The 230,686-nt window shown below is 38.3% G+C and carries 219 protein-coding genes, 1 tRNA gene, 1 other RNA gene, 1 pseudogene and 6 other annotated features (2 of these 228 only partly in view); of the genes and pseudogenes, 38 read left to right on the top strand and 184 right to left on the bottom strand.

Annotated features, from left to right (window positions below; genetic code table 11):
* The 6 genes from alaS to cymR form a co-directional block, all read right to left on the bottom strand.
* Positions 1–1,300 carry the start of an alanine--tRNA ligase gene (gene alaS, locus ACFSFY_RS04625; protein WP_381535993.1) on the bottom strand. Its footprint begins 1,334 nt before the window's first position, so the window shows 1,300 of its 2,634 coding nt (coding positions 1–1,300); its start codon is at positions 1,298–1,300; its stop codon lies off the left edge, out of view.
* A 104-nt stretch (positions 1,301–1,404) separates the two neighbouring features.
* Positions 1,405–1,611: a binding site (T-box leader), on the bottom strand.
* A gap of 38 nt (positions 1,612–1,649) precedes the next feature.
* Complete coding sequence (gene recD2 / locus ACFSFY_RS04620) at positions 1,650–4,082, bottom strand: SF1B family DNA helicase RecD2 (protein ID WP_381535992.1); 2,433 nt, start codon at positions 4,080–4,082, stop codon at positions 1,650–1,652.
* 13 nt (positions 4,083–4,095) lie between these two features.
* On the bottom strand, positions 4,096–4,755 hold the full coding sequence (locus ACFSFY_RS04615) for a tetratricopeptide repeat protein (RefSeq protein ID WP_381535991.1): 660 nt from the start codon (positions 4,753–4,755) through the stop codon (positions 4,096–4,098).
* A gap of 13 nt (positions 4,756–4,768) precedes the next feature.
* Entirely contained in the window at positions 4,769–5,887 is a 1,119-nt protein-coding gene (gene mnmA / locus ACFSFY_RS04610) for a tRNA 2-thiouridine(34) synthase MnmA (RefSeq protein ID WP_381535990.1), read from the bottom strand.
* Positions 5,888–5,910: 23 nt separating this feature from the next.
* The gene (locus tag ACFSFY_RS04605) at positions 5,911–7,050 is read right to left on the bottom strand and encodes a cysteine desulfurase family protein (RefSeq protein ID WP_381535989.1); all 1,140 of its coding nucleotides are present in this window, start codon (positions 7,048–7,050) and stop codon (positions 5,911–5,913) included.
* 12 nt (positions 7,051–7,062) lie between these two features.
* The gene (cymR, locus tag ACFSFY_RS04600) at positions 7,063–7,479 is read right to left on the bottom strand and encodes a cysteine metabolism transcriptional regulator CymR (protein WP_381535988.1); all 417 of its coding nucleotides are present in this window, start codon (positions 7,477–7,479) and stop codon (positions 7,063–7,065) included.
* Between the two features lie 165 nt (positions 7,480–7,644).
* Here cymR and ACFSFY_RS04595 point away from each other — a divergent pair, with 165 nt between their 5' ends.
* The 4 genes from ACFSFY_RS04595 to ACFSFY_RS04580 all read left to right on the top strand — a co-directional run bounded on the left by ACFSFY_RS04595 (position 7,645) and on the right by ACFSFY_RS04580 (position 11,212).
* Complete coding sequence (locus ACFSFY_RS04595) at positions 7,645–8,931, top strand: replication-associated recombination protein A (RefSeq protein WP_381535987.1); 1,287 nt, start codon at positions 7,645–7,647, stop codon at positions 8,929–8,931.
* Positions 8,932–9,084: 153 nt separating this feature from the next.
* Positions 9,085–9,885 carry a molybdate ABC transporter substrate-binding protein gene (gene modA / locus ACFSFY_RS04590; RefSeq protein WP_381535986.1) on the top strand — a complete coding sequence of 267 codons (801 nt, stop codon included), beginning with the start codon at positions 9,085–9,087 and terminating at the stop codon, positions 9,883–9,885.
* A 15-nt stretch (positions 9,886–9,900) separates the two neighbouring features.
* Complete coding sequence (gene modB, locus ACFSFY_RS04585) at positions 9,901–10,545, top strand: molybdate ABC transporter permease subunit (RefSeq protein ID WP_381535985.1); 645 nt, start codon at positions 9,901–9,903, stop codon at positions 10,543–10,545.
* A 46-nt stretch (positions 10,546–10,591) separates the two neighbouring features.
* Positions 10,592–11,212, top strand: a complete 621-nt coding sequence (locus tag ACFSFY_RS04580; RefSeq protein WP_381535984.1) for an ATP-binding cassette domain-containing protein — start codon at positions 10,592–10,594, stop codon at positions 11,210–11,212.
* Between the two features lie 59 nt (positions 11,213–11,271).
* Here ACFSFY_RS04580 and ACFSFY_RS04575 read toward each other — a convergent pair whose 3' ends face one another.
* The 7 genes from ACFSFY_RS04575 to hisS all read right to left on the bottom strand — a co-directional run bounded on the left by ACFSFY_RS04575 (position 11,272) and on the right by hisS (position 20,158).
* On the bottom strand, positions 11,272–11,991 hold the full coding sequence (locus ACFSFY_RS04575; protein ID WP_381535983.1) for an EcsC family protein: 720 nt from the start codon (positions 11,989–11,991) through the stop codon (positions 11,272–11,274).
* Positions 11,992–12,037: 46 nt separating this feature from the next.
* Positions 12,038–13,057: a DmpA family aminopeptidase gene (locus ACFSFY_RS04570; protein WP_381535982.1), complete on the bottom strand. Its 1,020-nt coding sequence runs from the start codon at positions 13,055–13,057 to the stop codon at positions 12,038–12,040.
* A gap of 75 nt (positions 13,058–13,132) precedes the next feature.
* On the bottom strand, positions 13,133–15,538 hold the full coding sequence (locus ACFSFY_RS04565; RefSeq protein ID WP_381535981.1) for an EAL domain-containing protein: 2,406 nt from the start codon (positions 15,536–15,538) through the stop codon (positions 13,133–13,135).
* A gap of 422 nt (positions 15,539–15,960) precedes the next feature.
* Positions 15,961–16,740: a tRNA threonylcarbamoyladenosine dehydratase gene (locus ACFSFY_RS04560; protein WP_381535980.1), complete on the bottom strand. Its 780-nt coding sequence runs from the start codon at positions 16,738–16,740 to the stop codon at positions 15,961–15,963.
* Between the two features lie 92 nt (positions 16,741–16,832).
* A non-coding RNA gene (gene ssrS / locus ACFSFY_RS04555) (6S RNA) lies at positions 16,833–17,013 on the bottom strand.
* 81 nt (positions 17,014–17,094) lie between these two features.
* On the bottom strand, positions 17,095–18,864 hold the full coding sequence (gene aspS / locus ACFSFY_RS04550; RefSeq protein ID WP_381535979.1) for an aspartate--tRNA ligase: 1,770 nt from the start codon (positions 18,862–18,864) through the stop codon (positions 17,095–17,097).
* A 19-nt stretch (positions 18,865–18,883) separates the two neighbouring features.
* On the bottom strand, positions 18,884–20,158 hold the full coding sequence (hisS, locus tag ACFSFY_RS04545) for a histidine--tRNA ligase (RefSeq protein ID WP_381535978.1): 1,275 nt from the start codon (positions 20,156–20,158) through the stop codon (positions 18,884–18,886).
* 98 nt (positions 20,159–20,256) lie between these two features.
* Positions 20,257–20,495 (bottom strand) — a binding site (T-box leader).
* Positions 20,496–20,611: 116 nt separating this feature from the next.
* Between hisS and ACFSFY_RS04540 the strand changes: the two genes are divergently transcribed.
* Positions 20,612–22,141, top strand: coding sequence for an SH3 domain-containing protein (locus ACFSFY_RS04540; protein WP_381535977.1), 1,530 nt, complete (start codon positions 20,612–20,614; stop codon positions 22,139–22,141).
* Between the two features lie 164 nt (positions 22,142–22,305).
* On the opposite strand, the gene dtd is transcribed toward ACFSFY_RS04540, so the two are convergent.
* From dtd to ACFSFY_RS04505, 7 genes are all read right to left on the bottom strand, one after another.
* The gene (dtd, locus tag ACFSFY_RS04535; RefSeq protein ID WP_381536049.1) at positions 22,306–22,746 is read right to left on the bottom strand and encodes a D-aminoacyl-tRNA deacylase; all 441 of its coding nucleotides are present in this window, start codon (positions 22,744–22,746) and stop codon (positions 22,306–22,308) included.
* A gap of 14 nt (positions 22,747–22,760) precedes the next feature.
* Positions 22,761–24,959 carry a RelA/SpoT family protein gene (locus ACFSFY_RS04530; RefSeq protein WP_381535976.1) on the bottom strand — a complete coding sequence of 733 codons (2,199 nt, stop codon included), beginning with the start codon at positions 24,957–24,959 and terminating at the stop codon, positions 22,761–22,763.
* 123 nt (positions 24,960–25,082) lie between these two features.
* Positions 25,083–25,595 carry an adenine phosphoribosyltransferase gene (locus ACFSFY_RS04525; RefSeq protein WP_381535975.1) on the bottom strand — a complete coding sequence of 171 codons (513 nt, stop codon included), beginning with the start codon at positions 25,593–25,595 and terminating at the stop codon, positions 25,083–25,085.
* Entirely contained in the window at positions 25,595–27,934 is a 2,340-nt protein-coding gene (recJ, locus tag ACFSFY_RS04520) for a single-stranded-DNA-specific exonuclease RecJ (RefSeq protein ID WP_381535974.1), read from the bottom strand. The genes ACFSFY_RS04525 and recJ overlap by 1 nt, the downstream gene beginning before the upstream one ends.
* A 113-nt stretch (positions 27,935–28,047) precedes the next feature.
* Positions 28,048–28,392, bottom strand: coding sequence for a LapA family protein (locus ACFSFY_RS04515; protein ID WP_381535973.1), 345 nt, complete (start codon positions 28,390–28,392; stop codon positions 28,048–28,050).
* Between the two features lie 78 nt (positions 28,393–28,470).
* Positions 28,471–30,741 (bottom strand): protein translocase subunit SecDF, encoded by a 2,271-nt coding sequence (gene secDF / locus ACFSFY_RS04510; RefSeq protein ID WP_381535972.1) that lies wholly within the window; start codon positions 30,739–30,741, stop codon positions 28,471–28,473.
* Positions 30,742–30,870: 129 nt separating this feature from the next.
* Positions 30,871–31,194: a post-transcriptional regulator gene (locus ACFSFY_RS04505; protein ID WP_381535971.1), complete on the bottom strand. Its 324-nt coding sequence runs from the start codon at positions 31,192–31,194 to the stop codon at positions 30,871–30,873.
* An 87-nt stretch (positions 31,195–31,281) separates the two neighbouring features.
* On the opposite strand from ACFSFY_RS04505, the gene ACFSFY_RS04500 reads away from it, so the two are divergent.
* Complete coding sequence (locus ACFSFY_RS04500; RefSeq protein ID WP_381535970.1) at positions 31,282–32,796, top strand: putative polysaccharide biosynthesis protein; 1,515 nt, start codon at positions 31,282–31,284, stop codon at positions 32,794–32,796.
* Here the strand turns inward: ACFSFY_RS04500 and ACFSFY_RS04495 are convergent.
* From ACFSFY_RS04495 to ACFSFY_RS04300, 40 genes are all read right to left on the bottom strand, one after another.
* Entirely contained in the window at positions 32,793–33,434 is a 642-nt protein-coding gene (locus ACFSFY_RS04495; protein WP_381535969.1) for a DUF421 domain-containing protein, read from the bottom strand. The two genes, ACFSFY_RS04500 and ACFSFY_RS04495, sit on opposite strands and share 4 nt — an antisense overlap.
* Before the next feature lie 125 nt (positions 33,435–33,559).
* Complete coding sequence (gene yajC / locus ACFSFY_RS04490; RefSeq protein ID WP_381535968.1) at positions 33,560–33,820, bottom strand: preprotein translocase subunit YajC; 261 nt, start codon at positions 33,818–33,820, stop codon at positions 33,560–33,562.
* Between the two features lie 39 nt (positions 33,821–33,859).
* A complete protein-coding gene (tgt, locus tag ACFSFY_RS04485) occupies positions 33,860–34,999 on the bottom strand; it encodes a tRNA guanosine(34) transglycosylase Tgt (RefSeq protein WP_381535967.1) in 1,140 nt (379 codons plus the stop codon).
* A 2-nt stretch (positions 35,000–35,001) separates the two neighbouring features.
* The gene (queA, locus tag ACFSFY_RS04480) at positions 35,002–36,051 is read right to left on the bottom strand and encodes a tRNA preQ1(34) S-adenosylmethionine ribosyltransferase-isomerase QueA (protein WP_381535966.1); all 1,050 of its coding nucleotides are present in this window, start codon (positions 36,049–36,051) and stop codon (positions 35,002–35,004) included.
* Positions 36,052–36,077: 26 nt separating this feature from the next.
* On the bottom strand, positions 36,078–37,091 hold the full coding sequence (gene ruvB, locus ACFSFY_RS04475; protein WP_381535965.1) for a Holliday junction branch migration DNA helicase RuvB: 1,014 nt from the start codon (positions 37,089–37,091) through the stop codon (positions 36,078–36,080).
* A 24-nt stretch (positions 37,092–37,115) separates the two neighbouring features.
* Entirely contained in the window at positions 37,116–37,718 is a 603-nt protein-coding gene (ruvA, locus tag ACFSFY_RS04470) for a Holliday junction branch migration protein RuvA (protein WP_381535964.1), read from the bottom strand.
* A 461-nt stretch (positions 37,719–38,179) separates the two neighbouring features.
* Positions 38,180–39,331, bottom strand: coding sequence for a restriction endonuclease (locus ACFSFY_RS04465; RefSeq protein ID WP_381535963.1), 1,152 nt, complete (start codon positions 39,329–39,331; stop codon positions 38,180–38,182).
* Between the two features lie 201 nt (positions 39,332–39,532).
* Complete coding sequence (locus ACFSFY_RS04460) at positions 39,533–40,678, bottom strand: BRCT domain-containing protein (protein WP_381535962.1); 1,146 nt, start codon at positions 40,676–40,678, stop codon at positions 39,533–39,535.
* Complete coding sequence (locus ACFSFY_RS04455; RefSeq protein ID WP_381535961.1) at positions 40,656–41,159, bottom strand: hypothetical protein; 504 nt, start codon at positions 41,157–41,159, stop codon at positions 40,656–40,658. Before ACFSFY_RS04455 ends, ACFSFY_RS04460 begins: the two co-directional genes overlap by 23 nt.
* 432 nt (positions 41,160–41,591) lie before the next feature.
* Positions 41,592–42,314 carry a YebC/PmpR family DNA-binding transcriptional regulator gene (locus ACFSFY_RS04450; RefSeq protein WP_381535960.1) on the bottom strand — a complete coding sequence of 241 codons (723 nt, stop codon included), beginning with the start codon at positions 42,312–42,314 and terminating at the stop codon, positions 41,592–41,594.
* An 11-nt stretch (positions 42,315–42,325) separates the two neighbouring features.
* A complete protein-coding gene (locus tag ACFSFY_RS04445) occupies positions 42,326–43,195 on the bottom strand; it encodes a phosphotransferase (protein ID WP_381535959.1) in 870 nt (289 codons plus the stop codon).
* 7 nt (positions 43,196–43,202) lie between these two features.
* Positions 43,203–44,324 carry a LysM peptidoglycan-binding domain-containing protein gene (locus tag ACFSFY_RS04440; protein ID WP_381535958.1) on the bottom strand — a complete coding sequence of 374 codons (1,122 nt, stop codon included), beginning with the start codon at positions 44,322–44,324 and terminating at the stop codon, positions 43,203–43,205.
* Between the two features lie 164 nt (positions 44,325–44,488).
* A complete protein-coding gene (gene pheA / locus ACFSFY_RS04435; RefSeq protein ID WP_381535957.1) occupies positions 44,489–45,373 on the bottom strand; it encodes a prephenate dehydratase in 885 nt (294 codons plus the stop codon).
* Between the two features lie 16 nt (positions 45,374–45,389).
* A complete protein-coding gene (locus ACFSFY_RS04430) occupies positions 45,390–45,845 on the bottom strand; it encodes an ACT domain-containing protein (protein WP_381535956.1) in 456 nt (151 codons plus the stop codon).
* A 38-nt stretch (positions 45,846–45,883) separates the two neighbouring features.
* Positions 45,884–47,173, bottom strand: coding sequence for a GTPase ObgE (obgE, locus tag ACFSFY_RS04425; RefSeq protein ID WP_381535955.1), 1,290 nt, complete (start codon positions 47,171–47,173; stop codon positions 45,884–45,886).
* An 11-nt stretch (positions 47,174–47,184) separates the two neighbouring features.
* Positions 47,185–47,703, bottom strand: coding sequence for a Spo0B domain-containing protein (locus ACFSFY_RS04420; protein ID WP_381535954.1), 519 nt, complete (start codon positions 47,701–47,703; stop codon positions 47,185–47,187).
* Positions 47,704–47,813: 110 nt separating this feature from the next.
* Positions 47,814–48,104, bottom strand: a complete 291-nt coding sequence (rpmA, locus tag ACFSFY_RS04415; RefSeq protein WP_381535953.1) for a 50S ribosomal protein L27 — start codon at positions 48,102–48,104, stop codon at positions 47,814–47,816.
* A gap of 71 nt (positions 48,105–48,175) precedes the next feature.
* A complete protein-coding gene (rplU, locus tag ACFSFY_RS04410; protein ID WP_381535952.1) occupies positions 48,176–48,484 on the bottom strand; it encodes a 50S ribosomal protein L21 in 309 nt (102 codons plus the stop codon).
* 12 nt (positions 48,485–48,496) lie between these two features.
* Positions 48,497–48,570 (bottom strand) — a sequence feature (ribosomal protein L21 leader region).
* A 41-nt stretch (positions 48,571–48,611) separates the two neighbouring features.
* Complete coding sequence (locus ACFSFY_RS04405) at positions 48,612–49,226, bottom strand: M50 family metallopeptidase (protein ID WP_381535951.1); 615 nt, start codon at positions 49,224–49,226, stop codon at positions 48,612–48,614.
* A 4-nt stretch (positions 49,227–49,230) separates the two neighbouring features.
* On the bottom strand, positions 49,231–49,782 hold the full coding sequence (locus ACFSFY_RS04400) for a hypothetical protein (RefSeq protein ID WP_381535950.1): 552 nt from the start codon (positions 49,780–49,782) through the stop codon (positions 49,231–49,233).
* Positions 49,783–50,387: 605 nt separating this feature from the next.
* Entirely contained in the window at positions 50,388–51,185 is a 798-nt protein-coding gene (gene minD / locus ACFSFY_RS04395; RefSeq protein WP_381535949.1) for a septum site-determining protein MinD, read from the bottom strand.
* A gap of 1 nt (position 51,186) precedes the next feature.
* Complete coding sequence (gene minC, locus ACFSFY_RS04390) at positions 51,187–51,858, bottom strand: septum site-determining protein MinC (RefSeq protein ID WP_381536048.1); 672 nt, start codon at positions 51,856–51,858, stop codon at positions 51,187–51,189.
* Positions 51,859–51,883: 25 nt separating this feature from the next.
* Positions 51,884–52,408 carry a rod shape-determining protein MreD gene (gene mreD / locus ACFSFY_RS04385; protein ID WP_381535948.1) on the bottom strand — a complete coding sequence of 175 codons (525 nt, stop codon included), beginning with the start codon at positions 52,406–52,408 and terminating at the stop codon, positions 51,884–51,886.
* The gene (gene mreC, locus ACFSFY_RS04380) at positions 52,405–53,307 is read right to left on the bottom strand and encodes a rod shape-determining protein MreC (protein ID WP_381535947.1); all 903 of its coding nucleotides are present in this window, start codon (positions 53,305–53,307) and stop codon (positions 52,405–52,407) included. The genes mreD and mreC overlap by 4 nt, the downstream gene beginning before the upstream one ends.
* An 18-nt stretch (positions 53,308–53,325) precedes the next feature.
* On the bottom strand, positions 53,326–54,345 hold the full coding sequence (locus ACFSFY_RS04375) for a rod shape-determining protein (protein ID WP_381535946.1): 1,020 nt from the start codon (positions 54,343–54,345) through the stop codon (positions 53,326–53,328).
* 91 nt (positions 54,346–54,436) lie between these two features.
* Positions 54,437–55,135, bottom strand: a complete 699-nt coding sequence (gene radC / locus ACFSFY_RS04370) for a RadC family protein (RefSeq protein WP_381535945.1) — start codon at positions 55,133–55,135, stop codon at positions 54,437–54,439.
* Entirely contained in the window at positions 55,125–55,739 is a 615-nt protein-coding gene (locus ACFSFY_RS04365) for a Maf family protein (protein ID WP_381535944.1), read from the bottom strand. Before ACFSFY_RS04365 ends, radC begins: the two co-directional genes overlap by 11 nt.
* A 95-nt stretch (positions 55,740–55,834) precedes the next feature.
* On the bottom strand, positions 55,835–56,491 hold the full coding sequence (locus tag ACFSFY_RS04360) for a hypothetical protein (RefSeq protein ID WP_381535943.1): 657 nt from the start codon (positions 56,489–56,491) through the stop codon (positions 55,835–55,837).
* A gap of 89 nt (positions 56,492–56,580) precedes the next feature.
* A complete protein-coding gene (locus ACFSFY_RS04355) occupies positions 56,581–57,336 on the bottom strand; it encodes a prepilin peptidase (RefSeq protein WP_381535942.1) in 756 nt (251 codons plus the stop codon).
* 163 nt (positions 57,337–57,499) lie between these two features.
* A complete protein-coding gene (locus ACFSFY_RS04350) occupies positions 57,500–58,237 on the bottom strand; it encodes a hypothetical protein (RefSeq protein ID WP_381535941.1) in 738 nt (245 codons plus the stop codon).
* Positions 58,234–58,824 carry a PilN domain-containing protein gene (locus ACFSFY_RS04345; protein ID WP_381535940.1) on the bottom strand — a complete coding sequence of 197 codons (591 nt, stop codon included), beginning with the start codon at positions 58,822–58,824 and terminating at the stop codon, positions 58,234–58,236. The genes ACFSFY_RS04350 and ACFSFY_RS04345 overlap by 4 nt, the downstream gene beginning before the upstream one ends.
* A complete protein-coding gene (pilM, locus tag ACFSFY_RS04340) occupies positions 58,814–59,800 on the bottom strand; it encodes a type IV pilus biogenesis protein PilM (RefSeq protein WP_381535939.1) in 987 nt (328 codons plus the stop codon). The genes ACFSFY_RS04345 and pilM overlap by 11 nt, the downstream gene beginning before the upstream one ends.
* A 197-nt stretch (positions 59,801–59,997) precedes the next feature.
* Positions 59,998–60,444 carry a prepilin-type N-terminal cleavage/methylation domain-containing protein gene (locus tag ACFSFY_RS04335; protein WP_381535938.1) on the bottom strand — a complete coding sequence of 149 codons (447 nt, stop codon included), beginning with the start codon at positions 60,442–60,444 and terminating at the stop codon, positions 59,998–60,000.
* Positions 60,445–60,616: 172 nt separating this feature from the next.
* Entirely contained in the window at positions 60,617–61,822 is a 1,206-nt protein-coding gene (locus ACFSFY_RS04330) for a type II secretion system F family protein (RefSeq protein ID WP_381535937.1), read from the bottom strand.
* Positions 61,819–62,865 (bottom strand): type IV pilus twitching motility protein PilT, encoded by a 1,047-nt coding sequence (locus tag ACFSFY_RS04325; RefSeq protein ID WP_381535936.1) that lies wholly within the window; start codon positions 62,863–62,865, stop codon positions 61,819–61,821. Before ACFSFY_RS04325 ends, ACFSFY_RS04330 begins: the two co-directional genes overlap by 4 nt.
* A gap of 13 nt (positions 62,866–62,878) precedes the next feature.
* Positions 62,879–64,543: a GspE/PulE family protein gene (locus ACFSFY_RS04320; protein WP_381535935.1), complete on the bottom strand. Its 1,665-nt coding sequence runs from the start codon at positions 64,541–64,543 to the stop codon at positions 62,879–62,881.
* A 19-nt stretch (positions 64,544–64,562) separates the two neighbouring features.
* The gene (locus tag ACFSFY_RS04315) at positions 64,563–65,912 is read right to left on the bottom strand and encodes a VanW family protein (protein WP_381535934.1); all 1,350 of its coding nucleotides are present in this window, start codon (positions 65,910–65,912) and stop codon (positions 64,563–64,565) included.
* Between the two features lie 403 nt (positions 65,913–66,315).
* On the bottom strand, positions 66,316–68,037 hold the full coding sequence (locus ACFSFY_RS04310; RefSeq protein ID WP_381535933.1) for a sensor domain-containing diguanylate cyclase: 1,722 nt from the start codon (positions 68,035–68,037) through the stop codon (positions 66,316–66,318).
* A 20-nt stretch (positions 68,038–68,057) separates the two neighbouring features.
* Positions 68,058–69,770, bottom strand: a complete 1,713-nt coding sequence (locus ACFSFY_RS04305) for a sensor domain-containing diguanylate cyclase (protein WP_381535932.1) — start codon at positions 69,768–69,770, stop codon at positions 68,058–68,060.
* Positions 69,771–69,820: 50 nt separating this feature from the next.
* A complete protein-coding gene (locus ACFSFY_RS04300; protein WP_381535931.1) occupies positions 69,821–71,053 on the bottom strand; it encodes a bifunctional folylpolyglutamate synthase/dihydrofolate synthase in 1,233 nt (410 codons plus the stop codon).
* 64 nt (positions 71,054–71,117) lie between these two features.
* On the opposite strand from ACFSFY_RS04300, the gene ACFSFY_RS04295 reads away from it, so the two are divergent.
* Together ACFSFY_RS04295 and ACFSFY_RS04290 are read left to right on the top strand one after the other, a co-directional pair.
* Complete coding sequence (locus ACFSFY_RS04295; protein ID WP_381535930.1) at positions 71,118–71,984, top strand: ATP-grasp domain-containing protein; 867 nt, start codon at positions 71,118–71,120, stop codon at positions 71,982–71,984.
* Positions 71,981–72,778: an ATP-grasp domain-containing protein gene (locus ACFSFY_RS04290; RefSeq protein ID WP_381535929.1), complete on the top strand. Its 798-nt coding sequence runs from the start codon at positions 71,981–71,983 to the stop codon at positions 72,776–72,778. Before ACFSFY_RS04295 ends, ACFSFY_RS04290 begins: the two co-directional genes overlap by 4 nt.
* A gap of 44 nt (positions 72,779–72,822) precedes the next feature.
* On the opposite strand, the gene ACFSFY_RS04285 is transcribed toward ACFSFY_RS04290, so the two are convergent.
* The 22 genes from ACFSFY_RS04285 to ACFSFY_RS04180 form a co-directional block, all read right to left on the bottom strand.
* Positions 72,823–73,038 carry a hypothetical protein gene (locus ACFSFY_RS04285; protein WP_381535928.1) on the bottom strand — a complete coding sequence of 72 codons (216 nt, stop codon included), beginning with the start codon at positions 73,036–73,038 and terminating at the stop codon, positions 72,823–72,825.
* Between the two features lie 543 nt (positions 73,039–73,581).
* On the bottom strand, positions 73,582–74,760 hold the full coding sequence (locus ACFSFY_RS04280) for a hypothetical protein (protein ID WP_381535927.1): 1,179 nt from the start codon (positions 74,758–74,760) through the stop codon (positions 73,582–73,584).
* Between the two features lie 18 nt (positions 74,761–74,778).
* On the bottom strand, positions 74,779–75,264 hold the full coding sequence (locus tag ACFSFY_RS04275) for a prepilin-type N-terminal cleavage/methylation domain-containing protein (RefSeq protein ID WP_381535926.1): 486 nt from the start codon (positions 75,262–75,264) through the stop codon (positions 74,779–74,781).
* Between the two features lie 17 nt (positions 75,265–75,281).
* Positions 75,282–75,752, bottom strand: a complete 471-nt coding sequence (locus tag ACFSFY_RS04270) for a type IV pilus modification PilV family protein (protein ID WP_381535925.1) — start codon at positions 75,750–75,752, stop codon at positions 75,282–75,284.
* A 318-nt stretch (positions 75,753–76,070) separates the two neighbouring features.
* Positions 76,071–78,716: a valine--tRNA ligase gene (locus ACFSFY_RS04265; protein ID WP_381535924.1), complete on the bottom strand. Its 2,646-nt coding sequence runs from the start codon at positions 78,714–78,716 to the stop codon at positions 76,071–76,073.
* Between the two features lie 53 nt (positions 78,717–78,769).
* Positions 78,770–79,094 (bottom strand) — a binding site (T-box leader).
* Positions 79,095–79,320: 226 nt separating this feature from the next.
* Positions 79,321–79,899 carry a hypothetical protein gene (locus ACFSFY_RS04260; protein WP_381535923.1) on the bottom strand — a complete coding sequence of 193 codons (579 nt, stop codon included), beginning with the start codon at positions 79,897–79,899 and terminating at the stop codon, positions 79,321–79,323.
* 803 nt (positions 79,900–80,702) lie between these two features.
* Entirely contained in the window at positions 80,703–81,995 is a 1,293-nt protein-coding gene (gene hemL / locus ACFSFY_RS04255; protein ID WP_381535922.1) for a glutamate-1-semialdehyde 2,1-aminomutase, read from the bottom strand.
* The gene (gene hemB / locus ACFSFY_RS04250; RefSeq protein WP_381535921.1) at positions 81,996–82,976 is read right to left on the bottom strand and encodes a porphobilinogen synthase; all 981 of its coding nucleotides are present in this window, start codon (positions 82,974–82,976) and stop codon (positions 81,996–81,998) included.
* 15 nt (positions 82,977–82,991) lie between these two features.
* Positions 82,992–83,738: a uroporphyrinogen-III synthase gene (locus ACFSFY_RS04245; RefSeq protein ID WP_381535920.1), complete on the bottom strand. Its 747-nt coding sequence runs from the start codon at positions 83,736–83,738 to the stop codon at positions 82,992–82,994.
* On the bottom strand, positions 83,731–84,660 hold the full coding sequence (hemC, locus tag ACFSFY_RS04240; RefSeq protein ID WP_381535919.1) for a hydroxymethylbilane synthase: 930 nt from the start codon (positions 84,658–84,660) through the stop codon (positions 83,731–83,733). The genes ACFSFY_RS04245 and hemC overlap by 8 nt, the downstream gene beginning before the upstream one ends.
* 26 nt (positions 84,661–84,686) lie before the next feature.
* Positions 84,687–85,517, bottom strand: a complete 831-nt coding sequence (locus ACFSFY_RS04235) for a cytochrome C assembly family protein (RefSeq protein WP_381535918.1) — start codon at positions 85,515–85,517, stop codon at positions 84,687–84,689.
* A gap of 63 nt (positions 85,518–85,580) precedes the next feature.
* Positions 85,581–86,948, bottom strand: a complete 1,368-nt coding sequence (gene hemA, locus ACFSFY_RS04230; RefSeq protein WP_381535917.1) for a glutamyl-tRNA reductase — start codon at positions 86,946–86,948, stop codon at positions 85,581–85,583.
* Between the two features lie 915 nt (positions 86,949–87,863).
* Positions 87,864–88,445, bottom strand: coding sequence for a ribosome biogenesis GTP-binding protein YihA/YsxC (gene yihA, locus ACFSFY_RS04225; RefSeq protein ID WP_381535916.1), 582 nt, complete (start codon positions 88,443–88,445; stop codon positions 87,864–87,866).
* Positions 88,442–90,766 (bottom strand): endopeptidase La, encoded by a 2,325-nt coding sequence (gene lon / locus ACFSFY_RS04220; protein WP_381535915.1) that lies wholly within the window; start codon positions 90,764–90,766, stop codon positions 88,442–88,444. Before lon ends, yihA begins: the two co-directional genes overlap by 4 nt.
* 101 nt (positions 90,767–90,867) lie before the next feature.
* Positions 90,868–92,133: an ATP-dependent protease ATP-binding subunit ClpX gene (gene clpX / locus ACFSFY_RS04215; RefSeq protein WP_381535914.1), complete on the bottom strand. Its 1,266-nt coding sequence runs from the start codon at positions 92,131–92,133 to the stop codon at positions 90,868–90,870.
* Between the two features lie 150 nt (positions 92,134–92,283).
* Positions 92,284–93,570, bottom strand: a complete 1,287-nt coding sequence (tig, locus tag ACFSFY_RS04210) for a trigger factor (protein ID WP_381535913.1) — start codon at positions 93,568–93,570, stop codon at positions 92,284–92,286.
* A gap of 104 nt (positions 93,571–93,674) precedes the next feature.
* On the bottom strand, positions 93,675–94,655 hold the full coding sequence (locus tag ACFSFY_RS04205) for a DUF3196 family protein (protein WP_381535912.1): 981 nt from the start codon (positions 94,653–94,655) through the stop codon (positions 93,675–93,677).
* Between the two features lie 133 nt (positions 94,656–94,788).
* Complete coding sequence (locus ACFSFY_RS04200; RefSeq protein ID WP_381535911.1) at positions 94,789–95,130, bottom strand: zinc ribbon domain-containing protein YjdM; 342 nt, start codon at positions 95,128–95,130, stop codon at positions 94,789–94,791.
* Between the two features lie 96 nt (positions 95,131–95,226).
* Positions 95,227–97,221 carry a GTP-binding protein gene (locus tag ACFSFY_RS04195; protein WP_381535910.1) on the bottom strand — a complete coding sequence of 665 codons (1,995 nt, stop codon included), beginning with the start codon at positions 97,219–97,221 and terminating at the stop codon, positions 95,227–95,229.
* 134 nt (positions 97,222–97,355) lie between these two features.
* Positions 97,356–98,795, bottom strand: coding sequence for a cryptochrome/photolyase family protein (locus tag ACFSFY_RS04190; protein WP_381535909.1), 1,440 nt, complete (start codon positions 98,793–98,795; stop codon positions 97,356–97,358).
* Between the two features lie 23 nt (positions 98,796–98,818).
* Positions 98,819–99,496, bottom strand: coding sequence for an ABC transporter ATP-binding protein (locus ACFSFY_RS04185; protein WP_381535908.1), 678 nt, complete (start codon positions 99,494–99,496; stop codon positions 98,819–98,821).
* 3 nt (positions 99,497–99,499) lie between these two features.
* Positions 99,500–100,567 carry an ABC transporter permease gene (locus tag ACFSFY_RS04180; RefSeq protein WP_381535907.1) on the bottom strand — a complete coding sequence of 356 codons (1,068 nt, stop codon included), beginning with the start codon at positions 100,565–100,567 and terminating at the stop codon, positions 99,500–99,502.
* A gap of 173 nt (positions 100,568–100,740) precedes the next feature.
* Here ACFSFY_RS04180 and ACFSFY_RS04175 point away from each other — a divergent pair, with 173 nt between their 5' ends.
* Positions 100,741–101,724, top strand: coding sequence for an EAL domain-containing protein (locus tag ACFSFY_RS04175; RefSeq protein ID WP_381535906.1), 984 nt, complete (start codon positions 100,741–100,743; stop codon positions 101,722–101,724).
* A gap of 21 nt (positions 101,725–101,745) precedes the next feature.
* Here the strand turns inward: ACFSFY_RS04175 and ACFSFY_RS04170 are convergent, their stop codons facing one another.
* Positions 101,746–102,195, bottom strand: a complete 450-nt coding sequence (locus ACFSFY_RS04170; protein WP_381535905.1) for a hypothetical protein — start codon at positions 102,193–102,195, stop codon at positions 101,746–101,748.
* Positions 102,196–102,342: 147 nt separating this feature from the next.
* Here ACFSFY_RS04170 and ACFSFY_RS04165 point away from each other — a divergent pair, with 147 nt between their 5' ends.
* Both ACFSFY_RS04165 and ACFSFY_RS04160 read left to right on the top strand, forming a co-directional pair.
* Positions 102,343–103,266 (top strand): MerR family transcriptional regulator, encoded by a 924-nt coding sequence (locus tag ACFSFY_RS04165; protein ID WP_381535904.1) that lies wholly within the window; start codon positions 102,343–102,345, stop codon positions 103,264–103,266.
* A 198-nt stretch (positions 103,267–103,464) separates the two neighbouring features.
* Positions 103,465–103,653, top strand: a complete 189-nt coding sequence (locus tag ACFSFY_RS04160) for a hypothetical protein (protein WP_381535903.1) — start codon at positions 103,465–103,467, stop codon at positions 103,651–103,653.
* Positions 103,654–103,735: 82 nt separating this feature from the next.
* Here ACFSFY_RS04160 and ACFSFY_RS04155 read toward each other — a convergent pair whose 3' ends face one another.
* From ACFSFY_RS04155 to ACFSFY_RS04110, 10 genes are all read right to left on the bottom strand, one after another.
* The gene (locus ACFSFY_RS04155; RefSeq protein ID WP_381535902.1) at positions 103,736–103,990 is read right to left on the bottom strand and encodes a GlsB/YeaQ/YmgE family stress response membrane protein; all 255 of its coding nucleotides are present in this window, start codon (positions 103,988–103,990) and stop codon (positions 103,736–103,738) included.
* A 228-nt stretch (positions 103,991–104,218) separates the two neighbouring features.
* Positions 104,219–104,653, bottom strand: a complete 435-nt coding sequence (locus tag ACFSFY_RS04150; RefSeq protein ID WP_381535901.1) for a YugN family protein — start codon at positions 104,651–104,653, stop codon at positions 104,219–104,221.
* 149 nt (positions 104,654–104,802) lie between these two features.
* On the bottom strand, positions 104,803–106,026 hold the full coding sequence (locus ACFSFY_RS04145) for an AI-2E family transporter (RefSeq protein ID WP_381535900.1): 1,224 nt from the start codon (positions 106,024–106,026) through the stop codon (positions 104,803–104,805).
* A 74-nt stretch (positions 106,027–106,100) separates the two neighbouring features.
* Positions 106,101–106,664 carry an AAA family ATPase gene (locus ACFSFY_RS04140; RefSeq protein WP_381535899.1) on the bottom strand — a complete coding sequence of 188 codons (564 nt, stop codon included), beginning with the start codon at positions 106,662–106,664 and terminating at the stop codon, positions 106,101–106,103.
* A 324-nt stretch (positions 106,665–106,988) separates the two neighbouring features.
* Positions 106,989–107,195, bottom strand: a complete 207-nt coding sequence (locus tag ACFSFY_RS04135; RefSeq protein ID WP_381535898.1) for a hypothetical protein — start codon at positions 107,193–107,195, stop codon at positions 106,989–106,991.
* Between the two features lie 18 nt (positions 107,196–107,213).
* The gene (locus ACFSFY_RS04130) at positions 107,214–108,668 is read right to left on the bottom strand and encodes an NCS1 family transporter (RefSeq protein WP_381535897.1); all 1,455 of its coding nucleotides are present in this window, start codon (positions 108,666–108,668) and stop codon (positions 107,214–107,216) included.
* 128 nt (positions 108,669–108,796) lie between these two features.
* Positions 108,797–110,059, bottom strand: coding sequence for an NAD-dependent dihydropyrimidine dehydrogenase subunit PreA (gene preA / locus ACFSFY_RS04125; protein WP_381535896.1), 1,263 nt, complete (start codon positions 110,057–110,059; stop codon positions 108,797–108,799).
* Positions 110,060–110,071: 12 nt separating this feature from the next.
* Positions 110,072–111,421: an NAD(P)-dependent oxidoreductase gene (locus tag ACFSFY_RS04120; RefSeq protein ID WP_381535895.1), complete on the bottom strand. Its 1,350-nt coding sequence runs from the start codon at positions 111,419–111,421 to the stop codon at positions 110,072–110,074.
* Between the two features lie 22 nt (positions 111,422–111,443).
* Entirely contained in the window at positions 111,444–112,847 is a 1,404-nt protein-coding gene (gene hydA, locus ACFSFY_RS04115; protein WP_381536047.1) for a dihydropyrimidinase, read from the bottom strand.
* A gap of 60 nt (positions 112,848–112,907) precedes the next feature.
* On the bottom strand, positions 112,908–114,155 hold the full coding sequence (locus ACFSFY_RS04110) for a Zn-dependent hydrolase (protein ID WP_381535894.1): 1,248 nt from the start codon (positions 114,153–114,155) through the stop codon (positions 112,908–112,910).
* 221 nt (positions 114,156–114,376) lie between these two features.
* On the opposite strand from ACFSFY_RS04110, the gene ACFSFY_RS04105 reads away from it, so the two are divergent.
* Together ACFSFY_RS04105 and ACFSFY_RS04100 are read left to right on the top strand one after the other, a co-directional pair.
* Positions 114,377–115,738 carry an aspartate aminotransferase family protein gene (locus tag ACFSFY_RS04105; protein WP_381535893.1) on the top strand — a complete coding sequence of 454 codons (1,362 nt, stop codon included), beginning with the start codon at positions 114,377–114,379 and terminating at the stop codon, positions 115,736–115,738.
* Between the two features lie 21 nt (positions 115,739–115,759).
* Positions 115,760–117,280, top strand: a complete 1,521-nt coding sequence (locus ACFSFY_RS04100) for a CoA-acylating methylmalonate-semialdehyde dehydrogenase (protein WP_381535892.1) — start codon at positions 115,760–115,762, stop codon at positions 117,278–117,280.
* A gap of 254 nt (positions 117,281–117,534) precedes the next feature.
* On the opposite strand, the gene ACFSFY_RS04095 is transcribed toward ACFSFY_RS04100, so the two are convergent.
* The 14 genes from ACFSFY_RS04095 to ACFSFY_RS04030 form a co-directional block, all read right to left on the bottom strand.
* Complete coding sequence (locus ACFSFY_RS04095; RefSeq protein ID WP_381535891.1) at positions 117,535–118,215, bottom strand: DUF421 domain-containing protein; 681 nt, start codon at positions 118,213–118,215, stop codon at positions 117,535–117,537.
* Positions 118,216–118,418: 203 nt separating this feature from the next.
* Complete coding sequence (locus tag ACFSFY_RS04090) at positions 118,419–118,769, bottom strand: hypothetical protein (RefSeq protein ID WP_381535890.1); 351 nt, start codon at positions 118,767–118,769, stop codon at positions 118,419–118,421.
* Between the two features lie 120 nt (positions 118,770–118,889).
* Positions 118,890–119,309, bottom strand: coding sequence for a DUF6843 domain-containing protein (locus tag ACFSFY_RS04085; RefSeq protein WP_381535889.1), 420 nt, complete (start codon positions 119,307–119,309; stop codon positions 118,890–118,892).
* 521 nt (positions 119,310–119,830) lie between these two features.
* Positions 119,831–119,904: transfer RNA gene (locus ACFSFY_RS04080), tRNA-Arg, on the bottom strand.
* Positions 119,905–119,981: 77 nt separating this feature from the next.
* Complete coding sequence (locus ACFSFY_RS04075; protein WP_381535888.1) at positions 119,982–120,476, bottom strand: metallophosphoesterase; 495 nt, start codon at positions 120,474–120,476, stop codon at positions 119,982–119,984.
* Positions 120,473–121,087: an XTP/dITP diphosphatase gene (locus ACFSFY_RS04070; protein WP_381535887.1), complete on the bottom strand. Its 615-nt coding sequence runs from the start codon at positions 121,085–121,087 to the stop codon at positions 120,473–120,475. Before ACFSFY_RS04070 ends, ACFSFY_RS04075 begins: the two co-directional genes overlap by 4 nt.
* Positions 121,084–121,842 (bottom strand): ribonuclease PH, encoded by a 759-nt coding sequence (gene rph / locus ACFSFY_RS04065; RefSeq protein WP_381535886.1) that lies wholly within the window; start codon positions 121,840–121,842, stop codon positions 121,084–121,086. The genes ACFSFY_RS04070 and rph overlap by 4 nt, the downstream gene beginning before the upstream one ends.
* A gap of 77 nt (positions 121,843–121,919) precedes the next feature.
* Positions 121,920–122,738: a glutamate racemase gene (gene racE, locus ACFSFY_RS04060; protein WP_381535885.1), complete on the bottom strand. Its 819-nt coding sequence runs from the start codon at positions 122,736–122,738 to the stop codon at positions 121,920–121,922.
* Between the two features lie 9 nt (positions 122,739–122,747).
* Complete coding sequence (locus tag ACFSFY_RS04055; RefSeq protein ID WP_381536046.1) at positions 122,748–123,194, bottom strand: MarR family winged helix-turn-helix transcriptional regulator; 447 nt, start codon at positions 123,192–123,194, stop codon at positions 122,748–122,750.
* 83 nt (positions 123,195–123,277) lie between these two features.
* A complete protein-coding gene (locus ACFSFY_RS04050; protein ID WP_417766395.1) occupies positions 123,278–123,499 on the bottom strand; it encodes a helix-turn-helix domain-containing protein in 222 nt (73 codons plus the stop codon).
* Between the two features lie 63 nt (positions 123,500–123,562).
* The gene (locus ACFSFY_RS04045; RefSeq protein WP_381535883.1) at positions 123,563–124,018 is read right to left on the bottom strand and encodes an acyl-CoA thioesterase; all 456 of its coding nucleotides are present in this window, start codon (positions 124,016–124,018) and stop codon (positions 123,563–123,565) included.
* Positions 124,019–124,171: 153 nt separating this feature from the next.
* Positions 124,172–124,978: a succinate dehydrogenase iron-sulfur subunit gene (gene sdhB, locus ACFSFY_RS04040; protein ID WP_381535882.1), complete on the bottom strand. Its 807-nt coding sequence runs from the start codon at positions 124,976–124,978 to the stop codon at positions 124,172–124,174.
* A 5-nt stretch (positions 124,979–124,983) separates the two neighbouring features.
* Complete coding sequence (sdhA, locus tag ACFSFY_RS04035) at positions 124,984–126,738, bottom strand: succinate dehydrogenase flavoprotein subunit (protein WP_381535881.1); 1,755 nt, start codon at positions 126,736–126,738, stop codon at positions 124,984–124,986.
* A 46-nt stretch (positions 126,739–126,784) separates the two neighbouring features.
* Complete coding sequence (locus ACFSFY_RS04030) at positions 126,785–127,399, bottom strand: succinate dehydrogenase cytochrome b558 subunit (RefSeq protein ID WP_381535880.1); 615 nt, start codon at positions 127,397–127,399, stop codon at positions 126,785–126,787.
* Between the two features lie 246 nt (positions 127,400–127,645).
* Here ACFSFY_RS04030 and ACFSFY_RS04025 point away from each other — a divergent pair, with 246 nt between their 5' ends.
* Positions 127,646–128,044, top strand: coding sequence for a YslB family protein (locus ACFSFY_RS04025; protein WP_381536045.1), 399 nt, complete (start codon positions 127,646–127,648; stop codon positions 128,042–128,044).
* 41 nt (positions 128,045–128,085) lie between these two features.
* Here the strand turns inward: ACFSFY_RS04025 and uvrC are convergent, their stop codons facing one another.
* The 12 genes from uvrC to zapA all read right to left on the bottom strand — a co-directional run bounded on the left by uvrC (position 128,086) and on the right by zapA (position 141,151).
* On the bottom strand, positions 128,086–129,879 hold the full coding sequence (gene uvrC / locus ACFSFY_RS04020; protein WP_381535879.1) for an excinuclease ABC subunit UvrC: 1,794 nt from the start codon (positions 129,877–129,879) through the stop codon (positions 128,086–128,088).
* 65 nt (positions 129,880–129,944) lie between these two features.
* Positions 129,945–130,259: a thioredoxin gene (gene trxA, locus ACFSFY_RS04015; RefSeq protein ID WP_381535878.1), complete on the bottom strand. Its 315-nt coding sequence runs from the start codon at positions 130,257–130,259 to the stop codon at positions 129,945–129,947.
* Between the two features lie 136 nt (positions 130,260–130,395).
* Positions 130,396–131,370, bottom strand: coding sequence for an electron transfer flavoprotein subunit alpha/FixB family protein (locus ACFSFY_RS04010; protein WP_381535877.1), 975 nt, complete (start codon positions 131,368–131,370; stop codon positions 130,396–130,398).
* Between the two features lie 44 nt (positions 131,371–131,414).
* A complete protein-coding gene (locus ACFSFY_RS04005; RefSeq protein ID WP_381535876.1) occupies positions 131,415–132,188 on the bottom strand; it encodes an electron transfer flavoprotein subunit beta/FixA family protein in 774 nt (257 codons plus the stop codon).
* A 68-nt stretch (positions 132,189–132,256) separates the two neighbouring features.
* Complete coding sequence (locus ACFSFY_RS04000) at positions 132,257–133,030, bottom strand: enoyl-CoA hydratase (protein ID WP_381535875.1); 774 nt, start codon at positions 133,028–133,030, stop codon at positions 132,257–132,259.
* 29 nt (positions 133,031–133,059) lie between these two features.
* Positions 133,060–133,641 carry a TetR/AcrR family transcriptional regulator gene (locus tag ACFSFY_RS03995; RefSeq protein ID WP_381535874.1) on the bottom strand — a complete coding sequence of 194 codons (582 nt, stop codon included), beginning with the start codon at positions 133,639–133,641 and terminating at the stop codon, positions 133,060–133,062.
* Positions 133,642–133,735: 94 nt separating this feature from the next.
* Positions 133,736–135,433 (bottom strand): long-chain-fatty-acid--CoA ligase, encoded by a 1,698-nt coding sequence (locus ACFSFY_RS03990; protein ID WP_381535873.1) that lies wholly within the window; start codon positions 135,431–135,433, stop codon positions 133,736–133,738.
* Between the two features lie 260 nt (positions 135,434–135,693).
* Positions 135,694–136,107 (bottom strand): DUF350 domain-containing protein, encoded by a 414-nt coding sequence (locus tag ACFSFY_RS03985; RefSeq protein WP_381535872.1) that lies wholly within the window; start codon positions 136,105–136,107, stop codon positions 135,694–135,696.
* Between the two features lie 67 nt (positions 136,108–136,174).
* Positions 136,175–138,532, bottom strand: a complete 2,358-nt coding sequence (locus ACFSFY_RS03980; protein ID WP_381535871.1) for an endonuclease MutS2 — start codon at positions 138,530–138,532, stop codon at positions 136,175–136,177.
* A gap of 16 nt (positions 138,533–138,548) precedes the next feature.
* A complete protein-coding gene (gene polX, locus ACFSFY_RS03975; RefSeq protein ID WP_381535870.1) occupies positions 138,549–140,255 on the bottom strand; it encodes a DNA polymerase/3'-5' exonuclease PolX in 1,707 nt (568 codons plus the stop codon).
* A 47-nt stretch (positions 140,256–140,302) separates the two neighbouring features.
* Positions 140,303–140,842 (bottom strand): CvpA family protein, encoded by a 540-nt coding sequence (locus tag ACFSFY_RS03970; RefSeq protein ID WP_381535869.1) that lies wholly within the window; start codon positions 140,840–140,842, stop codon positions 140,303–140,305.
* Positions 140,843–140,851: 9 nt separating this feature from the next.
* Positions 140,852–141,151 carry a cell division protein ZapA gene (gene zapA / locus ACFSFY_RS03965; protein ID WP_381535868.1) on the bottom strand — a complete coding sequence of 100 codons (300 nt, stop codon included), beginning with the start codon at positions 141,149–141,151 and terminating at the stop codon, positions 140,852–140,854.
* A gap of 50 nt (positions 141,152–141,201) precedes the next feature.
* On the opposite strand from zapA, the gene rnhC reads away from it, so the two are divergent.
* On the top strand, positions 141,202–142,137 hold the full coding sequence (rnhC, locus tag ACFSFY_RS03960) for a ribonuclease HIII (RefSeq protein ID WP_381535867.1): 936 nt from the start codon (positions 141,202–141,204) through the stop codon (positions 142,135–142,137).
* Positions 142,138–142,179: 42 nt separating this feature from the next.
* On the top strand, positions 142,180–142,749 hold the full coding sequence (locus ACFSFY_RS03955; RefSeq protein ID WP_381535866.1) for a membrane lipoprotein lipid attachment site-containing protein: 570 nt from the start codon (positions 142,180–142,182) through the stop codon (positions 142,747–142,749).
* 284 nt (positions 142,750–143,033) lie between these two features.
* Here the strand turns inward: ACFSFY_RS03955 and pheT are convergent, their stop codons facing one another.
* From pheT to ACFSFY_RS03940, 3 genes are all read right to left on the bottom strand, one after another.
* Complete coding sequence (gene pheT, locus ACFSFY_RS03950) at positions 143,034–145,445, bottom strand: phenylalanine--tRNA ligase subunit beta (protein ID WP_381535865.1); 2,412 nt, start codon at positions 145,443–145,445, stop codon at positions 143,034–143,036.
* A 12-nt stretch (positions 145,446–145,457) separates the two neighbouring features.
* Complete coding sequence (gene pheS, locus ACFSFY_RS03945) at positions 145,458–146,495, bottom strand: phenylalanine--tRNA ligase subunit alpha (RefSeq protein ID WP_381535864.1); 1,038 nt, start codon at positions 146,493–146,495, stop codon at positions 145,458–145,460.
* 38 nt (positions 146,496–146,533) lie between these two features.
* Positions 146,534–146,765, bottom strand: a binding site (T-box leader).
* Positions 146,766–146,821: 56 nt separating this feature from the next.
* Entirely contained in the window at positions 146,822–147,586 is a 765-nt protein-coding gene (locus ACFSFY_RS03940) for a TrmH family RNA methyltransferase (protein ID WP_381535863.1), read from the bottom strand.
* Positions 147,587–147,676: 90 nt separating this feature from the next.
* Between ACFSFY_RS03940 and sspI the strand changes: the two genes are divergently transcribed.
* Positions 147,677–147,889 carry a small acid-soluble spore protein SspI gene (sspI, locus tag ACFSFY_RS03935; protein ID WP_381535862.1) on the top strand — a complete coding sequence of 71 codons (213 nt, stop codon included), beginning with the start codon at positions 147,677–147,679 and terminating at the stop codon, positions 147,887–147,889.
* A gap of 63 nt (positions 147,890–147,952) precedes the next feature.
* On the opposite strand, the gene ACFSFY_RS03930 is transcribed toward sspI, so the two are convergent.
* From ACFSFY_RS03930 to ACFSFY_RS03910, 5 genes are all read right to left on the bottom strand, one after another.
* Positions 147,953–148,399 (bottom strand): small multi-drug export protein, encoded by a 447-nt coding sequence (locus ACFSFY_RS03930; protein WP_381535861.1) that lies wholly within the window; start codon positions 148,397–148,399, stop codon positions 147,953–147,955.
* 435 nt (positions 148,400–148,834) lie between these two features.
* On the bottom strand, positions 148,835–149,335 hold the full coding sequence (locus ACFSFY_RS03925; RefSeq protein WP_381535860.1) for a ferritin: 501 nt from the start codon (positions 149,333–149,335) through the stop codon (positions 148,835–148,837).
* 149 nt (positions 149,336–149,484) lie between these two features.
* The gene (gene argF, locus ACFSFY_RS03920) at positions 149,485–150,447 is read right to left on the bottom strand and encodes an ornithine carbamoyltransferase (protein ID WP_381536044.1); all 963 of its coding nucleotides are present in this window, start codon (positions 150,445–150,447) and stop codon (positions 149,485–149,487) included.
* Positions 150,448–150,613: 166 nt separating this feature from the next.
* Positions 150,614–151,702 carry a M42 family metallopeptidase gene (locus ACFSFY_RS03915; RefSeq protein WP_381535859.1) on the bottom strand — a complete coding sequence of 363 codons (1,089 nt, stop codon included), beginning with the start codon at positions 151,700–151,702 and terminating at the stop codon, positions 150,614–150,616.
* 21 nt (positions 151,703–151,723) lie between these two features.
* Entirely contained in the window at positions 151,724–152,710 is a 987-nt protein-coding gene (locus ACFSFY_RS03910; RefSeq protein ID WP_381535858.1) for a diaminopimelate dehydrogenase, read from the bottom strand.
* A gap of 175 nt (positions 152,711–152,885) precedes the next feature.
* Between ACFSFY_RS03910 and ACFSFY_RS03905 the strand changes: the two genes are divergently transcribed.
* Positions 152,886–154,055, top strand: a complete 1,170-nt coding sequence (locus ACFSFY_RS03905; protein WP_381535857.1) for an MFS transporter — start codon at positions 152,886–152,888, stop codon at positions 154,053–154,055.
* 102 nt (positions 154,056–154,157) lie between these two features.
* On the opposite strand, the gene ACFSFY_RS03900 is transcribed toward ACFSFY_RS03905, so the two are convergent.
* The 4 genes from ACFSFY_RS03900 to ACFSFY_RS03885 all read right to left on the bottom strand — a co-directional run bounded on the left by ACFSFY_RS03900 (position 154,158) and on the right by ACFSFY_RS03885 (position 155,709).
* The gene (locus ACFSFY_RS03900) at positions 154,158–154,478 is read right to left on the bottom strand and encodes a magnetosome magnetite crystal formation protein family (protein ID WP_381535856.1); all 321 of its coding nucleotides are present in this window, start codon (positions 154,476–154,478) and stop codon (positions 154,158–154,160) included.
* Positions 154,479–154,551: 73 nt separating this feature from the next.
* A complete protein-coding gene (locus tag ACFSFY_RS03895) occupies positions 154,552–154,935 on the bottom strand; it encodes a DnaJ family domain-containing protein (protein ID WP_381535855.1) in 384 nt (127 codons plus the stop codon).
* A gap of 19 nt (positions 154,936–154,954) precedes the next feature.
* Positions 154,955–155,188: a hypothetical protein gene (locus ACFSFY_RS03890; protein ID WP_381535854.1), complete on the bottom strand. Its 234-nt coding sequence runs from the start codon at positions 155,186–155,188 to the stop codon at positions 154,955–154,957.
* Positions 155,189–155,229: 41 nt separating this feature from the next.
* Positions 155,230–155,709, bottom strand: coding sequence for a PaaI family thioesterase (locus ACFSFY_RS03885; protein ID WP_381535853.1), 480 nt, complete (start codon positions 155,707–155,709; stop codon positions 155,230–155,232).
* Between the two features lie 153 nt (positions 155,710–155,862).
* Between ACFSFY_RS03885 and ACFSFY_RS03880 the strand changes: the two genes are divergently transcribed.
* From ACFSFY_RS03880 to pepF, 3 genes are all read left to right on the top strand, one after another.
* Complete coding sequence (locus ACFSFY_RS03880; protein ID WP_381535852.1) at positions 155,863–156,312, top strand: hypothetical protein; 450 nt, start codon at positions 155,863–155,865, stop codon at positions 156,310–156,312.
* Between the two features lie 87 nt (positions 156,313–156,399).
* Positions 156,400–156,705 carry a hypothetical protein gene (locus ACFSFY_RS03875; RefSeq protein ID WP_381535851.1) on the top strand — a complete coding sequence of 102 codons (306 nt, stop codon included), beginning with the start codon at positions 156,400–156,402 and terminating at the stop codon, positions 156,703–156,705.
* A 118-nt stretch (positions 156,706–156,823) separates the two neighbouring features.
* Entirely contained in the window at positions 156,824–158,638 is a 1,815-nt protein-coding gene (pepF, locus tag ACFSFY_RS03870) for an oligoendopeptidase F (RefSeq protein ID WP_381535850.1), read from the top strand.
* Between the two features lie 62 nt (positions 158,639–158,700).
* On the opposite strand, the gene ACFSFY_RS03865 is transcribed toward pepF, so the two are convergent.
* From ACFSFY_RS03865 to proB, 4 genes are all read right to left on the bottom strand, one after another.
* A complete protein-coding gene (locus tag ACFSFY_RS03865) occupies positions 158,701–159,144 on the bottom strand; it encodes a hypothetical protein (protein ID WP_381535849.1) in 444 nt (147 codons plus the stop codon).
* Between the two features lie 4 nt (positions 159,145–159,148).
* Positions 159,149–159,493: an ASCH domain-containing protein gene (locus ACFSFY_RS03860; RefSeq protein ID WP_381535848.1), complete on the bottom strand. Its 345-nt coding sequence runs from the start codon at positions 159,491–159,493 to the stop codon at positions 159,149–159,151.
* A 141-nt stretch (positions 159,494–159,634) separates the two neighbouring features.
* Positions 159,635–160,882: a glutamate-5-semialdehyde dehydrogenase gene (locus tag ACFSFY_RS03855; protein ID WP_381536043.1), complete on the bottom strand. Its 1,248-nt coding sequence runs from the start codon at positions 160,880–160,882 to the stop codon at positions 159,635–159,637.
* A gap of 35 nt (positions 160,883–160,917) precedes the next feature.
* Positions 160,918–162,018, bottom strand: coding sequence for a glutamate 5-kinase (gene proB, locus ACFSFY_RS03850; RefSeq protein ID WP_381535847.1), 1,101 nt, complete (start codon positions 162,016–162,018; stop codon positions 160,918–160,920).
* Positions 162,019–162,244: 226 nt separating this feature from the next.
* Between proB and ACFSFY_RS03845 the strand changes: the two genes are divergently transcribed.
* Positions 162,245–162,835: a manganese efflux pump MntP gene (locus tag ACFSFY_RS03845; protein WP_381535846.1), complete on the top strand. Its 591-nt coding sequence runs from the start codon at positions 162,245–162,247 to the stop codon at positions 162,833–162,835.
* A gap of 216 nt (positions 162,836–163,051) precedes the next feature.
* A complete protein-coding gene (locus ACFSFY_RS03840; protein WP_381535845.1) occupies positions 163,052–166,096 on the top strand; it encodes an efflux RND transporter permease subunit in 3,045 nt (1,014 codons plus the stop codon).
* A 77-nt stretch (positions 166,097–166,173) separates the two neighbouring features.
* Here the strand turns inward: ACFSFY_RS03840 and recQ are convergent, their stop codons facing one another.
* Positions 166,174–167,943: a DNA helicase RecQ gene (gene recQ, locus ACFSFY_RS03835; RefSeq protein WP_381535844.1), complete on the bottom strand. Its 1,770-nt coding sequence runs from the start codon at positions 167,941–167,943 to the stop codon at positions 166,174–166,176.
* A 328-nt stretch (positions 167,944–168,271) separates the two neighbouring features.
* Positions 168,272–169,084: a DUF368 domain-containing protein gene (locus ACFSFY_RS03830; RefSeq protein ID WP_381535843.1), complete on the bottom strand. Its 813-nt coding sequence runs from the start codon at positions 169,082–169,084 to the stop codon at positions 168,272–168,274.
* Between the two features lie 180 nt (positions 169,085–169,264).
* Here ACFSFY_RS03830 and ACFSFY_RS03825 point away from each other — a divergent pair, with 180 nt between their 5' ends.
* Both ACFSFY_RS03825 and ACFSFY_RS03820 read left to right on the top strand, forming a co-directional pair.
* Positions 169,265–169,465: a helix-turn-helix transcriptional regulator gene (locus tag ACFSFY_RS03825; protein ID WP_381535842.1), complete on the top strand. Its 201-nt coding sequence runs from the start codon at positions 169,265–169,267 to the stop codon at positions 169,463–169,465.
* Between the two features lie 2 nt (positions 169,466–169,467).
* A complete protein-coding gene (locus ACFSFY_RS03820; RefSeq protein ID WP_381535841.1) occupies positions 169,468–169,914 on the top strand; it encodes a hypothetical protein in 447 nt (148 codons plus the stop codon).
* A 51-nt stretch (positions 169,915–169,965) separates the two neighbouring features.
* Here the strand turns inward: ACFSFY_RS03820 and trhO are convergent, their stop codons facing one another.
* The gene (trhO, locus tag ACFSFY_RS03815; RefSeq protein ID WP_381535840.1) at positions 169,966–170,943 is read right to left on the bottom strand and encodes an oxygen-dependent tRNA uridine(34) hydroxylase TrhO; all 978 of its coding nucleotides are present in this window, start codon (positions 170,941–170,943) and stop codon (positions 169,966–169,968) included.
* 389 nt (positions 170,944–171,332) lie between these two features.
* Here trhO and ACFSFY_RS03810 point away from each other — a divergent pair, with 389 nt between their 5' ends.
* From ACFSFY_RS03810 to ACFSFY_RS03785, 6 genes and pseudogenes are all read left to right on the top strand, one after another.
* Positions 171,333–172,823 carry a polysaccharide deacetylase family protein gene (locus ACFSFY_RS03810; protein ID WP_381535839.1) on the top strand — a complete coding sequence of 497 codons (1,491 nt, stop codon included), beginning with the start codon at positions 171,333–171,335 and terminating at the stop codon, positions 172,821–172,823.
* A 221-nt stretch (positions 172,824–173,044) separates the two neighbouring features.
* Positions 173,045–173,110: pseudogene (locus ACFSFY_RS03805) on the top strand (GntR family transcriptional regulator); the annotation flags it as partial.
* 9 nt (positions 173,111–173,119) lie between these two features.
* A complete protein-coding gene (locus ACFSFY_RS03800; RefSeq protein ID WP_381536050.1) occupies positions 173,120–173,323 on the top strand; it encodes a hypothetical protein in 204 nt (67 codons plus the stop codon).
* Entirely contained in the window at positions 173,320–174,426 is a 1,107-nt protein-coding gene (locus ACFSFY_RS03795; RefSeq protein WP_381535838.1) for a DUF1648 domain-containing protein, read from the top strand. The genes ACFSFY_RS03800 and ACFSFY_RS03795 overlap by 4 nt, the downstream gene beginning before the upstream one ends.
* Before the next feature lie 296 nt (positions 174,427–174,722).
* A complete protein-coding gene (locus ACFSFY_RS03790; protein WP_381535837.1) occupies positions 174,723–175,274 on the top strand; it encodes a hypothetical protein in 552 nt (183 codons plus the stop codon).
* Between the two features lie 391 nt (positions 175,275–175,665).
* Positions 175,666–176,352 (top strand): hypothetical protein, encoded by a 687-nt coding sequence (locus ACFSFY_RS03785; RefSeq protein ID WP_381535836.1) that lies wholly within the window; start codon positions 175,666–175,668, stop codon positions 176,350–176,352.
* A gap of 158 nt (positions 176,353–176,510) precedes the next feature.
* Here the strand turns inward: ACFSFY_RS03785 and ACFSFY_RS03780 are convergent, their stop codons facing one another.
* The 3 genes from ACFSFY_RS03780 to ACFSFY_RS03770 form a co-directional block, all read right to left on the bottom strand.
* Positions 176,511–176,660, bottom strand: coding sequence for a hypothetical protein (locus tag ACFSFY_RS03780; protein WP_381535835.1), 150 nt, complete (start codon positions 176,658–176,660; stop codon positions 176,511–176,513).
* On the bottom strand, positions 176,647–177,219 hold the full coding sequence (locus ACFSFY_RS03775) for a GNAT family N-acetyltransferase (protein ID WP_381535834.1): 573 nt from the start codon (positions 177,217–177,219) through the stop codon (positions 176,647–176,649). Before ACFSFY_RS03775 ends, ACFSFY_RS03780 begins: the two co-directional genes overlap by 14 nt.
* Before the next feature lie 175 nt (positions 177,220–177,394).
* On the bottom strand, positions 177,395–178,378 hold the full coding sequence (locus tag ACFSFY_RS03770) for an NAD(P)/FAD-dependent oxidoreductase (protein ID WP_381535833.1): 984 nt from the start codon (positions 178,376–178,378) through the stop codon (positions 177,395–177,397).
* Between the two features lie 216 nt (positions 178,379–178,594).
* On the opposite strand from ACFSFY_RS03770, the gene ACFSFY_RS03765 reads away from it, so the two are divergent.
* A complete protein-coding gene (locus tag ACFSFY_RS03765) occupies positions 178,595–180,283 on the top strand; it encodes a methyl-accepting chemotaxis protein (RefSeq protein ID WP_381535832.1) in 1,689 nt (562 codons plus the stop codon).
* Positions 180,284–180,335: 52 nt separating this feature from the next.
* On the opposite strand, the gene ACFSFY_RS03760 is transcribed toward ACFSFY_RS03765, so the two are convergent.
* The gene (locus tag ACFSFY_RS03760; RefSeq protein ID WP_381535831.1) at positions 180,336–180,617 is read right to left on the bottom strand and encodes a DUF6509 family protein; all 282 of its coding nucleotides are present in this window, start codon (positions 180,615–180,617) and stop codon (positions 180,336–180,338) included.
* A 245-nt stretch (positions 180,618–180,862) separates the two neighbouring features.
* Here ACFSFY_RS03760 and ACFSFY_RS03755 point away from each other — a divergent pair, with 245 nt between their 5' ends.
* Positions 180,863–182,560 (top strand): M3 family oligoendopeptidase, encoded by a 1,698-nt coding sequence (locus ACFSFY_RS03755; RefSeq protein ID WP_381535830.1) that lies wholly within the window; start codon positions 180,863–180,865, stop codon positions 182,558–182,560.
* Positions 182,561–182,657: 97 nt separating this feature from the next.
* On the opposite strand, the gene ACFSFY_RS03750 is transcribed toward ACFSFY_RS03755, so the two are convergent.
* The 3 genes from ACFSFY_RS03750 to ACFSFY_RS03740 all read right to left on the bottom strand — a co-directional run bounded on the left by ACFSFY_RS03750 (position 182,658) and on the right by ACFSFY_RS03740 (position 186,001).
* Complete coding sequence (locus ACFSFY_RS03750) at positions 182,658–184,337, bottom strand: formate--tetrahydrofolate ligase (RefSeq protein WP_381535829.1); 1,680 nt, start codon at positions 184,335–184,337, stop codon at positions 182,658–182,660.
* 135 nt (positions 184,338–184,472) lie between these two features.
* Entirely contained in the window at positions 184,473–185,456 is a 984-nt protein-coding gene (locus ACFSFY_RS03745; RefSeq protein WP_381535828.1) for a zinc-binding dehydrogenase, read from the bottom strand.
* Positions 185,457–185,518: 62 nt separating this feature from the next.
* Positions 185,519–186,001, bottom strand: a complete 483-nt coding sequence (locus tag ACFSFY_RS03740) for a dUTP diphosphatase (protein WP_381535827.1) — start codon at positions 185,999–186,001, stop codon at positions 185,519–185,521.
* Positions 186,002–186,096: 95 nt separating this feature from the next.
* Here ACFSFY_RS03740 and ACFSFY_RS03735 point away from each other — a divergent pair, with 95 nt between their 5' ends.
* The gene (locus ACFSFY_RS03735; RefSeq protein WP_381535826.1) at positions 186,097–186,483 is read left to right on the top strand and encodes a sigma-w pathway protein ysdB; all 387 of its coding nucleotides are present in this window, start codon (positions 186,097–186,099) and stop codon (positions 186,481–186,483) included.
* A 52-nt stretch (positions 186,484–186,535) separates the two neighbouring features.
* Here the strand turns inward: ACFSFY_RS03735 and ACFSFY_RS03730 are convergent, their stop codons facing one another.
* The 20 genes from ACFSFY_RS03730 to citZ all read right to left on the bottom strand — a co-directional run bounded on the left by ACFSFY_RS03730 (position 186,536) and on the right by citZ (position 207,291).
* Positions 186,536–186,826, bottom strand: a complete 291-nt coding sequence (locus ACFSFY_RS03730) for a DUF1294 domain-containing protein (protein ID WP_381535825.1) — start codon at positions 186,824–186,826, stop codon at positions 186,536–186,538.
* Positions 186,827–186,962: 136 nt separating this feature from the next.
* A complete protein-coding gene (gene rplT, locus ACFSFY_RS03725) occupies positions 186,963–187,322 on the bottom strand; it encodes a 50S ribosomal protein L20 (RefSeq protein ID WP_381535824.1) in 360 nt (119 codons plus the stop codon).
* 36 nt (positions 187,323–187,358) lie between these two features.
* Complete coding sequence (rpmI, locus tag ACFSFY_RS03720) at positions 187,359–187,559, bottom strand: 50S ribosomal protein L35 (RefSeq protein WP_381535823.1); 201 nt, start codon at positions 187,557–187,559, stop codon at positions 187,359–187,361.
* A 27-nt stretch (positions 187,560–187,586) separates the two neighbouring features.
* Entirely contained in the window at positions 187,587–188,093 is a 507-nt protein-coding gene (gene infC / locus ACFSFY_RS03715; RefSeq protein ID WP_381536042.1) for a translation initiation factor IF-3, read from the bottom strand.
* A gap of 303 nt (positions 188,094–188,396) precedes the next feature.
* Positions 188,397–190,334 (bottom strand): threonine--tRNA ligase, encoded by a 1,938-nt coding sequence (gene thrS / locus ACFSFY_RS03710; RefSeq protein WP_381535822.1) that lies wholly within the window; start codon positions 190,332–190,334, stop codon positions 188,397–188,399.
* Positions 190,335–190,384: 50 nt separating this feature from the next.
* Positions 190,385–190,622 (bottom strand) — a binding site (T-box leader).
* A 76-nt stretch (positions 190,623–190,698) separates the two neighbouring features.
* Entirely contained in the window at positions 190,699–191,643 is a 945-nt protein-coding gene (gene dnaI, locus ACFSFY_RS03705; RefSeq protein WP_381535821.1) for a primosomal protein DnaI, read from the bottom strand.
* Positions 191,644–193,011, bottom strand: coding sequence for a replication initiation and membrane attachment family protein (locus ACFSFY_RS03700; protein WP_381535820.1), 1,368 nt, complete (start codon positions 193,009–193,011; stop codon positions 191,644–191,646).
* Positions 193,012–193,044: 33 nt separating this feature from the next.
* Positions 193,045–193,509: a transcriptional regulator NrdR gene (nrdR, locus tag ACFSFY_RS03695; protein WP_381535819.1), complete on the bottom strand. Its 465-nt coding sequence runs from the start codon at positions 193,507–193,509 to the stop codon at positions 193,045–193,047.
* 111 nt (positions 193,510–193,620) lie between these two features.
* Positions 193,621–194,643, bottom strand: coding sequence for a glyceraldehyde-3-phosphate dehydrogenase (locus tag ACFSFY_RS03690; protein WP_381535818.1), 1,023 nt, complete (start codon positions 194,641–194,643; stop codon positions 193,621–193,623).
* A 123-nt stretch (positions 194,644–194,766) separates the two neighbouring features.
* A complete protein-coding gene (gene coaE, locus ACFSFY_RS03685) occupies positions 194,767–195,363 on the bottom strand; it encodes a dephospho-CoA kinase (protein WP_381535817.1) in 597 nt (198 codons plus the stop codon).
* Positions 195,364–195,379: 16 nt separating this feature from the next.
* Positions 195,380–196,252 carry a bifunctional DNA-formamidopyrimidine glycosylase/DNA-(apurinic or apyrimidinic site) lyase gene (gene mutM, locus ACFSFY_RS03680; protein ID WP_381535816.1) on the bottom strand — a complete coding sequence of 291 codons (873 nt, stop codon included), beginning with the start codon at positions 196,250–196,252 and terminating at the stop codon, positions 195,380–195,382.
* A 9-nt stretch (positions 196,253–196,261) separates the two neighbouring features.
* On the bottom strand, positions 196,262–198,889 hold the full coding sequence (polA, locus tag ACFSFY_RS03675) for a DNA polymerase I (RefSeq protein WP_381535815.1): 2,628 nt from the start codon (positions 198,887–198,889) through the stop codon (positions 196,262–196,264).
* Between the two features lie 152 nt (positions 198,890–199,041).
* Positions 199,042–200,043 (bottom strand): protease modulator HflC, encoded by a 1,002-nt coding sequence (hflC, locus tag ACFSFY_RS03670; protein ID WP_381535814.1) that lies wholly within the window; start codon positions 200,041–200,043, stop codon positions 199,042–199,044.
* Entirely contained in the window at positions 200,036–201,010 is a 975-nt protein-coding gene (gene hflK / locus ACFSFY_RS03665) for an FtsH protease activity modulator HflK (RefSeq protein ID WP_381535813.1), read from the bottom strand. The genes hflC and hflK overlap by 8 nt, the downstream gene beginning before the upstream one ends.
* Positions 201,011–201,107: 97 nt before the next feature.
* Positions 201,108–202,523 carry a two-component system histidine kinase PnpS gene (gene pnpS / locus ACFSFY_RS03660; protein WP_381535812.1) on the bottom strand — a complete coding sequence of 472 codons (1,416 nt, stop codon included), beginning with the start codon at positions 202,521–202,523 and terminating at the stop codon, positions 201,108–201,110.
* Positions 202,520–203,206 (bottom strand): response regulator transcription factor, encoded by a 687-nt coding sequence (locus ACFSFY_RS03655; RefSeq protein ID WP_381535811.1) that lies wholly within the window; start codon positions 203,204–203,206, stop codon positions 202,520–202,522. The genes pnpS and ACFSFY_RS03655 overlap by 4 nt, the downstream gene beginning before the upstream one ends.
* Positions 203,207–203,225: 19 nt before the next feature.
* On the bottom strand, positions 203,226–203,702 hold the full coding sequence (locus ACFSFY_RS03650; RefSeq protein ID WP_381535810.1) for a MaoC family dehydratase: 477 nt from the start codon (positions 203,700–203,702) through the stop codon (positions 203,226–203,228).
* Between the two features lie 108 nt (positions 203,703–203,810).
* A complete protein-coding gene (mdh, locus tag ACFSFY_RS03645) occupies positions 203,811–204,749 on the bottom strand; it encodes a malate dehydrogenase (protein WP_381535809.1) in 939 nt (312 codons plus the stop codon).
* Between the two features lie 85 nt (positions 204,750–204,834).
* Positions 204,835–206,103 carry an NADP-dependent isocitrate dehydrogenase gene (icd, locus tag ACFSFY_RS03640; protein WP_381535808.1) on the bottom strand — a complete coding sequence of 423 codons (1,269 nt, stop codon included), beginning with the start codon at positions 206,101–206,103 and terminating at the stop codon, positions 204,835–204,837.
* Between the two features lie 72 nt (positions 206,104–206,175).
* Entirely contained in the window at positions 206,176–207,291 is a 1,116-nt protein-coding gene (gene citZ, locus ACFSFY_RS03635; RefSeq protein WP_381535807.1) for a citrate synthase, read from the bottom strand.
* A 182-nt stretch (positions 207,292–207,473) separates the two neighbouring features.
* Here citZ and ACFSFY_RS03630 point away from each other — a divergent pair, with 182 nt between their 5' ends.
* Complete coding sequence (locus tag ACFSFY_RS03630) at positions 207,474–208,448, top strand: AI-2E family transporter (RefSeq protein WP_381535806.1); 975 nt, start codon at positions 207,474–207,476, stop codon at positions 208,446–208,448.
* Here ACFSFY_RS03630 and ACFSFY_RS03625 read toward each other — a convergent pair.
* The 8 genes from ACFSFY_RS03625 to ACFSFY_RS03590 form a co-directional block, all read right to left on the bottom strand.
* Positions 208,438–208,821: an FxsA family protein gene (locus ACFSFY_RS03625; RefSeq protein WP_381535805.1), complete on the bottom strand. Its 384-nt coding sequence runs from the start codon at positions 208,819–208,821 to the stop codon at positions 208,438–208,440. The two genes, ACFSFY_RS03630 and ACFSFY_RS03625, sit on opposite strands and share 11 nt — an antisense overlap.
* Before the next feature lie 56 nt (positions 208,822–208,877).
* Positions 208,878–210,638 (bottom strand): pyruvate kinase, encoded by a 1,761-nt coding sequence (gene pyk, locus ACFSFY_RS03620; RefSeq protein ID WP_381535804.1) that lies wholly within the window; start codon positions 210,636–210,638, stop codon positions 208,878–208,880.
* Between the two features lie 20 nt (positions 210,639–210,658).
* A complete protein-coding gene (gene pfkA / locus ACFSFY_RS03615) occupies positions 210,659–211,618 on the bottom strand; it encodes a 6-phosphofructokinase (RefSeq protein ID WP_381535803.1) in 960 nt (319 codons plus the stop codon).
* Positions 211,619–211,659: 41 nt separating this feature from the next.
* Positions 211,660–212,613: an acetyl-CoA carboxylase carboxyl transferase subunit alpha gene (gene accA / locus ACFSFY_RS03610; protein ID WP_381535802.1), complete on the bottom strand. Its 954-nt coding sequence runs from the start codon at positions 212,611–212,613 to the stop codon at positions 211,660–211,662.
* Positions 212,606–213,475 (bottom strand): acetyl-CoA carboxylase, carboxyltransferase subunit beta, encoded by an 870-nt coding sequence (accD, locus tag ACFSFY_RS03605; protein ID WP_381535801.1) that lies wholly within the window; start codon positions 213,473–213,475, stop codon positions 212,606–212,608. The genes accA and accD overlap by 8 nt, the downstream gene beginning before the upstream one ends.
* Positions 213,472–214,131 (bottom strand): FadR/GntR family transcriptional regulator, encoded by a 660-nt coding sequence (locus ACFSFY_RS03600; RefSeq protein ID WP_381535800.1) that lies wholly within the window; start codon positions 214,129–214,131, stop codon positions 213,472–213,474. Before ACFSFY_RS03600 ends, accD begins: the two co-directional genes overlap by 4 nt.
* A gap of 134 nt (positions 214,132–214,265) precedes the next feature.
* Positions 214,266–217,343, bottom strand: coding sequence for a DNA polymerase III subunit alpha (locus ACFSFY_RS03595; protein WP_381535799.1), 3,078 nt, complete (start codon positions 217,341–217,343; stop codon positions 214,266–214,268).
* A 19-nt stretch (positions 217,344–217,362) separates the two neighbouring features.
* Complete coding sequence (locus ACFSFY_RS03590) at positions 217,363–218,301, bottom strand: DHH family phosphoesterase (RefSeq protein ID WP_381535798.1); 939 nt, start codon at positions 218,299–218,301, stop codon at positions 217,363–217,365.
* 94 nt (positions 218,302–218,395) lie between these two features.
* On the opposite strand from ACFSFY_RS03590, the gene ACFSFY_RS03585 reads away from it, so the two are divergent.
* Positions 218,396–218,710: a YtpI family protein gene (locus ACFSFY_RS03585; protein WP_381535797.1), complete on the top strand. Its 315-nt coding sequence runs from the start codon at positions 218,396–218,398 to the stop codon at positions 218,708–218,710.
* Between the two features lie 41 nt (positions 218,711–218,751).
* Here ACFSFY_RS03585 and ACFSFY_RS03580 read toward each other — a convergent pair whose 3' ends face one another.
* Complete coding sequence (locus ACFSFY_RS03580) at positions 218,752–220,059, bottom strand: DRTGG domain-containing protein (RefSeq protein WP_381535796.1); 1,308 nt, start codon at positions 220,057–220,059, stop codon at positions 218,752–218,754.
* Between the two features lie 96 nt (positions 220,060–220,155).
* Positions 220,156–220,836, bottom strand: coding sequence for a metal-dependent hydrolase (locus ACFSFY_RS03575; RefSeq protein WP_381535795.1), 681 nt, complete (start codon positions 220,834–220,836; stop codon positions 220,156–220,158).
* 107 nt (positions 220,837–220,943) lie between these two features.
* On the opposite strand from ACFSFY_RS03575, the gene ACFSFY_RS03570 reads away from it, so the two are divergent.
* Positions 220,944–222,041 (top strand): M24 family metallopeptidase, encoded by a 1,098-nt coding sequence (locus ACFSFY_RS03570; RefSeq protein ID WP_381535794.1) that lies wholly within the window; start codon positions 220,944–220,946, stop codon positions 222,039–222,041.
* Between the two features lie 47 nt (positions 222,042–222,088).
* Here ACFSFY_RS03570 and ald read toward each other — a convergent pair whose 3' ends face one another.
* The gene (ald, locus tag ACFSFY_RS03565; RefSeq protein WP_381535793.1) at positions 222,089–223,207 is read right to left on the bottom strand and encodes an alanine dehydrogenase; all 1,119 of its coding nucleotides are present in this window, start codon (positions 223,205–223,207) and stop codon (positions 222,089–222,091) included.
* Between the two features lie 291 nt (positions 223,208–223,498).
* Here ald and ACFSFY_RS03560 point away from each other — a divergent pair, with 291 nt between their 5' ends.
* Complete coding sequence (locus ACFSFY_RS03560; RefSeq protein WP_381535792.1) at positions 223,499–223,945, top strand: universal stress protein; 447 nt, start codon at positions 223,499–223,501, stop codon at positions 223,943–223,945.
* 86 nt (positions 223,946–224,031) lie between these two features.
* Here ACFSFY_RS03560 and ACFSFY_RS03555 read toward each other — a convergent pair whose 3' ends face one another.
* The 8 genes from ACFSFY_RS03555 to thiI all read right to left on the bottom strand — a co-directional run.
* Positions 224,032–224,943 carry a class I SAM-dependent methyltransferase gene (locus ACFSFY_RS03555; RefSeq protein WP_381535791.1) on the bottom strand — a complete coding sequence of 304 codons (912 nt, stop codon included), beginning with the start codon at positions 224,941–224,943 and terminating at the stop codon, positions 224,032–224,034.
* A gap of 51 nt (positions 224,944–224,994) precedes the next feature.
* Positions 224,995–225,501, bottom strand: a complete 507-nt coding sequence (tpx, locus tag ACFSFY_RS03550) for a thiol peroxidase (RefSeq protein WP_381535790.1) — start codon at positions 225,499–225,501, stop codon at positions 224,995–224,997.
* Between the two features lie 32 nt (positions 225,502–225,533).
* Positions 225,534–226,115, bottom strand: a complete 582-nt coding sequence (locus ACFSFY_RS03545; RefSeq protein ID WP_381535789.1) for an RDD family protein — start codon at positions 226,113–226,115, stop codon at positions 225,534–225,536.
* Positions 226,116–226,127: 12 nt separating this feature from the next.
* On the bottom strand, positions 226,128–227,138 hold the full coding sequence (gene sppA / locus ACFSFY_RS03540) for a signal peptide peptidase SppA (RefSeq protein WP_381535788.1): 1,011 nt from the start codon (positions 227,136–227,138) through the stop codon (positions 226,128–226,130).
* Between the two features lie 146 nt (positions 227,139–227,284).
* Positions 227,285–228,196 (bottom strand): EamA family transporter RarD, encoded by a 912-nt coding sequence (gene rarD, locus ACFSFY_RS03535; protein WP_381535787.1) that lies wholly within the window; start codon positions 228,194–228,196, stop codon positions 227,285–227,287.
* 179 nt (positions 228,197–228,375) lie between these two features.
* Positions 228,376–229,947, bottom strand: coding sequence for an acyl-CoA synthetase MbcS (gene mbcS / locus ACFSFY_RS03530; protein WP_381535786.1), 1,572 nt, complete (start codon positions 229,945–229,947; stop codon positions 228,376–228,378).
* 166 nt (positions 229,948–230,113) lie between these two features.
* On the bottom strand, positions 230,114–230,323 hold the full coding sequence (locus ACFSFY_RS03525; RefSeq protein WP_381535785.1) for a small, acid-soluble spore protein, alpha/beta type: 210 nt from the start codon (positions 230,321–230,323) through the stop codon (positions 230,114–230,116).
* Positions 230,324–230,404: 81 nt separating this feature from the next.
* A protein-coding gene (gene thiI, locus ACFSFY_RS03520) for a tRNA uracil 4-sulfurtransferase ThiI (RefSeq protein ID WP_381535784.1) crosses the window boundary here: on the bottom strand, positions 230,405–230,686 show its final stretch. 921 nt of this gene lie beyond the right edge of the window; the window shows 282 of its 1,203 coding nt (coding positions 922–1,203); the start codon falls outside the window, past its right edge — the gene reads right to left on this strand; the stop codon is at positions 230,405–230,407.

Below are 230,686 nucleotides of genomic sequence, written 5' to 3'. Positions count from 1 at the left end.
GTGCACGTACTCTTTGACTTTCCATCTCTTTATTAAAACCTTCTTGATCGACAGTAAAACCCACTTCTTCAGCAAATTCTTCAGTTAGTTCAATCGGGAAACCATACGTATCATAAAGCCGGAATGCATCGACACCGGGAACAATAGTTGAGCCTGATGATTGAGCATTTTCAATGACCTTAGTTAATAAACTCATCCCATCACTAAGCGTTTCATGAAATCGGACTTCTTCATTATTAATAACTTTCATTATAAATTCTTGTTTTTCACGTACTTCAGGGTAAAAATCATGCATGATATCTCCTGTTACAGGAACAAGTTCATACATGAAAGGTCGGTTAATACCCAGTTTCATAGCAAAACGGATGGCTCTTCGCAACAATCTTCTTAGTACATACCCACGACCTTCATTCGATGGAAGCGCACCATCTCCAATAGCAAACGAAACTGTCCGAATATGATCCGCAATGACTTTGAAGGCCATATCCTTTTCAATATCCGTTCCATACTTTTCACCAGAGATACCTTCAACTGCTTGAATGATTGGCATAAATAAGTCTGTATCATAGTTCGTTGGCACTTCTTGAATAACAGAAACCAATCGTTCAAGTCCTAATCCAGTATCGATGTTCTTTTTCGGGAGGGGTGTATAGGTATGGTCTGGATTATGGTTAAATTCAGAGAATACAAGGTTCCAAATCTCAAGGTACCGTTCATTTTCTCCACCCGGATAAAGTTCAGGATCGGAAAAGTCATCCCCATAAGTTGGTCCTCTATCAAAGAAGATTTCAGAGTTGGGCCCACTTGGTCCCTCTCCTATATCCCAGAAGTTTCCTTCTAATCGTATAATTCGACTTTCCGGAATTTGAATCTTATCCCTCCAAATTCCATACGCTTCCTCATCTTCAGGATGAACTGTAACCGAAAGAAGCTCCGGATCGAATCCAATCCATTTCACATCCGTTAAAAACTCCCACGCACGTACAATGGCTTCTTCTTTGAAATAATCTCCAATTGAAAAATTACCAAGCATTTCAAAAAAAGTATGATGTCGTGCCGTTTTCCCAACATTTTCAATATCATTTGTTCGAATTGATTTTTGGGCATTCACGATACGCGGATTATCCGGAATTATTCTTCCATCAAAATATTTCTTTAATGTTGCTACTCCACTATTAATCCAAAGAAGAGATGCATCGTCAATAGGAACTAGTGGAGCGGAAGCCTCTACACTGTGCCCATGTTCTTTAAAATAATCTAGAAATAATCGCCTGATTTCAGATGACGTTCTTTTTTGCATTCATAAAACCCCCTAAATAGTTTAAAAACATAATAATAAATCAGCTGAAGAAACCTAACTCGAGCGCAGAAATTGTTGAATCTAAAAAATCCCCGCCCCTAAATACAAGGGGCGAAGATTCAAAATCTCGCGGTACCACCCTAATTACCGAATAATTACTTCGGTATCTCTGGTTGCCTTAACGCGGCGAACGGCAGTGTTGAACTGCACTCAGGAGTAGCTTTCGACACTTTATTAACGAAAGCCCTCTCAGCCTAGGGGCTTCTTTCTTTACGTAACTGGGTGTGTACTTTCTCCGTCAAAGCATTACATCTATTTAAATGAAGTATAGAAAAGTTCCGAGCTCATGTCAATCAGCAGCTTCGAAAAAAGTGTAAGGAGTGATGCCATCCATACCAATCATTGGATTGATTGAGACAAATGTTTCTGTTGTCAATTTATAAACTGAATGATCATCCTTAACTTCTTCTTGAATCGAACTACTTGAACCTTCATGCTCCGGTTCCTTTTTACTCGTAGTTTCTATAAGATCTATAGTTTCTTCTGTTAAACGCTCTTTCAATGTTGTTTGTCTTTCAAGCTCATCCGCTCGGGCAATGCCCGCTCTAAATTCGGAAGGTTCCCCACATAAAATGAGGAAGTTTTTAGCTCTAGTAATCCCCGTATATATTAAATTTCTCTTCAGCATTTTTCGATGACTTCGAACAATGGGCATAATTACGATTGGGAATTCACTGCCTTGCGCCTTATGAATTGAACAACAATACGCTAATGTAATTTGCTTTAAATCACTTCGTTCATAATTCACTTCAATTCCGTCATAAGAGACAACAAGCAATTCTTTTTTATCAATCGTTTCTTTTGCTTTAAGAATTGCGACGACTTCACCCATATCCCCGTTAAACACATTACTTTCAGGTTGGTTCACGAGTTGCAAGACTTTGTCTCCAATACGGTAAACGGCTTCACCAAAAATAACTTCTTTTCGTTTAGGCCCCGGTGGGTTCACCATTTTTTGAATCATCGTATTCAGCGCATCTATTCCTGCCGGACCTCTATACATAGGTGCTAAAACTTGAATTTCTTTAATTGTATGTCCTTTAGAAATCGCATTTGTCACGATTTGTTGAACGACTTCAAGAATACTTTCACTATCCGCTTTTATAAAAGATCGATCGGATGTTTTATTTGTTATATCGTCTTTCCATTCAGATCTTTTTATCATATGTGCCATTTCAATTATTGTTGAACCCGCACTCTGACGATAAATCTCTGTAAGTTCAATGACTGGAACCTTGCCAGAAGTAAGCATATCTTTCAATACTTGTCCAGGACCTACGGATGGCAACTGGTCTTGGTCTCCAACAAACAATATTTGCACATCATTTGGAAGTGCTTTTAATAATTGGTGTCCAAGCCAAGTGTCGACCATCGACATTTCGTCAATGATTACAAGTTTCCCTTCGATTTCACGCTCTGTTTCCTCATCTTTTTCTCGACCTGTAAAACCAAGAAGACGATGAATAGTCATTGCGGGCAATCCAGTAGACTCCGACATTCGTTTTGCAGCTCGACCCGTTGGTGCTGCTAATATAATGGGAAAGACTTCGTTCTTTTTAGAATATTCTAGCGGGTCAAGTGATAACCCGTGCAACTGTGCATACACTTCAACAAAACCTTGGATGACAGTTGTTTTACCTGTTCCCGGTCCACCCGTAAGAATCATTGTTGGTGAATGAAGTGCAGTTTCAATTGCAGCAACTTGCGTTTCAGCATAGTTGACGCCAATCCGCTCTTCTACTTCTCCAATCGCTGTTCTAATTTCGGACACGGGAAATTGTTCTTTTGTTTCATTTTCCAATAAGCGGCTAATTTTCGAAGCAATTCCAATCTCCGAGAAATAAAGAGACGGTAGATAGATTCTACGTCCTTCCACAGCTATTTTCCCTTCTTCAACAAGTTGGATAATTGCGTCGGATATCGAATTAAATTGAATTTCGAAAGATTGACTCATTTCCAGAAGACGTTTTACTAGTGGCAATACTTCCTCACCATCTAAATAAACATGTCCTTCCGATTGAACGGCCTGATTCATGGAATACAGTATTGCTGCCTTAATTCGCGAGGGATGATCTCCAATAATCCCTAAATTCTTTCCAAGATCATCGGCTCGCTGAAACCCTACTCCCTCAATTTCATCAGTTAAACGATAAGGGTTTTCTGTTAGTAGGGAAAGAGAATCTTCTCGATATGTTTGGTAGATTCGCATGGCAATTTGCGGGCCAAATCCCCATTCATTAAGTTGGATAATCGTCCGCTCAAGCCCCATATTTTGTTCGAGGACTGAAACGAGAGTTTCTTTCCTTTCCTTAGAAAGCTTAGGTACTTTATCTAGAACTGTGGAATCGTCTAAAATCAGCTTGATTGCATCTTTGCCAAGCGTTTTAACAATTGTATCAGCTGTCTTCATCCCAATCCCTGGAAATAAATCCCCTGACAAATAATGAATGAGACCTGTTTCAGTAGCAGGCATTTCTTTAGCAAAAGTATGTACGTCAAACTGAACACCATAGGTTGGATGTTTGACAAGTCTTCCTGTGAACTTGTAATCATCGTCAGGTGTCAGTCGCGGAAAATTTCCTTTTACAATGATTTCTTTATCTTCATTACCGCTATTCGTTTCCTGAACCTTTAATTTAATGATTGTAAAAAGATTATCCGGATTATGGAAGATTGTCACAACCGGTCGTCCGACCAGAAATATTTCTTCTGTTTCTTCCATAGCCAACATCTCCTTAGTTTTCACTTTGTTGAATCATGTCGTAAATATAGCGAGCTTGTTCATAATCATCTTCTATAGTAAATGCTTGTTTTAAATGGGCCAAAGCATCCTCTTTTCGATCGGAAGATACCGCGTAAAGAAATCCAATATTATAATGAGCATCTGCATTGCTTTCTTCTTTATCAAGAATAAAAAGAAATTCCTTTTCAGCTTCTTGGAAGAGCTCCAAATTTGCAAGAATAATTCCATAAGATAATCTTACTTCTAAATCTTCAGGGGCAAGTTCAGCTGCACGTTGCATATACGGGAGTGCTAATTTTGCTTTATCCATACGTTCAAGACTTTTCGCGAGCATAAAATACGCATCGGATTCGTCTACACCTTTACGAACTGCAAGCTCATATAATCGTGACGCTTCTTCATAAAGCTCTTTATTGTAGTACAGACTCGCAAGACCATAATACGCAGTGCCCGCTTCTGGGTCTAATACAATTGCTTTCTGAAAAAAAGGTTCCCCTTTTTCAGCATCTCCTAGGGACGCAAACACATTTCCAAGGTTAATATAACCAACAGCATCTTCTGGTGCATTTTCAATTGCTTGCATAAAGGCTTCTACTGCTTTTTCGTAGGAGCCATCCTGTAACGCTTTTATTCCAATTTCATTGTATTCCATACTATAATTCCCCTTATCCGACGTAATCTAGTTGTTTACCATTTTTTATTACCGTATCTATTGTTCCCCCACCCAAACATTCGTCTCCGTCATAAAAGACTACAGCTTGTCCTGGAGTTATGGCACGAACCGGTTCTACGAATCGTACAATTGCTGTATCATCACTTGTTAACTCAACAACAACTTCAGTGTCTGGTTGGCGATAGCGGAATTTCGCAGTACATGTAAAGGTTTTCGGTAATTTACGTGCTGTTGCAAAATTGATATCAATCGCTGTTAAACTGTCCGAATAAAGTGCGTCATTTGTAAAGCTTTGCTCAACAAGCAGCACATTCTTTTCAAGGTTTTTCCCAACAACAAACCAAGGTTCACCTGCTCCACCTATTCCAAGACCATGACGTTGTCCAATTGTGTAATACATCAGTCCATCATGTTTTCCAATCTTTTCGCCAGTCATAGTTTCCATTGCACCTGGTTGTGCTGGAAGGTATTGACCTAGAAAGTCTTTGAAATTACGCTCTCCTATAAAGCAGATTCCAGTTGAATCTTTTTTAGTTGCTGTAGACAAACCAGCTTCAAGAGCTTTTTCACGCACAATGCTTTTATCCAAATGACCAATTGGAAACATGACTTTTTGCAGCATTTCTTGTGTTAGTTGGTTAAGGAAATACGTTTGATCTTTATTCTCATCTTTCCCTCTAAGCATTGCTACGCCGTCATCTACCTGAACAACTTGTGCATAATGTCCTGTTGCAAGATAATCCGCACCAAGACTCATTGCGTGTTCCATAAATGCCTTGAATTTAATTTCTTTATTGCACATAACATCTGGATTCGGAGTGCGTCCCGCTTTATATTCTTCCAGAAAATACGTGAAAACCTTGTCCCAATACTGTTTTTCGAAATTAACAGCATAATACGGAATTCCAATATCATTACAAACATTAATAACGTCTTCATAATCTTCTGTCGCTGTACAAACGCCAAACTCGTCTGTATCGTCCCAGTTTTTCATAAAGATTCCGATTACATCATAGCCTTGTTCTTTTAATAAAAGTGCCGCTACCGAAGAATCGACCCCTCCGGACATACCTACGACTACTCGTGTTTCTGCTGGTGTTTTAATTGTCATTATTTATTCATCCTTTATAGTTGTCATTTCACAAGTCTATTGATTATTTCTGCAGTTTTTATGCCCGCTTCTTCAATTAATTGTGGATTCAAACCAAGTCCGAAACTGAATCGAACAGAGTTTCTAAGTTGTGGCGCATTACTGCCGTACATGGCTAACAAAACATGAGATGGATCAAGAGAACCTGCAGAACACGCAGAACCACTTGAAACACAAATTCCTGCCATGTCTAAATTCACTAGAAGTGATTCAATATCTGTCCCAGGAAAACTTATATTCAAGACATGTGGAAGTTTTTCCACATCAGACGCATTAACTTCATAATTAATGCCTTTCAGATCCCATACGTTCTTCAGTATATCGCCAAAGTCTTTATATTTCATACGATTGTCTTCAATTGAAACCTGCATAAGCTTAACTGCATCGGAAAACGCCACTATTGCGGGAACATTTTCTGTTCCTGCACGCCGTTTGCGTTCTTGTTGCCCTCCGACTTGCAGGACCTTTGTGTCAATCCCTTTTCGTTGATATAAAAACCCGACCCCTTTAGGCCCGTTCAATTTATGCGCTGAAACCGATAGTAAATCGACGCCTAAATTCCGCACATCAAGTGGTACATGACCATATGCTTGAACTGCATCCGTATGAAAAACTGCGTTGTGATCCTTTAAAACATCCCCGATTAACTGGATTGGCTGGATTGTCCCAACTTCATTGTTGCCATACATTATTGAAACGAGAATAGTAGTATCCCGTAACGCAGTTCTTACTTGCTCTGAAGTTATTAGCCCATTGTCATCTACTTCTAAATATGTGACTTCGAAGCCTTCCAATTCCAGCTGTTTACAAGCGTTTAAAACTGCCGGATGTTCAATATTTGTTGTAATAATATGATTCCCTTTATTTTTCATAGCATAAGCAGTCCCGAAAATTGCAGCATTGTCGGCTTCCGTTCCTCCGGATGTGAAAATGATTTCATTGGGGTCTGCATTGATGGATAAAGCCATTGTTTTTCTCGAATCGTCAAGCCATTTCCGAGCTTCCCTACCATAACTGTGAATACTCGATGGATTGCCAAAAAGAGTCCCAAGCAGTTCAACATAACGTGCTGAAACTTCGGGATGAACCGGGGTTGTCGCAGCATGATCTAAATATATTGTCATTAGAATACTCCTTTATATATAAAACATATAGCCGTCACTCGCTGAATCATTGGTTTTCATTAAATCTTCTATAGTAGTTGTATCCAGTACTTCACGAATTGCCTCTGCCATACGCTTCCAAAGTTCTCTTTGGGGTACATCCACGTCGTCAAGTCCATCAACAGGTTGAATTGGCCCTTCAAGAATACGAATCACTTCACCTGATGTAATTTCAGAGGGAGGCCTTGCAAGCATGTATCCCCCGTATGCACCACGAACACTTTTAACAATTCCGTTGTTTCGCAGAACTGGTATCAATTGCTCCAAATAAGCTTCAGATAACGATTGTTCTTCAGCAATTTGTCGAAGTGGTATTGGACCTTCTCCGTACTTCGTTCCAAGTACTACTACAATCGTTAGTCCATAGCGTCCTTTAGTAGATATCTTCATATAAATAATCCCGTCCTTTATGCGATTGCTTCAAAATATTATAGCACAGGTACTAAGAAAAACAGTACACAGTGTATCGGTGAACATAACCTAACGAACTCGCCAAATGCTTTAGACTAAATTCATGTGTATAATGAAGGAATCATATACGGAGGAGTGAATGATTTGAGAAACGAACCATTGGCATACCGTATGCGACCAACTAAAATTGAAGAAGTAGCCGGACAGGAAGCAATCATTGGTAAAGAAACAGCACTCTACCGTTTAATAAAGAATGGACATGTACCGTCCATGTTGTTATACGGTGAACCTGGTATCGGAAAGACTTCGCTTGCCCATGCCATTGCAGGCTCTAGTGATCTTCCCTTCATTACACTGAACGCAACGGTCTCTGGTAAAAAAGATGTGGAAGATGTTGTCGCAGAGTCAAGAATAACAGGGAAAGTTTTATTGTTTTTAGATGAAATTCATCGTTTTAATAAATTACAACAAGACACACTACTACCACATGTTGAAAGTGGAGCCATCGTATTGATAGGAGCAACAACTGAAAATCCATATCATGATGTAAACCCGGCAATCCGCTCTAGATGTGGCGAAATCCGTCAACTTACCCGATTAGAACCCGAAGACTTATTGAGCGTTTTAAATAGAGCATTGGAAGACAAATCTCGCGGACTCGGAAAGACAGCAATTGAAATTACAGAAAAACAACTACTAACTATTGCTGAAGGCGTGAACGGAGATGCGAGAAAAGCTTTAAACGTTCTTGAATCCATCGTAGTCGCAAGCGATGAAATAGATGGTATAACGATTGTCGAGGACTCGTTATTAGAAAACTTATTAGGGCGCATTGGTCTTTTCGGTGATAATAAAGGCTCTCATTTTTATAATTTATTATCCGCATTACAAAAATCCGTTCGCGGAAGCGATGTGAATGCCTCCATGTATTACCTCGCTCATCTTCTTGAAACAGGCGATTTAGTTGCTGTTTCACGTCGCTTACTCGTCATGGCCTATGAAGACGTTGGCTTAGCATCTCCAGAAGTGGGTCCACATGTACTGGCAGCAACAGAAGCAGCCGTTCGCCTCGGAATGCCTGAAGCACGTATACCTCTTGCGAATGCGGTAATCGAAATGTGTTTGGCACCTAAGTCGAATTCCGCTTACAAAGCATTCGACGCTGCTGTTCAAGCCATTAATGATGGTAAAACAGGCGATATTCCAATGCACCTCAGGGATGCCCATTACAGTGGCGCAGCAGCTCTCGGCCATGTAGGATACAAATATCCACACCATACACCTCTAGGAGAGTTTGGCGGCTGGGTAAACCAGCAATACCTCCCCGACAAAGTCGAAGGTACTGAATTTTATAAACCTGTAATTTCAGGACAAGAAAAAAAGATGGCAGCGATTTATGAAAAACTAAAAGAATTTCGTAAAAAGAAATAAACAATCCCAGTACCCACTGATTTCCGTTCCGACCCGACGCCAGTGGAAACAGCAAGAGCTGAAGTTATTAAAAGAAAATCCCCATCTACAGAAAACATGAGAAAGGGATAAAATTTAACGAACACCTTGTATTCATAAAAGGATGGTAATTTAATGAACATACTTAAGTTGCTTTTATTCTCTATCGTTTTCCTTCTAGTTCTTTCTGGTTGCGTACAAACAAGCGCTACCGAAGAGAATCCCAAAGCCGAAAAAGATACAGCTGAAACAGTTCGTTTAACAGTTTCAGCTGCGGTGAGCTTAACAGATGCACTCGAAGAAATTAAAACGAATTACGAAAAAAACACTGATGTTGAACTAATATTTAACTTAGGTGGTTCCGGAAGTCTAGCACAACAAATTCAGCAAGGCGCACCGGTTGATGTCTTTATATCAGCTAACCAAGACTGGATGGATACACTCGATGAACAAGACCTTATTCTGAAATCGACACGTGAAGACATTACTGGGAATAAGCTGGTTTTGATTGCAGGAAGTTCATCAAATCTTAATTATCGATTGGTAAATGATATTTCTGCTGATGACATAAAACAGATTTCAATTGGTAACCCAGAAAGTGTGCCCGTTGGAAAATACTCCGAGCAGGTTCTTAAGAATCTAAAGATGTGGAATGACTTAGAGAATAAACTCATTCTAGGAAAAAATGTTCGCCAAGTACTGACTTATGTTGAAACAGGTAACGTTGATATAGGTTTTGTATACGAAAGTGATGCTCTATCTTCAGAAAACATTAAAATTTTAACTACTGTAGAAGATGGGTTACATGAACCCATCATTTATCCAGCAGCAGTTCTTACGGATACTAAACACGAGAAAGAATCCACAGAGTTTGTGACGTATATAGCTTCAGAAGAAGCACAAAAAGTCTTGGCGAAATATGGTTTTAAAAAGTGAAATAAGGTGATTTAGATGCTTGATGTAAATTATTCTCCGCTATGGCTTTCTTTAAAAACTGCCACTATTGCAACTGTGATCGTCTTTATTCTCGGTATGTTTTTAGCACGTTTACTTGCACGCAATTCTTTTTTCGGAAAAAGCGTAATTGAAGCTATTATATTATTGCCATTGGTGTTGCCGCCTACAGTAGTTGGATTCGGGCTATTGTACTTATTTGGTAAAAATGGTTTTTTGGGTCGACTCTTGTTAGATCTCTTTGAATTCCAAGTGGTATTTTCATGGTATGCCGTCATAATTGCTGCCGTTGTTGTTTCTTTTCCACTCATGTATCAAAGTGCGTCCGCAGCATTTAAGCAGTTTGACGAAAATATTGAAAATGCAGCATATACAATGGGCGCCTCAAAATGGAAAGTTTTTAGAACAATATCATTTCCTCTTGCTTGGCCAGGTTTGCTGGCAGGTTTAGTCTTATCTTTTGCTCGCGCACTCGGGGAATTCGGTGCCACATTGATGTTAGCCGGATATATCCCTAACGTTACAGATACAATCCCGCTCGCCATTTATTTCGCTGTCGAATCCGGCAATATGGAAATGGCGAAGTTTTGGGTATTAATCATTGTTTCACTTGGATTCACAGCAATTCTTTGGTTAAATTAGTGGAGTAAAAGACATATGATGCGTTATACAGAGCGGAGGGCAAATAATGTTAAAAGTAGATATTAAAAAATCATTACCCCATTTTGAGTTGACAGCAGACTTCATCGTTGAACAAGATGAAATCGTTGCTCTCTTTGGTCCCTCTGGTTCGGGTAAAACAACAATTCTCAATTGTATTGCAGGAATTACCAAAGCTACTAGCGGTAGTATTCAACTAAATAATCATATTCTATTTAATAAAAGAAAAAAGAATGTACCGATTCAACAAAGGAGAATCGCATACTTATTTCAAGATTATGCACTCTTCCCTCACATGACCGTATGGAAAAACATCATGTATGGTATGAAAAATGAACAATTCGCTAAAAAATTATTGACAGAATTAAAAATAGAACATTTAACAGAGCAATTTCCAAATGAAATATCAGGTGGAGAAAAACAACGCGTTGCAATTGCACGTGCATTAGCAACTGAACCTGATTTACTCCTTCTAGATGAACCCTTTTCAGCACTAGATGATGCGACACGTGACACTAGTCACGATGAGTTGTTACGTCTCCATAAACTTTGGAAAATACCTATCATTCTTGTTACACATAATCATGCAGAGGCAGAAAAATTAAGCGATCGAATTTTGTATATAAATGAAGGCATCATACACAACTGAATACAAAAGACTTCACTTTGATTTGCACCAATCAAAATGAAGTCTTTTTTATATACTTATCAATTTTCTCCGTTAGCTACAATTCGCAATCGGTAACAGTTCATTGCTGTTTCGCCAAGATGATCGAGTAGATTATAGTTTGCATATGCACCTACTACAGCTCCAAATCCTGGGATTAATTGAAACATTTTAACCAGGTCAATATAGTCTCGATATTCTTGCTGAAATACTTTCCAATCCATATCCTTCAAAACTAGTTTTTGTTTTTCCCAATCTTCTATAACCCGAAAGGTTTCTTTTCGCTTTTCATCGCTTGAAAAGGCTAGTTGAAACACGTGAAGTATAAATAAACGTTCCTCGTATTCATTTGTATCAAAACCATATATGGTTGCAGCTTCAAACAGGAATTTCATTTTAATGGATAATAATAATGGGAAATCTGCCATCCCCATAAAAATTCCCCCAGCACCCGTACCCGCACCTTCTACCACGGCGGTTTTCCGATACGTTGATAACTTTTTCTTTAATAACTCATCACGTTCATATAAATTTCTCCCAACAGCTTGTTGTCGATTCGTCGTTATATTTGACCCTAGTAACGTAGTTTTCACCATCGCTTTAATGCTATCTGAAATAACAAGATGAACCTTCTCGGGTATCAATGAATTGATTTTCACTTGCCCCTTTTTTGTGAGACGCTTGGCTAGACTGCCTCGTTTTAAGAGCTTTCTTTTCCAAACGTATAATTGATCATCTACTTTTGAACTATATTCAACCAAATCCACATCCCCCTTCACATGTTTTTCAGATTCTCAGTGCAGTATCTTATAAGGGCCAATTTTCAACTACTCGTTTTTTTCTACCCATTGTCGTTTTTGCATGGAGTAAAGATTGGTAGACTGCTTCTTCAGTTGCCTCAATAACCGCTTGGAAAAGGTCACTCATAACCGCACAATCATCTCTGAGAAGTTCGTACGTTTCAGTTATTTGGTCGCTCTCATGCGACACTGTATACGCATTTGAAAAAGCAATGATGAGATCACCACTTCCATTATGTATATGTGTCCCCGTTCTCCCTAAACCAATCGCTGCTCTTTTAGCTAAACGCTTGAGTTGTCGGTCATTGACCGGTGCGTCTGTTGCAACAACGATGATCACAGATCCATCCGGTTTTATCTCATTTGCTTCTGAATCTGGATTTGAAGCCATTTTTTCAGCACCCTGTTCCACAAGCCATTCATTTATGTTACATTCTTCTACTTTTCCAAAGTTGGTTAAAGTTAATACCCCTACCGTATAGGAATGACCTTCTGTTTGAACAATACGTGAAGAAGAACCAATACCACCTTTCATCCCGTAGCAAATCATTCCTTTACCTGCGCCAACAGCACCTTGCTCCATTGGTCCAACATCCGCTTTTTTAAGTGCTTGGATTGCATGTTCCGGTCTTACTTTCATCAATCTCATTGAATTTAAATGGCTGTCATTGCACTCACCAACAACTATATTTAATGAACTTGTTGTATCCGCAATCTTCTCGTTTTCTTCCAACATATACGTAAGTGTTCCTTCTAAAACCGCGCCAACACTAAACGTATTTGTGAGCATTATCGGAGATTCAATCACTCCAAGCTCGTCTACTTGAATAAGTCCAACAGTTTTACCAAAACCATTTAATACAAAATGTGCTGCCGGAACTTTTTGTTCAAAAACATTACCAGTATGCGGGAATATCGCTGTAACCCCTGTACAAACCGATTCTCCATCTTCGAAATGTTCTTCAAGTGTTACATGTCCAACCTTCACACCAGGCACGTCTGTAATTGAGTTCAGATTCCCCGTCAATAATTTCTTTTTAAGTTTAATTTAAATCAAATCCTTTACTGTTTATTCTATTAAACAATAACATAACGAACATCTTTACTGATGATTGATTGCCATTTCTGATTCTTTCTGCCTTAAAAATAAATAAAGGGACTCTTCATCCATCGCTCGAGCAAAATAAAACCCTTGAATTAAGTCAACTTGCATTTTCTCGAGAAGATGGTATTGAGATATATCAACAACACCTTCTGCTACAATTTCAAAATTTAGACCGTGACCTAATTCAATAATGGTTCTTAAAATGGCCATCACAATTGGATCATCGTCTAAATGATCCACAAAGGATTTATCGACCTTAATTCGATCGATGGGCATCAATCGTAAATAATTAAGGGATGAATATCCTGTTCCAAAGTCATCCAAAGCAATTTGAATACCAAGAGCTTTCAATTCTGCAAGCTTTTCAATAATTCCTTCATCATTATTAATAATAACGGATTCTGTTAGTTCTATTTCTAATAATTTTGGAGGAACTGTATGCTTATCTAGAGCATTTATTAATTTTTGGACAAAATCCTTTTCCCGAAGTTGAATAGCACTTACATTGACGCAAACTCGTTCTATATATGGAAATTCGAGAACGATTCCTTTTATCATTTGTAAACTTGTATCGATCACCCAATCCCCTATTGGACAAATCTGCCCCGACTTTTCAGCGAGTGGTATGAATTCATCTGGCGAAACCAATCCCCATTCAGGATGATTCCACCGAATAAGCGCTTCCATACTTGTCATTTTACCTGATTTAATATCTAGCTGCGGTTGATAGACCAGAAAAAACTCATTATTCTTAACGGCAGTTCGTAAACCGCGATTCAACTTTATCTCCGTTTCGAAAGCTAATTTCATATTTGGATCAAAGAAAAAGACTTTATTACGCCCTGCTTCTTTCGACTTATACAATGCAGTATCCGAATTGGTAAATAACCCTTCTTTGGTAGTCGAATCTTCTGGAAAAATTGAAACACCCATTGATGATGTAATATATAAAGCAGTGTCAAATATTTTGAAAACATCAGCAAACGATTTGTGAACACGTTTTATAATACCGCGAACTGAAGATAAATCCTCTATATCTCCAGGTATTAACAATACAAATTCGTCTCCACCCAAACGACCGAAAAAGCTATCTTTAGGTAATAAATCCCGAATTCGATTTCCAACTTTTATTAACAGCTCATCTCCGTAAGCATGACCATATGTATCATTTACTTCCTTAAAGTTGTCTAAATCCATAAAAACCACGGTAATTATTTGTCCGTTTTTATTTGCTTCTACGATTAATTCGTCTAGTTTCTCTTCAATGGAATTCCGATTTGGTTGTTTCGTTAATGAGTCATGATGAGCCTGATGAGTCATTTCTTTCATTTGAATTTGGATTTTGTTTGCCATTTGATCGAAAGCGCGTGCAATTATACCAATTTCATCTTGACGCACAATTCCTACTCGAGCACCATAATCTCCATTTTTCATTTTATCTATACCATATGTAATCCGCGAGATATCTTTTAATAGAAAGCGCAAAACAATTGATAGCATCGTTAATAACAAAGTTAAAGCTATGATCCAAAATGTTAACAATGTTTTTTGATACTCTGCAAATGGTTGGAGTACGATTTTTTCTGGTACATACAAAATAATTTTCCAACCCATACCTTCTACTATGCTAATCTCGGAATAATATTTTTCTCCATCTAATTCTAAATTAAGAACATTAGAATTAGAAAACTTTTGATTTTCAAACACATCCCACATATTCTGTTCATCATAAAGTACATGATTATCTCCAGCAACTAAGATTAAATGACGTCCATCTGTCTCAAATTGCTTTAACATTGCAGGCAAAGAATCAATATGGACATCCACCCCTAAATAAGCTAAACGTTCACCCTCAATTTGAATAGGGTTAATTACGCTCATCGTCAATTGGTCCGTAGCAAAATCCAAATATGGATCCGAATAAAAAAGACCATCCTTACTCTTGGATTCCTTAAACCAGGGTCTGTTCTCAATGTCTAATAAACTGTTTGAAAGATACCCATTGTTCGCAATAGAATTCCTGTGCTTTACATTTGCTAACCAGAGCAATTCTACATCTTCATTATTTTCCACCGCCTCCGCAAGAATCTCTTGCAGTACGACGTAATCTGGATTGGTTTGAACACTTTCTTTATCTTCATCAATCAATATCGATTTTATGACGGGGATTATCGAAAGTTGCTTGACGATTTCACCTTTTTGTTCAAAAAAAGAAAATACTTCCTTTTCGACGATTGAGATTTCGGATGAAAATTCACGCTCCAACTGAAAGACCATTAATTTTTTTGATTTTGTGAAGGAATAAGAAGCAACAAGTAACATAATAGTCAATATTACTATAAACATAGAAATAACTACCTTGCTTGTAATACCCATATTTAATTGCTGCACTCTTTTTAACATGAGTTTACCTCCCCCACCTTATGACATCTCATTTGAACTGGTTAATCTTTTAATATCGCAACTGAAGTGTCTTTATCACTATTTCCCAAAAACAAATAAACCTTTAGTAGTACTTAAAATGTACCCTTTATCTTATAAATTGTAAACAATCATTTAATAGAAATAGAACTTTAAATTATTAGTGTAAGTATGTACAGTTTCATATTCATTTTAAAGGATGTACTTCGAAATATAAAAAGGCAATTGTACATGTCGACTGACATGTACAATTGCCTTAAATAAGATAGGTTTATTAAATGCTAGAATATAAATTAATACTTTTTGTTCATCTATAACAACAATTGGATATTTCGATTCCAACACTTTCGAAACAACGTCCTACATATACTATTCAGTGTCTTTAAATTTGTAATCTTTTAAAATTAATTGGTTTGTAAGACTTTGTCTTTGACTCGTTGGATTGGAATATCTTCTACAATTGTATTCATTACCCAACTCGCACAAACTAGACCCGCAACCGATGGAACGAAAGCATTTGAAGCAGGAGGCAATTCGGCTTTACGAATTGTCGCATTTGAATTCCCTACAGTTTCTAGTACATCTTCACGTATTACGACCGGACTTTCATCTGAAAATACTACTGGAACGCCTTTGTATATTCCAAGTTTTTTCAGTTTTTTACGGATTACTTTTGCTACAGGATCTGTATGTGTCTTTGAAATATCTGAAATTTGAAATCGGGTAGGATCCATTTTATTTGCTGCACCCATTGAAGAAATTATCTTTACATCTCTAGTAATACATTCATTAATCAGATGGACTTTATAAATAATTGTATCCGATGCATCTATGACATAATCCGGTTGATAACTAAAAAACTCATCAGAAGTTTCCTCTGTGTAAAACATATGAAGTGAGATAACTTCACAATCCTTATTTATATCTGCAATTCTTTCTGCCATGACTTCTGTTTTAGATCTACCAACTGTTGATAAATAAGCAACAAGCTGACGATTGATATTCGTAATATCAATCGTATCCTTGTCAACGAGTATAATTCGCCCTATACCACTTCTCGCACAGGCTTCAGCTGCAAACGAACCAACGCCACCGACACCTAATATCGCAACCGTTGTATTGCGCATCCGCTCGACGCCTTTTGTTCCAATCGCTAATTCATTTCTAGAAAACTGATGCAACAAACAAATTCCGCCCTTCTTAAACTAAAGTATCTATATTTTCCAACAAAAAACCTCTCCGCAAAAAATCAGAGAGGACGAATTATAAAGTAAGAAAAAATCCCAAATGTGCCGTCTTTGTAGTATCGTTTTGAACCCGCATCAAGCAGGTGGGTGTCCTATTCAATTATTTTGACGTCCCATGACAGGCGTGCCATCCTAATCGAAATATAGACTCCCGACGATATAAATGTTCGGTCAAAACTGATTGTCAAATAACGAACACCTCAGGATTTGTATTACTCTTAGATTAACATAGAAGTGAAACAACTTCAATGTTTTTAATTTAAAACGAATGCGCATATTCACACTTTTGAATTATTTACCTTTTTTATTTAGAACTGAAATACCTAGTTCTGCTAGTTGACCCGCATCTACACTGTCAGGTGCAGAAGTTAACAGACAGCTCGCACTTGAAGTTTTTGGAAAAGCGATTGTGTCACGTAAATTCGTAGAACCCGAAAGCAACATGACGATTCGGTCTAACCCAAATGCAATCCCTCCATGTGGTGGTGTTCCATAGTCAAAAGCATCAAGTAAAAATCCGAATTGTTCCTGAGCTTGTTCTGCACTAAACCCAAGAGCTTTGAACATACTCTCTTGAACATCTCGCTCATATATACGAAGTGATCCACCACCAAGTTCAAAACCGTTCAGCACCAAGTCGTAAGCTTCAGCTTTCACAGTTTCTGGACTTGTCACTAGCTCTTCAACGTCTGTGGGCATTGTAAATGGATGATGAGCAGCTGTATAACGACCTTCTGAAGGATCGAATTCAAATAATGGCCATTCCGTTACCCACAAGAAATTGAATTTCGATTCATCAATAAGACCTTGATCTTTCCCAAGTTTAATACGTAATGCACCCAAAGAGTCCGCAACTACATTCTTTTTGTCTGCAACAAAGAGTAGTAAATCCCCAACTTCAGCATCCGCTGCCGATTGTAATGCTTCGGCTAACTGACCTTCAAAAAACCGTGCAATCGGACCTGTTAAACCTTCCTCTGTAACTTTCAACCATGCAAGACCTTTTGCACCATAAACGGAAACATATTGGCCCAATACCTCATCGATATCTTTACGTGTGAAGTCTTTTGCAGCATTCTTCACATTTATTAATTTAACTTGACCGCCTGCTTCAACCGCACCGCTAAATACTTTAAATGGCGCTTCTTTCACGACGTCCGAAACATCTATAAGCTCCATACCGAATCTTGTATCTGGTTTATCTGAACCGAAACGCATCATTGCTTCGTCGTAAGGAATGCGTTTAAATGGAATTTGAATATCGATTCCTTTTACATTCTTCATAACTTTTTGCATGAGACGTTCATTCAATTCCATTATGGCTTCTTTTGACATGAAACTCATTTCCATATCAATTTGTGTGAATTCAGGCTGACGGTCTGCACGCAGATCTTCATCCCGGAAGCAACGCGCGATTTGATAGTACTTATCAAAGCCAGAAACCATTAACATTTGTTTGAAAAGTTGTGGTGATTGGGGCAATGCATAAAATTCACCATCATGAACACGGCTCGGTACTAGATAGTCACGCGCTCCTTCAGGAGTTGACTTCGTTAATATCGGAGTTTCAACTTCCAAGAATCCTTCGTCATCCAAAAAGTTTCGCACTGTACGAGTGATATCCGAACGCATTTTAAATATCTTTGCAAGTCTTGGTCTACGAAGATCCAAGTATCTGTACTTCAGACGAATCTCTTCATTGGCATCTGTTTCATCTTCTATAATAAATGGTGGTGTTTTTGCTTTATTAATGATTGTTATTTCTTCAACTTGAACTTCAATTGAACCTGTTTCTATGTTTGGGTTCTTTTGTGATTCCTGACGCTCGATTACTTTACCAGTAATACTAAGAACGTACTCACTTCTCACGCCTTCAGCTATTTCAAGTGCTTCTTTAGAATAATCTGGACTAAAAATTGTTTGAACTACTCCAGAACGGTCACGTAAATCAATGAAGATAAGTCCTCCGAGATCTCTTCTAATTTGAACCCAGCCTTTAATCGTTACAGTAGACCCCACTTGTGTTTCTGATATCTCACCACAATAATGTGTACGTTCCATACTTTTCATCTTCCTTCCTTTATCGTTTCAAAGAACTAGTGATTTTCCCCACCAATTCGGATGTTGCGATTTTCTCTTGTGTACCGTCTGACATATTTCGAACCATAGCAACATCTTCCGCTACTTCGTCTTCACCAATCACTACAACAATTTCTGCATTTAAACGATCAGCAGACTTCATTTGACCTTTCATCTTACGATCCATATAGTCCATATCTGAACGAATGCCCGATTTTCTAAGTTCATTTAGAAGTTTAAATCCTGGTCGTTTTGCATCATCACCAAGTGTGACAATGTAGACTTCAAGATTCGGCTCTTCATCAAATGATTTCCCTTCAGCATTCATTGCTAGAAGAAGACGTTCAATACTCATTGCAAATCCTATACCGGGTGCTGATGGACCACCAATGTCTTCGGCAAGACCGTTATATCTTCCACCACCGCATAATGTAGTAATTGCACCAAACCCTTTTGAAGTGCTCATTATTTCAAAAGCTGTGTGGTTGTAGTAATCAAGACCCCTTACTAAATTCGCATCCACAACGTAAGAAATGTTTAAGTCGTCTAAGTAACTTTTTACTTGTTCAAAATAAGCTGCCGAATCTTCATTTAAATAATTGGGTAAAGAAGGTGCAGTGGCAATCAATGGATTTCCACTATCTACTTTACAGTCCAGTATGCGCAAAGGATTCATATCCAACCTTGATTTACAATCTGAGCAAAACTCATCTATATGTGGAGTAAAGTGAGCAATAAGTGCATCTTTATGAGCTTTTCTACACTCTGTATCACCCAATGAATTCAATACAAGTTTTAAATCTGTCAGTCCCGCTCTCTGATAAACATTCATAGCAAGCGCAATGACTTCAGCGTCTATCGCAGGATCGGCACTCCCTATAGCTTCTGCTCCAAATTGTACAAATTGTCTATACCGTCCAGCCTGTTGGCGTTCATAGCGGAACATCGGGCCAACATAAAATAGTTTTACGGGCTGATCGGGAATGCCAAACATTTTATTTTCAACAAACGAACGAACGACTGGTGCAGTTCCTTCAGGACGGAGTGTCATTGAACGATTACCCTTGTCCGTAAATGTATACATTTCCTTTTGTACAACATCTGTTGTTTCTCCAACAAGTCGTTGAAATAACTCAGTTTGCTCAAAGATTGGAGTACGGATTTCCTTATAACGAAATGCATCACTTACATGCTTAATGATCGATTCAACTTGCTGCCACTTCCATGTCTCAGAGGGCAAAATGTCTTGTGTTCCTCTAGGTACTTTAAATAGCATGATGATTCCCCTTTCTCATAAAAAATACAAAGTGTTTATTTAAATACCCACATACAAAGATTTGGAAAAACAAAAAAAGACCCCCATCCCCTGCATATGCAAGGGACGAGAGCCTTTATAGCTTCCGTGGTTCCACCCTAATTGGCGCTAAACTTTCAGCACCCACTCGTAATCCGATATAACGGTCGGTTCCGTCTGTACCTACTGTAAAATTACGTTCAGCACAGAGCTTCGGTGATGTTTTTCATCGTATGTAGTCTGTAGGGTGGATTTCAGCCAGGTCCTCCCCTCTCTTGTCAGCTTCATATACAATTACTTTTCACGTCATAAGCAAAAAAATATTGGTCAATTACAGCTTATCATAATGACTTTAATAAGAAGTGTCAACCTTTTAGCAAATCTTGTAGTTATTTGTACAAGTTATGATTATAATAGAATAAAAGGGGTGGTTTTTTGCCAAAAGCGATGAAATGGGCGATTGTTTTCGTTCTTACATTCACACTTGTTGTGAACACACAAGTTCATAAAGCAGCCGCTGAAACCGCAATTGTAGGTGTAGATTCTCTTAACATAAGATCTGGTCCCGGGCTTACATATGATGTAATTGGTACATCAAAAAGAGGAGAATCCTTAACAATTCTTGCAACTTCAGATGAATGGATTCAAATCAAACACGGAAACGGCACAGGATGGATAGCTTCATGGCTCGTTACTATGAACACAACAGCTTCGAAAAAGTCTTCACTTGTAGTTTCACGTGTAGATCGTTTAAATATCCGATCAGGCCCGTCTGTCGGTTCTTCCATTCTTGGACGAATGAATGCTGGTGACGAAGCAAAAATGATTGACCAAAACGGTAGTTGGACTCAAATTATTATTAACAATACTACAGGATGGATTCATTCAGAATATATCACTGAAATAGCCGAGCAAGTTGAACATGTTTCAACAGAGCAAAAACAAGATACGTTTACAATTGCTGTCGATGCATTAAATGTACGAAAAAATGCTGACTTGTCCTCAAAACGCGTAGGAATTATTTATAAAAATGAGTCTTATGAAATAAAAGAGATAAACGGAAATTGGGTTCGGATAGTTTTTGACACAGACAAAAGTAAAGAAGGATGGGTTTATTCGTTCCACGGCTCGATTTCTTCTTCAGCTACGGTTGCAAATAACAAACAAGTAGCAACGAATAATACCGTTACGATTCTTTCGAATGGAACGAATATTCGTGAATCTGCAACAACATCCTCACCCGTAGCAACACGTGCAGATGCGGGCGAACGATTTACCATTAAGTCCCAAGCGGGTGACTGGTTTGAAGTTGCACTACCCAATGGAAAATCTGCCTTTGTCGCAAAATGGGTTGTTTCCACAAGTGAAGATATTCACACTGAACAACAAACAAAGAAAGAAAATAGTGCTCGAGTGCCCGGTACTTTAAAAGGACTAACAATCGTCGTTGATCCCGGTCACGGTGGAAATGACCGCGGCTCCACAGGTGCTCGTGGGACAGACGAAAAGGACATCACCTTACTAACATCGGAAAGACTTGCCTCGAAGCTTAAAGCAGCTGGTGCTAACGTTATACTCACTCGTGAATCAGATGCCTACGTTTCTCTCCGCAAAAGAGTAGCCGTAAGTCATCAAGTAGAAGCGGATGCTTTTATTAGTGTTCACTATGATGCTACAACTACTCCTTCGGTGGGTGGATTTACAACATACTATATGCATGAACGGCAAAAAAGTTTGGCTATGTATGTAAATGATGGACTGGCTTCTTCTGTTGCCCTTAGAAACCGCGGTGCACAACCAGGAGATTTTCTAGTACTTCGTGAAAACAGACAAAATGCCGTTTTAATTGAACTCGGATTTATTTCCAATCCGGGAGAAGAATTGAGTGTCACAACAGATAGTTTCCGTGAACAAGCATCACTCGGCATTTACAATGGACTTCTCAATTACTTTAACTCTAATTAAACTAAAAGGACCTTTCCAGTATGTCGGAAAGGTCCTTTTTTAGTTTGAATGTAGAATAAATAATACATTAAAGAATCCTGTTGTCTCTCGCCGATTTCCGTTCCGCCTGGAACGGAAAGCAACGGAATAGAAGGATTCTTTAGCTAAACTGGAAAGGTCCTTTCTTATTTGGATTCAAGTAATATCGTAACGGGTCCATCGTTGATGAGTTCTACGTTCATCATTGCTCCAAAAACACCAGTTTCTACAACCAAGCCTTCTTCTTTAAGCTTTTGATTGAAAAAATTCCAAAGTGGCTCTGCTTGTTCAGGTCGGGCAGCTTCTATAAAGCTGGGACGCCGCCCTTTTTTTGTATCACTGTACAAAGTGAACTGTGAAACTGAGAGGATATCCCCACCCGCTTCATGAATAGAGCGATTCATCTTTCCTTCTTCATCTTCCCACAACCGAAGAGTAGAAACCTTTTTCGCAAGATAAATTGCATCTGCCTCGGTATCTTCATGTGTAATTCCAACGAGTAACACATATCCCTTAGTTATTGAGCCTGTAACTGCATTATTAACTTGAACAGATGCTGGACCTGTCCGTTGTAAAAGTATTCTGATTGCCATCACCTCTATTAATTTATTACACGTTCCACTGAGTAAATATCTCGAACTTGTTTAATTCGGTCGATAATTCGATGTAAATGTTCAATATTTGTAATTTTAATCGTCATATTCATTTTGGCAATGCTTTCCTTATCGGCTTTTCCGCTAACAGCGACAATAGGAGTCTTTGTTTCGGCAACAACCATCATTAATTCATTTAACAAACCTTGTCTATCAAAGCCAGTTATTTCAATATCCACTTGGAATTCTTTACGAACGCCTTCAACTCCATTTGCCCATTCAACATCGATGATACGATCATTGGCTTCATCGTCAGACATAATATTCGGGCAATCCGTTCTGTGAACCGAAACACCTCGTCCTTTTGTAATAAAACCGACAATAGCATCACCAGGTACTGGGTTGCAACATTTGGACAACCGAATTAATAAATTATCAATACCTTCAACAATAACACCCGATTCCGTCATTTTATTGGAAGGCGGTGTTTGCATATCGGATACGATTTTATCAATTGTATCTTGTTTTTCACGCTCTCGTCTAGACTTTTCCGTTAGACGGTTCGCTACTTGTTGGGCAGTTATTCCGTTAAATCCAACAGCTGCACACATATCTTCTTCTGATGTAAAGTTATACTTTTCACAAACGCGTTTAATATTTTCCTGTGTCAGTACTTCTTTAACAACGAAGCCTAGTGCTTTTATTTCTTTTTCAATCGCTTCCTGGCCTTTATGAATATTTTCATCACGTAATTGTCTTTTAAAATAAGACCGTATCTTATTTTTTGCTTGTGAAGATACTGCGATTTTTAGCCAATCTCGGCTTGGGCCGAATGATTGTTTTGACGTTAATATCTCAATAATGTCTCCAGTGAATAATTCCGTGTCAAGCGGAACCATTTTGCCGTTTACCTTCGCACCAATTGTTCTATTTCCAATTTCCGAGTGAACGCGATAAGCAAAATCAATAGTAACTGACCCGGAAGGCAGTTCCATTACATCTCCATTCGGAGTGAATACATAAACCATATCGGAAAACAAATCGAATTTTAAGGACTCCATAAACTCTTCGGCATCGGATGATTCGTTTTGAAACTCAAGAATTTCTCTAAACCAAGTCAACTTGGAATCTATATCACTCGGGTTTGAAGAAAGTGACTTCCCTTCCTTGTAAGCCCAGTGTGCAGCAACTCCAAATTCCGAAATTTTATGCATTTCTGTCGTACGGATTTGTACTTCAAGTGGATCTCCACCTGGCCCTACAACCGTAGTATGTAAAGATTGATACAAGTTTTGCTTTGGCATAGCGATATAATCTTTAAAACGGCCCGGCATTGGCTTCCATAGAGTGTGAATGATACCAAGAACAGCATAGCAATCTTTAATACTAGGTACGATGATCCGAACAGCAAGTAAATCATAAATTTCATTGAACTCTTTACCCTGAACCATCATTTTTCGATAAATGGAATAGAGATGTTTTGGACGTCCAGACATATCTGCTTCAATTTCCATATGTTCAAGTTCAGATTTTATCTGTGTCATAAGATCTGCTAAATATTTTTCACGTTCAACCCGCTTGCGTTTCATCATATTTACAATCCGGTAGTATTGTTGTGGATTTAGATAGCGCAAGGCAATGTCTTCAAGTTCCCATTTAATCGCTGAAATTCCGAGTCTATGTGCGAGGGGTGCAAATATTTCTAAGGTCTCTGAGGCTACACGTCGTTGTTTTTCCTCGGAAACATGTTTTAAAGTGCGCATATTGTGCAATCGGTCTGCAAGTTTGATTAGGATTACTCTAATATCTTGTGCCATAGCAACAAACATTTTCCTATGATTCTCTGCTTGCTTTTCTTCTTTAGACTTGTATTTCAATTTATCAAGTTTCGTTACACCGTCTACAAGCATGGCAACTTCTTCGCCAAAATCTCGTATGATGTCCTCTCTGCCCACTTTGGTATCTTCTACAACATCATGCAAGAATCCAGCTGCAACAGTAGAGGGGTCCATTTGAAGCTCGGCAAGTATACCAGCGACTTGTACCGGATGAAGGATATAAGCTTCGCCGGAGCTTCTGAACTGACCTTCATGAGCGATTTTAGCAGCTTCATAAGCCTTTTTCACAATTTGAACATGCTCTTCATTCATATAAGAGGCAACGAGTGCGAATATGTCTTCTTCTGTCATGCCGCGGTTTTTCGCCATTATATTACCCCCTTCGATCTATTTCCCTAAAAACATTAGTATTCCTATTGTATGTATAAATGCATGCAAATGTAAAGTGCTTAGAAAGAAAAGCCCCTCGCTTGTTTGCGAAGGACCTCTCTTTTAATAAGTAATTAAAGCTTGCATGTCGTATCCTTTAATCTTATCCCGTCCATCTAAGTAGGTTAGTTCAATTAGAAACGCACAGCCCGCAACGATGCCGCCAAGCTTTTCAACAAGCTCTATTGTCGCTCCAACTGTTCCACCGGTTGCAAGTAAATCATCTACAATGAGTACACGTTGACCGGGTTTTATGGCATCTTTGTGAATTGAGAGTGTATCTTTCCCATATTCCAAATCATATTCCACATCAATGGTCTCTCGTGGCAATTTTCCTGGTTTACGAACAGCAGCAAAACCAACTTCAAGTGCATAAGCAACAGGACAACCGATAATGAATCCACGTGCTTCGGGTCCAACAATAATATCAGTACCTACTTGATTGGCAAACTTTACAATTTCATCTGTAGCGAATTTATATGCTTTTCCATTATCCATAATTGTTGAGATATCTTTAAAGCTAATACCTTCTTTCGGATAATTTGGAACGATTGTCACAAAGTCTTTCAAATTCATTATTGTTCCTCCCCATTGACAGTTTCTATACGCAAAGTATCGAACCATCTTTTCAATTCCATATAAGGTGCATATAGAAGTTGTTCCTCAAGCTTCATTTGGTTTTCACGCTCTTTATATGCCGGTGCTTCTGTCAAATCTCGTTTTCCAGTAGTTTCGACAACAGAAGTAAAACCATTTTCTATCTTAACAAATCCAAGCTCAAAAAACACCTTTGTCATGAAATAAACTGAATCATTGTTCCAACTTTTATGTTTTGCTAATGCTTTCCCCTTATTCACAAAATCGAAATTTACTTGTTTTTTCAGAAAGCTATAGTACCAACCAAATTGTTCACGGCTTGGCAGTCCGTCGAAATACTTTGATTCCAAAACGTGAAAATGTGCATAGATTCGTTTTGGATTCAGTTCTTTAACTACCGTTTCCAAGCTTGAGGTTTTTGAAGGAATATCAAGAAACACAATATTATCTACATCTGAAATTTCATCTTTTCCGTATTCGTATATCGTTCCATTGGTAATCGACGTTTTAAAATGGCTGACGGTTTGTTCTTGAAATGCTATAAATGCAGTTCGTTGTGTAGGAATTGTATGCAACCATCTGGACTGCTCATGGACTCCTCTTAAATCAAACAACTGCCATTCATCCGATAAAAGATCACGGATTAAAAGCTGCGGCTTTTTATTGCCATTCCACTCATTGACTTGTAAATCCCCGACAACTGATACTTTTACAGAAGGTGTTAGTTGGTCTGCGATATGACCCAGACCAAATCCGATAGCATCTATTGTATCCTTACCGTTCGTCAACTCTAACTTTAAATGATTCTGCGCTGCACCTATTTTACGAATAGACTTAACGGATAAATTCTCAAGTAAATAGACTGGTTTTATAAAACCCATACCAAAAGGTCTCAATAACTCAAGTGATTCCAGTACTTTCACATCAATTTCATCGATTGTGAGAGGTACATCTATCGAGAGCTTTGGCACAAGCAATTCTGGTGTTAGCGAAGTTTCAGACTGTCGATTCAGATTTTCCCTTAACTCCCCAACATCATTGATATTGAGAGACATACCTGCCGCCATTGGATGCCCTCCAAAATGAGGCAATAAATGAGCATTTTCCGTAAGTTCTTCAAACATATTAAAGCCGGTAATACTTCTAGCTGAACCTTTGGCAATTCCACTTTCCATATCTAAAGACAATACGATTGAAGGGCGGTAATACTTTTCAGTTAAACGTGAGGCAACGATTCCTACGACACCTGCATTCCAACCTTCTTTGGCAATAACAAAAACGTTTGGAATTGATTCTCCGTACATTTCAGATATGATTTCCTCCGCCTCTTGCGCCATTGTCGAAACCAGAGCTTGCCTTTCTTTATTAAGCGAATCCATTTTTTCTGCGAGCATTGTCGCTTCTGCAATATCATCCGTCATAAACAAATCAACCGCTGGTGAAGCATCACCTAGACGGCCGGCTGCGTTGATGCGAGGACCTATCATGAATCCAATAGACTCTTCCGTAAGATCGGCTTGAATCGTTCCAGCGACCCGTGTAAGTGCTTGAATTGCCGGTCGCCTTGAGACACGCATTCTGTTGATGCCTTCTTTTACAAAATATCTGTTTTCACCATGCAGTGGAACCAGATCAGCTACAGTTCCAATAGCAACAAGCTCAAGCAAATCGAGGGGTAGTTCTTCCAAAAGTGCACATGCAAGCTTGAAAGCTACACCTACTCCTGCCAATTCGCCAAATGGATAGGAGCCATTTGGATGACGCGGATGTATAATGGCGTCCGCATCCGGCCATACATCTCCGGGTTCATGATGATCGGTAATAATAACGGACATGCCAAGCGTTTTTGCAAATGCAACTTCATCCACACCCGAAACCCCGTTATCTACAGTAATAATTAGAGAAGCACCTTGTTCATAAATTTCTTGAAAAAGATCCTTATTCGGACCATAACCGTGTATGAATCGATCCGGTATTACGAAAAACACATCTGCACCCAGCCTCTTCAATGCAGTCTTTAGTACTGATATGCTTGTGACACCATCCGCGTCATAATCTCCATAAATCGCAATTTTTTTATTATCCCTGATTGCTTGGTTTATTAGTGTAACCGCATTTTCCATATCGTAGAGTAAGTACGGATCATGCATTGACAATTGGTCCATATGTAAAAAAGATTGAGCTTCAATAGAATTTGTAATTCCCCTTGAAACCAATATTTTAGCGTGCACTGTTGGAATCTTCAGCTCTGTTTTTAGTTGCTCAACAATTTGTTCATCTGGACGCTCAATCGACCATTTTTTCATTGATTCTATCAATACGTTCACATCCTCTGTTTCATTATAGCGGATGAACTCTTTATCTGAAAGAAAGCACACTGCCCAAATAAAAAACACCGTTTTGAAATAAATTCAAAACGGTGTTTTTTTGATTAGTTTGTAATATCTTCTACACGAATATCCTGAGGAATAATTTCCCCTGTTGTTTTTTGCAACTCAGCAAGCTCGTTTTGTTGGTTGGCAATTATTATTTCTTTTTCATTATTCTCACGTAATAGTTCCTTTATACGTCGATTGGACTGTACAGAGCGAAACATTGCGATGAAAATACTAATTGCTGCACCAAGCAAAGCAGAACATAAAATGACAAGAACAAGTGGCCATTCCGATTCGCCAAAAACATAGTTAACGGGGACGGCATTCACGTTCATAACCGCAAAAACAGCTATGATTACTGCAAAAATTAGACCTAATAATAAGTTCCATTGAATTTTCATACAAATTCCCCTTTCAAAACTAAGAAAAAAACAAGATATACATAAAGTATACCCTGTTTTATCAAAGAGTGAAACCTATTAAACGACAGGTTCGTCGGAGCCCCATTGCTTCTTGTTCTCATCGACTTTAATTGCACCATTTTTTTCAATTTGACGTTTTTTAAGTTCAAACCATATTTGAGCGGAAATGAATATCGATGAATATGTCCCTGCAAGCAAACCAATTAGTAAAGCAATTGAGAAGTTTTGGATGGACGCTGCACCGAGTGACATAAGTGCTACAACTACAAAGACAACGGTTAGAACTGTATTAACGGATCTTCCTAATGTTTGTCTGAGTGATTTGTTCACAATTTCTGCAAGCTCCTCAGCATTGCTTATTACACCGCGGTGATTTAAGTTTTCCCGGATTCGGTCAAACGTAACAATCGTATCGTTAATGGAATAACCGATGATTGTTAAAACAGCCGCAATAAATGTAATATCGACTTCTAAACGGAAAATACTAAACAACGCAAGCATGAAGAATGCGTCATGAACAAGTCCAATGATAGATGCAAGACCCATTCTCCATTCAAAACGGAATGCTACATAAATCACGATTCCAAGTGCTGCAAACAGAAGTGCTTTTAACGCATTTATTACTAGTTCTTCTCCTACTGTTGAAGATACAGCACTAATATTTGGCTCCGACCCATATTGAGCAACAAGTTCGGATTTGAATTCATTGATTTCATCTTGTTTAAACTCCACTTTATAGCGAACAACGCCGATATTCCCATTATCACCGGAAATGACGATATCACTTGATGGATGTCCAACTGAATCGATAAACTCAGAGATTTCTTCACTTGCTAAACGATTGTCGGATACGATTTCGATACGTGTACCACTTGAAAAGTCAATCCCTAAGTTCAATTTAAACAACCCGAGCATTGCAACACCCGAAATAAGTAAAACTGCGGAAAGGACGTAGAACTTTTTACGAGAACTTACGAAATCAAAACGATCAAACTTAGTGGATAATTCAAGCGTTTCTACTTTATCTTCTGGTGGATTGACGCGACTCTTAGAAATGCCAAAAAGTCCGGTTTTTCCGTCTAGCAGGCCACTGTGTACTAGAAGTCCAAGCAGTAAGCGTGAGCCCCATACAGCAGTTATGAAACTGACCATAATACTGATGATAAGAACTGTTGCAAATCCTTTTACAGAACTTGTCCCAAATATAAATAAGACGACTGCAGCGAGAAGGGTTGTAACGTTAGCATCTATAATTGCTGTAAATGAAGATTTAGCACCCGCAACAAAAGATGTTTTCACAGATTTCCCGACACGCAATTCTTCTCTTATTCGTTCGTACGTTAGAATGTTTGCATCAACTGCCATACCTACACCGAGCATGAGTGCCGCAATACCTGGAAGCGTCAATACTCCGTTAATAGCCGTAAAGACGACAAGGATTAGATAAATATAGACAGATAAAGTAACGACTGCTACCAATCCTGGGATTCGGTAATAAACCAACATAAATATAAATATAAGTGCAATACCTACGATTCCAGCAACAATTGTTTTGTTTAGGGCTTGTTCACCAAATTGAGCTCCCACCGATGTTGAGAATATTTCTACCAGTTTAACTGGTAAAGCACCCGCATTCAAAATCCCTTTAAGATTCGTTGTTTCTTCAATAGAAAACGATCCCGATATTTGAACAGTAGATGAATTAATAGGTACATCTACATTTGGTGCCGATACAAATTTAGGATCCGGTTTTCCAACTTCAGCTGCAAATGAATCTACACCCTCTTCAAAATCTAGCCAAATAACAAGTTGGTTATTCGGTTTCATTTGAGATATTTCAGTTGTTATTTTACCGAATTTATCTGCTTCCTTCATTTCCAAAGTAACAATGGGTCTTCCGTTTTGATCGAAGTCCGCTTTCGCTTTCCCTTCTCTCAAATCATTTCCATCAAGCAAGAGTCTATCATTTACATCTCTAAATGTAAGATTTGCCTGAGTTGAAAGAAGTTCACGTGCAGTGTCTTGATCTTCAACGCCCGCAAGCTGTACACGGATTCGGTTCCCTGATTCTACTTGAATATTTGGTTCGCTAACTCCGAGTACATCGACCCTTCGTGATAATGCATCTGCGGTATCGCTAACCATTTCTTCTGAGATTTTAGATCCATCATCCTTTAGTGGCTCAACTTGATAAAGAACTTCAAATCCACCTTGTAAATCCAACCCTAGATTTACATCTTTTAAAATAGGATTAATGGTCCCACCTATTGTCGCAGCAAACATAACAATCAATAATAGGAACGCAATGATCCGTCCTCTTGTTTTCATTATAAAGTTTCCCCCTCTTAAATATGAAGCGGCACGGCAGTTAGCTATGTACGCACTCAAAAAACACAATAAGTCTATTATGAAACAGGGGGCTCCATGTGTCAAATAGACTCGTGTATTTCTAATTTATTAATTCTTTTTTTTGTTCGGTTTTAAAAGTATTTGCAATTCATCACTGTTTAGTTCTGAAAACCAATCTGAATTTCGCTGTGCTTCAATTTGTGTATATGTCATAAAAGCTGCGGGCAATATTTGCAAAATATCATTCGTAATTACATGCTCGCGAAGTGTATTAATGTCTTTTTTACGCCATTTTTTTTGGACACAATATGACCATATATCTTTCTCAGTTACCGTCGTATACCCATACAAATGGAATTCGGTTTTCTTACTCTCTAATGCAGGATACATATGACTGAATAGATGTTCGAACTGAATTGTCATTGTCCCCATCCCTTTCCTCTACAGTCCTATTTCCAAACATTTACGCATACGTTTATTATATATGAAATGGACGGAATTGAGAAGGAGTTGTTCAAATTGTCTTCATTCATCCGCGGGACAGCGATTTTAATGATTGCTGTATTTCTGTCAAAGCTTTTAGGGTTTGTTTTCCGAATCCAATTTATGAGAATCGCGGGCGAAGAAGCTGTAGGTATTTATATGACCGCTTATCCCGCATTCATTTTTTTCTTGTCTCTTGTGCAGCTCGGTATCCCAATCGCAATCGCTAAAGTTATCGCTGAACTTGAAGCGAAAGGTCAATCTGTAAAGATTCCTGAAGTTATGAAAAGCGCCACATTCCTAACAATTTTAACTGCCGCTGTTTTTGTGCCAGCGTCTATTTTGTTCGTCCCTTATTTAGCAGGCACATTGCTCTCAAACCCTGCAACTTCATCTGCATTATATGCCGGGATAGCAATTGTACCGATTGCGGCAATTGGTGGAATCATTCGTGGTTATTTCCAAGGAATTGCTCGTATAGAAGAAACTGCGTGGTCTCAAATTATTGAACAGTTTTTCCGTATCTTACTGATTACATCGTTATTGCCCTTTATTTTATCTCATGAAAGTAATGCCATGAACGCAGCTTATGCAATGATTATAACGCTTCTTGCTGAATGTACTTCAGTTCTTTATTTACTGTTCAAATACAGACAACATAAAAAAAGAACTCCGACTACAGTAGAAAAAGTTCAACGCTATCCATTTGAACCTCTTTTGACGATTGCGCTGCCCGCTTCAGGGAGTCGATTATTTGGCACCTTTACTTGGTTTCTAGAGCCAATTATTTTTTTGCGCGCATTATCGCTTTCCGGAATAACCGCAGTCGCCGCAACTTCCCTTTACGGAATCATCTCTGGTGTTCTCGTGCCACTCTTATTATTTCCAGCTTTTATTCCATACGCCCTATCCGTCGTCCTTGTACCCGCAGTGAGTGGTGCTGCTGCATCCGCAAATAAGGCGAAACTTCGAGAACGCATACATTTAGCCCTCCGTTTGTCCGCATTAACCGGTGCCTTTGCAGCGACAGTATTTTTCATTCACGGACAGGCATTGGCTGAAAAATTGTTTCAAATAACTGAAGGCGGATCTTATATGGTAATTTTAGCTCCCGTTTTCTTTTTCTATTACATTCAAAGTCCCCTCTACTCAATTTTACAAGCAACTGGAGATGCCAAAGCTGGAATGATGAACTCAGTATATGGAGGAATCGCAAAGTTGGCGGTCATGTTCATCCTTGCATCGCAACCCGGATTACAGGTTACGGGCGCTGTTCTGGCGATTGGTTTCGGCGTGCTCATTACGTCTTTTCTTCATATTGCTACTTTACGAAAAAACAAAGCTACAGCAACTGGGTTTACAATGTTCGCTCTGCCGTACGCATCGTTCATCATGACCGTAATTACACGACCTATTTTTATCCCGATAGGTGGTTTTGGCCTTTTTACAGAATGCCTAATTACCTCCATTTATCTTCTATTCGTTTTAATCCTAACCGGTCAAGTGAAAAAGAATGATTTTCTGTTGTTTAAAAAATTGTTGAAAGTTTAATGAAACTCTTCTTTTAGTTGAATTACAAACTTGTCATTTTCAAATGAACAATAAAAAACTTGGGAACTGTCATTTACACCATTCGTTTTTAACCCTTCCACTAGCCACTGATCTGTTTTACCAATAATCTTGACATGTCTACTTTGAATAACACCGTCCGTAATAAGAGCCAAAACCGGTTGCGTCTCTTCGTATTTAAAAACAGAAAGATTGCCGGATGGTTCCAAAAATGCAAAAGAAACTTCTTTGACAGAGCCAATCTGTTGTTCACGTAGTTGTTGAAACAAATCATCTAAATTATATCGCTGTTTCCTCATTTCCGACTCTTGAATAATTCCATCACGAATAATAACAGATGGATCTCCATCGACTAAATCTCTAAACTTTTTACTTTTTAGTGAAAGATAGGACGATATAAGTTGAATGAACAGTAAAATTATGATTGGGACGATAGACATAACCAGTTTTTTGTCTGGGGAATCCAGTGCAAAGGCTGCGACTTCAGCCATAATGACAAATACAACAACATCAATGACTGAGAGCTCTCCGACTTCTCTTTTTCCCATTATACGCAAGACAAATAAAATGAGAATATATAGAAAAACCGTACGATAACTAATGATTAATAAATCACTCATGTACATCCTCCTTTTATAAAAGGATGCCCATTGTACTTTAGCAAATATACAAAAAAACGACGATAGTTCGTACAGGAATAATCCTGTCAAAACTACCGTCGCTTTTTTGTTCTGAATTCATGTTCTTATTGATTTACTCGGCCAATCGCTTGTCTATCGAATTGCAATGTTGTACTTTCAGATACTTTTAAATAAATAGTTGTATCATCAACAGCGTCTATTGTACCGTGAATTCCGCCAATTGTAATAACCGCGTCCCCACGTTTCAAATCGCTCTGCATTGTTTTCGTAGCTTTCTGTCTCTTTTGTGCTGGTCTAATAAGCAAAAACCACATTATTGCAAACATCGCTACGAAAGGTAGTAAACCTATCAACGTTTCATTCATTTTCCATCCCCCTTTCGACCTTGATTCATTATACAAGATTTAAAAGTTTTTTGCATTCAGTTTATTCAATCCATAGCTTTCGAAAAATTCATCGCGGAAATCACCAAGAGAATCTGTTCGAATTGCACCTCGTACTTCTTCCATTAAGTTCAGAAGGAAGTGCAAGTTATGGTAAGACGTCAACCGAATTCCAAAAGTTTCATCCGCACGTAATAAGTGACGAATATATGCACGACTGTAATTTTTACATACGTGACACGTACATTTGTCATCGATTGGACCAAAGTCACGTTCGAATTTTGCATTGCGCATATTGATACGCCCGGAACTTGTCATAAGAGCACCGTTACGCGCAATTCGTGTCGGAAGCACGCAGTCAAACATATCAATGCCACGTATCGCACCATCAATAAGAGATCTTGGTGAACCAACCCCCATCAAATACCGAGGTTTGTCTTCAGGCAAAAGTGGTGTTGTAAATTCAAGCACTTCATTCATTACTTCTTTCGATTCACCAACCGAAAGCCCACCAATTGCATAGCCCGGAAAATCTAGGGATACGAGATCTTTAGCACTTTGTTTTCGAAGTGCCTCGAATTCTCCTCCTTGAACAATACCGAATAATGCCTGGTCAGCAGGTCGAGCGTGAGCAGACAGACAACGTTCTGCCCATCTAGAAGTTCTTTCAACACTTGCTTTCATATATTCAAATGTCGCAGGATATGGTGGACATTCATCGAAAGCCATCATGATGTCTGCGCCAAGTGCGTTTTGAATTTCAGTTGCTTTTTCTGGGCTCAAAAAGAGTTTACTGCCATTTAAATGATGTCTAAAATGAACACCCTCTTCTTTTATCGTTCTAAATTCACTGAGTGAAAAGACTTGGAATCCACCGGAATCTGTAAGAATAGGTCGATCCCAATTCATGAATTTATGTAAGCCGCCTGCTTCTTGAATAATATCGTGTCCAGGACGAAGCCATAAATGATAAGTGTTGCTCAAAATAATGCCTGCCCCAACTTCTACTAATTCTTCTGGGGACATTGTTTTAACGGTAGCTTGAGTACCTACTGGCATAAAAGCAGGTGTCTCAAAAGAACCATGTGGAGTATGGACAATACCAAGCCTTGCTCCAGTTTGTTTACATGTTTTGATATGTTCGTATGTGACTGCTGGCATAATTATGATTCCTTTCTTTCAGGGGGTTTGATAAACATCGCGTCGCCGAAGCTAAAAAAACGATAGTGTTCATTAATTGCTTGGTGATAGGCTTCCAAAACGTGTTCACGAGTTGAAAGTGCTGATACCAACATGATTAATGTCGATTTTGGTAAATGAAAATTAGTCAAAAGACCATCGAGAATACTAAATACATAACCAGGATAAATAAAGATAGATGTCCAACCACTTGAAGGGACAATTCTCCCATCATTTGCTGAAGCAATCGTTTCAAGTGTCCGAGCAGAAGTTGTACCGACGGCAATAACTCTTCCACCGCTTTCTTTCACTTCATTTATAGCATTCGCGGCACTTTCCGAAACACTATAATACTCCGAGTGCATCGTATGACCTTCAATGGTATCGACACTCACAGGTCGAAACGTTCCAAGTCCAACATGCAGTGTAATGAATTCTACCCCTACACCTTTTTCACGAATACGGTGTAGAATGTCATCTGTAAAATGAAGGCCAGCTGTTGGCGCCGCCGCAGAACCACGTTCTTTCGCAAATACGGTTTGATACCGTTCTTGATCATCCAATGTTTCAGTAATGTATGGAGGCAAAGGCATATTTCCAAGCTCATCAAGAACCTCATAAAAGATGCCTTCATAGATAAACTTGAATATGCGCCCTCCTTGTTCAAGAACGCCTGTACATTCCGCTTTCAATTGTCCATCCCCGAAGGATACAATGTTTCCAGGTTTTATGCGTTTTGCGGGTTTTACAAGTGTCTCCCACTCATCATTTCCGTGTTCCTTCAATAGGAGAACTTCAATTGCCGCACCTGTTTCTTCTTTGACACCCATGAGTCGCGCCGGAAGGACACGTGTATCGTTTAGAACAAGGAGATCTCCCTTTGTAAGTTCATCAATTAGATCAGGAAATTGTCGATGCTCTATTTTCCCCGTGTCCCCGTTCATCACCATTAGCCGACTCGCAGTTCGGTCTTGTAGCGGGGTTTGTGCGATTAGAGCTTCAGGTAAATCAAAATCAAAATCATTTACGTTCATAATTGTTTCCATCCTTTGTTCTGAAATTAACGACCACTTTCATTATCACTTACTGCATACCCAAAATGATTGTATGCAAGAGCTGTTGCTACTCTACCACGCGGGGTTCGTTGAATGAAACCAATTTGCAATAAATAAGGCTCATAAACATCTTCAATTGTCACGGATTCTTCACCAATGCTTGCAGCAATTGTGTCGACCCCAACAGGACCGCCTTGAAAGCGTTCAATCATTCCAGTAATCAGTTTATGATCAATGTGATCTAAGCCATGTGAATCGACCTGAAGCATTTCTAAAGCCTCTCTAGACGTCTGTAGCGTAATGCTACCATCTCCACGGACTTGAGCATAATCACGGACTCTACGTAGAAGTCGATTCGCAATACGAGGGGTTCCACGAGAACGTTTCGCTATTTCTATCGCTGCTAATCGGTCGATAGTGACATCGAAAATGACTGCACTTCGAACAACAATTTCAGTGAGTGGTTCTTCTCCGTAAAATTCCAAACGAAGAGGAACACCAAATCGATCTCGAAGTGGCGCAGAAAGTGCCCCTGCACGCGTCGTTGCTCCAATCAGTGTAAAAGGCGGCAGATCAAGTCGTATGGAACGAGCGGTTGGCCCTTTCCCAACGACAATATCAAGACAAAAATCCTCCATTGCTGGATAGAGTACTTCTTCAATTGCTCGATTCAGTCGATGAATTTCATCAATGAATAGAACGTCTCCTGGTTCCAGCGAGGAAACGACCGCCGCCAAATCACCAGGACGTTCAATAGCGGGTCCACTCGTCATTTTAATGTTGACATTCATTTCATTCGCTATAACAGTTGCAAGGGTCGTTTTACCAAGACCGGGTGGCCCATACAGTAAAACATGATCCAAACTCTCACTACGCCCTTTTGCAGCTTCTATGAAAATACTTAAATTGTCTTTCACTTTTTCCTGCCCAATATATTGGCTTAGATACTCCGGTCTTAGTGATTGTTCAAATCGTTCATCAAAATTTGTTGTTTCACCCGAGACAACGCGGTCATCCATAACTAAGCCCTCCATTTTTAAGCATTATTTTTTCAATAAAAGTCGAAGAGCCTTTTTCATATACCCTTCTGTATCCAATTCTTCATCTTCAAGTTTCGGTTTCACTTTTGTTAATTCTCGTTGCGAATAACCTAGCGCTTCAAGTGCGAGTAATGCTTCATCAAGTGCACCGTTTTCAACCATTGTAAGCAGGTTGAATTCCTCATCCGGCATATCGATTTCACTAAACAAATCATGCAATTTCCCTTTTAAGTCCAAAATCATTTGTCGGGCGGTCTTTTTTCCTACACCCGGAAATTGAACAAGGAAAGATTCATCTTCACGTTCGATTGCACCAATAACTTGTGAAGGTATACCACTAGCAAGAATAGCAAGTGCCCCTTTTGGTCCGATCCCTGAAACGGTAATCAGTTTTTTAAACAATTCGCGTTGTTCCAGTGTTTTAAATCCAAGCAACAACTGAATGTCTTGCCGAACATGTAAATATGTAAATACTTGCTGGAGTTCATCTGTAATGTGAAAAGAATATGGATTCGGCGTCATAACAAGCCAGCCCAGACCGCCTTGGTCAAGTGTAATGTATTCAGGCGTTACTCTTGTAACATGCCCTTTTATGTAGTCGTACATTTTAGGACCTCCTCAATTCGTCATTCACAATTATAGCATACGAACGCACTTTCTGGGAACGACACTCTTAAAGCGAGAGCAAGGGTTTTTAGTTCTATTCTTTAATAGAACAAGAGTAAAGTGATTGTACTAAATATGATGTTAGTGAAAGAAAATCCCCCTCCACGTATAAAGCAGAAAGGGATGGAATTTCACTAACGTCCTTTTTATAAACGTATATTGAACTAAACAATCCTGCTACCCGCTGATTTCCGTTCCGACCGGACGCGTTCCATGGGGCGTGCGGCGAGCCTCCTCGTCGCAAAAACCGCGCTCCTGCGGGGTCTCGCCTGTCACGCTAATCCCATTGGAGTCGCCGGTCTGCACTCCAATCAGCTAAAACGTGTCGGAATATAAGTTCAAAATAAATAGAAAGTAAGTATGATTACCTGTAGAATAAATGTTGATGCTACCCCAAATACTTATTCTTCCTTAAAGTAGTTATAGTTCAGTTCCTTAACAACAAAAGTAGTTTTAATATCTACTCCAACATTGTAAGAAATCATTAAACTCGCAAGTTCTTTCCCATCTATCAAAATAATACTTTTTGAATCAACTTTCTTCGCATACTCTTTAGCACCGTTTGTAAAATATGACGTTGTGATAAAGACACCTTTTCTTGCTCCTTTTCCGTCCAACGCACCAGAAAAACCTTGAACAGCAGCGCGTCCAACCGAATTTCCTATGCCGTACCTCTTAGCTTGTACATAAATATTATCTAGCCCTAATTTATCTTCTTTTATTATACCATCCAAGCCTTCATCGTTAGTTCTATCTGTTACTTCACCATCTCCATATCCCATGGTAGTTAGTAAATCAATAACAATATCCTCAAATTTTTTCCAGTCTAACCTCATTAATTCATTCAATAACTCATCTGCTAATTGATTATGTAAATCATTCACATTTTCTTTTATTGCTGTTAGCGGGTCTACTAACTTTTCCATTTCTTCAACTTCTACTGCAATATCAAATACATTTTCTTCTAACAACTCCAAACCTTCTGCTGTTATTTGATAGGAAAATTTATTTACTTCAATTATATAACCTTCTTTTTTCAAGCTATATCTAGCTCCGCGAATTCTTGACAAGAAAATTGTATCAGTGTTAGTTTCGTATTTCATTATTCGTTGTGATTCAGACAAATTAAAAACCTTCACTATCTTTTGAGTAAGTTCATTTGCTGAATATGTATTACCATCTCTTAATTCATCAAGATATGGTATTAACAGTTCTTTAATTGTAGGTATTGTTTTTGCAATATCTTTACTATATTCATTACTTATATTTTCAAATTTATTTTCATGCAAAACTTGCTTAGTTTCTGTTTCATTTTCAGGCATTCCGTTATCTTTCACCCATTTTTTTATTTCATTCATGGATAAACCCATTTCTCTAAAGTCTTTCAAGAAACTTAGTATTCTTATAGATTCGTTATTGTACATCTTTTTATTATTAACTTTTTCAAACGGAATATAATCTTTAAACGCTTTTATCCATCTTCTTCCGTTTCCTTCAGACCATCCCACTTTTTCAGACATTTTTGTTTGTGTAAATAACTTGTTTTTGGTCAATGATCATCCCTCCACATTATTAAAGTTCTAAATATAAATCCGTTACACTTATTTTTTCTGTGCTGTTGCAGTATTTCTTTAAAACAGATCATATCTGCTGTTAGTATTGATATACCATATTTTTAAGTCCAACAAGATATTTTACACTCTCCGATTCTGCAATTGTTCCTTTCATTTTTTTCTTTCAGTATAATCTAAACACTAATAATTACTTACTACTTCACCTTCCAAGATTATTCGATTAAATTTTGAAACAGGAATAGCAACAATCCCCAATTTCTCAGACTGCTCTAATAACTTGTACTCACCATTGTCTGTGTAAATCATGTAGTCTACTTTCTTTGCATTTGGGCTTGCGACAACTGTTGCTCCCATTTCTCCGAGTAATCTACTGACAATAGCTTGTACTCTCAACTTTAGGCAAGATATATTCACTTTTTTACCTTCAAACTCACGTAGTAACTTATAGGGAGATTGTTTATGTGAAGACATTGGTAACTCAGAAATGATAGAAGACTCTATAGGTTTTTGCTTATTTTCTTTAATTGCTAAATCTTGAAACACAATATCAATAAACCAATTATCTTCATACATTGGTACATCTAGTTCTATTGCTTTGTTTATTTTATTTGCTCCAACTTTTTCACCACAAATTAAATAGTCCGTTTTCTTATTTACGTTATTACCAACTGATGCTCCACAGCAAACTGCTATTTCTTGCATTAAAACTCTTGGGAACTGTGAAGCTCCTGTGAACACAAGGTGCTTCCCCTTAAACACTTCTGAATCACCTTTTATTTTCAATCCTTGTTCTAGAAAAGACTTCGCAGATGATTTTAAGTTTTTAGGCGACGTTTTATATAAAGGCAACCATTGATTAGGTTGAGTTGCTTCTAATACCTTAAATAACACATGTGCATCATCTATTGCAGTATGTGCATTACCTCTTTCAATTTCAAAATAGTTTACCAAGTAGTCTAGTGAATAACTAAATAAATATGGACATGCTCTTTTAATCGCCCTAATTGAATCATAAAAAGTGTTTTCTTCACTTATCCAATTATAATGAACCAAAAACTTTCTATCGAATGATGCATTATGTGCAATAATGGGATAAGGATAATTTGTAACAAAGCTTTGGAATTTTGCGATATAGTGTTTATTTTCACTAATACACGAATAACCTGCACCCATACCTTCATGAATCACATTTTCATCTTCTATTTCACCTAAGTGAAGTAAATCAACTATTTCACCATTTTCAATCGCTAAAACTGCTACCTCATAGATTCGATCTTCTACTTGGAAGCCACCTGTTTCAATATCAAGAAGTAACTGCCTCTCCATCTAATAGCACCTCTCCAATATCATATTTGTATGTCATCAACACATAACTCTGCATATCCTCCCACTCTTCGAATATTAGAGAACTATCTGCAAACTTTAAATTCCACGAAGAGCTATAAACTTCTTTTCTAATCTGATATGCCCCAGTGGCTTTGCCTGTTTTATTACGCACATTGTCGTACACTAAAACACCGCTATCAATATTAATATATTGATAGCGGGCAACTTCAACACCATCTTGTTGTAAGATGATTGTTGCATTAGTTTTAATATTATGAAATACCAACTCTTCAAACGGATATAAACCCATAGAGCTCCAATTTTTCTTTCCTTTTTCTAAGTAAGAGTTAAGTCTTTCAGTGTTATAAAATCCTAAAATATAAACCCAATCCTCTACGACATTCAAAATAGCACTATCTAATTCGTTGATTCTTTCCAGTAACATCTCAATCCCCCCTAAAGAAATACTTGCTGTTTTCAATAACATCTTCCAATAACAAAAATATTAACATGTAGTTTATCCTAATAAATTATCAATATCTGCGCTGATATCGCTTTATTTTTCGTTTGATATAAGTGTAACGGGCAGCTTGTACACTTCATTCTTATTAAAACACAATTCTACAATTAGTTATGAAGTCCTCTATTTTTGTTAATCGATTCCAAATAACAATAGAAATCCTAATCTAATAAAAAATATATATGCTATCATAACGTCTTTCAATAACAAAAAAGGCACCTCCCTCCAAGCTTGTCGTTAAACAATACTTGTCAGAAAGTACCTATTTTGAATGTCATTAAATAAAGGGTTAAGTTTCAGGATGTATGTCACAACAAACGTGATTTTCACGTTAACACCTTACTACCAAAACCTTCTAACCCCTTGCGTGCAAAGCTCCTAGATAAAACGAACTTATTCTCCTGCGTTGTGATACACATCTTGAACATCGTCATCGTCTTCGAGCATGTCAATCATTTTTTCAAACTTCTCTTCATTCTCTTCACTAATCTCAGTATACATCGTAGGGATCATTTCGATTTCCGCAGAAATAAATTCAATACCTTCAGCTTCAAGAGACTCCTTAACTTGTAAGAAATCTACTGCAGCTGTCACAATTTCGAATCCTTCGTCTGTTGATTGGATATCTTCCGCGCCTGCTTCAAGTGCCGCCATCATTACTGTATCTTCGTCCGTGTCGTCCGTTCGTTCAATAAACAAACGACCTTTACGTTCAAACATATAGCCAACAGAGCCACTCTCACCGAGATTTCCTCCATTTTTACTGAAGGCCAAGCGAATATTTGATGCGGTACGGTTTCTATTCTCAGTTAAACAGAATACAAGAACTGCAACTCCACCTGGACCGTATCCTTCGTAAATCACATCGTCGTAATTTTCCTCTGAACCCGAACCTGAAGATTTGTCAATTGCACGTTTTATAATATCATTAGGAACATTTACGCTTTTTGCTTTTTCAATGGCTAGCCGAAGTCCAGGGTTCATTTCTGGATCCGGTCCGCCTGATTTAGCTGCAACAAATATTTCTTTTGACATTTTCTGAAAAACTTGACCGCGCTTTGCATCTTGCGCACCTTTGCGGTTTTTAATATTATTCCATTTGGAATGCCCTGCCATAATGTAACCCCCTAATTTTTCATCCGTTCTACATTATACCATAATTTCGGCCAATGTGAGAGCGCAGATTCTGTAAAGGGGATTAGTTTATTTACTTGTTTCTCCTTGCTCTTATCAGACAATGTAAAGAAATGAAGCCATTCACGAAGCAGCTCATTTGGAAAGAGCAACAGCGATTTTGAAGACCATTTCAGTTTTTGCAAGGATGGTTGTTCATTTAACAAAAACTCAATATCATAGTCGATGTGCGGCAGTACTCGGTGAATCCACAATGCAATTTCTGTTCCAGCAGGACCAGTACTAGCTAAATCAAAGTCAATCAATCGAATAATCCCGTCTTTATCTCTAAGAATATTATGGTGAACAACATCTCCGTGAAGCAGTGTGCCATCCAAGTTGTCTTCATAGGATTTCTTTATGATATTTAATGCATTTGTAGCATAAAACAGTAATTCTTTAACATGACTTTCCCCAATGTATAGTTCACAACTCGAACTGATCGTCTGAAAACGAGCAATACGCTCTTGCCACTTCTCTATAAGTGGATAAGTGTGCAAATATACGGATGCTGGCCAATCCACACGAGTTTTCGTTTCATGAAGTTCGTTTAAAGCGGCAAGCGAATCGGTTCTGTCTGCCCTTTTTTTGAAATTAACCGGACGCACACCCTCTAGCCATGGCTGAATGAATGTTAAATTATCATCCGTTAGTAAAACAGGAACAATATGAGGGTATGCAACCGAGTCAAGCTCCTTATGGATGTGCCGCACTTTCACAGCAGTTGAAGAAGATTGATAATGCTTAACGGAATAACTCTTCCCACCTTGTTCTAATTTCCAGACGTTGTCCTTAATTTTCTCTAGTTTCCCGTCTGTAATCATGCGCCGCTCAGTATGAACCGAACCAGTTTTGCCCCCGTTGATGTTGGGGATTCATATGGTACGGCATCGGTTGATTACATGCACTACAGTGATTGATTGGCTCTGCCATATTCATTGGCATTGGCATTGGCATTTGCATTTGCATCGGATGGTATCTGCCACATCCGCAATTCGTTGTTGGTGAACACCCGCAACCTGACGGAGGATACTGCATTGGTTGTTGTTGCATTCCTTCCATTGGCATTGGATGATATCTACCACACCCGCAATTCGTTGTTGGTGAACACCCACAACCTGGCGGAGGATACTGCATTGGTTGTTGTTGCATTGGTTGTTGCTGTATTCCCTCCATCGGCATCGCCTGTGGGTAAGGCATTGGTTGTGGATATGGAATGGGTTGTTGTTGCTGCATAAACGGACTTTCATCTGATGTCGATTCAAGATTCATTGATGGTGATTCATCAAATAAAATATCCGGTGATTCGAGTAATTGCCAACCCGATGGTAAGGTATTTTCTACCGGCATTGGCTTTGGTATCGGCGTATGTTCAGGACGTTTAAGTGGTGTTTTGTCATCAATTCCCAAAACCGGTTTTGAAGGTGCAGGCGGCATCGGACTTGGCATAGGCGTCGGCGGCATAGGGACATGAGGTGCCTGACCAGGATGCATAAATGGATAACAATCCGCATCGAAAATCGGCATCCACCCACATGGAATTGCAAACACTGGGTGCATATGAGGCTGCATTGGCATTGGCATCGGCATTTGGTGAGCTGGTGGCATTGGTGGTGCCACTGGCGGTGTTGGCGGTGTTGGTTTTGGTAAAACAGGCGTTTCTGGCTTTGGTGCCGGTTTAACTGATGGCTTCGGCGTTGGTTTTGCTGGTGGTGTCGGTTTAGCTGGCGGTTTTTGTTCTTGTGGTAGCGTATGAGTAGGTTTATTATGTTTAACCGGTTCTTTTTCTTTACCCCCAGAATGCTTTGCAGGCAAGAATATTTTCATGCCCGGCACAATATAATCTGGGTTTGCGAGATGTGCATTGACCCTTTTCAACTCTTCAAACGGGATCCCGTATTGTCTTGAAATTTTCCATAACGTATCCCCTCTAACAACAACATGAACTTCCACTTAACATATTCCCCCTTCATCATATCCATCGTATGACCGAATGCCCCACCTTGTGACGCAATTTTTCACGGGACATTCCCTCTTGCCATTTATATGCGATTGGGGTTATTTTATGATTGAAATATTCATAAAAATTTCAATAAAAAAAGCCGTACGTCCTTCTATTAAGGGCGTGTCGGCAATTGACCATATGTAAAATAACTTCCAAAAGAACGAACAATACAATTAAGAGATGCAAGTTCTTCCATAGCACCAATCATCATTGGATGATCCTCTGTTTCCTGAACATCGATAATGAAAAAATAATTTCCAAGACCTGTTTTCAAGGGCCTTGATTCAATTTTACTCAAATTGAGCTTGCGCCATGCAAAAACAGAAAGAATTTGGTGAAGTCCTCCGGAACGGTCACCTTCAGGTAGTTTAACCATTAGTGTTGTTTTCTTCGTCTCCGAATGGTTTTTCTTTTCTAAAACGCCTTTACGAAGAGAGAGCACAACAAATCTCGTATGATTGTAGTGAAAATCATGAATGTTTTCCTCTACGATATGTAACCCATACTTCTCTGCAGCAAGTCTATTTCCAACTGCAGCAATTTTTTCATCCGGATTGTCCGAAATGTATTTTGCAGCTGCCGATGTTGACGTTGTTTGGATAAGTGGTATTTTACGAAATTGATATATTAAATATTTATGGCATTGGGCAAGAGCGTGTGGATGGGATTGAATGGATTTCAATTCATCGATATTATCTTTTTGTTTTTGATTCACCATAAGATGTTGTTCAATTGGCGTTGAAATTTCAGCATTGATAAAAAGATCTTCCCCTTGAACCATATAATCGATTGTTAAAGGAACGGAACCTTCCAGTGCATTTTCCAACGGTACAACGGCATAAGCAACTTTCCCACTCACTACGGCTTCAATACAATCCGGGATTGTTGGGTGTGGCAATAAACCTGACTTCTCAAACAATAAACTTGCTGCTACATGTGTAAATGTCGCTTCAGGTCCTAAATAAGCGACAGAAGGTGAAAACTTCCGTTCTTCCAAAATTATTCCTCCTAATTTAGAGGGCTCCTGAACTTACCAAAGTAACCGAATCAACAAAGTCAGGTGATTTGAGTCGTTGCAGGAACTCCTCCATTTTAATTGGCATTTCAGTCACATCAAGTGATAACGTAATATTTGCTCTACCTTGCACAGGAATCGTTTGATGGATTGTAAGGACATTACATTTACCTTCTGAAACGATTGTGAGTAGAGTCGCAAGAGAACCTTTACGATCTTCAAGTTGAATGAAAATCGTCAGTACTCGTTCTCTAGCAATTGACTCAAAAGGAAATACGGTATCCCGGTATTTATAAAATGCACTGCGTGATAACCCAACTCTTTTTGCGGCTTCTTGAATTGTTTTTTCATCGCCGCTTGATAAAAGCCGCTTAGCCTCAATCGTTTTTTGCATAGACTCTGTGAGAACATCTTCACGGACTAAGTAAAAACGACCTTCACCTAATTGCTTCATACGATTTCCCCCTTTAAGGCGGTCTGTCCTAGTTGACATTACTCAAGGAATTCAAATTCGAATTCAAGTATCCGAACAGTATCTCCATCCTTAGCACCGCGTTCACGAAGTGCATCGTCAATACCCATACCTCGCATTTGACGCGCAAACTTTCGAACAGATGCGTCGAAATTGAAATCTGTCATTTTAAATAGTCGTTCAAGTGTATATCCAGATAATACAAATGCTCCGTCATCTTCACGGGTAATTTTGAAATCTGCATCATCGCCTTCATATTTATAAAGAACAGAAACTTCCTCGTCGTCTTTGATTTCATAAAGAGGGAATTCTGGTGTGACTTCAAGTAAATCAGCTACAGAATATAATAAAGCGTCAAGTCCTTTTCTCGTAAGTGCTGATATTGGGAAAATTAACGCGTCACTATCGCCCAGTTGCTCTTTGAAAAGCTCTAAATTATCTTCCGAATCAGGCATGTCCATTTTGTTTGCAACGATGATTTGAGGACGTTCCAACAATCGCATATTATATTGTTCCAGTTCCTCATTTATTGTTACAAAGTCTTCGTACGGATCGCGTCCTTCAAGTCCAGACATATCAATGACGTGTAAAATAACACGTGTACGTTCGATATGACGTAGAAATTGGTGACCAAGTCCAATTCCAGCATGAGCACCTTCAATTAGCCCTGGAAGATCTGCAAGGGCGAATCCACGACCATCTTCTATTTCAACCATTCCAAGATTTGGAACGAGTGTTGTAAAATGATAATCCGCGATTTTTGGTTTCGCAGCGGAAACAACTGATAGCAATGTTGACTTCCCAACGCTTGGGAATCCTACGAGTCCTGCATCAGCGAGCACTTTTAGTTCAAGCACAATTTCTAGTTCAAAACCTGGTTCTCCCATTTCGGACAATTCAGGTGCTGGGTTTTGTGGTGAAACAAAACGACTATTCCCACGTCCCCCACGACCTCCTTTAGCAATTATAGCTGTTTGGCCATTCTCAACTAAATCGGCAATGACACGACCGTCTTCAGCTGACGTTACGACCGTACCTGGTGGAACTTTGACAACCATATCATCGGCACTTCGACCGTGCATGTTCTTACTTCCACCATGTTCACCGCGTGGAGCTTTAAAGTGACGTTGGTAACGAAAATCCATTAACGTCCGTAAACCTTCGTCTACAATAAATACAACGTTTGCTCCTCTACCACCATCACCGCCAGATGGACCTCCATAAGCGATATACTTTTCCCGACGGAATGCAACGATACCATTTCCACCGTCACCACCTTTTACAAAAACCTTTACGTGATCGACAAACATTTAACTTCCTCCTAATTACCACTTATCTTTAATACGTATACATTATCCGCCAGAACCGCTTCCGCAAAAAAGTTGTTTCCTGTAGTCGGAAGTTCTTGATTGACATTCATTGAACCGCTGATTGTAAGAGTTATTGACCAATCTGAAGGTCCAGCAAGAACCTCGAATCCAATTTCATATTCACTTAACGGATCGAGACGGTCTACTAAATCTTGAAAAAAAGTATCTAAAAATGTTCTGAGCTCTAGATCATTTACTTTACGTGTTCCAGTTTCAATCGACATTGAATAAGTTGTTTGAAAAAAAGGATACATCCAACGGAATGTATTTAGCCAAACATTCGTTGCAGGAAGACCTAGTTTACTAAGCATTGACAACTGTTTAATTTTATTTGAAACTTTTAGGATGGCTTGTTTCGATTCGGGCATTTTTCCTAATTCAATGTACATTAAAACAAGTTGAAGTTCATTTAAAAAGTCATGACGTGAAAATTCCAGCACTTCGGATACTGTCAGCTCCGCCTTTTTCACAACCCTCACTCCAATGCAATTTACATAAGAACAGTATAGCATTTTTACACCTTTTAACGCTAAAATTAAAAAAAGAACTGCAAATTACATGCAGTCCTTCTCATTAGTGATTACGCTTCTTTTACTTCAGAGTAAACACTAACTTTCTTTTTATCGCGACCTAGACGTTCAAAACGTACTACGCCGTCGATTTTAGCAAAAAGTGTATCATCACTTCCGCGACCTACGTTTTCACCTGGGTGAATTTTAGTTCCGCGTTGACGATAAAGGATTGAACCACCTGTAACAAATTGTCCGTCAGAGCGTTTTGCTCCAAGACGTTGTGCGTGAGAGTCACGACCGTTTCTAGTTGACCCAACACCTTTTTTCGATGCGAAGAACTGGAGATCTAAACGTAACATTGTGTGCCACCTCCTACTTTTATAAGATAATTTATATAGTGCCCATCATTTTAGGAATAATAATGTCATCCTTACAGATTAACTTCACTAATGATTACTTTAGTGAACGGCTGACGATGACCTAATTTTCGCTTGTAATTCTTTTTAGGTTTGTATTTGAAAACTGTAATTTTTTTAGCGCGGCCTTGTTCAACAACTTTCGCTGTGACAGAAGCTCCTTCCACGAATGGAACGCCTACTTTTACATCGTCTCCACCTACGAATAGCACTTTGTCGAAAGTGACGATTTCGCCAACTTCAGTTGCTACTTTCTCGATATAAACTTCCTGGCCTGCAACAACTTTAAGTTGTTTTCCACCAGTTTCTATAATTGCGTACATACTTGCACCTCCTCTTATACTCAGACTCGCCTTATTAGGTGATCCCATAGGATTCTTAGACCTTTTCAGTGCGGTTGCAGCACGGGTGCGCTACAAACATTAACTATTGAATTCTAACACGTAAAACTTAAATCGTCAACCTCTTTAGCTTTACATCTAAATAGGCTTGTTCGTATTTTCTAAATCGAAACGCGGCTATATTTTGAACCAATAAAAAAACGGTTAGTAATAGATATGGAATTGTTGTTGGAATACGAGTAGCCATCAACAATATCGCAACGATTAGAAACAGGATTGAAAAAACCAACATACGATTTCGTGTGCTATGCTCACTGCCTTTTGTCTCAAAAATAGCAGCCAAAGCCTGTCCACCGTCCAAAGGTAAAATCGGAAGAAGATTTATGATGAGTAAGACTACTTGAATTCGAATAAACAGTACATCTCCTGGAAATGAAAAACTCAGTGCAATTAAAAGTAAAAGGGCTGTGGCTATTGGACCACCCATCGCAACAAGGATACGGTCCTTCTTCGGTGCCAACAGCCGCCCTGGAATAACTAACTCCCCACCATACGGCATAATTGTACAGGATCTTACACGCATTCCCGTAATTCTTGCCGCTATAAGATGTCCAAATTCATGCAAAAGAAGTGAAATAAAAATGAGTGCATAAAGAGAAAAACCGCCTGTAATCATAAGAAATAAAAAAACGGGTATCAGCACCGGATGAAGACGAAATTTCATAGGCTCATTCCGATGTACCCGAGAGATATGCAGGCAGTAGTGAAGAATCTAATCGTACGCCATTTTGCCTTACTTTAAGAAACATAGCGCTATCATCATTCATGAGTGCCAATACGTCGCCTTTTTTCACAGTTGTATAGGGAAGTTTGGAAAAAGTACCGACAAATCCGTAGGTCACTTCATCCCCTTCGTCATAGAGCACAGTTACTGTCTTTCCAGTTCTCCGCGTAAAGCCCGTGAATATGATTAATCCGTTTCCTCTTGCGTGAATGGCTAGTGGAGTCGAATAGGATACTAGAACGCCGTCCCTATAAGGTTGCATGGATTCATAAGCGGCAAGTGCCACTATGTCTTTATTGGCTGTTACCATAATTGTTTCTTCATTTGGATCTTTGATAATCGTAGCCACCCATTTTTTCATCACTAAAAAATCATCACCGGTTGTGACGTATTGTGTAACTGGCTTTTCAATCACGCCGGCTATTTCTAGTTGTGCAACACCAATAACTGTGAGCGTCAACATACATGCCCACACCCATTTCGTTCGCCATTTCATGCCACCACTCCACCCGTTTTTTTTAGTATATGTTGAGTATGTGGGGAATAGTATTTAGATTGTTCTTAAACAAAAAAACTTGGTTGAATATTATATGATGTTGGTGGAATGGAAATTCACAAGTATCACTTTCTTGAATATATACAAGGCAAAAGAATCCTGCTGCAACCCGCTGATTTCCGTTCCAAGCGGACGCGTTCCACGGGGCGGGCGGTTAGCCTCCTCGGTCGCTAACGCTCCACTGCGGGGTCTAACCTGTCCCGCTAATCCCGCTGGAGTCGCCGCTCTGCACTCCAATCAGCTAAAGTTTTTGGGAAGAATAAGTTCTTAATAAAAACTATTCCTTTAAGATATTTAATCCCACTTCCAGAAAACCACTAAAAGTTTTCCTCTATTTTCATAGTGCAATCTTAGTGGATTGAAGTGCAAGGCAGTCTAAAACCACGACGTCCTGTCGTAACGACTGCATGACCCACTTCGTGTGGGCCCGCGGCTAAAGATGACTCCGTGAGGATTAGCGTCCGCCTGGAACGGGATAATTGAAATCCTTATTTGAAAAAACAAAAAAACTCTCGATGTGTATAGACACAATGAGAGTTTAATAATTATTTTGCGAAGATTGATTTAATTTTTCCGAAGAATCCAGGTTTTCCAGTTTCCAAAGACATTAGTGGAACGGATTCGCCTAAAATTCTGCGTGCAATGTTTCGATACCCAATTGCTGCAGGGTTCGTTGGATCCATAACGACAGGTTCGCCTTTGTTTGAAGAAGAAATGACGTTTTCGTCGTCTAGAATGATACCAAGTAAATCAATCGACAAATGAGTTGTTATATCATTTACATCAAGTGCATCACCACTTGAAACAAGACGTCGTCTAATACGGTTAATAATGAGTTTTGGTGGTTCTATATCTTCTTGTTCAAGTAGACCGATGATACGATCCGCATCTCGAACAGCGGAGATTTCAGGTGTTGTAACTACAATTGCACGATCTGCCCCGGCAACCGCATTTTTATATCCTTGTTCAATGCCCGCTGGACAATCTATCAATACATAATCATAGTCTCTTTTTAAATCTGTAATTAGTATTTTCATTTGTTCAGCATTGATGGCATTTTTATCCGTTGTTTGTGAAGCAGGTAATAAAAAAAGTCCATTTTCGAATCGTTTATCTTTCACGAGTGCTTGATGTACTTTGCATCGACCTTCAATGACGTCTACTAAATCATAAATAATTCGGTTTTCAAGACCAAGAATTACATCAAGATTTCGAAGTCCGATATCGGTATCGACAAGACATACTTTTTTCCCTTGTAGAGCCAATGCAGTCCCAAGGTTTGCGGTTGTTGTTGTTTTACCAACTCCGCCTTTTCCGGATGTTATTACAATAGCTTCTCCCACATTAGCTTCCTCCTTTAAATGATGACAATCCCGGTCGAAGATTTCTAAGTTCTTGCAACCGGTCGATTGCGATAAAGCCATTTGAATGCAAATAAGCACATTCCATTTCTGGGTGTTCAGATAGAATTGTCAATTCATCGGTCATAAGTTCGATTTTATCAGCAATCATTAAATGAGTAGCTTCAAGCCATGATGCGGCGATAACCGACTCTGTATTCCCTTTCGAACCCGCATGGGCGATTCCTTTTAGTCGTCCCAAAACGTAAATACTACCGGCGGCGACGACACGCGCATTTGGATTTACATCGCCAATAATAACGAGATCTCCTTCTGCTGTAATAACTTGTCCAGAACGGACAATACCTATATACGTTTCAGATTGGTTTTCAAGTATATGTCGATTGCACTCTTCCATTGTTATGACATCGCTTTGTATTTTTGAGACGCGTAAATTTGGAGAGGCATGAATAATATTCATAATTTCTTTCAACTCTGCTTCATCGCAATAGCGGTTTCCTGTATGTACTTGCACTTTTGCAAGACCCTCAAGACCGTCTTCAGCAACCTTTTGCTCGAGTTCAGTAATCAAATCAGAGTAGGCACATTTATCATCAAGCCGGAGAACAAGTCCATCCTTCGTTCCTTTGATCATCACAAATTGCTGTTTCGTCATTGTCGTCACCTCGCATCCCCTTCACCTACAAAGATTCTCTCGTTACCTTAAAAACTCTTTTATTAATAACAGCTTTGAAGATCCAACCAAACATAACTATAAATAAAGAATTAGCAATTAGTGTTGGAATAAGCCTTCCGGTAAGAAATTCTTCCGATCCAATCGAAGTAAGTGATATTAAACTTGCAAATAAATACGATAAGATTTCAAGAAGTGCAACAAGGAATAAACACAAGATCATCACAATTACAATATGACGATGAATTCTGCGAATAATCGTAGCTGCGATAAAACAAATCAATGGATATAGAAAAGCATATAGTCCAATAATATCAATGTAGAACATATCATACAAGAGGCCAAATACAATTCCGTAAAGGATTGCGCGCTGACGGCTGTAATAAACAGCAACAAATATTAAAAATACGATGACAAAACGAGGGACTAAAGTATACAGCGCCCCATTAATTTCAATCGGTGAGAATAAACTAAATATAGGTTCTAGAAAAAATAGTAAAATAGCAATAAGAGGGATGATAGACCGAATCATGATCCATTCTCCCCCTCCGCACCAATCGTTTCATCTGTTCCGCCACCATCAGAACCATCCACTTGTATTGAACTGCGTTTAGCAATGATGACGTGATCGAGCATTGAGAATTCCGCGGCAGGACGAATATAAGCCAAAGTTGTTAATCCGTGATCATCTGTCGATACCTCTGTTACTTCTCCGATTGGAAGTCCTGCAGGGAATACACCACCGAGTCCTGAAGAAATCACTTTTTGGCCAGGCTCAACTTTGAAACTTGAATCGATACGCTTCATAATTAGTTCGCTACGCGACGGGTCAAACCCTTCTATCAAACCAAAAGCAGGTGCATCGCCTGGAATTACCGCAGACACACGGAGCTCACGATTTTCAGTAGACAATAATTCTACAGTTGAAGTGAACGGTGTGACAAGAACAACCTTCCCAATAAGACCATGCGCTGTCAATACCGCCATATTACGTTCAATACCGTGCAAACTTCCTTTATCAATAATAATTTTCATTTCCCATTGATCTGGATTTCTAGCAATAACCGTTGCATGAATTGGCTCGTATTCTCGAAGATTTTCTTCTTTGCCAATTATATCAAGCAATCGTTTATTTTCTGATTGAATGTCAATCAGTTCCGATTGACTTGTTGCATATTCACTCAGGCGCATTTTCAACACCTTATTTTCTTCATATGTATTCAAAATCCCATCGATGTTTCCGAAAATACCGGTTATGTAATGCGTCGGCTTGGAGAATATAGATTGTCCAAAGCCGACGACGTCTTTTACAATTTGTTCAGGAAGAGAGGCGTTATGCCGGTCCTTCAGGGAGAAGGATATTAAAGCAACTAAGGCGATAACGCCAACGAGCAGTAATATCAATCGTTTATTAGAAAAAAATCGCGGCATTGCCCGTATCCTCCCTCATTATCTTTTTGTTTGCATTTTTTTAATTAAATCAAAGTTATCAAGCGCCTTACCTGTTCCAATCGCTACACAATCGAGTGGGTCTTCAGCAATAAAGACGGGCATATTTGTTTCATCCGAAATTACTTTATCTAAATTATTTAGTAAAGCACCACCGCCTGTTAGAACAATACCACGTTCCATAACATCCGATGATAATTCCGGTGGAGTTGTTTCAAGAGTTTTCTTCACGCCATCAATGATTTGCGTAATGGATTCGCGAAGTGCTTCTGCAATTTCTTCAGATGTAATTTCAAGAGTTTTTGGAAGTCCTGTTAATAGATCGCGTCCACGGATTTCCATTTTCTGAATTTCACCAACAACTTTAGCAGAACCAATTTCAATTTTAATGGCTTCCGCTGTGCGCTCACCAATTGTTAAATTGTATGTTTTGCGAATATATGTCGTAATCGATGCATCCATTGTATCTCCGCCTACACGAATCGACTCGCTTGTTACAATCCCTCCAAGAGAGATCACAGCAACCTCTGTAGTTCCTCCGCCTATATCGACGACCATGCTTCCAGTAGGTTCCCAAACGGGTAGATTGGCTCCTATTGCAGCTGCAAAGGGCTCTTCAATTGTAAATGCATCTTTAGCTCCAGCAAGACGTGTTGCATCTGTAACTGCGCGTTGCTCGACCGATGTAATGCCGTAAGGAACACATACCATAACATTTGGCTTCTTAAATGTGCCACCAGATGCTTTCATAGCTTCTTTCATGTAATGCTCAATCATTGCTGTTGTGATTTCAAAATCAGCAATGACACCATCTTTCATTGGACGAGTTGCAACAATTGAACCCGGTGTACGGCCAATCATATTTCGAGCAGCAGATCCGACTGCAACGATTTCACCTGTATTTATATTTTTTGCTACTACTGAGGGTTCCCGAAGGACAATACCCTTGCCTTTAATAAAAACCAATGTATTTGCTGTGCCGAGATCAATCCCGACATCTTTAGCTCCAAATCCAAACAAATGTGTTCTTCCTTTCTATACAACCGCTTAATTACGGTGTTCATCAAATCCTACACCACAGTATAGCGGATTTGCAAAGAAATATAAAGAGTCACATATACCCTTTTTCTTTTAGGCTAATGAATTTATGATCTCCGATTATGATGTGATCAAGAAGTTCTATGCCCATAATCGACCCTGCTTCTATTAATCTTTTCGTAACTTCGATGTCTTCTGGTGATGGGGAGGGGTTGCCTGAAGGATGATTATGTGCACAGACAATCGAGGCCGCGGAACGTTTTACAGCTTCCCGGAAAATGTCACGCGGATGGACAATCGAAGAGTTTAAACTTCCTATGAATAAAGTTTGTTTATGCATGATTTCATTTTTCACATTGAGAAATAAAACGACAAAATGTTCTTGACTTAACGATGACATATCCGTCATTAAATAGGCTGCCGCGTCTTCAGGCGAACGAATTGTGTATCTCCCTTCCGAATGTTTCCGGTAAATTCGTTTGCCTAGTTCTGCTGCCGCTAGAAGCTGGACGGCCTTTGCCTCACCTATTCCGTTGACGGTCATAAATTCTTCTATTGTCGCATTTTTTAAATCCTGGATTTTATCAAAAGAAGAAAGGACTCGATTCGCAAGAACTAAAACGGATTCATTTTTAGTTCCTGTTCTAAGAAGAATGGCTATAAGTTCCTGATTCGAAAGACTTTCCGCACCTTGACGAATGAGTCGTTCACGTGGCCTATCCGCCAATTGCACATCGCGAATCATCATTCCAGACTGGAGGTCAACTGTCATTTTCCACAGCACCTCCTACCAAAGAAAGAATTTCGAGCTCCAATAACTTTTTAGTCAGTGCTGCAATCGGCAGTCCCATTACGGAGTAATAATCACCGTTTATCCGTTCCACAAATAATGCACCACTCGATTGAATCCCATATGCACCAGCCTTATCCAGTGGATCGCCGGTCGTAACCGACATATCAATCAAGTCGTCGCTTAGTTCATAAAACGTGACTTTCGTAATATTCGAAAAGGTAATGAGTTCACCATCAAAGAATATTGCAACAGCAGTAATAACAGAATGAGATTGTCCAGATAAAGCTCTCAAAAACTGCTTTGCCTCGAGAGCATCCACTGGTTTTGAAAAAATCCGATTTTCTAGAACAACGATTGTATCCGCGCCAATAATAACTGCATCCGGATTTTCTTCAGCCACGCTCAACGTTTTCGATGTTGCGAGCGACTCTGCGTATTCCACTGGACTCCCTTTTCCGGTATATTCGTGTTCAGGATAATTGCTGTTTACAACAGTAAACGGAACGTCTAGTAGGTCAAGCAACTTTTTTCTGCGCGGTGATCCAGAAGCAAGTATAAGCTTCTTGTTTACTTTAAATTTCAAATTAAATTCCCCCTTTCTTCGATGATAACTTATTTAAAGGGTTTTCGAAATTGAGCGTAAATCGGCATAATTTCATTTTGGGCCATTATGAGGCTTCAAAATGAGATTTTCACACATTCCTTCGTAGCAGAATAATGGGATAAGAGCTGTAAGCGAATGAGTCGCATATCGCTTGTATACTTAGTTACAGCATCTACATTTCGATTGAATTCACCCGAAGTGATGTCCGTTTTATCTGCATCTGAAATCTTTATTTTGGTTGCATCGGTTTCACTCAGGATATCTTGTATTTTTCCAGCTCCAAGTGCAACACAAGCTGATGTGTCTACAATAAGTCTTTTTCGAAAAGTCTCTGGAATTTCAACATTCATCAGTTCCGCTTCACTTAATCCAACAGCGGACCAAACATAATACTGACCATCGGCTTTAATAATTGCGGTAGAAGTGAGAGAAGGATCCTCCGAAATAAATGCAGTAGCAGATAATTGCGTTGTGAATACGCCGTGTTGTCTTGCAAACAATTGAATAGAACCCGCACTCGGTAGAGTAGGTACTTCAGAATCTATCGGCGCAGGTCCTGTCGTCGGAACTTCTGTTTCTGTTTCCTTATCTTTAACAATATCCTTAGGAGTTTTATCACCTGTTGTAATAAGAATTAATGCGATAAGTGAAACGGCCGCTACCCCAATGAGCACTCCGTGAAGCATTGCCATAATTACAGTCTTATTTGAATACCTTTTTCCGAATTTCATTCTCGTCCACCCCGTTTTATTTAACCGTAGCAGACGCGAAATGAAAAAAAGCAAGACGTGTGTCGTCTCGCTCAAGAAAATTTATCGACTCAAATAAATAAGTTTCCATACCATGCGACAAAATCAGCACCCCAGAAATAAGCAATGACTGCAGCGATTGCAATCGAAGGACCAAACGGGACAGGCGTTTTCCGACCTTTCCCACTTCTTTTTAAGATAATCAAACCAATAATGGACCCAATCAGTGCTGCGAGAAATAATGTCAACAAGGTATTTAAGGTACCAAGAACTAAGCCAATCACAAAGAACAGCTTTATGTCCCCGCCCCCCATTCCACCTTTCGACACGACGGCAATTAAATAAAGGACGCCAAAACCTATCACAGCGCCTAGTAAACTGTCCCACCACGGAGAAAGCGGCACAAGTAACCTAAGTCCTAACAACACGACAGCGAAAGGCAGAAGCACCTTGTCCGGGATGAGCATATATGCGATATCTGAAACAGTAATGATGATTAGTAAGGATATAAATAAAAGTGCAACGATCAGTTCCATACTAAAACCAAGCATATAGTATGAAAATGCAAACAAAACACCCGTCAGAAATTCCATTGACGGATAGATGAAACTAATTTCCGTTTTACATTTCCGACATTTCCCGCGAAGAAATACGTATGAAAAGACTGGGACCAAATCGAGAACTCCCAAATTCCGAGAACATACCGTACAATGCGACGGAGGTGAAACGATCGACTCTTTTTTCGGAACCCGTAAACCAACTACATTGAAAAATGAACCGAAAACGATGCCGTATAGAAAAAACATAAGTATGTACATATATTCCATGTAATCTCTCCTTAATGTTCACATATTTTCACTTCGTGCATTATTGAATCCATTTATTGTAATGAACCTTTAATAGAATGCAAAACAAACAAAAAACCAACATCGCCACAAGTTAGTTTTAAACTAATTTGGATTTTACGTACTGATAAAAGATGATACAAGACTATTCAACTAGTTCTTCTGAGTAAAAGGTAGTCAATTGAACACTTACTAAAATCTCTTCCAGGGGCTCTATTTTCATCAGGTCCACTTCACCATTTTGAATGAATTCCACAGTATCAATTCGAATCACACGTTCAATTGACTCAATTTCCTCTAGGAATCTAAGTAAATGATCATAGTTAGGAACAACCATATCAATTGTAAGGGATAGAAGTTTCAATTGTTCTGGTAAAGATTCAATGTCAATCGGTGTGACAGGTTTTTCACCGTTTGTTCCCGCTGTTTCTTCTATTTCCTCAGCAACTTTTTCCTCTACCTCGGCATCCGTTGCGTTATCTTGTTCTTCTTTCTTTATCTCCTCTTCTTCAGCAGAAGTGAAATTCGTTGATTTCGCAACTTCTTCATCATAATTATTGAAAATGATGGATACAATTTTCGCTTCACTCATCAATTCAACTTCATTAATCGATCGAAGCAATGCGTCCAAATCACGGTTGATGGGCAACTTTTTCCTCAACTCAAAGTCATCTGTCTGGGCTATTTCTGTTTCGCTTAAAAGGTTAATTCGGTTTTCCAACTGATTCGTTTCATCTTTCAACTGTACTAATGCATTTTCAGTAGAAGCTTTTGCTTCGCTTTTCGGATACACACCATAATAATAAAATGCGCCCAGTAAGACAAATGCGAGAAGTCCAAGAAGAATCGGTAAGTATTTATTTTCACCAGTAGACTTCCTCATTGGACCACACCTCCAGTACGCAAATAATTCGGATCAATGACGACAGTGAACTTATTTGCAAAACGCTCAACCGCTGAAAAGGTGTTGATTATGTCCCCTTCTTCACTAGTAACTGGATCGAATGTGTTGATTTCCTCGACTTTTATATCCGTAAAATAAGAACTTCCATCCAACTCTCCCACATACGTAGCCACTTCAGCCATCGTTTCCATATCAACATCAATTGTAATTTCATTTTCCGCGAAAACAAATTCTCTTAAGTAGGATTCGTTCGTAGTATAAAGATGAATATCCTTTAGTAAAGGAGATACTAAATAGGTTTTACTTTCAATAAACCGGACAGATGTAGCAAGGTCCGCCGCCTTGGGCTGTTCCAATACCTCAACCTCTGCAGCCAATTCGTTCTTTCGTTCTTCCAACAATTGTTTCTCTGCTTGAAGACCATTCACACTTTTCATCAATGAAAAATATTGAAACAAAAGAATTATAAGAATAAGTGCGAAAAGGATTCCAGTAATTATAAAGAGCAATCGATTGTTTTCGGATTTCCGATCTATGCGTGGGAGTAGATTTATATCAGGAACCAATCGAAGCCCCCCCTTTCAGAGCAAGTCCAATAAGTGCAACATATTTCGCATTGAACTGTGGGTATCTTTTTTGAACGTACGCATCGTCAATAACCGTTAAAGGCAAATCTATAATTATTTTTATTTGTTCGGAAAAATAACGGATTTCTGGATTGTATCCCATAATAATGATCTCATCGACCGATTTCTCACCTTTATTTAAAGAGAATTTGTAAAAGTTCAAGATACGTTCTATTTCATAGATTTGTGCATTGATTTCAATCCGGTATTGTTCAACATCGCCATTATATGTATAGACATTTTCCCCATTTTTAATAGTTCCATATCGCCAATTCCGATTTGGGTGTTCGGACGGTTGATAGCGAAGAAATTCGACATTTCCATCTGTATAAATACTTATGGAAACAGCATTCATAGATAAATCGACGATCAAATACGTTCGTGCAGGTTCGAACTGAGATGTACTGTTTAAAAAACGAATATTAGACAATGCGCGCACATCCAAAACTGTCGGTTGTAACTGAACATCTTCGTACAACTGAATCAGTTTAATGCTCTCTTCAGCGGGCGCAGCAAAAATAACGGATTCCTCTTCATTTCCCTTGTGATTGTAGACATCGATTAATGGGTTTTCAAACGGTAAATGAATCGTTCGTCCAAGTTCCATTTCGACATACGCTTTCAAGCCAACAAGCGGGGTCTCTTTTGGATGATTAAACACCCGCATCATAACCGCATGGTCTGGCACAAAAAAACGCAAATCATACTTGGTAATATTCCAAGCCTTCGTAATTTCCTTCAGAACATCAAAGAAAGCCAATTCGTCTTTCACAACATCATCGACGACAATACCTGGCGCAAGCACATATTCACCCAAAACAGCCGTCTCCAAATCATCGTCAGCCAATGAAAGGGCACGAATTGCATAATCATTCACTTCCATAGTCACAACCCGATTGTTTTTTCTCCGGAACATTTAAGCACCCCCTCGTTCAATCAAAGCGTTAATTTTTTCGTTTTCCATCCCGAGAAACGAGAAGTCGTTTGCTTGGGATCGGGAACGAAAATATAAAGAAGAGACAACAGCAGCCGGGGCTGCTGTAGCGGTGATATCTTTATCCAAACAATAATAATCGACGTCCCATATAATATCAAATATTATAATGTATTAGGTTAGGGAGTAGTTATTTTCACTGTACCAGTAGAAACGTTTTTTGTGGCACTTATAGTTGCATTTGTAGCAGATATGAACTGGACTGTATTTGTACTATTAGCCGAAGTACCAGATATTGTATTGCTACCATTTGGAACTTTCGTAACTGATGCACCTAATCCTCCAGCAGTAGTTGCAAATCCACCAGCATCATCCAAGAATCCTGCAGTGATAAGTTGTACATCCGTTACGGGTGAAGCACCCCCATCAACAAAATAAAGACTCGCTGCAGCTAAGACATTTTGCCCATCTGCTTTAAGTGCATTAACTTTTGCATTAGTTATAATATTCCCGATCGCCGGTACAGCAATTGCTGCAACAATCGCCAAAATAACAATAACGGCTAGTAGTTCAATAAGCGTTAAGCCTTTTTCGTTTTTAATGTGTTTGTTGAACTTTTTTAACATGTTTATTCCTCCTGTTTTTGTTATATATTTGTGATTCTTTGTTGCTGTAATTAAAAGTGTTCTTTGGATGTATTTTTTCTTTTATTGGTGACAACAATCAGTCACTCACACAAACTGACTAACACATTTCAATAATCACCTTGTGCGAGTGACTGATGCCCCGTAATTCCGATTAGATCTGTTCATACAAGCTAAACATCGGCAACATGATTGCAATTACAATCGTTCCGACGACTACCGATAGGACTACAATCATAAGTGGTTCTATCAGAGACTTCAGTGTATCTACGGTTCGGTCTACATCCGCTTCGTAAAAGTCCGATATTTTTTCAAGCATGTAATCGAGGGAACCTGTTTGTTCTCCAATCGTTGTCATTTGCGTGACGAGCGGCGGGAATAACCAGCTTCTTTCCAAAGGTCCTGACAATGTACTCCCTTTTTCTAAACTCGACCTTGCCTCTAGTATGACTTTCCCAACGACAGGATTGTCGACTACTTTTTCAACGATTGTCAGTGCTTGTAAAATTGGAACCGAACTGCTAAAAAGAGACGATAACGTTCGGGACATCCGTGCAATCGCCGACTTTTGCAGCAACTTACCAAATATCGGCATTCTTAGGAGAAGATAATGAACTTGATAATTAATACTCTCGTTCGTTTTATACAAATACCTAAACGTAAATACACTACCTGCTACAAGTATTCCAACGAGCCACCACCATTTCTGTACGAGGTCACTCGCTGCCATGACCATCACCGTTATGAGTGGAAGTTCAGCATCAAAGTCTGCAAACATACTAACGAATGTCGGAACAATTGTGAGTAAGAGAAAGATAACTACAATGACTGTCAAAATGGATAACACAAGGGGGTACATAAGTGCCGATTGAATTTTCTTTTTCAAAGTATGTTGTTTTTCGAAATAGAAAGCAAGTCGGTCCAACGTGTCGTCTAAATTCCCAGTCGCTTCGCCAGCTCGGATCATATTTACGAACATCTGCGGAAAAACTTTAGGGTATTTTCCCGAAGCAACTGAAAACGCTGTACCTTTTCGCACATCTTCCTCGACCGCATACAGAGCATTTTTCAATGGTTTACTCGTTGTCTGTTCGGCTAATATTTTAGTCGACTCTATCAAAGTGATCCCTGCGCGAATGAGTGTGGCGAATTGCCTACAATAAACTACAAAATCCTCATTTTTCACAGACTGTCCTAACGTAATTTGTTTGTGAAGAATGTTCGTCGATTCGGCAATTTCTCTTGGGTTAATTCCTTGTTTTCGTAATTTTGCAACGGCGTCTGATTTCGTATCCGCATCAATAATCCCTTTTTTCAATGTGCCTTCCGCTGTACGTCCGGCATATTTAAATACCGTCATTGGAAATCACCTGCATCGTTTAAATATTGCTCCGCATCATTAAAATGAATAAGTCCGCTCGCAATCATTTTTTGAAGAGATGTTTCCAAAGTATGCATTCCTAAAGCACGACTGGACTGCATAACGTTTGTGATTTGGTGGACTTTCTCGGAACGAATTAAGTTCGAGACTGCCGGAACATGCAATAGTATTTCAGTTGCCGCAATTCGCCCATCACCGTCTTTTTTCACAAACAACCGCTGTGAAACAATACCTTGCAAGACGTTCGCCAACTGTATTCGGATTTGACTTTGTTGATGGGGTGGAAAAACATCGATGATCCGATCTATCGTCGTCGCTGCACTACTCGTATGAAGTGTCGCAAGTACTAAATGACCTGTTTCTGCTGCTGTGATTGCAGTTGAAATTGTTTCCAAGTCACGCATCTCACCGACCAAGATTACATCTGGGTCTTGACGCAGTGCTGCACGTAGTCCATTCGCAAAACTTTGTGTATCCGCACCGATTTCTCGTTGATTCACAACCGATTGTTTATGTGAATGCAAATATTCAATTGGGTCTTCAAGTGTAATAATATGCTTTGCATAATTCGTATTGATGTAATCAATCATCGCTGCAAGTGTCGTTGATTTTCCAGAACCTGTTGGTCCCGTAACCAAAATAAGTCCTTGAGGTTTTTTCGCCAACTCATAAAGTACTGGTGGCATTGCTAATTGTTCAATGGTAGGAATTTTCGTAGAAATGAGCCGTATCGCTATTGCAATCGTGCCTCGCTGATGAAATGCGTTGATACGAAACCGGCTTTTCCCTGGCAGTGCATAACTAAAGTCACTTTCCCCATTCTTTTTAAATTCTTCTCTTTTGAATTCTGGCAAAACCGTCGCAACCATTAACTCTAATTCATCCGGTGAATACTTTCGTTCATCCAATTGTCGAAGTTGGCCATCAATCCGAAATACTGCTGGAATTCCAGATGTAATATGCAAATCCGACGCACCTTCATCAAATGCTTTTGTTAATAGTTCAATAATTGTATTTGACATATCCATACAACCCCTATTCAGATGTTGCTACACGGAGCACCTCTTGTGTAGACGTAAGCCCCGCCGCAACTTTTTGAAGACCATCCTCCAAAAGTGTTTTAAATCCAATCCTTCTTGCATACGCACGAATCACACTAGAATTGTCACGATTTACAATATATTCTTTAATTTGATCGTCAATTGCTAAAATCTCATGAATTGCCAATCGACCACGATAACCTGTCCCATTACACGATGGACATCCTATTCCCGTTGTAATGGATGTGATGGATATTCCGTATTGCGTGAACAACTTCATCTCATGTGCAAGAGGCTCTCGCTGCTGGGAACAGTCCTTACAAACTCGCCGAACAAGCCTTTGTGCCATTACACCAATAAGCGATGATGACAATAAAAATGTTTCCACACCCATATCTGTCAATCTTGAAATAGATTCAATCGCACTGTTCGTGTGTAATGTACTCAATACTAGGTGTCCGGTTAAAGAGGAGCGAATGGCAATTTGCGCTGTTTCCGTATCCCGTATTTCCCCAATCATTATAATATCGGGGTCTTGTCTAAGAATGGAGCGTAATCCCGTCGCAAACGTTAGACCAACATCTTCGCGCACTTGAATTTGGTTAACACCGGCAAGTTGGTATTCTACAGGATCTTCAACGGTAATGATGTTCACTTTTTCATCATTCAAATGATTTAGGCCAGCATATAATGTTGAAGATTTCCCGGATCCAGTAGGCCCAGTTATTAAAATAATACCATTCGGTTGTTCCAACATTTTTTGAAATTTATGCAAGTTATCCTCTGAAAATCCAAGCTGATCCAAATCGTTCAGCGAATTACTTAAATCAAGAATACGCATAACAATTTTCTCACCATAAATCGTTGGCAATGTAGATAGTCGAATATCTATATGTCTAAAATTGACAATAGATTTGATCCGCCCATCTTGTGGCAATCGCTTTTCTGTGATGTTTAAATTCCCCATGATTTTTACACGCGCTATGATAATGCTTTGCATATTTTTAGGTAAAGTCCGTTCTTCCATCATGATGCCATCGACACGATATCGTATGACCAATTCCGAATCCTGGGGATCGAAGTGAATATCGCTCGCTCGCTGCGCTACGCCATTCGCAATAATCTGATTGACCAGTCGAACAATCGGAGAGTCTTCATCTGTTATTTGAGCTTCTTCATCCAACTCAGCAGGTATAAGGTCATCAAGGGCCTCTTCCATTGATTCTTGCAAATCGTAATACTTCGTAATTGTCCGATAAATATCATCTTTCGAAGCGATACTTGTTACAATCTGACATCCCGTCACCATTCGCAATTCTTCAATCGCAAAATAATCCATTGGATCCGCCATCGCAATCATTAATTTGTTGCTGTCGCGGTGTACCGGCATGAGATTGGCACGCTTCGCCAATTCTTTTGGAACAAGCTGAATAAGTTCTGGATCAATCGAGTACTGATTTAAATGTATATGAGGAATACCTAGTTGCACTTCAAGCATCTCTATTAATTGTTGTTCTGTTATAAGCTGTTTCTCAATTAAGTAATCTCCGAGCTTATCATTTGGATTTTTATGAGTAAGTGCATCATTGAGTTGTTCCATATTGATCACTTTTTGGTCAACTAATAAATCACCTAATCTTTTTCGAATTCCTGATTTCATTACAACACCCCCACTACCCTTATTTCGAACTCGAAGGAATTAGATTTCCACCCTTGTCGTACACTTTATCATCAGATTCTTCTTCTAATTCATTCTCATTTGGGTCCACAGTATTCGAATTTCCATTTCCTTCAATATCGTTTATAGTCCCATTCTCGTTTGAATCACTAGGTTGCTCAGTGGTAGTTCCAGGAGGATTCAATGTTCCGTCTGGATTCACATTTGAAACAGGGGGTTCTAAGGAAGATACTAAAATCACTTTGTTTTTAGGTGGATAAAAATCACGACTAATCAATTCGTCTTTTTCATAAGAACCATTTGTAAATGTCCGGTAAATTTGAACACGCAAACCGTTACTTCCGTCTTCAATCATATTCTCTTGTCCCGCAGCCAATGTCGGCGTCAATCTGTAAATGGTTCTTGGTAAAACGATTTCCTTATTCATCACATTAATCGATACGTTGGTGTCTGATTGAAGTGAATACAATTCAATTAAAAGACGTCCTTCTTTTACTGAAGCATAAATCGTGACGGGACGATTTGTTTGATTTACAAATGCCAAATCCTGGTTGCGGTTCTGATCAACTTTCGCTTCAACACCCGGTTGCAAATAATTCGGCAACACATTTTGTGAATGTCGTTCCTTAATATCAAGTTCGGATTGCAAGACGGTACTATAAAGTGTAGAGGCGACAAAATTTGCCGTCTCATCATTAAAGTAAGCGTTTGTTGTTTCTAGAGTTTGTAAAAACGAGTAAGATTCCCCGTTCAAAACTGTTGTTTCATTTAACGCCTCAACAATTTGCAGAATCCCATTTTCATTGATGTTTATGGATTGAGTTTCAAATGAAATCCGGTCCATAATATCTTTTGTCAAAGGAACCTCTGCCGGAACGATTACATCATACTTTAATAAACTAGCATGTTCTCCAATAGCTGCGATTGTTTCGCCCTTATAAAATAAAGGTGCACCTTCTAGTAACAAAGCTAGATCTTCATCCAATGTAAGCTCAATTGGTATTTGAATGTTTTTAGTGTTTCCCCAAAACTGATACCACGGTTTAGATGTGACCGTTATGTAATGGTTTACTGTTTTTTGTATGTCAAATTTCACAAAAGTACTCGGAATAACAATTTTCGCCGTCGTTCCATGTACAATGATGTCATTCGCTTTCCACTTTTCCACTTCAGCTATTAGTTGCGCTTGAATCTCGGATTTCTTTCTGGATTCAATTTCAATATTCGCTATCATTCCTGTTTTCGAATCACTTTCAGCTGACAATACTGAAACTGGAATAAGTGTTTGAGTTAAAACGAAAAGTATTAAGATTGACCATGTCACAATTGGAAAGTAATATTTCAATTTCAAGTTTTAACCCCCTTAGTCAGAACGAGACAATTAATTAATTAGTTTGAAAGTTTTTTCAAATAAAGTCTTTAATACTATTATTATACCAATACAATAGGGTTAAGCAACCATAATTTACTAATTTTTTTAATCTCCACAAACAGATTGCACTTATAATAGTACCAAGTGCCTAATTTCATAGTAAAAGTAACAAGTATTTCATCATTGATGTCGATAAACTACTTTAATTAGACTACTAATTATGGTGACTCTATTTTAATTTTCTAACTTAATACTTGTTACACAAAAACGTCCATACATATATGCTCATATATGTATGGACGGCATTTTGATTTCTCGTGATTTCAGATTTAGTATTCAGTAATCTTTTATTTATTTTTCTAAATTTAATTATCCACTTGTTCTATAGTGTAACTACATACTCCTTCCCAAAAACACCAACCTTGTTTCTTCCGGCTTGTTTTCCTCCTATATAAAGGGCGCGGTCTGCGTTTCTCATGAGATCCTTTATACTTTCCGAATCATCCGGTATAGAAGATACTCCTATACTTATAGTCATCTTCACTTCAATTGGGGTACGGTCAATCGATAAGTCTGGTATTACGGTGAATACGGTTCGCTCTACTTCTTTACGTATTTCCTCTGCAGTTTTCGCAGCAAACTCTTTATTCGCGTTGGATAAAACCAGCACAAACTCTTCCCCGCCGTATCTTGCCAGCGTGTCCTCAGGTCCGACAAAGTTTTGTAAAACAGAACTTAAATCACAGAGTAAGTCATTTCCACTTTCATGACCGTATGTGTCATTAATTCCTTTAAAATGATCGATATCCATAATTAAGACCGATAATGAGGAAATATCTTTCGTATGAAAGCGAATAATCTCCTCGTCTAGTTTCTTTTCCAAATAGCGATAATTGTATAGTTTTGTTAAACCACAACGTTCGCTCTTTTCTATCGTTTTTTCAAAAAACCTCGCTTTTACTAACGAAATGGCCAAATAACCGGTCAATATATCGACAATTTTATGTACAACTTTGTTAAATCGATTTTTTTCAGGAGATGTTAAGATTAAAAATCCTTCTGTCTTGTGTCTATGGATAATTGGAGCGATTAATACACTTTCTGTATGATTCAAGAACTGAATATTCCTAATAGCTTTTAACTCTCTAGCATTATGATAAGTACATATTTCATCCTTTTTTATTCCATCAATATCGGTTAAGTTACTGTGAAAAACGATACCATTATTTTTATTGTTATAAATACCAGATTCCATACTTTTCAACGTAAGTAACTGACTTCCTTTTCTTACATCTACAATAAAACCATTCTCATATGGAACAACATCTTGTAGTTTTTCAAGAAAAGTTTCCAGTACTTCATCGAAGCCTAAGTGATTTGCAAGTTCATGACCAATAACAGCAGCATGAGACAATTGTTCACTCAGCTTATTAGAGGTTGTGTAAATCCGAATTACAAACAAAATCACTATTAGTGGAATACCGATCAGGATAATCGATTTGTTCTGCAAGTTCAGATATAAGAAATATAAAGCAAGGCTCAATGGAAATATAACTACCGTAACAATATAATCCCAAATGGCCCCTTTCGATAAAAGTGAATAGTTCATACCTTTTAAATGAAAAAACACTTTGATAATCAAGTTGTTTAAAAGTGCGTGAACACAAACATAAACAATACCTACAATAAATAGTTTAGAAAAGTCCGTCATGCCAATTGAACCGCCAATTAGGTGAAAAACAAAAGCGCTTCCGAAAGATGTAATCATAAACATAATTGAATTGAAAAAAAATCTTTCGAAAACAGGGCTAAGAGCTCCTCTACTAAAAAGTAATATCAAAGTTGCAAACTGCGTAAAGAGTATTTCCGTGAAAAGTCCATATTGAAAAAATACCACAAAGGCGATCAGTTTTTCTAACGTAATCGTAACTTTTTGTATTTCTAAGGGTAAGAGCATCGTGAAAAAGAGCAATAAGAATAAGAGTCCAATGTTTACGAGCTCTAATGGTGCAGAAGGAAAGTAGTTGTAAGCAATATAAATACCAGCGGGAAATATGAGTAACCAAATAAAACTCAATATCGTAATTTCCTTAGACTTAATCAATGATTTCCCACCTCCATAACTTATTTCACATAGCTTGCAACACGATCTCTTCCAGCTTGCTTAGCCCATAAATATAGTGAACGGTCCGCATTTCTAAGCAGTGATTTCGCATCATCTGTATCCTCAGGAGCTGAAGACACTCCAATACTTACTGTAATAGTCACATTTTCCAGATTCGGAATTTCACCAAGACCCTGTGCAATAATAAACTCTGTGTTTCTAATCTTGATACGGAGTTTTTCAGCAAATTGAATTGCTTCTATTTTCGTCATGCCTGGCAATAAATAAATAAATTCTTCCCCACCATATCTTGCCACAGTCGCATCATTTGGAAGGGCTTCTTCTAGCACTCTTGCCAAGTTAAATAAAATATCATTGCCACTTTCGTGACCGTATGTGTCATTGATTTTTTTAAAATGATCGATATCCAGCATTAGTACGGAAAGACTTTCTGTATTTCCACTGTTCATTTCACGGACTTCATACTCTAATCTTTCTTCCATATATCTATAATTATAAAGCTTTGTTAATGCACATCGCTCACTTTTCTTAACGGTTTCTTGGACATATCTTGCTTTTTCAATCGAAACTGCAAAGTATGAGCAAAGTATGTCAAGAATCATTAACTGATAGTCTTTAAAAGCGTTTTTCTTAACAGAAGATACTAATAACACTGCTTCAACTTTTTGGTTTCGGGTAATCGGCAAACAAATAACACTTTGCATGTCATCTGGTGTATATCCCACAGAAAGAGATTCCCATTCCTGTCTATTGGGATAGATTATAGGTTTATTGTTTTTCAAAATAGTTCCTGCCAGTCCTTGTCCAGCCAACATAGGACTAAACTGTACATCTTCAAATCGATGGTATTCATACGCACGTACGAGTTCTAACCAACCGTCTTTATAATCAAACAGAAAAGTATATTCATTACCCAGCATTTTTGTGACATCAACTACAAACTGATCAATGACCTCTTTTTCTGTCATCTTATTTGAAAGTTCATGCCCAATTTCACCAGCATTTTTCAAACTTGAATTGAAGTGCTCAGAATTATTATAAAGTCGAAGTATTAGAGTAACAAAAAAGAACGGTACTCCTAGTAGTAAAAAAGAGCCTATCCCAATAAATTGCAACAAAAAATAGACTGTTAAAGAAAATGGAAGTATACCAAAACCAGCCAATTTGGAAAATACTATTTTCTTACTTAAATAAGAAGATTTAGTACCTGATATATTCTTATAAAATCTAAGTATAAAGTCCATTAAAAATGAATGCGTTAATTGATAACAAAATACAGCTAGTATGATTGGGCCAAACTCAACTGACCCAACCTCTCCACCAACGAAACTAAATACAGAAGCTGCTGCCACTGATAATATAAATAATATCAAAGAATTCATAAAAAAACGGTAAGGTCTAGTAGTATTATCTTTAGAAACTTTAACCAACATTGTTGTAATTGCGATTTGCATAAGAAGAGTTTCTACAAATAAACCATACAACAAAAAAGCGGGTATCGTTATCCACATTGCAAGAAAAAGCGGTTTACCATTTAAACTTATCGGAAAATTCAGAGTAACAATTGTGAAAAGTAAAAAGATTAAAAGATAAATCCAATTCACTTCTACTGGCCTATAATTCAAGTATAAATAAACCATTCCTGCTGGCACGACTAGTAACCATAAGCTGAACATTTTAAATGTGGACATTTGGAAATTACTTTTCCTCACGATACCCCTCCTTCCGTTAGCAGATTAGAAATAAACCGTATAAGAAAGACTTATCTTAAGTCTTCATGTTTATAGTTCAAAGTATTAAGTAAGTAAAGAGAACCCGTGACTATTGTTCTCCCGAATTTCCCCTTACCTAGTATTATAGTATCACCAACTATATTTGTCACGCTTTTTTCATAAAAATCACAATTTCTCAATAACTCTTCCCCAGAAGCTGATTCCATATGGTTAAATGTTAAAAATGTAAATGAAGAAGCAACTGGAATCAGACAGTCTAAAGTCCCTTTTATGTCTTTCGTTTTCAACATTCCAATAATGAAATCGACCTTTTCTCCTGGGAACTCCAGTCGAATCGTATCTGCAAGCGCGAGTGCTGCTGCTGGATTATGAGCACCATCTAAAAAAACATTTGGAAGGATTTCCTGAAAACGATGCGATAATTGCGTATTTGCAATTGCTATCTCCACGTTGCTTGCTGTTAATTCAACACCAACAGTAAGCAATGCCTCCATTGCAACGGCAGCGTTTATCCCTTGATGTTTGCCTTTCATCAACCGCTCACCAATATCAAATGTTTTCTTACCAACATATTTTTCAGTAACACCATACGTCAAATGAAAATCTTTATTATAAATGCTCAGCTGACTTTCTTTTTTCCCGGCAATAATTCGAATCTCTTCTAAAGCTTCATTAGATACTCGACCAACTACGACTGGAACACCTTTTTTAATGATTCCTGCCTTTTCCCTAGCGATTTCTTCAATTGTATTGCCAAGGAACGCTGTATGATCCAATGCTATCGTTGTTATGACAGACACTAGTGGATGAACAACATTCGTACTATCAAGTCTTCCACCCATTCCCGTTTCGAGAAGTACAAAGTCAGGTTGGACACGCTCAAAAGTTACAAATGCCGCTACTGTAAGCAATTCAAAATCGGTCAACATGCCACTTAGTCCTGCATTTTTCATTTCCAAAAAGGATGTTGTTAACTCCTCTTTCGTAATTTCATCACCATTTATTCGAATCTGATCGTGAATATCTCGAATTGCTGGAGATGAAAAAACACCGGTTGTGAATCCATTTTTTTGCAATAACGCTTCCATGAATGCAATCGTCGAGCCTTTCCCGTTAGTCCCAGCTACATGAATTACCTTCAGCTTTCGTTCAGGATTATTTAGCTTCACTAATGCTTCTTGTATGGCGTCTAAGCCCAAGCGAATTGCATCATCACTATCTATATTCAATTGTTTTTTATAATCATTCAGTTTTGGAATCAAAGCTATCCCCCCGTGTGGTAAAATTAATTATAGATAAACTATAACACGGTCAGGAGAAATCGATATGTATACTTGTTGGATAATTTATAATGGAAGTTTAACGCATGATAAATTTAGAGATCAAGCAATTTTAATAAAAGAAGCTGCGGAACGACAAAGCATTCAAGCAGTTATTAAAAAGAATTATGAAGTGATGATGGACTTGGAATCCACGATCGAGATACGTCCAAACTTCGTTGTTTTTCTGGATAAAGATATTTTACTAGCAAAATACATAAAAAACGCAGGCATTCCCGTATTTAATGATCCCGACGTGATCGAAACATGCGACAACAAAGCAAAACAATATTTGGAGTTGGCACACGCGGGTATCCCAATGCCAAAAACGATTATCGCTCCAAAAATATACCCTTCTTTTACCATTGTACATTCAGGCTACTATGAAAAGATTCTTAAGCAAATACAACTTCCAATGATTATCAAAGAAGGTCATGGATCCTTTGGTATGAAAGTGTATTTAATTGAAAATGAGGAAGAATTCTATGCAAAAGTTCAAGAATTACAAGGTGTCGATTATGTGTTTCAAGAGTTTATTTCAACGAGCAGGGGTCGTGACATTCGCGTAAATATTGTTGGAGATGAAATTGTTGCTGCCATGTATCGCTTTTCAGAAACAGATTTCAGAGCAAATATAACAAATGGCGGTGTTGCTGAAAACATTGAGCTTAACGACGCACAAAAAGAACTCTCACTCAGAGCCGCAAAAGCAGTAGGCGCAGAATTCGCGGGTGTTGACTTACTCTTTGGAGAAAATGAACAACCCCTTGTTTGCGAGGTCAATGCAGCCGCCCATATACGGAACATTTACAACGTCACAGGTATAAATGTCGCTGATGCAATGATTACGTATATTCTAGGGAAAATTAAATGAAAGGCTATGTGTATTACACACGAGCCGAATCCAAACGAAACCAGTTATTTATTGATGATTTAATTAAAGAGGCTAAAACTATTGGAATCCAATTAGAACTGCTTGTTGACGATGAAGTACCTAGTGCACATACTGATTTCATTTTATTCCGAGATCGAATTTCCGAGAAATCTAAGTCTTTTGAAGAACTTGGAATAAAAGTATTCAACCGGTCCGAAGTCATCCGAATCGCAAATCATAAACTGCGAACATTTGAGTTGGCTTCACTCCTCGGGATTCCTGCAGTTCCAACAAAGCGAATTCAAGAAGTAAGTGAAATTAATGAGTATCCTGTTGTTCTTAAGACTGTTGACGGCCATGGTGGAAATGAAGTATTCCTTTGCAGCACGGATGTTCAAGCGGAGGAATTTTTTGCTCAGTTTAGTGAAAGCCAATTGATTGTTCAACCGTTTATAGAATCAGGTGCACGTGATGTACGCGTTTTTGTTGTTGGCGGCGATATTGTAGGGGCTGTCAAAAGAACGGGTAACGGCTCTTTCAAATCGAACTATACGTTGGGTGGGTCGGTTGAGCGGTATGAACTTAGGAATTGGCAAATAAAAGAAGTTCAAACACTTGTAAAAGCGATTAAAAGTGATTATGTTGGGATCGATTTTCTATTGTTGTCAGATGGTAGATGGCTATTAAATGAAATTGAAGATCCGGTTGGTGCCCGTTCTTTGTATAAAACACATGACTTTTCAATTGCAACAAAGCTTATGCACTACATCAAAAAACAACTGTTAAACGAATGAATAAGAAAACGCCTGAACAGTTACGTTCGGCGTTTTCTTTAATGTTATAGAGTTTCAGTTACTTTCGGAGGTTGACACACATCGCATTTAGTTTGATTTTTATTTTTAAACTTAGTAAATGTTTTTTCAAAATCATTACCACACGCACATTTAAACTCCAGTTTTTGAGAGAATCCACGATATTCTGTCGATAGTAACTGACTATCTGAGTTTTTCTCAACATATTGTTTTATTTTATCAATCGACCATTGTTTATTCATTTGTTTACACCTCCAAAACTTATCGCTATTAAACAGACCATTAAGTGGCAATTTAGATATACCAATCGTTGAACTTCAACTACCAATTCCAATAAGAAGAAGTGAAAATGATGCTTATACAACTATTTAATCACAATCACGGGATGAATGGAAGTCATTAGACGAACGTAATGGGGTAAGAAATGGAAATTCAACAATTCTTCATTCACAACGCCCGGCTAGTTATTCAAACGAATAGTTAAAAGTGAAATGCTACTAAAAAGTGTAACCGCACTTCCATCAGCAACTGCTGACCCCATAGGCTTACTTCTTCTAATGTTTGTTTCATCTAGCGCATATTCTTATTATCATAATCAATTCTGAATAGTTTTAGGGTTGGGTTGTGCACAGGCATAAGTTATCAATGAAAGAAAACAGAAATTCACTAACATTAAGTAACTATTTGAAAATAGTTTGTGTTGATTCATCTTTTCAATGTATGTTGGATAAGATCCGTAGTTACAATTGTAATATAAAATCAATAAATAATCGCCATTAAGTTCATTAATTGGGTATGACAGGTGGAATTGGCCAATATTCAACATTTACTTCATGATTATTATTCCAGTTGAAACCATTGAATAAAACATCACCCACAATTTTACATTTGGTGGATAGTTCCGAAACAGAAACCCTTTCGATGTTTTTATGAGTTTTATTAATTGTCCCCGTGACATAAATCTTACTAGAGTTATCGATGTCTAATTTCTGTCCTATAGTAATATCCCCTAGAACACAGACCTTTGAATTATTACGCAAAAGAATATGACTCTTAACAGTAAAAGAACCCTTTATCAAAATTGATGAATTTGAAATTCCCTGACCGTTAAACTTATCCGCCTCTAAATCACCATCTATAAAAAAGCTTACGTCCTTCATACTATTCATGTTTTTTACGTCCAATTTACCATCAATATAAATTTTGGATCCATTAAATCCTTTATTATTTTCATTTTTCACCGTATATGGTTCTTTAATATAAACAGTTGAATTATTAATTTTACTAAAGGATGTACTGCTATTCCCAATACATTTTTTATTTGTTAAATCATTATTATTACAGGCAGGTAAACCTGAAGGATTAGGATAAAGATTTGTAAAGTCAATCACAGTTTCACCAACTGAACTTTCCCCATTATTTATTTTTGGCACTTCAAAAGTTATATCAAATCCCAAGTCTTTTTTGTACTTTTCGCCACCGCTATAACCAGAAATTATACCTTCTATCTTTACTCCTTTTGAGACTTGTATTATACTTAATAAATTTAATTTATCGAATTTCATATTCACGCTAATAGGATAATCTATCGGAAGCGGAATATTAGGTACAACTTTCTTCAAATATATTTCAAGGTCAGTTTGGACTTTCTGCCGAATTTTTTCTAACTTGATCGGCATATCTTCTTTTGTGATTTTTGTTCCATCTAAACTCTTAACTTCATCATTTACTTGCTTTTGCAATTTACTTTTCTCTTTATTAAACTCATTTACTATCGCCGTCTTATAATAATCCACACCCATCTCAGCAGCAACGACTGCCATATTATTTGTTTCAACAGTTCTTTCCTGCTTGGCATGGCTAACTGAACCTGTAACAAATGTTGCAGAAATAATCATTATGAATACAACTAATAGGAGTACAATAAGAAGTGCGTATCCTTTATCATTTCTAATTTTAAACAAATTTTCGCCTCCTAAATTTTATTCTGTCTTATATCTCACAAATGTTGTATCAATTGAAACCTTCAATTGATCATTAGACAGATCGATAAGCATTAAAGTCATTTGTAGATTGTCTTCCTTTGGATAGAACCTCTCAGACTCCTCTATTGCATCCCTTTCAGCTTGTGGCACTAAAGGGTTTTCAGGTTCTAATGGGTGATATAACTTATATTCATAACCGTTACTAATTAGTTTATCAGGCTTTGATTCATCACAATAGTCAAAAAACAGATTTTCATCATTAATTTTAAGACTGTAACAATCCTCTACTTCACGATGTTTTTGCAAAATAAATGTAATAATGTAATTCGCTTCCTGTTGCATCTTCAGTTTTTTTGTTTCAGTTAAATTATATTTAGTTGCAATAAAAAACGTTGTAAGTATTAGAGTGGCGATCATTGCTACAAGTGCAAGCACAGCTAGAAGCTCCACTAATGATACTCCATGCTCATTTTTATGTTTCACTAAATCGCCCCTTCTTTTTAGCTATCTATCCTTTTCTTAACTTTTATATATCCATATGTCTCACTGTTCACTTTTCCCCCATCTATCAATACTTTTAAATGAACTTTATGTAGGGCAATATTTTCGGGGTGCCCTTCATTTGAAAGAGTAGGAGATGCAGTAAATTCTACCACATAGGTGTAGCCCGCTTTATTACTAACAACTTTGATTATAGATCCTTCAACTGTGCCTAAACCATAGTCTATAAGATCATTAACAACTAATGGATTTCCTCCAACAAAACTTCTTTTTTGTATAAGAGCTATTTCCTGCCTTGCCAAGTTCATCGTTTCCAACTTAGTTTCAGTTTTCTTATTAAATAAAGTCATCTGTGGAAATATTATCATAAAGCCAACAAACACAATTCCTAGAATAACCAGTGCCGCAAGCACTTCTACAAGCGACATACCTCTTTCATTCATTCGCCTTTTTTGTGTGCGTTTTTCCATAAGCATCGTCCTTTCATTAACCTATTGAGACTATTTAGCATAGAACCTATAGATCTAGTTATTCCGGAGGTACTTCTATTTCTTTCTACCTAATGATCTATCATAATATAACTATACTATTTCTTCATTTGAACATATTTTACCACAATTTATTGATTTCCGGAAATTTGTTTTGAAGAATTTCTGACTTTATAGATTTGAAGTTACCTCAAGTTTTCTTGTCATCTTTATATGACTAACTCATCGGATGCCCTTCCAAATAAGAAAAGCACCCCATTAGTCGCAAATTCCGACTAATAAGATGCCATTCCCTCTAAATTATAGCTCTTTCAATTCCTGCATACGCTTCTCAACCGTAGCGTACTTATCTAAATAATCCTGTTCCTTCGCACGTTCTTCTGCAACAACTGCATCAGGTGCATTTGAAACAAATCGTTCATTCGCAAGTTTCCCTTGAACGAGTTTCACTTCACTTTGCCACTTCTTAAGTTCTTTCGTTAGACGAGCAATTTCTTCGTCGATATTAAGCAAGCCTTCGAGTGGTAAGAATAATTCTGCTCCAGTAACAACAGCTGACATTGATTTTTCAGGTGATGAAATGTCTTTACCTATTGTCAATGTTTCAGGATTACAGAATCGCTCAATATACATACGATTGGATTCTAGAATTTCTGCTGTCTCGTCTTGTTTCACCGAAATATACAGTGGAACTTTTTTACTCATTGGTGTATTTACTTCTGCCCGAATCGTACGCACCGAACGAATGATGTCCATTAGTAATTTCATTTCAGACGCACGCTCTTTATTTGAAAGAGTTTCATCGACTACCGGCCATGCAGCAATCGTTATAGACTCGCCTTCATGCGGTAAGTTCTGCCAAATTTCTTCCGTCATAAACGGCATGAACGGGTGGAGTAACCGCATTGTATTATCAAGAACATACGCAAGAACGGAACGCGTCATTTTCTTCGCGTCTTCATCTTCGCCTTGTAATGGTAACTTAGACATTTCAATATACCAATCACAGAAATCATCCCAAATGAAGTTGTATAACGCTCTACCTACTTCACCGAATTCATATTTCTCTGCCTGCTTCGTTACTTGTTCAATGGTTTCATTCAAACGAGTAAGAATCCAAGTATCCGCTACAGACTTTTTACCTGATAAATCAATTTCGTCGAACGTCATACCGTCCATATTCATAAGCGCGAATCGCGAAGCGTTCCAAATCTTATTGGCAAAGTTCCACGCCGATTCAACCTTATCTATTGAAAACTTAATGTCTTGTCCAGGAGATGCTCCTGTGGATAAAACATAACGAAGCGCATCGGCACCGTATTTGTCGATTACGTCCATCGGGTCGATACCGTTATCCAGTGATTTAGACATTTTTCGTCCATCTGCATCTCGGACAAGTCCGTGTATCAATACGTCATCAAACGGACGTTGGTTTGTAAATTCGATTCCTTGGAAAATCATCCGAGACACCCAGAAGAAGATGATATCATACCCTGTAATAAGAGCATTCGTCGGATAATAGCGTTTAAATTCCGCGTTTTCCGTATCTGGCCAGCCCATTGTTGAAAACGGCCATAATGCTGATGAGAACCACGTATCTAAAACATCTTCATCTTGCTGCCAGTTTTCAGGATCTTTTGGTGCTTCGTGCCCAACGTACACTTCGCCTGTTTCCTTATGGTACCAAGCCGGAATTCGGTGGCCCCACCAAAGTTGACGTGAAATACACCAATCGTGGACGTTTTCCATCCATCTTAAATACGTATTTTCAAATCGACTTGGTACGAAGTTCACTTTATCTTCGCCTTTTTGTAGATCTATTGCTTTATCCGCAAGAGGCTGCATTTTAACAAACCATTGCATAGATAAATAAGGTTCAATAACCGCGCCACTTCTCTCAGAATGACCAACAGAATGGAGATGCTCTTCAATATTGAATAGGACTCCCATTTCCTGTAGATCTTTAACAATCTGTTTACGACAATCAAATCGGTCCATATCCTTATACTTTCCAGCAAGTTCATTCATCGTACCGTCTTCATTCATAACAAGAACGCGTTCAAGATTATGACGATTTCCAATTTCAAAGTCATTTGGATCATGTGCAGGAGTAATTTTTACTGCTCCACTACCAAATTCCATATCCACGTAGTCGTCAGCTATAATTTGAATTTCTCGCCCGATAATTGGGAGTGTGACCGTTTTCCCAATCAAGTGCTTGTAACGTTCATCCTTAGGGTGAACCGCAACTGCAGTATCCCCGAGCATTGTTTCTGGACGTGTCGTTGCAATTTCAATGCTGCCTGTTCCGTCTGTAAGTGGGTAGCGCATATGATAGAAAGCACCTTGCACATCTTTGTGGATAACCTCAATATCAGAAAGTGCCGTCTTTGTTACAGGATCCCAGTTAATGATGTATTCTCCGCGATAAATTAAATCTTTTTCATACAATTTAACAAATACTTCTTGCACTGCTTTTGAAAGGCCTTTATCAAGAGTGAATCGTTCGCGCGTGTAATCTAAACCTAGACCAAGTTTGCCCCACTGTTCGCGAATATGTGTTGCATACTCATCTTTCCAGTTCCACGTCTCTTCTACAAACTTTTCACGACCGAGATCATACTTAGATCTACCTTCTGAACGAAGTTTCGCTTCAACACGTGCTTGCGTTGCGATACCTGCATGATCCATACCAGGAAGCCAGAGCGCATCATAGCCTTGCATTCGTTTCATACGGATTAAGATGTCCTGTAATGTTGTATCCCAAGCGTGACCCAAATGGAGCCTTCCAGTAACGTTTGGTGGTGGAATAACAATTGTATAAGGCTCTTTATCACTATCCGGTTGTGCTTCAAAGTACTTTCCTTTTAACCACCATTCATAGCGACCTGCTTCAACGGATAATGGATCGTATTTCGTCGGCATTGATAACTCTTCATTTGACATACTAATTCCTCCTATAAACTTTTATTAATGAAAACAAAAAAACTCCGTTCGTCAAAAAGGACGAAGGAGTTGCTCGCGGTACCACCTTTATTCGTGCACAAAAAAGAATGTACACCTCATAATACTTTAACGGCTTCTAACCGGCTTCTGCTACAGAATGTTTTCGATTTTGAAAACATATCCATGTTCTGGATTTCCAAAACATTTCAACATTTTCAAAGTTCAAAAATATTTTTTAACATTTTCAAAGTACGAAAATGTTTTATTCACAGAAACTGCTCGCGGGTGACATTCGATAATCTGTTTACAGGGCCTTCCACCAATGGCACCCTCTCTTTGGAAAACAAAATTGTCTACTATCCCATTCATCGCATCGATATATAGTTTCATTTAGTATATCGGAACCACGATTGAATCGTCAAGTAAATAACGAAAGGATTGTGTTATGAGAAAAGGTTATAATCCATACTTACTGCCCCCATGGCTTAGAAAAACAAGATTTTACTGCAAAGGCGTCATACTTCCCGTTGCAGTTTTTCAACTGATCCGGTTATTAATCGTACCTACCACTGGTGATTTTCTAGTCTTCTGTTTACTCGCCGGATTAGCCTTTGCTTTCCACAAAAACATCATTTGAGCGAAATATTGTAGAGGTAACACCATCTTCAAGCTCTGATAAAAATAACAATACCTCATCTTCATCATGAACCAAAGAAGTTTCGAGAATTGCGACAGCAGCTTTTGAAACTTCTTCAACTTCATCTAGTACAAGTTCTTCCACAACTTCAATCTCTTTATACGAACACTCAACATCCCAATTAATCTCACAAACCCCTTGTCCGTTAACGGTACACCTCGCATTCGACACATGAACCTCCAACGGTTCCCCAGCCTCTGACGGTAAGTCAATATTGAGCGGAACAGCATATTCAAAATACCCCATCTGCTCATTAAGATCCACATCGTCAATTAAAATCGCTTTGCTATAATCTTCTAAACTATACTCACCTTCCTCAAAAGTAACATTCGCAGCTATATGATAAATCCCTTTCAAACGTACCGCATCCTCAGTAGCTTCCTCCAAAAACCTAGGCGTCACCTTAACCATCCCCGCACCCGTAGGCAAACCCGCAGCTTCAGGAAAAATAAACTTCTCATTCATTTCCCATTGAACTTTTTTCATTACAATCCTCCTCCATATTCCTTCACAAACAATTCTATGCCTAACCAAACCCCACTAGAACCACAATTTCCACGAGTAGAATCCAGTATTGAACTAGGATTAAGTACTTCAATTCACACCTGAGATTGTTCATTCTTTTTGGGGTTCTTTCGAGAAAGTAAGTTAAGGTATATGGAGTTGGTATTTCTAATGGTCCGTGGTTACCAATACCGCTTGGCGCTTGCGATGGCCTTACGTAATAAGCTCGACAGAAGTGCACTGCCGATCTCCTTACTTCGGCTCACGCTTGACGCTTCTGCGCTAGATTGTTCTTTCTCTTGGCCTTGTATTTTGGGGTTTTTGTCGGGATTGTGGGTTGGGGATTTTGAAGGTATATGGAGTTGGGATTTCTAATGGTCCGCGGTTACCAATACCGCTTGGCCCTTGCGATGGCCTTACGTAATAAGCTCGACAGAAGTGCACTGCCGATCTCCTTACTTCGGCTCACGCTTGACGCTTCTGCGCTAGATTGTTCTTTCACCTTGGGCATAAACGTCACTTGATCATAACTACACTGAACTAATATTTCCCACACTCTTAGCTGATTGGAGTGCAGACCGACGACTCCAATGGGATCAGCGCGAATGTCGAGACCCCACAGGAGCGCGCTTTTCGCGACGAGGAGGCTCGACGAGCGCCCCATGGAAAGCGTTCGGTCGGAACGGAAATCAGCGTGGTTTAACGGTTATTCTCACAAACATTATTTATTGCACAACAAAAAAATCCCCCACGAAATTCTTTATCGTGGAGGACCTTCAAATGTATTATTTAGCTAACTTGGCAAACACATTGTGAAACGCTTGTACCGTCTTCTCAATATGCTCTTCAGTATGCGCAGTCGAAAGGAACATTCCTTCAAACTGTGACGGCGGAAGGAATATCCCTTCCTCAGCCATAAGCTTAAAATATTCAGCAAAAAGATCTAAATCCGAACTCTTCGCAATCTCAAAATTCGTCACTTCTTCATTCGTAAAGAAGAAACCAATCATCGAACCTGCACGGTTAACCGTATGCGGAATCGAATACTTCTCACAAGCTTCGCGGAAACCTTTTTCCAACAAATCGCCAAGCTTCATAAAATGCTTATAAGACTCAGGCGTTAGCTTTTTCAACGTTTCAATCCCAGCAGTCATAGCCAATGGATTCCCCGATAACGTTCCACCTTGATACACAGTACCTGCCGGTGCAATATTCTCCATAAGCTCACGACTACCACCATAAGCACCAACCGGCAAACCACCACCGATAACTTTACCAAGACACGTAATATCCGGAGTAATACCATAATGAGCCTGCGCACAATTATAATCTACGCGGAATCCAGTCATAACTTCATCGAAAATTAACAGAGAACCATTCTCCTTTGTTAACTCACGAAGACCTTCTAGAAAACCTGGAATTGGTGGAACAACCCCCATATTTCCAGCAACCGGTTCTACAATAACCGCAGCAAGATCATCCCCAAACTCCTTGAATGCAACTTTCACACTTTCCAAGTCGTTATAAGGTACCGCAATCGTGTTCATGGCAACAGACGCAGGAACACCAGGGCTATCTGGAAGACCCAGCGTAGCAACCCCTGAACCCGCTTTAATCAGAAGAGAGTCTGCGTGGCCGTGGTAACATCCTTCAAACTTCAAAATCTTATCTCTACCAGTAACACCTCGCGCTAAACGAAGTGCACTCATCGTTGCTTCAGTACCAGATGAAACCATTCGAACCATTTCAATTGACGGAACACGCTCGATGACTAGTTTTGAAAGCTCGTTTTCTACAAGCGTAGGAAAACCAAAACTCGTTCCAGTTTCAGCAACACGGTGAATACCGGCTACAACATCTGGATCGGCATGGCCTAAAATGAGTGGTCCCCAAGAAAGGACATAATCGATGTACTCATTTCCATCAATGTCTTTAATTACCGCACCTTTTGCACTTTCTATAAAAATCGGATCCATGTTTACTGATTTAAATGCACGAACCGGTGAATTGACCCCACCCGGCATTAAATCGACAGCTTCGGAATATGCTTTTTTTGAGTTCGTATAATTCTTCTCCAATTATTTCCCCTCCAACCAACGTGCTGCATCTTTTGCATGATACGTCATAATGATATCCGCACCGGCGCGCTTCATACTTGTAAGCGTTTCGATGACAACTTCTTCTTCATTGATCCAACCATTTAGAGCAGCAGCTTTAACCATCGAATATTCCCCACTCACATTATACGCAACAACGGGTAAAGTGAAATTGTTTTTCACGTCGCGAATAATATCTAAATAAGATAGAGCCGGTTTAACGATTAGAAAGTCTGCCCCTTCCATAACGTCTGATTCCGCTTCACGAATTGCTTCAATTCGATTTGCTGGATCCATCTGGTATGTTTTACGATCCCCGAACTGGGGGGACGAATTTGCAGCTTGACGGAAAGGACCATAATAAGCTGATGAATACTTAACCGCATAAGACATTATTGGGATATCTCCAAAACCTGCTGCATCAAGTCCTTGTCGTATCGCGGCTACGAAGCCGTCCATCATATTCGACGGTGCAATAATATCAGCACCTGCTTTTGCCTGGCTTATAGCCGTTTTTGTTAACAAATCCAATGATTCATCATTTACAACTTGACCGTCTCTAACGATTCCACAATGACCATGATCTGTGTACTGACAGAGACATGTATCCGCAATGACAACTAAGTCGGGATGTCTCTCTTTTACAAAACGAGTTGCTTTTTGAACAATGCCATCATCTGAATACGCTTCAGATCCCACATCGTCTTTCGAATTTGGTAAACCAAATAAAATGATAGAAGGAATTCCAAGTGAAACAACTTCATCCACTTCAATGGCAAGATTATCTAATGACAAATGATAAATCCCCGGCATAGAAGGAATTTCATTTTTCACACTGTTGCCTTCAACGACAAATATCGGGTAAATAAGATCTTCTTTTTTCAAAATGGTTTCTCTTACCATAGAACGAATTCCACTAACATTTCTCAAACGTCGATTCCGTCGAAAATTTATCGTATCCATTGTGAACCACCCTTTTTATTTTATCAATTCCAAAACGAGATCTTTAAGTGTATATGTAGATGGGATCACATCAACATGTGCACCTTTCTCAATAAGTGCTTGTTCAGTCACATGACCAATCGCACCTATTTTATACGTATCCCACCCTGTAAACGGAGCAATTTCTTCAGAAAATACGTTCACTGCTGATGGGCTCGCAAATAAAAGTGTACTTGATTTCTCAGTTTGCACTAAATTCTTCAGTGATTCAATATTATGAACTGCTTTCTCCGTTGAATAAACGGTCCATTCATCCACATCAAAAGGTAATTCTTCTCGTATTGTAACACCTGCTATTGAACCTCTTAAAAATAAGAGACGACGTGTTTCGTTTTCAGTCGGTTTGAATTCTTGAACAAATACATCCGCACTAAATACGGTAGGTATAAATTGTACAGTGAGCCCTATTTTAGTGAGTGCCGCAGCAGTCCGAGTTCCAATTGCCGCAATTTGAGATGTAATCGCATCTGGCGAGACACCAAAGCGCTTCATTTTAAGGCCGAACGATTCAACAGCGCTTTGACTTGTAAAAATGAGCCAATCATATGTTGGACATGTCATTAAACGTTGCTCATCCGTTGGTTCTATCCACTCCGAAACTTGAATAAGTGGTAGTGAAATCGGCGTTCCACCTAATTGTTCAACCAATTCAAATACATCTTCGGATTTTGGGGTTCCTGTAAAAATAATGATTTGCCCTTTTAGAGGTTGATCATTAGACATCCATCTCAGCCTTTACTCTTTCAATAACCTTTGAAGCCCCTTGACTGTGAAGGATTGTAGCAACTTCTTTTCCAGCTAAAACTGGATCCGTATTCCGAACCGTTTGTTTGAAAACTTCTGTTGCATCCGGAGAAGCGATGTAACCTGTAAATACTATGTCTGTGCCATCGTATTTTGCAAAACCAGCAATAGGTACTTGACAAGATCCGTCCATTTCGAATAAAAATGTACGTTCTGCTTCTACTTCTTTCCATGTCTTTTCATCCGTTAGTTTATTGAGTACCGAAAGCAGCTCAGTGTCCTCAGATCGACATTCAACAGCAAGCGCACCTTGGCCTACAGCAGGAATACAATCTTCTACAGACATATACTCGGTAACTACATCTTCGCTCCAACCCATACGGTTCATACCCGCTGCAGCAAGTAAGATGGCATCGTATTCCCCATCACGTAATTTTTTCAAACGAGTATCGATGTTTCCTCGAATCCACTTAATTTCAAGGTCAGGTCGCATTAATAGAAGTTGTGAACTTCGTCGTAAACTCGATGTTCCAACAATTGCTCCAACGGGTAAATCCATAAATTTAACATGATCATTTGATATGAATGCGTCTCTTGCATCTTCACGTTGTGGAATGCACCCAATGACAAGACCGTCTGGTAATTTTGACGGCATATCCTTCATGCTATGTACCGCAAAATCGATTTCTTTATTGAACAAAGCTTGTTGAATCTCTTTTACAAAAAGACCTTTTCCACCGACTTTAGATAACATTACATCAATAATTTTATCGCCTTTTGTAACGATTTCCTTCACTTCAAATTCAAAAGGTGCTCCAGCGTCTTTTAAATCTTGAATAAATTTATTTGTTTGAGTAAGAGCAAGTTTGCTTCGTCTAGAACCAACGATAATTTTTCTCATTTAAATCAACCTTTCAATTTCGGATTTTAGATCCAGAAGTGGAATCCTGACAATCTACTGCCAAGAAAGAAATTAATAATTACAAATAAAAATGCATATATGTTTATCCAAGCAAAATTCGCCCCAGTCAATCTTCCTCTTTGCAAAAGAAATAAGACCATTCCATAAACTGCAAGAACTAAAAATGAACCTATTATTTTCATATCTGTAAAGAACCATTCATTTAAAGCGATATGTGCCCATTGCATACCAAGGATTAAACTTATCAGTAAAAACGGGACACCCGTCAAGAGAGAGACTTTCATCCCCATTGAAGCTTGCTGAAGAGACGGCAGTCGGCCAAATTGCTTTGACCACTTCCTTTTTTTCAAAACTTTATAGACAAGCAAGTAAAGTATCGCAAAAACAAAAGACATCGCAAATGCAGCATAGGATAAAATAGCAAAAGTGATGTGGATAAATAATAGTTCTGAAATAAGAGCCTCCCCAACAGGAGACGATTCTATTTGCCCAGGTGCAAATGTGTGAATGGTCATGAATGTAAAACCAATCACATTTAAAAAGAAGACTGCATGACCAACTTTATAAAACAAATGGAGCAGTATTGAAAGCGTAATCAGCAGCCATGCGTAAAAATAAATACCTTCAAATAAAGTTAATATGGGGAAACGTTTTTTCTCAACGATATATACAACAAGAAAAATAGTCTGTAGCGCATATACTATTGTCAGGATCCAGAAAGCACTTCGGTGTGCAATTTTATCTTTATTTAAATAATCTATAAAGTAAAAAACAAGACTAACGGCGTATAGGATGACCATCAATTCGTGTAGTCTTGTCATCGTCATATCAGCCATCTGATCTCTACCTTCCCAGGAACAGTTAACGAAAAAATGAGATTCGACACTATTTTTTTAATATCAATCAAAAGTAAGTTCGGGTTGTGACAAGGTATTTCGTTCTGCCCTAGTTTTTAATCGCTCTTTGGCTAAATTCTCCAACGCTAGTTTTTCAGTTGCTACATCTTCATCAATACCAAATATCTGTTGAAAAAGCGCAAGTTTCTCGGACGATTTAGATTCCATTGCAAGTTCTTTTACCTGCTGTAATGGATCTTTCAAGAGTTGGTTTACAATGGATTTTGTATGTTTACTAAGAACTTTTCGTTCACGTTCTGTTAAATCAGGCATTTTGTTGAGAATGCTCTCCATTGTTTCACTTTGGATTCGATTTGCTTTTTGTCTAAGTGCTGAAATGACAGGTACTACTCCTAAAGTGACAAGCCACTCTTTGAAGTTTTGTATTTCTCCCGTTATCATTACACCAATTTCTTCAGCGGCACGCTGTCTTTCCGCCAAGTTTGCATTCACGATACCTTGCATATCATCGATGTCATATAAAAACACGTTAGGTAATTCAGCAATACGCGGATCTAAGTCACGCGGCACTGCAATATCAATCATGAAAATGGGTTTACCTTTTCGAAGACGATCAACATATTTCATGAGTTCATAGTCGATCACGATTCCAGTTGCACCGGTTGAGCTTATGAGAATATCCGCTTCAAGCAATGAACATTGCAATTCACCAATAGGCTTTGCAACACCATTGAATTTTGCTGCAAGTTTTTCAGCAGTTGAAAGCGTGCGGTTTATAACCGTTACTTTACTAGCCCCACTACCTTGCAGGTTTTTCAGAGCCAGTTCGCCCATTTCACCCGCTCCAAGTATTGCAACATGCTTATTACTCAATGTACCGAAAACTTTCTTACCAAGTTCTACAGCCGCATACGAAATGGATACGGCATTTTCTCCTATTGCTGTATCTGTATGTGCTCGTTTAGCAAAAGTTAAAGATTGCTTAAACAGTTCATTGAAAACAGTACCTGTAGTTCCAATGGATTGTGCTCCAAGGAAACTATCTCGCACTTGACCGATAATTTGTGTTTCACCAAGAACCATTGAGTCAATTCCCGCTGAAACTCTCATCAAATGCTCAATGGCTTCGTCATTTTCTTTAATGACTAAATGGGATTCAAAGGTTTCAACCGGTACATCAAACCAGTCTGCTAGGAATCGCTTCATATAATAACGTCCTGTGTGTAACTGATCCACGACAGCATATACTTCGACTCGATTACATGTAGATATTATTGTGTTTTCTAATATACTTTTCTGTTGTTGTAGTGTTTGCATCGCTTGTGGCAGTTCACTTTCGACAAACGATAATTTCTCCCTTAATTCCACTGGAGCAGTCCGATGATTTACACCGACTACGATTATATACATTGGTGGTCACACCTTTCACGTTCTATTTCATGCTTTAAAGTATAGCATATTTACATCGATTGCACTGTGGTAAATATGACTAACGTATGACTTAGCTGTTTTCATTAAACAACAATTATTATTCGGATATAACGTTTAATTCTTCATCAAATGATGTAAGAGAAGTGTTCCAGCCTGCTATAATCTTTTTTTATGGGGAGTCCTTTTTAAATAGATTTCTTGGTACCCAGTTGCTTTCCGTTCCAGGCGGACGCGTTCTGCTAGCTAAGAATAAAAACCATTCTTCTATTGGGCGGGCGGTGGACCAAGCGAAGAGCAAAGAAGTGCTCAAAACGCTTCGCTTTTACTCGTAAAAGCCGTTTTTCTTAACGGCTCTCGCTACACTACCTTTGGTTGTTTCACCTGTCCCCGGGAAGAATTGAAATTCATTCTTCCTAAATCCTCCCAGAGTCATCTTTAGCCACCGGCCCACACGAAGTGGGTCATGCAGTCGTTACGACAGGACGTCGTGGTTTTAGACTACCTTGCACTCCAATCCACTAAGATTGCATAATGAAAATAGAGGAAAACTTTTTAGTGATTTTCTAGAAGTGGGATTAAATTACTTCGGAATATCGTTTTTTATTAAGAGCTTATTCTTCCCAAAAGTTTTAGCTGATCGGAGTGCAGACCGGCGACTCCAATGGGATCAGCGCGAATGTCGAGACCCCACAGGAGCGCGGGTTTCGCGACGAGGAGGCTCGACGAGTGCCCCATGGAACGCGTCCGGTCGGAACGGAAATCAGCGAGTAGCAACAAGATTCTTTTGTTCAGTATATATATTTATTAATAACTTCACCATCGCCATAAATTGTACAATATAGCATTTTTGCAAAAAGAGTCCGTTTGATGAGAAATCATCATTCGGACTCAACTTTACATTCTTCCTTCTATTTCTTTCCATGCTTCGTCCATACCAATCCCTTTTTCCGCAGAAAAAACGATTAATGGATCATCGACACGCATTTGCAAGCGGTCGCGTACTATCTTCTTGTGTTTTTCATATTTACCACGTGGTATTTTATCCGCTTTAGTTGCAATCACAATTGCCGGAATCTCATAATTCACTAGAAAATCATACATATTGCAATCCTCGGCTGAAGGTGGATGGCGTAAATCAACAATTTGGATAACAGCACGAAGCTCATTACGTGATACTAAATATTCGTCAATCATTGGTCCAAATTTGGCACTTGTTGATTTCGATATTTTCGCATATCCATAACCAGGCACGTCGACAAAAAACAACTGTTCTTCGATTTTGTAAAAATTCAAAGTTTGTGTTTTACCTGGTTTAGAAGACGTACGTGCAAGACTTTTTCTTCCAATCATTTTATTAATAAAAGAAGATTTTCCTACGTTGGATCGGCCAGCAAGTGCAAATTCGGGATAACCTTCTTTTGGATATTGCTCAGTTTTGACGGCACTCATAATCATTTCAACGTTGTGGACTTTCATTTAGTTAGTTCCTCCAATGCAATTTCAAGGACTTCTTCAGCTTGAGAGACAAGATGAAAAGTTAGTCCTTCACGAATAGTTTCTGGTATATCTTCAATATCGCGCTCATTATCGATAGGCAAGATAATTGTTGTCAAACCCGCTCGATGAGCACCTAACGCTTTCTCTTTCAATCCACCTATTGGTAAAACACGACCTCTAAGTGTAATTTCTCCAGTCATTCCAACTTCTCTTCGAACTTTTCTACCTGTAAGAGCAGAAACCAACGAAGTGGCGATGGTCACTCCTGCAGAAGGACCGTCTTTCGGTGTAGCTCCTTCTGGTACATGTATATGAATATCTAATGATTCATGGAAAAGTGGATCTATGCCAAACTCAATTGTTTTCGAACGAACATAAGAAAGTGCTGTTTGAGCAGATTCTTTCATTACATCCCCTAGCTTACCAGTAAGCAGAAGATTTCCTTTACCCGGAGACAATGAAACTTCAATTTGCAGTGTATCGCCACCGACTTGCGTATAAGCAAGACCCGTTGCAACTCCTACTTGATTTGTCGTTTCAGCTTGTCCATATCTATATTTCTTTTTACCAAGGAGTCCTTCAAGCGTTTTCGAACTAACCGTAACACTTTTTTTATCCCCTGCAACGATTAGTTTTGCGGCTCTACGGCAAATAGTAGCGAGTTGTCGCTCCATTCCTCGAACACCAGCTTCTCTTGTATAATACCGAATAATATCAAGAATAGCTCCGTCTTGAATTCGTACTTGAGACTTAGTAAGACCATGTTCTTTTAGTTGTTTTGGAAATAAATGATTTTTTGCAATGGATTGTTTTTCAACTTCTGTATAACCTGCAATCGATATAATTTCCATTCGATCTAAAAGAGGTCTAGGTACCGAACTTAAATCATTCGCAGTTGCAATAAATAGAACATCTGCCAAGTTAAACGGCTCTTCAATATAATGATCACTAAATGTATTATTCTGCTCAGGATCTAACACTTCGAGCATCGCAGAAGAAGGATCTCCTCGGAAATCGTTCGACATTTTATCGATTTCATCCAAAAGGAACACTGGATTATTTTTCCCCGCTTTTTTCATTCCCTGAATAATACGCCCAGGCATTGCACCAACGTATGTTCTTCTGTGTCCACGGATTTCAGATTCATCTCGAACCCCACCCAACGAAACGCGGACAAAAGTGCGTCCTAGTGATTCTGCAATTGAACGAGCAAGTGACGTCTTTCCTACACCTGGAGGTCCTTCAAGACACAAAATAGGTCCTCTTAATGATTTAGTTAATTGGCGAACAGCTAAATATTCAAGTATCCGCTCTTTCACTAATTCAAGTCCATCATGATCACGATTTAATATTTCTTCAGACTTATTGATGTCTAATTGATCCTTCGTAGCATCAGACCATGGGAGAGTTACAAGCCAGTCGATATAGTTTCGAATCACTCCACTTTCGGCCGATGCAGCCGGAATCTTCTCATATCGCTCAATTTCACGTTCAGCAGCTTCATATGCGCCTTCCGGAAGGTTAGCAGCTTCTAGCTTCACTCTTAGTTCCGCTATTTCTAATCCTTTACCGTCTTTGTCACCAAGCTCTGTTTGAATCGCTTTCATTTGTTCGCGTAAGTAGAATTCTTTTTGAGTTCTTTCCATTGCTTCCTTGACACGCTCATTGATTTTCTTTTCAAGATGTAGTATTTCTTCCTCATTGTGCAAACGACTTATTAACCATTCAAGGCGTTCATTGACATCATATTCCTCTAATACATCCTGTTTTGCAGCCATTTTAAGCGGTAAATGTGAAGCAATCATATCAGCCAGTCGCCCAGGTTCTTCGATGGATGCAACCGAGTCAAACGTTTCTTTTGTAACTTTTTTTGAAATCTCAGTGTACTTCTTGAAGTATGTAAGGAGTGTTCTCATAAGCGCTTCGGTTTCAGAGCTTTTTTCTATGTCATCTGGTGTCCCAATTACATCGACAACAGGAAATAAATCTGCTTCTTGATAGTCCTTCCATTCGGCACGTTCGATACCTTCGAGCAGAACACGATACGTCCCATTAGGTAGTTTAGTCATCGATTTAACAAACGCTAAAGTTCCGATTTCATAAAGATCTTCAGATTCTGGATTTTCGACAGTTATATCATATTGTGTTGCTAAAAAAATCAGATTATCTTGAGCAATAGCATGCTCTATTGCAAAAACAGAACGTTCCCTTCCCACATCAATATGTAGAATCATTGATGGATAAACAAGAAGTCCACGCAGCGGTAATAATGGTATTTTTTCATTTTTGTTTTTCCTCAAATCCATTCATCTCCGTAAAATATAGTATGTAAGGTAGAAAAAGCTGACCTCCGAATGGCGCTCATGTACGCGCGATTGGTGCCAGCTTCTTCCTTTTGGCGTTACGCCGTGTCTTTGTCTTTTTTAAACTCTATTTCTACACCGTCAGCTGTGAGTAGGATTGGATTTGCCAAACCTAACACAGAATCTTTTGTAATGATACACTCTTTTGCTTCTTCAAGTGAAGGCAATTCATACATAACATCGAGCATTATATTCTCGATAATAGAACGAAGTCCTCGAGCACCTGTTTTACGATCAATTGCTTCTTTAGCAATTTCAAGAAGTGCATCCTTTTCGAAGCGAAGTGCGACATCGTCAAGTTCAAACATCTTCTGATATTGCTTAACAATTGCATTTTTAGGTTGAGTCAATATTTGGTAAAGAGTATCTTCACTTAACTGCTCTAAACTAGACAATACAGGTAATCGACCAATAAATTCTGGAATTAGTCCAAAACGTTGAAGATCTTCCGGTATTATTTTCGATAAAAGAGATACATCTTCAGCTATAGTGTTCGGCTCTGCACCAAAACCAATGACCTTCTGCCCAATACGACGTTTGATAATATCATCGATTCCATCAAAAGCGCCTCCGACAATAAAGAGAACATTTGTCGTATCGATTTGGATGAATTCTTGATGAGGATGCTTTCGTCCGCCTTGTGGAGGTACGCTTGCAACTGTTCCCTCAAGAATTTTAAGTAAGGCTTGTTGAACACCTTCACCAGAAACGTCTCTAGTAATAGAAGCATTTTCTGATTTACGTGCAACTTTGTCGATTTCATCAATATAAATGATCCCTTTTTCAGCACGTTCTACATCGTAGTCCGCCGCTTGAATTAGTTTCAAAAGAATATTCTCGACGTCTTCGCCTACATATCCAGCTTCAGTCAATGATGTTGCATCTGCTATTGCAAACGGTACATCTAGAATGCGTGCAAGCGTTTGTGCAAGCAATGTTTTACCGCTTCCTGTTGGACCAATTAGAACAATGTTGGACTTCGAAAGTTCAACATCATCAATTTTACTGCCAGAATTCACACGCTTATAATGGTTATAGACAGCAACTGATAATGTTTTTTTCGCTCGATCCTGTCCAATTAAATATTCATTTAATATACTCTGGATGTCTTTCGGTTTTGGAACATCTTTAAACTCGAATCCTTCTTCAAGTCCAACTTCTTCCTCAACGATTTCAGCACAAAGTTCAACACATTCATCACAAATATATACGCCCTGTCCCGCAACAAGTTTACGAACTTGCTCTTGAGTTTTACCACAAAAAGAACAGTTTAAGTTATCTTTTTCATCATTAAATTTGAACATTATGCTCACCCCTATTCAAGTGATAATCTTACAAGATAAATCGACTTTTATCAACTAATTAGGATTTTTCCTATATTTCGGTGCATGATTTTAATCTCTGCTATGTAAAACAAGGTACGGTATACCGTACCTTGTCCTTGAATCAATATGTTATTCAGTAATTACTGCATTTTCAACAAGAAATTCAACTGTTTTATTGAAACGAAGATCATTTTCAAGAACTGTCGTTCCACCAAGTGTTGTTCTAATCTCTTCGATATCCATACCGAATTGATCAGACATTTTTTGTAGTTCTGCAGTGATTTCTTCTTCTGTTACTTTAATATCTTCAGCTTTACCAATTGCTTCAAGTGTTAAAGAAACTCGAACGCGTTTTGTAGCATCTTCAGTCATTTGTGCACGAAGTGCTTCTTCATCTTGACCTGAGAATTGGAAATACAACTCCAAATTCATGCCTTGAGAAGATAGACGCTGACCAAACTCTTCCATCATACGTTCAACTTCAGAATTAACCATAACACTTGGAATTTCGACTTCTACGTTAGCAGCTGCCGCTTCAACAAGGTCATCGCGAAGTGCAGTTTCAGATGCACTTAGTTTTTCTTCAGTCTTTGTTTCTTTTAACTTTGCACGGAGCTCGTCGAGTGTTTTAACTTCCTCGTCGATTTCAGTAGCAAGTTCGTCATTTAGTTCAGGAATTTCTTTAGCTTTGATTTCATGAACTTTCACTTCGAACACTGCTGGCTTACCAGCAAGTTCAGCTGCATGATATTCTTCAGGGAATGTAATTTCAATGTTTTTTTCTTCCCCAGTTTTCATGCCAATCATTTGCTCTTCAAAACCAGGTATAAATGAACCTGAACCGATTTCAAGGTCAAAGTTTTCAGACTCTCCGCCTTCAAATGGAACTCCATCAGCGAAACCTTTAAAATCTAGTTTAACTGAATCGCCATTTTCAACGACTCCGTCTTCTTTAACAACTAATTCAGCAAATGCTGTTTGTCTTTCTTTCAATTGGTTTTCAATTTCTTCGTCAGTTACTTCAGTTTCTTGACGAGTCACTTCTAAACCTTTGTATTCGCCAAGTTTAGCTTCTGGCTTCAAAGTTACAACTGCTGTGAAGATAAGTTCTTTTCCTTTTTCCATTTGTACGATATCAATTTCAGGACGATCGATTGGATCAACCTTCGCTTCGTCTAGTGCATTTGAATATGCTTCTGGAAGAATGAAATCTAGTGCCTCATTATAAAGAGACTCTACACCATACATTTTCTCAAACATTGGACGTGGCATTTTCCCTTTACGGAAACCTGGTGATTGTACTTCTTTAACTACTTTTTTAAACGCTTTATCAAGACCAGCTTTCACTTCTTCTGCTGATACTTCTACTGTTAATGTACCTGTGTTTCCTTCGTTTTTTTCCCATTTTACTGACATAATTAAAAACCCTCCGAATCATATGATCGATATATTTTTTTAATGGATATACCCAATTGACAACCACTTCAGTATATCACAGTCTATCCATCTTTCAAGAAATTTTATTCCACTTCCCAATCTGAATCCGTATCAATCCGCTTAATCAAAGATATTAGTGGATTGTTCGGTAACAGGCCACCCGAAAACAGACTTTCTATGTACTCAATATAAGTTGATGCAATCTCTTTTACATCATAAGTTCCCCAACTAAAAGGAAAGGCCGTAATTGCGAATTTCTCGATAATTCCGCTTGCCATTTCAAATCGCGAAGGATCTTTCAACAAAAGACGTTCAACTTCAGAAAGCACTTCTTTTGTTTGATCGTCCTGCCCAGGTAATGTTATTTCCGCAGGAATAATTACTGCCTTCAAACCAAACTTTTCAATCGTTAATTCGGATGTACAGCCCGCTTGATGCAAAAGCGTCAAAGCAAATGTAATTACAAGTGGTGATAAAGTAGAATCTTTGGCTACCTCTTCCAACACAGGAACCAATGCATTTAAATTGGACCCTTCAAGAGAAGCAAGTGTGTGTTGTTGTTTTAATGAATCCATTGCTTTAAATTCCTTCATTGTAAAGGGAGGTTCTATTAATTCATCTACATCATTACCGTACCGTTTCGCCAAACGAGTATTCAAATCACGCAAGTAATTAAATTTACTAAGCATTTCCTCAGGAATAATTCCTTCATCCAAAAGAGCATCAATTGTAATTTCTACTTCTTCATACTCTTGCAATTGAATACTAATTGTCAAATAGAGTTCCATAGCTTCAATATAGTTTGCTGTTCCAACATGCAATATTCGAGCAGCAATATCCTTAGCACGAACAAAATCTTTCGTTTCATAAAGTGCAATCGCGTAAGGAATGAGGAATTCAGGATACTCGGGTTCATATAAAATCGCTTGGTCAAATGCTTCTACAGCAGCATCGTAGTTTTCAGCTTCAACAAAAGTTGTGCCGTTATAAACGAGTTTTTCAAAGGTACCCGGAAAAACAATAATATTTTCTTTTTTACGCAGACGACCATGTTTCCTATGCATCCCACTCCTCCTTACTTGTTACACCCACTATAGCACAGTGATTTTAGTTTTTGAACTAAAACAGGCAATTTACAAGCCCAGTTTTGGCCTTGTAAATTGCCTAATAGCGGTATATTTGTCTAGCTATAAACTGTTAGAGCTTTTTAACAAATTCCGTTTTTAATTGCATCGCACCAATGCCGTCGATTTTACAATCAATGTCGTGATCGCCGTCAACAAGACGGATATCTTTCACTTTCGTACCTTTTTTCACAACTGCGGAGCTTCCTTTTACTTTCAAATCTTTAATGACCGTGATTGAATCTCCATCTACCAATACGTTTCCATTTGAATCTTTGTACACTTTTTCAACTTCACTCTGTTCAGTTTCAGATTCCAGCGTCCACTCATGAGCACACTCAGGACAAACTAAAAGGTTTCCGTCTTCATATGTGTATTCTGAATTACATTTCGGACAATTTGGTAAGCTAGGCATTTCAATTCCTCCATTTACTATATTTACATGAATATTGTAATCACAATCTATCATTTTATACGAATTCAAGAATAATACAAATTAATCTTCGGAATATCACAATGCACTTCGGACAAATAAAATATATTTTGCGCGGTCAAGCGGATTAACTCCCACACGCTCCCTTTCAGCTCCAAGTTCAAAACTGCATGGTTCGTAACCTGCAAATTCAGTACTGAACAAAGCTTTTCCAGATGATAATATGCTTAAAGTCACTGGGTATTCAATGGACGTTGCAACAGGAAGTGTACCGGTGATTAAGGCAGTATCGCCGTGTATTTCCGGACCTTCAAAAGTCCCTCTCATTTGAATGACATCATTTATAACTTTTCCACACAGTTCTTCAGGGACAGTTATTCTAAAATTGATCATTGGTTCCAAAAGATTTGTGCCAATCTCCTTTAGCCCTTTCATAATTGCCATGGCAGTTGCGGCCGTAAAATCACCGGACCGAGAATGCACGACATGGTCTTCTCCGTCAACCAGTGTGATTTTAATATCCGTCACACTCCAACCATATAAACCTTGCTGAAGAATGCTCTCTAAGTTATGTTCAATCTCTCTTTGATATTGTATTTTGATTTTATCTGATCGTACAATGGATTCAAATACAATACCACTGCCTTTAGGTAAAGGTTCGATTAGAAAATCAACGATAGCCCAACATGGTTTCGGCATTGTATACTCCTCAACCCCATGGACTGTAGCGCGAGGTGTTTCTTTGTAAAGTACAGAAGGCGCATCAAAGAAGGCTTCAACACCAAATCGCTCCATAAGAATCGACTCAAGAATTTCCAGTTGAATTTTCCCCATGATTTGAATATGTATTTCCTTCTTTTCCCGAATCCATACCATATTCAATAAAGGATCTTCTTCCTGTAAAATCGTCAACGCTTCGACTAAAGCTATATAATCTGTGTCTTTTTTTGCGAAGACTTTCAATGTAAGAACAGGGGTGGCCAGTTGTGGTAGTTTTGGAATATACGTTTTATCCCCTAATACATCATACACGCCGCAATTTAACCCACTTACAATTACAAGATTTCCACTTACTGCTGATTCAACATCAACAATCTTTTGGTTGATTATTTTTTTGATGACATTGACTTTCTCTTTGCTGTTCTTGCTGTAATTTATGATTTCATCTTTATTCTCTATTTTCCCACTCATTATTTTTAAATGAGCAAGTTTTCCGGATGTTTTATCATGTGATATTTTGTAAACAAGCGCGGAGAAATCGTGATCATCTAAATTTGCAGGTCCTGGTATGTACGTAAGAATGCCGTCTAGTAATTCGGTTATTCCTACTCCCTTAATGGCCGCCCCATATAATAATGGATAAACCTGGCCGTCCATAGCCTGAAGTTGAATATGTTCTTTAATCGTCTCTATTGTCAATAAATCCTCTAAGTATACTTCAAGTAATTCTTCATTATTTTCACAAAGAACACTTACAATCTCTTCTAGTAGTTCTTTATGTGTCTGTCCTTCTATCTCATGCATCAATTTATGTCCTTGTAAGTGCTCAAAGAGGTTTTCAACCGTAAACACATTGTCCTTTTCCGTAACGACTTGCAAAGGTATTAGGTTATTGGTTAATTGGTTTCTCATATGTGCAAGCACCTTTTCTGGTGATGCCCCAATTCTATCGATTTTATTCATAAAAAAGAGTGCTGGTTTTTTAAGTTGGTGTAAGGTTTTAAAATAGATATCCGTTTGTGGCTGAACACCTTCAACAGAGGAAAGCACTATGATTGCACCATCTAAGACCGCTATACTTCTCTCTACCTCCGCACTGAAATCGACGTGTCCGGGTGTGTCAATTAAGTAGATTGACGTGTCTTTCCAAGTTAAATCGACTTCAGAGGCTTTCACAGAAATTCCTCTTTGCTTTTCGACCGCCATAGTGTCTGTATAGGTTGTACCTTTATCAACACTGCCCAACACTTTACTCGAACCGCTATAGTATAGAAGCTGTTCCGTCAAAGTGGTTTTCCCAGCATCAACATGCGCGACGATGCCAATATTACGAATGGTGTTTTTAAGTTTCACGTCTATTACTCCCGACTACAATTTAATAAGATTGCTGTAATCTAAGCTTACCATGACTTTTTCATTTATTTTATTAAAATGCAATTCTTTTAAAAAATGAACCGTCTCCTTTGTAATAAGGAAACGGTTCATTTTCAAATATTCGTTTTTACTGTTGCAAATGCTTCTAAAGCACGTTTTCTGGCAAATGAATGATCGATGATTGGAAATGGATACGTCTTACCTAGTTCAATCTCCGCTTTTTGCAATACATCGATCGGAGCTTCCCATGGTGTATGAATGTATTTTGTCGGTAGTTTCGCTAGTTCAGGAAGCCATTTCCGAAGATAGACTCCTTCCCCGTCAAACTTTTGACTTTGAAGAATCGGATTGAATATCCTAAAATACGGCGCAGAGTCAATTCCGGATCCCGCAACCCATTGCCAGCCCATAGCATTATTTGCGACATCAAAATCCACAAGCGTTTCTTTAAACCAATCGGAACCTTCTTGCCACGATATTAGTAAGTGTTTGACTAAAAACGATGCGACAACCATTCGAACTCTATTGTGAATTGCACCTGTTTCCCATAATTGGCGCATGCCTGCATCAACAAGGGGGTAGCCAGTCAAACCTTTTTTCCAAAATGTAAACATCTCATCGGTATCCCTCCATGGGAAATCCTCAAATTTTTCTCGAAGAGGCGTATGTACGATTTCAGGAAAATGAATCCACTGGTGATAAGCGAATTCTCTCCATATTAACTGGCGCATAAAAGCTTCTACAGAGCTGTGCATATATGAAACACTATCCGATTCTAAAAGCATTTTCGAAGAAAACCAAATCGAACGCACACTGATATCTCCGCAAGCAAGATGTGGCGACAACAACGAAACATCATCAAATGAAGGGATATCTCGCCCTTCCAAGTATTTACTCATACCTTCTTCAGAAAATTGTTGCCACCTTTTTATAGCTCCGTCTTCGCCCGGTACCCAGTGTTCAACCAGTTTTTCATCCCAATTAACACTAGGCAGTAATTTTAAATCCTCAATTGCTAGTGTAGGAAGAAATTGATTTAAAGTCGAGAATTCTACAGGTGTAGGTTTTGGTTGTATGACCGACTCATGCATCGTGTTTTTCCAAAATGATGTGAATACTTTGTACGGTTCATTCTTCTTATTTAATAGTATTCCCGGTGGAAAAAGTAAATGTGAGTTAAATGTTTCTACCTCAACGCCATCTGAATTCAGTCTTTCTCGAATCATTTCATCTCTTGTTAGGATAGATGAGTCATAACTTTCGTTGAAAAAAACAGCATTTGCCCGTGTTTCTTCTATAATAGTGGTAAGTTCATCCAAACTATCGCCTTGCCTAATCGTTAAACTTAACCCCATCCTATACAGTTTTTTCTGCAAAGAAAGTAGCGAGTGATGAAGCCACCATTTCGAAGCATAGCTCGATAAGGACATCTGTTCATCCTCTTTCGACCAAATGAACACAGGAATGACAATACCCTGCTCTGAAGCTTCCCAGAGTGCGGGGTTGTCATGAATTCGAAGATCTCTCCTTAGCCAAACAATTGTTTTTTTCACAAAATCACCTCGTAAGCTATTCCTTATGCACCATTTTCCAATTTAAGGACACCATCTACCATTTTGTATACCTTATCGCAATATCCAATTAAACGCGTATCGTGAGTAACTACAATCGTCGTTGTGTTATTATCTTTCGTCTGTGTCTTCAAAATATCCATTACTTCATAAGCACGATCTGAGTCAAGAGAAGCTGTTGGTTCATCCGCTAATATCACTGAAGGATTGCTGTATAATGCTTTGGCAATAGCTGCTCTCTGACGTTCTCCACCGGATAAGTCAGATGGATATTTCTCTTTAAGATCACCTATCCCTAAACTCTCATACAGTTTCCCAAGTTCTTCTTTTGTCATGTTCTCTTTTTTGACCCGGTCGATTAACTTCAATTGATTCTCTACAGTTAAAAAAGGAATTAAGTTTGATCCTTGTAAAATAAACCCTATTTCTTTCAAACGAATTTTTGACCGTTGTTTTTCATTTAAGTTCGTTAAGTTTTGATTGTTAATAATAACTTCTCCTGAGGTTGGGGTTAAAAGCCCCCCTAAAATGGTGAGTAAGGTACTCTTACCGGATCCTGATGGCCCGATAATTGCAATAAGCTCCCCTCTTTCCGCCTCGAAGTTGGTTTCTTTCAGAGCTTCCACCTTTTTATGGCCTGTTCCAAAAGTTTTATTCACATTGAGTAATTTTAATACAGACATCAATTAACCCCCTATCGCTTTTAATGGATCGATTCGTACAATTGTTAGAACCGAGAATACCGCACCTGCTATGGCGACAACAATGAGGACAAGTCCGTAAAAGAGCATTGTTGGAATATCAAACGAAATAGGAACAGCGCTTGGTAAAAAGGCACCTGTTAATATTGTAAGGCCAAATCCGACTACTACTCCAATTGCTGCCAAGATAAACGTCTGTGCAATGATTGATTTTGAAAGGTAAAGATTGGATATCCCTTGTGCTTTCATAATCCCGAACATACTGATCTTTTGAACTGTTAATACGTATAAGAAAATCGCTACAATAACTGCCGATATGATAAATAGAAAATAGATCATAAAGTTCAGTGTTAAATTCTGTTCGGTATAGCCAGGTAATTTTTGAATGAACGACTCAATTTCTGTAACTTCTAAATCTTGATTATCCGAAATTGAAGAGACATCTTTTGTTCGAACAATAATACCGTTTATTGTATCTTTGTTTGCATCCACAGCTTCACCGTATTTAAATCGGTTAACGGTGGACATATCTGTATATAAAACGGGTGCTGCATTAAATCTTGCTTTATTTGTAAAACCAACGATTGTGAGACTTTCTTCTGTAGAGGATAATTCTAATTTATCTCCTATTTTAAAACCACTGTCTTTTAAAGCGTCGCTTGCGATGACTTCATTTTCATTTGTAAAGACATCACCATCTGTTACGTTAGGCATAATAAATTCGTCTTTATTAATTCCAAATATGGAAACATTCGTTTTGTTATCCCCATTGCCTGCAATTGAATTCATTTGAGTAATGACTGCAATTTCGTCTGCTGTTATATCATCGACGTTTTCTAACGACATCGACGATTGATATAAGCTTTTGTCTGATTCAACTGTTAAAACAATTGCTGTGGCATCCCATTTATCTACAGACTCGCGGTTCATATCTTTCAAACCCTCAGCCAGACCTGATAGAAAGAATACTAGATAAGAAACAAGCATTAACACGCCAATAATTAATATAAAACGCAATTTATTCTTTTTAATTTCATTCCAAGCTAAAAACATTGCTTCACTTCCTTATCCCATTAAGTTTAGTTACTTTCGTACATTCTATAATCTATTTTTAACACACCCTTATACAAGTTGTCAAAGGTTATTTCTTATTCCTGATAAAAGCTTATACAAATAATGATAACTAAGCTATAATAGAATAAAGAGGTTAGATTGGGGAGATATTTATGGAATATTGTAAAGCATGTATGAAGTCATCATTGGACTATCAAATTCGCTTAAATGGCATAGAAAACATGAAGCACTTGCCTCAAATCATCACCTATCTAAAACTGAACGACCTCCTGATAAAGGATAAAAATGAAATACTCATTATGAAGGAAACAGCCGTTGCAGGTTTGATTGATTTTTTTAATGACCATATGGATACGGAGCTTATATCGTTTCGGGTTGACCAAAATGAATGGAAGCCCATTAAAGAGGCTGCAGAGTTGTTGGATTATCAGTGGATAGACAAAGTCATTTTTGAGGAGTTGGTTAACTTTCATATTCAACCCATTGTGGATGCTGACGAGCAAATCTATGCCCATGAAATGTTGGCCAGATTCATTGATGATAAAGGCGATGAAATAGGTCCTTATCAAGTATTTGTTGCCGCAAAAAAAAGAAATCGTACGTATGCGCTAGATAAGGTTTGCAGAATGGCCGCAGTTCGGAATACAGCTTCAATAGATACAAAAGTGTTTATTAATTTCATTCCAACATCCATATACTCACCCGAACATTGTTTGAAATCTACAGTAGAACTGGCAAATCAGCTAGGCATTAAATCTTCGCAGTTTGTGTTTGAAGTCGTGGAAACAGAGCAAGTAGAAGACTTAGATCATTTGAAAAGAATATTAATGTATTACCAGGAAAGAGGATTTCAATACGCACTGGATGATGTGGGAGAGGGCTTTAGTACAATTGAAGTATTAAAAGAACTTTCACCGCATTATATGAAACTGGATATGAAGTTTGTTCAAGGCGTTTCATCTGATTTAGAAAAACAGAAAGCTGCTATTCGAATACTAGATGTGGCATTACAAATCGGTTCCGTTCCCCTTGCAGAAGGAGTAGAGGAACGAGAAGACTTTATTTGGTTGAAAAATAAAGGATTTAAGCTGTTCCAAGGTTATTTGTTTGGCAAACCAATGCCTATTCCTGTGTAAGCATGCCTGTATAACATATGTTTATTTTCTTTTGATAACCGAATTTACTAATAAAAACCCTAATATATATCCGTAAAGAATATGGCCTACGAGCCAGAATAAAATAGAAGACAAATCCGTTATTGAAGGTGTTCGATTTGATAATGCTGTTGTCGGGAATAATGCGATACCTACTATGAAACACACTGCTGTGGATAAATAGATTACTTTATTCCGAGAATTTATTTTCAAACGCATTATTAGGATATACAAACAAACGCTTAATGCAACAGATATAATTAAATGAAATACAACCTCAACTGGTTCGGAAAACTCGTATTGATTTAGATATGGGATATAATCAACGTTTAATAACAATGTGTACACCTTGTTTGATGTAAGCATTTCTACCATTTTCAAGAAAACTGTTAAAAATAATCCGGATAGTAAACCGTAAAAAATCGACTTCAGAATTCCTTGCTTAATTACCATTAAGTTACCAACCTTTCTTAATTGCTTATAATAAAAAGCATCGACTGTATAATCTTCTAGCACAAACGTTGTACAAAATAATTTTATTCATTATACTTTAGCATACTAGGAAAAAAGTTACCACGTAGAATGCATAATTAAGAAAGGGTGAATACTATTAATAGAACTTTTGATAATGAGAACTATAGCATACAGCAAGTATCAGATATGACTGGTTTATCAAAACAAGTCATTCGCAAATGGGAAGAACGCCACGAAATTGTACAGCCAAAAAGATTAGATAACGGGTACAGAACCTATAGTAAAAAAGATGTCAATGTTCTTTTAAGTGTTAAAACCCTGGCAGATCAAGGTTTATCTATTAAACAAGCTGCTACTTTAGTAATTCAGGAAAACGCAAATGTAGAAAAAACTATAAAACAAGTACCTATTCAACAAATAGATGACCTAAATAATCACGTCTTTCAACTTATTGAAAAAGGGACACATTGTGACGAAGTAGAAATCAATCTAGTTTTACAACAGGCTTTCCATCAGCATGGCCTATCCAATTTCTTAACTTCCGTTGTAGTCCCCTTTCTACAAGAGATAGGTAAAAGATGGGAAAAGGGAGAATGGGATGCCTTTCAGGAATCCATCTCGAGCATGGTCGTTCGGGACTTTTTAGTTCAAATACGACGCAATTTTAAATATCGGGAAAATGCTCCTTTAGTACTCGGTGCTTGTTTACCAAACGAGCAACACGAAATACCCGTACAAATACTATTATTGCAGCTCATGCAACTCGGTTGGAGGACGTTGCTCGTCGGGAGTTCTCCAGCACCCGGTTCACTTGAATCGATTGTTGACAAACTTAAACCAGTAAAAGTTCTATTATCCGCATCTACAACCATTCCTTTTGAAATGAACCCTTTATTATTAAAAGAGATTGACGATTTTGCATATAAAAACAAACATATTGATATTTGTCTTGGTGGTTATGGTGCAGTGAGTTATTCAAAAGGACAAACACTTAAAGCTTTACGCATTGTACAATCCATTGAAGATGTTGTTGAAAATCGCACCACTTAAGGTCAACATGGTATCCGCATTTTCCCACTAAAAAACGATTGTTCCCCTTTATAGGGACAATCGTTTTTTGTCATATACCTTTATTTACTTAAAACGAAAAAATATAGGTATAGCTAATACCGAATGGGACATCCTATAAAATGTGAGTGAAATTCATAAAGGCATTTCACTTAACAAGAAAAAGGTGGTGCAAACTCATTGAGAGATGAAAGAAATTTAGATCGTCAAAACAAACTCAACCAGAATAAAAACAAGCAAAATAATAATGTTGAATTTGGAGAAGAATTTCTAGATGATTTTACAAATCCAAATAACCAAGAACAAACGAAAAACAGAAATAATACAAACAATACGAACAAAAACAAAAATAACAATCGCACTAAATAATCAAAGTGTACCCTGTATCTCAATTAAAATTTTGAGATACAGGGTTTTTACTGTCCACTGTTCATTTCTCATTTTACGTAACTTAAAACCTCATTCTAGAGGAATTCATTATAAAGCTTATGATTACTACGAAGATGAGAGCACCAACAATAGATGGTATTAGATAAAATTCAGCGAGCTTCGGACCCCAATTTCCAAGTAGCCTACTTCCAATCCAAGCACCTATGATTCCTGCAATCACATTCCCTAATACTCCGCCAGGCAAATTTTTTCCTAATACAACTCCTGCAAACCAACCAATGACAGCACCAATGATTAAATATAAAATCAAATTCATTTAAATCATCTCCTTTGCTTATTTCATTGTCTTTAGTAGGGAGTAACAATTTTCCAGGCTATTATGAGCGATTTCTATGAAGGCTATATAAAATAATACGCATGACTAGCACTGATTAGAACATTTGGTGCGGCATTTCTGATGGACTTCAGTGAACATAAAAAAAGCTGCCGTCGTCCATAGAGGACTTCGTCAGCTTCGAACATAAACCAATTGCACTCAATTATATCAACTGGATTTAAGATGTGCATGTTCGCATAAACAGTTCATAAGCTCTTTTACAGCGACTTCTCCAGCATGCATCCATCTGCTTTTATTATCGATTTGTCCATCCGTATCGATTGGAGATTGGAATTGACTAAAACCAGTTGCATCTAATAATGAGCCTCCATCTTGATCTAAACCGATATGAACAACATGCTTTATAATGTATGGCGTTTCAAATTTAATAGTAGCATCAAACTGATCTAATTCACCATTCGTAACAACAAATGGAATTCGAATATAAATCGTTTCACCATCTTCGCGACATAATGTATGATCAAAGCAACCATTTTCGTAATCCCAATTACCGCCTAGGTGATAACCAAGCTCTGAAATACACTCACTGACAATGCCGAAATTGGCTTGTTGTCCTTCTAGCTCGGTTTTTAGTTTCAACATAATCTTAACCTCCTTTTGAGTCCATCTTCAAATAGTATTCTCAAAAGGAGGTAAAACATACGGTTATTAAATTTGAGATAACTTTACCAATTAGTTGAAAAGGTTATCATTTATATAGAAAAGAAACTTAAAGGCAATTGTTCAACCCTTTACTTCTTTATTTTCTTTATTTTCTTTCTTTTTTTCTTTTTAGCAATCGGCTCGCTTGGTTCTGGAGCTGGATTATAGCTTCCTGCATATAAGCCCGAATATATTTTGTACCAGTTGAAAATGTGTTCAAAAATCACTTTCAATACGGCATATGCTGGAATACCAAGAATAACTCCAGGTACACCAAATAATTTACCAGCCGTCAGCAGCACTATAATAATTGTTACTGGATGTATTTTCAAGTTACTACCCAAAATGAGCGGCTGAATTAACCGACCTTCCAGCAATTGTTCAATACCAAATACGATCAGTACTTTAACGAGCATTGCCGGTGAGGCAACCAATGCAACTATGACAATTGGAATCATCGCCAAAAACGAACCTAAATAGGGAACTAAATTCAATAAGCCAGCAAGTATCGCTAATAATACCGCGTATTCAAGACCTATTATTGCAAAGCCAATCCAAAACATCAATCCTACAAAGAATGCCACTAACAATTGACCACGGATATATTGACTAATTTGCGTATTGATTTCTTTCATTAAATTATACGTATACAAACGCATGTTTGTCGGAATGAATTTCATTGTATGATACGGTAAATTACGCCCATCTTTTAATAAAAAGAATAAAAGGATTGGCATTGTAACAAGTGCTATAACAATATTAGTGACGGTTCCTAGTACACTTCCAATTCCAGAAAAAGTTGAGTTCACGACGCTGTTTGCTTGTTCTGATATTGATTTTAATATATTTTGATTGATATCGGTCAATTGAACTTGTAATTGGGAAAATATATTACTTCTTAGCATATTATCAAATTGAGTGATCACTTTATTCCAATATGTAGGCCAATTTTCAATCAGGCTCAATGTCTGTTCCCGTATGATAGGAATTAGAATGATAATGCCCCACACAACTAACCCAATAATGATTACAAAAACAATTGCAATCCCCCACACACGAGGTATCTTCTTTCGTTCCATCCAATCAATTAAAGGATTTACTAAATAAAACAAAATACCCGCCATTATAATTGGCAATCCAATTACACTTAAAAACCCTTTGATGGGACCAAATATATGAGTGATTTTCGAAAAAACAAGGAGATTCAATAAAAGTAATAATGAAATCAATAAAATGGTAACTACTTTATTGTTTAAAAACCATTTCCAGAACCAAGTAGCAATGTTTTTCATATTCACTTTTTCTTGTTCCATATCCAGCACCTCATTTCTATATTATCAACGATTAAAAGAGTTTTTGAAAAGCAAATTTCCAAAGTAGTAACCCATTATCTCTCCGTAATAGTAATAATTTGATTCATAATGGACTGAACTTCAATTTCGTTTCGAACTACAAACAAATAGTCTGCCTCATCTTTTTCGGGTGTGTTTACTTGCTCGACTTTGGTCTTGTCTTCATTTTCCTGTCGAGTAAGAACTTCTTCAAACGTTGATACAGTTCTTAAAATCAATGTACTGCGCTGACTTTTCGAAATTCGCTCTTCAAGAATATGAGTCGGGATATCAAAATACACAAGTATGCTTGTAAAACCATTCACACGATAAAAATCTAGGAGTTTCAAACGACCATTCCTCGTTCGATTTGAATTACACAAAATAATGTTTCCATCTGTTTTATTTACTGCATGTTGAACAATTGTTTGTGTTAAGTCGTGCTTTATTGTATTCTGTCCATCTTTCGGCAATAATCCCGGATAAAAAGCATGAAGAAATTCAGCATGATTGTCCTGGTCAATAACAATTGAATTAGACATCCTTTTTTCTAAACTTTTGGCAAATGTCGTTTTTCCACTATGGGTTTTTCCGACCGTTATTATTACAAACCTTGTCATGAATATAAACCCCGTTCTCTTTTTATAATGTAGACATACAAACTAAGTCATCTACAAGTATATCTATATAAAAACACTTATTACCTTAATTATCAAATCGAATCCAAAGTTTGTCAATTTTAGTGATAATAAAAAACGGGTAAATGTAATGATTACTTATTTCCACCGTTTTCAGTATTAATCATTTGCCTGCATATCAAAGTAGCTTATATATAATAAGCATTTGAAGAAATGATCGAAATATAAAAACACAACATTAAAACTCTATTCTTCTAAGTAATAGAATAGAGTTTTAACCACTTCATATTAAATTGACTTACATGCTTATAACGGCGTTTCTTCTAGGAGTTTTGCAGAAAAGTATTTACGTGCTTCGGCTGTTAGAATCTGAAAACAAACTTCCTCTTCTTGCCGTTCAAACTCGACAACCATTCCATTTAAATTTTCATACACAGAATGAATTTTAAAGCCCGTGTCTAGATAGTCATCAACTCGTTTCATTTCATCTATGCTTAGTAAATGATCCGACATACAAACACCCCGCTTTTTTTATTTCCCTTTTGCTTCGATTTCTTGAACGACAATATCGTCCCAATCATGCCCAACTGTAATACCTAAATACTTGGCATCACTAGGATCGTCTAGTTCGGCTTGTGGATACTTTTTAAACCACCAATATTTCGCTAATACGTAGTACACAATTGCCCCCACGAAAAAGCCCACTAATGCAGAATACGTTGGGAACATATTCGCTAAGCCACCGCCGATTACCCAAGCGATTAACCCCGCGAAATTAAAGCCGTTCATATATTTAAATTGCCCGTTTAACTCATATAAATCTTTTACATTCACACGCCGTTTGCGGATTAAATAATAATCGGCGAATAATATTCCCACAATGGCTGTTAAAATACCGCCAATGATTAAGAGTGCATCGACTAAGACACCAAATAAGCTCCACGGCTGTGCTAAAATTCCAATTAGCCCGGCAATGATAACACCAACCCAGAACGGCACTTTTGGTCCGCCGATGTTTGAAAAGATTGTTGCTGCTGGAATTACGTTTGCAGATGTGTTTGTTGACCATTGGGCCAACACAATCATAAGTAGTAAAACTCCTAACACAATTCCACTGGCACTGTTTTGCAAGGCATTTATCGGATCCGCAGACGCTACTGCCATATAAGCCACTGCACCTATAGTTACGATAAATGTATTTGTAATCGGCATTACAATTAAAGAGCCAACTAGCTGCGTTTTATTGCGCTTGAACCAGTTACGTTCATTTTTTGGCGCTTTAAAGAATCGGGACAGTGTTGGCATATCAGCAGCTAACGTTGCCCAGAACCCCATGTTCGCCATGATTACAACCATGAATGCTGTAAAAGCCGCCATTCCTACCGTCGGCGATTCCACCCAAGTCCACACATCCTTACCTTGAGTCGTTGCATGATCGGCAAGTGTGATGTACATCCAACACGATATTAAAATAATAATTGGTGCAGCAAAATCTGCAAAGCGCTCTATGGATTTAATACCTAGCGATGTGTTGAATAACTGTAATGCTGCAAAAATCAGGAAACATAAAAACCAATTATTAAAATCGAATAATATATTCAAAATCCCATTGATGGCCATTGCACCAAAATAGGTGTTCAATCCGAACCAACAAGCAGCTGTCACACCACGAACGAGCGATGGAATATGCGTGCCAAAAGTGCCGAATGGGGCACGCATATACACCGGGAAGGACAAGCCGTGTTCAATCCCAATATCACCAATCAACGTCATTAATACTCCGATTAGTACGGAACCTATCAAAGTTGCTAAAATGACCATCGGCAATGACAAACTTATAATACCTGATCCACCAATTGCAAAGGCGGCTAATACAATGGCCATTCCTACCCAAATTACTGCAAAACCAAATGTCCCGATGCTTCTTTTTTGATGTGTCACTGGAAGTAAATCTGGTGATTTTAAATAATCTCCACCACTCGCCATACATGTCTCTCCCTTTTAGTAGATTTCCAGTTAACTTTGAAAAGCGGCTGGCGCCTGGAGCCCAGACACTGCTCCAAGTCTAAATGCGAATACTTTTCTCGCTTTTCTTCTAACAATTGCCTTTTTTATTATCGCCTAAAATTGCCAATTAGTGATTGACGTTCGTTCCAAGTCATTGGAGGAATCGTGGACATTTTTTCGACCATTGAAATCGCACCTTCTACCGGGCAAACAATCGCGCATAAATTACAACCTACACAATCTACTTCACGTACCTTCAGCATCGGGCGACCGCTCTCTGTGTACAGGTCAATGCATTGGTGCGCCGTATCTTCACACGCAATATGGCATTTATTGCAATTAATACAAACATCATTATTTATCTTAGCAACAATATTATAGTTTAAATCTAAGTCACCCCAGTTAGAATAACGATGAACCGACTGACCGACGAGATCCATCACAGAGGCAATACCCTTTTCATCCAAATAATTATTTAATCCATCTATCATGTCTTCGACAATACTAAACCCGTGGTGCATCGCCGCCGTACAAATCTGTACACCTGTTGCACCCATGAGCAAAAATTCCGCAGCATCTTGCCAATTCGAAATTCCGCCAATGCCGGATATTGGTACTTTGACGAGTGGATTTCGCGCACATTCCGCGACCATATTTAGAGCAATGGGCTTAACAGCAGGTCCGCTATATCCACCATGTGCACCTTTCCCAGCAACATGCGGTACCGTATTCCATGAATCTAAATCGACACCTGCTAAGCTGTTGATTGTATTGATCATACTTACGGCATCCGCCCCGCCACGCACTGCCGCTTCAGCCGTCATCGTAATATCCGTTATGTTCGGCGTTAGCTTAACGATAACAGGTGTACGTGCGACTTCCTTCACCCAATACGTTTGCCTCTCAACCAATTCAGGGACTTGACCAGAGGCAGCTCCCATTCCTCGTTCTGCCATCCCATGTGGACAACCAAAGTTAAGCTCAAGACCATCAACCCCCACAGCTTCTACTTTTTTTACAATCTCGTGCCACTTTTCCTGATTCGGCTCTACCATTAATGAAGCGATAATGGCGTGATTGGGAAATCGTTTTTTCGTTTCAAGAATTTCCTGTAAATTAACCTCTAACGAACGATCCGTAATCAGCTCAATATTATTAAATCCAGCCACTCTCTGTCCGTTAAAGTTAACTGCCGCAAATCGCGATGAAACATTTAAAATTGGTTCGCCCAATGTTTTCCAAACCGCGCCACCCCAACCCGCTTCAAATGCACGTTGCACTTGATATCCCGAATTGGTCGGTGGTGCAGATGCTAACCAAAACGGATTCGGCGATTTAATCCCGGCTAAGTCAATTCGTAAGTCTGCCATGCTTCATCCCCCCTATGCATTCTCGATTGGTTTTCTTAAACGCTCATGAATAATGTAAGCAGCATCTTTACCTTGCTGCGCAGCTGTTACCACCATTGCTTCCCCTTGGCCATTGCCGAACACTACATCTCCACAAGCAAAAACTTTTGCATTCGATGTTTGCATAGTCGTTTCGTCAATGTCTACTACTCCGTCCGTATTCTGTAATTCAAACGCTTCAATAAGTGAGACAAAGCGCGTTTGCCCAATTGCTTTTATAACAGCATCCACCTTCAGTACAAACTCAGATCCCTCGATTACTTCAGGTCGTTGCCTACCGTCTACCCCTGCATCACCGAGCATCATCTTGACGCATTCAAGTCCCACTACTTTCCCTGCAGCATCACCAATAATTCGGCTCGGTGCCGTCAACCACTTAAATCCAACGCCATCCTGTTTGGCAAATTCGTATTCATATTGGTAGGCGGTCATCTCTTTTTCTGTTCTTCTATAAAGAATATCCACTTGCTCCGCACCTAGTCGCACAGCACAGGTTGCACCATCGATGGCTGTGTTACCAGCACCAATGACCGCCACATGTTTACCGATTAAGTCTTCTGTTAGTTCACCCATTTTCGTACGCTTAACAAACTCAATGGCATCATGAACGCCATCCAGCTCCTCGCCTTGAATACCAAGATTAGGGACAGCCCCCATTCCAACCGCTATAATAACGCTGTCGTATTGCTCTAAAATTTCTTCAGCAGATATATCCACGCCTACTCTTGTGTTTGTCTTAATTTCTACACCAAGGTTTACAACTTGAGACACTTCCCATTCCACTACGTCATTCGGTAATCGGAATGACACAATTCCATAGGCGCCCAAGCCACCAGCCTTTGCTTCCGATTCAAAAATTGTGACACTATAACCGAAGCGACTAAGTTCACGTGCAGCCGACAGACCTGCTGGACCAGATCCAACAATCGCAACCTTTTGACCGTTTGCTTCTCCTTGTTTAAAAAACTGGATGCGTGATTCCCTCGCCCAATCTGTTGCATATCGTTGCAATTGCCCTATTTTAATAGGCTTGGTCGATGAATTTAACACACAGGCTCCTTCACATAGCACTTCAACTGGACAAACGCGTGCACAACTCGCTCCGATTGGGTTGGCCTCCATAATCGTCATGGCCGAACCTTTCATATTACTGGAAGCAATTTTTTTGATGAAATTCGGTACTTGAATACTTGTCGGACAGGCAGTAATACAAGGTGCGTCATAACAGTATAGGCAGCGATTTGCCTCTTCCATCGCTTCATTCTTTGTCATCTTGCTCGTCATTTCCACAAAGTTTTGTTCGAGTTGCGAAGTCATTGACATATTCCCCCTTATGGATTGCTGTTTAAACGGTGATTGTTTGAGGAGTTGTCGGCTGCAGTGCTCGCTTAATATATTGGCCACTGCCTACTACTCCAACAAATTGTTTATTTTTAATGACGTATTCTCCGCGCACAAGTACACTGACAGGTTCGCCCGTTACTTCCCATCCCTCATACGGATTGTAGTCGACATTCATATGGTGGGTGTTCGCAGATATTTCACGTTTTACCGTAGGATCAAAAAGGACAATATCCGCATCAGAACCAACCGCAATCGTACCTTTTTGTGGATACAAACCGAAAATTTTTGCAGCATTTGTCGAAATCATATCAACGAAGTCATGGATGGATATTCGCCCTTTCGCTACACCTTCAGAGAATAAAATACTGAAGCGATCTTCGATAAACGGCCCACCATTTGGTATTTTAGAAAAGTCATTTACCCCTAATTGCTTTTTCCCGTTAAAGCTAAATGAACATTGATCCGAGCCAATTGTTTGCAGTTGCTTGGCTTTTAACGCATTCCACAAATGCTCTTGATGATATTTCGGGCGAAGTGGTGGAGACCAAACATATTTTGCACCTTCAAAACCCGGTTGCGCTAACGCTGACTGATCAAGCGTTAGATATGGCGGACATGTTTCCCCGTACACGTCATAACCCTTTTCACGCGCCGCAATTATTTCATCCAGCGCTTCTTTACACGTCACATGCACTACATAAAGCTTTGCGCCCGCAATATGTGCGAGTTCAATCGCTCGTTTCGTTGCCTCACCTTCTAATTCAGCGGGACGTGTAAGTGCATGATAAATTGGCGCCGTCTGACCCGCTCGCTTCGCCTCCTCTACTAATTCATCAATAACTGAACCATTTTCACAGTGCACCATGACAACTGCACCAACGTCTTTTGCGATTTTAAAAGCTTTGAACAACGTTCGGTCTGTCGCCTGGAATTCTTTCGCGTAAGCCATGAACACTTTGACAGACGTAATCCCTTCCTGTTCTAATATCACAGGTAACTCGGCTTCTGTTTCAGGCGTTAAATCCGCTATCATTAAATGAAAGCCGTAATCTATCGCTGAATTCCCCTTTGCTTTTACATGCCATTTCTCAACAGCCGTCGCAAGTTTTTTTTCACCCGCAGATAAGCAAAAATCTAAAATGGTAGTCGTCCCACCGAAGGCAGCCGCAATTGTACCCGACTTCCAGTCATCGTCTGTTACCGTGTTGTTGAACGGCATATCCAAATGCGTATGCGGATCAATTCCCCCGGGCATCACGTATTTCCCAGTCGCATCTACAATCTCAGCTCCGTCGGTTGATAAATTTCTCCCGATTTGTACGATTTTTCCGTTCTCTATTAAAATATCAGCCTCATATAGATCGGAAGCTGTCGCAATCAGTCCACCTGTAATGATTTTTTTCACGTTACCCTCACCTTTCCATTCATGAATGAACATTTTAGTAACTTCTAGTAACCATTTACTTCATTGGTTTAGTGTGAATTTTTCACCCATGCTGAGCTTCGTTTGTAATTTCAACACCGTTTCCAATAGTACGTCTGCCCCTTTTACACAATCTTCAAATGTCGTTTCTTCCACCTCGCAATGACTTTTCCCATTGATACTTGGAACAAAAATCATTGCTGTGGGGATGATGCTCGCTATATACTGCGCATCGTGCCCCGCCCCGCTGAACATTCGATGAGAGGAATAACCATAGTCATGACATGATTCCTCCAGTGCATTGCAAATAGTAGCATCAAAATATACCGTCTCCCGCCCCCACAGCTTGACCGGGCGTATGTCGCATCCGTTTTCCTCTGAAGCTAAGCTTGTCAATAGCTTTTCCACTTTTTCTATTACCTTTGGATTTTTATGACGCGAATCCATGGTAAACACAACTTCGTTCGGAATGACCGTATGAATATTAGGTGCCACATGCATACGCCCAAATGTGAACACAAGCTCTTCGTCGATTTCGCCCAACTGGTCATGCAAAGACGAAATGATTCGAGACGCCACGATCATGGGATCTTTACGCATCGACATCGGTGTCGTGCCGGCATGATTGGATTCACCTGTTACGGTGATTTCATAGCAGACCATTCCTAAAACACCTTCAACAACACCAATTTCACGTTCCTTCTCTTCTAATACTGGTCCTTGTTCAATATGCAGCTCGATAAAAGCAAGTGCTTCAGTTAAACGATTTTCCTGTTCCCCATCATAGCCACTCGCCAGTAATGCTTCTTGAAAAGTAATTCCGTTTTTATCGGTGGACTGCAGCATTTGTTCTTTACTAAACTTTGAAGTAAGAACACCGGAACTCATCATCGCTGGATCGAAGCGAGCCCCTTCTTCATTCGTAAAATTCACAAGCATTAATGGAATCTCAAGCTCGATGTCGTTTTCCTTTAGCGTTCGTATCACTTCTATTGCAGTTAAAATACCTAAGACACCATCAAACCTGCCACCTTTTTCAACAGAATCTAAATGGGATCCTATTACGATTGGAGGACAACTTTTTTCCCCAGGTAGAGTCGCATAAATATTTGCCATGTCATCTACTTGAATATCCATCCCCAACTCTTTGCAAAGTTCACAAAAATAATCTCTAGCTGCTATATCTTCTTTTGAAAGGCACAAACGGGTTACGCCTCCATTGGCAGTTGCACCCAATTGGCTAAATTGTTCAATTAACTCCTGCAATCTATTTCGGTTACATTCATACATATGCTAGTCCTCTCTTTCATAGTTATTAAAAAGCGGTTTATTATCAACCCTATAAAGTAGAGTGTATTCGGCATATCCGGATATATTACTAAAAAATGTACATGCGCATATTTACGGGAATTCGTTTGTATACTAAGGGGCTATAGGTATGCCGCTCTTTTTCTAAAGAAGTAGAATAATGGATTTATAGAAGTATATAAATGAAGGAGTGTTGAGGTTCGATGACGAATTTAACAAGTCAAAATTGGCAAGTAAAAGATGAGCAATATGTATGGCATTCCATGAAGCCCTACAACCCAAACGCTACGTCAATTATTCAGAAATCGAAAGGCGCATGGATAACGGACATTGATGGAAAACGTTATTTAGATGCTATGTCTGGTTTATGGTGTGTGAACGTTGGCTACGGACGAGAGGAAATCGCTAAAGTAGCTTATGAGCAATTATTGGAAAATGCCTATACTCCACTATCCGTTGGGCACATTCCTGCCATTCAACTGAGTGAAAAAATCAGTGAATTATTAGGCGACGATTACGTAGTCTTTTATTCTAACAGTGGTTCAGAAGCCAACGAAGCCGCTTTTAAAATCGCACGTCAATACCATCAGCAAAAAGGACATACAAATCGCACTAAATTCATTTCTCGGTATCGTGCCTATCACGGCAGTACAATGGGGGCATTAGCAGCAACAGGGCAAGCACAGCGCAAATATAAATACGAGCCTTTAGCACCTGGTTTCATTCACGTTGCCCCACCAGATGCCTACCGTGCAAACGAAGATCACATTACAGATCCAACTGCCCTTCCATCTGTACAGGCTATTGACAATGTCATGACCTGGGAAATGTCCGAGACGATAGCCGGTGTTATACTCGAGCCAATTATTACTGGTGGCGGTGTGATTATGCCGCATGAGGACTATTTGCGTGGGGTAAAAGCGGTTTGTGAAAAGCATGGGGCTCTGCTCATTGTCGATGAAGTAATTTGTGGTTTCGGACGAACAGGCAAAGCATTCGGCTTTCAAAACTACGGCATTCAACCGGATATTGTCACTATGGCCAAAGGCTTAACAAGCGCTTATATGCCATTATCTGCTACAGCTGTACGGCGCGAAATTTATGAGGCTTTTGCCGGGAGCGAGGAGTATGATTTTTTCCGCCACGTAAACACATTCGGTGGTTCTCCAGCGGCTTGTGCGGTTGCACTCAAAAATATCGAAATCATGGAAAATGAAAATCTATTTGCTCGCTCAGAAGAAATGGGCGCAATTCTCCATGCGGAACTACAAGAACGCTTAAAGGATCATCCAAATGTCGGCAACGTCCGCGGTAAAGGTTTACTAATCGGCATTGAGCTCGTGCATGACAAAGACAGCAAAACACCACTTGATGTAACTGCTGTCAACAAAGTCATTTCTTTATGTAAAGAACAAGGGTTAATCATCGGGAAAAATGGTGTCACGGTTGCAGGCTTTAACAATACGTTAACGCTCGCTCCACCTCTAATTATCTCAGTAGCAGAAAAAGATTTGATCGTTGAAAAACTTACACACGCTTTACATGAACTACTTCCAAAAGCATAAACAAAAAGGGGAAATGAATTTATGGTAACGAATACAGAGGTAAAAGAACTCGGGCATTTTATTAATGGTGAAATCGTTGCAGGCACAAGTGGTAAATTCTCAGATGTTTTCAATCCAAGCTTGGGGGCTGTAATTGCAAAGGTCCCTATTGCAACGAAAGAGGAAGTTCAACTCGCAATTGCAAAAGCTAAAGCAGCCTTTCCAGCATGGCGCGCCCAGTCGGTTGGCAAACGCGTTGAAATTGTTATGAAGTTTCGGCAAATGATGACCGAACGTATCGATGAGCTCATCGACATTATTTGTTTGGAAAGCGGTAAAACAGTTGAGGATGCGAGAGGGGAAATTACACGTGGTTTAGAATCCGTCGACTTAGCCATCAGTGCCCCTCATTTATTAAAAGGCGATTACTCTGTCAATGTGGGTGGAAATATTAATGCTTATTCTGCAAAAGTACCACTGGGCGTTGTTGCAGCGATTTCCCCTTTCAACTTTCCAGTGATGGTCCCACTTGCTATGACAAGTATGGCGGTCGCTGTCGGCAATTCAGTCATTTTAAAGCCGTCCGAGCGTGTGCCCTGCTCAGCATTGTTTATTTCGGAACTTTGGAAAGAAGCGGGTTTACCGAATGGTGTTTGGACGGTCATCAATGGGGACAAGGATGCGGTTAACGAGCTCTTAGAAAACTCTGTTGTTGAAGCCGTTTCGTTTGTCGGCTCCACAGCAGTCGCTGAAACGATTTTCACTACCGGTTCTAAATATGGCAAGCGCGTTACGGCTTTAGGTGGCGGCAAAAACAATATGATTGTCATGCCCGATGCAGATTTAGAACAGGTTGCAAACGCATTTTTAGGCGCAGCATTCGGAGCCGCATCCCAACGCTGTATGGCCATTTCCACAATCATTCCCGTTGGCGAGGAAACAGCAAATAAACTTGTTAAAGTACTGGCTGATAAAATTGCAACATTAAAAGTAGGCCCATACACAGATCCAGACGTTGATTTTGGACCTGTTATTACAAAAGTGTCAAAGGATACAATTATCGGCTTTATAGACCGTAGCCTGAAAGAAGGCGCTACACTTGTATGCGATGGACGCAACCCAGACATCGCTAAAAGTTCCAACGGCTTCTATCTAGGTCCAACCTTATTAGATAACGTCAAACCTGGTATGGAAATTTATGAGCAAGAGGTGTTTGGACCGGCTCGTAACGTCGTCCGGGTAAATTCATTAGAGGAAGCTATCGACTTAGTCAATGCACATGAGCTCGGAAACGGGGTCACAATTTTCACAAATAACGGGGCGGCCGCTCGCAAATTCGCTACGGAAATCGATGTCGGAATGGTCGGGATTAACGTGCCCATTCCAATTCCCGTCGGATATCACAACTTTGCTGGCTGGAAGCGCTCTAGATTCGGCGAGGGACATATGTTCGGACCAGACCAAGTCCGCTTTTTCACCAAAACCAAAACCATTTCAGAAAAGTGGTTTGAAGAAAACAGCGAATCCGTGTCAACATTTGCTTTTCCAAGCAACAACGACTGATCATTTGCTTTAAAAGTATGAACTTCTGTACTTCTTGGAACCGAAATACTCCTCATTAGGTAGACAGCCGAAAAACCTGTTTACCTTCGAGGAGTATTTTTTATGGCCTGAAGTAAGCATTATCTAGAAATGAATTTTGTATCTATTTTTCTTGTTGGTAAAATAAAAAGCACCTCATAAGAGATGCCGATTCACAAACTGGTCCGATTGAAATGTAGTTCTTATACAACAAAAACAAACGAACAATGCACCATTTAATTCTTAAAAGTCTGTACAAAAAGACCGTCTCCTTGAAGCCATTCGGCTATAAAAACATCTTGGTAATCAGTAATATTTTGAGCGTTTAATTGTGATTTTAACCAAGTTTCATTAAAACCTAAATCAATAATTTCATCCCATAAAACTTCACCATCTCTTATTAAAGTGGCTGGAACATAGGATACTTTTGAAGGCATATTGAAATCTTCCTGAGTCGTTTTTTGGTACTTTGATTTCTTTAAAATACTAATCGATCCATTCGCCTCTAAATAACAATAGGCGACCTCACGAATAGAAAAGGTCTCACTTTGTCGCAGTAAACTTTGTAACTGATTAATAGTCAGCCTATTTTTCTTTAACATCTCTCGATCAACGATTCCATTTTTGATAAGTGCCGAGGGTTTCCCTTCGGCCACGCTCCTAAACGCAAGGGATTTTTGACTTAGGTATTCAAAAGTAAAAAGCAACCCACCCCATATTGCCATCGCGTAAACAATATAAAACACGCCTACTTTCTCATCATATAAAGCATTTCCTAATAGTTCGCCGAACACAATCGCCGCAATAAAGGTGAAAGGGGAAATCTGATTAATAATTTTTTTCCCTACAAACTTAATTATTAGGAACAGGAAAACAAATCCAACTATAAGCTCAATTGTTAAGTTTGCTATACTCATTTATTAACAACACTCCATCCATCTTTAAAACACGCCATCCTCCTTTAATCTACCCTAGTTATTACTAGAATATAATCTCGAATTAACATTGTCTGCTTCATGGAAGTAGTTAACTTCATTACACAATAAGAAAAGCCGCCCTGTTAAGGCAGCTGATTGATCAATTAAAACACCCTATAGAGAGAGAGAAGAGAAGAGACTCTTCATTCGCCAACTTGCAGTAGATACATTTTTTCTTCTCCATCATCCTTCACTATCAGAATATCTCCTCTTTCTTTTGAAACATAAATTTTTGCATCAATCGACAAATTATTAGCCATTCCTTCAGACACCTTTCCAACTTGCTCGCCCTTTGTTAATTTTTCTTGCTCAACCCAGTCAATTCCAGCTTTATAAACCATCCCATCATACTCAAGAATATCTGCATTAGAATCTAGCTTTAATACTTGTTTTTTGCTTAAAAAACCGCCTGTATTTTGTCCTGGACTGACGGTACAACCTATTAAAATTAGAGGGATTAAAAATATTGTGAGCAGAACAGATAATACACGCATTGAATTTCTCCTCTCTGATCTCATAAATTGGAACTATTACTGAATAGGTTTCAGATTTCTTATACAAGAACTGCACCCTTTAGTTTAATTACTAAACCCCACATGTGCTGACTTTAATAGTTAATGACAAAAACCATTTCTAGCATCAAAAGAGATACTGAATTTTTCAGTTTGAGGGTTATTATTTCTTATTGATGTACTACCATTTGTGAATTTTTCATTGGGAATCTCTTCAAGTCGTTCTCCTTTTTCATTGACATAAAAAGCTTTTACTTTATGCCACCCTAAACCAGAGATAACATCTGACGAAGATGATGTTGATACTATCCCATCATCAGGAATTTTAATGATTATTTCTTCGTCGTCTATTTTTAACGGTTCTTCATTAGGCTGATTATATAGTAGATACATACAGCCATCGAAGCCTTCAGGAAGATGATAAACGACCGATACATCCGAATGTGCCATTTCATAACTAATGTATAAAAACCCCGCAACTATTAATAGAGTTAAACTCAACCACCATATTATTCTTTTCAAATTCCCACCTTCCCTTTCTTTAACTAAACTGGCCCGATTCTTGAATACGTGCTTTATAATAACTACACTCCGTTGCTTGAAGTGCAGGCTTCGACTCCGAGAGGATCAGCGAAAGTCGTTACGAAGAACGGCTTTTGCGAGATAAAGCGTTAGCTTTTTGAGCATATCTTTGCACTCGCCTTGAGACCCTGGACGGAGCGCAGCGAAGGAACATTAAGTCTGCCTTAATTTCTGCCAAACCACAGAAATACGGCAAAGCGAACACTTCGCTGTTCACTTGGCTCAAGCCATGCCCAAAGAAGAATGGTTTTTATTCTTCTCCAGCGGAAAGCGCGCCCCGGAACGGAAAGCAATAGTTTATCTACATAAAATTTTAGCCCATCTGTTGAACCTTTTCATCTACTATCGCATTCAAACACGCTCTCATTTTATCGCCAAATAAAAAAATCTCCACAAACGCTATAACTTAAACGTTTGAGGAGATTTTTTTCATTACCCTTTGTACTTCCACTTTTTATGTACGTCCCAGGCAGGATTCGAACCTGCGACCGATGCCTTAGAAGGGCATTGCTCTATCCAGCTGAGCTACTGAGACATGTTGTTGAACAATCAGATGATCGCTAACGACAAACTTTAGTATAGTTACTTTCAAAGCAAATGTCAAAGGTATTTTTAAAAATTCTTAAAAGAAATTGAATCCACCACATTATGGTCCATATTTTTAAAGGTTACAGCAACTGTTCCATTCCATTCAATCTCAGCATACGTAGGCTTCTTACCACCTCTTGGTTGCATTGTACTACCAGGATTAACAAATAGAACTCCATCAATCATTTCTGCTCCGTACAGGTGAGAATGACCAAATAAGACAATATCTGCATTATTTTCTTTTGCAGAATAATAGAGCCTTGTAAGTGATTCTTTAACACCATGTTCATGACCGTGTACAGTTAATACTTTTTTATCTCCAACAGGTACTACTAATTTTGCAGGAAAATCAGCATCAAAATCACAATTACCACGAACTTTATGCATTTCTAAAAACACAGGATCCGTATAAGCCAGTTCACTATCTCCACAATGAAAATACTTATCACCGGATTGTAGAGAAACAGCTTTCACCGTTTCTTTATCTCCATGCGAATCGCTCATAACGATAATTTTCATAGTACATCACTCACTTCACCTGTTAAAATTGAAATTTCACCTTGCAATTTCGATAGGGCTGCACCACGATGGGAAACTTCATTTTTCTCATCAGGTGTTAACTGTGCCATTGTACGCTTCTTTTCTGGAACATAAAAAATCGGGTCGTAACCAAATCCGTTATCCCCTTTTCGTTCCAACTGAATTAGACCTTCACAACTGCCTGAAAATGTTTCCGTTTCAAAATTGGGCCCCGCAACTGCGAGGACACATCGAAAACGGGCCGTACGCTCCGCCATAGGCACTCCAGTCATTTCAACCAACACTTTATCGATATTCGCTTCATCGCCCTTTAAAGGCCCCGCAAAGCGTGCAGAATAAACACCAGGTGCACCGTGGAGAGCGTCTATTTCAAGTCCACTGTCATCCGCTATAACAATTTTACCAAGTAGATTTGCTACAGTCTCCGCCTTCAAAATAGCGTTCGCCTCAAACGTATCCCCAGTTTCTTCAACATCGATTGCTTCATCCAAATCATTTAACGATAAAACCGATATTCCAAAAGGCTCAAGTAGCTTAGAGAAATCATTGACTTTCCCCATATTATTCGTCGCAATCAGTACTTCTTTCATTCGGGTACACTTCCATAAAAGCCTATTAGGTCTGCCATATCGCCTAAAGCATTCGTTTGGATTTCAAATAATTCCTTAATCCCCTCTTCTGCAAGCGCAACAAGATCATTCATTTCAGCCCTTGTAAAGGTCGCTTCTTCACCGGATCCTTGTAATTCTACGAATTCTCCACGACCTGTCATGACGACGTTCATATCCACAGCTGCGGAAGAATCTTCTATATAATCAAGATCTACGATTAGTTCATCTTCAATTGTCTTGCCTACACTTGTTGCCGCAAGTAACGAAGATACCGGAAATATCCTGAATTGCTTTTCAGAGTTAATTTTTGCAATTGCGATCGTCATAGCAACGAAGGCTCCAGTAATAGATGCAGTTCTCGTTCCGCCATCTGCTTGTATTACATCACAGTCAATCCAAATGGTGCGTTCCCCAAGAGATTCTAAATCTACTACAGCACGTAATGCACGACCGATTAGACGTTGAATTTCCATCGTTCGTCCACTGACTTTTCCTTTTGCAGCCTCACGTTGCGTTCTCTGGCCTGTAGCACGGGGCAACATGGAATACTCAGCAGTTATCCAGCCTTTTCCGCTTCCTCTTAAAAAGTGCGGTACACGGTCCTCAACAGACGCTGTACAAATTACTTTTGTATTGCCGACCGAAATAAGTACAGATCCTTCGGGGTGAATTAAATAATCCGTTTCGATTTTTACTGGTCTTAACATATTTAACGTTCTGCCATCATGTCTCATATTGGGTACCCTCCACTATTGTAATTCCGTAATTCATCTTATCATAACCTGATTCTTATACGCAAAAACCCAGAATGTTAACTTTCAACATTCTGGGCTAATTCCAATTCAATATACCTAACATCAGGTTCTTTTATGTCTAACCAATCCATTACAATATTTTGAAAACCATCGATTGAACCGGTTGTATAAAAAATAGGTTCAGTCGTGTCCTCTGCTAAATTCCGAACACCCGTAACTAATAATGTTTCTTCAACATCGCGCACTGTTTCTATCGCTGAGGAAATAATTTTCACGGATTTCGAAAGATATTTTTCGATTTTATCTTCCAAAAGTGGGTAATGCGTACACCCTAATATAGCAGCATCGAAATCCAATTTAGTAATTGGTGCAAGTGATTTCTTAACAACTTCATCTGCATTTTCCGACTTGTATTGACCACTTTCGACAATAAGAACGAACTCCGGACAAGCGAGTGGATAAACAGTGGCTTCAGGGATTAAGTTTTTAATCGCGGCATCATAAGAACCGCTTTTAATAGTACCGATTGTTCCAAGAACTGCTATTTTACCCGTTTTTGTAGCATTTACTGCTGCACGTGCTCCGGGATTTATAACGCCAATTATTGGAAAACTAAAGAGTGCTCGAATATCATCTAGCGCTACAGCAGTTGCTGTATTGCAAGCAACTACTAGCATTTTTATCCCCATTTGGGAAAGTGCAGTGGCCATTTCAATCGTAAAGGTTTTAACTTCTTCCACCGAACGTGGCCCATAAGGACAGCGTTTTCGATCGCCGATATATATAATCGATTCGTTCGGCAAAACTTTCAACATTTCCTTTACAACTGTTAAACCACCAACACCTGAATCAATAATACCGATTGCTGCGTCCATTTCAATCCCTCAATCCTTTTTCATCTCATCATGAAGTTTCGTCAGTAGAGATGAAAAAAGCGTAATCTCTTCTTGATCAAAATCAGATAACACTGTGCTGAGATAATAACTGCGTTTGTCTATCACTTCTTCAATTACACGTTCCCCTTCAGCAAGAAGATGGATTCGGACAACTCGACGATCATGTTCATCACGAACTCGCTTCACTAGATTGTTCTTTTCCATACGATCAACAAGATCCGTTGTCGTACTAAATGCTAGAAACATTCGGTTCGACAAATCTCCAATTGTCATATCTCCATGCTCAAACAGCCATTGCAATGCTATGAATTGGGGAGGTGTTATCGTGTAATTCTCAAGGATTTTTCGTCCCTTTTGTTTAATAATTGCTGCAATGTAGCGGAACTCTTTTTCCATATGTGCGATTTCTTCTGTAGTGTGATTTTTAGGTGTCATCTGTTCCGTCAAGTGAATCAGCTCCTCAAAAAAGCGTACTGTTTCTCTCATTGTCACCCTTTTCATCACTTAAGGCAATAAGTTTAACTTAATTTAAGTTCACCGAGCCTTAATAACTCAATAATAGCTTGTGCCCTGCCCGAAACTCCAAGTTTCTGGATTGTGTTCGAGATGTGATTTCGGACAGTCTTTTCACTAATACCGAGCCGTCCTGCGATATCTTTTGTCGTCTGATCCTCAATGAGTAGATTAAAGATTTGTCGTTCTCTTACAGTCAACAATGACCGATGTTTTGATTCATCTATCAAGACGCGCCCCTCCTATCACGTTCACTTTAAAATATGTGAAAGGAGTGTAAGCTGTGACGGCTATTTGATAGATTCACCGACAAAAAGCGACTTTTCTTTTTCTGTCCAAACTATTCCTCGTCCTGTTTCTTTACTAATCTGCACTAGTGTCCCTCGCCCTGTAAATACAATTTCATCTTTGGCGTTCTTCGCCATGTAGTGAATGTCTACTGAAGAATTACCAACCGAAGCTGCTTTCACATAGATATCAAGTGCCTCATCAAAAAATACTTGTTTCAAATAATCGCACTGTAAATCTGCTACAACCGGAATAGTGACACCATTAGGATCTAACCAGTCGTTCATTAGGCCAATTTGTTTTAAATATTCAATCCTTGCGTACTCATAATATGCGAATGTGACCGTATTATTTAAATGACCATACATATCTGTCTCAGAAAACCGTACCGATACGGAAACCGAAAATTTGAATTCAGAAGCCCATTCATTTAACTCATTTATGTAACTCGCTCTCATGAAATTTACCCCCTATATAAAATAATGAATCATTGTTCATTATCATATTGTACCAAACATATGACAGTAATTGAACAATGAAACAACTATATTAAATAAAATAAATTAAAAAAATCCTGTCCTGGATTGTAACCAGAACAGGATTTGTTTATATTAGTCAACCATATGGTCGCTTCCGAAGAAGTTTTTGAACATATGAATATTTGTAGCACGGTTCATAGCTGCAATAGATGTTGTTAACGGAATTCCTTTTGGACATGCAACAACACAGTTCTGTGAGTTACCACATTCAGCAATTCCTCCGTCCGTCATAAGAGCATCAAGACGTTCATCTTTGTTCATTGCACCTGTTGGATGCGTGTTGAAAAGACGAACTTGTGATATAAGTGCTGGACCGATGAAATTCGTTTTATCGTTCACGTTCGGACAAGCATCAAGACAAACACCACAAGACATACATTTCGAAAGCTCGTAAGCCCATTGACGTTTACGTTCAGGCATACGAGGACCATCACCAAGGTCATACGTACCATCGATAGGAACCCATGCCTTAATTTTCTTAAGCGAATCAAACATAAACTCTCTATCTACGATAAGGTCGCGGACGACTGGAAATGTTTTCATTGGCTCAAGTTTGATGGGTTGTACAAATTGATCAACGAGCGCTGTACACGATTGACGTGGACGACCATTGATGACCATTGAACATGCACCACAAACCTCTTCCAAACAGTTCATATCCCAGCTTATCGGAGTAGACTTTTTACCATCTGCATTCACTGGGTTACGACGAATTTCCATAAGTGCAGAAATTACGTTCATATTTGGTCTATAAGGTACTTCAAATGTTTCCCAGTACGGTTTAGAATCCGATTTATCTTGACGCTGTATTTCAAATACTACAGTTTTTGGCTTTGTTTTCTGTTCATGTTCTGGAACAGCTGTATTTAGATTACTCAATTACTTCAATCCCCTTTCGATGCAGAATAGTCACGTGCACGTGGTGGAATCAATTCAGCGTCAATCTCTTCATAATGGAAGATTGGTGCTGATTTTCCGTCGAATTTCGCCATTGTCGTTTTCATGAAATTCTCATCATCACGGTTCGGAAATTCTGGTTTATAATGTGCGCCACGGCTTTCATTTCGATTAAGAGCACCTAATGTAATAACACGTGCTAAATATAACATATTTTTCAATTGACGTGCGAATGTCGCACCTTGGTTAGACCAAAGTTGAGTGTCGGTCATACTAATATTTTCATATCTCTCAAGAAGTTCCAGAATCTTTTCATCCGCTTTTGCCAAACGATCATTGTGACGAACTACTGTTACGTTTTCCGTCATCAACTCGCCAAGTTCACGGTGAAGAACATACGCGTTTTCATTTCCGTCCATTTTAAGAGTAGCATCCCATTTTTCTTGCTCTTCTTTTACAGCTGAATCGAAAATTGTCGATGGAAGTTCTATAGCTGTACGCTTTAGACCTTTCATGTACTCAATAGCTTTTGGTCCAGCAACCATCCCACCATAAATTGCCGAAAGAAGTGAGTTCGCACCAAGACGATTTGCACCGTGCTGTGAATAATCACATTCTCCTGCTGCAAATAATCCAGGAATATTTGTTTGCTGATCATAGTCTACCCAAAGTCCACCCATTGAATAATGAACAGCCGGGAATATTTTCATAGGAACTTTACGAGGATCATCACCTGTAAACTTCTCGTAGATTTCGATAATACCACCAAGTTTAACATCTAATTCATGTGGATCCTTATGAGAAAGATCCAAATAAACCATGTTTTCACCGTTAATACCTAGTTTTTGATTGACACATACGTCAAAGATTTCACGCGTTGCAACATCTCGGGGTACAAGGTTTCCGTATGCAGGATATTTTTCCTCTAAGAAATACCAAGGTTTACCGTCTTTATATGTCCAGATTCGTCCGCCTTCCCCACGTGCTGATTCACTCATAAGACGAAGTTTATCATCTCCTGGGATTGCAGTTGGGTGAATTTGGATGAATTCTCCGTTTGCGTAATATCCACCTTGTTGGTAAACGATCGAAGCTGCTGATCCAGTATTGATGACAGAGTTTGTAGATTTACCGAAAATAATTCCGGGACCACCTGTTGCCATAATAACTGCGTCACCTTTGAATGCTTGAATCTCCATTGTATATAGGTTTTGCGCTTTAATTCCACGACAAATACCTTCATCGTCAAGAACAACTCCAAGAAATTCCCAATGCTCATACTTCGTAACAAGACCGTCAACTTCATATCTACGAACTTGTTCATCAAGAGCATACAAAAGTTGTTGTCCAGTCGTAGCACCCGCAAAAGCTGTACGGTGATGAAGTGTTCCTCCAAAACGACGGAAGTCAAGTAAACCTTCAGGCGTTCTATTGAACATAACGCCCATACGATCCATAAGACGAATAATCCCAGGAGCCGCATCTGTCATCGCTTTAACTGGTGGTTGGTTTGCTAGAAAGTCACCACCGTAAACTGAGTCATCGAAATGAATAGCAGGAGAATCTCCTTCTCCTTTTGTGTTAACTGCACCGTTAATGCCGCCTTGCGCACATACGGAGTGGGAACGTTTAACCGGAACTATGGAGAACAACTTAACAGGCGTTCCTTCTTCTGCCGCTTTCATTGTAGCCATTAAACCGGCAAGACCGCCGCCAACGACAATCAATCCGCTTTTAGCCATTATTGTTTCACTCCTCAATTTTTAAATATACATTTTAATTACTTATTTAGACAACAAACGCAAAAATTGCTTGCATTCCAATTACTGAAAGGATTAAAAACACACCAATCGTAACATACGAAACAATTTTTTGTGATCGAGGCGATTGTGCAAGACCCCATGTTACAAGGAAAGACCAAAGTCCGTTCGCTAAATGGAAAGTAGCTGCAAGAACACCAACAATGTAGAACACCAAGAAGAAAGGACTCGCTAAAATATTAGCCATCATATCAAAGTCAACTTCTTGCGCGCCAATCGCTTTTTGAAAACGAGTTTGATATATATGCCATGCAATGAAAATAACAAGCATTACACCAGTGATTCTTTGTAGTTTGAACATCCAGTTACGGAATGTGCCATACCGTTTGACGTTATTTTTAGCTGTGAAGGCTATGTAGAGACCAAAAACTGCATGTAACAATAATGGAATATAAATAACAAACCATTCTAAGAAAAGAACGAAAGGTAAGCTTTCCATAAATTTTGAAGCTGTGTTAAAAGCATCGGGTCCGCGTGTCGCAAAATGGTTTACTACCAAATGCTGTGTCACAAAAAGCCCTATTGGAATAATACCCAATAATGAATGAAGACGTCGAATATAAAAATCAGATTCTCTCAACAATTTTTTACCCTCCCTTTTACTGAGGTTATACCCACGACTGACATCGTTTTGACACGAGAAATCGATTGACGATACACCTCTTCATGGTACAATATTAGAACATGTCTATTGTACTCCTCCAATTTAAGGAGGTCAAGATGGATATAGGTTTTCGGGTGTAATTATTCAAATTTATATATTATTTAATTTCATAAAAATTACTGTCTAGAAGGGTTGCACAATCTATTGGATAACAATACATACGGAATGCCGACTCGTTTTGGCTATGAAATTTTGCGCGACCATGTATTACCAAGCATACTTGGTCCCAACGAAAGCGATATTCTATATTGGTCTGGTAAAGAAATCGCTCGAAAGTTCCCTATTTTCGCCATAGATGAGCTTCCATCTTTTTTTATAGAAGCAGGATGGGGTTTACTTACGCTTGAAAAGACTACTAAATATGAAGACTTTTACATTTTAAAAGACAACTCCGAATACATGAACAGCCAAAAAAGAACTTTTGGTCTAGAAGCAGGTTTCATTGCAGAACAATATCAAAAAATCAATGGAGTTCTTACTGAATGTTTCGGCGAGGTAAAAACAAGTAAAAAAGATGCTCATATTCAGCTACATGTGAAATGGGACTTAAAATCAAAAGTTTGACACATTAAAAATAAGATACTCGCCTAATTGGATTGAGTATCTTATTTTTTTCCCAATGATTCTTCTCTTTTAAAATGTTCGTTCACAGAAACTGCGATTGCAGTTGGTAATCCCGCTTTTTGAAGTTCTTCGATGGACGCTTCCTGAATTGCTTTCACTGTTTTAAAGTATTTTAGTAAGTTCTTCTTTCTTACAGGTCCAACTCCTGGTAATCCATCTAAAGCCGAAGTGAAAGAATTTGCTCCTCGTTTTTGCCTATGAAACGTTATTGCAAACCGATGCACTTCATCTTGAATTCGTTGCAATAAGTAAAACGCCTCACTCGTCCTCTTTAAAGGTATTATTTCAATTGGATTTCCATAAAGAAGTTGCGAAGTTTGATGTTTGTCGTCTTTAGCGAGTCCCGCAATCGGAATCGACAAACCTAATTCATCTTCAATTACTTCACGTGCAACCTCCATATGCCCTTTGCCCCCATCAATTACTATAAGATCGGGTAATGGTAAGTTCTCGTTTAAGACGCGAATATAGCGTCTGCGAACTACCTCACGCATAGCTCCATAGTCGTCATGAGCAGCAGCTGTTTTGGTCATATATTTCCGATAATCTTTTCGATTTGGTTTTCCATCAACAAAGGATACCATAGCGGAAACCGGATCCGCACCGTACGTATGTGAATTATCAAATGCCTCAATTCGAAGTGGGATTGTAATGTTCATCGCTTCTCCCAAATCTTCACAAGCTCCAATTGTTTTCGATTCTTGACGTTCTATGAGTAAAAACTTTTCATTTAATGATATTTCAGCGTTTTTAATCGCTAAATTAACGAGATCTTTCTTTTTACCTCTTTGAGGAATAAACACGTTCACTTCTAAAAGCTGTCGAATAATGCCTGCATCAATATCACTTGGAAGTAAGATTTCTTGTGGTTTTAAATGTTCAGATTTACTATAAAACTGGCCAATAAAGGTTAACAATACTTCTTCAGGCTCTTGATACAACGGGAAAATAGACACGTCTCGCTCAATAAGTTTTCCCTGACGAACAAAAAACACTTGTACACACATCCAACCATTTTCAACCGCATATCCGAAAATATCACGGTCTGTAAAATCGTTCATTGTGATTGTTTGTTTTTCCATCGTCTTTTCAATATTAATGATTTGATCTCGAAATTCTTGTGCACGTTCAAACTCAAGTTCTTCTGAAGCCGCTAACATTTTTACGGACAATTCATTTTTCACTTTTTTGTATCCACCATTTAAAAACCGCGAAATGTTATCAATCATTTCTTTATATGTTTCCTGGCTGACGTCATAGACACAAGGTCCAAGACATTGCCCTAAGTGATAATAGAGACATACTCGATCCGGCATTGTATGACATTTTCGATAAGGATAGATTCTATCTAGTAATTTCTTTGTTTCATTTGCAGCAAATGAATTGGGATAGGGTCCAAAATATTTACCCTTGTCTTTTTTTACTTGTCTTGTAATGATTAATTTAGGGTGTTGTTCTGATGTGATTTTCAAATAGGGATATGTTTTATCATCTTTTAGCATGATATTATATTTCGGATCATGTTGTTTGATTAAGTTTAACTCTAAAATAAGCGCTTCAAGGTCGGATGAAGTGATAATTGTTTCAAAATCTACAATTTCACCAACAAGCCGTTGTGTTTTTGCGTCATGTGTTCCCGTAAAATAGCTTCGGACGCGTTGCTTCAACACCTTCGCTTTTCCTACATATATGATCGTACCTTGACGATCTTTCATCATATAGCAACCAGGATAGTCGGGTAATATTGATAATTTCTGTTCAATCAGCTCGTGCATCTAATTCACCTGCCAAAAAAACCGGAATGCCACTAATTCTAGTGCAATCCGGTTCGTTATTAGTATTAAGCATGCTTTGTAATTAATGCTGAAAGTGCTTCTTTTGGTTGGAAACCAACAACTTTTTCTACGATTTCGCCATCTTTGAAAAGGAGTAAAGTTGGAATTGACATAACACCATATTTACTAGCTGTTTCTTGATTGTCATCAACATCGATTTTCACAATGTTTGCTTTTCCTTCTACTTCGCCGCTCAATTCTTCTAGAACTGGAGCAATCATTTTACAAGGTCCACACCACGGTGCCCAAAAGTCTACTAGGACAACACCTTCTTTAATGTTTTCTGCAAAATCCTTATCGGTTGCATTAATAATAGTCATATAAATAATTCCTCCTTTAGTATCTAACTCCCTATTATTATAACATGCAGCTATACGCCGAGCGAAAAATATGCTTATATACCTTTTGTAAATCAACACAAAAAAGCCTCCTACAATTTGAGGAGGCTCGTTGTATTTATTTACCTTGAATTTTTTTAACTTCTTCAATCATCATTGGAATTACTTCAAATAGGTCTCCAACAATTCCGTAGTCAGCAACTTTGAAAATATTTGCTTCAGGATCTTTGTTGATTGCTACAATGATTTTCGAGTTGGACATTCCAGCCATATGCTGAATTGCACCAGAAATCCCTACTCCAATGTACAAGTCAGGTGTAATTACTTTACCTGTCTGTCCAATTTGTAAAGAATAGTCACAGTAATCTGCATCACAAGCTCCGCGTGATGCTCCAATTGCTCCGCCTAGTAAATTCGCGAGTTCTTGTAATGGTGCAAAACCTTCTGCACTCTTAACTCCACGACCACCAGCAATAACAACTTTTGCTTCAGACATGTCAACGCCTTCTGTAGTTTTACGAACAACTTCAGAAATGATTGTACGTAAGTTTGTAATCTCAACCGTAATTGAAGCAATATCACCCGTACGGCTTGAATCTAGTTCAAGTGGCGGAATGTTATTTGGACGAATTGTAATGAAAAGTAATCCGTCTTTATTTTTCACTTTTTCAAATGCTTTACCTGAATATATAGGACGAATGAATACCGCAGCATCATCTTCTCCTTCAATATCAGTTACATCAGAAATTAAACCTGATGAAAGTTTACTAGCAATTTTAGGTGAAAGATCTTTACCAAGTGCTGTATGTCCAAAGACAACTGCATCCGGTTTTTCTTGCTCATAAACTGCCATGAATCCTTGACCGAAGCCATCGGATGTATATTGTTTCAAGTGTGGATGCTCAACAGTAATGATACGGTCTGCTCCATACTGAATCATTTCTTCACCAAGTGATTGCACAGAATCGCCAAGTAATACTCCGACAACTTCTCCGCCACCAGAAATTTTCTTCGCTGCTGCAATTGCCTCAAATGAAACGTTACGTAAGACACCTTCACGTGCCTCACCAAGTACTAATACTTTTTTAGACATTATTGTCCCTCCTAATTACGATATCAATTTTACGTTCACTAATATTAAATTACTTTTGCTTCGTTTTTAAGTAGATCGATAAGCTCTGTTACTTGGTCGCTAAGATCTCCTGCAAGAACACGGCCAGCTACTTTTGCTGGTGGAAGATAGATTTCAATTGTTTCTGTTTTAGCTGCAACTTCGTCCTCGTCAAGATCTAAATCATCTAGCTCGAGTTCTTCAAGAGGCTTTTTACGTGCTTGCATAATACCCGGTAGTGATGGGTAACGCGGCTCGTTAAGTCCTTGTTGTGCAGTAACTAATAAAGGAAGTGAAGTTTCAATCATCTCTGAATCACCTTCAACATCCCGAACGATTTTAACGTTTGTGCCATCAATTTCAAGCTTAGTAATTGTAGTTACATAGTTAATGTTTAGTAATTCAGCAACGCGTGGACCTATTTGACCAGAACCACCATCAATTGCTACGTTACCGGCTAGAATTAAATCTGCATCTTTATCTTTTAAATATTCAGCGATAATTTTAGCAGCAGTAAATTCATCCATTTCATCTAAATCATCTTCTGTATTTATAAGTACTGCTTTGTTTGCTCCCATTGCTAGAGCAGTACGAAGTTGTTTTTCAGCATCTTCATCACCTAATGTGATGACTGTAACTTCGCCTCCATTTGCGTCACGCACCTGGATTGCTTCTTCAATCGCATATTCGTCATATGGATTAATAATGAATTCTGCACCGTCATCCGCTATTTTACCGCCACTAATCGAAATTCTTTCCTCTGTGTCAAACGTACGTTTTACTAATACATAAATATTCATGTTGCAAACCTCCTCAGCTTTTTTCGTTGTCATTTCTACAACTAATTCTCTTTCTTATTACCATAACTCTATTTCCCTGTGAATATCGGTGCTCGTTTTTCTAAAAATGCTTGAATTCCTTCTTTTGCATCTTCAGAAATAAAAACTTCTCCGAATGAATCGGATTCCGCTTTCACTCCCTTATGATACAACGCATGTTTCGAAAATTGCAACATTTCTAACGCTGCTTTTACAGCAATCGGACTTTTTCTTGCAATCTTGTTCGCAAGTTCCATAGTTTTTTGGAACAATTCTTCTTCCAAATAAGCTGTATTGGCAAGTCCTAACTGAACTGCTTCAACTCCAGAAATAGGATCACTCGTTAACAGCATTTCAGCTGCTTTAGGCATACCTACATACCTAGGAAGACGTTGTGTTCCACCAAAACCAGGAATTAAACCAAGTTGTAACTCTGGTAATCCAAGTTTAGCAGTCTCAGATACAAGTCGGATATGACATGCCATTGCAAGTTCAAGTCCGCCCCCGAGAGCCGCTCCGTGAATAGATGCAATTACAGGTTTACTGAAACATTCAAGTCTTTCAAAGACTTCCTGTCCACTTGCAGACAGTTTTGTAAACTCGTCACCAGAAGTAACTGAAGTAAACTCTTTAATATCTGCACCGGCAGAGAAAAACTTCCCTTCACCATGGATAACGATTACTCGAACCAAGTCATCGTTTTCAACTAGATTCAAAAGTTCGTCTACTTCTAAAATCAGAGTACGAGATAGTGCATTTGCAGGCGGTCTATTAATCGTGACTACAGCTACGCCAGCTTCAATAGCAACGCTTAAAAACTCCATATACATCCCATCCTTTTCACCCTGAATTTCTAAGCTTTCATACCTTTCATGAGCAACTTATGAACTTCAGGAGATAGTTTCATTAAATCATACTTTTGATCATTCATCACCCAAGAAGTTATTGTTTCATCAATTGTTCCAAAAACCATTTGTCTTGCAAGTCGAACATCGAGAGAGATATTCAGTTCTTCTTTATCAATACCTTCTTTTAAGATAGCATCTAAAAGGCTGAGATATTCTTTCAAAACTTCATTGATACGAAACCGTAATTCTTTATTTGACTGTCTTAACTCAAGCTGTGTAACAATGGCTAGGTTTCGATCTTCATTTAGAACTCGAAAATGATTGTCAATCATCTTTAATAGTTTCTCTGATGTATCAATGTCTTGATTCAATATGATTTGTACATTATCAACAAAAATCGCCATTTTTTCGCGAAACACTGATATCAAAATATCTTCTTTATTTTTAAAATAAAGATATATGGTTCCATCTGCAACATTAGCTTCCTTTGCTATTTTTGAAACTTGTGCTTGATGGTATCCATTTTCAGCAATTACAATTACGGCTGCGTCAATAATTTGTTTGTATTTTGGTTTATCACGTTTCACTTTTGTTTTTCACCCCATAAAAAAAGAAAATATGAATGAATCATCATTCATATTTTCATATTAATAGGTATAAGTGTTTCAGTCAAGCATTAAGTTACGAACTAAGGGATTCGTTGGCTGACTTCTTCTTTTCTTCTTCAATAAGTGTCCGACGTAATATTTTACCCACAGCTGTTTTAGGAAGCTCTGTACGGAATTCATATTGTCTTGGAACTTTAAATGCTGCCAGTCGTGCACGGCAAAAAGTGTTCAGTTCTTCTTCCGTTACTTTCTTACCTTCCTTTAGCACGATGAATACTTTTACAGTCTCACCACGATAAGCATCGGGTATACCTGCAGCCACACATTCTTGTATTGCTTCGTGTTCATAAAGAACTTCTTCTATTTCTCTCGGATAAATATTAAAGCCTCCAGCAATGATCATATCTTTTTTACGATCTACTACATAGAAGTAACCATGCTCATCCATATATCCTAAGTCTCCTGTTAAAAACCAACCGTCTCTAAATGTTTCTTCAGTATCTTGCGGCTTATTCCAATACCCCTTCATAACTTGTGGCCCTTTTACTGCAATTTCGCCAACTTCACCAAATGCTAACGGTTCTGCTGAGTCAGGACCTAAAATACATGAATCGGTATCTGGCCATGGAACACCAATAGACCCTTTTTGACGATTGTCTGACCACACAAAATTCGCATGTGTTACTGGAGATGTTTCTGTAAGTCCATAACCTTCAACAAGTTTTCCACCTGTGACTTCTTCAAATTTCTCTTGAATTTCAAGAGGAAGCGCGGATGATCCGCTTATACATGCTTTTATTGAAGACAAATCATATTTCTCAAGATCTGGATGATTTAAAAGTCCTATATAAATTGTAGGTGCTCCAGGAAATAATGTAGGTTTCTGTTTTTGAATCGTTTTTAAAGTAGTTGTTGCATCAAATTTCGGCAATAACACCATCTTATTCCCTAACATAACCGTTAGTATTAAAACTGTTGTCATCCCATAAACGTGGAAGAAGGGTAAAACACCAAGTCCGACTTCTTCGCCTTCTTTACACTTATACAACCAAGAATTACACATAGTCGTATTTGAAATAAGGTTTTTATGCGTTAGCATAACCCCTTTCGGTGGTCCAGTTGTTCCGCCTGTATATTGTAATATTGCTACATCCTCTTCAAAGTCAAAGTCATTGTGTATCGCATCTGTATTTGCTGTTTTCATGATTTCCGTAAATAAATGATTGATTCCACGATGTTCAACCTTTACCGTAATACCATGTTCCCTTTTCTGAATAAAAGGATATACAATATTTTTAGGGAACGGTAAATAGTCTTTAATACCCGTTACAATCACATGTTCCAATTCTGTATTTTTAACAACTTTCATTACTCTTGGATAAAGTAAATCCAACGTTATTATTGCCTTAGCACCAGAGTCTACCATTTGATATTTTATTTCTCTTTCAGTATACAGCGGATTTGTTTGAACAACAATTGCACCACTATATAGAATACCAAAATAAGCAATCGCATTTTGCGGACAATTCGGCAACATAATGGCTACTCTGTCACCTTTTACAATTCCAATTGAACGTAAATAGTTGGCAAATTTTAAGGAAGATTCATGGAACTCCTTATATGATACATCCTTACCCAAAAAATGGATTGCAGTTTTATCTGGATACTTCTTACTTGCCCTAGTCAGAAATTCTTGAAGAGGGATTTTTTCATAGTCTATTGTCTTCGGAATTTCTGTTGGATAAAGATCCAACCAGATTTTATTCGTCACTAGATGACCCCTTTCTATTAAGCTTTTAATTCTTTGAATATTCCTATTCTTAATTATAGTATTAAATGGGTGCGCTTACAAATACATTTTTTCTTAAAAATAAAAAAAGTACCTAAAAAGGTACTTTCCACAACAACTTTTACTTGTAATAGTTCTTGACTAGCTAGATGCACCAAAGCTTAACCAGTATATTCCAACTAAAACAAAGAGAATACAAACAACTATTAAAATTTTAGATAATTTCTCCATCGTGAACACTCCTAAGAAATACTAGCACCAATTACATAGGATAGACCAACTGAAATTGTTAATGAAATAAAACCAACCGAACGGTTATCGTTTTCAATTTCTTTATCTACTCTGAATTTTGGAGTCAGATATTCAAATAATATATAAGCAAAAACTAGTAACGAAAAGCCAAATAAGCCCCATAACATCATTTCAGATAATGTATTATGTCTTTCAATTGAAAACCTGAATATATTACATACTCCGAAGATTTTACCGCCTGTCGCAAGCGCTACAGCTATATTGCCTTTTTGAATTTGTTCCCAATTTTTATATGTTGTAACAAGCTCAAATAGCACCATCGATACAATGAGGCATAGTACTACGACACTAAAAAATCCAGCAGCTTCAACAAATGAATTGTTCCAAAAAGCAGATTTGATCATTTTACCGGCTCCTTCTGTCTTCGGTCTTTTCTACCTATACGGATACCGCTCCAAAAGGTTTCAATAATTATTTCAATTCGACAACAGTTACTCCGTGGCCACCTTCGCCCGCTTCACCAAAACGATAGTTTTTCACACGTGAATGAGTCTTTAAATACTGTTGAACACCTTGTCGAAGTGCACCGGTTCCTTTTCCGTGAATGATGGATACTTGATGATAATTTGAAAGGATTGCATCATCCAAATACTTTTCCGTACGGATGAGTGCATCTTCAAAGCGTTCTCCACGTAAATCTAGCTCCAGTAAAACATTCGAATCTCGACCTTTTACAGAGGTTGAAATATACGTTTTCTTCTCTTTTTCAGGTTTCACATATTGTAGACCCGACTCTTCTAGTTTCATTTTCAAAATCCCGATTTGAACAACCCACTCCGTTGCTGAAACTTTATCGAGCAGAGTACCCCGTTGCCCGTAACTGAGCACTTGGACCTCATCACCAACTGTGAGTGGTCGTACACTTGCTTTTTTAGTTTCCACCTTTTTCGGCTTTTCACCTGGTGCAGCATTTTCAAGTCGTTTTTTAGCATCGATAAGTTCATGTTCTTTTACTGAAGCTCCCGCATATAAGCGCATCGCCCTTAAATCGGATAGTACGGCTTCAGATTCACTTTTTGCCGCCTCAACAATTTTCCGAGCACGATCCTTCGCTTTTGTTTCCATCACTTCTTTTTTTGCATCAAATTCATTTAATCGTTCCTGAAGTTCTTTTTTCAATTGTTCTGTCTCAAGCAAAACATTATGCGTCTCTTCTGCATCTTTTTCAGACTGAACACGACTTTCTTCAAGAGAAGCGATCATCGATTCTACTTCCCCACGATCGGTACCTGTAAACGTTTTTGCACGTTCTATTATATTGTCTGCTAATCCAAGCCGTTTTGAAATTTCAAACGCATTACTTCTTCCTGGAACACCAATTAGAAGACGATATGTTGGACTCAGTGTGTCTATATTGAATTCAACGCTAGCATTCGCTATCCCAGGTCGATTATAGCCGTATGCTTTCAACTCTGGATAATGTGTAGTTGCTAAAACTCGCGCGCCACTTCCATGTATTTCATCTAAAATTGAAATAGCGAGAGCCGCACCTTCTTGCGGGTCTGTTCCTGAGCCAAGTTCATCTAATATGATAAGCGATTTTTCATCGTATTTTTTTAGTATATCTACTATGTTTACCATCCGAGATGAAAATGTACTGAGACTTTGCTCAATCGATTGTTCATCCCCAATATCCGCATATATAGACTCAAAGACAGCGATTTCTGAACCATCTAACGCAGGTATTGGCAGTCCGGACTGCGCCATTAAAACCGACAAACCAACTGTTTTAAGTGTAACCGTCTTACCACCTGTATTTGGACCTGTAATAACAATTGTGGTGATGTCTTTCCCAAATTCAATGTTGTTCGAGACGACTTCATCAACAGGAATGAGTGGATGTCTTGCTTGTGAAAGACGAATGTATCCTTCATTATTTACGATAGGTTTGGTGTATTTATTTAAAGTACCATATTTCGCTTTCGCTAATATGATGTCGATTTCCGATAATACAGTAACGAGTGTAAAAAGATCATGAGCAACTTCTTGCACTTTTCCAGATAACTCCATGAGAATTTTCTGCACTTCTTCTGATTCTTTTAATTTCAAATTTCTAATTTCATTGTTAGCCTGGACGACTCCATCAGGTTCAATAAAAACCGTTTGTCCTGAAGAAGACATGTCGTGTATCACACCACCATAATGAGATCTATATTCAGATTTCACTGGAATTACGAATCGATCATTTCGAATGGTGACAATCGCGTCCGATAACATCAGTGCAGCATTTTTTCCTTTTGTGTAGCTTTCAAGACGTTCTCTTACACGGGATTCTTGAATGCGTAACGATTGTCGAATTGAGCGAAGTGCACTTGATGCACTATCGACAACATAACCGTTCTCATCAATTGCCGCGTTTATTTCATGTTCCAAACCAGTCAATATTGGAATTAAATCTTTTTTCGCTTCAAAATGTGGAATTTCAATGTCTTCATCGGAAATAATTGCTTCGATGAACTGCCGTAAAATACGACTTGCTCGAATCGTATTCGCTGTTTCCATGAGCTCATATGCGCTTAAAACGCCGCCCATTTGTGCTCTTTTAGCATGTGGACGAATATCACTTATACCGCCCATTGGAACATTGCCTCGCAGGCGCAGGATAGACATACCCTCATCAGTCTCTTCAAGCAGTCGAACTACTTCTGAAAAGTCACTAACTGGTACCAACTTATCTATAAATGAACGTCCTGCTTTCGATGTACAATGTTTTGCAACTAGATCACGGATTTTATCAAACTCAAGTGTTTTTAAGACACGGGTTTCCATTGTCTTACACTACCTTTCATTTTTCCACAATTTCGCGGATGAATTTATCAAGTGGCCATGTATTTACGACCGTTTCTTTTTTCAGCCAAGCTTTCTGACTGTATTTTACACCAGTATCCATAAATCTCATTTGTTCAATTGCGTGTGCGTCCGTATTAATGGCTATAGAAACACCAGCCTGTTGTGCCAGAACCAAATATTCTGTTGAAAGATCCAACCGGTACGGATTTGCATTTAATTCAAGTATTTTACCATATTCCTTTGCCCAACCGATGAGTTTAGGAATATCAACTTTGTATCCTTCACGTTTCCCAATGATACGTCCCGTTGGATGAGCGATCATATGCACATGTGGATTTTTCATCGCTTTATGCAATCGTTCCATAATTTCATCTTCAGTTTGTGTAAAGCTGGAGTGGATGGACGCAATCACAAAATCTAATTCCGATAGTAATTCATCATCAAAATCAAGTGACCCATCTGGTAAAATATCCATCTCCGTACCACAAAAAATTTCTATGTCCGTAAATTCCTCATTTAATTCTCGAATTTCCGTCATTTGTTCCCGAAGACGCTCGGGTGTTAATCCATTCGCCACTTTTAAATATTGGGAATGATCCGTTATGACGATATGAGAATATCCCTTTGACCGACCTGCTTCAACCATTTCACGAACCGAATGCGCACCATCCGACCAAGTAGAGTGCATATGCAAGTCCGATTTAATATCTTCTAGTGTAACAAGTGTTGATATCTCTTCAGCCCGGTCTATTTCTACACCGTTTCGTCGTATTGCTGGCGGAATAAAGGGCAGATCGAAATGAGCAAAGAATTGTTCCTCTGATTCGAAAGTAGTTACGCTACCATCCTCATTTTCAACACCATATTCACTTATTTTCATGCCTCGGTCTTTAGCAATTTTACGCATGCGAATATTGTGATCTTTTGATCCAGTAAAATGATGAATGGCTGATGCAAATTGTTCTGCTTTCACAAAACGGAAATCTGCATCCATTGGATCTTCCAAATCAAGAGTCACGGACAGTTTTGAATCACCCGCAGCAATTGTGGAAATGATTGGCAATGCGCCAAGTAACTTCTCACGAACAATACTTGGTTCATCAGTAACAATGATGAAATCTACGTCACTGCTTTCTTCTTCTGTTCGACGATAGCTTCCCGCTACTGAAAAACGTTTGATTTCCTCGATTTCTTGAAGATGCTCCTCAACAAGTAATACGACATTCTCCATTTGCCATATAGGGAATTTACCTTCTCTTGTTCCTAATATTTCAAGTTCCGCTAATATGTTTTCCTCTGTCTTTTTTCCAAAGCCAGGAACTTTACTAACTTCACCGTTGGAACATGCTTCCTGTAGTGATTCGATTGAATCTATCCCAATCGCCTCATGAAGTTTCGCAATTCGCTTACCACCAAGACCAGGTATTTTCAACATCGGAACAAGCCCTTTTGGAACTGTCTCTTCCAACTCACGAAGAAGATCGGATTCACCTTTATCCATTAAATCTGTTATAACGGCACCCGTACCTTTTCCAATTCCTTTGAGCTTTAAAATATCATCCATTTCAGATAAGCTCCGTGGATCCAATTCAAGAATATTCGCCGCTTTTCTAAAAGCACCTACTTTAAAATGATTTTCTCCAAGCAGCTCCATATATAAAGCGATTTTTTCAAATGTACGAATAATTGTTTTCTTGTTCATAATAGACCCTCCAATTTTAAAAGCTCCCCTCCATTTGAGGGAAGCCATTATTTAGTATAAATAAACCACCAATTTTTAACTGTTTCAGATAATATCGGGGTATGTTCAAACATTGTTTTTGCAAGAATAGAATTCTCAATAACTCCTTGAACAAACTCTACAGGTAACATAGCTAACAAATAAAGCACAAGGAATATCAGAATATAAAACTCTATGAAACCAAATGCTGCTCCTATAAATCTTGAAATAAAACCAAGAACGGGTAAGAATTTCAGAAAATCAAACATAGAAGCAAATAATTGCAATCCAAACTTAACAACAAGAAAAATAAGAACGAATGCCAGTAATCGATAAAATGTCTCATCTAAATCTAGTTGCTCTACCGCAATAGATAATTTTGAACCAGCTGTTACACCGGGATAAGGAATCCACAGTACAAATTTCTCAGCTAGTACTTGATAATAGTTATAGGCAACTGCAAGAGCAATAATAAACCCGGTCATATGTATTACCTGTACAATAAGGCCCCGCCGGAAACCTGTTACAAGGCCCGCGAGTAGCATAAAAATAATTAATAAATCTAACATGTATTACCGTCAACCCTTCAACTTTTTCAATTGTGCTTCTAACAGTTCTATTTGCTCTTTTAATTTCACATAATCATGTACACTATTAACAGCGGTTAAAACAGCAATTTTAGTACTGTCAAGATTAGCGTTATGCGAACTGATTTCTCTCATTCGATCATCAACCAACGAGGCAACCATACGCATATGTTTACTGGATTCTGTGCCAATCATTTTATAGGTCTTTCCATAGATTTCTACCGCAATACGCGTTTTCTGTACGTCTTCCAATGGTTCGACCTCCCACGTAAAAACTCTGTATCCAATCATACCATGAAACCTGATTATTTGTGTATTATGTAGACGAAAGGAAGTTAAAATTGACCAATCAAGTTCTTATTTTAGATGAAAAGGGTATAAAAGATATTATCACTCATTATAGCATTTCAAAAATTGTACGCAATGCCCCAGGAGTTGTCTTTGCAGCTAAGTTACCAGATACTTCGATTACAGTCTATAAATCTAAGAAAGTGCTCTTCCAGGGGTCAGGAGCAGCACGTGAAGCTACGCGTTGGGGAGTCGCTCAAAACAAGACTGGAACAGAAACAGTTCAAACCAAAGGGGATCTGCTTCCAAAAAACTTTGCAACATACTCCGTAATAGGTTCTGATGAAACTGGAACAGGTGATTTCTTTGGACCCGTAACTGTTGCAGCCTGCTTTGTACGTGCCGACCAAATTGAACTTATTAAAGAACTTGGTGTGAAAGACTCCAAACAACTAAATGACGATCTTATGCGAAAAATCGCACCTGACTTACAGGCTACTCTTATCCATAGTGTGCTCACCTTGAAAAATGATAAATACAATAATGTTCAAGAAAAAGGTTGGTCGCAAGGTAAAATTAAGGCATTGCTTCACAATCAAGCTCTTAAACATGTTTTAACAAAAATGGGCAATGAAAAACCGGACTATATACTAATTGACCAATTTGCAGAACGCGGCATTTATTACAATCATATTAAAGAAGAGCAGGAAATCATAAGAGAAAACGTGCTTTTTTCAACAAAAGCTGAAGGACTCCATGTAGCTGTTGCGGCTGCCTCTATAATTGCCCGCGTGGCATTCCTTGAAGAAATGGACAATTTAAGTAAAATTGCCGGCATGACTTTGCCTAAAGGTGCTGGTGCAAAAGTTGACGAGATAGCGGCCCGCATTTTATTGAAAGACGGGGAAGCAAAATTAAAATCACTAACGAAATGGCATTTTGCGAATGCAAAAAAGGCACAAGCGATAGCCAATAAAAAAAGAATGTAACGAAGTAATGAAGTGTACGTACTAATTATTGAGGTGATAGTTTTGAAAAAAATGTTCTTATTTATTTTTATCGCACTATTTCTAACTGCTTGTGGAGCTAAGGAAAATATCGATACTGGTACAAGCGAGCCGCTTCCACCGGCTAAAGCAGAAGCGACTCAAGGAGATTTCATATATAAATTATCTTCTGAGAAAGATGTCTACGATGAATTTGGCGATATAGCAGTTTTTGCTGAGATTACTTATATCGGAGAAATGGATTCCATCGACATTTACCACTCCGCTTCCCCTTTCTCGTTTCCATTCGAAGAAAGAACACGTGGATTCACAGTTGACTACGCAATGAACGAACCACTCATAGTTACGACGTTAGAAAGAGGGATCACATTCCGTCAGAACTATGAATTTGCCGGTGGGTATAGCGATACCGACGACGAGGTCTACGTGGATTTCGTGGAGACTGTTATCAACGAAGGATTTCCAGAGGGCGAGTATATCATTCACGGCATCGCAGATTTCTGGACTGAAGATCCAGCAGAAGCAGCGGATAATCAAAAAGTTTATTTGAAAGCAGATATTGGATTTAATGTTGTGAAACCGGGTAATAGATAATACTAGCCACACACGAATGTTTTCGTGTGTGGCTTTTATTTACCAAGGCTTGGTTGGACGAACACGGAGATATGTTGGGCTAACGCGTGGCTTCGTTGGACTATCTTCGGGTTTAGTTGGACTAATCCAGTCCTTGGTTGCACTATCGGATTCTGGTTGGACTATCTCAGGGTTTGGTTGGACGATTCCGAATCTTGGTTGGACTAAACACCATTCTCCCCAATACTAGTTTTCTACAACACAAAAAGCCGCTAACAGAGTTACATTAGCGGCTTGCATTATATTTATCCGCGGAGCAAAGCCCCTGCTTCAGTTGTTAATGCATTTAATACTTGTTCATGTGCTTTCACGACTTCATCATCCTTAAGCGTTCGCTCTGCATCTGCATACGTCAACGAGAATGCTACCGACTTCTTACCGTCTTCTACATTGTCGCCTTCATACAAATCGAATAACTTCACAGATTGCAACAATTTACCGCCAGCATTTCGAATTACTTTCTCGAGTCTGCCTGCTGAAGTCTCGCTAGAAACAACTAGTGCAATATCTCTTGAAATCGACGGGAAACGTGGAACTGGAACATACAACAGCTCGTCCGTTTCAATCGCTAGCAATTGCGCAAGATTCATTTCCATTACATAAGTGTTTTTCAAGTCCCGTTTTTTCTGTTCTGTTGGATGGACCTGACCAATTAGACCGACGCGTTCCCCATTATGGAAGATATTCGCTGTACGACCTGGGTGCATGCCTTCAATCACCGCTTGTTCAAACGACAATCCTTCAACAAGACCAAGACTGTCCATCATTCCCTCTACGACACCTTTTAGTGCAAAGAAATCAACCATTTTCGTTTCTGCTTGCCATGCATGGTCGAGCCATTTTCCTGTGATCAGTGCCGCAACATGCTCAACTTCCTTAGGAAGCCCATCTTCTTCTACCCCAAGGAATACTGATCCCGTTTCATAAAGTGCTACCGAATCATTTCGACGCGCAACATTATAAGTTGCCACTTCAAGTAAATGAGGAATCAGACTTTGACGTAAAACGCTTCGATCTTCACTCATCGGTGTTAACAACTCAGTAACAGGAGCAGTTTCAAGTGCGAATTTCTGAGCCTGATCTTTTGATGTTAATGAATAAGTGAGCGCTTGATAGAGCCCAGCTCCTTCAAGAAAAGCCCTAATTACACGACGTTTTGCTTGATATGGACTGAGGCCTCCAGGTGTAGACTCTGTAATCGGAAGTGTCATTGGAATTAAGTCATATCCATGCATTCGAGCAATTTCCTCGATAATGTCTTCTTCAATGCGAAGATCTTGTCGACGAGTAGGAGCATCAATCACAAGTTTGCCGTTTATTGCTTCGGTATCAATTTGCAAACGATCTAAGATGGATAACATCTCTTCAAGAGATATTTTCATTCCTAACGTATTGTTAATATAATCTGGTGAAACAGTAATACGGACAGGAGTTTTATCAAGCTCGTCAATGATTACAGAACCTGCTAATACGTCCCCTCCAGCAATTTCCGATATAAGCTGTGCAGCACGCTCTGCCGCTTCGATAACACGCTCCGGATCTACGCCTTTTTCAAATCGTGAACTTGCATCACTACGAAGTCCGTGTTCCTTAGACGAACGACGAATTGAGGATGGTGCAAAATAAGCCGATTCAATGACAACAGTAGTCGTTCCATCATGAACCTCTGTATCCAACCCACCCATTACACCTGCTAGTGCGACCGGCTCTTTACCATTTGTAATGACAAGATGATGTGGTTTCAAAGTACGTTCAGCATCATCAAGAGTTGTAATCTTCTCTCCATCTTCTGCATATCGAACAACAATTTCACCTGTTTCAAGTCGATCGTAGTCAAATGCATGAAGTGGTTGTCCATATTCCATTAACACATAGTTTGTAATATCTACTACGTTATTGTGTGGACGAATACCAACAGCCATTAAACGATTTTGAAGCCATAATGGCGACTCTTTAATGACGACATTCTTTACAACTTTTGCAACATACATTGGATTATCTTTACTTGCATCAATACGTAACTTTAAAACATCTTCTGCTCTTTCACTCGACTCCGTGTAAGAGATTTCAGGAAGAGCGATTCCTTGTGATAAAATCGCGCCTACTTCATAAGCTACTCCCAACATACTCAGTGCGTCCGAACGATTTGCTGTTAAATCGAATTCCAATATAACGTCATCAAGACCAATTAGCGGAAGTGCATTTTCTCCTGGAACTGCATTGTCAGGAAGTACATAAATACCTTCTGCATATGCTTTCGGGACAAGCTTTCCTTCAATCGCAAGTTCTTGTAATGAACAAATCATTCCGTTTGATTCTTCACCACGAAGTTTGGCTGTTTTAATTTTAAAATCGCCTGGTAATACGGCACCTGGTCGTGCAACAATCACTTTTTGTCCTTCAGCAATATTGGCTGCTCCACAAATAATTTGTGTTACTTCAGACCCAACATTCACTTGACAAATATTTAATTTATCTGCCTCAGGGTGCTTTACACATTCCAATACATGTCCAACAACGACATGCGTCATCCCCATCGAGCGATCTATAATTGCATCGACTTCAATTCCAGAGCGCGTTATGCTCTCTGCTAAATCTGCCGGTGTTATTCCATCGATATTGACATAATCACTTAACCATTTTGTAGAAACTAACATAATTTATCCTCCTCAAGCTTCCGTCCGGTGGAATTGCGATAAGAACCGCACGTCATTTGTATAAAAATGACGAATGTCTTCCACACCATATTTCAACATTGCTACACGCTCAGGTCCCATTCCAAATGCAAAGCCAGACACTACAGCCGGATCATAGCCGGACATTCGGAGAACATTAGGATGCACCATACCGGCGCCTAAAATTTCTATCCAGCCTGTCTTTTTACAAATATTACATCCGTCTCCACTACATTTAAAACACGAGATATCCATTTCAACGGAAGGCTCTGTGAATGGGAAAAAGCTAGGGCGAAGTCGAATTTCACGTTCGTCACCAAACATTTTCTTAGCAAATAACGAAAGTGTTCCCTTTAAATCACTCATACAAATATCTTCTCCAATAACAAGACCTTCAATTTGTGTGAATTGATGTGAATGAGTTGCGTCATCGCTATCGCGTCGGTACACTTTGCCCGGACAAATAATCTTGATTGGCGCTCCGCCTTTTGATTCCATCGTCCGAACTTGCACAGGTGATGTTTGAGTGCGTAGAAGAACATCTTCAGTAATATAAAACGAATCTTGCATATCACGCGCAGGATGATCTTTTGGTAAATTAAGTGCCTCAAAGTTATAATAATCTTTCTCAACTTCAGGTCCTTCTGCAATTTCATAGCCCATACTTATAAAGAAATCTTCAATTTCCTCGACAACACGAGTCAAAGGATGATGATTGCCTGTACGTGCGGGTCTTCCTGGTAAAGTCACATCAATAAATTCATTCTCCAACTGTTCATTTATTGCTGCTTCTTCTAGTTTCGTCATTCGCTCTTCAAGAACTTCTGTAACAGATTCACGAATAACATTTACAAGGGCACCCATTTTAGGACGTTCCTCAGCAGGTAATTTCCCCATTCCTTTAAGTAGATCTGTGATGGGACCCTTTTTTCCTAAGTATGCGACACGGACGTCATTCAACTCTTTTACAGTTGTTGCTTCGTTAATTTTTACTAGTGCTTGTTCTTTCAATTCCTTTAACTGTTGCTCCATTCAAATTCTCCTTCCAAAATTAAAAAACTCGCCCCTATAAAAGGGACGAGGACGATTTCGCGGTACCACCCTGATTACCCTACCCGAAGATAGGATCTCTCAAATTGGAATAACGGTCCAGCACCGGCACACCTTTCGCAGATTTCTCTGGTCCCGGCGGCAGCTCACGGGGTGAACTTCAACAAACTCAGCCCATCTGCGTTTTCAGTCAAGACGCGGACTCTCTTTTTGGCTTATGTTTTGTTTACTTTTCCCGATCAAAGCTTTTGATTTAATTACACTGCTTACAATTATAGCCGATAGATCTATAATCTTCAACTTAGGAATTACTTCTTGGAATATGTGTATAAGAGAATTCCAGTAGCAACTGCAACATTAAGTGATTCTGCTTTACCGTAAAGTGGAATCATAACGACCTTATCCGCTGCATGAAGAAGTTGCGGATTGACTCCGCTGCCTTCATTTCCTACGATTAAAGCGAAGTCCGATTCAATTTCTATGTCTGTATGAGCTACTGCATTTTCCAGACCTGTACCTAGTATAGGAATATGTGCCTCTTTTGACTTTTCAATCCATTCTGCGAGATCACCTCGTACAACAGGAATGTTGAAGTGGGATCCCTGACCTGCACGTACCGTTTTCGGATTATAAGGATCAGCCGTACCTTTCCCTAGAATAACAGCATCCATACCCGCGGCATCCGCCGTTCGGATCATCGTTCCAACATTTCCCGGATCTTGTACTGAGTCGATTAATAATAGTTTCCGCCAAGTTGTAAAGTTCTCTTCTCCGTACTGAGGTTGACGACAATGTGCGTAAATACCTTGCGTTTGTTCTGTTTCAGAAATTTCTTTTGCAACTGCATTGTTCACTTCTACTCTATGTACATTTTTTATATCCCAGTTGCTAGGAATTTCGACATCTTCACGGACGATTAATGCTAAAAGTGCACCATTATTTTTTAACGCTTCCTCCACAAGATGAAACCCTTCAACGATAAATTCCTTTGAGTGATCACGTTCTTTTCGTGTCAATACGAGCTTTTTCCAATGCTTTACAAGTGAATTTTGTATCGATTCAATCCGTTTCATAAACAGTACTCCACCTTTTTCTTTTAGTGTAACAAATGTCGGTATAGTTGGCGATAATTGTGTGCAATATAGAATTGGGAGGTTGATAAAATGGATTTTCAAATTAGAGATGCAATATCTGCTAATATGACCAATAACTCAGCAGACGATATTCGCGGCGTTGTCGAAGATGCCATTAAACGCGGGGAAGAACACCTACTACCCGGTCTTGGTGTGTTTTTTGAAAAACTATGGAATAACTCAGGCGAGCAAGAAAAATCAAAGATGGCTGGAGAACTTGCTCAAGCTTTTACAGCGAGCTGAGTCTATACACATTGTAAAAGCCACTCCATTTACTGAGCGGCTTTTACGAAGTGTTATTACACTTCAACTTGTACTTACAAAAAAGTTAAAGCCCATTGCTGTTACTACTCCGAAAATCAACGACCATACAGCAATACTTAAAGTCATCCATACGGTTGTATTTGTTTTACTTGCTCCAAAAAACAATCCGATAAATGCAGCAATATGTGTTCCAATTAGAATTGGTCCAACGAGTGCGAGACCTGGCATACCGTATTTATTCCAAATTCGTTTGCCGCGCTCGGTTCTTTTAGACTCCGCTTTTTCGTTTTTTCCGTTCCTAGATTCTCTCCACACCTTAAACTTTTGATAGCCAAATATGACAACAAGTACGGTGATTAAATTCCCTGCAAATGCGGCAATTATTACCCAGACAGGTGATAATCCGCCGACAATCCCAACCGGAATGACAAGTCCAATTTCCAGCCATGGGATTGCTCCCCCTAAAAATACCAATAAATATTCAATCATTATTATTCCTCATCCTTCACGTATTTCCTAATAGTAAGATAATATATTAAAAACTGGCCAATAGCTAACAATAATATCCCGATTTTCATCTTCATTTTATCGATTTGTAATAATATGTAAACGCCAGATATATTTTGTTAGAAATCCTTTGTATAAAAGCCTCCATACAAATAAAATCATAGTCCCCTATCAAAATGGTGTTATATCAGACACTTCCGACGGTTTATCCGACACTCCGGGAGCGATATCAGACACCGCGCTCGGTTTATCCGACTGTTGATGAGTTATATCAGACAGTTCGATCATTATATCCGCAAATCATGAATAAAGGCCTACTGATTTTATGGATAGACAGCAAAAAAAAAAACGTTTATTGATTCAGATAGAATCAATAAACGGTTTTCCAGATGTTTTGGTGAAAGTTATAACTTTACTTTATTCTTCAGAGAACTGTCTTTGTCCGAGTTCTTTTTCATAAATGAATAATGCGTTTTTATCTTCACCAAGTCTCTTCAAGTATTCAATATGCGTATCGAATGTTGCTTCCTCTTCAACTTGTTCATCAAGGAACCAATTGAGGAAAGAGATTGTCGCATGTTCCTTTTCTTCCCAAGCAATATCCATTATGCGATAAAACGATTTTGTAACTTCTTTTTCTTGCTGTAAGGATACTTCAAAAGTGTTTAATAGATTATCAAACGAAGTCGTAGGTGCAGGAATAGATGAAATAACCGCACGGAATCCTCTGTCATTTAAGTATGAATAAATTTTCATAGCGTGCATTCTTTCTTCTTCCACTTGTTGTAAAAAGAAATGGGCGAACCCAGAGTAATTACGGTATTCACAATAAGAAGCCATAGATAAGTAGGTTTGTGCAGCTGCGAATTCATTATTCATTTGTTCGTTTAATGCTGTTGCTAGATTTTCACTCATCATTTGCATCGTCCCCTTTTTAAGTACTGTATAGTCTATATCCTCTTTATGAAATTTCAAACAAAAGGACTATATAACTATATTAAAGTATACCATACTAACGATGAAATGAGATTGAATCGAACCTAGCAAGTACTCTGCTACAGATTTTATTATAGTAGTGCCGCTAAAACTGCTTTTTGTGCGTGCAAACGATTTCCGGCTTGCTGGAATACATATGAATTGGGTCCATCTATTACAGATGTCGCAACTTCTTCTTCACGATGTGCAGGTAAGCAATGTAAAAACATATAGTCTTTTTTTGCATTCGCAATCAATTGATCGTTAATTTGGAAGTCTTTAAATGCAATCAAACGTGCTGCCGACTCTTCCTCTTGCCCCATACTCGTCCAGACATCCGTATAAACCACATCTGCACCCGTTACAGCTTCAACTGGATTTGTTGTCTCCATAACACTTCCTCCATTAGAAGCAGCGATTACTTGTGCTTTCAACAATAGATTGGGATTGTATTCAAAACCAGCTGGCGTTCCTACCGCGACATGCATTCCCATATGCGCTGCGGCAATCACAAGCGAGTGTGCAACATTATTACCGTCACCGATGTATGCGAGTTTTAGTCCCTTCATAGAACCTTTCACTTCCATTACCGTCAATAAATCCGCTAAGGCTTGACAAGGGTGAAAAATATCCGTTAGTCCATTAATTACAGGGACTGATGTATGTTCCGCTAATTCCTTAACCATTTCATGTGAATTCGCGCGAATCATTACACCATCTAAATACTCTGAAAGAACCTTCCCAGTATCCGAAACAGACTCACCACGACCAATTTGCATATCGCGTGCATTCATAAACATTGCATGCCCACCGAGTTGAATCATTCCAACTTCAAATGAAATGCGTGTACGTGTAGAATGTTTTTCAAAGATCATACCAAGTGTTTTCCCAGCCAAAACCTGAGGCATTATTCCTTTTTTCATATCTTTTTTCATCGCATCCGCTTTATTAAGCAAGTAAGTAAGTTCCTCACTTGTATAGTCTAACAATGTTAATAAATCTCTTCCCTTTAATCCCACTTCCATATCTTTCGCTGTTTCAGTTACATGCATCATCATTTTGTCTCCGCCCTTCAAATTAAATCGTATGCCTTATTATATGTATGTATAAATATAAAGTCAAGTGTATTTTTATAACTTATTCGCAATTTGTATTATTTAACTCCATATAAAAAACCTCGCTATCTCCATTTGGAAAATAACGAGGTTTGTTAGTTGTGACCTATTCAAATGTAATTTTATTTACTGTGTCGCGATCTAACTTCTTAATGACTTCAACAATTAGTTTCACCGTGTTTTCATAATCGTCACGATGCAACATTGCTGCGTGAGAGTGGATATAGCGTGTCGGAATACAAATCGCTAAAGACGGAACGCCATTTCCAGCAAGATGAATTGAACCCGCGTCTGTCCCGCCTCCTGGAATCGTCTCAAACTGATATGGAATTCCATGCTCTTCAGCTGTATCTACGACAAGTTCACGTAAACCTTTATGAGATACCATTGAAGCATCGAACAATAAGATTTGAGGACCGTCACCCATTTTACCTGTTGCCTCTTTAGAAGTGACTCCCGGTGTGTCTCCTGCAATGCCAACATCCACTGCGAAACCAATATCAGGCTGAATTTTTGTTGCCGCCGTTTTTGCGCCACGTAATCCAATTTCTTCTTGTACAGCACCAACCCCAAAAATAATGTTTGCATGTGGTTCGTTTTTAAACGCTTTTAATACATCTATCGCAATCGCACAACCGATTCGATTGTCCCATGCTTTAGCAAGAAGATATTTTTCATTGTTCATGACTGTGAATTCAAAATAAGGTACAACCATATCGCCTGGTAAGATGCCCCATTCCATCGCCTCTTCTTTGGAAGTTGCGCCGATATCAATGAACATATCTTTAATATCAACCGGTTTTTTACGAGCTTCTGGTGTTAAGATATGTGGTGGTTTTGAACCGATAACTCCGGTAACCGTTTCTCCACTACGCGTAACAATCGTTACTCGCTGTGCAAGCATAACTTGCGACCACCATCCACCAACTGTTTGAAATGAAAGAAATCCTTTGTCATCTATTTTGGAAATCATGAAACCGACTTCGTCAAGATGACCCGCAACCATTATTTTAGGACCGTTTTCTTCACCCGTTTTTTTAGCGATTAAAGAGCCGAGTCCATCTTGCTCAATTTCATCTGCAAAAGGCTCTATGTACTTCTTCATAACCGAGCGGGGTTCACGTTCATTACCCGGTATCCCTTTAGCATCTGTTAATTCTTTTAGCATCGTCAACGTTTCGTCTAGTTTTTTCATTCGATTCAGCTCCCTATCCTTTTAAAGTAATTCTTTTCTTAACTCTGCAGCTGTTTTTGGTGAAAGGAGTCCAGGTGCAACATCAAATACTGTTTTTGCACCGACATCACCCTTTTCATTCATTTTGTAAGCAGCTCTAGCATACGCAACAAGCACACTCGAAGTAAACTCAGGATTGCTCTCAAGTGTCAACGAATATTCAATAACTTGAGCGTTTCCTTCACCTGTTTTACCGCTGCGAATGACAAATCCGCCGTGTGGCATTGCAGAATGAGTATTCTTTAATTCCTCTTCACTGATAAAAGAAACCTTCGTATCATAATCCACAAAGTAATCCGGCATTGTTACAATAGCATGTTCAACCGCTTTTGAGTCTGCTCCTTCTTCAAGAACTACATAGCAATCACGTGTATGTTTTTCCCTAGTCGTTAGTTCAGGTTGCGACCCGCTTCGTACACGGTCAACAGCATCAGGTACAGGAATTGTGTATTGGACTGCCCCTTTAACGCCATCAATTCTACGAACAGCATCTGAATGGCCTTGACTTAGTCCCTTGCCCCAAAATGTATAGGTTTCTCCATTAGGTAGCACAGTTTCTCCAAATAAACGATTGATTGAAAATAAACCAGGATCCCACCCAACCGAAATAATCGCGGTCTTGCCATTCGGTTTTGCTGAAGCATCTACAGCTTCAAAATAACTTGGAATTTTCGCATGTGTATCATAACTGTCAACAGTGTTAAACATAGAAGATAATGCAGGTCCTTGTATCGGTAAATCATTCTTAGATCCACCGCATAGAATAAGCACATCAATTTTATTTTGAAAATCTTTTAACTCATCGAATGCATAGACGGGTATATCCTCATTTACTACTTTAACGTCGCTTGGGTTCCTTCTTGTAAATACACCTATGAGATCCATATCCGAACACTCTGCAATTGCATATTCGACCCCTCTTCCAAGATTCCCATAACCAGCAATTCCTATTCTAATTTTACGACTCATAGTAATTCCCCTTTCAATAACTGCATCTAAATCTGTTCTATATTTATTTTAACGATAGATTGAGATGAATGCCAATTTTTGAACAAATTGTTCACAAACAATCCTTTTCTATAGAACGTAAAAAATGGTAAGGTTAAAGTATTCTTTATTATAATGAAAAGAGGCTTTATTTAGTATGCGCGCTTTCGTTTATCTCATTGTCTTTTTCTCATTTTTTGATTTATTTTCTCAATTGCCTGTAATGAGCCCATTCGCACTTTCATTAGGTGCTACTCCCTTCCTCACTGGACTAGCAGTTGGATTATACTCCTTTTCTAATACAATCGGTAATATTATTTCAGGATTTTTAACGGATCGACGAGGACCATTTATGATTCTAGTTGTCGGCTTGTTTGCTTCAGCAATTTCACTTTTTCTGTATTCTTTTGCAAGCGACCCCATTAGCTTACTTGGTGTTCGATTTGTTCACGGATTTATGGAAGGTTTAATAGTACCGGCAGCTTTTACATATCTAGCGAACCGTACCGAGGAATCTAAACGTGGAAGAAGCGTTGCAATTTCTGGAGCTTTTGTTGGATTTGCGGCAATTTTGGGTCCTGCTTATGGTGGAATCGTTGCAGCAAAGACAAGTACTCCATTCATTATGGCCGTTAATGGTGGAATCATGTTTATCATCGCGATTTCAGCATTTTTTGTTTTAAGATCCTTTAAGCATGTTCGAAAAACTCCCGGTTCACATTCAGGATCCACGTTTCGTGTAAAAATGTTATTTAAATCCCCCGGCATGGTTCGTGCTTTTGCAGGGGCTTTCTTTTTAATGTTTTCACAAGGAGTTCTAGCACTTGTTCTTCCACTTAAAGTAGAAGCATTGAATTTCGATACTAAAATGACAGGACTTTTATTAAGTACGTTCGGTGTGACGGCTTTACTCATTTTCCTATTACCTATCAATCGAATCTTCGACCGTGTCCGACCTATGATTACACTCGCTTTTGGTATGTTATTAATGGGACTGAGTATGTTGTTTCTCAGCCAAGTAGAAGCATTGCTTTATTTATATGTAGCGATGATGCTTTACGGCGTAGGATTCGCATTCCTCTTCCCATCGATTAATTCATTATTAATCGATTCATCTGAACCCGAATTTCGTGGGAAAGCATACGGATATTTCTATGCATTCTTTTCCATCGGTGTAGTAGCTGGGTCTGGTTTAATTGGTTATTTAGATCTTGAATTCCAAAATGCATTCATACTTACAGGCGTGATATTAATACTCGTTGCCGGTTATGCAATTTTTGGCTTAAGAAGGAATAAGTCCTTACCAAAACAAAAAACGGTTAGATAATACATGAAATTGACCTTTTAAAAATCAATCAAAATTGGATAATCCCACTTCAATATAAAACAGCCTCCGCATACATTACTGCGGAGGCTGTTATTGATTTGCTTATTTAACCCACGAACCGACAATTGGATAATTAAACGGTTGATCATTTAATGCTTTATAAACTCCAATGATAGGAACGATAAACCATACTAATCCAAGAGCAATCAGTAATGGAATTCCTATAATAACAAATATCAGTAGGAACGACACAAATGCTAAGACTGACATAACTAACTGGAAAAGCACTGCTTGTATCGACAACTTTTTTGCTTCTAGATCATCTAGAAAGAAATGACATAAAAGATAAACTACAATTGGAACAAGAAATGGGGCAAAATAACCACTAGCATGAATTAAAATCTTTAATCCCTTATTTTCCAAATTTTACTACCCCCTTTTCTATTTAACAATGTACTTTACTATACGTATGAGAGTATCCGAAAGTTTCAAAAATCTATTTCCAACGTGAAACTGCATTTTCAATGCTTTCAACAGTTATCGTTCCTTTTTGTAAAGGAGGTGGACAAGATTTATTGTACTCTGCAATTTTTTGATTTACTTGTACAATCTGACTTTCCGAAACGGCGACTATGTTCAGTTTCTGAATTTCCGAAAGAACAATCACTTCATCTCGAATTTCATGTTGTAGTTTTAGCCAATGCGGTTTATATCCAGCTTCCTTAGCAATCTTTTGAAAGTGCTGAAATGTGTCGCCAGAAAAATATTCTTTCGGTATAGGTTTACCCTGCCCTTTTAGATTTTCCATTCCACCATCTTTTGCATGTTTCTTTAGGATGTCGCCCATTAAGTCATTGTACGGTGGGTTGCTATTTTCCAATTTAAAAACACCTTCCAAATTATACTTTTGAAAGCTCGATTTTTTCAGGTTGATATTCCAACTGCATTTTCTTTAGCTCTAATTTCATTTTTTCCGTTTCGATAATATAATTTTGTTGCTTCAGTTTTTCAAGTTCGATTTCATTTTGAATTAAATCACCTTTAATTTTTGCCATTGTCTGCAGATGTTGTGTAATAATTCTTGTGATTGGCACACTCATGCTTAATCCGACAATCCCCACAATAAACCACATATGGACGCCTCCGTTCCATTAAAAATCGTACTTTTATCGCTTTATTTCATAAATGATGCCGGCATTACTACACCAACCACTTCACCCGTTGCACAGAGTGTTTCATCCGCAAAAAGTTCTACAAATACTTTCCATTTCTTCGGATGGATTTCTTCTACTCTACCAACTGCTTTCAGAAGTGCTCCTTGAGGTGTTGGCTTTAAGTAATTTACGTTTAAAGATGCAGTCACAAAGCGTGGCGGAACTTCCCCACTTCCAGGCTCAAAACCGTTTTTACGATGGAGCGCTAGTGAACAAGAACCTGTCCCATGACAATCAATAAGGGAAGCAATTGCACCCCCATAAACAAAACCTGGAATTGCTGTATATTCCTCTGATGGTTGATTGAATGTTACCGTTTCATCACCATTCCAGCCTGTCCTAAAATGATTCCCCTCAGTATTCAATCTCCCACAACCATAACACCACGCAAAATCATCCGGATATTCATCTTGAATAGCATTCAGTATTTCAGTTTTCATAGTCCTCACCCTTTCATCTTTAGTTATCTATTATCATAACATTCATTCTAAGCATTTTACCTCTTTCTTCTACATATCTTGTTAGTCATAAGTACAACACCTAAAAGACGTCCATGCGTATACTATAGAAACGATTTGTAGGAGGATATCAACATGAAGTTTAGAGCTATCCTATTAATTGCAATTCTACTTGGAGGCACCTATGCTATTATTCAATCCCAAAATGAGTACGATGAACGATTATTTACAGAACTCACCAACTATATGAATGATCCTTTTATCTCAGTGACCTTAAACAAACCTTCTAATTTCGGAACTCCGCCATATGAGTGGGTAATCGATGATGAAACCACACTTGAAAGTCTAATACTGTTTTTAGAACCGTATCATGTGCGTAAATTAAAACCTGATGAAATTTCTGCCCTACAAGAGAAAGATGGATTACGTTTAGTTCTTGAAACTGAGTATGGAAACGAGTTTACAATAGTTGTTGACAGTAATTATATCCTTTTGAATACATCCACATATTATGAAATTGTGAACGGTCCACTTAAATCTGATTGGATCATCAAATTCTTTGTAAACAACAAAAAATCTTCATAAAAAATCTTTGGACATTTAAGTTAGAAGACTTAAATGTCCTATTTCATATACACTATAAGTAGCCATTTCAAAAAGGAGGACATCTCAGTGGAGAATAACACGAGTGAAGAATTCATTATAAAGAAATATCAAGAAGATGAACAAATAATGATTCAACTTTTTGTAGCGTGGTGTTTGAATCATAATCTTGACCCTCAACTCTTATATTCAAAAGCATATCCAGAACAAGTGGTCAACGAATCTTTACAGAAAACAATTAAAGAGATGGATGACGTAGATCCATTAGATATTGGTAATGAAACGTTAATGGATGTTTTACAAATGTTCGGGAATGATGAACTTGCATTTGTTGTATCCGATGAAATTGAACAAATTTCAAAAAGACAAAATTAACTATCAGATAGTTTGAAATTAGGTGATTCGTTTTTTTACATTCCCATCTTCCTAAGATATACTATTCATTAGTTCGACTATCAAACAATAAAAACAGTTCCAACAGGGAGAGATATGAATGGCGAAAACATTACCACTACGTTCAGATGTAAAACTAGAAGAAACATGGAATCTTAACGATTTATTCAAATCCGAAGAGGAATTTAATTCGGCTATAATCACTTTAGAAAAAGAGGTAGATGATTTTGTAGAGCGTTTTAATGGTCAAATCAAAGATGCAGCTTCAGTAAATCTTGCTCTGAAAGGATATGCAGCTCTCTTCGAAAAGATCGTTCCAATTGGTACATATACAAGCTTGGCGTCCAGTGTAGACCTAACAGATGATATGGCACAAATGCGCTCGAGTAAATTCGGTTCCATTTCTGCTAAAATCAGTAGTAAATTATCTTTTGTCAACAGTGAACTGTCCGAACTTCCAGCTGAAGTATTAGAAGAGGCACAAAATCAGTCAGCAGACTTCAAAGTTTACTTAGAAAAAGTTATTCAGAAAAAAGAGTTTCAATTGCATCCAGAAGTCGAAAAAACTTTAGCTGCATTTTCCTCTACCTTTAGTAGTGCATATGGTTTGTACAACACGACAAAAATGGCTGATATGGCATTTGAAGACTTTGAAGTAGACGGAAAAAAATATCCACTCAGTTACGTATCCTTTGAAGGCGGTTGGGAATCAGAAGTCAATACAGACAAGCGCCACGCAGCATTTAATGCGTTTTCTAATAAATTAAGAGATTATCAACATACAACTGCTAAAACATACGATATGCATCTTCAAGCAGAAAAAACTACATCTGATATACGCGGGTATGAAACAATATTCGATTACCTATTATTCAATCAAGAAGTAGATCGTACAATGTATGACCGTCAAATTGACTTAATAACAAAAGAACTTGCACCACATATGCGTAAGTATGCAAAACTTCTTCAAAAAGTTCATGGTCTTGATAAAATGACATTTGCTGACTTGAAAATCCCGTTAGATCCGACATACGAACCCGTAATAACTATTGAAGAATCAAAAAAACACATTAATGATGCACTTTCAATTATGGGTGATGATTACTTAAATATGGTTAACCGTGCTTACGATGAACGTTGGATCGACTTCGCACAAAACAAAGGGAAATCTACCGGTGCATTTTGTTCAAGTCCTTACGGCAATCACCCTTATATGCTCATTTCATGGACAGGCAGTATGGAAGATGTCTTCGTTCTAGCACATGAACTTGGTCATGCAGGACATTTCTATAACGCGAATCGTGCACAAAACATCTTTAATGCAAGACCGTCTCTTTATTTCATCGAGGCTCCTTCGACAATGAATGAAATGTTCGTAGCGAATCAAATGCTTTCGAACTCCGATGATCCGAAATTCAAACGTTGGGTCATTTCATCTATCGTAGCTCGTACGTATTATCATAATTTCGTGACTCACTTGTTGGAAGCCGCTTACCAACGTAAAGTATATGAACGAATCGATTCAGGCGGAAGTGTTACCGCAAACATTTTAAACGATTTAAAACGTGGCGTCTTAGAGGAATTCTGGGGTGAAGATGTCGAAATCAATGACGGTGCAGAATTAACATGGATGCGTCAACCACATTATTTTATGGGCTTGTACCCATACACGTATAGCGCTGGATTAACGATTTCCACACAAGTATCTAAGCGTATATTAGAAGAAGGTCAACCCGCAGTCGAAGAGTGGTTAGAAGTTCTAAAAGCTGGCGGAACAAAATCACCTGCTGAACTCGCTAAAATGGCAGGTGTCGATATAACAACAGAACAGCCTTTACTTGATACAATCTCTTATATAGGTGATTTAATTGACCAACTTGTTGTATTAACAGAGGAAATAGAAGCAGCCGAATAAAATAAAACAGATGTGCAGATTAAAATCTGCACATCTGTTTTTATGTAGAAATACTTTTCTACTCACCATAGGATTGGTTTTTGCACCATCAACCAAAGCATTATGAGCATCAAAAATATATAAATCCACGATGTCGTATTCAAGCGGTTGAGAATGCTGTTTTTATCCATTCCTGGGTTATGGAATCGACGTAATACAATTGTAAAACCTCGCGATAAAAAGACACCCGATAACAGCAATATCGCAATTGTCATTATGACCCAGGAAGTATACCAAGGCCATGGTCCAAAAATCAGCAACAAGACACCTGATACGACCAAAACATGTCCTGCATGCATGACGATCCGGATGATAACGCTAATAACGGATAAATAAGCAGTTTCAATATCCGTTTTAACGCCACGCAACCTTTTAATAATCGGCATTAAGAGAAATAATGGACCTATGGAGAGAATTGCACTGATAACGTGCATAAATACAATCGTACCATAGATGCCCGGGTTCATTTAATCAGTTCTTTACCGGACTAAACTCGTGTACCCATACACTCATCGTCGGTAACCATGGCATTTTTGGGTGCATTGCAAGAATTATTTCTTTATATTCTTCCATCGTAGTATTACCTTCTTGTTTAGCATGTTCATCTGTCATCTCGCCTAATGTTTGTGAATAAAGTGCGTCTACTTTAAATTCTTTACCTTCAAGCACCATCACTTCACCAGGATATGCATACACTCCGTTACGACGGGTAGCTGTTTTTTGTCCCTTAAGCACTTTTGCAACATCCTCAGGTACTGTTACAAGACGCTCAACAGAACATGTTTTTTTAGGATATTCTAAATTTTGTTCACTCATAGTAGTTTCCTCATTTCTAAAGTATCATGACTACATCATAACTAGTTTTCCCATGTAATGCGAGGTTAACGATTATTTTATAGAAAAGAAGTTCACGAAAAAAAGCTGCCTGGTTCATGCAACCAAGCAGCTTTGTTAAAATTATATACGAATTTGTCCTGTTCCCTGTATTACAAATTTACTAGACGTTAATGCTTGTAAACCCATTGGACCTCTTGCATGAAGTTTTTGCGTACTTATTCCAATTTCAGCACCGTAGCCAAATTCAAATCCATCCGTAAAACGAGTTGATGCATTGTGATAAACTGCAGCCGCGTCTATTGTATTTAAAAACAGGTTGGCAGTTTCAGTATCTTTCGTAACAATCGACTCAGAATGTCCAGTTCCATACTCGTTAATGTGTAAAATTGCATCTTCTGCATTTGCTACTGCTTTCATACTTACGGATAACCCTAAATACTCCGTTGACCAATCGTCCAATGTAGCAGCCTTAACTGAATCCGACGCGCCTATTACTACTTCATCTCCAAAAATAGTTACGTTCTTCTCCAAAAGACTTTCGATGATTGATTTACCATGTACGGCAAACCAATCTTCATGTATTAAAATCGATTCAATTGCATTACAAACCGATGGACGTTGAATCTTGGCATTCAATACAATCTCTTTAGCCATTTCAAAATCTGCGGATGCATCAATATATACATGACAATTCCCCGCCCCTGTCTCAATCACAGGAACTGTTGACTCGCGAACTACTGTTTGAATTAGGTTTTTACCCCCCCGTGGAATTAACACATCTAAATATTTATTTAAAGTAAACAATTCCTTTGCCGTTTCTCTACTCGTATCTTCAATTAGTTGAACAGCATTTACAGTTAAAACACTCTTTTCCAGTGCTGTATGAATGGATTCCATTAGAACTTTATTGGAATACTTTGCTGAAGAGCTTCCACGTAAAATTGCTGCATTACCTGTTTTCAAGGACAACGTTGCGGCATCGACAGTGACATTCGGTCTTGCTTCATAAATCATTCCTATAACACCTAAAGGAACCCGTTTTTTCTGAATCAACAAACCATTTCCCTTCGTAATCGATTCAATTGTTTCACCTATCGGGTCTTTAAGTCCAACAAGCAACTTTATCGCATCCGACATATCTTGAATTCGGGATTCATTTAGCATGATACGGTCCAGTACTTCCTCAGTTAACCCGTTATCTTTACCCTCTTGAAGGTCTTTTAAGTTTTCTGATAAAATATGTTCTTTATCCATAAGAAGCTGATCGGCTATTAACAACAGCGCATCATTTTTTTCAGCAGTTGTATTTGCGATTAAAAGAGTACTGGCTTCCTTTGCTTTTTTACCTTTAATTTGTACTTCACTAATTGTCATTGTTTCACTCATTCTATTTTCCTCCAAGATTATATTTTCACCCATTTATCTCTGTGAATTACTTCAACCTGTGCTGCACTTGCACGTTTTTTACGTTCGTCGCTACGTTTTCCGATTACATCAAGCAAGTCGTTGGAGGAATATGTAACTTCCCCTTTTCCAATCAAACCATTCGTCCCGAAAACTTCAACGATATCTCCTTTTTGAAAAGACCCATTTACTTTAAAGATACCAGCGGGTAATAAGTTACTACTTTTGAATAGGATTGCTTCTTCTGCGCCTTTATCAACATATAATTTACCTGAGGACTCTGAATGCATTGCAATCCATTGCTGGCTGATATTTACTGGAGTTTGTATTTCATTAGAAATGTACGTACCGTCGCCTTTTCCCGCTAAAATTTCAAGCAATTTATTAGTCCCTTTTCCCTTTCCAATAAAGACGGGTACTCCCACGGAGAGAGCGGTTTTAGCAGCTAATAATTTGGATCTCATCCCCCCAGTCCCAACCTTCGAACCGGAGCCTTCTGTAAAAACCAACATTTCATCGGAAATCCCTTCCAGTGAGTCTAGTTTTTTCGCATTTGGATTATCACGGGGATTGGCATCATAAAGACCATTAATATCGGTTAAAATGATGAGTTGATCCGCGTGCACAAATCCGCTAACGAGTGCTGAAAGCATATCGTTATCGCCAAATGTAAGCTCACGCACAGAAACTGTATCGTTTTCATTAATAATTGGTAGGATTTTTCTTTCAAGAAGTTCTTTAATTGTTGCATATGCATTTCTATAGCGTATTCGATTTGTAAAGTCATCCCGTGTCAACAAAATCTGTGCTGGGACAATTGAAAATTCACTGAATTTGTTTATATACGATTGAATGAGCAAGCCTTGACCAACAGCTGCCGCGGCTTGTCGACCTTTCAACGTAACGGGCCGAGTACTATAACCTAATTTTGAAAAACCTGCCGCTACAGCCCCAGATGATACTAAAAGCACTTCGTGTCCCCCATTTCGAAGAGCTGCTACAGCACGAATGTGATCATTAAACATGTCTTGATCAATTTCACCTTTATCATTTGTTAATGAACTACTTCCGATTTTTACAACAATACGTTTTCTTTTCATTTTACATTTCCCCTATAAATGTTCTTTTTGTTCTATTTGATAAATTATCTTATAAATCACATTTTACTCTAGAAGAGTATAAAAAGGAAGCCTAAAATGATTATTTATAAATAATGATGCATATTTATTCAAAAAGTAGTTGTTGGATTGCAAATTTTTCCCTCACTCAACTATCCCAATTCTCATATATATAGATGATTAACAAACAGGTGCAGGGGGAAGTAAAATGCAGTGGTTAACAATAGTGTTAATAGGCATTGCGGCTAATATCGATAATTTAGGAATTAGTGTATCCTATGGGCTGAAATCCAATCGCATTCCATTCATAACTAATATTCTCATTGCTGTTATTTCCATAATATGTGCATATATCTCCATTGCAATTGGGGGTTTATTGTCACAGTACTTTTCACAATCAGCAGCAAGGTTTATAGGGGGATCTATTTTAATTGGATTAGGAATTTGGGTTGTTGCTACTTCTTCAAATGTTGGTAGATCCAGCTCAAATCAAAAAAAAGAAAATTCGAATCTCTCTTTTTCGCAAAAATCAATAAGTAGTCAAGATATTAATTTTAAAGAATCTATTATACTTGGATTTGTTCTAGCTATAAATTGCTTAACAATTGGCTTCGGTGCTGGAATTGCAGGAGTTTCTCCAATTTTAACTGCTCTTTCAATAGGTGTCTTTTCTGTTCTCTTTATTTATATTGGCGTACTGGTAGGAACAAAAATTGGAAATTCATTTATTGGAAACTATGCGAATGGAATTGGTGGAGTTTTGCTTGTGCTCATAGGATTATATGAAATGATGTTCTAATTTTAGACATAAAAGAAAGTCTATGAATTTCATCCAATCCATTTAGTTCAGTAGTAGTAAATAAAACTTAAATTACGAAGTAGATCGCAATTCCAATATAGAATTGCGGTCTATTATATTGTGTTGCCTAAATTATGATTTAAGGTTTACTATGGAATGATAAAGGGGATTAATAGGGTTGGAATCATATTATACATACCGAAGGGAAGTAGACCATTGACCTATCTATTAAAACGCAGTAAATTATTCATTTTCCTTATTTTTATCCTTATGCTCATTGGGGCTTATACGTTTCTAACGCTGCCAAAACGGGAAATCCCTGAAACTCCTGTCAATCTTGTGATGGTTTCTACTATTCTTCCAGGTGCAGAACCTTTAGAAGTAGAAAGAACCATAACGAATCCATTGGAGCGGGCAGTTAAGAGAGTAGATGGGATCGATTCAATGAATTCCGTTTCTGCAAATTCTGCATCCATCATCACACTTTCATTAAAAGACGGCATCGACAATGAACAGACAATAAGTAAGTTGCAACAAGAAGTACAGGGTTCCGCGAATGATTTACCAGAGAACGCACAAGCACCTGAAGTAAAAAAACTCGATTTAGCGTTTCCGCTCGTTTCGTACATGTTTACTGGAGACGATAAGGTACTTTCAGACTTAGAGAAATCGTTTGCTACACTATCAGATGATATCCAATCTATAGAAGGAGTTGCAGGAACATCAGTTAAAGGATTTACAGAAAAGCAAGTGATGATTACACTCGATCCTGAAAAACTAGGTGAAAATCGACTGCAACCTTTTGATGTTCTCAGTGTGTTGCAACAAGCCAATCAACCTCTCTCACTCGGCACCCATTTCGACGGCAAGGAACGCGTCGTTTTGACAGTAAAACAAGATGAGGGCATCGAAAAACTAAAACAATTACAAATCGGAAATGCAGGTGTACCGTTGGCTAAATTAGCTGACATCGGAGAAGTTGCAAAAGAAGCGAAAGATATTGTTACATTTGAGGGACTATCTGCAATCTCATATACTATTTTTCTACAGCCAGGGCAAGATGTCCCTTCTATAGATAAAACCATCGATAATAAAATGGATCGATATATAAAAGACCTTCCTAAAGAAGTAACGGCTCACACGTATGAATCACAGGCCGACAATGTGAACTCAATATTCAATAGTTTGTATATTTCACTGCTCATTGCAGTCATAGCAGTACTCGTTGTGACAACAGCTGGACTGACATTGTTCGGTTCATTTGCGGTGGCATTGACCGTTCTAGCATCCGTGCTCGTTGGTCTCATTCCAATTCCATTCATGGGTGTCGACTTGAACCAAATCTCGGTTATTGGGCTTATTATCGCGATAGGAATTCTCGTTGACGACAGTATCGTCGTGAATGACAATATTCAACGGCGCTATAAGCTAGGAGATTCCCCACTGGATGGAGCCGTTAATGGTGTAAAAGAAGTCTATACATCCATTATTTCTTCCAGTTTGGCAATCGTCGTCACGTTTTCACCATTGCTATTATTATCTGGTGGGAATGGCGCATTCATCAAAGCACTTCCCAGTATCTTAATCACGACAATTATTGCATCGACTATTCTTTCAGTCACGCTCGTTCCGATGCTACAATACATCAAGACGAAACGGCGTAATAATAAAATCTCGGAAACACCAGGATTTTTAGGGAAACCATTAGAGATGATAGCTGTATTCTACTCTGAAAAGGTATTACGTACTGTATTGAAACGGCCGTTACTCGTAGGAATCGGAGGATTGGTCATAGCGACAGGCTTTTTATTCTTAGCACTGCTTACACCTTTCGAATTTTTCCCAGCCGCAGATAAAGAAGAAGTGACGATGAACGTTCGACTCGCAGCAGGGACAACAATTGACGAAACGAATAATGAGATACAAAAAATCATAGACGAAGTTTTAAATGAAGATAACAACGTAAAAGAAACAGCTATTTTCACGGGTAGTGGATTACCTAATCTGTTCGCCTCCTCCATGAATAACACGGGTGAAAACACCGGTCAAGCGGTGTTCCGCATCAAAAATGACAATACAAGTGCTTCTGAATTCATCGAAAAATGGGAACCTGAATTACGGAAGCGTTACAGCGATGCGGAAATATTCCTTGATACAATTGTTCAAGGACCTCCTGTCGGTGCCCCGGTTACCGTTACGATTACAGGTGATGATATCGACCAACTTGTAAAGCTGCGCGATGATTTAAAAAGTAGATTACTTGAAAACGGTGCTGACATCGTAACAGATAACTTAGGAGAACCCGTTCCAGCTATTCAGTATGTGCCAGATCGTCAAGCACTTGAGGATAATGGAGTATCCTTGAGCTTAGTATCGAACCAACTGCAATTGCTTACGCAAGGTGTCCCTTTGTTTAAGTTGTATGAAGGTACTATTTCAAAGCAAGTTGTGTTAAATGTGAAAGGTGTGAACGAAGGCGAGGTTGTTGACCTCTCACAAATCGTCGTCCCTTCCATGACGACTCCAGGTCCGCCAAAACTCGTTCCTTTGGATGAATTGCTCGCTTCTGAAAAAATATCACTACTCGCTCAAGTCCCTCATGAAAAAGGAGAGCGAGCAATTACTTTAAAAGCATATGGTGAATCAGATGGATTTAAAGCAGCTATGTTGAATGCTGCAGAAGCAGAAAAGAAGGATTTGCCTAAAGGCTATGCAATTTCTACTGGTGGAGAGAATTCAGATCAGCAGGAATTCTTTGCTGAAATTGGAATACTGTTCCTAGTTGTCTTATTACTTGTGTACCTAGTAATCGCATTCCAATTTAAGTCATTCAGTTTACCGTTCCTCGTATTGTTTGCGGTGTATCTAGGTATTTCTGGTGCAATTCTTGGATTGTTTATCACACAGACACCTCTCAGTTTCCTTGGCATCATGGGAATTGTCTCGTTGACCGGGATTGTAGTGCGGAACGCGGTTGTCTTAATCGACTTCGTAGAAGCGCGTCGTCATCTAGGCAATATGGATGTCATCGAAGCAATTGTCGAGTCAGGATATGCACGTGTCAAACCTATTATTTTGACATCTTTAACGTCCATCGTAGCTTTGATTCCAGTTGCTGTATCAGGTGACCCATTGTTTGAAGCACTTGCAATCACAATCATTGCCGGACTTGCATTCTCAAGTTTGTTTACATTGGTGATGATTCCATCATTGTATCTTGTGTACTATAAATTAATTGGACATAAAGCAGAACGTATATAAGAAAATAAAAAATCCACAGCGATTTCGCTGTGGATTTTTTATTTGTTATGTTAACTGGCTCTTAATGATATGTTGTTTTATGCATGTTCCAGTTTAAACGCACGTATTTCATTCAAAAACACTTCGCCATACCTTTCAAGCTTAGCTTGGCCCACACCGTTCACTTCTAAAAAGGCTTCTTCGGTTAAAGGCATTTTATCGACCATATCCTGTAAGCTTTTATCAGAAAAAACAACGAATGGTGGCACTCCTGTATCCTGTGCAAGTTGTCTTCTTAGTGCTCGTAACTGTTCGAACAAGGGATTGTCTGCAGTAATTTGTTTCGTTACGACCGATACTTTTCTTTGCACATTTATGTCTCCAGTTAGTACATTTTTCCCTTGTTCACTTACATAAATCGTAGGAAATTGTCCATTTTCTACTCCAAGGAAACCTTCCGAAATTATGAACTCTATAAACTCGGATACATCTTTTGCACTTCTTTCTTTCAGAATTCCATATGTGGAAAGCTTTTCAAAGCCAAATTCAAAGACCTTCTTATTTCGAGATCCTGTAAGAACTTGGGCAATCATCGTTTTACCGAAACGCTGTCCCATACGAATGACACAGGACAAGACTTTTTGAACATCCTCTGTTACGTCCGAACTCTCCCTTGTGTCTGTACAATTTGCACAGCGTCCACAGTTTTCTGCGTTTAATTCACCAAAATAGGTAATAATGAATTTTTGTAAACAACCTTCTGTATGACAGTAATCAATCATTAACTGTAACTTTTCAAGTTCAGCAGGAATCCGACTAGGATCTTGAGATAAATCGATTAAAAATCGTTGAGTTTGAACGTCTTGTGATGAAAAAATGAGTGTACAATGGCTATCAAGACCGTCACGACCTGCACGACCGGCTTCTTGATAATAGCTTTCCATATTCCTCGGCATTTGGTAATGAATAACGTATCGAATATTGGATTTATCAATTCCCATTCCAAAGGCATTCGTCGCAACCATTACAGATACTTCATCATTCAAAAATTGCTCTTGACCTAATTGGCGTTCATTATCCGACAAGCCGGCATGGTATTTAGAAACGGTTATCCCCATTTTCAAAAGCATGTCATGGACATGATCTACCGCTTTTCGAGTGGCCGCATAAATGATCCCTGCTTCGCCTTCATTTTTCCGCACATAGTCTTTTACATATTTATCACGATCCTGTCCTTTTAAAACCGAAAAGGACAAATTCGCTCGTTCAAAACCAGTCATTATCGTGTTATTAGTTGTAATACCAAGTTGAACACAAATATCCTCACGAACAGCTGGTGTGGCTGTAGCTGTTAACGCAAGTACCACTGGTTTAGTGTCGAAATAAGAAATAACTTTTCGGATATTACGGTAACTTGGACGGAAGTCATGACCCCATTGCGATATACAATGTGCCTCATCAATCGCAACCATAGGTACATTCATCAAACGAAGCTGGTTTGTAAATGAGGGTGAATCGAGACGCTCCGGCGCTATATATAATAATCGATACTCACCCTCTAATGCAGCTTCCATCGTTAATCGGTACTCTTCCGCTGACATTGTACTGTTAATAAATGCAGCAGAAATACCAGCCGCATGAAGTGCATCGACTTGGTCTTTCATTAGTGATATAAGTGGTGATACAACAAGCACAGTGCCTTCCATTACGAGCGCGGGTACTTGATAACAAACCGACTTCCCGCCTCCTGTAGGCATTACACAAAGTGTATCCTCACCATTTAGAACCTTGCTGATTACATCTTCCTGTCCTTGCCGAAACGTATTATAACCGAAGTATGTACTTAAAATCTCCGTAGCTTTAATCAACTGAAAGTACCTCCTTTATTCAATAAAAAACGCCTTTAATAAGGCGTTTTTTTTGGACATCTTATTACTTTTCGAGTAGTCGTCGTTCTTCATCGCTACTGTGAATTTCGTTTACAACCATTAACGCATAAAAACGGTGATATACACAAGGACTATTGTTTTAGAATTGAATCCTTAAATATCACCCTCGTGTGTTGAGCGATGAGTCTGTAGTTGACCTGTTGCAGGTCCAGTCATACTGCTCAGCCTTTCGAAAACTGTTTCTTATATATATATATATATATAATACCAGAACAGGAAGCATTTTGAAACACATCCAGGAGGTTGCTTATTCTTTGTTTGGCGAACTAAAAAGCGATGCCACAATTAGACCGACAATGAACGCCAGTACACTCATTACAAACTCAGTACCTTGTTCAGGAACCCCGGGATATATGACAAATATGGATCCAATAATTAAACCAATAATTACTGAAAAGATTAAATATGTGTAATTTGATAGCAAGAAACTAATTACTTTGCTGCTGACAATGAAACCAACGATAACTCCAGCGCCAATGACTGCAATAATCGGTAAATTTAAATTAGATAATGCACCGATAGCAGTTGAATAAACACCTAGTAAAAGCAATATAAATGAACCACTAATACCAGGTAGCAACATTGCCATGCTTCCCAACCAACCCGCAAAAAATAATTTAAGTGCGTTAGCTGAAGTCAATACCGTAATTGGAGTTGTATCTGTTGGTTTTAAGAAAGCTAGTGAAGCTAGTGCCACTCCCACCAATAATATTATTAAGAAGTGTTGCAACTTGAAATTCTTTTTCATATTCACATGCTTTGTAATAAATGGTAGTACTCCGATAATTAAACCCATAAAAAAGAATTGTGTGGGCGCGTGGTGATTTACTAATAAATAATCAATCATTTTACTAAATACAAGAAGAGCAATTCCAATTCCAATTCCGAGTGGTAGTAAAAAACCTATATACTTTTTCCATTCCCGACTGAAAAAGCCACTAATTGAAGCTAATAATTCATCATAAATGCCCATTATAAAAGCAATCGTTCCTCCACTTACTCCAGGAATTAAATCGCTTATTCCCATAAAAAGGCCACGATATATGTTTTTCCATTGCATAAAAAATTTCATCCTTCCAAGTTTAGTACGGTTGCCTACAAGTATATCATTGAACAGCTTTACCCGGAAGAATTAAAAATAGACAGTTAAATTTCAGGCATTTATACATGTATACTCAACTTGACATTAAGTATGGTTCAGTATACATTTTATATATAAACAAATTAGGAGGTAGCCCCGATGCTTGTAAATAAGGTCAGAGAGCTACGTGCACGATTCAATCTGACACAAGGTGAGCTTGCTAATCGTGTTGGAGTTACAAGACAAACCATTGTAGCACTTGAAAAAGGCAGCTACACCCCTTCCCTATTACTTGCCATGAATATTGCAGAAGAGTTTGAAATGCCGATTGAAGAGATTTTTTCAAAGGAGGAGAAATGAGTATGAAGAGTTTAACAATTTCAATTTCCACAAGAATATTCACATTACTTATGCTCGGCTTTTACATACTTTCTATTAATGATTTGCAATTTTTAAGTGGAATACGACCTTTCTTTATAGGTGGTTTTTTCATTGCTCTTCTATTGGATTGGCGCCAGCAACATATCTACAAAAAGAATCATCTTACTGGCCGGCTTACGTATCAAGAACGCGTTTTACCTGAATTCAACTCCAATGACGAACGAGAATCTGAATTAACCGGTAAAGCAGCTAAGAACGCATTTTCAATCATCATTCTCCTAATGCCAATAACCCTTGTCCTACTCGGCTTTATGATGATTTTCAATTCTCCGCATCTTTTCATGTATACTTATTTATTCTTTATAGCAATACCGATTATAGGATTACTCACATATTATTTTTCATATCGATATCATTTTCATAAATAAAAACTTCGTCTAGACGGGTCGATTAACCGTCCAAACGAAGTTTTTATTTGTTCATTGACTAACATACGTTTCATTTCTAAATTTTTCTATCGCTGCCATACGCTCATCATATTGTTCAACAGTCATCTCGTGTTCGATGAAGTACCGATTTCGAGGGTGTACACGACATTCATCCGTACAACTTCTCATATAGAAATGCTCATTTTCTTCCGAGCAAATAATTTGAGCATTACAAATCGGGTTTGCACAGTTAACATAACGTTCACATGGCTCACCATCAAAATGGTCTCGGCCAACAATGACATGTTCCGTTTGATTGACAGGAACGACCAGTCGCTCATCGAACACATAACATTGTCCATCCCACAGCTGACCTTGCGCAACTGGGTCTTTACCATACGAAACAATTCCTCCGTGCAATTGTCCAACGTCTTCAAAACCCTCACGAACAAGCCAACCGGAAAATTTCTCACAACGAATTCCACCAGTACAATACGTCAAAATCTTTTTACCTTCAAATTGTTCTTTATTCTCACGAATCCATTCCGGTAATTCACGGAAGTTTGCGATATCTGGGCGGATTGCTCCCCGGAAGTGGCCTACGTCAAATTCATAATCATTTCGTGCATCAATAACAACTGTATCCTCGTCTTGCATCTCTTTTAGAAATTCTTCCGGACTCAAATAGTTCCCTGTTAATTCGTTTGGATTAATATCATCTTCTAGACTTAAATTGACAATTTGATCGCGCACTCGAACATGCATCTTTTTAAAAACATGCCCCTCTGATTCGTCAATTTTAAAAACAATGTCGGAAAAACGCTCATCCGATCTTAACATCGCCTCGTATGCATCTGTTTGCTCAATTGTTCCTGAACACGTCCCGTTAATTCCTTCTTCACCTACGAAGATTCGTCCTTTTAAACCAATCTCCTTACACCGTTTCAAATGCTCTGCTACAAATGCTTCCGGATTCTTCACCGGTACGTATTTGTAAAACAGAAGAATTCTGTATGTTTCTTTTTCCATTTTTCATTCCACCTTAATTATTATCTTATATTTACCATTTATAAAGCCGTTATTTATAAATAATCCATAAACGAAGACGCACAAAAACGTACCCGCAAATGTAAAATTCGAGATGAACACATTATATCACAAAAATCTGGATAGAAAAAGAAGAATAACTTCCGAATCCAATGCCCTCGTAATAGATATAAATTAATTAATTACGCCTCTAGTCCTGTATCACACCATCACCATGACGCCTTTTGAATCATTGGTAAACTATATATCTTACTGTATACTTATATATGATAATTTATTAGTAATTACGACATAAAACATTTGATTCTTTGAAACTTTTTTCGACATTTATCCGTCTAATATTTTATAACATACAAAGGGGACACTAGTTTATGAAAATTACAGAAAGGAAACGTCATTCGCCTTGGATTGATGTTACTTTTACCGTCATAGTTATCACTTTAACACTCATTGCTGGTTTTTTAACATTTATTACTATAAAAAGCAACACCATTAATGAAACCAACGTTAATTCTTCACCTTCGTTACCACCAACTAAAATTGAAACAATTCAATCCAATTATCCGGGTTTTAAAATCGTTACAGAAACATCTAATGATACATATACTCCATTCGCAATACAATATCCCCAAAGTATACATAGCATCTTTAATGACAATGTTAAAACTTACGTTAAAAATGCAAAACAAAACTACTTAAATACAATGCAAAATAACAAGCTTTTAGGTTTACAGTCAGCCGGTGAATTAAATATATCCTTCGAGACTTTTCCTCAGCACTCGGGAAGTTATTCATTCGTAATGGTTGTGGCAAATAACTATGGCTCAGTCAAGGGTACAACAGAAATTCGTTCCTTTCATCTAAATCCTATATCTGGAGAAGCTATTGAAATTCAAGATGTCTTTTATCATGATCAAAAACGACTCGAATTGGTTTCCGAATTGGTCCGTCCTCTTTTATTAAATGACCCTGCGCTTAAAAACGCTTTATTTCCAGAAGAAGTAACTATCAATACTGAACCCATTTGGGAAAATTTTAATAACTTTGCAATTACGGATGAGGAAATCATCTTTTACTTTCCTGAATTAAAATTAGCTCCACAATCCGCAGGTATACCCATTACTGCTGTCCCTTTACGTGAACTTGATAAAGTACTTGCAAACTCTTATAGAGATTTAGATATTATCAATTCTCCTATCTCGAATGAAACGGACTCACAACCTATCAAAGATAACAAGATTACTAAATCTCCTTTAGCAAATAACGATGCGAATGAATCTGTAGAAAACAGTGATAAATCTACAGACACCGGAGTTAAGCAAGTAGCTTTAACTTTTGATGATGGACCTGATCCAAAGGTGACTACTCAGATTCTAGAGACTCTAGATAAATATAAAGCGAAAGCAACATTTTTCATGCTCGGAAGTCGTGTTGAGTATTATCCTGAAATTGCAAAAAAAGTGACAGATGCTGGACATGAACTTGGTAACCATACTTGGAATCACCCTGATTTAACCAAATCTAGCATTCAAAAAGTACAGTCTGAAATTAATAGAACATCTTCAATCATCGAATCTGTAACTGGTGTTAAAGCCACTGCCTTCCGTCCACCTTATGGAGCTGTAAATAAAACAGTGCGGGCACAAACCGCTTTACCAGTATACTTATGGGATGTTGACACACTGGATTGGAAACATAGAAATGCAAATCAGCTCCTTGCTTCTGTTCAAAACAAGACGAAAAATGGCAGTATTATTTTAATGCACGATATTCACCAATCTACAGCTGATGGACTTGATGCAGTATTATCCTACCTACAAAGTGAAGGATTCGAATTTGTTAGCGTTTCTGAATTAAACTAAAGTACTTTGACTGTACACTCTAATTTCCGACCTAAAAAGGTCAGGAAATTAGAGTTTTTTTATAGAATTCACAGTTCACAACTGTTATACTTATTATAGAACAAAGAGGAGGTATTCATATATTTATTCATATTGAAGCGGATTCTGAAATCCCTATTTATATACAATTATCAAATGAACTTATAAAAGGGATCGCCAAGGGCTCAATAAAACCTCATGATGTGCTCCCATCTGTTCGTTCACTTGCAGCAGACCTTAGTGTAAATATGCATACCGTAAATAAGGCGTATCATGAATTGGAAAGGAAAGGAATAATCCGCATCATACCGAAGTCAGGTGCTGTTGTGAATATTCCTTTTGTGGATGATGCAATACAAAAACGCATTGCGGGAGATTTAGGGCCAATAATAAATGAAGCTATTGCCATCGGTCTTACGGAAAATGAAACATTGGCTATTGTAAGAAATCTCATTTCACAAGTAAAGGAGGAAGAACAATGAGCTTGACAGTTATGCTCTTCATTTTACTCTTTATCACCATTCTTCAATCAGCAATTCCTTATTTGATAAAACGAACGCTCGTCTTTGGAGTTACAATCCCTGTAAGTAATAAGGATGACAGCAAACTAGCATCCTATAAACGAATTTATTCATTAATTATAGCCAGCATGGGGATTCTATCTATTTTAGTTTTTACAATATGGGCACTTTCCCAAAACTTAGTTGAGGAAAAAATTGTTTTTACTGGCGTCGTACTTCAATTCGCCATCCTATTTGTAGGTATGTCCTTATATTTTCTATTTCACGCAAAGACTTTACGCCTCAAACGCGATAACAATTGGGGTTCCGATTTAAAACAAATACGTGTAACCGACATCGCAATTCGATCAGCTGATGAAATGCTGCCGTGGACAATATATATACTTCCTATGCTCGTCACCTTGGGATTGGTAATTTATACTGCAACCCAGTATGCAAATCTACCCGAACTGATTCCAACACATTGGGGAATTGACGGTACAGCCGATGCCTTTAGTAAAAAAACTCCTTTTTCCGCTGTTGCTCTTTTACTTATTCTACTTGTCATGCAAGGTATGATGCTCGGAGTTAATGAGCTTACGAAAAAATCAGGAATTAAAATCAACGCAACTTCAAAAAAACGGTCTAGAGTTCAACAATTATCGTTTAGAAAATATACAAGTTGGTTTTTATTTACTACCACACTTCTAACAACAATTCTATTTAGTTTCTTACAACTGAATACTATTCATAGTAATCTCGGAAGTCCGACGATGTTACTGGCACTCCCCCTCGTTTTTCTTTTAATCATTTTTATTATTACAGCACTTTATGCTTTTAAAGTTGGTCAAAGTGGGTCTCGTATTTCTGTGGATATAGAAGACGAAAAAGTAGAGGGTATTACCGATTATGATGATGACCAATTTTGGAAAGCCGGTATCTTTTATTTCAATAAAGACGACCCTTCTGTTTTTGTAGAAAAGCGATTCGGCGTTGGTTGGACCTTGAATTTCGGACACCCTGTTGGTTATCTTGTTCTGTTTGGCCCTATAGTTCTCATCCTCGCCATAACTTTTTTGATTTAAAAAATGCAACTCTATTCACAGATAATCCGTTCAGTTCGCCCATGCAAAGCACCAAATAATTCAAAAAACAGACCATTAATTCATCTATGAATTAATGGTCTGTTAAATGCTATTAAATCATCGTTACAATACAAATCAAGAAGCAGCCATTGAAATATTAAGAAGAAATCTATCCCCACAACACTTGATTCTCTAAACCGTTGGGTGCACGAACATCGTTTTTTATTTTTAATACACTGAAACTAATTTTCTCGCAAAACGAACTAATAATAAATCGAATGAAAAGAGGAATTCTTATGAAAAAGAAAGTACGTATAATTCCATTCTTGCTTCTGGTTCTTCTAGTCGTGTATTTTAAACCAATCCCTGCAGAGGCTTGTTCCTGTGTGATGCCCCCATCTGCAGACGTAGCCCTATCCGAAGCGACTGCTGTTTTTAGTGGAGAAGTTGTTGAAGTTAAAAAAAATAAAAAGGATAACGGAAAAACAGTTTATTTTAAAGTACGAGAGGTTTGGAAAGGGATTGACAGCACCACTATTTCAGTTTTTACCGGCAATGATTCAGCGTCATGTGGTATCGACTTTGCAGTTGGGAAGGAGTATTTAGTATACGCTCACACATTGGATTCAAATGGAGAGAGTATATTATCTACTACACTGTGCGACAGAACGGCAGAACTAGCAAATGCTGCTGAAGATCTTACAATAATTGGTGAAGGTCAAATTCCAGTACAAACTGAAGAAACTCCCGAGTCACAAAACAACCTGTATTACGTATACGCAGTAATACTGGTTGTAGTTGTAGGATTGGTTGGATTATTCATTTGGAAACGTTCTAAGAAGAGTTAAGTAGGAATAAAAAAATATTTGTAGTGCAAATTGAATGTCTAACACGCTAATTTTCGTTCCAAACGGATGCATTCTGCTTGCGAAAAATAAAAACAATTCTTCGTTGGACCAGCGGTGAACCAAATCTAAGAACAAAGATGTGCCCCTAACGCTTCTCTTTTACTTGCAAAAGCGAAGCGTTAGTTGGTCCACCCGTCCCCGGGACGAATTGAAGTTCAGTAGTAAATGAATAAAGACATGGTATTGGTATTGGTATTGACTCTGAAAATAATTATCACAAGGTTCTTACAGTTATTAGTTCACAAAGAAATTGAACTAAAGTTTACATTGATCGCCAGGATGATATGAAAGTTGTAGATATTTAATGCTCATACTAAGGAGGGTTTTGGCGATGATAAATAAAAGTAAATTAGTTCCCATTCTAATTGCCTGTGTGGTATTAGCTATTGCACTGATTTTTCTTTCTAAATCAATTTTTAAAACGGAAGAAGTTACTACATCAGCTGAACCAATAATTTATGAGGTTAAATTTTCTCCTGATTATGAAGTAAATGGAGATGTTGAAGGCATTGTGGCTAACTCTGATTATATTGTTAAAGGACATTACGAGAAATTTGTAGAGGACTGGAACATGGGAGAAAATTATTTAAGCAAAATTTATACTTTTATTGTAGATGAAGAATTGGCAGGCGAAACTGGTAAAACGATTGAAGTAGCAATTCCGCACACTGTTTATCTAGAGTCTAATAACGCTGGAGAACATGTAGAAGCTGAATTAAATCTTCCTAACTATAATAAACCTGATTTAAATAAAGAATATGTTCTATTTTTAAAGAAATTACAAACTAAAGATGCTTATGGACCTGCATCTGTACCTTTCCAGGTCGAAATTGGTTCAGATAATATAGTTAAACTTTTAACGAATACAGAAAATACGGAATCCAAAAAGGTAACAAGGTCAAAAAGTGTTGTTCATTTTATATCTGAGCGTATTGATTTAAGCAAAATTGATAAAATTTCAGAAAAAAACAAAGATGAATTGTTCAATGAAATTCGTAAGGAATTAGAAGTAAAATAAGGGAATATCTATCTAAAAAAATTTTTAATCAAATAACTTATTAAAAACCTAGTTAGCCAATTATGTGCAATCTAGGTTTTTCTAATTCACATAAATCACCTTCACGGTAGTTATCAATGAAAGACAACCCCTTGTGAACTCTTAATCCTTCCAACGCCCTAAGTATTTCCATGAAATTGTTCACTCGTATTTGGATTTCCACTTCCTTCAATTGTGAAGAACTTCATTTTTGGAACCTCAACTTTAGTTGGTTCTTTTTTCGGCAAATATAATTCCTTCAACTCTTTTCTCCATTCAAATTTTTTCATAACTTTTTTCCATTCTATTTAGCCAATTCGTTCTTGTTAAATTCATGTTAAGAGAGTCAATCCATTTATCGTCGAATTCTAGATTGTTTTCATCAATACTATAGGCTACAAAGCCAACCTTTTCATATACATACTTTGCCCTTGGATTGAAATCAAAAACACTTAAAGTTAGTTGGCTCAGCGAAGTATTCTTAAATACATAATCAATTATAAGTTCAGTTGCTTCCGTTCCAAACCCTTGATCCCTTCCCCTCGGTCCAATAAGAATTCTAAAATTCATACTCTGATTTTTTTCATCAAATAAATTGACCACCACTTCTCCTACTAATAAGTCTGTAGATTGGTCGACAATCGCAAGATCCAAGCGATCTGTTTGTGCATTTCTTGTACTATACCAATAAAGAAATAATTCTCTATCAAAATCTGAACTGCTTCCTGTCAATTTTAATACTTCAGGGTCCTTTAAGCATTCCTCTATAAAAGGAAAGTCTTCATCCTTAAAGGGTCTAAGATTAACTTTCTTCCCTATAATTAGTGGTTTATAAGCTAGATTTACCAATCCATTCACGCTCCTTTAATTTTTATTTAACTTTTCGTGCGCAATTTTGCCACTTCTATCCATCCGTGACATTGGAAAGAATCTTATATATACGAAAAGGCATCGCAAAATGCGATGCCTTTAGATGTTCTAATTAGATGTTGATTGACTAGAAGTTATTTCTTTTTCAATTTGCTTATGCAAATATACTCGTACTGTGAAGTGGTTGCAGTCTTGCTTTTGGATCTACATATGCCTTCGCGTGATTGACAGCAATTGGAGCTTCTCCGAGTCCAACAGCGATTAATTTAACTTTTCCATCATAAGAAGTCACATCGCCTGCAGCATAAATACCTTCAATATTCGTTTCCATACGAGAATTTACAATGATTGAGTTGCGGTCCATTTCAAGACCCCAGTCTTTTAGTGGCCCAAGTGAAGAAATGTTTCCGTAATTTACGATAAGATGATCCACTGGAAGATGTTCTTCCGTACCGTCTTTCTCAGCAATAATAAGGCCGCTAATCGTTCCGTCTTCACCAACAATCGATTTTACAGCACGCGATGTTTTGACGTTCACTTTAGACTCCATTAGTTGATTAACGCTTGTCTCATGTGCTGTAAAACGCTCACGACGATGTACAAGTGTTACAGATGACGCTAGACCTTCTAACATGAGTGCCCAGTCAACAGCAGAATCACCACCACCACATATTAGAACTTCCTTATCTTTAAACACCAATAAATCCTTGATTGCATAATGGAGTGTTTTTTCTTCGAAATGCACTTCTTCTGGTAATCCTATTTTACGTGGACGGAATGCACCAATCCCCGCTGTTAATAAAATCGTTCTTGTTAAATGAACGCCTTTGTCTGTTTTTAAAATGAAGTGATCGCCATCGCGAGTTGCAGATAAGGCTGTTTCACTAAGTAAAATTTCAGGTTTTGAATAATTAGCTTGTTCAACTAAATTGTCAACAAAATCTTGAGCAAGAATCTTTGGAAAACCACCAACGTCATAAATATATTTATCTGGATAAAGCTCTACAAGCTGTCCACCCAGTTGCGGTAGACTGTCGATTATCTTGACCGACATTTCTCTCATACCTGCATAAAACGAAGCAAACAAGCCCGTTGGTCCTCCACCTATAATTGTAATATCTACTATTTCGTTATTCATTCTATAAACACCCCAATGTAATTAATTTGTTTCTTATGTATTCTCAAAGTGCAGAATATCCATCTCCTCTATTATCTTACATCAAAAGTGAAAAAACACATAATATGATTCATTTTATTTAAATCGAATATAAATGTAAAAAGTAAGTAGTATTATCCTCACAATGAAGTATACTAGTATTTTATGACCATTCTGAATTAAAAGGGGATTTTGATTTTGAAATTATCGATTCGAAAAAAGATGTGGTTTGGTTTTTCTATTTTACTTATTTTAATGATTTTAATTGGTGGAACTTCCTACTTTTCCACTAAATTGATCATCGATGAATATGAACATCTCATTGATGATCGAGTACATAATATAAATATAGTGGATGATCTTATTAGCTCGCAAAAAGACAGCTTCATAGCAATAAATGGATACATCGTATATAAAAACCTTCATTACATGGAATCATGGGATGCCGCTGTTGAGCAGTCTGGGGAATTGCTTAATGAACTTGAAGGAAGTTTAAATAATGAGAAAGACATTGCTCTTCTTGATGTCATTAAAGAAACAAGACTTCTTTACAATGAAAAAGTGGAAGAGACTGCAGAGATGATAATGCGTGGATCGGATAGACAAGTGAGAGAATTAGGCCTTGATGCAGCTGGTAATAATACTTGGTTAATGGAGAATGCGCAAGAGCTGAAACACTTACAACAACTCGGAATGGCGGAAACACAAAGTAATCTCCGTAATCTCGTTCAAAAAGCGAACATTATTTCCTTTTCATTACTAGGACTTGGCTTATTGCTCAGTATAATCGTAGCAACAGTCATCAGTCGTGGAATTGCAAAACCTGTAGCTATAATGACGCAAGCAATTGAAAAAATTGCTGCCGGTGACTTGACCGCTCAACATGTAGTTATAAAAAATCGAGATGAAATTGGAGACATGGCTTCTTCATTTAATCGAATGACTGATGACTTAAAAAACTTATTAGGTCGAATTCGATTGTCCTCTCAGCAACTTGCTTCACAAGCAGAAGAATTATCCGCTAGTTCTGAGGAAAGTCTTGCTTCAGCGGAGCTTGTTGCTGGGGCTGCAGAAGAGAATATGCGTGGAAGTGAACAGCAAACAACAATTGTGGGTGAAACCGCACATTCAATGCATTCACTTCAAAATGGGGTCAGCGAGATTGCAATGAGCAATGCTGAAATGCTTGAGTCTTCAAATAAAGTCTCCTTACTTGTAACAGATGGTTCAAAAATTGTTTCAGAAGTATCCAATCAAATGAATACAATTCATTTATCAATCGACCATTCTGCAGAAATCATTCGTCAAATGGCTGAGCAGTCTATTGAAATTCAAAAAGTAACATCTATTATTACAGAAATTTCTGAGCAAACAAATTTACTCGCTCTAAATGCAGCAATTGAAGCAGCACGCGCTGGTGAACACGGTAAAGGCTTTGCAGTCGTTGCCGAGGAAGTTCGACGGCTCGCAGAACAATCCAAAACATCCGCTTTTGAAATTGAACAAATGATGAATACCATTCAAGAAGAAACAGAAAAAGCAGTTCAATCGATAAATGAAGGAAGTAAAAGCGTCGATATAGGACTTTCTTCTACAGCAAATTCTATGAATATTTTTAACGATATCGAGTTAGCTGTCGGAGAAGTAAACGTAAAGGTAAACACAGTTACAAAGGCAATCGAACACATTCAAACAATTTCTCAAGATATTACCGAGGGATCGGTTGAAATTAGAAAAATTGCTGAAATGACAGCCGCAACTGCACAGGAGACAAGTGCGGCAACAGAACAACAACTTGCCGTTAATGAGGAGATCTCCTCTAGCTCTCAAGAACTTGCAAATGTTGCAGAAGAACTGCAAAAGGAAGTAAATCGGTTCAGTATTTAAAGAACATTTTAATAAAACAAAGCCTGTACACGACTAGTGTACAGGCTTTGTTTTATTCTAAATGAGTTTTACAAAACTCTAGTATCTCAGCTTCTTCATCGTCCTCTAGTTCAAAATCCAATACTTTCCCACTAGATCGCTCAAAGAAATTATACGTTGCGATACGTCCTACTTCATTATCAACAGCATAAATAACACGAATACCCGTTCCGCCTTCTGAGTACAGCTCATCGTCTTCATCAAATTTAACATATAGTTGAAATTCAAAACGTTCCCCCGACAAGATTCCAGTTGGATCGCTCATTTTCTTTAGATCATATTCATTTAATTCCATAAAATCATCCACCTTTCAAAAACATGTAATTTCATTTACCCTAAAATAAGTATACCTTATAAAAGCCAAGCATCACTTATAGTAGAGTTCCATCTTATAACACTCTACAACAAAATGGGACTCTACGCACCCCTTGAAGACTATTTTGAAGAAATCTTCGGCATTCTTAGTATTGCTTTTCTGTATGTAGTAGTAAATAATGGGAAGCGTAGATACAATTACAAACGCTATGAGGAGGAATCCAATTGGTTACATTTAACGATTATAAATATGAAAGACCCCTAATAAGTAAGCTGAAAAAAGAATATGAAATTCTGCTTAAAAACTTTACTTCCTCTCGTACTTATGAAGAACAAAGTACAGTTATTAATAAAATAAATGCCATTAGCAGTGATTATTCGACTCAATCCAATCTTGCATATATCCGTTCATCGATTGATACGAACGATGATTTTTATCAAAAAGAGCGTGATTACTTTGATGAAATCGGCCCTGAATATCAAGATTTGGAAACTGCTTATTATAAAGAACTTGTAGCAACTCCTTTTCGAAAGGAGCTTGAGGAGAAATGGGGATCTCAGTTATTTGCCCTGGCTGATAATTCTATTAAATCCTTTTCAGCAGAAATCATTCCATTACTACAAAGAGAAAATAAGTTGTCTTCAGACTACTCAAAACTTGTTGCCTCCGCACAAATTGATTTTGATGGACAAAGTAGAACTCTTGCCCAGATGGGTCCTTACGCAGAATCTACGGACCGGGAAGTCCGAAAAGCAGCTTCAAACGCTGTGGTAAACTTCTATTCTAAAAACGGAATTCAATTTGATGAAATCTACGACAAACTTGTAAAGTTGCGTCATGAAATTGCAACAACACTTGGTTATGAAAACTTTGTCGAACTTGGTTATATTCGAATGAATCGAATCGATTACAATGCCGCAATGGTAAAAAAGTTTAGGGATCAAGTTCGGGATTCTATCGTCCCTCTTGCAAACGAGCTGTATAAACGTCAGGCAGCACGTATCGGGGTCGATACCCTAAAGTTTTATGACCAGTCTCTAAAATTCCTTACAGGCAATGCAACACCTCAAGGGTCGTCAGAATGGATTATCGAAAACGGTAAAACAATGTATAAGGAATTATCTAATGAAACAGATGAGTTTTTCCAATTTATGATTGACCGAAATCTTATGGATGTAGAGGCGAAAAAAGGAAAGGAAGCCGGTGGGTACTGCACATTTATCGATAATTACGACTCGCCTTTCATTTTTTCTAATTTCAATGGTACTTCTGGAGATATAGATGTACTCACTCACGAAGCTGGTCATGCATTCCAAGTATATAGCAGTCGAAAAATTGGAATACCTGAATACATGTGGCCCACAAGTGAAGCTGCAGAAATCCATTCCATGAGCATGGAGTTTTTCACATGGCCTTGGATGGAGTTGTTTTTTAAAGAACAAACCGATAAATACAAGTTCTCACATTTAAGCAACGCACTACTATTCCTGCCATATGGTGTTGCAGTAGATGAGTTTCAGCATATCGTCTATGAAAATCCAGAGATGACTCCTGCGGAGAGGAACGCAGAATGGAAAAAAATCGAGAAAATTTATTTGCCGAATCGCGACTATGACGGTGTAGGATATTTGGAGGCCGGTAGTATTTGGCAAAGACAAATTCATATTTACTCAGACCCATTTTATTATATCGATTATACACTCGCCCAAATTTGTGCATTCCAATTTTGGAAACGATCACAAGAGGACAGTGAAGCTGCATGGAAAGATTATTTACATTTGTGTACATTAGGTGGATCTAAATCTTTTACAAAGCTCGTGGACGAAGCCAATTTAATTTCGCCATTTGAAGACGGTTGTGTTGAATCAGTAATTGGCACAATTGAAAATTGGTTGAATTCGATTGATGATAAAACGTTATAATTAGAAAAACTAAAGAAAACAGAACGCACTAGTAACGTCTAGTACGTTCTGTTTTCTATTATTTACAACTCAATTCAAGTCAATTCATTAACTGTTTTTAAATAAGCCCCATTGCATTTCCGTCTTTATCTACATCCATATTTAGAGCTGCTGGATGTTTCGGCAATCCAGGCATGGTCATAATATCCCCTGTTAAACAAACAAGAAATCCTGCGCCTAGCTTTGGTATTATTTCTCTTACTGTGATTGGAAATCCTTTTGGAGAACCAAGTAATTTTGGATCATCCGAAAATGAATATTGCGTCTTTGCAATGCAGATTGGTAATACATCCCATCCATATCTGTTAATCTCAGCTAGGTCTTTTAGTGCTTTATCTGTATAAATGACCTCATTTGCACCGTATACACGCTCCGCAATTGTTTTCACTTTATTCTCAACTGTGTCGTTGACATTATACAAATGCGCAAAGTTTTTTGTTCGGTTCAGTTGCGAAATGACTTCTTTACCAAGGGCAATACCCCCTTGTCCTCCCTCTTCCCACACATTAGTCAGGGCTACCGCAATGTTGTTTTCTTTACACCACGTAAGAATTACATCCAGTTCAGCTTGTGAATCCGTTACGAAACGATTTAAAGCAACGATTGGTTCTATACCGAATTCTTTAATTATATGGATATGTCTTTCCAGATTTGGAAGTCCAAGTACTAAAGCTTCCGTGTTTTCCTCCGAAAGATTTTCTTTTAGTATGCCACCATTCATCTTGAGTGCACGCACAGTTGTAACGATAACAACGGCGTCAGGAGAAAATCCGCCATGTCTTGCTTTAATATTCATAAATTTTTCTGCACCTAAATCTGATCCAAAACCCGCTTCTGTTACGACGATATCAGCAAGCGAACGTGCAGTATTTGTAGCAATAAGTGAGTTGCAACCATGTGCAATATTTGCAAAAGGACCTCCGTGAATAAGAGCCGGTGTCCCTTCCATCGTCTGAACAAGATTTGGTTTAAACGCTTCTTTTAGAAGTAATGTTAAAGCACCTTGCGCTCCAAGATCACGAACAGTTATTGCTTCTTTGTCATATGTGTAGCCCACCACAATTCTTGCAATTCTTTCTTTCAAATCGTCTAGGTCTGTTGCCAGACAAAAGATTGCCATTATCTCAGAGGCAACCGTTATATCAAAACCGTCTTCACGTGGAACTCCTTGTGCAGGACCTCCAAGACCAATTGTAATATTACGGAGTGCGCGATCATTCATATCGAGTACACGCTTCCATGTGATTCGGCGTGGATCGATTTTCAGATCATTCCCCCGGTGTAAATGATTATCTATAAGTGCACTAAGTGCGTTATTTGCAGTAGTAATGGCGTGTATATCACCATTGAAATGTAAATTAATTTCTTCCATCGGTAGTACTTGTGCATACCCTCCGCCTGTTGCCCCGCCTTTCATTCCCATAACAGGTCCGAGTGAAGGCTCTCTTAAAGCAACAATTGTTTTTTCTCCTAGTCTAGTTAGAGCATCCGAAAGCCCAACCGTTACGGTTGATTTTCCTTCGCCAGCAGGTGTAGGACTAATTGCAGTAACCAGAACGACTTTTCCATTTGTCGCTTTCTTTGGCAACTTAGTCACATCAATCTTCCCTTTGAATCGACCGTATGGTTCAATCGCCTCCTCCGGTATTCCCGCATTTTTTGCTATTTCCCAGATAGGTAACATTTTGGCTTTCGATGCAATTTGTAAATCAGTAAGTGGAACGATTTTTTCCGTCATTTTAATTCCCACCTTCCTTTTTAGTTTAATTATAGCCTAGATTAACTCTTCAGGGTATATAGTTTTCGGCTAACTTTAAACAAAAACAAACGATCTCCCAATAACTAAATGGAAGATCGTCTCTCATTGTTACCGTTATTTACTAATCCAGAGTGCTACTTTACCAAACTGCTTACCTTTTTCAACGTATTCGAAGGCTTCTTTCGCTTCATTTAAAGAAAATACTTTATCAACTACCGGCTGCGTTTCATATTTTTCAATATGGTTAATCATTTCACGCAATTCTTCCCGACTCCCCATTGTTGAACCAATGAGTTGGTGCTGATTATAGAAAAACTCACGTAAATTAAGTTCCACTGTATCTTCAGTCGTTGCACCGAACACAACAATTCGACCGCCTTTTTTCAATATTTCCAAAGAACGATTGAATGTAGCACGACCTATACTATCAATTACCAGATCAATAGTTTCATTTTCCAATTCTTTTTTCCAATCACTACTTGTATCTAATGCAAGATCCGCTCCTAATTCAAGTGCCTGTTTGCGCTTTGTTTCACTGCGCGAGGTTACAATCACACGTGCGCCAATGTTTTTTGCAAACGAAATGAGGTATGTTGCGACACCACTTCCTGCTCCCGGAATGAAAACAGTATCCGATGCAAGCAGTTTTCCCTTTGTAAATAAAGCACGATATCCTGTTAATGCCGATAATGATAAAACAGCAGCAGCTTCCCATGATAAAAATGCGGGCTTCTTTTCAATCTGTTCGTGCGAAATAGAGATTTTCTCTGCAAATGTTCCATTATCCGGCATTCCTAAAATATCAAATCCCGTGGGCGGAGCTTCACTGTTTGAATTCCAACGCAGTGAAGGATTAATAATTACTTCATCACCTATTATAAAGTTCGTAACACCTTCACCAATCGACTCGATAACTCCAGCCCCATCAGAACCCAACACAAGAGGCTCAGATGCACTCCCTCTGCGTGTAGGGATATTTAAATCTCGACGGTTTAATCCCGCCGCACGGAGTGCTACAACCACTTCTCCACTTTTAGCCACCGGATCATTAATTTCACTTACTACTAACTTTCCCGATTTGTGAATAAATGCCTTCATAATCCTCGACCTCCACTCATTCAGTATTTTCTACTATACAAAAAAATCATTTCAGATATATTTTAATAGCCGGTATTTTGCCGATTATAATTCTCTTCGTTTTTTGCTATGTAAGCCTCAATAATGTCTTCATTCGTAAATCCTAGTTTTCCTGCTATTGCGCCGTAGTGAACCCATAAATCTTCATAAGTTTCAATTGTTAGTTTCTCCATAAATGTATTGATTGAAAGTGTTGTTTTCAAAAATAGCTCAGTTAAATCTCCTTCAATCTTCCCTTCTGGCCAACTACTTAATTCAAATCCTTTTTCAATTCCAAGTGATAAGATGAAATGAATCGAGTCTACATACTCCTCTAGAATAACGCTGTTTTCGGAAGGTCCCTTAGTACTCCAAAATTTAAAACATCTCGTTTCATTTGCGAGCTCTGCCAGTTCTACAAATAGCGCAAGTCCTTTTTCTCTGAAAACATCTGTTTTTTCTTTCCTGTTATTACTAATAAATAAATCAAGTCCGTATTGCATTTTGTACAATTGTGTCAGTTGCATAAATACTCCTCCAATAATAATTAATTTAATGAAACCTTTTGTTGATCCATTCGTATAAGAGTTAAACCATACTTTTAAAAAAGGGGGGATCTGTTATGGCGTTTCTTATTTTGATCCGCTTTGTTATCATCGCTTTCATCGTTTATTTGTTTTACCGAGGAATTCGTTATTTAACGGACCCAAAGCGAAAATTGGATGAAGCTTATGAAGAAGAAAGATATTACTTCCACGATGATGTAAAAAATGTCCGTAAGAATTTTTTTATAACATACAAAGGTGCGATGTTTGAAGGCGAAAAGTATTTAGGGACGACCGAGAACTCTTTTGATGTTATAACTATATTTGTTTGGGTGAAAAATGAATCCAAATTACAAGGTTTTACAAAAGACGATTTCAATTTCTTAAAAACTGAAATTCTTACGTATTACCCAATGGCTACGATTAGTTGGAAAAACCCAATTGAACAGCTTATGAAAGACTAATGAAACCATTTTACAAAGTAATTCATTTTGAATTATTTTGTGGAATGGTTTTTTATAGGATTAGAGAACCAGGCATACGCAGTCCTAATAAATATAAAATCAGTACTCCATAGGCAAGCGCAAGAACTAAAAATCCAATTCGAAAAGACGTATGCCTCGTTTTATGTCGAAATGTCTGCATTCCAAAGTACGCGCCAATTCCTCCACCAAGTAATGCAAGCGTCCACAATTTTCTCTCTGGTACACGCCGCCCCTTTTTCTTCGCTTGTTGTTTATCATACCCCATAGTTGCAAAAGACCACAGCGACATCAGTCCAATCCAAATTAAAACTACTGTTTGCATTATCTTACCCCCTACCTATATCTAGTTTGTGGCGACAGGATTGTCGCGAACTTAGACTGCCTTCAGTTTAATATACAAAAAAGCCGCTTTCCGATTGAATGAATTCAAATTCGGAATGCGGCTGTATGTGTAACTCTTATTTTGCAATTGCTTTTTTTGCTGCATCCGCAAGTTGTGTGAACGCTTGCGCGTCCGTAACTGCTAGATCTGCAAGCATTTTACGGTTTACATCAATACCAGCCACTTTTAGACCATGCATGAGTGTGCTGTAAGAAACACCGTTCATACGAGCTGCAGCGTTGATACGTGTAATCCAAAGTCTACGGAATTCCCGTTTTCTTTGACGACGGTCACGATATGCATAGTTATATGATTTCATGACCTGTTGGTTAGCTACTTTGAAAAGTTTATGCTTTGAACCGTAGTAACCTTTTGCTAATTTCAATACTCTATTACGACGCTTGCGCGTCACTGTTCCACCTTTTACGCGTGGCATATTGCATTACCTCCTGCTATTCTATCCGAATTTAGTTTATTTCATATACGTAATCATGAAGCGAATGCGTTTGTAGTCGCCTGAAGAAACAAGTGATGCTTTGCGTAGGTGACGTTTTGCTTTTGTTGATTTGTTTGCAAATAGATGACTTGTGTAAGCACGGCCACGTTTCAATTTACCAGTACCGGTTTTTTTGAATCGTTTTGCTGACCCGCTGTGTGTTTTCATTTTTGGCATATCGGGTTCCTCCTAAATCATTCATTGTTACTGTTTCTCAGTAGTTGGTGCAAGTACTAGAAACATGCTCCGGCCTTCCATTTTCGGCCTTTGCTCGATTGTAGCTAGTTCTTTACATTCTTCTGCAAAACGAAGTAAAACGCGTTGCCCAATTTCTTTATGGGTAATGGCACGTCCTCTAAAGCGAATTGAAGCTTTCACTTTATCACCGTTTTCAAGAAACTTAACCGCATTACGGAGTTTTGTCTGAAAATCATGTTCATCAATAGTTGGACTTAAACGTACTTCTTTGAGTAGAATGATTTTTTGGTTTTTCCGTAATTCACGTTCTTTTTTCTGTTGCTCAAACTTGAATTTCCCATAGTCCATAATACGAGCAACTGGGGGTTTAGCCGTTGGGGCAACAAGGACAAGATCCAAATTTGCTCGAGTTGCTATTTCTAGCGCCTCGGTACGGGTTTTGATTCCGAGCTGTTCACCGTTATGATCAATAATACGGAGCTCGCGGGCACGTATACCCTCGTTTACATACATGTCTTTGCTAATAGTAATCCACCTCCGAATATTTAACTCTCGAATACATGGTTTGGGTACAAAGTCTATAATAGACAATCCCATAGGTCCATCCAATAAAAAGACGGGTAGACAAAAGTTCATTTGTCTACCCGCGTATCTGTACGCGCATCAATATGCACGGCACGATTCACTAATTTACTGACCCGTCAACAACATTCTTGCGTCGACCAGGTGAGAAGCGGGTAGCCTCTGCTTATACCTCAAACTGTATTCATTAACCTTACTTACTTTAACACGGTATGAAGATGTTGTCAAACTTTTTTATTTCATAGTCTCGACTTCATCTTTCATTATAGCAATAAACTCTTCGAATGGCATACTTACGGATTTCTGTTCGCCATATTTTCTCACGTTTACTTCACCTGACTCAATTTCTTTGTCCCCTAATACGAGCATGTAGGGAACCTTTTGCATTTGTGCTTCACGAATTTTATATCCGATTTTTTCTTCTCGCTGATCCAATTCAACCCGGTAACCTGATGCAACAAGCTTCTCACGTACTTCAGTTGCATAATCGAAGTGTGCATCCGGAGAGACTGGGATGACTTGAACTTGAATCGGCGCAAGCCATGTCGGGAAAGCACCTTTATATTCTTCAATAAGAAATGCAACAAAACGTTCCATTGTACCAACAACACCACGGTGAATGACAACTGGACGATGTTGTTTGCCGTCTTCTCCAACATATGTTAAATCAAAACGTTCGGGTAGAAGGAAGTCTAGCTGAACTGTTGAAAGTGTTTCTTCCATACCAATTGCAGTTTTAACTTGAACGTCGAGTTTCGGTCCGTAAAATGCTGCTTCGCCTTCTACTTCAATATAATCCATACCTATTTCATCCATTGCTTCTTTTAGCATAAGTTGTGCACGATCCCACATTGCATCGTCATCAAAGTACTTTTCTTTATCTTCCGGATCACGATAGGAAACGCGGAAAGAGAAATCTTCAATGTTGAAATCTTTATAAACACCTATAATAAGTTCGACTACTTTTTTAAATTCATCTTTAATTTGATCTGGACGAACAAATATATGTGCGTCATTTAAAGTCATGCCTCGAACCCTTTGTAATCCTGACAACGCACCAGACATTTCATATCTGTGCATCGTTCCAAGTTCAGCGATTCGAAGTGGCAAGTTACGATATGAGTGAATGTCATTTTTATAAATCATCATATGATGCGGACAGTTCATTGGGCGAAGGACTAGATCTTCATTGTCCATGCTCATTACAGGGAACATGCCGTCTTGATAGTGTCCCCAGTGGCCACTTGTTTTGTATAATTCTGTACTCCCAAGTACTGGTGTATATACATGGTCATATCCAAGTTTTTCTTCTTTATCAACGATATAACGTTCGATGATGCGACGAATAGTTGCTCCTTTTGGAAGCCACATCGGAAGTCCTTGACCCACTTTTTGTGAATTCATAAATAAATTTAACTCTCTACCGATTTTCCTGTGATCACGTTCTTTTGCTTCTTCTAGCATTTTCAAATGGGCAGCTAATTCGTCTTTTTTGAAGAATGCAGTTCCGTATATACGTTGAAGCATTTTATTGTCTGAATTTCCACGCCAGTATGCTCCCGCAATACTAAGTAATTTAAATTCTTTAAGTTTTGCTGTAGATGAAACATGAACTCCGCGACATAAATCTACAAAATCACCTTGCTCATATATAGTAACTTTTTCATCTTCTGGAATTGCTTCTAAAAGTTCTAGTTTATACTCGTCGCCAATTTCTTTAAATATACGCTCGGCTTCATCTCGTGAAACAACTTTTCTAGTGATTTCAATATTTTCGTTAATGATTTGTTTCATTTCTTTTTCAATTAGAATTAAGTCATCTGAAGTAATCGGCTCAGGTGAATCAATATCGTAATAGAATCCATTTTCAATTACAGGTCCAACTCCGAATTTTGCACCTTTAAACAATCGACTAACCGCTTGTGCAAGTAAATGTGCAGAGCTGTGTCGAAGTATTTCAAGCGCTTCTGCTGAATCCGGTGTAATAATAGCAATTGCACCATCTTGTTCAATTGGAGTTTTAAAATCAATTAACTGATTGTCAAGTTTTCCGGCAAGCGCATTTCTTCTAAGTCCAGGACTAATTGATGCCGCAACTTCTTCCGTTGTAGTACCTTGTGGGAATTCCTTTACAGATCCATCTGGGAATATTAAATTAATCATTTTCGACATGGATAACACTTCCTTTTCATTTTTAAACATACAAAAAAGCCCCATCCCTGGAAAGGGACGAAGCTATAGCTCGCGGTTCCACCCTTGTTCCATCAGTCCAGCACAAATAGCACTCGAATGATGAATCTTTACATCGGCTAACGGGCCGGTACCGTCATCAGCTACTGATTGATTCACTGATGCTGCTCTGAGGTGGTAAATTAAAGCATCCATCTTTCAGGGCTTTCAGCCTAGACCCTGTTCTCTTTAAGATGATAACTTAATTGTTGTCCTCTTCAACGCATTTCATTACTTTATTAGGAATGAGTATATAACGAATATAAAAAAATTGCAAGTCAATTTACATCAAAAATTGACTGGATTTTTATTTATCGCGTCTGTTTTTACCCATTAGTTTAATAGGAGTAGAAACTGTTCGAATTCGCTCCATTAATCGTGCTGCTTTTACAGATTCTTTCTCGCCACGCTGTGAATATGTTAAATGATGTTCAAGCTCGCTGTAACTTAAGTTCGAGGTGAAGAATGTTGGTAATTTTTCGGCCATTCTATATTGCAGAACTGTTCCAAGTACTTCATCACGGGTCCATGCGGACATCGTTTCTGCACCGAAATCATCAAGCATAAGAACTTGGGCACGTTTTACGAAATCAATCTTTTCGTTAAGAGTTTGGTCTTGTATCGATTGTTTCATATCTCTTAAAAATTCCGGCACGTATATAGCAACAGTTCGAACTCTTCTTTGTGCAAGTTCGTTGGCAAGCGCTCCAAGGATAAATGATTTACCAATTCCAAATGGACCGTAAATATACAGGCCACGTTCTGGAAGTTCCCCAGTTGCATCATACACATTCAAGAAATCCTTTGCTGCTCGAACCGCTTCGACACGTGTATCGTCAAAGAACATATCAATATTTTGCAATTGTGCTTCCATTACATCTTTTTGCATATGCATACTTTCGACCATTCTTGAAATATCTCTTTGTTCTTCAGCCATTAATTTGTTTGGACATTTTTTATATTCCACATCAATGAGGCCATTAATAATAATTAGATTTGGTTCAAATCCTTTTAATAAATTAATGCAATCGCTTTGATTTGTACATTTATCACACTTATGGGATGCAGTTGAGTACTCATATAATTTCCCAAGGCTACGTTCCACAATTTCACCATTTATTTCACTGGAATGTTCCGTCAAAAAGTTTTGTACGCCGGTATTTTTCATTATCTCCTGCCGCATTTCTTCGTAGCGCTCAGCAAATGCCGGTGCCTTAACGACACGATTTAATGTATCCCCTATTCTCTCCAATTATTTCACCCCGTTTCCTGATACACCAAGTTCTTCAAGTAATTTACGACGCTCCTCTTCCACATCAAAAGTACTTTTCTTTGTTTTCTCGGTTTGTTCTTCATCTTTCTTAAAGAACCATTCTGGAACTTTCTCTTCACGTGTATTTGTATAACGTTTCTGGGCAGCGGGTTTTTGGCCTTCATTTTTCCACTGCATGTATTTGTCGTGCTCGGTTCGAGAAAACTCCATCGCTTCTCTTGCTGTCTTCACTTTTTTATTCATCCAATGTGAGGCAATACGTTCCACATAGTTATTTGTAATTTTACCGTCATTTCGTATATGGACATATTGCATGAGAACGTTGACTACTCCAATTGGCAATTCATGAGTGTTTACAAGTTTTTCGGCTAACTGTACATCAACAGACATAGGTTCTTTGCCGTTTAAATCTCGAAGCATATCAAGTGGTGGTGTATTTTCTAGATAATTAATTAATTCATCGTCTCTGCTTAGTGTACCAGTTGACTCTGTAGTTGCGGCGGTTTGCATAAATACTTTTTGAAGCGCTGGTGCTTCTTTCGAAATGCTCATTTTATAAAAATCAATTGCTGATTTACGCAGTCTAGCTTCAGGTAATTTCATATCTGAATCGAGGGCCATCATGATCACTTTTTGCATGTCAAGAGGTGTCAATGAATAAAGGAAGGCTAGTTTCGCAATTATTTCCTTAGGTACCGATGCAAGTGCGGATTGTGGAACCATTTGTTCGGACAAACCGGATTGTAAAAGATCGAAATCAAAACCACTTTTATCAAAAGGAATACCTTCTGCTTCAATTCGTCCAACAATCTCTTTATCTTCTACAGTTTCAATCGAATGTCCATTTGATGTTGGTTTGTAAACATCTAAGAATGTTCTAGAAACTTCAGCATAACCTTTAGATTTCTCTACCCCTATGGCAAATCGGGTTCTTAAGTTTCGATAAGCTTGTTCTCCTATTTTACTAAAAAGAAATGTAGATAACAAAGGATCCGTAAAAAATGCTTTTGCATCAAGCGGTGGTAGTAATTCATAAATAAAGGATCGTGTTTCTCCATCCACCTTTAGATATGACCTTAGTAAACCAATCGCTTCCAAAGAAATCCTTGCTTCAAAAACCGGACCAAGGGGTAATGTTAAGATGTTCATTAAATGATAATGGTTGTATTCATGCTCATCCCCTCTTTCGGCATCTGCCCATAAGGTCATAAACAGACTCATAGCACCTGACCCGATAAGTGGTTGATAAAACAACGTTAAGAGCTGCCGATCATAATCTGAAAATGGTTGCGGCAGCCTGATTCTATATGAGTCTATAGGCTGTAATTCTTTATAAAGAGCTGCCACTCTAATTCCCCTTCCTAAAGATCTTTCTATATATTATTCTTTATCATTTCGCTCTAATAGATTTTTGAGTTCTTCAATGAATACCGTTATATCTTGATATTCGCGGTAAACTGAAGCGAATCGAACATAGGCAACTTCATCAACATCGGCCAAACGCTTCATGACCATTTCTCCAACTTTATCGGAGTTGATTTCAGCGATGCCTGAACTTCGAAGTTCCTTTTCAATAGTATAAACAATTTCTTTTAATTCATCGAGAGAAACTGGACGTTTTTCACAAGCACGAATAAGTCCTCTCAACACTTTTTCACCACTAAATTCTTCACGAGAACCGTCTTTTTTTACAACCATTAAAGGTGTACCTTCCACTTTTTCAAATGTTGTAAATCGGAATGCGCATGACTCACATTCTCTTCTGCGACGGATTGATTTACTATCATCCGCAGCTCTCGAATCGACGACACGAGAGCCATTAAATTGGCAAGCTGGACATCTCATAATTGTTCCTCCGCATTTTCTATTTTATTATATTAATTATAACAGAATAAACCTTAGAAAATAGAAAAAGCAGAGGATTTCACCTCTGCTCATTTATTTCCATTATTCATTTTACGCATTTGAAGCAGCATTTAATGCTTTTCCAACTTTTTTAGTCAAGTCAACAATACGAGCAGAATAGCCCCATTCGTTATCATACCAAGCTAGAACTTTGATCTTTCTGTCGCCCATAACGATTGTCGATAATCCGTCAATAATAGCTGACTCCTTGGACGAATTGAAATCAACCGATACTAGGGGCTCATCTGTATAGCGAACAATGCCAGCCATTTTACCATTTGCAACTTCTTTAAATGCATCATTCACCATTTCAATAGTTACATCTTTTTGAACATCCACAACAAGGTCAACAAGAGAAACATTTGGCGTGGGAACACGAAGTGCCATACCATGAATTTTCCCTTCCAGCTCAGGTAAAACAAGCGCAAGTGCTTTTGCTGCACCTGTTGAAGTTGGGATGATCGACTGTGCACACGCACGTGCACGGCGAAGATCTTTATGTGGATTGTCTAAATTATTTTGGTCCGTTGTAAATGCATGAATTGTTGTCATAAGACCATTCACTATACCAAAGTTATCGTTTAAAACTTTTGCTACAGGAGCAAGACAGTTTGTTGTACAACTCGCATTTGAAATAACATCATGTTTTGTAATATCCAACTGCTCGTCGTTTACGCCAAGAACAATTGTAATGTCTTCATTTTTTCCTGGTGCTGATAAAATCACTTTCTTTGCACCGGCTTCAAGGTGAAGTGCTGCTTTATCACGTGAATTAAAAACTCCAGTTGCTTCAATGACGATATCAACGCCAAGTTCTTTCCATGGTAATTTAAGCGGATCGCGTTCTGATACAAGCTTGACACGCTTTCCATTAACAACGAGTGCATTTTCTTCTGCAATCACTTCACCTTCAAAGGTACCATGATTCGTATCGTATTTAATAAGATGTGCAAGTGTTTCCGATGGATAAGATGCGTTAACTGCGACGACTGTCACATCGTCCTCTAGTATCATCTGACGGAAAACCATCCGTCCAATTCGTCCGAATCCATTAATCGCTATAGAAGTTGTCATGTGCTGATCCTCCAATATGTATGTTATACTGTATATCTTTTATCCGCTCATTAGTATAACACATTCTATGATATTACGTAGCTAATTTAGCCATTCAATTAAAAATCTGTTCTTCTAGTCCTATCAAGGTTGGGCATTCCAATTGAATAGAATCGAATTTAATTGTTGCTCTGACTCCTCAATTGTTCCGTTATTATAAATAATTGCATCTGCACCTTTTTCCTTGAGATCCATCGGAAGTTGAGATTGAATACGAATAGCTGCATCTTGCGCCGTCAACTTATTTCTCGACATGAGTCGTTGTTTTTGGATTTCCGGGGTGACTGAAACAACAATTATCTTTTCTACAAAATGTTGCAATTTACTTTCAAACAAAAGCGGAATATCCATTATAACCGTATTTGCACCTGCCAATAGCCATTTTTCTTTTTGGGCAAGCATTTCAGCACGAATTGCTGGGTGGATAATAGAATTCAGTTTGTTTCGATCGTTTTCATTACGGAAAATTCGTTCCCCAAGTTTTTCCCTGTTTAAAGAACCATCCGTCTTTATCATTTCTTTGCCAAAAAAAAGTTCGATTTCTTTAAGAACTGGGGAACCGGGCTCCACGACTAAATGAGCAATTTTGTCCGCATCAACGATTGGAAACCCTTTACTTTTCAACAGTTCTGAAATTGTACTTTTACCGCTTGCAATACTACCAGTGAGACCGATAATCATATTTAAACATCTCCCATTATCTTTGACAACGTGGGCAGTAGACCGATGTTCTGCCGGCAATCTTCATGCTTTTTGTATCATTATTACATGCGGGACAATTTTTTCTTCCATACATTTCAAGCCTGTTTTGCATTGTTCCCGCCTCACCGTTGATATTTCGATAGTCTGATATTGTGCTTCCACCCGCATCAATGCTTTCTTGCAGCACTTCGACAATAACATTAAATAATTCTCTTTTCCGTTTCAAACTAATACGCTCTGCTTTTCTACCGGGATGAATTTTCATTCGATACAGTGCCTCGGTTGCGTATATGTTTCCACAGCCGGAAATCACGTGTCCATCCATTATTACATCCTTTATCGCTCTCTTCGCATACTTAGGTTGAAGGGCGAAGTCTATAAAATGTCCACATGCATCCCCATCAAAAGGTTCAGGAGCCATCTTTAGTAGAGGCGGATGATCCGCCTCACGATCAATAAGACGAAGTTCTCCAAAGCGTCTGATATCAGAATAGACAAGCAATCCCCCATCTGTCATTTCGAATATCACATGAATATGTCTTCGAAATTTTGACTCGACGATTTCATCAATTGAGTTCACTGTAAACCAAGCACCGGACATACCTAAATGGCTAACTAATAAATAGTCAATTCCTTCTCTTTGAAGAGCTATATAAATGTATTTACTTCGTCGGGTAAGATCCGTGATTTTCATACCAACCATATTTTTAACAAACTGGTCTGTCGTCATCCCTTTTAGAACTGCTTCTTTACCTTGCGCTTTCGATTCAATCACAACATCTGAAATGATTACTTTAAGGATTGTCCGTCCTATTGCAACCGGTGCAAGGGCACGGACAACGCCTTCAACTTCAGGTAATTCAGGCATTTTTATCCCTCATTTTGTATCGTACCATGACTTCCCAAATTCCCATTCTACCTTTAGTGGAACATCCAAGGAAATTGCTGATTCCATAACTTCCGGTACAATTTTCTTCAATTTTTCTAATTCATCTTCAGGTGCTTCAAAAATTAGTTCATCATGCACTTGAAGCAACATGCGCGTCTTCATGCCTTCACTTTCAAGTCGGGCTGCCATATCGATCATAGCCTTTTTAATAATATCTGCCGCACTTCCTTGAATTGGAGTATTCATAGCCGTTCGTTCAGCAAACCCACGAATATTAAAGTTCGAACTTGTAATTTCCGGTAAATAACGGCGACGATTCATAAGTGTTGTTACAAACCCTTTAAGTTTTGCTTCGGCAATGATATCGTCCATATATTGCTTAACACCTGGAAAGCTTGCTAAGTACTTAGATATGAATGTAGCAGCATCTTTTCGAGGTATATTTAAACTTTGAGATAGGCCATAATCACTAATTCCGTAAATAATTCCAAAATTAACAGCTTTTGATGATTGACGCATTTCAGATGTTACTTCACTAATTTCTACACCAAATACATCTGCTGCTGTCCTTGTATGGATATCAGCACCTTGCTGGAATGCCTCTATTAACTTCTCGTCTTGTGAAATATGCGCTAAAACTCGCAACTCGATTTGGGAATAGTCGGCAGTGAACAGCGACCATCCAGGTTCAGATGGAACAAAAGCTGCTCGAATTTTCCTTCCTTCTTCAAGACGTACAGGAATGTTTTGTAAATTTGGATTGATAGAACTGAGACGCCCTGTTTGTGTAAGTGCTTGTTGGAAACGTGTATGAATTTTACCATCTTCGTGAATTTCTTTAAGAAGACCCACAATATAAGTTGAGTTCAGCTTTGCTAGTTGGCGATAGTTTAAAATATAACGAATGATTTCATGTTCACTTTCTAGTTTTTCTAGAACGTCAGCAGCTGTTGAATAACCGGTCTTTGTTTTTTTAATTGGCGTTAATCCTATTTTTTCAAATAAAATGACACCAAGTTGTTTCGGGGAATTTACATTGAACTTTTCACCTGCAATTTCATAAATCATCGCTTCTAAATCTGTTAGTTTTAGAGTCAATTCCTTACCGATCCCAACCAATATCTCTTTATCGGTTTTCACACCTGTCGATTCCATTTTACCCAGGATAGATGCAAGTGGTAATTCTAGGTCGCGGTAAAGGTCATACTGATCATTTTCCCGCAATTTATCTTCAAGAACTGGTCTTAACTTCCAGACAGCCTGTGCTTTTCGGCTTGCATGCTCTGCAATTTCCTCTATAGATGGAACTGCTTTCTTTGCACCTTTTCCATAAACAAACTCATCTTGTTGTACTTCCGAATAACCCAATTCACGTGTAATGGATGCAACGTCTGTATATGAAGTTGCTGGATTTACAATATAAGTAGCTAGGAGGAGATCGAATTCAATTCCTTCTAAATGAATGCCATATCGAGCCATTGAAGCGAGTGCCGCCTTAGAGTCCGTTGAATACTTCTTTTTGTCTTTATTTTGCAACCACTCTTTTAATACAGCGGATTTTTCTACTTCAGAAAAATCAATAAATAATGTCTTATCAGCGTCTGCTAAACCAATTCCAAGTATTTCAGCATTTAAATAGTTTTCATCCATCATTTCAATATGAATGGCCATTGTGTCCGTTAATTGTTCTTCAGTAATATCGGATGCAATTGTAACTTTTATTTCATCGAGTGGTTTTTCAACGACTTCTTGTGGTGCCAACTTTTCAAGCAGCGTTTTAAAATTCAACTCTTTGTATATGCTCGTTAATTTGTCGACATCCGGCCCAGTATAGACAAGCTCGTCAATCGAAATTGTAATCGGAGAATCCACATCGATTGTCGCAAGCTCTTTACTCATATAAGCTTGTTCTTCATATTTTGTTAAGTTTTCATTTAACTTTTTTGCAGTGATTTGGTCGAGTGATTTGTACACATTTTCTATTGAACCGTATTCAAGCAATAGCTTCAGAGCTGTCTTTTCACCGACTCCAGGTACACCAGGAATATTATCAGACGCATCTCCCATCAACCCTTTCATATCGATAATTTGCAAAGGTTTAATGCCGTACTTGTCCATAATATGTTCTGGAGTGTATTTCTCTGTATCCGTAATACCTTTACGTGTTATGTAGACTGTTGTGTTCTCTGTTGCAAGTTGTGTTAAGTCTTTATCTCCCGAGATTATGACAACTTCTGTTCCTTCGGCGTCTCCAATATGACTGAGCGTCCCAATGATATCATCCGCTTCAAATTGGTCGAGCTCGTATTGTGTAATGTTATACGCATCAAGCAGTTTTCGTAGGTATGGAAATTGTTCAGATAACTCAGAGGGAGTCTTTTGGCGACCGCCTTTATATTCTACAAATGTTTTATGTCTAAATGTAGTCTTTCCAGCATCCCAAGCGACTAGTAAATGTGTTGGCTTTTCTTCTGCAATTATGTTTTGCAACATCATTGTAAAACCATATACTGAATTCGTGTGAATCCCATGTTCATTGGTCAATGGAGGCAATGCAAAAAAAGCACGATATGCAAGGCTATTTCCATCAAGAAGTACTATTTTCTTTTTCGTCAAGTAAGCTCCACTCCTATTCGTAAAAAAACATCATCTTCATCTATCTTACCACGTAGGTAAGTACAAATGAAAATGATGCAGGCCTATACATACAGGTTTTATCTAACAAAGGGACTGAATTTGTTAATTGCTAATCTAAACAATCTTTCTAGTTACTCTATATACCCTGTTAATATCTTAGCGTATGGAGACTCCGCCGGTAATATAATCATCGTGTCTTCTCCAATGGTTTTCGAATATGATTGAAGCGTTCTGTATAAGTTATAAAACTCTGGGTCTTTTGAAAATGTGTCATTGTAAATTTGTGCCGCTTTTGATTCACCTTCAGCATGAATTACAGCCGCTTCTTTTTTTGCTATCGCTAACATCTCAGTTACTTCACGGTCTGTTTCTGCTTCAATTCGACTTTTGTCAGCATCCCCTTCAGATAAATAAGTTTGTGCCGTCGATTGTCGTTCTGAAATCATTCGTGTATAAATGGACTGCTCGTTCTCTTCAGGTAAATCAATTCTCTTCATACGCACATCTACAACTTCAATACCATAGTTTCCTGCTAGCAAAAATTCATTTACTTTATCAGTTACTCGATCATTTAAGCTGCCTCGCGACGAATTTTCGTCATTCACCACATCCGCATAAGTTAATTGACCAAGTTCTGAACGAACGACTGAATAAATAAATTCTTCCATACGGGCTTCCGCATTAATAATATTACGTGCGTTCGAAATCATCTTAATTGGTTCCGTAATTTTCCAAACTGCATAATTGTCAATAATAATACGTTTTTTATCTCTTGTATTAATTTCTGCTTCAGACACTGTAAGCGTCATTAAGTTTTTCGGTAGTGTTGTTACGTCTTGAATAAAAGGAATCTTCATAGTAATACCAGGTTCTTGAACGATTCTTTTAATCTCTCCAAACTGACGTACAACTCGATATTCATTTTCTTTAACTATAAATAGATTGGAAACCAAAATTGCAGCAACAACAAACAGAGCTGTAATTGTTATCGCTAATCGAACATACTTTTTCATTTCAACAGGTTGTTTTATTTGCCCTGGCTCACTTGGACCGCCTTGTATTTTTCTTTTTGCACGTTGTCTTTCAAGAAACTTTTCTTCAATGCTTTTAAAAGGATTATTGTCTTTACTCATTTGTGCCACCTCCATCTTTCTCTTCTACTACCGGTGGTGGTGTTCCGCTTTCCAACTGTTGTAAAGGAAGATATTTTACTGTTTCACCGTTATCGTTCATGATATATAATTTTGCTTTTGGTAACACTTGTTCCAATGTTTCAAGAACAAGACGTTGACGAGTGATAGCCTTGTTTTTAGCATACTCCGCATGAAGTTGGTTAAAGAGTGAGACGTCACCGTGTGCTTGTTCAATGCGTGCAGTTTTTTCCCCAATTGCACGAGATTTAATAGCGTCACGTTCTCCAATTGCTTCGCTCTTTTTCTTGTTTTCATACTTCTTAGCTTCGTTTATTTTTGTGTTTTTGGTTTCACGTGCATCGGTAACGGCAGTGAATGCTGCGCGTACTTCAATATTAGGTAGTTCTACATCTTGGAGTTTTACACTTTGGACTGAGATCCCAACATCATACTTCTCCATTAATGTTGCAAGTAAATCTCTAGTTTTCCCTTCAATTTCCGCTTTCCCATCCGTAAGGGCAGAATCTATTGTTGAACTCCCGATGACGGATCGTATGGACGCAGAAGTTGCATCATGTAAAATTTCTTTTGGATTGAGTGAGTTAAATAAATATTTTTGTGGTTCTGTAATTTTCCATTGTACGACAAGATCTGTTAAAACAATGTATTCATCACCTGTAATCATCTTGGTTTCTTTATCAAATGAAACAAGTTCTCCACCTTTATCTTGTTTATATCCAAAACTAAGACTAAATGTTTCTTTTGATAAAACTTCTGCTTTCTGGATTGGCCAAGGCAGCTTAAAATGTAAACCGGAATCTGTGACTGTTGTATCTGCTTTTCCAAAGGTTATAACTACTGCTTGTTCAGAAGCATCGACAGTATACCATGTTGTGAAAGCTACGATGACTAACAGTAAACCAGCAACTCCTAAGCCTAAAGCTGTTAATATGCGGCGCGTGCTCATTAAGTAACCCCCTTAAATTATGTATCTCTCTTCTATACGTAACAGCTATTGGAAAGTTTCAAACTTTTCATATTTCGAAGGTTTTTCCATTGTGTATTTAATTTTTATTATTTGGTAGGCAAATTTTGAAAGTCGTGCCTTTACCAATTTTACTTTCCACGACAATAGTGCCCGCATGAGCCTCAACTAAATGCTTAACGATTGCTAAACCAAGACCGGTTCCACCAGAATCACGACTTCTTGCACGATCTACACGATAAAACCGTTCGAACAATCGAGGCAATTCTGATGCCGCAATTCCAATCCCTTCATCCCGAACTTCAATTACGACATCGTTTTCCCTTTCGTATAACGAAATCTCTATTGTCTTATGCTCTTTTGAATAACTAATCGCATTTGAAAGGATATTCACAATAACTTGGTTTAACCGAATTGCATCGCCTTCAATTTCTATAGTTGATTTCATATTTAATTTTATAGTCATATTTTTTTGTTCAATTCTTCCCGAAACTGTCCGTATCGCATCATTGATGACTTCAGCAATATTAACCGGTGCAAGTTCAAGTAAAAATCCTTCTCTTTCCATCGCTGATAATGCTAGTAAATCATCAATCAACAGATGTAAACGATCGCCTTCTTTTTGAATAATTTCAAGAAACTCCTTAAGAACATCGGGATCTTCCATAGCTCCAGCTAACAACGTCTCGGTAAATCCTTTTATAGATGTAATTGGTGTTCTTAGTTCATGCGAAACATTCGCAACAAAGTTTTTCCTCACTTCTTCAAGTCGAATGAGTTTAGTAATATCATGTACAACGACAACAATTCCTAGCCAATTTCCATGATTACCAATTACCGGTGCTCCGTAAATACTAACGTAAGAAGAAGTAAGCCCATCTATTAAACGTACTTGTTTTTCACTTGCTTGCTCAGTCATAAAAACATGCTCAATTAAGCCACCTACTTCTGAAGGTAACCCGATTTCAATATATGTTTTCTCTATTATCTTGTTTTTATCAAAACCAAATGTTTCACAAAATACAGCATTAACAAGATTCACGTTTCCCTCTCTTCCAATCATAAGTAGGCCGCTACCCATACTTTCAACAAGAGTTTTCAAACGTTCTTTATCCATTTCCCTTTTAATGGTCATTTCATCCATATTAGTAGCGATTTTATTGATCGCAATGGATAACTCATTAATAGACTCGGGTTCAGTTATAGAAGCACGAGTTAGGTAGTCGCCATTAGAAATACGTATTGCCGTCTCTGTTGCATTTACAATCGGTCTTACATATTGCCTTAACATTCTTGAGATAATATAAAATGATAAAATAAAAGCCATTATTAATACTAAAGCTAAAAATTGTACGTACGTTTTTTGTACTACCTCATCCGTGTTTTCTGCAAACAATAAGAAAAACTGACCCAGAACTACACCCAGGCCAGTAAATAATACAAGTAATAATACCGATATGGAAATAAGGAGACGTCCATATAGACTTTTAATCATGCCTTTTGCTCCTCAAATTTATAACCTATTCCTCTGACTGTTTTAATAAATAAAGGTTTTTTTGTATTTTCTTCAATTTTTTCGCGTAAGTGACTTACATGAACATCAACAATTCGAGTATCCCCAACAAAGTCATAATTCCAAACTGCACTCAAGAGTTGGTCCCTTGTCAACGCTCTGTTTTTATTTTGAATAAGATAGACAAGCAGCTCAAATTCTTTGGGAGTAAAATCTAGTTCACTATCATTCAAATATGCCTGATATCGATCCAAATCAATTGATAATCCTCCTGATTTTAAAAGTGTAACGGTTTTCTGATCTGTACTACGCCTAAGCACAGCATTCACCCTTGCAATTACTTCACGCGGACTGAACGGCTTAGTCATATAATCATCCGCACCAATTTCTAGTCCTAGAACTTTTTCGAGTTCATCACCCTTTGCAGTTAACATAATGACTGGTATATTACTACCACTCTCCCGCAAAGACTTACAAACTTCAATTCCATCCATTTTCGGGAGCATGATATCCAGTAAAATCAAGTCAGGACTATAGGCTGCCGTCATATGTATTGCTTCTTCTCCGTCTCCAGCTATAATCGTTTCAAAACCTGCCTGTTTCAAATTATATTTGAGTAATGTTTGGATTGGTTTTTCATCTTCTACAATTAATATTTTTTTCAAAACTTTAACTGACCCCCTGTTAAAAATTATCCATCGTCTGAGAAGTGAGCAGATCTAATACCTTCGGTGGAATAACCGTAATCGTACCCGTTATCACAATTTCTTTTTCCTCATTAGTTGCCTCGACCTTTACAACGATTTGATTTACATCTAACTTAACTTCAATGACCTCTAAGAGAAACTCTATTGTTGAATAATGAAATACAGGAAGTGGGAATATAAGATGCTGCTCAACAACATGTGAACCAGGGCCTGGTAAATATTTTGAAGTTGCAGAAGTTATGATTCCCGTAAGCATAATTGTTGGTACAATAGGCTTTTCATAAGTAGTCTGCGATGCAAAATCATGTTGAATATAAAGTGGATTGGAGTCATTTGTTAAGCCTAGATAAAGAAGTAAATCCTTGTCTTCTATTTTTTCAGTGAGTACTAATTTCTCACCAATAGATATATCCTCTATTTTTCTACCCGGACGTCTTTTCTTACCTAGAATCATTTTATTACCTCATTTCTATTAGTAATAATTGGTTTAATCTAGCGTAGTCTATACTTTATACTAATATAATTAATTTTAAAAATAGAGCAGCAATCGCTACTCCATTTTTTATACGAGAATTTTCATTACAGCTTTTACTGAATCCGCTGACTTTGAAAGTGCTGTTTTTTCTACATCTGTTAAATCAAGTTCAATTATTTTTTCAATTCCACTTGCGCCAAGAACAGTTGGTACACCAATATAAATACCATCTAATCCATATTCACCTTCAAGATAAGCAATTGAAGGAAGAACTCGTTTCTGATCTTTCAAAATCGCCTCAGCCATTTCAACCAACGATGCTGCAGGTGCATAATAAGCTGATCCATTCCCAAGGAGATTGACAATTTCTGCCCCACCCTTACGAGTACGATCAACAATTTCTTCCAAGCGTTCAGGTGATATCAATGTTTCCAGCGGAATTCCACCGGCATATGAGTAACGCACTAAAGGAACCATGTCGTCGCCATGACCTCCAAGTACAAAACCTGTTATATCTTTTACAGATAGGTTTAACTCTTGTGAAATAAATGTTCTGAAACGCGCCGTATCAAGTACACCAGATTGACCTATTACTCGCTCTTTAGGGAATCCAGATTCCTTATAAACCGTGTAGGACATGGCATCAACAGGGTTTGTTAATACAATTATTATTGTCTCAGGAGAATACTTGACAATTTCACCTGTAACAATTTTCATGACCTTTTGATTTGTTTGAACAAGGTCATCGCGGCTCATGCCTGGTTTACGTGCAATGCCCGCAGTAATAATCACGATATCTGAATCCTTTGTATCTGCATAGTTTGAAGTACCAATGATGTTTGCATCAAAACCAAGGACTGGTCCAGCTTCAAGCATATCTAATGCTTTTCCTTTTGTCGGGTTTTCCATTTGTGGAATATCGACAAGGACTATGTCACAAAGTTCTTTTTGGGCTAATAAGAACGCTGTAGTTGCACCAGTGAAACCGGAACCGATTACTGAGACTTTTTTACGTTGCATTGTCATTTAAAACCCTCCATTTTCTCTTCAAATATGAAAGAGAGGACCCCTTTCTATTTACGGGGGTCCCTCTTCTTTATTTATTTAAGAATTACAGATTTTTGATTAATTCATCAGCAAATTCAGAAGTCTTAACTTCTTTTGCGCCATCCATTAGACGTGCAAAATCATACGTAACTACTTTAGATGCGATTGTTTTTTCAATTGAATCCTCAATCATCTTACCAGCTTCTGTCCATCCTAGGTGATTAAGCATTAAAACACCTGACAGCAATAGTGATGAAGGATTAACAACATCTAAACCTGCATATTTAGGAGCTGTACCATGTGTTGCTTCGAAAATTGCATGTCCACTAATGTAGTTTATGTTCGCACCAGGTGCGATTCCAATTCCACCAACTTGTGCAGCAAGTGCATCTGAAATATAATCTCCATTTAAGTTCATTGTTGCTACAACATCAAACTCTTTAGGACGTGTCAATATTTGTTGCAAGAAGATATCAGCAATGGAATCCTTAACGATGATTTTTCCTGCTGCTTCAGCATCTGATTGTGCTTTATTCGCAGCTTCAGTGCCTTCTTCTTCTTTAATTTTATCGTACTGGTTCCATGTGAATACTTTATCGCCGAATTCTTGTTCAGCAACTTCATAGCCCCAGTTTTTGAAAGCACCTTCTGTAAACTTCATGATGTTTCCTTTATGAACGAGTGTTAATGATTTACGGCCTTCTTTAATAATGTACTCTAGCGCTGAACGAACAAGACGCTTTGTACCATCTTCTGAAATTGGCTTAATACCGATTCCTGATGTCTCAGGGAAACGAATGTTTTTAACGCCCATTTCATTTTGAAGGAAGTCAATTAACTTCTTTGCATCAGCAGTACCGTTTTCATATTCAATTCCTGCGTAAATATCTTCTGTGTTTTCACGGAAGATTACCATGTCACAATCCTCAGGACGTTTAACCGGTGAAGGAACACCTTCAAAGTAACGAACTGGACGTAAACAAGTGTATAAATCTAATTCTTGACGAAGAGCTACGTTCAATGAACGGAAACCTCCACCAATCGGTGTTGTAAGTGGACCTTTGATAGCAATTAAATACTCATCAATTGTATCTAGAGTTGCTTGTGGAAGCCATTCGCCAGTCTCGTTGAATGCTTTTTCTCCTGCAAGAACTTCTTTCCATACAAGTCCTTTTTTACCATCATATGCTTTTTCAACTGCTGATTCAAGAACACGTGATGCTGCATTCCAAATATCCGGACCTGTACCGTCTCCTATAATAAAAGGGATGATTGCATGATCTGGAACATTCAAAACACCATTTGTTACTGTAATTTTTTCACCGTTAGTCATTAATAATTCCTCCCATATTCATAGGGCTAACATAATAAATATGCTGCCCCCTTAATTTTTTAAATTCTTTTTTTATCGTTCTTCGATAGGAATATACTTTTGCATTCCAGGTCCATTATATTCTGCACGTGGACGGATCAATCTATTGTTCTCATATTGCTCAAGAATATGTGCAATCCATCCTGATATACGTGAAACTGCAAAAATCGGCGTGAAAAGATCATGATCAATGCCGAGTGAATGATAAACAGATGCCGAATAGAAATCCACATTCGGTGGAAGATTCTTTTCAGCTGTGAATACTTCTTCAACTTTAAGTGAGATATTATACCACTTTTCTTCTCCGCTCAATGTTGTTAATTGTTTAGACATATCACGTAGGTGCTTCGCACGTGGGTCTCCTAAACGATAAACACGGTGACCAAAGCCCATAATTTTTTCTTTATTTGCAAGTTTTTCAAGAATATATGCTTCTGCTTTATCTTCAGAACCTATTTCCATTAGCATTTTCATTACTTGCTCGTTTGCCCCACCATGAAGAGGACCTTTCAATGCTCCGATTGCCGCTGTAACACCTGAATACATATCTGAAAGTGTTGCAACACATACACGTGCAGTGAATGTCGATGCATTTAGTTCGTGATCTGCATGAAGTACAAGCGCTTTATCGAAAGCTTCGATTTCAATAGCTTCTGGTAATTTACCTGACAACATGTAAAGGAAGTTTTCAGCATAACCAAGTTCTGACTTAGGAGCAACTGGCTCTTGTCCTTTACGAATTCGAGCAAATGCAGTAACGAGTGTAGCAATTTTTGCTTGAAGACTAATTGCCTTTTCATAATTTGACTCATCGGACATAACTTCAGCATCCTTATCGTATAATCCGAGAAGAGATACAGCAGTACGTAGAGCAGCCATTGGGTGAACTTCATTTATTGGGTACGTTTTAAAATGATTAAGTACTTCTTGCGGAAGTGACATATTATCAGCAAGTTGTTTTTTCAACTGTGTTAGTTCTTCTTTGTTAGGTAGTTTTTTGTGCCATAAAAGATATACTACTTCTTCAAAACTGGCATTGTACGCAAGATCGTCAATATCATAGCCTACGTATGTAAGTGTGTCATCAATGATAGAACTGATGGCGGACTGCGTTGCTACAATTCCTTCTAAACCTTTAGATGATGTCATGTAAATCGCTCCTTCTTTTAGCGTAACCGTTATTCTCATAAAAAAATGCAGAAAAACGGTCTATCTGCTTGTGATTTATATAGTTTAAAAACGCCTACAGTTTTCATTATAGTCAATAGTGTCCTATTTGTGAATACAAATGCATTTATTTCTTGGAATACGCTAGAAAGGAAGTGTGGAATTTGTCTTTAAAAACCGAAAAACAAAGGACAATCAATGCTTTACTCATTAAATGGTTGCCCGTACTATTTACAGCATTACTCATATTTGCAGTTCCGCCAGCAGCTTTGGCAGTTATACTAGCTTATTTTACTGCACCTATTTTAACGGCAGTCCGTTCTGTCCTCAAACTTCCTTTGACAATTGCAACTTTTCTTGTGATGCTACTGCTCACCCTTTTAACCAGTACATTTACGTATATTGCATTACAGGGTATTTTCAATATGATACCCGCCGTTGAACATCACTTAACACCTTTTACCCAAAACACCGATATTATTGGACAAACTCTAACTTTTTTAGAAAGTAAAATTGTTCAATTTGGGCAAGCGATTTTAGAGTATCTACTTGCTCTTATTCAGACCGTATTCCAGCATCTATTCAGTTTGTTTATATTTCTTGTCGCTTACTTTTTTGCATTACGTGAAACAGGAAAGGACAGATTCTGGTTTCTGGTCTATTTCCCAACCAAGATGAGAAAATCGGCCAGAAACATGCTTAAAGAAGCTGCTCATCTAATAAGTACATTTGTATTCGTAGAAGTACGTTTAATTTTAATAACATTTTTCATTTTGTCTTTCGGTCTTGTGTTTTTACGCTTCAATTCACCAATTGGAACCGCTTTTCTAATTTCTCTAGTAGATAGTCTTCCTTTTTTTGGTGTTGGACTCTTTCTGATCCCAATGGCGATCTACTTTATATACACTGAAAATCTTTTCATCGGAATCTCACTAATCCTGCTCTATATATTAACTCTTATAACACGTCAAATAGCCGAGTCTTACATGTACGCATCTACATTTCAATTAAAGCCTGTACACGCATTTTTTATAATGGCATGTACCATTTATTTGTTTGGTGTTGTTGGTATTTTCTTAACACCTTTTCTACTTTTTGCCGCAATGAAGGCTAAAAACCACGCACTTTTCACATCATAAGAATTTGATTGTTTTTCATTTTCTTGTATATCCATTTATGAATAAAAGGTCTAATCATATTTCTAGGCCCACTAAACAATAAGAGAAAACCGAATATATCCGTTAAAAATCCCGGAATAAGAAGGAATAAGCCCCCTATAAATATACAAACACCATCAATAAGTGCATCTCCCGGCGTTTCCATTGTTGACATACGTAATCTAATTTCACTCCACGCCTTCAATCCTTGTTTTCTTGCAAGATAAGCTCCACCAATACCCGTGATCAGAATAATGATGAGCGTAGGGAGTATACCAATTGTATTGCCCGAGTAAATAAGTATAGCTAACTCAGCTGTTGGTACCAATACGAATAATAAAATTAACCATCTCAAATAATTACCTCCTAAAAAAGCTGCTTACCGATATTTTCGGAAGCAGCTCGGTTTTCTTAAAGAACGCTTGCATGGCCGTAATAGATTACACCTGATTCAGCATCCATGGTGATTTCACTTCCATGTGCGATTGTCTTCGTGGCATTTTCAACTCCAACAATTACCGGAATACCAAGACTCAGACCAACGATGGCTCCATGACTTGTTAAACCGCCTTCTTCTGTAATAAGTCCAGCACATTTTTCAATAGCTGGCATCATATCGCGATCAGATCCGTTCGTAACTAGAATTGCTCCTTGCATATCATGTTTTAAAGCTTCAGCAGCATTGTTTGCTACAATCACTCGTCCGAATGCTACGGTTTTCCCAATTCCTTGACCACGCGCAAGAAGGTCTCCAACAACATGAATCTTCATAAGGTTTGTTGTTCCCGCTTCGCCAACTGGAACGCCTGCTGTAATAATTACGATATCTCCGTGACTAATGTATTGATGTTTAATACTTTCTTCAATTGATTCTTCTAAAATCGCATCAATTGAGGTTACCTTTTGTCCAACAATGGGATAAATACCCCAGAACAGTGAAAGCTTCCTTGAATTCTCGTCTGATGAGGTTAAAGCAATAATCGGACATCCAGGGCGATATTTCGCAATCATTTTTGCGGTATGTCCACTTTGTGTAGGCGCTAAGATTGCTTTCACATTCAAGTTTATCGCTGTATAAGCTGCTGCTTGTCCAATCGCCTCTGTCATATTCCCTTGTTTCTCTCGACGACGAGTTGACACAACGGTACGATAGTCAATTGCATCTTCTGTTGTTCGTGCAATCCGGTGCATTGTTAGAACCGATTCTACGGGATATAATCCTGCCGCAGTTTCTCCTGATAACATTATCGCATCAGAGCCATCTAGGATTGCATTCGCAACATCACTCGCTTCCGCACGTGTTGGTCTAGGATTACGTTGCATTGAATCCAGCATTTGTGTTGCAGTAATTACTGGCTTACCTGCTTGGTTACATTTCTTAATCATTTCTTTCTGAACAAGTGGAACTTCTTCGGGTGGTATTTCTACACCTAAATCTCCTCGAGCAACCATTAATCCATCTGAAACCACTAGTATTTCATCAAGATTGTCGACACCCTCTTGGTTTTCGATTTTAGGAATAATATGCAGATGTCCCCCACCGTTATTTTCCAAAAGACTACGTATTTCCATAACATCTGAAGCACGCCTAACAAAAGAAGCTGCGATGAAATCCACTTCTTCTTTTATTCCAAAAAGAATATCTTCTGCATCTTTCTCCGTCATTCCAGGAAGTTGAACTGTTGCTCCAGGAACGTTTACACCTTTGTTATTGCTCAATGCACCTGAATTGACAATAAGTGTATGGATAAGTCCTTGAGCTATATCTTTGCCCGTTACTTCTAATTGAATTAATCCATCATCTAGTAGAATAACTGAACCTTTATCAACATCTTCAATTAATTTTTCATAAGTAACTGAGAACGTATTTACATCCCCAAGAACTTCTGTCATTGATATATTAATATGTTGACCCGTTTCAAGATTCAATTGACCATCTTTCATCGAATGTGTACGTATTTCTGGACCTTTTGTATCCAGTAAAATACCAACCACTTTATCTTTGCGTTTAGAAACTTCTTTTATTCGATCTATACGAATTTTATGCTCTGCATGATTACCATGGGAGAAATTCAATCGTGCAACGTTCATTCCTGCATCTATTAACTGTTCTAACATTTCTACTGATTCACTTGCTGGACCTATCGTACATACAATCTTTGTTTTCCTCATAGTATCGCCTCTTTTTTAAGTTATATTGATAATTCTTTTGATAATGTATACATAGACATATCCAACTCATGCAAGCCTTTAAAAACATCTTGCAAATCATAGTCTATTACAAGATGGTCCCTCATGCCAACTGCAACCCCGCTACGGCCCTCCATAAGGACTTCAACAGCTCTTGCACCGTATTGACTTGCAATTACACGATCACGCGCAGAAGGCGAGCCACCACGTTGAATATGTCCTAATACGGATACTCTCGTTTCAATATTGGCTTCTTTTTTTAGAATATCAGCAAGTTCATTCGCTGACATAACCCCTTCTGCAACAACAATAATACTATGTTTCTTCCCACGGCCCGTCCCACTCTTTAGTCGTTTGATGAGATCAGTAGAGTCAAACTTTTCTTCGGGTATTAATATTGTTTCAGCACCACCAGCAAGTCCTGCCCAAAGCGCTAAATCGCCGGCATTGCGGCCCATTACTTCAACTATAAATGTTCGTTCATGAGATGTTGCTGTATCTCTTATTTTATCAATCGCTTCAATAACTGTATTCAGTGCTGTATCAAAACCGATTGTAAACTCCGTACCATTAATATCGTTGTCAATTGTCGCGGGTACGCAAACACACGGTATTCCTAGCAGTGTAAGTTCTAGCGCCCCCATAAATGAACCATCTCCACCAATAACAACGAGCCCTTCAATTCCATGTAGCTTGATTTGCTCTACTGCTTTTTGGCGGCCTTCAAGCGTTCGAAATTCAGGTGATCGGGCAGATCTCAGTATTGTTCCACCGCGCTGTATAATATCGCCTACCGAACCCAGTTGTAAAAGTTCGATTTTTCCCTCGATTAAACCTTGGTAACCGTTTAAGACTCCCGCTACATCTAGTCCTTCATAAATCGCTTTACGAACAACTGCACGTACAGCAGCATTCATACCAGGTGCGTCACCGCCACTCGTTAAAACAGCAATTTTTTTCAAGTCAAATCACCTCATTTATCCATTGTGATTCTAATTCTTAACTACTCTGTAAATACACCCATCGCACGAAACTTATCATAACGATTCTCAACAAGTTGATCACTCGATAACTTCGTTAATTCTAACAGAGATTCTCTTAATGCTTCCCCAATAAATCCAGCTTGTTTGTTTGAATCACGGTGAGCACCACCGAGTACTTCGGGAATAATTTTATCGATAATACCCATTTCTTTTAGATGAGGGGCTGTAATTCGCATCGCTTCAGCAGCTTGTTTTGATAAACTTGGATCTTTCCACAAAATTGACGCTGCACCTTCAGGAGAAATAACTGAGTATGTAGAGTGTTCAAGCATATGGATATGATTGGCAACTCCTAAAGCAAGTGCACCACCGCTTCCACCTTCACCAATAACAATAGAAATAACAGGAACAGTCAAGCCGGCCATTTCAACTAAATTCCGGGCAATCGCTTCACTTTGTCCGCGTTCTTCCGCAGCCTTTCCTGGATACGCACCTTTTGTATCAATAAAACAAATGATTGGCCTTCCAAACTTCTCTGCCTGTTTCATCAATCTTAAAGCTTTTCGATACCCTTCAGGGTGTGGCATACCAAAGTTTCTTTTCACGTTTTCTTTTGTGTCTTTTCCACGTTGGTGCCCAATAACAGTTATTGGTGTATTTTCAAAGGATGCAATACCGCCCACAATCGCAGCATCGTCCCCATAATTTCGATCTCCGTGCAATTGAATGAAATCCTCAAACAACTCTGTAATATAATCTAATGTTGTTGGACGCTCAGGATGCCTTGCAACTTGAACGCGGTCCCATGGCTCCATATTACTATAAATATCGATTTCCAGTTTTTTTAATCGATCTTTTAATGTAATGATTTCTTCGGACAAATCAACAGTCGAACTCGAAGTGAATTCCTCAAGCTCATTAATTTTTTCTCTAAGACGAACAACTGGTTCTTCAAATGAAAGTGTTTTACTCATTTTTGCTGGCTCCTTTCAAATGAAGTCTAAGAATTTTAGATAATGTTTCCTTCATTTCTTTCCGGTGAACGACTGCATCTAATTGTCCGTGTTCAAGAAGAAACTCTGCAGTTTGAAAATCTTCAGGTAATTTCTCCCTAACCGTTTGTTCAATCACTCGTCTGCCCGCAAATCCGATAAGCGCTTTAGGTTCTGCAATATTAATGTCACCAACAGAAGCAAAGCTTGCAGAGACACCACCCGTTGTAGGATATGTCATGACAGAAATGTATATTAATTTGTTTTCAGAATGACGATTCAGCGCAACACTAGTTTTCGCCATTTGCATGAGTGACAAAACACCTTCTTGCATGCGAGCACCACCACTAGCAGTAAATATAATGACTGGAATCTTAAGTTCTGTTGCTTTTTCAATCGCACGTGTTATTTTTTCTCCAACAACCGATCCCATCGATCCCATACGAAAATGAGAATCCATAATTGCTATTGCAATTTTATGACCATCAATTTCACCAATACCTGTTAGGACTGCTTCATTTAACCCTGTTTTCTTTGCGTCTGATTCAACTTTTTCTGTATAGGCAGGAAAATTTAGTGGATTTTCTGTTTTAAGATGATCATCCATTGATTTGAAGGTTCCTACATCAAAAAGATGATCAGCTCTTTCGACCGCTGTCATCCGGAGATGATGATCACATTTGGGGCAAACTTTTAACTCTTTCACTAATTCCTTCGTCAAGATAATGTTTTTACACTCCGGACATTTAGTCATAATTCCTTCAGGAACATCATGTTTCCCATTATTAGAAGGTATTTTAGTCGTTTTATTTTTCTTGTTTTTCATGAAAATATCACGAATCATTTAAAGGTTCCCTCACTTTCGTCCTCAACTAGTTCAATCCATTTTGTATAGGCCTCTAGTGCCGCTTGCTCGTTCCCAGTAGAAATAGATTGAAGCAATTCCGAGACAAGTCCATTTTCTACTAGACATGTCATTCTATCAAATGGTACTTTACTGTATTGTTTCAATAAAAACCAAATTCTTAAGGATAATCTATTTCCAGTCGCTACAATCATTTCGCGTATAACGTCTTCGCGCAGCACTTCTCCATCCTCTACAATTTTATAGAGTAAACTTTCCCATACAGGTAATTCCCTAAGGTTCACGGCATTACAAACCGTTTGAATAGCTGCAACCTCATGTATTCTTCGATTTTTAATCACATCATTTATGGAATCTGGTTGCTGCATAATGAATTCTGCTAATACATCCACCAGCTTATGTTTACGGAAATCAGTTAGAAATGTTCCATCCCCACGCCGCGTTTCAATCAAGCCGAGCAGTTCAAGACTTCGAAGAGCTTCTCTAATAGTCGATCTCCCTACTTGCAGACGTTCCGCTAGATCACGTTCTGATGGAAGTCGGTCGCCAGCTTTAATACCCTCTTCTGATATAAGCACCTTAAGCTCTCCAACGATATCAAGAAACATTTTCGATGACGGCTTTACATTTTCCATACATAAACCCCTCTAGAATTAGTAGTACCGAAAAGTGGTCTGACCACTTCTGTATTTAAGCATACAGAAATTAAGACGCTTCGTAAAGTGATAGCTAATTTAAATAATTCTATATATTATAATCGTATCCACCGCTATACATCTTTAATTCTTTGGGTGAGGATTTGCACCGGCCCTCTTTTAGTCTCTATTACTCCTTGCAAAGAAATCATTTTCATTTCTACAAGTAATTTATTTGATGTCGCATACTCTTTTGGAAATACCGTACAAGAAATTGTTCCGGTGTCGTCTTGAATGGAAACGAAAGCCATAGATTCACCTTTTTTAGTACGGATGCGTTTGATTTCTGATATTAAGCCGATAATCGTTACAGTATCCCGGTCTTTCATTTCAGAAAGGGATGAAACATCATTGTAGTTTTCCCCAATTGTTTTTTTAACTTCTGCAGCAGGATGCTCTGACAAATAAAAACCAAGTACTTCTTTTTCATATTCAAGCAACATCATCCTTGGCATAATGCCTCCTGGTGAATATTTAGGACTTGCAACAGAGTGCATGACTCCTGATAGTAAGTCGTCAGCATCACCCGGACGTATAAAACGTGCATGAGAAATTGCGGCATCTATTGAGGCGAGAAGGATTGAGCGAGTTTTATTAAATTCGTCCAGTGCCCCAGCCTTTATAAGTGAGCTAATTACTTTTTCAGTAAACAAATCTCCCCCGAGTGAAACGGCGAAATCGAACATCGAATTCCATTTGTGCCCTGCTTTCCGGGCTTCATTCAATTCTTGATAAAAAGATGGTGTTATCCCTTTAATAGAGCCTAATCCAATACGAATTGAAGAATTTTGGACGGTATATTTATATTTACTCCTTTTAATCGATGGCGCAAGAAATTCAATACCATGATTCTTAGCTTCTTGAATCAAATCGATTACTTTCTCGTCATTTCCGGAAATCGATGAAATAAGAGCCGCATAAAAGTAAGCAGGTTCATGAGCTTTTAAATAAGCAAGACGATAAGAAATTAAAGAGTAGGCAACCGCATGACTTTTTGGAAACCCATAATCTGCGAACTTTACGATTAAGTCGTAAATATCATTCGCTTCTTTTTCAGACAACCCCTTATTCACAGCACTTTTCGTGAAATGAATTCGTTCCTCATTTAAAATATCACGTTTCTTTTTACTAATCGCACGCCTTAAAAGATCTGCCTCCGCCATTGAAAAACCAGCTATTTCTACAGCAATTTGCATAATTTGTTCTTGATAAACAATTACGCCATATGTTTCTTCCAAAACAGCGCCGAGTAATGGATGAATGTATGTAATTTTCTCAACACCATTTTTTCTTTTATTATATATAGGTATATTATCCATCGGACCTGGTCGGTATAATGCATTGATTGCAAATACATCTTCAAAACGAGTAGGCTGTATCAACTTGAGCGCAGCTCGCATTCCGCTCGATTCAAACTGAAAGATTCCTATTGTATCGCCATTTCTAAAAACCTCAAATGTCTTTTCATCATCAAGAGGTATTTTTTCAAATTCAATTTTAACGCCTTTATCAAATGAAATCATCGTCCGAATACGTTCAAGTAATGTTAAATTTCGAAGACCTAAAAAGTCCATTTTCAGCAGTCCTTGTTCTTCTACATCATTCATGGGCCATTGAGTCAGAAATATTCCATTACTACCACTTTGAAGTGGAACTGTTTCAACAAGTGGTTTAGGAGATAATATAACACCCGCAGCATGTGTCGAAGCATTGCGTGGTAACCCCTCAAGTGAATGTGCAGCCTCAAACCATTGACTTCGAATTGGATCCAGCGCTATCCAGTCGCGGAGCTCCCTAGACTTTTCAACAGCATCTCTAAACGCACTTTCATTAGTATTTGCAATTGCTTTTGAAAGAAACGACATCTCTTCATTAGAAAACCCAAAAACACGAGCAACATTTCGAGCAACAGCACGAGCAGATAGGGTTCCAAAGGTTATGATTTGTGCAACGTAATTTTTTCCATATTTATTTGCAACATATTGAATTACTTCTTCGCGCCGATTATCCGCAAAGTCAATGTCAATATCCGGAAGAGTTATACGTCCTGGATTAAGAAAGCGTTCAAATATAAGTCCGTATCGAATAGGATCCACATCTGTTATCCTGAGGGCGTAAGCGACCAAAGAACCTGCCGAAGAACCCCGTCCTGGACCCGTTAAAATCCCGTTTTCAGATGCAAAACGCATGAAATCTTCAACAATTAAAAAATAATCGGTAAAACCCATTTCTTCAATTACCGACAGCTCATATTTAAGCCGTTTTTCATAAGTTGCATCCAATTCGCCCATTCGATTCGTTAAACCGCTCAGACAATTCTTTTGCAGTAAAGCGACTGTACTTTCACCTTCAGGGACTGGGAAGACCGGCATAAGTGTCTCACCCGGTGGGAACTCTGCCGTACATGATAAAAGTACACTCGACATATTTGAAAGCCATTCATTTTTATCAACAAACCATTCATTTAACTCTTGTTCCTCAGGAAGATATGCATTTTCGTACAAGCTCTTATTTTCCTTAGGATCATTAAGCTTAGTTCCTAAACGTATTGCTTCAGCAACTTTGTAATTAAATGAATCTTTAGGTTCAATGAATCGCGCCTCATAAACGGCCACGACATGAATATTTAGAGTACTAGCTATCTGTTCGATTTGTTGCTCATCGATATGCTTTAGACCGCTTGTTCTTGCTATTCCTATGAAAACGGCTTTCTCGTCGATACCGCTTACTAATCGACGGAACGTTTCTTCACTCCTAAATTCATCCCAAGATGGATCTGTCATCGGAAGGATAAAAATACAGCCGGAACTATAGGCATTAAGCCAGTGGAGTGGAATCATTTCTGATTCTCCAATAGAAATCGCACTGCTAATCTTCAACAAGTTCCGATACCCTTCATCATCTTTTGCATAAATATAAGATAATACGGCTTTTCCATCCCCAATATCAATAAATGCAGATAATCCAATTACTGGATGAATATCGTATTTCTTCATTGTAAGACAGAATGAACGGACACCATATAATTTCGAATTCACGATAGCAGCAGCACGAGCCCCTCTCCTTTTCAGAAGAGGGGCTAGATGATTTAGTTTTATTATTCCACGCAAAAGATCTGCACCCGTAACTAGTTGCGGATAGACAAGTGTCATCAATTTCCCTCCGCCCGATTTATTTCTTACAAACCCCTTTTAGCTTACTTATTACTTCATCTGCCTCTTCCCATGAGTGAACAGATGCACCTGAAGCAAGTGGATGACCACCTCCACCATATTCTGCGGCCAGTGTGTTAATAACAGGTCCTTTAGAACGTAATCGAACTCGAATCTGATCCTCTTCTTCAATAAATATCAGCCAGGCACAAATCCCCTTAACGTCTCCAAGTGAGCCTACAAGTTGTGATGTTTCAGAAGCTGTCACATTAAACCTAGCTAATGTTTCACTGTCTAGCTTTATAAATGCAGCACCATTATCATCCATTTCGAAGTTTTGATATATATGACCTTGTAAATGAAGGAGCTTTCGATCTACTTCGTACATACCCGCAAATAATTCGGCTCGATTAAAATCATATTTAATAAGCTCGCTCGCCAATTCAAACGTTCGCTCTGTTGCACTTGGAAACATGAATCGACCTGTGTCTCCAACAATTCCAGCAAATAAGAGCCGCGCTGCATTATCCGTCATTTTCCAATCATTTGTTTTCTGGCCTTCTTTGAAAAGGGCCGTTATCATTTCTGAAGTCGAGCTCGCAGTCGTGTCCACCCAACTTAAATCTCCATAAGGATCCACGTCTGGATGATGATCTATTTTCATAATGAAAGCACTATCCATATAATACTCACCATCAATCCGTTCTGTATTTCCAGTGTCCGTAATAATAACCAATGCATCCTTATAGTGTGAGCGTTCAACAGAATCTAGCCTTGCAAGATATGATAAGGATTCTTCATGCTCACCAGCAGCATAAACCTCTTTCGTTGGATAGTTCTCTAAAATAAGCTCTTTCAATCCAATTTGTGAACCATATGCATCCGGATCCGGTCGTACGTGTCGAAGGATTATTATTTTGTTGTATTTTTCAATTGTGTCAATGATTTGTCTTTTCATACTCAAATTCCCCCATACCTCAATATATTCTAGTCGCAATCTACCACAAAAGCCTCTACAATGAAGGAAGTTATGTAATCAATGGAGGGCTTTTATGTTTAATTTAATTTTTGTGTTTTTCATTATCGTTTCAGCAGTCTTTTATCTTTATTTCAAGACGAGACAATTTCGTACAACCTATATGCTCCCGATCCGTAAAAAGATGTACGCAGGAATGGCAGGCGCTTCACTTGGAGTGTTGCTGATTTCTTTCGGATTGAATCAGTTTACTTTGGACGTTGGAATTACAAGGTATATAATCGCCGCAGTTTTTATACCACTAGGCTTATATGTATCCGTTAATAATTACCGCAGATATAAACACTATAATCGTTTTGTTGTCGAAGAAGCTGAACTGAATCAAAACTGATGCATATTACATGCATCAGTTTTTCTTTTTCTCCACTATTTCTAACGTTCAAATAGTTGATACATTACCATTGCCTTTGCAATAAGTTCTCCTTCGCTTAAAATGTCAAAGTCTACTTTGACAAGACGACGACTCATATGTAAAATTCTTGGTTCAACTCGAACTACACTACCCAATTGGACATGTTTTATAAAGTATAAAGTCATATTTTCAGGTACACTTTCACCACGTTTATGAAGTTTGATTGCTCGATTTCCAGCATCCGTTAATAAAGTTGTCATTGCGCCATATGATAAAGAACCGAGTTCATTTGTCAGCTGGGGAACAACAATAAATTGAATCGCATATGGGTCATCCGAAACAATCTCCATTTGGTTTTTCACAATATCATCATTTGTTTCACCCTGTTGAGGTTGTCGTTGTGCCATTTGGAAAGCTTTCAAAACATCTTGTCTACTAATAATTCCAGCGAGCGTGCCTTTTTCCGTAATGACAGGTATTAAGTCCAAACCTTCCCAAATCATACTATGGCCAGCAGAAGCTACACTTGTTTTTTCGGTAACTGTTATAGGATTCCGAGTCATTACTTTCCGAATTTGTTCATCATCAGACCTTCCAATAACATCACGGGACGTAACAATACCAATTAACTTTCCGGATTTTTCGATAACAGGATAGCCTGAGTGTTGGGATTCTTTATTCACCCTATTGAAGTCACTCACATGATCGGTTGACTGCATAACAATCGTTTCAGAAAACGGTGTCAAAATATCTTCTGCAAGTAAAATCTTTTTCTCAATCAATTGGTCAAAAATTGCTCGATTTAACATTGTCGCTACAGTAAACGTGTCATAGCTTGTGGAGATAATTGGGAGTTCAAGCTCGTCTGCAATCTTTTTTGCTTCATCGGACGCGTCAAAACCACCCGTGACAAGTACAGCCGCACCAGCTAATAATGCAGTTTCATGAGCTTTCAAACGGTTCCCTACAATTAAAAGATTTCCAGCATCTATGTAACGCATCATATCGTCCAATTGCATTGCACCTATTACAAACTTCGTCAAGGTTTTATACAAGCCATCTCTTCCACCAAGGACTTGTCCGTCAACAATATTCAACACTTCGGCAAAAGTCAGCTGTTCAATATTATCTCTTTTTTTCTTTTCAATTCGAATTGTTCCTACACGTTCAATCGTGTTTACAAGCTTCCTGTTTTCAGCTTCTTTTATTGCACGATAAGCCGTTCCTTCGCTCACTGAAAGAGCACGCGCAACCTGTCGTACGGATATTTTCTCTCCAACAGAAAGCCCTTTTATATACCGAAGTATAAGTTCATGCTTGGTAGCCATCTCTTCACCTTTTCCTTATCATAACCTATATCTATTCTACCATAAATACTCAAAAATAACGGTCTAGAGATGTTTCGTTCCCCCTAGACCATTATCTTATATCTCGAACGAATCTCCTGCCTCCATTATCTTCACTTCATGATCCGTGACAAGTTCTTTAAATACTTGTGGATCTTGTTCAATTGGAGGAAATGTATTGAAATGGACCGGGATTGTAAGCTTAGGATTTATAAGTTTAACTGCTTGTGCTGCATCTTCTGGCCCCATCGTAAAATTATCTCCGATAGGAAGAAAAGCTACATCAATCGAATGTTGTCTTCCAATCATCTCCATATCTCCAAAAATCGCAGTATCGCCTGCATGATAGATTGTTTTTCCTTCAGCCGTGAAAAGAATTCCTGCTGGCATTCCCGTATAGATTATTTCATTATCATCTGTTGTATAAGAAGAACTGTGGAAGGCTTGCGTAAATTTTACGGTTCCAAATTCAAACTCTTTCGAACCTCCTAAATTCATACCGTGTGTTCTTAAACCTTGCCAACCTAAATACACAGCCAGTTCGTTTGGTGCAATGACAAGTGCGTCGTTTGCTTTTGCTAATTCTACCGTGTCTCCCACATGGTCATTATGCCCATGAGTTAATAAAATGATATCCGGTTTTTCATTTTCAACAATAAGATCTGTTAACTTATTTCCTTTAATAAATGGATCTATTAAGATCATATGATTCCCCGTCTTTATTTTTACTATTGAATGGCCGTGATACGAAATATGCATATTATTTTCCTCCTAAAGTTTTCATTCATAACTTACAATTTTCGCTCTTTATACGAAAAACCCTCTTTTCTGCTATAATGTAATTAGTAAAAGAGAGGGGTAATAATTTGAATAAGGTTGAAGTAATCCAAAACTTTTTACGAAATGAAAATCTAGATGCTGCATTTATCACAACACCCGACAATGTTTTTTACTTGACTGGGTTTAGTAGCGATCCACATGAACGTCTTCTTGGTGTAATGTTATTAAAAGATGCGGAACCGTTTATTCTCTGTCCTTTAATGGAAGTTCCGGACGTAAAAGCAGCGGGCTGGAAGTTTGAAGCAGTTGGACATGCCGATACAGATGACGCTTGGGACATCCTTGTTAATGCCGTCAACACTCGCGGATCTGCCCCAACTTCAATTGCAGTTGAAAAGTCACATTTAACTGTCGAACGATTGGAACGTATGAACGAGCTCTTTCCAGAGGCTTCATTCTCTAGGATCGATGAACAACTAAACAATATGCGGGTAATTAAAGATGAGTCTGAACTTGTTCATCTGCGTAAAGCAGCAGAACTTGCTGATTACGCAGTTGAAATCGGTTGCCGCGAAATTGCTGAAGGCAAAACTGAACTTGAAGTACTTATGGCAATTGAGTTTGAGTTAAAGAAAAAAGGCGTTCAAAAAATGGCGTTTGATACAATGGTACTTTCTGGGCCCAAAACGGCATCACCTCACGGAACACCTGGTGACCGTAAAATCCAAAAAGGCGACTTCATATTATTTGACCTTGGAGTTGTTTACAATGGCTACTGCTCGGATATTACACGAACTGTTGCGTTCGGTGAACCAACCGAAGCCCAACGTGAAATTTATGAGACTGTTAGACGCGCTGAGCAAGCCGCAATAGAACTTGTTCGACCTGGTGTTAAAGCATGTGAACTTGATAAAGTCGCTAGAGATGTAATTACTGATGCTGGCTTCGGTGAGTATTTTACACACCGTCTTGGTCATGGACTTGGTATTTCAGTACATGAATATCCTTCGATTACAGGAACAAATGAATTTGTTCTTAAAGAAGGTATGGTATTTACAATCGAACCAGGAATTTACAATCCAGAAATTACAGGAGTCCGAATCGAGGATGATGTAGTAGTAACTTCTGATGGTGTAGAAGTACTTACAAAGTTCCCGAAAGAATTGCAAATAATTCAACCATAAATAATAGAGTCCATCCACAAGTAACACGTGGATGGACTCTATTTAAATTATCTATTTAACAATGATTCCGCAGTAACATACTCAAGGCCTTGAGCTTCAGCTACAGCTTGATAAGTAACATGACCATCGTAAGTGTTAAGACCTTTTTGGAGAGCAAGATTGCCTAGAAGTGCTTGTTTAAAGCCTCTGTTTGCAATTTGCAGCGCATAAGGAACAGTAGTATTTGTAAGACCCATTGTTGCAGTACGCGGAACTGCACCTGGCATATTTGCAACAGCGTAATGAACAACACCATGCTTCTCATAAGTCGGCTCATCATGTGTTGTGATACGATCAGATGTTTCGAAAATTCCACCTTGGTCAATTGCGATATCCACTAGAACTGAACCTGGTCTCATCGATTTTACCATTTCTTCAGAAACAAGTTTTGGTGCTCTCGCTCCAGGAATAAGAACCGCTCCAACAACTAAATCAGCATCTCTTACTGCTTCTGCAATATTAAATGGATTTGAAACGAGTGTTTGAACATCGTTTCCGAACAACTCTTCTAATTGGCGCAAACGATCTGTCGACAAATCAATTACAGTTACATGTGCACCCATACCAATTGCTACACGTACTGCATTTGTTCCGGCCATTCCGCCACCGATAACTGTAACTTTACCACGAGATACACCAGGGATACCACCTAGAAGAATACCTTTTCCACCATTCGTTTTCTGAAGGAATTGAGCTCCAATTTGTGTTGCCATACGACCTGCGACTTCACTCATTGGTGCTAAAAGAGGAAGGGTATTATTTGGTAGTTGAACAGTCTCGTATGCAATTGCTGTTACTTTCTTTTCAAGTAAAGCGTTCGTTAAGTCCGTTTCTGGAGCAAGGTGGAAATAAGTGAATATGATTTGCCCTTCACGGAAATATTGAAATTCAGAAGCTTTCGGCTCTTTAACTTTCATTACCATTTCTGTATTCCATGCTTCTTCAGCAGTTTGTACGATTACTGCACCAGCTTCAATATACTCATCATCCGTGAAACTTGAGCCTAGTCCTGCACCCGATTGAATGAAAACTTCATGGCCAGATGATTTTAAAGTGAAAGCTCCAGCTGGCGTCATTGCTACACGATTTTCATTGTTAAGTATTTCTTTAGGAACACCAATACGCATAATAATATACCCTCCCGTTAATCGATTAATTAGTTGGTTCAGACAATTTACATCGTCGTCACCAATGCTATTCCATTTTAGCAGATACAATCTAAATATGCTTGTTTTACAAGAATCTCTTAGTATAGTAAAACTCCTACACAGTAACCAACCATTATCATTTACCTGTTCTTTCAATTCTTGTAACAATTTTGTCAATAATGGTGAATATATTTTATTCATTTAAAGGATTACTTATAGCTTTTATAGAAGTAGTACATATAACTAATAATAAGAATGGAGAGAATACACATGACATTACAATACAACCAAATTCTCGTAGCAATTGACGGTTCAAAAGAATCCGAATGGGCATTTAAAAAATCAGTAGCTATTGCAGCACGAAATAATGCTACTTTGAATCTTGTAAACATTATTGACACGCGCTCTTACGCAGCTGTTGAAGCGTATGATCGTTCGATTGCTGAACGTGCACAGAAATTTGCAGAAGAGCTTCTAGGGAAATACAAAGTTGAAGCAGAGGCAACTGGACTTAGCAAAGTAAATGTTGTTGTAGATTATGGTTCACCTAAAACTATGATCGCTCGTGACATCTCTAAGAAGCTGAACATCGATTTAATCATTTGTGGAGCAACAGGTTTAAACGCAGTAGAACGTTTCTTAATCGGTAGCGTTTCAGAGAACATCGTTCGATCTGCAAAATGTGATGTTCTAGTAATCCGTACACCTGAAGAATAATTTTCATGAAATATACAAAAGATTGGCCGACACCAGATATGTTCTGGTGTCGGCCAATCTTTTTTTGGACAATTTTTGCAGACTGATTATTCGGCTACCCATATATCTATTTTTTGCAGGAATAATGCCATCGCATGTTTGTCTTTCATATTTGGAACTTTTGCCAGTAATACTTCTGGTGTTGCTTTCATTTCTGGGAAAGGCTTTCTTAAAATCAAAATACTTTTTGCATGTGAAGCATTTTTAAATAAAGATTCCGGTAACTGTATTACCGCCCTGATAATAGAATGTTCTTTTAAAAACGGATGTAAATTCTTCGATTGTTCAGAGTCAAACAGATTCTCAGGAACAATAAATAATGCATGACCACCCGGCTTTGTATGATTCATCGTTTGTTCGATGAATAAATGATGAGCATATGCGTGTCCGGTAGCCGGCATTAATTTAAAGTTTAATCCGTTTTCATCATCTGGATAGAATCCAACTGGTAAATCACATATTGCGATATCTACTGGATCAATTAGTAGTGGACGGAGTGCATCTTGAATGAGAAAGGATACAGGCTGCTGCAATAATTCACCAGTAACCGCAGAAAGTCTGACGAGTAATTCATCGATTTCTACAGCACTCGCCACGATTTCTCCCTCGACCGCGTTCATAACTGTATAAAGTAAGTTACCTGTACCTACAGCAGGATCAAATATCGTAAATGTTTCTTTGTCCTTCGTAAGCTTCTCTACAATATGCCCTAGTAGCATTCCGATTGAATCCGGAGTCATTTGGTGATGCGGTTGCGCAGATTGTTGCATGCCTTTTAACACCGCAAGTTGAATACCACGGCGAATCTCTTCTTTCGTGACGTCTCCGCTTAATTCTGGTATTTGTTTTCCCGATAACCAAAGTTCACAAGCTTCAATAATTGCTTCCAAATACAGAACCTCAGTGGATTCTGTATATGTATCTATAAACGAAAATATATTTTCAATATTTGTTTTCATTGTCATCCCTCGATTAACAAAACCCACTCGTCTCCGAATGGGTTTTCATTATTATTTAGTTAATTCTTTTACAGCTGAAAGTGCTTTATCGTAATCAGGATGGTCCGTTACTTCAGAAACATATTCAACATACGTTACTTTATCGTCCTTATCAATTACGAAAACCGAACGTGTAAGCAATCGAAGTTCTTGAATAATCGTTCCGAAAGCTTCACCAAATGATAAGTCGCGATGATCTGATACTGTTTGAACGGCATCGATTCCTTCTGCCGCACACCATCTTGCCTGGGCAAATGGAAGATCAACAGAAACCGTAAGTATTTGAACATCATCGCCAAGTGCTGCTGCTTCTTCGTTGAATTTCCGAGTTTGTGCTGAGCATACACCCGTATCAATCGAAGGTACCACACTAATTAGACGTACCTTACCTTTTGAATCTGATAATTTAACTTCACTTAAATCATTCGCAAGTACAGAGAAATCTGGTGCAGTGTCTCCTACTGTAACTTGTGTACCGAGCAATGTAACAGGATCGTTATGAAATGTAACTTTAGTCATTAAAAAACGCCTCCCTTTCAATACTAATCTTACTAAACTACTGCCCCTTCATGCAACTGTCCGGCTTTCTGGCCAGTACTTATATTTCCAACTTTATCAAAAGAATTCTCATGAATGACGTATGTGTCTGCAAAAAGATCATGAAGCGCTTCTTTTCTTGGCATGAAAATAGGGAGTAAATAGGGAAATAAAAGAGTTTTAGAAATAAATCTTCCAAATACTTCTCTAAAAATGACCGTACTCCACATAAGTTTCACACCTTCTTTAGGAACTACTTTAATTCCTAAAATCATTTTGCCAACGGTTTGATGTAAAAACTTTGTCATTAATAAAAAGTAAACAAGAAATAATAATAGAGCCGTTATTTTGTACGTGTTAAAAAACAAAAAGATTGGACTTGACACCGAAACATCCAATGCTCTAAAAACCGGTTTAATAAAGAGACCACTGAGTGCGTAAACTACAAGCACATCTATAGAATACGCCCAAAACCGTATCCAAAATCCCGCTATTTTTGGCCGATACTGATTGGTTTCACTCGATTGATTGTACGGTTTATTCAAATCGATGGGCATTTCAGCCGGATTCAGCTGATGTTCATTGTATTCCGACATAGGTACCCCTCCTTATTTATCACCATATAAATACATCATTCTTGGAGCACTGTGATTCGATAATAATTTCCCTATTATTTCAGACTCCATATTACCACCAAACATAGACTTGGCTTTTAATCCGAAAAGGGAAACAATACTTTCATTCATCGTATATTCAAAGACAGTAGCATCCTCAAGTTCATAATCTACTTTCATCGCAGCAATTACATCAGCGGCTTTTCCATAATCATCCGCAAGACCCGCTTCGATTGCTTGACGACCATTTAAAATACGGCCATCTGCGACCTTTTTAACGTCCGCTTCGCTCATTTCGCGACCATCCACAATGATGTCAACAAAACGTTGGTATGAATCATTAATCATTTCTTCGAGCATCACACGTTCTTCTTTTGTCATTTCACGATTTCCGCTCATTATATCTTTGTATGGACCTGTTTTAATTGTATTGAAACGAATACCGTATTTTTCTGCCAGACCTGAGTAATCCATGCTTTCCATTATTACTCCAATAGATCCCGTAATTGTCTCACGATTAACGAATATTTTTTCAGCTGGTGCGGCAACATAGTATCCTCCCGAAGCAGCCATTCCTCCCATGGAAACATACAGCGGAATACCTTCTTCTTGAATAGCAAGTAAACCATCGTAAATATCAGCAGATTCCACTACTCCACCACCAGGGGAATTGACACGAAGAATCACACCTTTTATAGTGTCATCCTCAACAATATCCGTTAGTTGACTCATAAAAAATTGGTGATTATAACCCATTCCGCCAAATAGCGGGTTCACTCCTCCTGTATCTTGAATGACACCATCCAAATTCAGTACTGCAATTTTGTCTTTTCCGATTCCATCTTCAATAATCGTTTCGTTATAACCCGAAATTGATGTGGATGCAAATTCATCTAACATACTCGAAAAGTCCCTTGTAAATAAAAACGATAACGAGTTTACACCTATTGATACAAATACAAGTGCTGCTGTTACGATGATAGCTATCCATCGTTTTATTGTCATTGAGTATTCCTCCTTTTAATCCTTACATTACTTTATACGTATATGCTCACCTAAATGTTTCACCGAATACCAAAACTAGTATAACTCATTCCATTGAACTGTACATTTCGCAGAATGAATACTTATTTTAATAAATGAAGCCAGTCTTAATTCAAACGGACCTTCTTCTTTGCTTTAATCGCTTCAACAACCTTAGATGTTGTAAATACAAGTAGTGCAGTCCATATGAATGCAAAAGATATGAAATCTATTTTACCGAACGTCTCCCCATATATAATAACGCCAAGAAAAAGCATCATTGTTGGGGCAATATATTGCAGAAAACCTATCATATAAAGAGGTATTCTTTGCGCTCCTTTTGCAAACATAACTAAAGGTAAAGCCGTAGCAATACCTGTAACAATGAGTAAGATATCGGTCTTTAGATCAACGTGTAAAAATGCAGACTGTTTATTCCAAAATAGCCATATGTAAAATCCCAGTGCAAACGGCGTTATAAAAAGAGTCTCAATTGTCATTCCACGGAGCGCATCCAGCTTGATTTGCTTTTTAAGAAGACCGTATACGGCGAAAGTGATGGCGAGTACGAATGCAATCCACGGAAACTTCCCGTATGAGATTGTTAAAACCATTACCCCTACTGCAGCTAATAAAAAAGCAAGTTGTTGTGCTCTAGATAGTTTCTCCTTCAAGAAGAAAACACCTAATAACACAGACACCAACGGATTTATATAGTAACCTAAACTGGTTTGAACAAGAAGATCATGATTTACAGACCAAATAAATAAAAACCAATTACCTGAAACAAGAAACGAAGCAGAAACAAGATACCAAAAATCACGTTTTGAACTCCATAACGCTTTTAAATCTTCAAGTAAATAACGACCATTCTTCATTAGTAATACAAGTAAAAGCGTCATCACAAACGCCCAAATAATTCGACTTACTAATATCTCACTACTCGTAACATGTCCTAGACTTTTCCAGTATATTGGTAGGAACCCCCAAATAGTATACGCCCCAATTGCCCATAGGACACCGCTTTTCTCTGTATGCATCACGACATCCCCTTATATTTAGCAAACCGAAATAGTACACTCAGTATAAACGGTTAATATCTATTCGTAAAGCAAGTGTTGACATTCCTACAAAACCCTTTCAAGGTGAAATCTATATAAAAAAACCATTTTTAAAGACTAGTATTTCCCAGTCTGTAAAAATGGTCGTATCGTTCAACTCAATTCTGTTCTCTTTTACGGAGTTCAACACGCATTATTTTACCAGATGCTGTTTTGGGTAATTCATCCATAAATTCAATCTCACGAGGATATTTATAAGGAGCGGTTAGCTGCTTAACATGATCCTGCAGTTCTTTTATGAGTCCAGGATTATCTTTTTGAGCTGGATCACGTAAAACCACGAATGCTTTTACAATATTGCCTCGAACTTTATCCGGACTTGCAATTACGGCACATTCACGAACAGCAGGATGTTTCACAAGTGCATCTTCTACTTCGAACGGCCCAATTGTATAACCAGAACTAATAATAATGTCATCGCCTCTGCCTTCAAACCAAAAATAACCATCTTCATCAATTCTTGCTCGGTCACCTGTTATATAATATTCTCCACGAAACTGCATAGCCGTTCGTTCTGGATCTTTTAAATATTCTTTAAATAAAGCAGGTGTTGAAACATGAACTGCAATATCACCTGTTTCACCCGGAATGGATGGAAGCCCAAAATCATCAATTACTTCAACGCGATTCCCCGGAGTGGGTTTTCCCATTGAACCCAATTTTGCATCCATTCCAAGCATGGTTCCAACAAGTAACGTATTTTCGGTTTGACCGTAGCCATCTCTTACTTGTAAGCCAAATATTTTTTCGAAAGTCTCTATGACCTCACGGTTAAGCGGTTCTCCTGCAGAGACAGCACTTCTAATAGAAGATAAATCATAACTCTGCAAGTTTTCTTCGGATGCGATAAAACGATATTCTGTCGGCGTACAACATAAGACATTCACTTCGAATTGACCTATAAGATTCAAGTAAGTCTCTACATCAAATTTCCCATCATAGACTAAACCCGTCGCACCACTTCCTAAGACAGAAAGAAACGGTGTCCAAATCCACTTCTGCCAACCGGGAGCAGCAGTAGCCCACACGACATCCCTCTCTTCAATTCCAAGCCAACTAGCACCCGTTGTTCTGAGATGAGCATATCCCCAACCATGTGTGTGAACAACGCCTTTTGGTTTTCCTGTAGTTCCAGATGTATAGGACAAGAAAGCCATATCAGAACTATTTGTTTTTGTCATAGAAAACTCTTTCGAAGCATTTAGCATTAAGTCCGTTAAAGATAATTGATTCTCTTCTGCCTTACCTATAATAAACACTTGAACATCCTTCAAGTTTTCAACTTCACTAAATTGATTTGAAAATGCTTCATAAGCAACAATCGCTTTAGCATCGCTATGTGCTAGACGGTAATCGATATCCGTTGGTCGAAGCATTTCTGAACTCGGTATGACTACAAGTCCCGCTTTAAGTGCACCGATATAGGTGACATAAGCCTCAATCAGGCGTGGAACCATCACTAATACGACGTCCCCTTTTTTAAGTCCCTTTTCTATAAATACATTTGCGGCTTTATTTGCTGAAATCATCAGCTCTTCATATGTAATTTCTTTCTTCTCACCCAATGAATTTATATATATCAATGCTTTCATATTGGATCCTGTTGCATATTTTTCAAATTCGCTCACAAGGTTATATTGTTCTGGTGCAATGAGATTTTCACTATTCATTATATTTCCCCCTTTACTCTATTCGTTCATTATACAAGGACCGCTCTAATAAACATAATATATTTTGTTAATTCAACATTAGCTTGTTGAAAAATCTGAATTACTTATACAATATAACAAAAGCTGTTCCGGGAAAAACCCGAAACAGCTTTTTGTTACTTTTTAATTATTTGTTTTGATATCCGCTCATTTGTTGCTGGGCTTGTCGAACTAATCGCTTTGTAATTTCTCCGCCGACGGATCCGTTGGCACGCGACGTTGCATCAGGTCCCATTTGTACGCCAAATTCTGCTGCAATTTCGTTCTTCATCTGATCAAGTGCTTGTCGTACACCTGGAACTACAAGCTGGTTTGAGTTGCTGTTGTTGTTTGGCATCATTAACACCTCCTTGTGAATATAGAATGTACAATTTCGGAAATTTCATGCGGAGGCATCAGATGGTAATTTTTTCATTGATTACAGAAGATCATCAAATAGATCATCTTTTTTAAGTGGTATGTCATATATGGCTCGATTTTGAACGGCTTCATCTATCATCGGTTCAAAATCCGTAAAACTTTCATAAAAATTCACTTTTTCAAGTTTCGGCTTTGTTTTCGGTTTAGAAGGCGTGAAAATTGTACAACAATCTTCATATGGTCTTATTGAGATATCATAAGTGCCAATCTTTTTAGCCATATCAATGATATCAAGTTTGTCTTCAGCAATAAGTGGCCGCAAAATCGGCGTTGCTGTCAC

It is taken from the genome of Sporosarcina siberiensis, from assembly GCF_042681925.1.
Lineage (GTDB): Bacteria > Bacillota > Bacilli > Bacillales_A > Planococcaceae > Sporosarcina > Sporosarcina siberiensis.
This window is presented reverse-complemented; position numbering and strand designations above follow the sequence as displayed.

Excerpts from the sequence above, each read along its gene's own strand:
- recD2 (WP_381535992.1), bottom strand. The coding sequence starts at position 4,082 with ATGGAAGAAACAGAAGAAATATTTCTGGTCGGACGACCGGTTGTGACA.
- ACFSFY_RS04615 (WP_381535991.1), bottom strand. The coding sequence starts at position 4,755 with ATGGAATACAATGAAATTGGAATAAAAGCGTTACAGGATGGCTCCTAC.
- mnmA (WP_381535990.1), bottom strand. The coding sequence starts at position 5,887 with ATGACAATTAAAACACCAGCAGAAACACGAGTAGTCGTAGGTATGTCC.
- ACFSFY_RS04605 (WP_381535989.1), bottom strand. The coding sequence starts at position 7,050 with ATGACAATATATTTAGATCATGCTGCGACAACCCCGGTTCATCCCGAA.
- cymR (WP_381535988.1), bottom strand. The coding sequence starts at position 7,479 with ATGAAGATATCTACTAAAGGACGCTATGGACTAACGATTGTAGTAGTA.
- modA (WP_381535986.1), top strand. The coding sequence starts at position 9,085 with ATGAACATACTTAAGTTGCTTTTATTCTCTATCGTTTTCCTTCTAGTT.
- modB (WP_381535985.1), top strand. The coding sequence starts at position 9,901 with ATGCTTGATGTAAATTATTCTCCGCTATGGCTTTCTTTAAAAACTGCC.
- ACFSFY_RS04580 (WP_381535984.1), top strand. The coding sequence starts at position 10,592 with ATGTTAAAAGTAGATATTAAAAAATCATTACCCCATTTTGAGTTGACA.
- ACFSFY_RS04565 (WP_381535981.1), bottom strand. The coding sequence starts at position 15,538 with ATGTTAAAAAGAGTGCAGCAATTAAATATGGGTATTACAAGCAAGGTA.
- aspS (WP_381535979.1), bottom strand. The coding sequence starts at position 18,864 with ATGGAACGTACACATTATTGTGGTGAGATATCAGAAACACAAGTGGGG.
- hisS (WP_381535978.1), bottom strand. The coding sequence starts at position 20,158 with ATGCTATTTAAAGTACCTAGAGGAACACAAGACATTTTGCCCTCTGAG.
- ACFSFY_RS04530 (WP_381535976.1), bottom strand. The coding sequence starts at position 24,959 with ATGGCGAAAAACCGCGGCATGACAGAAGAAGACATATTCGCACTCGTT.
- ACFSFY_RS04525 (WP_381535975.1), bottom strand. The coding sequence starts at position 25,595 with ATGAATTTGAAAGACTTTGTGACAATCGTTCCAAATTATCCGAAAGAA.
- ACFSFY_RS04515 (WP_381535973.1), bottom strand. The coding sequence starts at position 28,392 with ATGAAAATTCAATGGAACTTATTATTAGGTCTAATTTTTGCAGTAATC.
- secDF (WP_381535972.1), bottom strand. The coding sequence starts at position 30,741 with ATGAAAACAAGAGGACGGATCATTGCGTTCCTATTATTGATTGTTATG.
- ACFSFY_RS04505 (WP_381535971.1), bottom strand. The coding sequence starts at position 31,194 with ATGGGGACAATGACAATTCAGTTCGAACATCTATTCAGTCATATGTAT.
- ACFSFY_RS04495 (WP_381535969.1), bottom strand. The coding sequence starts at position 33,434 with ATGAGTGATTTATTAATCATTAGTTATCGTACGGTTTTTCTATATATT.
- yajC (WP_381535968.1), bottom strand. The coding sequence starts at position 33,820 with ATGAATGAAACGTTGATAGGTTTACTACCTTTCGTAGCGATGTTTGCA.
- tgt (WP_381535967.1), bottom strand. The coding sequence starts at position 34,999 with ATGCCAGCAGTCACATACGAACATATCAAAACATGTAAACAAACTGGA.
- queA (WP_381535966.1), bottom strand. The coding sequence starts at position 36,051 with ATGAACGTAAATGATTTTGATTTTGATTTACCTGAAGCTCTAATCGCA.
- ruvB (WP_381535965.1), bottom strand. The coding sequence starts at position 37,091 with ATGGATGACCGCGTTGTCTCGGGTGAAACAACAAATTTTGATGAACGA.
- ruvA (WP_381535964.1), bottom strand. The coding sequence starts at position 37,718 with ATGTACGACTACATAAAAGGGCATGTTACAAGAGTAACGCCTGAATAC.
- ACFSFY_RS04460 (WP_381535962.1), bottom strand. The coding sequence starts at position 40,678 with ATGGAGAGGCAGTTACTTCTTGATATTGAAACAGGTGGCTTCCAAGTA.
- ACFSFY_RS04450 (WP_381535960.1), bottom strand. The coding sequence starts at position 42,314 with ATGGCAGGGCATTCCAAATGGAATAATATTAAAAACCGCAAAGGTGCG.
- ACFSFY_RS04445 (WP_381535959.1), bottom strand. The coding sequence starts at position 43,195 with ATGATTACAGACGGGAAACTAGAGAAAATTAAGGACAACGTCTGGAAA.
- ACFSFY_RS04430 (WP_381535956.1), bottom strand. The coding sequence starts at position 45,845 with ATGAAGCAATTAGGTGAAGGTCGTTTTTACTTAGTCCGTGAAGATGTT.
- obgE (WP_381535955.1), bottom strand. The coding sequence starts at position 47,173 with ATGTTTGTCGATCACGTAAAGGTTTTTGTAAAAGGTGGTGACGGTGGA.
- rpmA (WP_381535953.1), bottom strand. The coding sequence starts at position 48,104 with ATGTTACGTTTAGATCTCCAGTTCTTCGCATCGAAAAAAGGTGTTGGG.
- rplU (WP_381535952.1), bottom strand. The coding sequence starts at position 48,484 with ATGTACGCAATTATAGAAACTGGTGGAAAACAACTTAAAGTTGTTGCA.
- ACFSFY_RS04405 (WP_381535951.1), bottom strand. The coding sequence starts at position 49,226 with ATGAAATTTCGTCTTCATCCGGTGCTGATACCCGTTTTTTTATTTCTT.
- ACFSFY_RS04400 (WP_381535950.1), bottom strand. The coding sequence starts at position 49,782 with ATGAAATGGCGAACGAAATGGGTGTGGGCATGTATGTTGACGCTCACA.
- minC (WP_381536048.1), bottom strand. The coding sequence starts at position 51,858 with ATGACGAAACAGCAATTTGTGATGATCAAAGGAACGAAGGATGGACTT.
- mreD (WP_381535948.1), bottom strand. The coding sequence starts at position 52,408 with ATGATTCGGTCTATCATCCCTCTTATTGCTATTTTACTATTTTTTCTA.
- mreC (WP_381535947.1), bottom strand. The coding sequence starts at position 53,307 with ATGCCGCGATTTTTTTCTAATAAACGATTGATATTACTGCTCGTTGGC.
- radC (WP_381535945.1), bottom strand. The coding sequence starts at position 55,135 with ATGACAGTTGACCTCCAGTCTGGAATGATGATTCGCGATGTGCAATTG.
- ACFSFY_RS04360 (WP_381535943.1), bottom strand. The coding sequence starts at position 56,491 with ATGAAATTCGGAAAAAGGTATTCAAATAAGACTGTAATTATGGCAATG.
- ACFSFY_RS04355 (WP_381535942.1), bottom strand. The coding sequence starts at position 57,336 with ATGGAATATATGTACATACTTATGTTTTTTCTATACGGCATCGTTTTC.
- ACFSFY_RS04350 (WP_381535941.1), bottom strand. The coding sequence starts at position 58,237 with ATGAGGAAGTCTACTGGTGAAAATAAATACTTACCGATTCTTCTTGGA.
- pilM (WP_381535939.1), bottom strand. The coding sequence starts at position 59,800 with ATGTTCCGGAGAAAAAACAATCGGGTTGTGACTATGGAAGTGAATGAT.
- ACFSFY_RS04335 (WP_381535938.1), bottom strand. The coding sequence starts at position 60,444 with ATGTTAAAAAAGTTCAACAAACACATTAAAAACGAAAAAGGCTTAACG.
- ACFSFY_RS04330 (WP_381535937.1), bottom strand. The coding sequence starts at position 61,822 with ATGACGGTATTTAAATATGCCGGACGTACAGCGGAAGGCACATTGAAA.
- ACFSFY_RS04325 (WP_381535936.1), bottom strand. The coding sequence starts at position 62,865 with ATGTCAAATACAATTATTGAACTATTAACAAAAGCATTTGATGAAGGT.
- ACFSFY_RS04320 (WP_381535935.1), bottom strand. The coding sequence starts at position 64,543 with ATGAAATCAGGAATTCGAAAAAGATTAGGTGATTTATTAGTTGACCAA.
- ACFSFY_RS04295 (WP_381535930.1), top strand. The coding sequence starts at position 71,118 with ATGTATACTTGTTGGATAATTTATAATGGAAGTTTAACGCATGATAAA.
- ACFSFY_RS04290 (WP_381535929.1), top strand. The coding sequence starts at position 71,981 with ATGAAAGGCTATGTGTATTACACACGAGCCGAATCCAAACGAAACCAG.
- ACFSFY_RS04285 (WP_381535928.1), bottom strand. The coding sequence starts at position 73,038 with ATGAATAAACAATGGTCGATTGATAAAATAAAACAATATGTTGAGAAA.
- ACFSFY_RS04270 (WP_381535925.1), bottom strand. The coding sequence starts at position 75,752 with ATGGAAAAACGCACACAAAAAAGGCGAATGAATGAAAGAGGTATGTCG.
- ACFSFY_RS04265 (WP_381535924.1), bottom strand. The coding sequence starts at position 78,716 with ATGTCAAATGAAGAGTTATCAATGCCGACGAAATACGATCCATTATCC.
- ACFSFY_RS04260 (WP_381535923.1), bottom strand. The coding sequence starts at position 79,899 with ATGAAAAAAGTTCAATGGGAAATGAATGAGAAGTTTATTTTTCCTGAA.
- hemB (WP_381535921.1), bottom strand. The coding sequence starts at position 82,976 with ATGGATACGATAAATTTTCGACGGAATCGACGTTTGAGAAATGTTAGT.
- ACFSFY_RS04245 (WP_381535920.1), bottom strand. The coding sequence starts at position 83,738 with ATGTCTAATGATCAACCTCTAAAAGGGCAAATCATTATTTTTACAGGA.
- hemC (WP_381535919.1), bottom strand. The coding sequence starts at position 84,660 with ATGAGAAAAATTATCGTTGGTTCTAGACGAAGCAAACTTGCTCTTACT.
- ACFSFY_RS04235 (WP_381535918.1), bottom strand. The coding sequence starts at position 85,517 with ATGGCTGATATGACGATGACAAGACTACACGAATTGATGGTCATCCTA.
- hemA (WP_381535917.1), bottom strand. The coding sequence starts at position 86,948 with ATGTATATAATCGTAGTCGGTGTAAATCATCGGACTGCTCCAGTGGAA.
- yihA (WP_381535916.1), bottom strand. The coding sequence starts at position 88,445 with ATGAAAGTCCACAACGTTGAAATGATTATGAGTGCCGTCAAAACTGAG.
- clpX (WP_381535914.1), bottom strand. The coding sequence starts at position 92,133 with ATGTTCAAATTTAATGATGAAAAAGATAACTTAAACTGTTCTTTTTGT.
- tig (WP_381535913.1), bottom strand. The coding sequence starts at position 93,570 with ATGTCAGTAAAATGGGAAAAAAACGAAGGAAACACAGGTACATTAACA.
- ACFSFY_RS04205 (WP_381535912.1), bottom strand. The coding sequence starts at position 94,655 with ATGCATAGGAAACATGGTCGTCTGCGTAAAAAAGAAAATATTATTGTT.
- ACFSFY_RS04200 (WP_381535911.1), bottom strand. The coding sequence starts at position 95,130 with ATGCCTAGCTTACCAAATTGTCCGAAATGTAATTCAGAATACACATAT.
- ACFSFY_RS04185 (WP_381535908.1), bottom strand. The coding sequence starts at position 99,496 with ATGTCTGTATTAAAATTACTCAATGTGAATAAAACTTTTGGAACAGGC.
- ACFSFY_RS04180 (WP_381535907.1), bottom strand. The coding sequence starts at position 100,567 with ATGTTTTTAGCTTGGAATGAAATTAAAAAGAATAAATTGCGTTTTATA.
- ACFSFY_RS04175 (WP_381535906.1), top strand. The coding sequence starts at position 100,741 with ATGGAATATTGTAAAGCATGTATGAAGTCATCATTGGACTATCAAATT.
- ACFSFY_RS04170 (WP_381535905.1), bottom strand. The coding sequence starts at position 102,195 with ATGGTAATTAAGCAAGGAATTCTGAAGTCGATTTTTTACGGTTTACTA.
- ACFSFY_RS04155 (WP_381535902.1), bottom strand. The coding sequence starts at position 103,990 with ATGAATTTGATTTTATATTTAATCATTGGTGCTGTCATTGGTTGGTTT.
- ACFSFY_RS04150 (WP_381535901.1), bottom strand. The coding sequence starts at position 104,653 with ATGTTGAAACTAAAAACCGAGCTAGAAGGACAACAAGCCAATTTCGGC.
- ACFSFY_RS04145 (WP_381535900.1), bottom strand. The coding sequence starts at position 106,026 with ATGGAACAAGAAAAAGTGAATATGAAAAACATTGCTACTTGGTTCTGG.
- ACFSFY_RS04140 (WP_381535899.1), bottom strand. The coding sequence starts at position 106,664 with ATGACAAGGTTTGTAATAATAACGGTCGGAAAAACCCATAGTGGAAAA.
- ACFSFY_RS04135 (WP_381535898.1), bottom strand. The coding sequence starts at position 107,195 with ATGTCGGATCATTTACTAAGCATAGATGAAATGAAACGAGTTGATGAC.
- ACFSFY_RS04130 (WP_381535897.1), bottom strand. The coding sequence starts at position 108,668 with ATGGCGAGTGGTGGAGATTATTTAAAATCACCAGATTTACTTCCAGTG.
- preA (WP_381535896.1), bottom strand. The coding sequence starts at position 110,059 with ATGGCAGACTTACGAATTGACTTAGCCGGGATTAAATCGCCGAATCCG.
- ACFSFY_RS04120 (WP_381535895.1), bottom strand. The coding sequence starts at position 111,421 with ATGTCAATGACTTCGCAACTCGAACAAAACTTTGTGGAAATGACGAGC.
- ACFSFY_RS04110 (WP_381535894.1), bottom strand. The coding sequence starts at position 114,155 with ATGTATGAATGTAACCGAAATAGATTGCAGGAGTTAATTGAACAATTT.
- ACFSFY_RS04105 (WP_381535893.1), top strand. The coding sequence starts at position 114,377 with ATGACGAATTTAACAAGTCAAAATTGGCAAGTAAAAGATGAGCAATAT.
- ACFSFY_RS04100 (WP_381535892.1), top strand. The coding sequence starts at position 115,760 with ATGGTAACGAATACAGAGGTAAAAGAACTCGGGCATTTTATTAATGGT.
- ACFSFY_RS04095 (WP_381535891.1), bottom strand. The coding sequence starts at position 118,215 with ATGAGTATAGCAAACTTAACAATTGAGCTTATAGTTGGATTTGTTTTC.
- ACFSFY_RS04090 (WP_381535890.1), bottom strand. The coding sequence starts at position 118,769 with ATGCGTGTATTATCTGTTCTGCTCACAATATTTTTAATCCCTCTAATT.
- ACFSFY_RS04075 (WP_381535888.1), bottom strand. The coding sequence starts at position 120,476 with ATGAAAATTATCGTTATGAGCGATTCGCATGGAGATAAAGAAACGGTG.
- ACFSFY_RS04070 (WP_381535887.1), bottom strand. The coding sequence starts at position 121,087 with ATGAAAGAAGTACTGATTGCGACGAATAATATGGGGAAAGTCAATGAT.
- rph (WP_381535886.1), bottom strand. The coding sequence starts at position 121,842 with ATGAGACATGATGGCAGAACGTTAAATATGTTAAGACCAGTAAAAATC.
- racE (WP_381535885.1), bottom strand. The coding sequence starts at position 122,738 with ATGGACGCAGCAATCGGTATTATTGATTCAGGTGTTGGTGGTTTAACA.
- ACFSFY_RS04055 (WP_381536046.1), bottom strand. The coding sequence starts at position 123,194 with ATGACACCTAAAAATCACACTACAGAAGAAATCGCACATATGGAAAAA.
- ACFSFY_RS04045 (WP_381535883.1), bottom strand. The coding sequence starts at position 124,018 with ATGAGAGCGAGTTACATAAATGAGTTAAATGAATGGGCTTCTGAATTC.
- sdhA (WP_381535881.1), bottom strand. The coding sequence starts at position 126,738 with ATGGCTAAAAGCGGATTGATTGTCGTTGGCGGCGGTCTTGCCGGTTTA.
- ACFSFY_RS04025 (WP_381536045.1), top strand. The coding sequence starts at position 127,646 with ATGCCGACTCGTTTTGGCTATGAAATTTTGCGCGACCATGTATTACCA.
- uvrC (WP_381535879.1), bottom strand. The coding sequence starts at position 129,879 with ATGCACGAGCTGATTGAACAGAAATTATCAATATTACCCGACTATCCT.
- trxA (WP_381535878.1), bottom strand. The coding sequence starts at position 130,259 with ATGACTATTATTAATGCAACCGATAAGGATTTTGCAGAAAACATTAAA.
- ACFSFY_RS04010 (WP_381535877.1), bottom strand. The coding sequence starts at position 131,370 with ATGTCTAAAAAAGTATTAGTACTTGGTGAGGCACGTGAAGGTGTCTTA.
- ACFSFY_RS04005 (WP_381535876.1), bottom strand. The coding sequence starts at position 132,188 with ATGAATATTTATGTATTAGTAAAACGTACGTTTGACACAGAGGAAAGA.
- ACFSFY_RS04000 (WP_381535875.1), bottom strand. The coding sequence starts at position 133,030 with ATGGAGTTTTTAAGCGTTGCTATTGAAGCTGGCGTAGCTGTAGTCACG.
- ACFSFY_RS03985 (WP_381535872.1), bottom strand. The coding sequence starts at position 136,107 with ATGATCAAATCTGCTTTTTGGAACAATTCATTTGTTGAAGCTGCTGGA.
- ACFSFY_RS03980 (WP_381535871.1), bottom strand. The coding sequence starts at position 138,532 with ATGGAAACCCGTGTCTTAAAAACACTTGAGTTTGATAAAATCCGTGAT.
- polX (WP_381535870.1), bottom strand. The coding sequence starts at position 140,255 with ATGAACAAGAAAACAATTATTCGTACATTTGAAAAAATCGCTTTATAT.
- ACFSFY_RS03970 (WP_381535869.1), bottom strand. The coding sequence starts at position 140,842 with ATGTTAGATTTATTAATTATTTTTATGCTACTCGCGGGCCTTGTAACA.
- zapA (WP_381535868.1), bottom strand. The coding sequence starts at position 141,151 with ATGATTGGATACAGAGTTTTTACGTGGGAGGTCGAACCATTGGAAGAC.
- pheT (WP_381535865.1), bottom strand. The coding sequence starts at position 145,445 with ATGTTAGTTTCTACAAAATGGTTAAGTGATTATGTCAATATCGATGGA.
- pheS (WP_381535864.1), bottom strand. The coding sequence starts at position 146,495 with ATGGAGCAACAGTTAAAGGAATTGAAAGAACAAGCACTAGTAAAAATT.
- ACFSFY_RS03940 (WP_381535863.1), bottom strand. The coding sequence starts at position 147,586 with ATGAAACGGATTGAATCGATACAAAATTCACTTGTAAAGCATTGGAAA.
- sspI (WP_381535862.1), top strand. The coding sequence starts at position 147,677 with ATGGATTTTCAAATTAGAGATGCAATATCTGCTAATATGACCAATAAC.
- ACFSFY_RS03930 (WP_381535861.1), bottom strand. The coding sequence starts at position 148,399 with ATGATTGAATATTTATTGGTATTTTTAGGGGGAGCAATCCCATGGCTG.
- ACFSFY_RS03925 (WP_381535860.1), bottom strand. The coding sequence starts at position 149,335 with ATGATGAGTGAAAATCTAGCAACAGCATTAAACGAACAAATGAATAAT.
- argF (WP_381536044.1), bottom strand. The coding sequence starts at position 150,447 with ATGATGCATGTAACTGAAACAGCGAAAGATATGGAAGTGGGATTAAAG.
- ACFSFY_RS03915 (WP_381535859.1), bottom strand. The coding sequence starts at position 151,702 with ATGAAAAAACTAGACGAAACGTTGACGATGCTAAAAGAATTAACAGAT.
- ACFSFY_RS03910 (WP_381535858.1), bottom strand. The coding sequence starts at position 152,710 with ATGAGTCGTAAAATTAGAATAGGAATTGCTGGTTATGGGAATCTTGGA.
- ACFSFY_RS03905 (WP_381535857.1), top strand. The coding sequence starts at position 152,886 with ATGCGCGCTTTCGTTTATCTCATTGTCTTTTTCTCATTTTTTGATTTA.
- ACFSFY_RS03890 (WP_381535854.1), bottom strand. The coding sequence starts at position 155,188 with ATGTGGTTTATTGTGGGGATTGTCGGATTAAGCATGAGTGTGCCAATC.
- ACFSFY_RS03885 (WP_381535853.1), bottom strand. The coding sequence starts at position 155,709 with ATGAAAACTGAAATACTGAATGCTATTCAAGATGAATATCCGGATGAT.
- ACFSFY_RS03880 (WP_381535852.1), top strand. The coding sequence starts at position 155,863 with ATGAAGTTTAGAGCTATCCTATTAATTGCAATTCTACTTGGAGGCACC.
- pepF (WP_381535850.1), top strand. The coding sequence starts at position 156,824 with ATGGCGAAAACATTACCACTACGTTCAGATGTAAAACTAGAAGAAACA.
- ACFSFY_RS03865 (WP_381535849.1), bottom strand. The coding sequence starts at position 159,144 with ATGAACCCGGGCATCTATGGTACGATTGTATTTATGCACGTTATCAGT.
- ACFSFY_RS03860 (WP_381535848.1), bottom strand. The coding sequence starts at position 159,493 with ATGAGTGAACAAAATTTAGAATATCCTAAAAAAACATGTTCTGTTGAG.
- proB (WP_381535847.1), bottom strand. The coding sequence starts at position 162,018 with ATGAAAAGAAAACGTATTGTTGTAAAAATCGGAAGTAGTTCATTAACA.
- ACFSFY_RS03845 (WP_381535846.1), top strand. The coding sequence starts at position 162,245 with ATGCAGTGGTTAACAATAGTGTTAATAGGCATTGCGGCTAATATCGAT.
- ACFSFY_RS03830 (WP_381535843.1), bottom strand. The coding sequence starts at position 169,084 with ATGCAATGGAAAAACATATATCGTGGCCTTTTTATGGGAATAAGCGAT.
- ACFSFY_RS03825 (WP_381535842.1), top strand. The coding sequence starts at position 169,265 with ATGCTTGTAAATAAGGTCAGAGAGCTACGTGCACGATTCAATCTGACA.
- ACFSFY_RS03820 (WP_381535841.1), top strand. The coding sequence starts at position 169,468 with ATGAAGAGTTTAACAATTTCAATTTCCACAAGAATATTCACATTACTT.
- trhO (WP_381535840.1), bottom strand. The coding sequence starts at position 170,943 with ATGGAAAAAGAAACATACAGAATTCTTCTGTTTTACAAATACGTACCG.
- ACFSFY_RS03810 (WP_381535839.1), top strand. The coding sequence starts at position 171,333 with ATGAAAATTACAGAAAGGAAACGTCATTCGCCTTGGATTGATGTTACT.
- ACFSFY_RS03795 (WP_381535838.1), top strand. The coding sequence starts at position 173,320 with ATGAGCTTGACAGTTATGCTCTTCATTTTACTCTTTATCACCATTCTT.
- ACFSFY_RS03790 (WP_381535837.1), top strand. The coding sequence starts at position 174,723 with ATGAAAAAGAAAGTACGTATAATTCCATTCTTGCTTCTGGTTCTTCTA.
- ACFSFY_RS03785 (WP_381535836.1), top strand. The coding sequence starts at position 175,666 with ATGATAAATAAAAGTAAATTAGTTCCCATTCTAATTGCCTGTGTGGTA.
- ACFSFY_RS03780 (WP_381535835.1), bottom strand. The coding sequence starts at position 176,660 with ATGAAAAAATTTGAATGGAGAAAAGAGTTGAAGGAATTATATTTGCCG.
- ACFSFY_RS03770 (WP_381535833.1), bottom strand. The coding sequence starts at position 178,378 with ATGAATAACGAAATAGTAGATATTACAATTATAGGTGGAGGACCAACG.
- ACFSFY_RS03760 (WP_381535831.1), bottom strand. The coding sequence starts at position 180,617 with ATGGAATTAAATGAATATGATCTAAAGAAAATGAGCGATCCAACTGGA.
- ACFSFY_RS03750 (WP_381535829.1), bottom strand. The coding sequence starts at position 184,337 with ATGACGGAAAAAATCGTTCCACTTACTGATTTACAAATTGCATCGAAA.
- ACFSFY_RS03745 (WP_381535828.1), bottom strand. The coding sequence starts at position 185,456 with ATGAAGGCATTTATTCACAAATCGGGAAAGTTAGTAGTAAGTGAAATT.
- ACFSFY_RS03740 (WP_381535827.1), bottom strand. The coding sequence starts at position 186,001 with ATGCAACTGACACAATTGTACAAAATGCAATACGGACTTGATTTATTT.
- ACFSFY_RS03735 (WP_381535826.1), top strand. The coding sequence starts at position 186,097 with ATGGCGTTTCTTATTTTGATCCGCTTTGTTATCATCGCTTTCATCGTT.
- ACFSFY_RS03730 (WP_381535825.1), bottom strand. The coding sequence starts at position 186,826 with ATGCAAACAGTAGTTTTAATTTGGATTGGACTGATGTCGCTGTGGTCT.
- rplT (WP_381535824.1), bottom strand. The coding sequence starts at position 187,322 with ATGCCACGCGTAAAAGGTGGAACAGTGACGCGCAAGCGTCGTAATAGA.
- rpmI (WP_381535823.1), bottom strand. The coding sequence starts at position 187,559 with ATGCCAAAAATGAAAACACACAGCGGGTCAGCAAAACGATTCAAAAAA.
- infC (WP_381536042.1), bottom strand. The coding sequence starts at position 188,093 with ATGTATGTAAACGAGGGTATACGTGCCCGCGAGCTCCGTATTATTGAT.
- thrS (WP_381535822.1), bottom strand. The coding sequence starts at position 190,334 with ATGTCGAAAATGATTAATTTAATATTCCCAGATGGATCTGTAAAGGAA.
- nrdR (WP_381535819.1), bottom strand. The coding sequence starts at position 193,509 with ATGAGATGTCCAGCTTGCCAATTTAATGGCTCTCGTGTCGTCGATTCG.
- ACFSFY_RS03690 (WP_381535818.1), bottom strand. The coding sequence starts at position 194,643 with ATGACAACTTCTATAGCGATTAATGGATTCGGACGAATTGGACGGATG.
- coaE (WP_381535817.1), bottom strand. The coding sequence starts at position 195,363 with ATGATTATCGGTCTCACTGGTAGTATTGCAAGCGGTAAAAGTACAATT.
- mutM (WP_381535816.1), bottom strand. The coding sequence starts at position 196,252 with ATGCCTGAATTACCTGAAGTTGAAGGCGTTGTCCGTGCCCTTGCACCG.
- hflC (WP_381535814.1), bottom strand. The coding sequence starts at position 200,043 with ATGAGTAAAGACAATAATCCTTTTAAAAGCATTGAAGAAAAGTTTCTT.
- hflK (WP_381535813.1), bottom strand. The coding sequence starts at position 201,010 with ATGAGCACGCGCCGCATATTAACAGCTTTAGGCTTAGGAGTTGCTGGT.
- pnpS (WP_381535812.1), bottom strand. The coding sequence starts at position 202,523 with ATGATTAAAAGTCTATATGGACGTCTCCTTATTTCCATATCGGTATTA.
- ACFSFY_RS03650 (WP_381535810.1), bottom strand. The coding sequence starts at position 203,702 with ATGATTCTAGGTAAGAAAAGACGTCCGGGTAGAAAAATAGAGGATATA.
- mdh (WP_381535809.1), bottom strand. The coding sequence starts at position 204,749 with ATGACAATGCAACGTAAAAAAGTCTCAGTAATCGGTTCCGGTTTCACT.
- icd (WP_381535808.1), bottom strand. The coding sequence starts at position 206,103 with ATGACTAACGGTGAAAAAATTACAGTAACAAATGGTGTTTTGAATGTT.
- citZ (WP_381535807.1), bottom strand. The coding sequence starts at position 207,291 with ATGACATCATCTAAAGGTTTAGAAGGAATTGTAGCAACGCAGTCCGCC.
- pyk (WP_381535804.1), bottom strand. The coding sequence starts at position 210,638 with ATGAGGAAAACAAAGATTGTATGTACGATAGGTCCAGCAAGTGAATCA.
- accA (WP_381535802.1), bottom strand. The coding sequence starts at position 212,613 with ATGAGTAAAACACTTTCATTTGAAGAACCAGTTGTTCGTCTTAGAGAA.
- accD (WP_381535801.1), bottom strand. The coding sequence starts at position 213,475 with ATGATTCGTGATATTTTCATGAAAAACAAGAAAAATAAAACGACTAAA.
- ACFSFY_RS03600 (WP_381535800.1), bottom strand. The coding sequence starts at position 214,131 with ATGGAAAATGTAAAGCCGTCATCGAAAATGTTTCTTGATATCGTTGGA.
- ACFSFY_RS03595 (WP_381535799.1), bottom strand. The coding sequence starts at position 217,343 with ATGACACTTGTCTATCCGCAACTAGTTACGGGTGCAGATCTTTTGCGT.
- ACFSFY_RS03590 (WP_381535798.1), bottom strand. The coding sequence starts at position 218,301 with ATGAAAAGACAAATCATTGACACAATTGAAAAATACAACAAAATAATA.
- ACFSFY_RS03585 (WP_381535797.1), top strand. The coding sequence starts at position 218,396 with ATGTTTAATTTAATTTTTGTGTTTTTCATTATCGTTTCAGCAGTCTTT.
- ACFSFY_RS03580 (WP_381535796.1), bottom strand. The coding sequence starts at position 220,059 with ATGGCTACCAAGCATGAACTTATACTTCGGTATATAAAAGGGCTTTCT.
- ACFSFY_RS03575 (WP_381535795.1), bottom strand. The coding sequence starts at position 220,836 with ATGCATATTTCGTATCACGGCCATTCAATAGTAAAAATAAAGACGGGG.
- ald (WP_381535793.1), bottom strand. The coding sequence starts at position 223,207 with ATGCGTATTGGTGTTCCTAAAGAAATACTTAACAATGAAAATCGTGTA.
- ACFSFY_RS03560 (WP_381535792.1), top strand. The coding sequence starts at position 223,499 with ATGACATTACAATACAACCAAATTCTCGTAGCAATTGACGGTTCAAAA.
- ACFSFY_RS03555 (WP_381535791.1), bottom strand. The coding sequence starts at position 224,943 with ATGAAAACAAATATTGAAAATATATTTTCGTTTATAGATACATATACA.
- tpx (WP_381535790.1), bottom strand. The coding sequence starts at position 225,501 with ATGACTAAAGTTACATTTCATAACGATCCTGTTACATTGCTCGGTACA.
- ACFSFY_RS03545 (WP_381535789.1), bottom strand. The coding sequence starts at position 226,115 with ATGTCGGAATACAATGAACATCAGCTGAATCCGGCTGAAATGCCCATC.
- sppA (WP_381535788.1), bottom strand. The coding sequence starts at position 227,138 with ATGACAATAAAACGATGGATAGCTATCATCGTAACAGCAGCACTTGTA.
- rarD (WP_381535787.1), bottom strand. The coding sequence starts at position 228,196 with ATGCATACAGAGAAAAGCGGTGTCCTATGGGCAATTGGGGCGTATACT.
- mbcS (WP_381535786.1), bottom strand. The coding sequence starts at position 229,947 with ATGAATAGTGAAAATCTCATTGCACCAGAACAATATAACCTTGTGAGC.
- ACFSFY_RS03525 (WP_381535785.1), bottom strand. The coding sequence starts at position 230,323 with ATGCCAAACAACAACAGCAACTCAAACCAGCTTGTAGTTCCAGGTGTA.